Consider the following 183697-nt stretch of genomic DNA (forward strand, 5'->3'; position numbering starts at 1 on the left):
GGGACCCTGGGGCCTGGACTGCCGGGGTCGGTGCGCTGTCGCGCCGGACCGGGCAGGCCTCACGTGGAGGGGAGTATCCCGCCCGCGGCAGTGTCGTCAACACGGGATCCCACGGTCCCCGGCGCTGCCGGCCGACCCGCTGGCGGGTCGGTGGGAGAGACCTCCGGTGCTGACAAGAGCCAGACGACCGGAGGAAATGCATGGACGTCCCCCTGTGGGTGTGGGGCATCACGGTGGCTGCGATCATCGGGATGCTCGTCTTCGACTTCTTCGGCCACGTGCGCACGCCGCACGCGCCGACCCTGAAGGAATCCGGCACCTGGTCGGCGGTCTACATCGCCATCGCCCTGCTGTTCGGCCTGGTCGTGCTCGTCTTCTGGGGCGGCACCTACGCCGGTGAGTACTTCGCCGGCTGGGTCACCGAGAAGAGCCTCTCGGTCGACAACCTGTTCGTCTTCGTGCTGATCATGGCCAGCTTCGCGGTACCGCGTGAGCTGCAGCAGAAGGTCCTGCTGTTCGGCATCGCCTTCGCGCTCGTGCTTCGGACGATCTTCATCTTCCTCGGCGCTGCGGCCATCGAGAACTTCAGCTGGGTCTTCTACCTCTTCGGCGGCTTCCTCATCTGGACCGCGATCGCCCAGGCCCGCAGTGGCGGTCACGACGACGAGGAGGAGTTCAAGGAGAACTCGGTCCTGCGGCTGACCCGCAAGGTGCTCCCGACGACCGAGGAGTACCACTCCGACCGGCTGGTCACGAAGATCAAGGGGAAGCGGTTCATCACCCCCCTGATGATCGCGCTGATCGCCATCGGCAGCGCCGACATCCTCTTCGCCGTCGACTCGATCCCGGCGATCTTCGGTCTCACCCAGGAGACCTACCTGGTCTTCACCGCGAACGCGTTCGCGCTGCTGGGCCTGCGCCAGCTGTTCTTCCTCATCGACGGACTGCTCGACAAGCTCGTGTACCTGGCCTACGGCCTGTCGGTCATCCTCGGGTTCATCGGCATCAAGCTGCTGATCCACGCCCTGCACGAGAACACGCTGCCGTTCATCAACGGCGGTGAGCACGTGACGCTGATCCCGGAGATCCCGACCTGGTTGTCGCTGCTGGTCATCCTGGTGACCCTGGTGGTGACCACCTGGGCCAGCCTGCGCAAGAACAAGAAGGACGCCCAGCGGCGGCAGGAGCGCGACGCCGCGGAGCCGGGTGCCGACTCCGCGGGGCGGCACATCGGGGCGCCGGGTGACCCGGACGCCGACACGACCGAGACGCCGGCTGACCCCCGTGGGGTGCCGGTCAGCCGACCGGAGACGCGCACCGACTGAGCAGGGGGCGGCCTCGGGGACGACGACCGTCGTCCCCGAGGCAGCTGGCGGGGAACCGCACACCATCGGCAGACGCCCGGTGGGCTCCGGCCCGCCGGGCGTCCTGCGCGCCCGCAGAGTGGTTCGTGCAACCAACTTGTACAGTCCCGCGCGTGGAGCTCCCCGTCTGGTTCGAGATCTCGACGTTCGTGGGGCTGACCGTCCTGCTGCTCGCCGACCTCGCCCTCGTCGTCCGTCGTCCGCACGAGCCCTCCGTGAAGGAGGCGACCCTGTGGGTGGTCTTCTACGTGGGCCTGGCGCTGGCCTTCGGCGGCATCGTGCTGGCGGTCACGAACGGCCAGTTCGCCACGGAGTTCTACGCCGGGTGGCTGACCGAGTACTCGCTCTCGGTCGACAACCTCTTCGTCTTCGTGATCATCATGGCCCGCTTCCGGGTGCCCCGGAAGCTCCAGCAAGAGGTCCTGATGGTCGGGATCATCATCGCGCTGGTGCTCCGCGGCCTCTTCATCCTGGCTGGAGCCGCCGTCATCGAGCGGTTCATCTGGGTCTTCTTCCTCTTCGGCGCCTTCCTCGTCTACACCGCGATCAACCTGGTCCGGCACCGCGAGGAGGACGAGGACTACGAGGAGAACGGGCTCATCCGCCGGATGCGCAAGGTGCTGCCGATGACCCAGGACTTCCACGACAGCAAGATCCGGGTCGTCGAGGGCGGCAAGAAGCTGTGGACGCCGATGATCGTGGTCTTCCTGGCGCTGGGCACCACCGACCTGCTCTTCGCGCTGGACAGCATCCCGGCCATCTTCGGGCTGACCCGCGAGCCGTTCATCGTCTTCACCGCGAACATCTTCGCGCTGATGGGCCTGCGCCAGCTGTACTTCCTGCTCGGCGGGCTGCTCAAGCGACTGGTCTACCTGTCGCTGGGGCTGGCCGTGATCCTCGCCTTCATCGGCGTCAAGCTGATCCTCGAGGCGCTGCACGAGAACCAGTACCCCTTCGCCGGTGAGCGCGAGCCGCTGGAGAGCATCCCGGCGATCCCGACCTGGCTGTCCCTCACGGTGATCCTGGTGGTCCTGCTCGTCGCCACCGTGGCCAGCCTGATCAAGACCCGCGGCGAGGTGCCCGACGCCGAGGGCGCCGCGATCGACCCGGCCGCCACCGACACCGGCGAGCCCGGTCGGGCGGATGCGCTCACCGAGGACGAGCGGCGCGCGCAGGCCGCCACGGGCGAGGACCAGCCCCGCAGGAGCTGAGCCGGACGGCGGCCCGGTCGCCCGGGCCGCCGTCTCGCGCGGCCGACCGGTCAGCGGGGCGGGATCGTCCCTGGCTCCACCGTGGAGCCGCCGGCGGCCACCAGGGCTCCGTCCCGCCAGACCTCGCGCCCCCGGCGGGCCAGGCCGGTGAGGGTCGGGCCGGCGCGTGGTTGGCTGCCGGTCATGAGCCCCCCGACGGACGCCGGCCGCATCGCAGGCCTGGTCGGGATCCTCTTCGGCCTCGCCGGCATGGGCAGTGCCGCGGTCGCGGTCACGCTGCCGGCCATCGCCGCTGATCTCGACCTGACGACCGGCGGCGTCTCCTGGGTGATCAGCCTCTACGCGCTGATGCTGGCCGTGGCGACCGCCGTGTACGGCCGGATCGCCGACCTGGCTGGCATCCGGCTTCCGCTGGTCGTCGGCGTGGCCCTGATGACCGCCGGCGCGGTGCTCGGCGGCCTGGCCCCGAGCTACCCGGTGCTGCTGGGTGCCCGCGTCCTCCAGGGCCTGGGTGCGGCTGCGGTCCCGGTGCTCGGCATGGCGATCGTCAGCGCGCGGTACGAGGGAGCCGTGCGCACCGCCGCGCTGGGCAAGGTCGCCGGCACCGCGGCAGCGGTCAGCGCCCTGGGGCCGTTGGTCGGTGGGCTGGTCGCCGACGTCGCCAGCTGGCGGGCGGTCGTGGTGCTGCCGGCGCTCGGGCTGCTGGTGGTGCCGGTGCTGTGGCGCTCGGTCCCCGCCGTGGGCACCGGTGCCCGGCTGGACGTGCTGGGCGCGGTCCTGGTCGCCGGCACCGCCGCCGGCCTGGTGCTGCTCGTGCAGTCCCCGGCCTCCGGGGTGGTCATCGCCGCCGTCGGTGCCGCGCTGCTGGGGTTGGGCGTCCCGGCGGTCGCCGCCCAGGTGCGCCGCCGGCCGGAGGGCTTCCTGCCCACGGCCGTCCTCCGGGAGCCGGTGGTGGTCCGCAGCGCGCTGGCCGCCTCGGCTGTCCCGGCCGCCTGGTTCGCGCTGCTGATCGCCGTCCCCGCCGTGCTCGCGGGCGAGGGGTGGACGCCGCTGCACATCGGCCTGGCGCTGGTGCCCAGCGCCGTCACCGGCTTCCTCGCCCCGCGGCTGGCCGGCCCGCTGCTGGCCCGGCTCGGCCCCGCCCGGTCGCTGGCCATCTCCGGCGTCATCGCGACCGTCGCGCTGCTGGTCGCTGCCCTCGGTGCCAGCGCTGGTTCCGCCCCCGGCCTGGTGACGGCCGTCGTCCTGGTGACGGTCGCCTTCGGGCTCGGCCAGCCGGCACTGATGGCCGCGGTCGGCGGCGCCGTTCCCGACGAGGTGCGTGGCGTCGCGCTCGGCATCGCGACACTGGTCTTCCTGGTCGGCGGCGGGGTGGGGTCGGCGGTGGTCGGCGGTGCGGGCGAGGTGCTCGGGCTGGACCGCAGCCTGCTGCTGCTCGCGGTGCTGCCGCTGATCGGTGCGTTGGGCCTGGTCCGCAGCATCCGGGCGGAACGGCGCGACCCGGGAGCACTCACCCCTTAGCAGTGCTCAGCACCAGGGTGGTCCTGCGCTGGGCTAGCGTGCCCGGCATGCGGCCGACCGACCTCTCCCTGCTGCGCGTGCCCGGTGTGCCGACGGTGTCCCCGGACGGGGCGACCGCCGTCGTCGCCGTCAGCCGGCTGGACCTGGACGCCGACGAGTACCGCGGCCAGCTGTGGACCGTCCCGACCGACGGCTCGGCGCCGGCCCGGCCGCTCACCCACGGCCACCTGGACTCGGCGCCCGTGTTCTCCCCGGACGGGCGCTGGCTGGCCTACCTGTCGGCCGAGCCGAAGGGGAAGCCGCAGCTGCACGTGCTGCCCGCCGGCGGTGGCACGGCCCGGCGACTGACCGACCACCACCTGGGCGCCGGCACCCCGGTGTGGTCGCCGGACTCCCGCCGGCTGGCCTACACCGCGCGGGTGCCCGAGCAGGGGCGGTACGGCACCGACGAGGACGTGTCGCCGGATGCGGAGCCCCCGCGGCTGATCACCACGCTGAAGTACCGGGCCGACGGCGTCGGGTTCACCAACGACCGCCGCAGTCACGTCTTCGTCGTCGACCTGCCGGCCGACAACGCCGAGACCGCCGACGAGCAGCCCACGCCGTTCCAGGTCACCGGTGGAGACGCGGACGACACCGACGTGGCCTGGCGTCCGGACGGCGCGGAGCTCGCCTTCGTGTCCGCGCGGCACGAGGGTGCGGACACCGACCGGGTCACCGACGTGTACGTCGTCCGGCCCGACGGCGGTGGGCTGCGCCGGGTCACCGACTCCCGGTCCGCCTGCGCCCACCCGGCGTACGACCCGGACGACCCGGCCGGCAGCACGATCTACCTCTCCGCGATCCCCGACCTGGGCCCGCTGGGCCGGGACTTCGTCGGCCGCAACACCACGCTGGCGAAGGTCGATGCCGCCGGCGGGCCGGTGGTGCCGCTGTTGGACCCGGAGGAGCACGACCGGGGCGACGAGACGCCGGCCACCGTGGTGGCCGGAGGCGCCGCCCTCATCGGGATCCAGCGGCGCGGGGCGGTCGAGCTGCTGCGGGTGCCGCTGGACGGTGGCGAGCCGGAGGCGCTGGTCGAGGGGCAGTACACCGTCCGCGGGATCGGTGCCGGGGGCGGCGTCGTCGTCGCCACCGTCGCGCACGACCGCTCGGCGGGCGAGCTCATCGCGCTCACCCCCGGACGGCGCCGGCTGATCACCAGTTTCGGTGCGCCGCTGCAGGCCACCGGCCGGCTGCACCGGATGCGCGAGACGACGGCCACCGCGCCGGACGGCTACCCGGTGCACGGCTGGGTCACCACGCCGCCCGGTCCCGGGCCGCACCCGGTGCTGCTGACGGTGCACGGCGGGCCGTTCAGCCAGTACGGGTGGACGCTCTTCGACGAGACCCAGGCCTACGTCGAGGCCGGCTACGCCGTGCTGATGTGCAACCCCCGCGGGTCGTCGGGCTACGGCCAGGCGCACGGGCGGGTGATCAAGGAGCACATGGGCGAGCTGGACGCCGACGACGTGCTCGCCTTCCTGGACGCGGCGCTGGCCGACCCGGGGCTGGACGCCACCCGCGTCGGGCTGATGGGCGGCTCGTACGGCGGGTTCATGACCACGCTGCTGCTCGGCCGCACCGACCGGTTCGTCGCCGGCATCAGCGAGCGGGGGTTCAACGACCCGGTGAGCTTCGTCGGCTCCTCCGACATCGGGTTCTTCTTCCCCGACGAGTACGTGGGCACCGACCCCGAGCGCGTCGCCGCACAGTCGCCGATGGCCTCGGCGCACCGGATCACCACGCCGACGATGGTGATCCACTCGGAGGAGGACTGGCGCTGCCCGCTGGAACAGGGCACCCGGCTCTACGTGGAGCTCAAGCGCCGCGGCGTCCCCACCGAGCTGCTGCTGTTCCCGGGGGAGGGGCACGAGCTGTCGCGGTCCGGCCGGCCGAAGCACCGCCAGGCCCGGCTCGAGCACGTGCTGCGCTGGTGGGGGCGCTGGCTCCCGACCCCGCAGAACAGCTCGGCCATGGGCGCGCTGCCGGCCGGGTCCGGCGGCGGCTCGGCCGGGCCGGACCCCGCCGAGCCGCTGACCGTGCAGGCGACCCGGGTCGACTGACGAGGGCGCTGTCCCGCGCCCTCGCTCACCTGCGGCGGCGGACCACCGCGTAGCCGAGGCCGAGCAGCGCCGCGACCAGGGCGGTCTCGAGCGCCCGGGCCCGGGCGCTGGCGCGGATGATGCCGACGGCGTCCGGGCGTGCCTGCCGGGTGCCCAGCAGAGCTCCGCCGAGCGACGAGTCGACTCCCGCCCCGACGGTGACGATGTGCTGCGACGGTGAGTCGAGCCGGGCGGTGAGCCCGGCGCCGGCCAGTGCGCCGGCCAGCTCGGCGAGGTCGGCGCGGCCCGGCCGGGTCCCGGTGCCGGCGGTGGCCGCCGCCCGGAGGCCGAGCACGAACCCGCGGACGTCGTCGGCGACCACGTGGACGTCACCGCCCGCGGCGGTGACCCGCACGGGCGCACCGTCGACCTCGATCGACAGGTCGGCCGTCACGTCGAGGCGGGCCACCTCCGGGGTCATCCCTTGCTGGCGTTCTCGGCGGTGGTGATGCGCAGCGTCCCGTTCAGCCGCCAGGTGGCGCGGGGCGCGTCCGCGCCCGTCTCCCGCGGGACCTCGACGGTCATGTCGACGAACTCGTAGTTGATCGCCGCGCCCTTGCCCGTCAGGTAGGCCCACATCTCCTTGCCCAGATCGGCGAAGCTGGTCGTCTCGTGGGACTTGATGTCGCGCTTGCCGGTCGCAGTGTCGCTGTTCGACGTGGTCATGGAGCTCTCCTCGCTCGGGCGGTGGCCGCAGGGACACGGCGCTTCCGGACGTGCCGCGGGCGCGCTCGTCCACGGCTTCGGTTGCGCACTACCCGGTATGGCGTCGGCGAACCGACATCCGGAGCGGGCGGCTGAGGAGAGGTGGCCGGGCCACGAGCCGGTCTAGCGTGTCCGCATGGCGCTCATCTACCCGGTCCAGGCCGACCTCCCGGAGCCCGACGAGGACAGCGACGCCGACTTCGCCGAGCTCGCGGCCGACCTCTCCGACAACTGGCTGGTCGAGATCGCCGTGGGGGAGGACGGGGACGACGCGTGCTTCGGCCCGCTCACCGCGAAGGCGGCCTGGGACCTGGCGGTCGACCTCGACGAGCGTCGGCCCGAGTGGTCGATCTCGGTGGTGCCGCTGCACGTGGCCGGGACGGCGGACGAGCTCGTGGACCTCTTCGAGGACTAGGAGCTCGTCGAGGGCCGGGGCTCTGCGCCGCGTCGGCCACCAGCCGCAGGCGCGCCACTCCGGCAGGTCCGGCCGCTCCGCGCCGGCGTACCGACCGGGGTCGGGCGTCACCCGGCAGGCGGGTGCTCCGCAAGGCAGAACAGGTTGCCCTCCGGGTCGGCGAGGGTCGACCACTGCACCCAGGGGACCTCGTCGAGCACGTCCCACCGGTGGACCGCGCCGAGCGCGATAGCGCGGTCGACCGCGGCGGTCCGCGTCCCCCACGGCACCGTGAGGTCGAGGTGCTGGGCCGGCTGGTCCGGACGATCGCCGGGGTGCGGCCAGAAGGACATCGCGAAGCCGTCGGGCTCCCGGGCGGAGACGAACACGAAGTCGCCGTGCTCGCCGGCGATCTCACTGCCGAGCAGGCCGGCCCAGAAGGAGGCAAGTGCGCGGGGATCGCGGGCGGCGACGTTCACCGCGCCCAGCGAGACAGGAGGACCGTCGGCCATGTACGGCACGGTAGGCGATGGCGCCGACCACCGTCCCGTCACCAGCCGCGGGCGCGCCACTCCGGCAGGTTCGGCCGCTCGGCGCCGATCGTGGTGTCGCTCCCGTGCCCCGGGTAGACCCAGGTGTCGTCGGGCAGCTCGCCGAACAGCCGGCTCTCCACGTCGTCGACCAGGCTGGTGAACCGGGCGGCGTCGGACTGGGTGTTGCCCACGCCGCCGGGGAACAGGCTGTCGCCGGTGAAGACGTGCGTGCCGGCGCCCCCGGGACCACGCCAGACCAGCGCGATGCTGCCCGGCGTGTGCCCGCGCAGGTGCACCACCTCGAGGGTCTGGTCGCCGACGGCGACGGCGTCACCGTGCTGCACCGGCCGGGTGACCGGCACCGGCAGGTCGGCCGCGTCGGCCGGGTGTGCGACGGTCTCCGCGCCGGTCGCCCGCACCACCTCCGGGAGCGCGCGGTGGTGGTCCCAGTGCCCGTGCGTGGTCACCACCGTGCGGACGTCGGCGTCGCCGATCAGCTCGAGCAGCGCGGCCGGCTCGGCCGCGGCGTCGACCAGCAGCGACTCCCCGGTGGCCGTGCTGGTGAGCAGGTAGACGTTGTTCGCCATCTCGCTGACGGCCAGCTTCCGGATGGTCAGCCCGGGGAGCTCCCGGACGTCGGCGGGACCGCCGACCTGCACGTCACCGGTGTACGTCTGCCCGCTCATGCTGCTCCCGTCCGGGACTGTCGGTACCGCCGTCTAGGTTCGTCGGCATGGACGCTAGTGCAGGTTCCGGGCCCGCTGCCGCGCCCGCTGGGGCTGGGCCCGGCGGGGTGGTGCTCGACGGGGTCGTCGGTCTGCCGGCGACCGAGCTCGCCGCGCGGGTCCGCGCGGGGGAGCTGTCCGCGGTCGACGTGGTCCGCGCCCACCTCCGGCACCTGGCCGCCGTCGAGGCGCGGCTCGGGGCCTTCCGGGTGGTCCGCACCGAGGCCGCCCTCGCCGAGGCCGCCGCGGTCGACGCGCACCCCGACCGGGCCCGGCTGCCGCTGGCGGGCGTCCCGATCGCGGTGAAGGACAACGTCGCGGTCGCCGGTGAGGTGGTCACCGACGGGTCGTCGGCCCACCGGCCGGTCCCGGCGACCGCCGACCACCCGGTGGTGGCCCGGTTGCGGGCCGCGGGCGCGGTCGTCCTCGGCATCACCCGGGTGCCGGAGCTGTGTCTGTACTGCGCCACCGACGGTGCCGGCACGGTGACCCGCAACCCCTGGGACACCGCACGCTCGGCCGCCGGCTCGTCCGGCGGCAGCGCCGCCGCCGTGGCGGCCGGCGTGGTCCCGCTGGCCCAGGGGAACGACGGCATGGGCTCCCTCCGGCTGCCCGCCGCCGCCTGCGGACTCGTCACGCTCAAGCCGGGCTCCGGTGTGGTCCCGGCCCAGATCGGCGCCGACAGCTGGTCGGGGATGGCCGAGAACGGCGTCCTCGCCACCACCGTCGCCGACCTGGCCGTCGGCTTCGCCGTGCTCGCCGGCACCGAGCCCGTCCCGCCGGCGGCTCCGGTCGGCCCGCTGCGGATCGCGGTCTCGACCCGCTCGCCCGTGCCCGGCGTCCGACTGGACGCCGCCGGCCGCGCGGCGGTGGACGTCGTGGTCGCCGAGCTGCGCGCCGCCGGTCACGTCGTGGTCGAGAAGGAGCCGCTGATCACGCCGGCTGCGGCGTTGGGCGCCATCACCCGGTGGCTGGCCGGCGCCGACGCCGACGCCGAGGCGCTGGGGCTGGACCGGGCGGCGCTGGAACCGCGCAGCCGCACCCACGCCCGGCTGGGCCGCTGGGTGCGCCGGGCCGGCCTGGTCCGCCCGCAGACGGCGGCGGCGTTCCGGGCCCGGATGGCCGACTTCTTCGCCGACGTCGACGTCCTGCTCAGCCCGGTGGTCTCCGGTCCGCCGCTGCCCGCCCGGCCGTGGCACGAGCGGGGCTTCCTGGCGAACATCACGGCCAACGCCCGCTGGGCGCCGTGGACGTCGGCCTGGAACGTGGCGGGTCTCCCCGCACTCGTCCTGCCGGCCGGCCCGGGGCGGGACGGGCTGCCCAGCTCCGTCCAGTTCGTCGGCCCGGCCGGGGCCGAGACGCGGCTACTCTGGCTGGCCGGGGAGCTCGAAGGCCGGCTGCCCTGGTGCCGGCACGCGCCGGTCTTCGACCCGGCAGGACGGGTCGGCGGCCCCGCCGGCTGACCGGGCAGCGTCGCCCAGCGCGGGCGGGGGAGACCCAGTCGACACCCGCGCCGGGAAGCCCGCCCGTCGGGCCACCGTTCCACTGAGGCGATGCACCTCACCGGCCTCGAGCTCCGCACTGCACCACTGGTCCCCGCCGCCCCGCGACCGGACCAGCACCGAACCACTGCGACCGACAGGGATCACATGGACCGGCTCGTCGTCCGCGGCGCCCGAGAGCACAACCTCAAGGACGTCCACCTCGACCTGCCCCGCGACGCGATGATCGTGTTCACGGGGCTCTCCGGCTCTGGCAAGTCGAGCCTGGCCTTCGACACGATCTTCGCCGAGGGCCAGCGCCGGTACGTGGAGTCGCTGTCCGCCTACGCCCGCCAGTTCCTGGGCCAGATGGACAAGCCCGACGTCGACTTCATCGAGGGCCTCTCCCCGGCGGTGTCGATCGACCAGAAGTCCACGAACCGCAACCCGCGGTCGACGGTCGGCACGATCACCGAGGTCTACGACTACCTCCGGCTGCTCTACGCCCGGGCCGGTCAGCCGCACTGCCCCAACTGCGGCAAGCCGATCTCCCGGCAGACGCCACAGCAGATTGTGGACCAGGTGCTCGCCATGGAGGAGGGCACCCGGTTCCAGGTGCTGGCCCCCGTCGTCCGGGCCCGCAAGGGCGAGTACGTCGACCTGTTCAGCTCGCTGCAGACCCAGGGCTTCTCCCGGGTCCGGGTCGACGGCACCATCCACCCGCTGACCGAGCCGCCGAAGCTCAAGAAGCAGGAGAAGCACACGATCGAGGTGATCGTCGACCGACTGACGGTCAAGGAGAACGCCAAGCGGCGGTTGACCGACTCGGTCGAGACAGCGCTCGGCCTCGCCGGTGGCCTGGTCGTGCTCGACTTCGTCGACCTCCCCGAGGGCGACGCGCACCGCGAGCGCACCTTCTCCGAGCACCTGGCCTGCATCGACGACGGGCTGTCCTTCGAGGCGCTGGAGCCGCGGTCGTTCTCCTTCAACTCGCCCTTCGGCGCCTGCACCGAGTGCACCGGCATCGGCACCCGCAAGGAGGTCGACCCCGACCTCGTGGTCCCCGACCCGGGCAAGAGCCTGGGCGAGGGTGCCATCGCCCCCTGGGCCGGCTCGATGAGCAACGAGTACTTCCAGCGGCTGCTCGGCGGGCTCGCCGACATGATCGGCTTCTCCATGAGCACGCCCTGGGAGGAGCTGCCGGCCACGGTGCAGAAGGCGGTCCTGCACGGCTCCCCGGACCAGGTGCACGTCCGCTACAAGAACCGCTACGGCCGCGAGCGCAGCTACTACGCCGCCTTCGAGGGCGTGCTGCCCTTCCTCGAGCGCCGCCACGAGGACACCGACAGCGAGTTCATGAAGGACAAGTACGAGGGCTACATGCGGGACGTCCCGTGCCCCGTCTGCCACGGCACCCGGCTCAAGCCGGAGATCCTCGCCGTCAAGATGAACGGCCGCTCGATCGCCGAGGTCACCGGCCTGTCCATCGGCGAGGCCTCGGAGTGGCTCAACGCCCTGGAGCTCGGCGAGCGGGAGCGGGCGATCGCCGTCCAGGTGCTCCGGGAGATCCAGGCCCGGCTCTCCTTCCTCGTCTCCGTCGGGCTGGACTACCTGTCCCTGGACCGTCCGGCCGCCACGCTGGCCGGTGGGGAGGCGCAGCGCATCCGGCTGGCCACCCAGATCGGCTCCGGGCTGGTCGGCGTCCTCTACGTGCTCGACGAGCCGTCGATCGGACTGCACCAGCGCGACAACGTCCGGCTGATCGAGACGCTGGTCCGGCTGCGCGACATGGGCAACACCCTGATCGTCGTCGAGCACGATGAGGACACCATCAAGCAGGCCGACTGGATCGTCGACATCGGTCCCGGCGCCGGCGAGCACGGTGGCGAGGTCGTGGTCAGCGGCACCTACGAGGACCTCCTCGCCAGCGAGCGGTCGATCACCGGGCAGTACCTCTCCGGCCGCCGGGAGATCACGATCCCGGCGATCCGCCGGGAGCGGACACCGGGGCGTGAGCTCGTCGTCAAGGGCGCCCGGGAGAACACCCTGCGCGGCATCGACGTCGCCTTCCCGCTCGGCGTCCTGGTCGCGGTCACCGGGGTCAGCGGGTCCGGCAAGTCGAGCCTGGTCAACGACATTCTGTACACGACGCTGGCCAACGAGCTGAACCGCGCCCGGATGGTGCCCGGCCGGCACCGGACCATCACCGGCCTGGACCAGCTGGACAAGGTCGTCGGCGTCGACCAGTCGCCGATCGGCCGCACCCCGCGGTCCAACCCGGCGACCTACACCGGCGTCTGGGACCACGTCCGCAAGCTGTTCGCCAGCACGTCGGAGGCGAAGGTCCGCGGCTACCAGCCCGGCCGGTTCTCCTTCAACGTCAAGGGCGGCCGGTGCGAGGCGTGCTCCGGCGACGGCACGCTGAAGATCGAGATGAACTTCCTGCCCGACGTCTACGTGCCGTGCGAGGTGTGCAAGGGCGCCCGGTTCAACCGGGAGACCCTGGAGGTGCACTACAAGGGCAAGACGGTCGCCGAGGTGCTGGACATGCCGATCGAGGAGGCCGCGGACTTCTTCGCCGCGATCCCCGCGATCGCCCGGTACATGCGCACCCTCACCGACGTCGGCCTGGGCTACGTCCGGCTCGGTCAGCCGGCCACCACGCTCTCCGGCGGTGAGGCGCAGCGGGTCAAGCTCGCCAGCGAGCTGCAGAAGCGCTCCAACGGCCGCACGATCTACGTCCTCGACGAGCCCACCACCGGGCTGCACTTCGAGGACATCAACAAGCTGCTGCAGGTCATCCAGGGCCTGGTCGACAAGGGCAACTCGGTCATCGTCATCGAGCACAACCTCGACGTGATCAAGAGCGCCGACTGGCTGATCGACATGGGCCCGGAGGGCGGGTTCCGTGGCGGCGTGGTCGTCGCCGAGGGACCGCCGGAGCTGGTCGCGTCGGTCCCGGAGAGCCACACCGGCCGGTTCCTGGCGAAGATCCTCGACCCGGAGGCAGTCGCCGCGGCGGCCTCCGGCGTCAAGAAGAAGACCCGGAAGAAGGCCAGCTGACCGGTGCACGGGGCGGCGGCAGCTGACCCGTGCACTGCCGAACGAGAGGAACACCGTGACGACGACGTCCGGCGACCTGTCCGAGCTCCCACGCCCCGACGGGGTGGCCGTCACCTACCGGCGGTGGCTCCCCGCCGGCCAGGTGCGCGGCACCGTGCAGATCGTCCACGGCGCCTCCGAGCACTCCGGCCGGTACGAGCGGCTGGCCGGTGCGCTGACCGAGCGGGGTCTGGTCGTCTACGCGATGGACCTGCGCGGGCACGGCCGTACCGCCGGGGCCACCGGCCCCGGCCGGTTCGGCGCGCCCGGTGCGGACGGGGCACTCGACGACGTCGAGGCCCTGCACCGGGTGGCCGCCCAGGAGCACCCGGGCGTGCCCCGACTCCTGCTGGGCCACTCGATGGGCTCGATCATCGCGCTGGCCAGCGCGCAACGGGACGGCGCCCTGCTGACCGGTCTCGTGCTGTCCGGGCCGATCGGGGTGTCGCCGGAGCTGGCCGACACGGTCTCCGCCCTGGAGGGCGCCGTGGCCGCCGGGCTCGGCGACCAGCCGCTGGACGCCCTCGGCGCCTTCAACGAGCCGTTCGAGCCCGTCCGCACCCCCTACGACTGGCTGTCCCGTGACCCGGCCGAGGTCGACGCCTACCTGGCCGACCCGCTCGCCGGCGACCAGGTCCCGCTGACCCACGGCTACGCGGCCGGGGTCTTCGGCATGTCGGTCCGCGCGGCCAGCCTCGAGGGGATCGCCGCGCTGCCGGAGGGCCTCCCGGTGCTGCTGCTGTCCGGGCAGCACGACCCGGTCGGGGGCCGGGACGCCGACCAGGTCACCGCGCTCGCCGGGCTGCTCCGGGAGCGGGGGCTGCCCGTCGAGCAGCGGGTCTACCCCGAGGCCCGGCACGAGGTCTTCAACGAGACCAACCGCGACGAGGTCGTCGCCGACCTGCTCGGCTGGCTCGAGGCTCGCCTCGGCGAGTGAGCTGGAGGCGCGCCTGGGATGGACGCCGAGCGGCTGCCGCAGTGGGCGGTGATCGGTGCACGGGCACCCGCCGGCCACGGTTCAGCGGCGACGGTCCTGCACGTCGAGCAGCCGGCCGCCGGCCGGCGCGGGTGCCTGCCCGGCCTGCACTGCGCCGGTCACCTCGGCCACGGCGGCCTGCGCCGCGTCGGGCCCCTCGACCACCCAGACAGCCGACCGCGTGGGTCCGGCGCAGGCCGTGAGCTCCACCAGCCACGGGTGCGTCCGTTCCGCCGCCGCCAGTCGCGCGATGCTGCGGCCACGCAGCAGCAGGACGAAGGCGGAGACCGAACCGATCCCGGCCGTCGACGCGATGGTGCGGAGGGCGGACACCTCGTCACGCCACGGGTCCGCAGCGGCCCCGGGAGCGGTCCAGCCCTGCCAGCGGGCCGACCGCCCCAGCACCCAGCTGGCCTGGGGCGGAGGTGGCGGTGGACTCGTGGGCGAGCCCCAGGGCAGCAGCAGCGTGCCGACCGCCGCCGCGTCCGGCCGGGTCACGGGGGCCGGCAGCACCCCGGCGCGATGGCAGCTGACCCGCCAGCTCCCGCCCCAGCGGTCGGTGACCACCACGCCGTCCCGTTCGCTGCTCGCCGTCCCGCGCATGCCCGTCCCGTCCGTCGCCCGTCGCTGAGAGGGCCACCCTGGCAGTCGGGGCCGGTGTGGTGCCGGCGTCGTCCACAGGCACGTCGGCCGCGATCAGCCGGTGGCCCCCGCAGCTGCGGGGGCCACCGGCTGGACGCCGTGCACGATGAACCCGCTCCGCGGCAGTGCGGGCAGCCGGGACAGGCTGACGCTGAGGTCCTGGACCCCGACGTCGTAGCGCATGGACCGGGTCAGCAGCCGCACCGCCTCGGCCATGAGCAGCCGCGTCATCGGCTCCCCGGGGCACCGGTGATCGTCCCGGTAGTCCCCGGCGCCCTGCGGGATCAGCGTGTACGGGTCGCCCACCCAGTCGCGGAACCGCTCAGGGCGGAAGACCTCGGGCTCGGGCCACAGCCGGCCGTCGTGGTCGGTGCCGTAGAGGTCCAGCAGCACGCGCTGCCCGACCGGGAAGTCGTACCCCTGCCACGAGAAGGGCCTCCGGACCCGGCCGGCGATCAGCGGGAAGAAGGGGTACAACCGGCGCACCTCGTCGACGAAGCACATCAGGTCCGCCTCGTCGCCGGCGGCGAACGTCTGCTGCCAGTGCGGGTGCTGCAGGAGGGCGAGGGCGGCGAAGACCACGTACCGGCTGACCGCGACGATCGGGCGCAGCACGTTGAGCAGCTCCACCCCGGCGGCAGGCACGGTGAGCAGGGCGCCGTCGGTGTCCCGGTGACCGGCGATCACGGCCAGTGCGCTGCCGGCGGGCACCTCCAGGTCGCCGCTGCGTACGCGGGTCACCAGCCCCCGGGCCCAGCGCTCGGACCGGTTGCGCAGGGCGTGGGCCCACCAGTTCCGCGGGCCCACGGTGCCGGCCTGGTCGACCATGGCCGCGAGCTCACGGGTGCGCAACCGCACGTCACGCTCGCTCATCGGCACCCCGGCCCACCGGGTCGCCGCCCGGGTGAGCACCTCGTTGACCGCCGGGTGGAGCACCACGCGGCCGGCCCGCTGCCACCGCGGGACGGCGCGACGCCACTCCTCGGCCAGCGCATCGGTGACCGCGTCGCTGCCGGTGCCCTGGAGCACGGTCAGGAACATGTCCTTACGGTGCCGGTGGGCATCGCCCTCCAGCGTCTGCACGCTGCCCAGGTCCTGGAGCAGGTGCCCGACCGACGGCGGGAACGCGTCGGTGCGGTCGAACCGCGCGCCGCTGTAGAACAGCTCGGCCGCCTCGGCGCCGCGCAGGCAGACCGCCGGCTGCAGCAGCAGGCGGGTGCGGAAGGCGTCGGCGCCCAGCCGATCGCAGCGGGTGGAGATGAACGTGTAGCCCTCGCGGAGCAGCGCCAGGCTGCTGTCGGGCACGGTCAGGGACAGGATCACGGGGCGCCTCTCACTGACAGGACCGTGGTGGCACCCGCTGCTCAGGCCGCCGCGCCCATCCTCTCCACCATCCGGTTGCCTCGCGCACCGGGGCCCTGCCGGGAGCGGGCGACGGGCTGTCGGTGGGCCGACCTAATCTGGGTACATGCCCGACCCGTCCACGTACCGCCCAGCGGTCGGCAGCATCCCGGAGAGCCCAGGGGTCTACAAGTTCCGCGACCCGGCCGGCCGCGTCGTCTACGTCGGCAAGGCCAAGAGCCTCCGCCAGCGGCTGAACAGCTACTTCGCCGACGTCTGGGGCCTGCACCCGCGCACCCGCCAGATGGTCACCACCGCCGCCAGCGTGGAGTGGACCGTCGTCGGCACCGAGGTCGAGGCCCTCCAGCTCGAGTACAACTGGATCAAGGAGTTCGACCCGCGGTTCAACGTCCGGTACCGGGACGACAAGAGCTACCCCAGCCTCGCCGTGACGCTCAACGAGGAGTACCCGCGGCTGCAGGTCATGCGCGGGCCCAAGCGCAAGGGCGTGCGGTACTTCGGCCCCTACGCGCACGCCTGGGCGATCCGCGAGACGGTCGACACCCTCACCCGGGTCTTCCCGGCCCGCACCTGCTCCAACGGCGTCTTCAAGCGGGCGGCGCAGATCGGCCGGCCCTGCCTGCTCGGCTACATCGGCAAGTGCGCGGCCCCCTGCGTCGGCCGGGTCACCGCCGAGGAGCACCGGGAGATCGTCGACGACTTCTGCGACTTCATGGGCGGCCGCACCGAGCAGATGATCCGCCGGCTCGAGCGGCAGATGACCGAGGCCGCCGAGGAGATGAACTACGAGCGGGCCGCCCGGCTGCGCGACGACCTCGGCGCGCTGCGCCGGGCGTTGGAGAAGCAGGCCGTCGTCCTCGGTGACGGCACCGACGCCGACGTCGTCGCCTTCGCCCAGGACGAGCTGGAGGCCGCCGTCCAGGTCTTCCACGTCCGCGGTGGCCGGGTGCGCGGGCAGCGCGGCTGGATCATCGACAAGGTCGAGGACGTCACCACCGGCCAGCTCGTCGAGCAGTTCCTGCTGCAGGTCTACGGCGGGGTGGACGAGGAGACCGGCGCAGGCGAGGTGGGGGAGGCCGTCCCCCGTGAGGTGCTCGTGCCCGAGCTGCCCGACGACGCCGAGGTCTACGCCGAGCTGCTCAGCGAGCTGCGCGGCTCCCGGGTGTCGCTGCGCATCCCGCAGCGCGGGGACAAGCGCAGCCTGATGGAGACCGTCGAGCGCAACGCCAAGGAGTCCTTCGCCCGACACCGGGTGAAGCGCGCCAGCGACCTCACCGCCCGGTCCCTGGCGCTCTCGGAGATCCAGGAGGCGCTGGACCTCCCCGAGGCGCCGCTGCGGATCGAGTGCATCGACATCTCGCACGTGCAGGGCACGAACGTCGTGGCCAGCATGGTCGTCTTCGAGGACGGCATGGCCAAGAAGTCCGACTACCGGCGGTTCTCCGTCGCCCAGGGCACCGACGACACCGCGGCGATGGCCGAGGTCGTGCGGCGCAGGTTCGCCCGGCATCTGAAGGACGAGCAGGACCGCCGGGACGAGCAGGGCGTCGCCGCCGAGGAGGGCCGGCCCCGCCGGTTCGCCTACCCGCCCAACCTGCTGGTGGTCGACGGCGGCGCCCCGCAGGTGGCCGCCGCCAGCCGCTCGCTGGCCGAGCTGGGCATCGTCGACGTCGCCGTCTGCGGGCTCGCCAAGCGGATGGAGGAGGTGTGGCTGCCCGACGACCCCGACCCGGTCATCCTGCCGCGCACCTCCGAGGCCCTCTACCTGTTGCAGCGGGTGCGCGACGAGGCACACCGGTTCGCGATCACCTACCACCGGCAGAAGCGATCCAGCACCATGTTGGTCTCGCTCCTGGACGACGTCCCGGGGCTCGGCGACACCCGGCGGAAGGCGCTGATGAAGCAGTTCGGATCCCTCAAGCGGCTGCGTGCGGCCTCGGTCGAGGAGCTCACGGCGGTGCCCGGCATCGGCCGCCGCACGGCCGAGGCGGTGCTCGCCGCCGTCGCCGAGCCGGTGGCCGCCGGGGCCTCGCCCGACGTCGTCGCCGAGGACGCCGTCCAGGTGGAGCCGGCGGTGGCCACGGCCGCACCGCCGTCACCCGTGCACGGGTCGGACGCCGGCGGGACCGCCGAGATCGGCCGGGTCCACCCCGCCGCCGGGCAGCGGGCATGAGCGCCGCCGCCGACCCGGTGCCGGCCGGGCCGCAGAGCGACGTCCCGCCGGGCGCCGACGGGACGAGCACGGAGCTCGCCCCGCTGGACGTCGTGGTCGTGACGGGGCTCTCCGGAGCCGGCAAGAACAGCGCCGGCCGGGTGCTGGAGGACCTCGGCTTCTTCGTGGTCGACAACCTGCCGCCGGCCCTGCTGCAGCCGATGGTCGAGCTGGGCGCCCGGGGTGACCTCCGCCGCTTCGCCGCCGTCGTCGACGTGCGCAGCCGGGCCTTCTCCAGCGACCTGCAGGAGTCCATCCGGCAGCTCGCCGACGCCGGGCACCGGCCGCGCGTGGTGTACGTGCACGCCCGCAACGAGGTGCTGATCCGGCGCTACGAGTCGGTCCGGCGCGAGCACCCCCTGCAGGGCAACGGCCGGCTGATCGACGGCATCGACACCGAGCGGGAGCTGCTCACCGGCATCGCCGGCGAGGCCGACCTGTGGATCGACACCAGCGACCTCAACGTGCACCAGTTGCGGGCCACCCTGGAAGCGGCGTTCGAGCAGGCCGGCGAGCTGCCGGAGGTGGTGGCGACGGTGCTCAGCTTCGGCTTCAAGTACGGCCTGCCGCTGGACGCCGACCTCGTCGTGGACGCCCGGTTCCTGCCCAACCCGCACTGGGTCCCGGAGCTGGCCCCGATGACCGGCCGCGACGCCGAGGTGCGTGACTACGTGCTCGCCCAGGACGACGCCGGGCCGTTCCTGGACCGGTACAGCGAGGTGCTGCGGCTTCTCCTTCCGGGCTACCGGCGGGAGGGCAAGCGGTACCTGACGCTGGCGGTGGGGTGCACCGGTGGCAAGCACCGCAGCGTCGCCATCGCCGAGGAGTTCGCCCGTCGGCTCAACGCCGAGGGCGTCCCGGCCACCGCGCGCCACCGTGACCTGGGACGCGAGTAGTGGAGACCCCCGGTCTGCGGGTCGTCGCCCTCGGTGGCGGGCACGGCCTGGCCGCTGCCCTGGCCGCCTGGCGCCGGCTCACCACGGAGCTGACCGCGGTGGTCACCGTCGCCGACGACGGCGGGTCCTCGGGGCGGATCCGGCGCGAGATGCCGGTGCTGCCACCCGGTGACCTGCGGATGGCGCTGGCCGCCCTCGCCGGCGACGGCCCCCGCACCCAGGAGATGGCCGCCCTGCTCCAGCACCGCTTCGGCGGCAGCGGTGTGCTCGCCGGCCACCCTGTCGGCAACCTCATGCTGACCGGGCTGACCGAGATGCACGGCGGTGACACGGTCCGGGCCCTCGGCGTGCTCGAGGCGCTGCTCGGGGCGCGCGGCCGGGTGCTGCCGATGGCCGAGGTGCCCCTGGACCTGGTGGCCACGGTGGCCAGCGTCGACCCCGACGACCCGCAGGAGACCCGGCGGATCCGGGGGCAGGTGGCGATCGCCTCCACGCCCGGGCACGTCGAGGACATCCGGGTCTCCCCGGCGGACCCCCCGGTGCCACCGGAGGTGCTGGCGGCGATCGCGGCGGCCGACGTGGTCAGCCTCGGGCCGGGCTCCTGGTACACCTCGGTGCTGCCCCACCTGCTGGTCCCGCGGCTGCGGACGGCCCTGGCGGAGACGACGGCGCGGGTGGTCGTGGTCCTCAACCTGGAGCCCCAGGTGGGGGAGACCGACGGCTTCTCACCGGAGGAGCACCTGCGGGTCCTGCTGGCACATCTGGGGGGCGTGTCGCTGCACACGGTGATCGCGGACACCGCTGCGGTTGTTGACCGGCGTGGTCTGCTGTCTGCTGTGCAGGCATGTGGTGCAGAACTGGTGCTCGCACCGGTCGCTGCACCGGACGGTGCACCACAGCACGACCCCTCCCGGCTCGCTGCCGCGCTGGCCTCCGTGGTCGGCGCGCGGTGACCGGCAGGGCAGTGGCCGGACACGGGGACGACCGTGACACCGGCCGGCACACAGGGGGAAGGGAACACAGCTGGTGGCGATGACGGCGATGGTGAAGGACGAGCTCTCCCGCGTGGAGTGCACGAAGACCTCGGAGCGCAAGGCCGAGGTGACCGCGCTGCTGCGCTTCTCCGGTGGCCTGCACATCGTGGGTGGCCGGGTGGTCATCGAGGCGGAGCTGGACACCGGCTCGGTGGCCCGGCGACTGCGCCGGGACATCAGTGAGGTGTACGGCTACACCAGCGGCGTCAGCGTGCTGGCCGGCGGCAACATCCGCCGGGGGGTGCGCTACCTGGTCCGGATCGCCAAGCACGGTGAGGGCCTGGCCCGGCAGACCGGGCTGGTCGACCAGCGGGGCCGCCCCGTCCGGGGCCTGCCGCCGTCGGTGGTGTCCGGCGGGATCGGCGACGCCGAGGCCGCGTGGCGAGGTGCCTTCCTGGCGCACGGGTCGCTGACCGAGCCGGGGCGCTCGTCGTCCCTGGAGGTCACCTGCCCCGGGCCGGAGGCGGCGATGGCGCTGGTCGGCGCGGCGCGGCGGCTGGGCATCGCGGCCAAGGCCCGGGAGGTTCGCGGCACCGACCGGGTGGTCGTGCGGGACGGCGACGCCATCGGCGCGCTGCTGACCCGGATGGGCGCGCACGACGCCGTCCTGGCCTGGGAGGAGCGGCGGATGCGCCGCGAGGTCCGGGCCACCGCCAACCGGCTGGCCAACTTCGACGACGCGAACCTGCGCCGCTCGGCGCGGGCGGCGGTGGCCGCGAGTGCCCGGGTGGAGCGCGCCCTGGAGATCCTCGCCGACGACGCCCCCGAGCACCTGCTGGTCGCCGGGCGGCTGCGGCTGGAGTTCGGTCAGGCGTCGCTGGAGGAGCTCGGCCAGCGCGCCGACCCGCCGATGACCAAGGACGCTGTTGCCGGGCGCATACGGCGTCTGCTGGCGATGGCCGACAAGCGGGCCAAGGACCTCGGCATCCCGGACACCGAGTCCGTGGTGACCGACGACATGCTGGCCCAGTAGCAGGAGGACCGCCCTGCCCCGACCGCTCGCAGACTCGCGGCGGGCCCCTGCAGGGTGCCGTCCCAGAACGTCACCAGACGTCCGCGACGTCTCTCCCGGCCACCGGGGGAGACGTCGCGGACGTCTGTGCACGCCCCTTCCGGCGGGGCGGGTGCGCGGTCGGTGGCTGCTCGGCGGGCCGATAGGCTGTCGCCGGAATGTGGTCGTGCGCACGCACGGCCCACGGGCGCCGCTGGGCCGACCGGCCCGGCTGGGCATCACGGTCTGGGAGGTCCTCAGTGACGGTACGGGTCGGCATCAACGGGTTCGGTCGGATCGGCCGCAACTTCTATCGGGCGGTCGCCGCCAGCGGGGCCGACGTCGAGGTCGTGGCGGTCAACGACCTGACCACGCCCGAGACGCTCGCGCACCTGCTCAAGTACGACAGCATCCTGGGCAAGCTCGCCGAGGACGTCTCGGTCGTCGGCGACGGCATCAAGGTCGGCGGCGCCACCATCAAGGTGCTGGCTGAGCGCGACCCGGCGAACCTGCCCTGGGGCGAGCTGGGCGTCGACGTCGTCGTCGAGTCCACCGGCTTCTTCACCAAGGCCGATGACGCGCGCAAGCACGTCGACGCCGGTGGGGCGAAGAAGGTCATCATCTCGGCGCCGGCCACCGGCGACGACCTCACGATCGTCATGGGCGTCAACCACGAGCAGTACGACGGCTCGCAGACGATCATCAGCAACGCGTCCTGCACCACCAACTGCCTGGCCCCGCTGGCCAAGGTGCTCCACGACGCCTTCGGCATCGAGCGTGGCCTGATGACCACGATCCACGCCTACACCGCCGACCAGAACCTGCAGGACGGCCCGCACAAGGACATGCGGCGCGCCCGCGCGGCCGCGCTGAACATCGTCCCCACCTCCACCGGTGCGGCGAAGGCGATCGGCCTCGTGCTGCCGGAGCTGAAGGGCAAGCTCGACGGCTACGCGCTCCGCGTCCCGGTGCCCACCGGCTCGGCCACCGACCTCACCGTCACCCTGTCCCGCGAGGTCACCCTCGAGGAGGTCGACGAGGCCTACAAGGCGGCCGCCGCCGGCCCGCTGGCGCCGTACCTGGTCTACACCGACGCGCCGATCGTCTCCTCCGACATCGTCACCGACCCGGCCTCCTGCATCTACGACGCCGGCCTGACCAAGGTGTTCGGCAACCAGGTCAAGGTCGTCGGCTGGTACGACAACGAGTGGGGCTACTCCAACCGCCTCGTCGACTCCGTCGTCCTGGTGGGCAGCAAGCTCTGATGCGGTCCGTCGACGAGCTCATCGCCGACGGGGTGTCGGGTCGGCGCGTGCTGCTGCGCGCCGACCTGAACGTCCCGCTGGACTCCGACAGTGGCGCCATCACCGACGACGGCCGGATCCGGGCCAGTCTCCCGACGATCAGCGCGCTCCGCGAGGCCGGCGCCCGGGTCATCGTCGCCGCGCACCTGGGCCGGCCCAAGGGCGAGCCCGACCCGCGGTACTCCCTGGCCCCGGTCGCCGCCCGGCTCGGTGAGCTGCTCGGCACCGAGGTGCCGCTGGCAGCCGACGTCGCCGGCCCCGACGCCACGGCCAAGGCCGCAGCGCTGGCCGACGGCCAGGTGCTGATGCTGGAGAACGTCCGCTTCGAGGCGGCCGAGACCAGCAAGGACGACGCCGTCCGTGGCGAGCTGGCCGACCGGCTGGCCGGGCTGGCCGAGCTGTACGTCGACGACGCGTTCGGGGCCGTGCACCGCGCGCACGCCTCGGTCGTCGACGTGGCCGAGCGGCTCCCGCACGCGGCCGGCCGGCTGGTCGCCCGCGAGCTCGAGGTGCTCACCCGGCTCACCGAGGAGCCAGCGCGGCCGTACGTGGTCGTGCTCGGCGGCTCCAAGGTCAGCGACAAGCTCGGCGTGATCGAGGCGCTGCTGCCCAAGGTCGACCGGCTGCTGGTCGGCGGGGGGATGACGTACACGTTCCTGGCCGCCCAGGGTCACGAGGTCGGGACGTCGCTGCTGGAGGCCGACCAGGTCGACAGCTGCCGCCGGCTGCTCGCCGAGGCCGGCGACCGGATCGTGCTGCCGGTCGACGTGGTCTGCACGCCGGAGTTCAGCGCCGATGCGCCGACCACCGTGCTGCCGGCTACCGAGATCCCGGCCGAACAGATGAGCCTGGACATCGGCCCGAAGAGCGTGGAGCTCTTCGCCGAGGCGCTGGCCGGCGCGCGCACCGTGTTCTGGAACGGGCCGATGGGCGTGTTCGAGCTCGCCCCCTTCCAGGGCGGCACCCGGGGCGTGGCGCAGGCCGTCGGCGCGATCGACGGGCTCTCCGTCGTCGGCGGCGGCGACTCCGCGGCCTCAGTGCGCCAGCTCGGGCTGGACGAGGCGGCCTACGGTCACATCAGCACCGGCGGCGGCGCGTCGCTGGAGTACCTCGAGGGCCGGGAGCTCCCCGGGCTCGCGGTGCTCGCGGACTGAGGGGCGACGATGGCACGCACGAAGCCCAGGCCGCCCCGTGAGGGCCGCCGTCCGCTCATCGCGGGCAACTGGAAGATGCACCTGACCCACCTCGAGGCGATCGGGCTGGTGCAGAAGCTGGCCTTCTCGCTGACCGAGCCGCAGCTGGAGGACGCCGAGGTCGTCGTCGTCCCGCCGTTCACCGCGCTGCGCAGCGTGCAGACGCTGGTGGCCGGCGACAAGCTGGAGATCGGGTACGGCGCGCAGGACGTCTCGGCGCACGACTCCGGTGCCTACACCGGGGAGGTCAGCGGGGCGATGCTCGCCGCACTGGCCTGCCGCTACGTCCTGGTCGGCCACTCCGAGCGGCGCACGCTGCACGGTGAGGACGACGCGCTGGTCGCGGCCAAGGTGCAAGCGGCGCTGCGGCACGGCGTGGTCCCGCTGCTGTGCGTGGGGGAGGGGCTGGACGTCCGCCGGGCGGGCACCCACGTCGCGCACTGCACCGATCAGCTGGACCGGGCCCTGGACGGCGTCCCCACCGAGCAGCTCCAGGAGCTGGTGGTCGCCTACGAACCGGTCTGGGCGATCGGCACGGGCGAGGTGGCCACGCCGGATGATGCGCAAGAGGTCTGTGCGGCGCTGCGGGCACGGCTCGCCGAACGTCACGGCGCGGACACGGCCGGTGCGGTCCGTATCCTCTACGGGGGATCGGTCAAGGCCGGCAACACCGCCGGCATCCTCGCCGGGGCCGACGTCGACGGTGCACTCGTCGGTGGGGCCAGCCTGGACGCCGACGAGTTCGTACAGATCTGTCGTACCGCTGCCGGTGGGAGCTGACCGCCGCCGGCACTGACCGGGCGGAGCAGCACCCACGGTGAGGCACAGCAGTTGAGGCACAGCACCGAACGACGACCGACCGCCCGGCGCACCCTCCGGGGAGCAGGGCGGTCGGTCGTCCTCGTGGTCCTGCTCGCCCTGCTGGCCGGCTGCGGCAGCGACAACAGCGGGGTGGCCGCGGTGCCGACCCTGGAGTCGGAGCCCGACAGCGGGGTCGACGGCGTGCGGGCGCCGTCCGAGGAGACCGGCGGGACGCTGCGGCTGGTCACCGGGGAGATCGACAGCCTGGACCCGCAGCGGTCCTACATGCCGTCGGTGTGGAACCTGATGCGGCTGTACACCCGCACGCTGGTCACCTACTCCGCGGAACCGGGCAGCACCGACGAGCTCGTCCCCGACCTCGCCACCGACCTCGGCACCAGCACCGACGGCGGCCGCACCTGGACGTACACCCTGCGCGAGGGCGTGCGGTTCGAGAACGGCCGGCCGATCACCTCGCGCGACGTGAAGTACGGGATCGAGCGTTCCTTCGCCTCCGACGTGGTCGTCGGCGGTCCCACGCACGTCGTCGACCTCCTCGACGACCCGGCGGACCCCTACGCCGGGCCCTACCAGGACGAGAGCGCCGACCGGCTGGGGCTGGCCTCGATCGAGACCCCTGACGACCGGACGATCGTCTTCCGGCTCACCACCCCGGCACCGGACTTCCCCTTCGTCATGGCCCTGCCCTCGAGCAGCCCGGTGCCGGCGGAGAGCGACACCGGCGGCGACTACGGCGCCCGCCCGGTGAGCTCCGGGCCGTACCTGATCACCTCGGCCGACCCGGTGGCCGGGATCGTGCTCTCCCGCAACCCGGAGTGGGACCCGGCCACCGACGACGTCCGCTCGGCCCTCCCGGACCAGGTCGTCGTGCGGACCGGCCTCTCCAGCGTCGCCCGCGACCAGGCCCTGCTGGCCGGCTCGGCCGACGTGGACCTCTCCGGCACCGGCGTGCAGCAGGCCACCACCAGCCGGCTGGAGGACGGGGAGCTGGCCGACCGGATCGACGACGTCACCACTGGCACGGTCCGGCTGCTGGCCCTGCCGACCACGGTGGCCCCGATGGACAACGCCTCCTGCCGCGCCGCGGTGGTCGCCGCGATCGACCGGTCGGCCGTGCAGCAGGCCCTGTCGGGCGCGGGCAACGCGGTGCGGACGTCGGTGCTCTGGCCGCGCGCCGTCGCCGGCGCCCCCGAGGAGTCCGACCCCGAACCGGACCCGGCCGCTGCCCGGGCGGCGCTGGCCGCCTGCGGGCAGCCCGACGGGTTCAGCACGGTGCTGGCGGTGCCGGACGTGCCCTCCAGCGTGGACGTGGCGGAGGCGATCGCCGCGGAGCTGGCGGAGGTGCAGATCGACGTCGAGGTGCGCCCGCTGGACCCGGCGACCTACTACGCCACCGACGTCGGCAACCCCGAGGCCGTGACCGCGGCGGGGTACGGGATGGTGCTGGCCACCTGGACCGCGGACTTCCCGACCTCTGCCTCCTTCCTGCTCCCGCTGGTCGACGGGCGCTCGATCCGCCGGGTCGGCAACACCAACTACGCGCACCTGGACGACCCGACGGTCAATGGGCTGGTGGACGCGGCCCGGGCGGCGACCGACCCGGCGGCGGCTGCGGACGCGTGGCGCCAGGTCGGGTACGCGGTACAGGAGACGTCGGCCTACGTCCCGCTGGTGGAGAACCGGGTGCAGCTGCTGGCCGGCCAGCGGCTGCGCAACGGCGTGGTCATGCAGCCCTACGGGGGCTACGACGTCGCGACGGCCGGAGTGCGCTGACCGACGCCGGCTGAACGGTCACGCCGGCGTCGTCGGTTAGGCTGGACCGTCGAGAGCCCCCGACCCGACGGGTGCGAGCCCACCCACCCCGTGGTGTACGGGACAGGAGACGAACGACTGATGGAGCTGTTCCTCAACGTGCTGCTGGTGCTCACCAGCGTGCTGCTGATCGTGCTCATCCTGCTGCACCGCGGCAAGGGCGGCGGTCTGTCCTCGATGTTCGGCGGCGCAGTGTCCTCCCAGCTGTCCGGCAGCTCGGTGGTCGAGAAGAACCTCAACCGGCTGACCGTCTTCGCCGGCCTGCTCTGGGCCGTCTGCATCGTGGCGCTCGGCCTGCTGCTGAAGATCTGAGCAACACCCCCCGCATGCCATCGATCCCATGGCTGCGCGGGCGCGTGGCGGCACACAGGGTGTTCACATCGTGACCCCAGACGGGCTGGTCAGGTCCTAGACTGCCCCAGCGGTGATCAACTCTGTCACCGCGACGTGGCGACGATCAGGGGGCCGCTCGTGGCTGGTGGGAACGCGATCCGGGGGAGCCGGGTCGGTGCGGGACCGATGGGTGAGACAGAGCGCGGCGAGGCAGCGCCACGGCACCGGATCGGCTTCTGGTGCGCGAACAACCACGAATCGCGGATCGCCTTCGCGACGGACATCGACGTCCCGGAGACCTGGGACTGCCCGCGCTGCGGGCTCCCGGCGGGGACCGACCAGCAGAACCCGCCGCCGGCACCGCGGACGGAGCCGTACAAGACGCACCTGGCATACGTCCGGGAGCGCCGGTCGGACGCCGACGGCGATGCCCTCCTGGAAGAGGCCCTGAGCCGCTTGCGCGCCCGCCGGGGCGCCTGAGGAGCAGCACCCGGCCACCGCAGGGTCCGCGGCGGGGCCGTTCCAGCCGACAGCCCGGTCACCCCATGAGCAGCTGGGGTGACCGGGCTGTCGGCTGTCCGGGGCTCAGGCCCGGGGAAGCTGGCTGGCCGCGGCGTTGTCCAGGAGCCAGCGGGTGGCCCGCCTGCCCCGGGCCCCGGCTGCCGGGAGCTGGACCGGATCGGCGCCGGACAGTGCCCGGGCGACGGCCTCGGCCTTGCCCCCCCCGCTGACCAGCAGCCAGACCTCCTCCGCCGCAGTGATCGCCGAGAAGCCGAGGCTCACCCGGGTCGGCGGGGGCTTCGGGCAGTCGCGGACCGCGACCACCGGACGGTCGTCGGTGACGGCCGGGGACTCCGGGAAGATCGAGGCGATGTGACCCTCGGGCCCCATGCCCAGCAGCAGGACGTCGATCCGGGGCATCGACTCGCCTTCGGCGGCGACGGCGGCCAGCTGCTCGGCGTACCAGGTCGCGGCCTCCTCCGGCTCGTCGAAGCCGGCGTCGGAGGAGGGGATCGGGTGCACGCGCTCGGGGTCCAGCGCCACCTTGCTCAGCAACGACTCCCGGGCGCCGAGCTCGTTGCGGTCCGGGTGGTCGACCGGCACGAACCGCTCGTCACCCCACCACACGTCCACCGCTGCCCAGTCGACGACGGCGTGCTCGGGCTCGGCGGCCAGTGCGGCGACCCGCTCGAGCACCGCGGTCCCGATGCCGCCGCCGGTGAGGACCACCGACGCCGTCCCGTGCACGGCTTGGGCCGCGGCCAGCCGGGCGACCAGCGCGGAGGCGACGGAGCGGGCCAGCTGGTCGGCGTCGGGCAGCACGACCACGTCGGGCGTCTGGCCCTCCTGCTGGCTCATCGGGTGCGCGCTTTCCTGGTCGGTGCGCCGCCGGTCGCCGCCGACGGCGCGTCGGGGGACTGCACGGCCGGCTGCTCGTCGGAGTCGTCGGCGGGGGAGTCGTGCTCACCGCTCTCGGCCACCTCGTCGGCGTCGGCCGAGTCGTCGGGCACGGTCGGGGCCGGGGTGGCCGCCGACGCCGTGGGGGAGGCGCTGGGCGGTGCGCCGTCCCCGTTGCCGTTGGTCGGCTCGGAGGTCTGCTGCGGCCGCATCGGGTCGTACCAGACGTGGTCCCGGCAGCCCGGCCGGGCGGAGAGCCCGGTCGCGCCGGTCACCGCCTCCAGCGCCTCGCTGTAGGGCTCGTCGGAGTCCAGCCGGCGCAGCTCCTCACCGATCAGCTCACCCAGGCTGCGGTCGGGCAGCGCGACGATGGCCTCCGGCCGGAACGGCTGGTTGATCACCGCTCCGCCCTTGCGGTCGTCCTGCAGCCGCACGATCTCGTCCTGGTCCAGGCGCAGCTCGACGCTGTCGATGCCGGCCGACCCGGGCACCCGCGCGGTGGGGACCACCTCGACGGTGCAGCCGCACCGGGCGGACAGCCACCCGGCGACCAGCTGGGCGGTCGCGCTCTCCGGGTCGCCCTCGACCTGCCCGCCGTGCACCCGGACCGAGTCGCCGCGGCGACCGGACACGGAGTCCAGGGTGGAGGCGAGCGTGGCCCGCCAGGGGGTGCTGCGGGTCCACGCCAGGTCGGTGTCCCCCGGGGCGTAGTCGTGCGCCCGGTTCCGCAGCGCGGCGACCGGGTCGGCCGCCATGGCGGAGTCGGTGATCCGACGGTTGGCGATCACCCCCAGGGCGTCCCGCGCGATGAGCTCCGGCGGGGTCTCGTGCCACCAGGTGACGACCGGCGCGTCCGCGGCGAGCAGCGGCAGCACGACGGACTCCGCGTGCAGGCCCAGCCGGCCGTACATCCGCATGACGACGGCCTCACCCGGGCCCAGCCGGCCACCGATGAGCACCTCGGCGTCCAGCCGGGGCACCGGGGCCTCGACCTGGCGCCGGACGACGACCAGCAGCCGGCAGGGGTGCACCTCGGCCGCAGCGGAGGCGGCCTGCTCGGCCTCGGCGACCCGGCCCTCGTCGGCGACGACCACCAGGGTCAGCGCGACGCCGCTCATCACGGCGCCGCCGGTACGGCGCTGGGCGGCCAGTTCCTTGACCACCGCGGATCCGGTGGTGTCCCACAGCGTGGTCATGAGATCCCCTCCTGGGGAGTCGCTCGGGCGGTTCGGGGGAGGCGGATCACGGTCGGCGCCACAGCCGGCCGTCGGCCTCGAGCATGGCGTCGGCGGCCCGCGGGCCCCACTCGCCCGCCCGGTAGGGGTGCGGCTCCGTGTCGGCCCAGAACGCCTCGAGCGGGTCGATGACCGCCCAGGAGGCCTCCACCTCGGCGTTGCGGGGGAACAGCGTGGCGTCGCCGAGGAGCACGTCGAGCAGCAGTCGCTCGTAGGCCTCCGGGCTCGCCTCGGTGAACTGCTCGCCGTAGAGGAAGTCCATGGCGACGTCGCGGACCTCCATCACGCTGCCGGGCACCTTCGAGCCGAACTTCAGCGTCATGCCCTCGTCGGGCTGCACCCGGATGACGAGCTGGTTGTGGCCCAGCTCCTCGGTGTCGGTCGGGGCGAAGGGGAGGTGCGGCGCCCGCTTGAAGACCAGGGCGATCTCGGTGACCCGGCGGGGCAGCCGCTTGCCGGTGCGCAGGTAGAACGGCACGCCCGCCCAGCGCCGGGTCTCCACGCCCAGCCGGACGGCGGCGTAGGTCTCGGTGCTGGAGTCGCTGGCGACGCCCTCCTCCTGGCGGTAGCCGTTCGCCCGCTGACCGGCCAGCCAGCCCTGCTGGTACTGACCGCGGATGGCGAACTGGACCATGTCGTCGTCGGCGGGGACGGAGACCGCCCGGAGCACCTTGAGCTTCTCGGTCCGGATCTCCTCCGCGGAGAACTCGACCGGCTCCTCCATGGCGGTCAGCGCCAGGAGCTGGAGCAGGTGGTTCTGCAGGACGTCACGGGCGGCGCCGGTCTTCTCGTAGAACCCGGCCCGGCCGCCGATGCCGACGTCCTCGGCCATGGTGATCTGGACCGAGTCGACGTGGTGTCCGTTCCAGATCGGCTCGAACATCGTGTTGGCGAAGCGGAGGGCCAGCAGGTTCTGGACCGTCTCCTTGCCGAGGTAGTGGTCGATCCGGAAGACGTCGTCGGCGGTGAACACCGAGTCGACCAGCTCGTTCAGCTCACGGCTGGAGGCGAGGTCGGTGCCGAAGGGCTTCTCCACGACGACGCGGCGCCAGCGGTCCGGGCTGCTCTCGGCCATCCCGGTTCGCTGCATCTGCTTCAGGACGGTGGGGAACATGGCCGGCGGGATCGACAGGTAGAAGGCCGCGTTGCCGCCGATGCCGTGACTGCCCTCCAGCTCGGCCAGGTTGTCGGCCAGCTCGTCGAAGGCGTTGTCGTCGTCGAAGGAGCCCTGGACGAACCGGACGCTGTTGGCCAGCCGCTCCCAGACCTCCTCACGCCACGGCGTGCGGGCGTGCTCACGCGCGGCCGAACGCGCCAGCTCGGAGAACTCCACGTCGCCCCAGTCGCGGCGGGCGAAGCCCAGCAGCGCGAAGTTGGTGGGCAGCAGGCCGCGGTTCGCCAGGTCGTAGACGGCGGGGAGGAGCTTCTTGCGCGAGAGGTCTCCGGTGATCCCGAAGACGACCAGGGCACAGGGCTCGGGGACCCGGGGCAGCCGCCGGTCCCGTGGATCGCGCAACGGGTTGGTGGGCATCGTGTCCGTCCTCGATCAGCTCGCAGGGTGCCTGTCGTCCGGTGCGGCGCCGGAACGGACGACGGACGGTGTCCAGGGGGTGGTGCGCGGGCGGGGCAGCACGGGGCCCGGGGGCGGCAGGAGCGCCGCCGCCCGGGCCCCGGCGGTCACGCCTTGTCCTGCAGCTGCTCCTGCACCGAGCCGGTGAGCTCGTCCCAGGCGTCGACGAACTTCTGCACGGCCTCGTCCTCGAGGACGCGGAACACGTCAGCGAGGTCGACACCGGCGTCGGCGACCGCCTGCATGACCTTCTCGGCGTCCGCGTAGGCCGACTGCACCGGGGTGCCGGCCTGGCCGTGGTCGGCGTAGGCCTGCATCGTCTTCTCCGGCATGGTGTTCACCGTGTCCGGGGCGATGAGCTCGGACAGGTAGAGGGTGTCGGAGTACTCCGGGTTCTTGACCCCGGTGGAGGCCCACAGCGGGCGCTGCTTGCTCGCGCCCTTGGCCTCGAGCGCCTTCCAGCGGTCGGAGGAGAAGACCTCCTCGTAGGCCTCGTAGGCCAGCTGGGCGTTCGCGACGCCGGCCTTGCCCTTGAGCGAGGCGTCGGCGCCGCTGGCGTCGAGGCGCTTGTCGATCTCGGAGTCCACGCGGGAGACGAAGAACGACGCCACCGACTCGATGCCCTCGAAGGAGGCATCCGGGTCCTCGGCCAGCCGCTGCTCCAGGCCGGAGAGGTAGGCGTCCATGACGGCCTTGTAGCGGTCGATGCTGAAGATCAGCGTCACGTTGACGCTGATGCCCCGGGCGATCGAGGTGGTGATCGCCGGGAGGCTGGCCAGCGTGGCCGGGATCTTGATGAAGAGGTTCGGCCGGTCGACGAGCCACCACAGGTGGGCGGCCTCGGCGGCGGTGGCGTCCTCGTCGTGCGCCAGGCCCGGCGCGACCTCGAGGGAGACCCGGCCGTCGCGGCCGGTGCGGGCGGCGACGGGCGCGAGCAGGTCGCAGGCGTCGCGGACGTCGGCTGCGGTGATGGTGCGCAGTGCCTCCTCGACGCTGACCTTGCGGACGGCCAGCGCGTGCAGCTGGTCGTCGTAGGACTTCGAGCCGCTGATCGCCGCGGCGAAGATGCTCGGGTTGGTGGTGACGCCGACGACGCTCTGCTCGTCGACCAGCGACTGCAGGTTGCCGCTGCGGATGCGGTCCCGGGAGAGGTCGTCGAGCCAGACGGCGACCCCCGCCTTCGACAGCTGTGCCAGGTTCTCGTTCTGGGCCATCTCATGCCCTCCTGTCGGTGTGGTCAGGCCCCTCGGTGGGGGACCCGTGTGCGAGTTGTCGACTGGTGGTGGCCCCGGCCCGGGTCCCGCCTCGAGTGTGCGGCGGGACCCGGGCCGGGGTCACGTGCTCAGTGGTCGGCGGTGGCGTCGGAGCTGAAGACCCCGCCGCGGGAGACGCCGGCACCGCTGGGCGGGGTGGCACCGGAGGCAGCGGCCTGGATGCTCTCCCGTGCAGCAGCGACGACGGCGTCCTCGGTCAGCCCGAACTCCTCGTACAGCTTCGAGTAGGACGCGCTGGCGCCGTAGTGGTTGAGCCCGACGATCCGCCCGGCGTCGCCGACGAACTCCCGCCAGCCCATCGGCACCCCGGCCTCGACGCTGACCCGCGCCTTGACCGACGGGGGCAGCACCTGCTCGCGGTAGGCCTGGTCCTGCTCGGCGAACCACTCCCAGCAGGGCAGGGACACGACGCGGGTCGGCACGCCCTGGGCCTCGAGCTGCTCCCGGGCGGCCACCGCGATCTGGACCTCCGAGCCGGTGCCCATGAGGACCACCTCGGGGGCGCCGTTCGACGCCTCGGCCAGCACGTACCCGCCCTTGGCGGTGCCCTCGGCCGAGGCGAACTCGGTGCGGTCGAACACCGGCAGGTTCTGCCGGGACAGCGCCAGCCCGGCGGGCCGGTCGTTGTGCTCGAGGATCGTGCGCCACGCCACCGCGGTCTCGTTGGCGTCGGCGGGGCGGACGAAGTCCAGCCCCGGGATGGCGCGCAGCGCGGCGTAGTGCTCGATCGGCTGGTGGGTCGGGCCGTCCTCGCCGAGGCCGATCGAGTCGTGAGTCCACACGTAGGTGACCGGCAGCTGCATGAGGGCGGCGAGACGAACCGCACCGCGCATGTAGTCGGAGAAGGTGAGGAAGGTGCCGCCGTAGACGCGGGTGCCACCGTGCAGCGCGATGCCGTTCATGATCGCGCCCATGGCGTGCTCGCGGACACCGAAGTGCAGCGTGCGGCCGTAGGGACCACCGGACCACATCTTGGTCTGGCGGCTGGCCGGCAGGAACGACGGCTCGCCCTTGACCGCGGTGTTGTTGCTCTCCGCGAGGTCGGCCGACCCGCCCCACAGCTCGGGGAGCTCGGGGTAGACGGCGGCGAGGACCTCACCGGAGGCCTTGCGGGTGGCGACGCCCTTGGGGTCGGCGTCCCAGGACGGCAGCCCGGCGGCCCAGCCCTCGGGGAGGGTGCGGGTGCTCATCCGCTCCAGCAGCGCGGCGCCCTCGGGGTTCGCGGTGGTCCAGGCGTCGAAGCCCTGCTGCCACTCGGCGTGCGCCTGCTGGCCCCGGGTGACGGCCTTGCGGGTGTGCTCGATGACCTCGGGGGTGACCTCGAAGGTCTTCTCCGGGTCGAAGCCGAGGATCTCCTTGGTCGCCTTCACCTCGTCGTCCCCGAGGGCCGAGCCGTGCACGGCACCGGTGTTCTGCTTGTTCGGCGCAGGCCAGCCGATGACCGTGCGGAGCACGATGATCGAGGGGCGGGTGGTCTCGGCCTTGGCGGCGGCGAACGCGGCGTCCACGGCGGCCAGGTCCTCGCCGTCGTCGACGTGCTGGACGTGCCAGCCGTAGGCGGCGTAGCGGGCGCCGACGTCCTCCGTGAAGGCGATCGTGGTGTCGTCCTCGATCGAGATCCGGTTGTCGTCGTAGACCAGGACGAGGTTCCCCAGCTCCTGGGTGCCGGCGAGCGAGGAGGCCTCGCCGCTGACGCCCTCCTCCAGGTCGCCGTCGGAGGCGAAGGCCCAGATGGTGTGGTCGAAGAGGCTCTCGCCCTCGGCTGCGTCCGGGTCGAGCATGCCGCGCTCGCGACGGGCGGCCATCGCCATCCCGACGGCGTTGCCGACGCCCTGGCCCAGCGGCCCGGTGGTGGTCTCGACGCCGGCGGTGTGCCCGACCTCGGGGTGGCCCGGGGTCTTGGAGCCCCAGGTGCGCAGCGCTTGCAGGTCCTCGAGCTCCAGGCCGTAGCCGGCCAGGTAGAGCTGGACGTAGAGGGTGAGGCTGGAGTGCCCCATGGAGAGCACGAAGCGGTCGCGGGCGGCCCAGTTCGGGTCGCTGGGGTCGTGCTTCAGCCACTTCTGGAAGAGCAGGTAGGCGACCGGCGCCATGCTCATCGCGGTGCCGGGGTGGCCGTTGCCGACCTTCTGCACCGCGTCCATGGCCAGGACGCGCGCCGTGTCGATGGCCGCGCGGTCCAGGTCGCCGAAGCCCTCGGGGAGGGTCGGGTCGGGCTGGCGGGGCGAGCCGGTCGAGGAGTCGGTGGCGGCCTCGGCGGGGGCCTCGGCCGCGGTGCTCTTGGTTCCGTTGTCGCTGGTCATGTGGCGCTCGGAGCTCCCTCGGGGGTTGGTCGGTGTCGGACCCGCCCGGGGGCACGGGGGCAGTTCACCCCGGGACGGACGACGATGCGCACCACGGCCGCCCCGGTCGGCGCGGTCGGAGGTCGTGAGCGTGGGCGCGCCGTCGTCCTCGACGTCCGCCCTACCCGCATCACGCGCGTAGTCAACGTGATCAAACCCTAGTGGTGTCCGGCGATTCCCTGTAGGGAGGGCGGGCTACAGTGACTCGGCAACCCCATCCCCCGGCGGAGAAGGACCTCGTGGTGCCCTGCTGCCCGCGCGACGCTGCGCCCCTGGGCCCCCGGTGACGGCGATCGCGGACCGCTCCGTGAGCCGGGTCCGCCCGCTGCGTTCGGCCGGTGGCACGGTCGCCGCCTACGTGTCGCTGACCAAGCCGAAGCTCGTCGAGCTGCTGCTGGTCACCACGCTGCCGGCGATGATGCTCGCGGCCGGGGGCTGGCCGGGCACCGGTCTCGTCGTGGCCACCCTGGTCGGCGGCATGCTCGCGGCCGGCGCCGCGAACACGATCAACTGCTGGTACGACCGGGACATCGACCGGCTGATGTCCCGGACCCGCAACCGGCCGATCCCCAGCGGGGTCATCGCGCCGCGCAACGCGCTGGTCTTCGGCGTCCTGCTGGCATGGGTCTCGCTGGTCGTGCTGGGTCTGTTCACCACGCCGCTGGCCACGGTGCTGGCAGCGGCCGCGGTGCTGGCCTACTCGGTGCTCTACACGATGGTGCTCAAGCGCCGGACCCGGCACAACACCGTGTTCGGCGGGCTGCCGGGCGCCGCCCCGGTGCTGATCGGCTGGGCCGCGGTCACCGGCTCGCTGGACTGGCCGGCCGTGGTCTTCTTCGGCATCGTCTTCTGCTGGCAGATGCCGCACTTCTGGGCGCTGGCCAGCCGGTTCCGCTTCGACTACTTCCGCGCCGGAGTGCCGATGCTCTCGGTGGTGGCCGGGCCGGTCACCGTCGGCCGCCAGTCCGTCGCCTGGGCGTGGGGCACGCTGGGCACCTCGTTGCTGATGGTCCCGGCGACGCCGCAGCTGGGGTGGGTCACCACCATCGCCACGCTGGGTCTCGGCGCCTGGTACGTCGCGGAGTCGCACGCCTGGTTGCGGCGGATCAAGAGCGGTGGCCCGGACCGTCCGATGCGGCTGTTCTCGGTGTCGATCACCTACATGACGCTGCTGTCGATCGCCCTGGTGGCCGACGTCCTCGTCTGACGAGGGCCCACCCACGCCCCGCCACGTCCGCGCGGCTCCGGTGGTCTGCGTCCACGGCGGGTGCTGAGCCCGGGACGCGCCGCAGCTGCACACCAGTGGAGTCGCGCCCTGACCTGCGAGGCAGGGCCGACTCAGCGGGTGGCGGCGGCGCGCTCCGGTGAGACCTCGACCGGCAGCTCGGAGGCCGGGCCGCGCACCGACCACACCAGGCGGGCGGCGTAGGCGGTGGTCAGCACCGCGCCGGCCATGTGCAGCAGCACCAGCAGGATGGGCAGCTGGGTGAAGTACTGCACGTAGCCGACCACTCCCTGGGCGAGCTCCACGATCAGCAGGTCGCGGGCGGCCCGGCGGACCCGGCCGGGGGAGTCGGTGGCGTACAGCGCCACCAGCAGCGCGATCGTCAGCCCGAGCAGCAGGAAGACGGCGTCGGCGTGCAGCTGGCTCATCAGCGCGGGGTCGAAGCCGGTGCGGCCGGCCTCGGGGTCGCCGCTGTGCGGGCCGCTGCCGGTGACCACGGTGCCGAGCACGAGGACGACCGCCACGGTGGCGGCGACGCCGTACACCAGCAGCGCGAGCGGGCGGCGGACGACGAGCTGGCCCACCCCCGGCTCGCGGGACCGGAGCCACATCACGGTGGTCAGCGCCACGAGCGCGGTCGAGACGAGGAAGTGCGCGGCCACCGTGTAGGGGTTCAGCCCGGTGAGCACGGTGATGCCGCCCACCAGGCCCTGGGCGGGGATGCCCAGGAAGGCCACCACGGCGAGCGGTCGCAGGTCGCGGCGGGCGGACCGGAAGACCGCGACCAGGGTGGCGGCGGCGATGGCCACCAGGACGAACGTCAGCAGCCGGTTGCCGAACTCGATGACGCCGTGGGCGGCGAGCTCCGGTGTCGTGGTGAAGCTGTCCTCGGTGCAACGGGGCCAGGTCGGGCAACCCAGCCCCGAGCCGGTCAGCCGGACGAACCCGCCGGTGAGGACGATCAGGCCGTTGGCGATCGCGCTGGCCAGCGCCAGCCGGGAGACCGTCGAGTTGCGCACCCGCGAGGGAAGAACTGACACGCCACCGATGCTACTTACCTCGGTGCCCCTCGCCGCCCGGCTCGACCAGCCGCCCGGCGCCCCACCCCGCACGCGTGCCGCCCCTCGCCGAGAAGCCGGCGACCGATGGGCAGTGACCGCCGCGGGTAGGTGTGCACCGCCACATCCGACATGAGAGGCGGCCATCTTCGATGACCAGCGGTTTCCCCGGCGGTCCCTACGGGGGCAGCCCGTTCGACGACTTCTTCTCCGCCTTCCTGGGCGGGCCCGGCGCACGCCGGGGCATGCAGCGGGTGGACATCACCCAGCTGCTCAGCGAGCACTCCCGCGAGGTGGTGACCACCGCGGCTCGGCAGGCCAGTGAGTGGGGGAGTGCCGACCTGGACACCGAGCACCTGCTCTGGGCGCTCGCCGGCCACGAGCCGACCCGCACCCTGCTCGCCCGCACCGGGGCCGACCCGGAAGAGCTGCGCGAACAGCTGGCGGGGCAGCTGCGTCAGGGTGAGCCGACCGGGCAGCCGGTCGCGCTGACCCCGGCCGCGAAGCGGGCTCTCCTCGACGCCCACCAGGTGTCCCGGGCCAGCGGCTCCACCTACATCGGCCCCGAGCACCTGCTCTTCGCGCTGTCGGTCAACGCGGAGTCCGGTGCCGGCCGGGTGCTCGGTGCGATCCGAGCCACGCCGGAGGCGTTGCAGCAGGCCGCAGCCGGTGGTCCCAGCGCCGTGCGCGGGAGTGGGGGCGGCGGTGGCGAGCAGCCGCCGTCCTCGACCCCGACCCTCGACGAGTTCGGCCGCGACCTCACCCAGCTCGCCCGGGACGGGAAGATCGACCCGGTCATCGGCCGGGCCCAGGAGATCGAGCAGACGATCGAGGTCCTCTCCCGGCGCACCAAGAACAACCCGGTGCTGATCGGTGAGGCCGGTGTCGGCAAGACGGCGATCGTCGAGGGCATCGCCGCGCAGATCGCCGAGGGCGACGTCCCCGAGTCCCTGCGGGGGCGCCGGGTGGTGGAGCTGGACCTCACCGGTCTGGTCGCCGGCACCCGGTACCGCGGGGACTTCGAGGAGCGGCTCAAGAAGGTGATGGACGAGATCCGCGAGCACAGCGACGAGGTGATCGTCTTCATCGACGAGCTGCACACCGTCGTCGCGGCCGGTGGGTCGGAGGGCTCGGCTGGTGCGGGCAACATCCTCAAGCCGGCGCTGGCCCGCGGTGAGCTGCACATCGTGGGTGCGACGACGCTGGACGAGTACCGGCGCAACGTCGAGAAGGACCCGGCGCTGGAGCGGCGCTTCCAGCCGGTGCTGGTGCCCGAGCCCAGCACGCTGGACACCATCGAGATCCTGCGCGGGCTGCGGGACCGCTACGAGGCTCACCACCAGGTCCGGTTCACCGACGAGGCGCTGGTCGCGGCGGCCGAGCTGTCCGAGCGCTACGTCACCGACCGGCACCTGCCGGACAAGGCGATCGACCTGATCGACCAGGCCGGTGCCCGCACCCGGCTGCGGGTCAAGCGGCCCACCACCGACCTGCGGGCGCTGGAGCAGGAGGTGCAGCGACTGCACCGGGAGAAGGACCAGGCGGTCGCCGCCGAGCAGTACGAGCGCGCCTCGACGCTGCGGGACGAGTGCAAGGCGGCGCAGGCCGAGCTGGACCGGGCCCGTTCCGGCGGGGACGCCGGCATCCCCGAGGTCGGCGTGGCCGAGATCGCCGAGGTCGTCTCCCGGGCGACCGGCGTGCCGGTGGCCCAGCTGACCGAGGAGGAGCGCGACCGGCTGCTGCGCCTGGAGGACGTCCTGCACGAGCGGGTCGTCGGCCAGGACGAGGCCGTGGACGTCGTCGCCGAGGCGATCCGCCGCTCCCGGGCCGGACTGGGCGACCCGGACCGGCCGATCGGCAGCTTCCTGTTCCTCGGCCCGACCGGGGTGGGCAAGACCGAGCTGGCCCGGGCGCTGGCCGAGGCGCTGTTCGGTGACTCCGACCGGATGATCCGGCTGGACATGAGCGAGTTCCAGGAGCGGCACACGGTCAGCCGGCTGGTCGGCTCGCCCCCCGGCTACGTGGGGTACGAGGACGCCGGTCAGCTCACCGAGGCGGTCCGTCGCCGTCCCTACTCGGTGGTGCTGCTGGACGAGGTCGAGAAGGCCCACCCGGACGTGTTCAACACGCTGCTGCAGCTGCTGGACGACGGCCGGCTGACAGACTCTCAGGGCCGCACGGTCGACTTCACCAACACCGTGGTGATCATGACCAGCAACCTCGGGTCGGAGGCGATCGTCAACGCCGGCCGGGGCCCGCTGGGCTTCACCGCGCCCGGCAACGCGGGTGACGACCTGCGCGACCAGGTGATGCGGCGGTTGCGGGAGGCCTTCCGGCCGGAGTTCCTCAACCGGATCGACGAGATCGTGGTCTTCCGGCAGCTGGAGGCTGAGCAGCTGGCGCGGATCACCGACCTGCTGCTGGACGAGACCCGGCGGCGGCTGTCCGCCCAGGACGTCGCGATCGAGTTCACCCCCGAGGCGGTGGCCTGGTTGGCCGAGCGCGGGCACGAGCCGCAGTTCGGGGCTCGGCCGCTGCGCCGGGCGATCCAGCGGGAGGTCGACAACCGGCTCTCCCGGTTGGTGCTCGGCGGGCAGCTGGGCGCCGGGCAGCGGGTGACCGTCTCCGTCACCGACGGTGAGCTGGACCTCCAGGTGGCGGAGGCGAACACGGTCGCCGAGGTGGAGGCCCCGGCCACGGTGTGATGCGCCTCTCGGGGAGCCCGCAGGTTAGGACCGCCTTCCTTGCGGGCTCCCCGATTAAGCACACAATCGTGTTGTGGAATCCGTTGCGGCCCGAGCCGCCGTCCCCTCCGCCGGTGCGCCGGCCGAGGACGGGCGCACCCGTGACCGGGTGAGCAGCCTCCTCCTCGAGCACGGCCCCCAGACCGCCACCGAGCTCGCCGCCCGGCTGAGGATCTCCCCGGCCGCGGTGCGCCGGCACCTCGACGGCCTGGTCGCCGCGGGGCGGGTCACCGAGCGCGAGGCGCCCGGCAGCCAGCGGGGGAGGGGACGCCCGGCTCGCCGGTTCGCCCTCACCGACGCCGGCCGGGAGTCCTTCCCGCACGCGTACGACGACCTGGCGCTCACCGCGCTACGCTTCGTCGCCGAGCACGGTGGGCCCGACGCCGTCCGCGCCGTCGCAGAACAGCAGCTCTCCGGGCTGGCCCAGCGGTGCTCCACCGCGGTGGAGTCCGCGCTGGAGGCCGCACCGGGCGCCGGGGACGTCGACCGGGCGCAGGTGCTCGCCGTCGCGCTGACCGCCGAGGGCTACGCCGCGACCGCCTCCGCGATCTCCAGCGGTGGGCAGCTGTGCCAGCACCACTGCCCGGTCGCCCACGTCGCGGCCGAGTTCCCGCAGCTGTGCGAGGCTGAGACCGCGGTGATCAGCCGGCTGGTCGGCACGCACGTCCAGCGGTTGGCCACGATCGCCCACGGCGACGGGATCTGCACGACCCACATCCCCGCGCAGCTGGCCCTCCGGGCCGGACTCCGCGCCGGCTCCCAGGCCGGGAACAAAGCCACCCCCGCACGCCCTGTACCTGCTGGTCGCGCTACGCCCTCCGGCGCCGGCGCCAGCACTCGCACCACCCCCTCGATCGACCGGGAGAGGACCCCCGCATGACCACCACGCAGCCGGTGCCCAGCGCGCCGATGACGCAGGACGAGACGATCGACGCGCTCGGCCGCTACAAGTACGGCTGGTCGGACACCGACGCCGCCGGCGCCTCGGCCACCCGCGGCATCAACGAGGACGTCGTCCGCGACATCTCGCGCCGCAAGAACGAGCCCGAGTGGATGCTCGAGCGCCGGCTGAAGGCGCTGAAGATCTTCGGGAAGAAGCCCATGCCCGACTGGGGCTCGGACCTCTCCGGCATCGACTTCCAGAACATCAAGTACTTCGTGCGCTCCACCGAGGCGCAGGCCACCTCGTGGGAGGACCTGCCCGACGACATCAAGAACACCTACGACAAGCTGGGCATCCCCGAGGCGGAGAAGCAGCGGCTGGTCTCCGGTGTCGCGGCGCAGTACGAGTCCGAGGTCGTCTACCACAAGATCCGTGAGGACCTCGAGGAGCAGGGCGTCCTGTTCCTGGACACCGACACCGCGCTGCGCGAGCAGCCCGAGCTGTTCCGCGAGTACTTCGGCTCGGTCATCCCGGCCGGGGACAACAAGTTCTCCGCGCTGAACACCGCCGTGTGGTCGGGTGGCTCGTTCATCTACGTGCCCAAGGGCGTCCACGTCGAGATCCCGCTGCAGGCCTACTTCCGGATCAACACCGAGAACATGGGCCAGTTCGAGCGCACCCTCATGATCATCGACGAGGGCGCCTACGTGCACTACGTCGAGGGCTGCACCGCGCCGATCTACAAGACCGACTCGCTGCACTCCGCGGTCGTCGAGATCATCGTGAAGAAGAACGCGCGCTGCCGGTACACGACCATCCAGAACTGGTCGAACAACGTCTACAACCTGGTCACCAAGCGGGCCGTGGCCCACGAGGGCGCGACCATGGAGTGGGTCGACGGCAACATCGGCTCCAAGGTGACGATGAAGTACCCGGCCGTGTGGATGACCGGTGAGCACGCCAAGGGCGAGGTCATGTCCATCGCCTTCGCCGGCGAGGGCCAGCACCAGGACGCCGGCGCCAAGATGGTGCACGCCGCCCCGCACACCTCCTCGACGATCGTGTCGAAGTCGGTGGCGCGCGGTGGTGGCCGCACCTCCTACCGCGGCCTGGTCCAGGTCGACGAGGGCGCCTACGGCTCCCGCTCGACGGTGAAGTGCGACGCGCTGCTGGTCGACACGATCAGCCGCTCGGACACCTACCCCTACGTCGACGTCCGTGAGGACGACGTGTCGATGGGCCACGAGGCGACCGTGTCGCGGGTCAGCGACGACCAGCTGTTCTACCTGATGAGCCGAGGGCTCTCCGAGGACGAGGCGATGGCGATGGTCGTGCGCGGCTTCGTCGAGCCCATCGCCCGGGAGCTGCCGATGGAGTACGCCCTCGAGCTCAACCGCCTGATCGAGCTCCAGATGGAAGGTGCCGTCGGCTGATGTCGGCTCCACAGAACACCGGTACTGACGACCAGACCACCCTGACCACCGACTCGGCCACCCTCGCCGGGGAGCTCTTCGCTCCCGGCGTGGGCGCCCAGGCCGGCCCGCCGACCACCCCGGCGGCCGGCACCGGCACCGCGGGCGACACGCCCCCCGGGTCGCACTCGCACGGCGGGCCGGCGCCGACCGGCTCGCCGGCCGAGCGGTTCACCTCCACCGACCCGGAGGCGTTCGGCGCACCGACCGGCCGCGAGGAGGAGTGGCGCTTCACCCCGATGCGCCGCGTCCGCGCGCTGCTGGACGGCGCACCGTCCGACGCCCACCTGACGTGGCAGAGCGATCTGCCCGAGGGAGCCGAGCTGACCTCGGTCGAGGCCGACGACCCGCTGCTCAAGGGCCTGCCCGAGCCGGTCGACCGGCTCGCCGCGCTGACCCGTCAGCGCAGCGGTGGCGCGGCCGTGCTCCGGATCGCCAAGGAGGCCGTGCTCGACCGCCCGGTCACCCTCGGCCTGTCGGGCACGGGGAGCGACGACGTCGTCTGGGGCCAACTGGTCGTCGAGGTCGGTGCGTTCGCGCAGGCGACCGTCGTCCTGGACCACTCTGGGCTGGCCCGCTACTCCGGCGGGGTCGCCTTCCTGCTCGGTGACGGTGCGCAGCTGACCGTCGTCTCGGTGCAGGACTGGGCGCCGGGCACGGTGCACGGCGGGCAGCTCGACGCCGTCGTCGGCCGGGACGCCACCCTCAAGCAGGTCGTGGTCACCCTCGGCGGTGACCTGGTCCGGCTGGTCAGCAACGTCCAGTACGCCGGTCCCGGTGGCTCGGTCGACCTCTACGGCGTGTACTTCGCCGACGAGACCCAGCACCAGGAGCACCGGCTGTGGGTCGACCACGGCACGCCGAACTGCCGCAGCAACGTCGTCTACAAGGGCGCGCTGCAGGGCGAGAAGGCGCACACGGTCTGGGTCGGTGACGTGCGGATCCGCCCGGCCGCCACCGGCACCGACACCTACGAGCTGAACCGCAACCTGGTGCTCACCGACGGCGCCCGCGCCGACTCGGTGCCGAACCTGGAGATCGAGACCGGCGAGATCGTCGGCGCCGGCCACGCCAGCGCCACCGGCCGGTTCGACGACGAGCAGCTGTTCTACCTCTGCTCCCGGGGGATCGACGCCGAGACCGCGCGTCGCCTCGTGGTGCGCGGCTTCTTCGCCGACGTCGTGCAGCACATCGGCGTCCCCGAGCTGCAGGACCGGCTGATGGGCACCATCGAGGCCCGCCTCGGCGCGCTGCCGGACCTCGAGGAGCAGCCGGTCGAGGTCGGCGCGTGACGTACGAACGCGTGTGCGCGCTGTCCGAGGTGCCCGAGGACGGGTCCCTGCGGATCGAGCTCGCCGACATCGACGTCGCCGTCGTCCAGCTCGACGGTGAGATCTACGCGATCCAGGACGTCTGCTCGCACGCCGACGTCCCGCTGACCGACGGCGACGTCGACGACGTCGACGGGGCGCCCACCATCGAGTGCGCCCTGCACGGCTCGTGCTTCGACCTGCGCACCGGCCAGCCCACGAACCTCCCGGCCACCGAGCCGGTCCCCGTCTACCCGGTCCGGGTGGAGGGTGACGACGTCCTGGTGGACGTCGACGCCCCCCTCGCCGCGGCCAGCCACTGAGGAGCAAGAACCCCGTGACCAGCCCCACCGCAACCCCCACCGCCACCGGCCTGTCGGCCGGGAGCGTGCTCGAGATCCGCGGCCTGCACGTCACCGTCGGCGACGGCGACGAGGCCAAGGAGATCCTCCGCGGCGTCGACCTGACCGTCCGCGCCGGCGAGACCCACGCGATCATGGGCCCCAACGGGTCGGGCAAGTCGACCCTGGCCTACTCGATCGCCGGGCACCCCAAGTACACGATCACCGGCGGCACCGTGACCCTCGACGGCGAGGACGTCCTCGCGATGACCGTCGACGAGCGCGCCCGGGCCGGCCTGTTCTTGGCCATGCAGTACCCGGTCGAGGTCCCCGGCGTCTCGGTGTCGAACTTCCTGCGCACCGCGGCCACCGCGATCACCGGCGAGGCGCCGAAGCTGCGCACCTGGGTCAAGGACGTGCGCACCGAGATGACCGCGCTCGAGATGGACAGCGCGTTCGCCGAGCGCAACGTCAACGAGGGCTTCTCCGGTGGTGAGAAGAAGCGCCACGAGATCCTCCAGATGCGCCTCCTCAAGCCGAAGATGGCGATCCTCGACGAGACCGACTCCGGCCTGGACGTCGACGCGCTGCGCGTCGTCTCCGAGGGCGTGAACCGGGCCAAGGCCGACAGCCCCGTCGGTGTCCTGCTGATCACGCACTACACGCGGATCCTCAAGTACATCAAGCCCGACTTCGTGCACGTCTTCGTCGCCGGCCGGGTCGTCGACGAGGGTGGCCCGGAGCTCGCGCAGAAGCTCGAGGACGAGGGCTACGCCGCCTACGTCAAGGACTCCAACGAGCAGGCCGCCAGCGAGGCTGCATCCGCATGACCGAGACCGTCTCGCGTCCCGCCGGGGCGCACCAGGTGCCGCTCCCGCTGGACGTCGAGGCGATCAGGGCGGACTTCCCGATCCTGACCCGCACCGTCCGGGACGGGAAGCGGCTGGTCTACCTCGACTCCGGCGCCACCTCGCAGAAGCCGACCAGCGTGCTGGACGCCGAGCGGTGGTTCTACGAGAACGTGAACGCCGCTCCGCACCGGGGTGCGCACCAGCTGGCCGAGGAGGCCACCGCGGCCTACGAGGCGGCGCGCACCACCATCGGCGCCTTCATCGGGGCACCGGAGAACGAGGTCGTCTTCACCCGGAACAGCACCGAGGCGATCAACCTGGTCGCCTACGCGCTGTCCAACGCGGTGACGGCGAAGGAGCCGGAGTTCCGCCGGTACGCCGTCGGCCAGGGCGACGAGATCGTCGTCACCGAGATGGAGCACCACGCCAACCTGCTGCCCTGGCAGCAGCTGTGCGAGCGCACGGGTGCGACCCTGCGCTGGTTGGGTCTCACCGACGACGGCCGGCTGGACCTGTCGGACCTGGCCACCGTGGTGAACGAGCGGACAAAGCTCGTCGCGGTGACCCAGCAGTCGAACATCCTGGGCACGATCAACCCGCTGGGCGGCATCATCGCCCGGGCGCGGGAGGTCGGCGCCCTGGTGCTGGTCGACGGAGCCCAGTCGGTGCCGCACCAGCCGGTCGACGTCACCGAACTCGGTGCGGACTTCCTGGTGTTCTCCGGGCACAAGATGCTCGGCCCGACCGGGGTCGGCGTGCTGTGGGGCCGGTACGACGTCCTCGACGCGCTGCCCCCGTTCCTCACCGGTGGCTCGATGATCGAGGTCGTCCGGATGGAGCGCAGCACCTTCATGCCCCCGCCGCAGCGCTTCGAAGCCGGCGTGCCGATGACCGCGCAGGTCATCGGGCTCGCCGCCGCCGTGGAGTACCTGCAGCGACTGGGCATGGACAACGTGCTGGCCCACGAGGAGGCGCTCACCGAGTACGCGCTGGAGCAGTTGCAGGCGATCCCCGGCGTCACCGTGATCGGCCCGCCGGACACCGTGGCTCGCGGGGGAGCGATCAGCTTCACCGTCGAGGGCATCCACCCGCACGACGTCGGTCAGGTCCTCGACGACCTGGGCATCGCCGTCCGGGTCGGGCACCACTGCGCCTGGCCGGTGGTGCGTCGCTACGGGGTGCCGGCCACCACCCGGGCGACGTTCTACGTGCACACCGGGTACGACGACGTCGACGCGCTCGTCGACGGAGTCCGGGAAGCCCAGCGCTTCTTCGGTGTTGCACCCAGCGAGGTGAAGTGATGCAGCTGCAGTCGATGTACCAGGACATCATCCTGGACCACTACCGCAACCCCCACGGGCGCGGACTCCGCGACCCGTTCGAGGCCGAGGTGCACCACGTCAACCCGACGTGCGGTGACGAGGTCACCCTGCGGGTGCACCTGGACGGCGAGACCATCGCCGACGTCTCCTACGAGGGCATGGGCTGCTCGATCAGCCAGGCCTCCGTCTCGGCGATGTACGACCTGGTGATCGGCAAGAGCGTGACCGAGGCGATGCACACCGGCGACCAGTTCATGACGCTGATGCAGAGCAAGGGCAACGCGACCGTGGCCGAGGAGCTCGAGGACGACCTGGAGGACGCCGTGGCGTTCGCCGGTGTCTCGAAGTACCCGGCGCGGGTCAAGTGCGCACTGATGAGCTGGATGGCGCTGAAGGACGCGAGCGCCCGCGCGCTCTCGTCCCCCACTGGAGGAGCCGACACATGACCGAGAACACCCCTGACACCACCACCGACACCGTGGCGCCGGACGCCGGCCTCTACGGCGGCAAGTCCGCGCTGATCGAGGACCTCGAAGAGGCCATGCGCGACGTGGTCGACCCCGAGCTGGGGGTCAACGTCGTCGACCTCGGGCTCGTCTACGGGATGGACGTCGACACCGAGGCGAACGTCGCGATCATCGACATGACGCTGACGTCGGCGGCCTGCCCGCTCACCGACGTGATCGAGGACCAGGCCCGCCAGGCACTCACCGGCGGCCCCGGCCCCGGCCTGGTCGGCGACATCCGGATCAACTGGGTCTGGATGCCGCCGTGGGGCCCGGACAAGATCACCGACGACGGCCGCGAGCAGCTGCGCGCACTCGGCTTCCGGGTCTGAGCCCTGCAGCTGCGCACGCTGCTGGACCAGCTGGCCGCGGGGGAGACCCCGCCGGCTGACGCGCGCGTCACGACCGTGCCGGCGCCTGCCCTCCTCGACGGACGGCGGGCGCCGGCACTCGTCGTCGGGGGGACCGGCTGGCACGTCGTGGCCGCTGACGTCGACCCCGACTGGGTGGCCGCCCAGGTCGCCCACGAACCGATCGAGGCCCCGCTGGGGGCCCGCTTCCTGTCCTCGCTGGCCGACCGGGTGGACGCGGAGCCCGGTGTCCTGGACGCCCTGCTGACCGCCCCGCCGGCACCCGAGCGCGTCGGCATCGCGCTGGGCGAGGTCGAGCCGGGGGAGCACCCCGGGTGCGACGGGCCCTGCGGCACCGCACCGGTGTGCGCGTGTGGACGACGCCCGACAGCACCGCACTGCTGGTCCTCGGCCAGGGGGTCGCCGGCCGGTGGGAGGTCAGCGTGGAGGTGCACCCGGGAGCGCGTGGACGCGGGCTGGCCACGGCCCTGGCCGCCGCGGCCCCGGCGCTGGTGCCCGTGGGCGAGCCGCTGTGGGCGCAGGTCGCCCCGGCCAACACCGCCTCGCTGCGGTCCTTCCTCGCTGCAGGCTGGCGCCCGGTCGGCGCCGAGGTCCTCTTCGGTCCCTGACGCGCCCGCCGCCCCCTCGGGTGGACGTCAGCGCCCACCACGCCAGTGCAGTGACTGTGATGAAGGTGTCAGCGCAGGTCGGCGACGCGGGCGAGCGCTGCGCGGGCCCGCGTCCGCCGCTCCTCGTAGGCCGCCCCCGCGGCGAGCATGACGGCGCCGGCCGCCCCGACGGCGAGCAGGCCGGTGAGGGGCAGGTGGACGACCAGCCGCCCGAGGGCCACCACGGCCAGCGACGCGGCCCCCACCACGAGCGGCGCCTGTACCTGCCAGCGGCTGCCCGCCATCGCGGTGAGGGTGGCGGCCAGGACGACCAGCACCAGTCGCAGCAGGTCCGGATCGGCGGCCGCCAGCCAGACCGACGGGACGAAGGCGACCACCAGCCCCGGGCCCCAGGCCCGCCAGGACGAGCCGGTGGCCAGCCGTCGTCCTGAGTACAGCCACAGCACCGTCGCCGCCGGCAGTGTGTAGGCCTCCGGCACACCGATGCCGGCGGCGCCGGCGGCGAGCCAGGCCGCCACGACCAGCGCTGTGCACCCACCGGCCCGGACCCGGGACCGGTCGGTCACCGTGCCGGAGGCGATGAAGCCCGCGCCGACCACCGCCAGCCCGACGGCCAGGCCGGGCAGGTGTCCGGTGCGGGCCAGGTGCCCCAGCCCGAGGGCGGCGACCACCGCGGCCGCCCCGGTCAACGGCAGCTCCTCGCGCTGCCCGCGCAGCGCGGTCGCGCCCGCGAGGGTGAGCAGGCTCAGCAGCACGAGCAGCTGGCCGGCCGGCGCGGCCCCGATGGTGTCGTCGGCCTCGGTCAGCAGCACGGCAGCGGCCAGGCAGCCCACCACGACCGGCAGCGCCCAGTGGCGCTCACCGGGCCGCCGGACGGCGACCACCAGCGCGGGGACGGCGGCGACCGCGACCAGGGTGGCCAGCGCCGACCAGTGCCCCGACCCGAGCAGCTGGACGACGGCCAGCCCGCTGAGCACCGCGGCCGCGGCGAGGCCCGAGGGGCGGAGGAGGGCGGACCGTCCCGCGGAGGCCACCGCACCGATCACGGTCGCGAGCGCCACGCCCAGGTACCCACTGGCCAGCACCCCGGCCAGCCCGGTCGCCTGCAGCAGCCCGGAGAGGGCGGCCCCGGCCGCCAGCCCGGCGAGCACGGGCACCGCCGCCGGGGGACCGAGCAGGGGGCGCAGCTCCGATCGGCCGCCCAGCGCGAGCAGCGCGCCGGCCGCCAGCAGCATCAGCGTCGCGGGCGCCAGGGCGGCGACGACCGACTCCGTCGTCCACACCCGGGCGGCGCCCTCGACCACCCCGGTCACCCACCAGGCGGCGGCGGTGACCAGGGTGACCACCGCGACGGCGCGGCGGGCGGCCAGCGTGATCACCAGCCCGGCGACGGCGGTGGCCAGCACGGCGGTGGCGTGCGGGCCCAGCGAGAGCCCGGAGCCGGTCAGCCCGCTCAGCACCGCGGCCTGCACCGCTCCCCAGGCGGCGACCGACCAGGTCACCGCCGTCCTGGCGATCAGCCCGAGGACGGCGAAGACCGCGGCGAGCAGGGAGAGCAGGATCGCGGTCGGACCCCCGGGGCCGTCCCCGGCTGACCACGCGGCCACGGCGGCGAGCACCACCGCGGCGCAGGCGAGCGCCTCCTCGCTGCTGCCCAGCCCGCGACGCCCGGCCCGCAGTGACCCCAGGGTCGCGGCGACGGTCAGCAGGCTGACCACGAGCAACCCGGGGACCGAGCCGGCGTCGGTCAGCGAGGCGGCTCCGGCAGCGACCACCGCCACCACACCGGCGCCCAGCAGCACCTGCTGGGGAGCGATGTCGCTGGGCTCGTTGTCGATCAGGCCGGTGTCGTCCTGGCCGGTGTCGTCCTGGCCGCTGTCGTCCCGGACCGTGTCGTCGGGACCGGTGTCGCCCGGGCCCGGGTCGGTGTCCTCGGGGTCCGCCGGCGCCGCGGCCGGCCGGACGCGCTGCTCCAGCGGGGGCGGGTACTCGACCTCCGGCGTGGGCACGGTGGGCCTCCTCCCCGGTGACGGCTGCGTGTGGCTGCCGCCGGTCACGCTACGGGTGGCGTCGACGACCTGCGGGGCGAGCGGGCAGGTGACGTGGAGGTCACCCGGAAAGGGGTCGGCCGATGGTGGGAGAGCGCCTACCATGGGATCAGTGATCACGACGACCGGCCTCGAACTGCGCGCCGGCTCCCGGATCCTCATCAGCGACGCCGATCTCCGGGTGCAGCCCGGTGACCGCATCGGGCTGGTCGGACGCAACGGTGCCGGCAAGACCACCACCCTCACCACCCTCGCCGGAGAGCGCGTGCCGCACGCCGGCAAGGTCGAGGTGACCGGTGAGCTCGGGTACCTCCCGCAGGACCCCCGCAGTGGCGACCTGGACATCACCGCCAGCGACCGGGTGCTGTCCGGCCGGGGGCTCGACGTCCTCAAGGCCAAGCTGACCAAGGCCCAGGTCGCCATGGCCGAGCCGGCCGACGAGGTCGAGATGGACCGCGCCGTCCGGCAGTACGGGCGGCTGGAGGACCAGTTCGCCGCGCTCGGCGGGTACGCCGCGGAGAGCGACGCGGCCCGGATCTGCACCAACCTCGGCCTGCCGGACCGCGTGCTCGCCCAGCCGCTGCGCACCCTCTCCGGTGGCCAGCGCCGCCGCGTCGAGCTGGCCCGGATCCTCTTCTCCGACGCCGACACGCTGCTGCTCGACGAGCCGACCAACCACCTGGACGCGGACTCGATCGTCTGGCTCAAGGGGTTCCTGGCCAGCCATCGCGCCGGGCTGATCGTGATCAGCCACGACGTGGAGCTGCTGGAGGCCGTGGTCAACAAGGTGTGGCACCTGGACGCCAACCGGGCCACCGTCGACATCTACAACCTCGGCTGGAAGCGCTACCTGAACGCCCGGGAGACCGACGAGCGCCGCCGCCGCTCCGAGCGGGCCAACGCCGAGAAGAAGATCGACGCGCTGACCGCCCAGGCCGACAAGATGCGGGCCAAGGCGACGAAGGCCAAGGCCGCGCAGAGCATGGACAAGCGCGCCCAGCGGCTGGCGGCCGGTCTGGCCGACGTGCGGGTGCAGGACAAGGTCGCCAAGCTGCGCTTCCCGACCCCGGCACCGTGCGGCCGCACCCCGCTCACCGCGGAGCGTCTGTCCAAGAGCTACGGCTCGCTGGAGATCTTCACCGGTGTGGACCTCGCGATCGACAAGGGCGCCCGGGTCGTCGTCCTCGGCTTCAACGGCGCGGGGAAGACGACGCTGCTGCGGATGCTGGCCGGCACCGAGAGCCCGGACACCGGCGAGGTGAAGCCGGGCCACGGGCTGCGGGTGGGCTACTACGCCCAGGAGCACGAGACGCTGGACATGGACCGCACGCTGCTGGAGAACATGCGGTCCTCGGCGCCGGACTCCACCGACACCGAGCTGCGCCGGATCCTGGGCGCGTTCCTCTTCTCCGGGGAGACGGTCGACCAGCGCACCGGGACGCTCTCCGGCGGTGAGCGCACCCGGCTGGCCATGGCCACGCTGGTCATCTCCGGCGCCAACGTGCTGCTGCTCGACGAGCCGACCAACAACCTCGACCCGGCCAGCCGCGAGCAGGTGCTCGATGCGCTGCGCACCTACCAGGGCGCGATCGTGCTGGTCACCCACGACGAGGGCGCGGTCACCGCGCTCGACCCGGACAAGGTGATCGTCCTGCCCGACGGCACCGAGGACACCTGGAGCCCCGACTTCGCCGAGCTGGTCTCACTCGCGTAACGGCTGCACCGGGTCGCTCCGCGCTGACCTCCGGGTTCGGCGGTGTGCGGTCTTGTTGCGGTGGCCGACCCTCCCGGCCTGGGTGATCATGGCCAGTGGGACGCCGAGGTCACCAGGACCTCGGCGCCGGGGGATCAGCGGGTCGTGACGGCGTGAGCCGGCAGCGCCCCTGACACGGAGGGGAGTCATGGCCGACTCGAGCACTGCGGACCTGAGCAAGGGCAAGAGGATCACCGGAGACGACCGGACGTCGCTGGCCGGTGAGCTCCGGGAGCGGTACGACAGCGGCGAGAGCATCCGCTCGCTGGCGACGTCCACCAACCGCTCGTACGGCTTCGTGCACCGTCTGCTGTCGGAGTCGGGCGCCACCCTCCGGGGTCGGGGCGGGGCCAACCGGAACGCCAAGAAGTCTGCGTGAGCGGTGCACCCGACGGCTGGGTGAGGACGGCACGCGAGGGAGCCGTCCTCACCGTGACCCTCGACCGGGCCGACCAGCTCAACGCGCAGACGCCGGCGACCTGGGCAGCGCTGCGGGCGGTCGGGGAGTCCCTGGACGACGACGTGCGCGTGGTCGTCGTCCGCGGCGCGGGCCGGGCGTTCTCCGCCGGCCTGGACCGCACGCTCTTCAGCGCCGACCCCGGCGTGCCCGGCGGGCTGGCCGAGCTGGGCTCCCTGCCCACCGAGGCGGCTCAGGAGCGGATCCGCGGCTACCAGGCGGCGTTCCGCTGGCTGCGCTCGCCCGGCGTCGTCTCGGTGGCGGCGGTGCAGGGGCACGCCATCGGCGCCGGCGCCCAGCTGGCGCTCGCCTGCGACCTGCGGGTGTTCACCGAGGACGCCCAGCTGCGGCTGCCCGAGGCGGGCCTCGGGCTGGTGCCCGACCTCACCGGCACGAGCACGCTGGTCGAGCTGGTCGGCTACAGCCGCGCTCTGGAGATCTGCCTGACCGGCCGGGCGGTCGGCGCCGCCGAGGCCGTGACCACCGGGCTGGCCAACGTCGCCGTCCCGACCGCGGAGCTCGACGCCGCGGTCGCCGACCTGACCGCCGCCCTCCTCGGGCCGGACGTGGGCGCCGCCCGCGAGACGCTGGCGCTGGTCCGCTCGGCCGTCCGCAACGGCCCCGAGGAGCAGGACGCCGCCGAGCGGGCTGCCCAGGTGCGCCGGCTGCGCACGCTGGCCGGACGGGACTGACCGGGCGGAACAGGACGACCGCCGCCGCTGTTCGGCCCGGTGGTCAGCCGGATCCAGCAGCAGGGGGCGTGTCGTGAGCTCACCGATGACGTCCATGGCCGCGATGCGGTCGTTCAGCACCGACCGGTCGGTCACCTCCCGCGGCGTCCCCAAGGGGACCGTGCGCCGGATCCTGAGCATCGCCGGGCCCTACCGCCGGGAACTGATCGGCTTCCTGGCGCTCGTCGTCTTCTCCGCGGTGATCGGGGTGGTCACCCCGCTGCTGGCCGGTGACATCGTCAACCGGATCGCCAACCTGACCGGCACGGCCGGCGACATCGTCAGGATCGCGCTGTTCATCGCCGGGCTGGCCGTGCTCGACGCTGCCAGTTCGCTCGTGCAGCGCTGGTACTCCGCCCGGATCGGCGAGGGCGTCATCTACGACCTGCGCACCCGGGTGTTCGAGCACGTGCAGCGGATGCCGGTCGCCTTCTTCACCCGCACCCAGACGGGTGCGCTGGTCAGCCGGCTGAACAACGACGTCATCGGCGCGCAGCGGGCCTTCACCTCCACGCTGTCCGGGGTCGTCTCCAACGTGATCGCCCTGGTGCTGACCGCCGGGGTCATGTTGAGCCTCTCCTGGCGGATCACCCTGCTGTCGATCGTGATGGTGCCGCTGTTCGTGGTGCCGGCCCAGCGGATCGGCAAGAAGCTGCAGACGATCACCCGGGAGTCCTACGGGCTCAACGCCTCGATGAACGCGACGATGACCGAGCGGTTCAACGTCGCCGGGGCGCTGCTGGTCAAGCTGTTCGGCCGGCCCGAGGTCGAGGCGGACTCCTTCCGCGGCCGGGCGTCCCGGGTGCGCGACATCGGCGTGCTCTCGGCGATGTACGGCCGCACCTTCTTCACCGCCCTGACCCTGGTCGCCGCGCTGGCCACCGCCCTGGTCTACGGGCTCGGTGGCTGGCTGGCGTTCACCGGGCAGCTGTCCGCCGGTGACGTCGTCGCCCTGGCGCTGCTGCTGGCCCGGCTCTACGGGCCGCTGACGGCGCTGGCCAACGTCCGGGTCGACGTGATGAGCGCGCTGGTCAGCTTCGACCGGGTGTTCGAGGTGCTCGACCTGGCCCCGATGATCGCCGAGGCCCCCGACGCGGTGCCGGTCCCGGCCGATGACCGGTCCCTGGAGTTCGAGTCGGTCTCCTTCCGCTACCCGTCGGCGGCGGAGGTGTCGCTGGCGTCGCTGGAGGACGTCGCCGTCCCCGAGCACGGGCAGCCGGCCGAGGTGCTGCACGACGTCTCCTTCCGGGCCGGACCGGGCCAGCTGGTCGCCCTGGTCGGCACCTCCGGCGCGGGGAAGTCGACGATGGCCGCCCTGGTGTCCCGGCTCTACGACGTCACCGAGGGCGCCGTCCGGGTCGGCGGGGTCGACGTCCGGCAGGCCACCACCGCCTCGCTGCGGGACGCGATCGGCGTGGTCAGCCAGGATGCCCACCTGTTCCACGACACCATCCGGGCCAACCTCCGCTACGCGAAGCCCGACGCCACCGAGGACGAGCTGTGGTCGGCGCTCACCGGGGCCCGGATCGCCGCCCTGGTCCACTCGCTGCCCGACGGGTTGGACACCGTGGTCGGCGACCGCGGCCACCGGATGTCCGGCGGGGAGAAGCAGCGGCTGGCGATCGCCCGGGTGCTGCTGAAGGCGCCGGGCATCGTGATCCTCGACGAGGCGACCGCCCACCTGGACAGCGAGTCCGAGGTGGCCGTGCAGCACGCGCTGGACGCGGCGCTGGCCGGGCGGACCTCCCTGGTGATCGCCCACCGGCTGTCCACCATCCGCGGCGCCGACCAGATCCTGGTGGTCGACGACGGCCGGATCGTCGAGCGCGGCACCCACGACGAGCTGCTCGCCGCCGGCGGCCACTACGCGGACCTCTATCGCACCCAGTTCGCGCCGGCCGAGGACCGGGTCGGAGACGACCGAGCCCTCCAGGTCGGATGAGCGGAGCGTCCGGGGCGAGGCACCGACCGTAGTGGCCGTGCCGCTCAGTGCCGGCGGGGACTGCGATCCGGTCGGGCCCGTGGCACGTTCCCCCCGACGGCGCCCGTCACCCGAGCCATGGGAGGCCCACCATGACCATCCAGCCGCCGCCATCCGTGGCTTCCGGCCGGCCGTGCCCGGTGACCGTGCCGCCGCCCGGCGACGTCCCGTCCCTGGAGCTCTTCCTCGGGGACGCCGAGTTCACCGTCGACAGCGGCGGGCCGCTGCTGGTCCGAGGGCACGGGGTGCCGCTCGGCGAGCGGGTCCGGTTCCACGAGAAGGACGAGATCGGTGGCAAGGACGTCCGGGTCTGGCACGTGTCCCAGGCGGACGGCGGGTTCGTCGCCGAACCCCTCGCCTCTTTCTGAGCGGCGCAATCCGGACCCAGGTCAGACCGCGGCCCGAGGGCACGGGGTCGGCCCCGGCGGGGCGGGCACACTACGGTCACTCTCGACCCACTCGTACCACCCGCAGGAGCACTCCCTTGAGCGCAGGTCATCCGCAGGACACCCAGATCCGGGCGCTGTACGCGCGGTACCTCGCGGGATGGAACCAGCGCAGCGGCGTCACGGTGTCCTCGGTCTTCGCCGACGACGGCGAGGTCATCGACCTCGACGGCACCCTGCGCAGCGGCCGGCTCAGCATCGCCGCCGACATGCGCCGGATGTTCAGCGAGCACCGGACCCCCACGTTCGTCGGCATCGTGCGCTCGGTGCGCAGGCTGGCCGACGGCGTCGTGGTGCTGCACGCGGTGGCCGGGATGGTGCCGCCAGGCGCTGACGCCGTCGACCCCGCGCTGCACACGGTCCACGCGCTCACGGCCATCGAAGAACAGGGGCGGTGGAAGATCGCCCTCCTGCAGAGCACCCCGGCCCGCTACGGCGGCCGGGCCGGCGCCGTGACGGGGCTGACCGCGGAGCTGGAGGCGGCGCGGCACGAGGCCGCCCGGTGACCGTGCTGACCGCGGCCGAGGAGCTCCTCGGCCGCACCGCGGACGTCGTGCTCCTCGACGTCCGCTGGGCGCTCGGCCGCACCGACGGGCAGGACCGGTACCGAGCCGGGCACCTGCCGGGCGCCGTCTACGTCGACCTGCCCACCGAACTCGCGGCCGGCGCCTCACCCGCGGCGGGGCGGCACCCGCTCCCGTCGGTACAGGGACTGCAAGCAGCTGCCCGCCGCTGGGGCGTCTCCACCGGTTCCCGGGTGGTCGTCTACGACGCGGCCAACGGCCTGGTGGCTGCCCGGGCATGGTGGCTGCTCCGCTGGGGTGGGCTGACCGACGTCACGATCCTGGACGGCGGACTGCGCGCCTGGACGGCGGCCGGTGGCGAGCTGGAGACCGGCGACGTCGCGCCCGTCGCGGGAGACGTGGTGCTGACCGGCGGCGGGATGCCCGTGCTCACCGCCGACGAGGCGGCCGACCTCCCCGTGGCCGGTGGGGTGCTGCTCGACGCCCGGGCCGGGGAGCGGTACCGCGGCGAGGTCGAGCCGGTCGACCCGCGGGCCGGCCACGTGCCGGGTGCGGTCAGCGCACCCACCACGGAGAACCTCGACCCGGACGGCACCTTCGCTACAGCGGCTGTACTGACCGACCGGTTCGTCGCGCTGGGCGTCCGGCCGGGGACGACGGTGGGCGTCTACTGCGGCTCCGGCGTCACCGCGGCACACCAGGTGGCCGCGCTCGCCGAGGCCGGCATCGAGGCCGCCCTGTGGCCCGGCTCCTGGTCGCAGTGGTCCGCCGACCCGGCCCGCCCGGTCGCCACCGGCCCCTGAGGGGCCAAAATCGCGAGTTTGGCCCCTGCGGGATGAACAGAGCCGCGGGAGATCATCCCGGGTCGGTAGCGTGCCCCAGGTGATCATGGTCGCTGCCGTCGTGGGCGTCGCGTTGCTCGGCGGCCTGGCCGTCTTCCAGGTGTCGCTGATCGCCGGCGCGCCCCTGGGCCGGTTCGCCTGGGGTGGCCAGCACGAGGTCCTACCGACAGGCCTCCGGGTCGGCAGTGCGGTGTCGATCGTGGTCTACGGGCTCGTCGCCGCGCTGCTGCTGCAGGTGGCCGGGGCGCTGGACGTCCTGCCGCGCGGCGTGGCCGACGTGACCATCTGGGTGCTGACGGCGTACTTCGCCGTCGGGGTGCTGATGAACGCCGTCTCGCGCAGCCGGCCGGAGCGTTTGGTCATGACGCCGGTGGCGCTCGCACTGGCCGTCGTCTGCCTGGTGCTCGCCCTGCAGTGACGCCGGATCAGGCGGGGGTGAGCGCCGCGTCGTAGCGGTCGAGCAGGACGGCGGCGATCCGCTCGTCGGGCAGCAAAGGCGCCGTGACGCAATCGGCGCCGGCCCCCTGGAGCTTGTCGTGGAAGTGTCCGGGCGCCAGCAGGTAGGCGGCGACCACCACCCGCTGGGCCCCGGCCGCGCGTGCGGCGGCGACGGCGTCGGGGACGGGGGGCTGGGCGGCCGACCCGTAGCCGGTGGTGACCGGGCCGGCCCAGTCGCGCTGGAGCAGTGCCGCGGTGTCCTCGACGTCCTGTACCGAGCGCTTGTCGCTGGAGCCGGCGGCGGCGAGCACGATCGCGGTGGCCGGGTCGTCGCGGTCGGCGCCCGCAGCGACCAGCCGGTCGGTGAGCACGCCCACCAGCCGGGCGTCGGGCCCCAGCGGCCGGGCGGCCACCGCCGACGGGTGGTCGGCGACGGCACCGGCGATGTCGACGTGCACGTGGTAGCCGCCGGACAGCAGCAGCGGGACGACGACGGCCGGGGTGGCCGACTCGCCCAGCCCGCGGACGACGTCGACGACGGTGGGCGGCTGCACGTCGACGAAGGCGGCGGTGGTGGTGAGCCCGGGCCGCAGCGCGCGGGCGGCGAGCGCGAGCTGACCGATCAGCCGCCGTCCGGTGGGGTTGCGGGTGCCGTGGGCGCAGGCGACCAGCACGGGCTGGGAGTGGTCGTTCATGGCTGCCTCCTGGGCATCGAGACCGCCGTCAGCGACCAGTGGGGGAGCGTCACAGGGCGCGGGTGACGCCGCCGTCGACGGCCAGCATGGTGCCGGTGACGTAGGAGGCGGCGGGGGAGAGGGCGAAGGCGGCGACCGCGCCGAACTCCTCGGGGCGGCCCACCCGGCGCAGCGGGATGGCTGCCTCGGTGCGGGCGCGGGCGGCCGAGGGGTCGCCGGAGGCGGCCTCGATCTCGGTGATCCGGTCGGTGGCGATCGTGCCGGGCAGCAGGCCGAACACCCGGATGCCGCGCGGCCCGAGCTCGTCGGCCAGCGCCTTCGTGGTCATCGCCAGGCCGGGCCGCAGGCCGTTGGAGATGGCCAGGTGCCCGATCGGCTGGCGCACGGAGGTGGAGAGCACCAGCCCGATCGCGGCGTCGGAGGACAGGTGCGGCACGAGTGCCCGGATCAGCCGGAGCGGCCCGAGCAGGACGCTCTCGACCCCGGCCCGCCAGGCGTCCTCCGGGACCTCGAGCACGCTGCCCGGTGCCGGTCCGCCGACGGAGATCAGCACGCCGTCGACCCGGCCCAGCCGGTCGACCGCCGCGCCGACCAGCTCCTCGGCGGCCGAGGGGTCGGCCAGGTCGGCGGCCAGCCCGGAGGCTGCGGGCGCCCCGCCGAGCGAGGCGACGGCGGCATCGACCGACTCGGGGGACCGGGAGCTGATCAGCACCCGGGCCCCGTCGTCGACGAGGGCCCGGGCGGTCGCGAGCCCCAGCCCCCGGCTGGCGCCGGTGAGCAGGAGCCCGCGGCCGCCCAGGCCCAGGTCCATCAGGCGGAGACGGTGCCGCGGAGCGAGCGCAGCACGTACTGCATGATCCCGCCGTTGCGGTAGTAGTTCGCCTCGCCGGGGGTGTCGATGCGGACGCGGGCGTCGAACTCGACCTCCCCGGCGCGGACCTTCACCGTGCGGGGGATCGTGCCGTCGTTCAGCGCGGTGACCCCGGTGATGGCGAACTCCTCGTCGCCGGTGAGGCCGAGCGACTCGGCCGACTCGCCCTCGGGGAACTGCAGCGGCAGGACGCCCATGCCGATCAGGTTCGACCGGTGGATGCGCTCGTAGCTCTGCGCGATGACCGCCTTGACGCCGAGCAGCGCCGTCCCCTTGGCCGCCCAGTCACGGGAGGACCCGGAGCCGTACTCCTTGCCGGCCAGCACCACCAGCGGCACGCCCGCCTCGGCGTAGGCCCGCGAGGCGTCGTAGATCGACGTGGTCTCGCCGGTCAGGTGGTTCTTGGTGACGCCACCCTCGGTGCCGGGCACCAGCAGGTTGCGCAGCCGGATGTTGGCGAAGGTGCCGCGGATCATCACCTCGTGGTTCCCGCGCCGGGAGCCGTAGGAGTTGAAGTCGCGACGCTCGATGCCGTGCTCCTGCAGGTACCTCCCGGCGGGGCTGTCGGCCTTGATGGAGCCGGCCGGCGAGATGTGGTCGGTGGTCACCGAGTCACCGAGCACCGCCAGGGTGCGCGCCCCGGCGATGTCCTCGACGGGGGCCGGCTCGGCCGGCATCCCGTCGAAGTACGGGGGCTTGCGGACGTAGGTGCTCTCCGCGTCCCACTCGAAGGTGTCGCCCTCCGGGGTGGGCAGCGCCTGCCACTGCTCGGTGCCGGCGAAGACGTCCTCGTAGCTGCGGCCGAACTGCTCCGCGGAGACGGCGTGGTCGATGACCCGCTGGACCTCCTGCGGCGAGGGCCAGATGTCGCGCAGGTACACGTCGTTGCCGTCGGTGTCCTTGCCCAGCGAGTCGTTGTTCAGGTCGACGTCCATCGACCCGGCCAGCGCGTAGGCGATGACCAGCGGGGGGCTGGCCAGGTAGTTCATCTTGACGTCGGGGTTGATCCGGCCCTCGAAGTTCCGGTTGCCCGACAGGACCGAGACGACGGCGAGGTCGGCCTCGTTGACGGCGGCCGAGACGGGCTCGGGCAGCGGGCCGGAGTTGCCGATGCAGGTGGTGCAGCCGTAGCCGACCAGGTAGAAGCCGAGCTTCTCCAGGTAGGGGGTGAGCTCGGCCTTCTCGTAGTAGTCCATGACGACCTTGGACCCCGGCGCCAGCGTCGTCTTCACCCACGGCTTGCTGGTGAGGCCGCGCTCGACGGCGTTCTTCGCCAGCAGCGCGGCGCCGATCATCACCTGGGGGTTGGACGTGTTGGTGCAGGAGGTGATGGCGGCGATCACCACGTGCCCGTGGTCGACGTAGGTCTCGGTGCCGTCCTCCATCACGACCTTGGTCGGCTTGTTCGGCCGGTCGGGGAGGACGTGGTCGGCCACGAACGGGTGCGGCTTGCCGGCCTCGCCGTTGCCGTGCCCGAACGGGCTGACCGGGTCAGAGGCCGGGAAGGAGTCCGCGGACGCCTCGTCGGCGGCGGACTCGACGCCGTACGGCTGCTCGTTGGACGGGACGCCGGGCTTCCGGTCCTCCCCGCCGGTCTCGCCGTCGGAGACGTAGGCCGGCAGCGCCTCGCGCCAGGCCTCCTTGGCGTCGGTGATCGCGACCCGGTCCTGCGGGCGCTTCGGGCCGGCGATGGAGGGGACGACGGTGGCCAGGTCCAGCTCGAGGTACTCGGAGAAGACCGGCTCGCGGGACGCGTCGTGCCAGAGGCCCTGCTCCTTGGCGTAGGTCTCGACCAGCTTGACCTGCTCGGCGCTGCGGCCGGTCAGCTCCAGGTAGGTGATGGTCTCCTCGTCGATCGGGAACATCGCCGCGGTGGAGCCGAACTCCGGGCTCATGTTGCCGATGGTGGCGCGGTTGGCCAGCGGGACCGCCGAGACGCCGACGCCGTAGAACTCGACGAACTTCCCGACCACGCCGTGCTGGCGGAGCATCTCGGTGATCGTGAGGACCAGGTCGGTCGCGGTCGCGCCGTCGGGCAGCTGGCCGGACAGCTTGAAGCCGACGACCCGGGGGATGAGCATCGACACGGGCTGGCCGAGCATCGCGGCCTCGGCCTCGATGCCGCCGACGCCCCAGCCCAGCACGCCCAGGCCGTTGACCATGGTGGTGTGGCTGTCGGTGCCCACGCAGGTGTCGGGGTAGGCGAGGGTGCGGTCGCCCTCCTGCCGCGGGAAGACCACGCGGGCCAGGTGCTCGATGTTGACCTGGTGCACGATGCCGGTGCCCGGGGGGACGACCTTGAAGTCGTCGAAGGCGCCCTGGCCCCAGCGCAGGAACTGGTAGCGCTCGCCGTTGCGCTGGTACTCGATCTCGACGTTGCGCTCGAAGGACTCCGGCGTGCCGAAGACGTCGGCGATGACCGAGTGGTCGATGACCAGCTCGGCCGGGGCCAGCGGGTTGATCTTCTGCGGGTCGCCGCCGAGGTCGGCCATCGCCTCACGCATGGTGGCCAGGTCGACGATGCACGGGACGCCGGTGAAGTCCTGCATCACGACGCGGGCCGGGGTGAACTGGATCTCCTGGTCCGGCTCCGCGGACGGGTCCCAGTTCGCCAGGGCGCGGATGTGGTCGGCGGTGATGTCCGCGCCGTCCTCGGTGCGGAGGAGGTTCTCCAGCAGGACCTTCAAGCTGAAGGGCAGCTTGTCGGCGCCCTCCACCGCGTCGAGCCGGAAGATGTCGTACTCGGTGCCGTCGACGTCGAGCGTCGTACGGGCTCCGAAGCTGTTCTTGCTGGCTGCCACTGCTTGCGCCTCACCCTCGCTGGTCCTGCGCGCGTCCTGCGCCTCGATGTGCCACCCTCGATCATCCCAGCCCCCGGCCGGGGATGTGGAGCAAGGCCACCCTTTCCTCACCCTCGGTGAGCACTCTCACGACGGACGGCGGTCGGCGCGGGGGCACCGGCGACCTCACGTGTCCGGGCAGTCACCGCAGCCCCGGGGGACCCGCGCACGCGGCGTGCCGTGCGCCGGCGGCCCCCACGCGTGCGCTGGGTCACCTAGCGTGCCGCGCCATGACCCTCGCGGACACCACTGGGACGACGACGTCCGCAGTCGAGCTGTCGGTCCCGACGGACCGGTACCGCGGCGCCCGTCTGCTGGGGACCGGTGGGCTGCTGGCCACCTTCCTTGCCACCTGCGTCGTCACCGGCCTGCCGACCGATCGCCTGGTGCTGCTGGGCTGGGTGGTCGCGGTGTTGGCCGTGCAGTCCCTGGGCCGGGGGTGGTCCGCGCTCCTCCGGCTGCTCGCCGACTGGCTCCCGCTGGCCGGGGTCCTGCTGCTGTACGACCTCAGCCGCGGGTTCGCCGACGGGCTGGGCATGCCGGTGGCCGTCGGCGAGCTCGCGGCGGCCGACCGGTGGCTCGCCGGCGGCGTGCTGCCCACGGTCTGGCTGCAGGAGCACTGGGGCGCCGCCTGGTGGACGGTGGTCGCGTCGCTGGTCTACAGCAGCCACTTCGTGGTGACTCCGGTGGTGCTCGGCGTCCTCTGGCTGCGCGACCGGTCCCGCTGGGCCGGCTACGCCCGGTTGGTGGTGGGGCTGTCGGCGGCCGGGCTGGTCACCTACGTGCTGTATCCGGCGGCGCCGCCCTGGCTGGCCGCGAAGGACGGCGTCATCGAGCACGTGGACCGGCTCAGCAACTCCGGCTGGGCCGTGCTGGGGCTGGACAAGGCCGGTGCCCTGCTCTCCTCCGGGCAGGGGCAGGTCAACCAGGTGGCGGCGGTGCCCTCGCTGCACACCGCCTTCGCCGTCCTGACCGTGCTGGTGCTGCTGCCGGTGGCCACCCGGGTGTGGCAGCGGGCGGCGCTGCTGGCCTACGCGGTGGCGATGCCGGTCGTGCTGGTGTGGTCCGGGGAGCACTACGTGGTCGACACGCTGCTCGGGGCGCTCTACGCCGGGGCGGTGTGGCTGCTGGTGCCGCGGCTGGTCGCGGCGGCCTCCCGAGCGATCCGGCGTCCGGTCCTGCCAGCCGAGGTCGGCGCGCGGCAGCGGGAGGCGGTGGCTGCCTAGCCTGGGGAGGTGACCGCCCCCGACTGGCTCCGTGCTGCGCGCCGGATCTGCGTGCTCACCGGCGCCGGCATCTCCACCGACAGCGGCATCCCCGACTACCGCGGCCCCAACGGCGTCTGGACCCGCGACCCGGACGCCGAGAAGCTGGTCACCCTCTCGTACTACGTGGCCGACCCGGAGATCCGCCGCCGGGCCTGGCTCATGCGCCGGGACACCGCCCCCGACGCGCGTCCCAACGCCGGGCACGCCGCGCTGGTCGACCTGGAGCGGCAGGGCCGGCTGCGGGCGCTGCTCACCCAGAACGTCGACGGGCTGCACACTGACGCGGGCAGCAGCGGAGTGCTGGAACTCCACGGCACCGTCCGCGAGGTCGAGTGCCTGGCCTGCGGTGCGCGCACGCCGATGACGGCGGCGCTGGCCCGGGTGGACGCCGGCGAGCCCGACCCGGCCTGCGCCGACTGCGGCGGCGTCCTCAAGTCGGCGACGATCAGCTTCGGCCAGGCGCTGGACGCCGACGTGCTCGACGTCGCCGCGCAGGCCGCCGCCGACTGCGACGTGTTCCTGGCCGTCGGCACCTCGCTCGGGGTGCACCCGGCGGCCGGACTGGTCGAGGTGGCCGCCGCCTCCGGTGCCCGGGTGGTCATCGTCAACGCCGAGCCGACCCCCTACGACGGGCTCGCCGACCTGGTCGTGCGGGAGCCGATCGGCACCGCCCTGCCCCGGCTGCTGGCCGCCGCGGACTGAGCGGCTCGTGGGAGCGCCCCCGGCCCGTTAGCGTGACGCCCACCACGTTCGGACAGCGGCCGGCACCGCAGCCGGCCCCGGCACCGGGGAGCCCGGCATGCGCGTGCCCTTGACCACCCGTGACTTCCTCGACCGGGCGGAGCTGGTCTACGGCGACCGGCTCGGCGTCGTCGACGAGCCGACCCAGCCGGCGGCCTCGCTGGGGGAGCTGACCTACCGCGACGTGGCCCGACGGGCCCGGGCGGTCGCCGCCGGGCTGGACGCACTGGGCATCGGCGAGGGGGAGCGGGTGGCGGTGGTCAGCCACAACTCGGCCCGGCTGCTGGAGCTGCTCTACGCCGTCCCCTCGTTCGGCAGGGTGCTCGTGCCGGTCAACTTCCGGCTGGCGCCCGCGGACTTCGCCTACATCGTCGAGCACTGCGGCGCCCGCGTGCTGCTGGCCGACCCGGAGGTGGAGTCGCAGCTGTCCGGCATCGACGTCCCGCACCGGTTCCTGCTGGGTGAGGAGTACGAGTCCGGGCTCCTCCGGCACGACGCGGAGCCGCGGCCGTGGTCCGCGCCGGACGAGGACGCCACCGCCACGATCAACTACACCAGCGGGACGACGGCGCGGCCCAAGGGCGTGCAGATGACCCACCGCAACCTCTGGGTCAACGCCACCACGTTCGGCCTGCACATGCAGGTCAGCGACCGCGACGTCTACCTGCACACGCTGCCGATGTTCCACTGCAACGGCTGGGGGCTGCCCTACACCGCAGCCGGGGTGGGGGCCACGCAGGTCGCGTTGCGGAAGGTCGACGGCGCTGAGATCCTCCGCCGGGTCGAGCAGCACGGCGTCACGCTGATGGCCGGGGCGCCCGCCGTCTGGAACGCCGTGCTCGACGCGGCCGCCGACTGGGACGGCGAGGTGCCCGGGCGGGACCGGGTGCGGATCGTGGTCGCCGGGGCACCGCCGCCCTCGCGCACGATCGCCCGGGTGGAGGAGGAGCTGGGCTGGGAGTTCAACCAGATCTACGGGCTCACCGAGACCGCGCCGCTGCTGACGATCAACCGGCCCCGCGCCGAGTACGACGAGATGGACGCGCAGACCCGGGCGCGGGCGCTCTCCCGGGCCGGGGTGCCGGCGCTGGGCACCCGGATCAGCACGAGCGAGTCCGGCGAGGTCCTGGCCCAGGGCAACACCGTGCTGGCCGGCTACTGGGAGAACCCGGAGGCCTCCGCCGACGCCCTCGACGGCGGCTGGTTCCACACCGGGGACGGCGGCACCGTCGACGACGCCGGCTTCCTCACCATCTCCGACCGGAAGAAGGACGTGATCATCTCCGGCGGGGAGAACGTCTCCTCCATCGAGGTGGAGGACGCCGTCTTCAGTCACCCCGCCGTCTCAGAGGTCGCGGTGATCGGCGTGCCCGACGACCGGTGGGGGGAGATGGTGACCGCACTGGTCGTGCTGGCCGAGGGCGCCACCGCCTCCGAGGCGGACATCATCGCGCACTGCCGGACGACGCTGGCCGGCTACAAGGCCCCGAAGCGGGTCGAGTTCCGGGACGGCATCCCGCGCACCGCCACCGGCAAGATCCAGAAGTTCAAGCTGCGCGAGTCCTTCTGGGCCGACTCCGAGCGCCAGGTGAACTGAAGGCTCCCTGGACGGGGCGGCCCGGCGCTCACCGTGCGTGCTGATCCACCTCACCCCGACGGGGGAGGTCCCTGCGACGACCCTCAGTCGTTCACCCGATCCGGTCGATGAGCCCGCGAGAGCACACCCGGAGGGGTGTGCCGGGACTGGTCGAGACCGGCGTCGCCGCACAACCTGGCGCCGGGCAACGGAGGAGTCGGGTTCGTGCACGCACAGGTCGGTACGCAGGTCAGCACAGGACGACGAGCAGGTGCCCGCTGGGTGCAGCGTGCGCTCGCCGCAGGCACCGTCGTCGCCGCGTGCCTCGTGGTCGCCCCCGGGACGGCCGTGGCCGCACCGACCGACAGCGACATCTCCGCGGCTCAGCGGGCCCGCGAGGAGGCCGCAGCCCAGGTCGGGGCGATCACCGGTCAGCTGGCCGGCGCCCAGGCCGCGGTCGACGAGGCCCGGATCGGGTCGTTGCTGGCGCTGCAGGACTACGAGCAGCGGCAGGGCGACTACGACGAGGCGCGCGCCGCCGCCGACGCCGCCCAGGCAGCCGCGGGCCAGGCCGCTGCCGAGGTGGCCGTGGGCAAGGGCGAGGTCGCCGCCTTCGCCCGGGACAGCTACAAGCAGGGCAGCACCAACCCCGGTGCGCGGGCGCTGATGACCGCCGGTGGACCGGCAGAGCTGATCGAGCGCGCTGCGCTGCTCGGCGCTGTGGGGGAGCACCGGGTCGACGTCGTCACCGAGCTCACCGTGCTGCAGGAGCAGGCGACCGTCGCCGAGCAGACCGCCCAGCAGGCGGTCGGCGCGGCCGAGACGTTGAAGACCGAGGCGGAGCAGCTGCTGGCGTCCGCGCAGGAGCAGGAGGTGGCCGCCCGCGAGCAGGCCGTCGCGCTCGTCGCGCAGCAGGACGCGCTGGAGGCCGAGCTCGAGCAGGCGCAGCAGACGCTGTACGGCCTGGAGGGTGCGCGCCAGGCGGCCGAGGAGCGGGCGGCGGCCCAGCGGGCCGCGACCCCGGCTCCCGTCCCGGCCCCGGCACCGACGCGCTCGTCGTCCTCCTCGGGCGGCGGCAGCTCGACACCTGCGCCGGCACCCGCGCCGGCTCCGGTGGCGACGCCCGCGCCCGCCCCGGTGGCGGCTCCCAAGCCCGCACCGGCACCGGCGCCGGCCCCGGTGCCGAACAACGCCGGCGCCCCGTCCGGGTCGGCCGTGCAGACCGCCATCGCCGCGGCGAAGACCCAGCAGGGCCTGCCCTACTCCTGGGGGGGTGGCGGCAGCCGCGGCCCCAGCTACGGCATCCCGCCGGACACCCACATCTGGGGCTTCGACTGCTCGGGGCTGACCGAGTACGCCTACGCCCAGGCCGGGATCGCCATCGGTGGCACCAGTCGGGCGCAGTGGGCCCGCTTCAGCGACCGGACGGTGGGCCGCGACGACCTGCAGGCCGGCGACCTGGTGTTCTGGGGGAGCGGCAGCAACTACAACTCGATCTACCACGTGGCCCTGTACCTGGGCGGCAACAAGGTCATCCAGGCGCCGCAGAGCGGTGACGTGGTGCGGATCAGCACCATGTGGTTCGGCAGCGACTACTTCGGCGCCGTGCGCCCCACCGGCTGACACCGCGACATCGGGAAGGGGCCGGCAGGGCGTTGCCGGCCCGCGCAGAAAGGCGTCGGGCAGCCACGGGGGGAGCTGCCCGACGCGAGCGTCAGGCTAGCAGCCCGGCCGGTCTACGGGCAGGGCCGACGACGCCTGTGGACGGGGTGTCGTGGGCTGCCGGACCGTGCAGCCGGCGGTGGTCGCACAGCCAGGTGTAGGACACTCGACGCGTGACCGCCGCAGGCAGCTCGCCCGCCCCCGAACAGCCCACCCCGCCCTCGGTCGACGCCGCGCGCCTGGAGCGTGCGCTCTTCGAGATCAAGCGGGTCATCGTCGGCCAGGACCGGTTGGTCGAGCGGATGCTCGTGGGCCTGCTGGCCCGGGGGCACGTGCTCCTCGAGGGCGTTCCCGGCGTCGCGAAGACCCTCGCCGTGGAGACCCTGGCCACCGTCGTCGGCGGGAAGTTCTCCCGGCTGCAGTTCACCCCCGACCTGGTGCCGGCCGACATCATCGGCACCCGCATCTACAAGTCCGGGCAGGACACCTTCGCCACCGAGCTGGGGCCGGTCTTCGCCAACTTCCTGCTCGCCGACGAGATCAACCGGGCCCCGGCCAAGGTGCAGTCGGCGCTGCTGGAGGTCATGGCCGAGCGGCAGGTCTCCATCGGCGGCGTGACGCACAAGCTCCCCGACCCGTTCCTGGTGCTGGCCACCCAGAACCCGATCGAGAACGAGGGCGTCTACCCGCTCCCGGAGGCCCAGCGCGACCGCTTCCTGCTCAAGGTGCTCGTCGACTACCCGAGCCCGGAGGAGGAGCGCGAGATCATCTACCGGATGGGGTCGACCCCGCCGGAGGCGCAGCCGGTGCTGGGGCCCGAGGACGTGCGCCGGCTGCAGCGCACGGCGTCGGAGGTGTTCGTGCACCACGCGCTGGTCGACTACGTCGTCCGGCTGGTGGTGGCGACCCGGGCGCCGAACGAGCACGGGATGCCCGACGTCGCCAACTGGGTCTCCTACGGCGCGAGCCCGCGCGCCTCGCTGGGCCTGATCGCCTCCAGCCGTGCGCTGGCGCTGATCCGGGGCCGGGACTACGTGCTGCCGCAGGACGTGCTGGACGTGACCGGTGACGTGCTTCGGCACCGGCTGGTGCTCTCCTACGACGCGCTGGCCGACGGCGTGCCGGCCGACCACATCGTCAAGCGGGTGGTGCAGAGCGTGCCGCTGCCGCAGGTCACCCCGCGGCAGCGCGCCGCCGGCTACGGGCCCGGTTCCCCCGGTGGCCCGTCGGTGCCCGGCTTCGGTGGCCCGTCCTTCGGCCCGTCGCAGGGCAGCCCGAACGGCGCTCCCCAAGGTGCGCCGCAGGGCGGCGGTCGTCCGGACGGCGGCTTCGGCCCGCAGTCGGTGTGACCGGCCCGGACGACACCGGCCGGGGGCCGGGCGGCGGTGCCCCGCCGCACTTCGGGCCCGGCAGCAACTCGGCGGTGCTGCTGCGCCGCCTGGAGCTCACCGTCCGCCGCCGGCTGGACGGGCTGTTGCAGGGCGACCACCTGGGCCTGGTGCCGGGCTCGGGCAGCGAGGCCGGTGACTCCCGCGCCTACCACCCCGGGGACGACGTCCGCCGGATGGACTGGCCGGTGACCGCGCGCACCCAGGTGCCACACGTCCGCGAGACGATCGCCGACCGGGAGCTGGAGACCTGGGTGGTCCTGGACCTCTCCGCCAGCCTGGACTTCGGCACCGCCGAGTGCGAGAAGCGGGACCTGGCGATCGCCGGCCTCGCGGCGGTCAGTCACCTCACCGTGCACGGCGGCAACCGGCTGGGCGCCGTCGTCACCACCGGCGAGCGGGTCGACCGGTACCCGGCCACCCCCGGGCGGCTCGCCGCGGACCGGCTGCTGCGGTCCGTCGTCGCCACCCCGCGGGCCGGGGCGGGCCGGCGCGGCGACCTCGCCGCCGCACTGGAGTCGCTGCGCCGCCCGCCGCGGCGGCGCGGGCTGGTCGTCGTCATCTCGGACTTCCTGGGCTCTGATGCGCAGGGCACCGCCGACTGGGAGCGCCCGCTGCGGGGGCTGTCGGCCCGGCACGACCTGCTGGCCATCGAGGTCGTCGACCCGCGGGAACTCGAGCTGGCCGACGTGGGCCTGCTGACCGTCGTCGACCCCGAGACCGGGCAGACGCTGGAGGTGCCCACCGGGAACGCGGAGGTCCGCCGCCGGTTCGCCGAGGGCGCCGCCGCGCAGCGCCGCGAGATCGCCGCCGCCCTGCGCCGGGCCGGTGCCGGGCACCTGAGACTGCAGACCGACCGCGACTGGCTGGCCGACGTCGTCCGCTACGTCGCCGACCGCCGGCGCGCCGGCAGTGGAGGGGCCTCCCGATGACCTTCCAGTCCCCGTGGTGGCTGGCCGGGCTGCTGGCGGTGGTGGCCCTGGTCGGCCTCTACGTGCTGCTGCAGCGGCGCCGCGCCAAGTACGCCGCCCGGTTCACCAACGTGGCCATGCTCGGTTCGCTGGTGCCCAAGCGGGCCGGGTGGCGCCGGCACGTGGCGTTCGGGCTCGTCGCCCTGGGGCTCGCGGTGCTGGTCGCCTCGCTGGCGCAGCCGAGCACCGAGGTCCGGGTGCCGCGGGAACGCGCGACGGTGATCATGGCCGTCGACGTCTCGCTGTCGATGCGCGCGACCGACGTCGAGCCGGACCGTTTCCAGGCCATGCAGCTGGCGGCCGAGGAGTTCGTGGAGGTGCTGCCGGAGCGGATCAACCTGGGGCTGGTCGCCTTCGCCGGGACGGCGGCCACCCTGGTCACCCCGACCACGGACCGGGAGGAGGTGCGCACCGCGATCGAGAACCTCGAACTCGCCGAGGCGACGGCGATCGGGGACGCGATCTTCACCTCGCTCACCGCCATCACCAACTACCAGGCGACGCTGGCCTCGGAGGGGATGGAGGCGCCGCCGGCCCGGATCGTGCTGCTGTCCGACGGGTACAGCACCGTGGGCCGGGAGGCGACCCAGGCGATCGACGCCGCCAACGCCGCCTCGGTGCCGGTCTCCACGATCGCGTTCGGCACCGACTACGGGACGCTGGACATCAACGGCGAGCGGGTGCCGGTGCCGGTCGACCGGGCAACGCTGGAGCAGATCGCCGAGGAGACCGACGGCAGCTACAGCGAGGCGGCCAGCGCCGCGGAGCTGTCGGAGGTCTTCGAGGACCTGGGCAGCCAGATCGGGTACACCACCGAGCCGCAGGACATCAGCCCGTGGTTCGTCCGCGGCGGCGTGCTGTTCGCGTTCCTCGGCGTCGTCGCGTCCCTCCTCTGGACCAACCGCCTGCTCTAGCCGGCTCCCCGCCCAGGCATAGGAAGCTCTTCGCCCACTTCTGGCTCGAGAACTGGGTGGAAAGCCTCCTGTGCCTGGCGCCTCAGCGGGTCGGGTCGAGGACGAGCTTGCCGGTGGTGCGCCGGGCGAGCAGGTCCTGGTGGGCCTCGCGGACGGCGGTCAGCGGGTAGCGGCCACCGGAGACCGGCTTCAGGGTCCCGTCGGCGACCATCGCCAGCAGGTCGGTCATCGCGGCGTCCATCATCTCGGGCCGGGTCATGCAGTGCGCCAGCCAGAAGCCGATGACCGCCCGGCTGGTGCCCATCAGCGCGGGTACGGCGACCGTGGCGGGGGCCTCCCGACCGGCCATGCCGTAGGCGACCAGCCGGCCGAAGGGTGCCAACGCCGACAGCGACCCGTCGAACACGTTGCCGCCGGTCATCTCCAGCACGATGTCGACGCGCTTGCCGCCGTTGGCCTCCCGGAGCGCGGCGGTGAAGGCCTTCGGGTCGTCGGTGGCCAGCGCCGGGTCGACGGTGGCGTCGGCGCCGAGGGACGCGGCCAGCTCCCGCTTCTCCGGGCTGGAGGCGGTGGCGATGACCCGGCCGGCGCCCCAGCGCTTCGCCAGCTGGATCGCCAGGGTGCCCACCCCGCCGGCGCCGGCGATGACGACGACGGACTCGCCCTCGGCCAGGTGGGCGGAGGTGCGCAGCAGGTGCCAGGCGGTGGCGCCCTGCAGGACGACGGCCAGCGCCTGCTCGTCGGTGACGCCGTCGGGCACCGGCCAGGTCAGTCGCGGATGAGCGGCGACCTTCTCCGCGTAGCCGCCGCCGGGCAGCAGGCCCACCACGCGCTGGCCGCCACCGGCCGGGGTGCCGACGAACTCGGCCCCCGGGATCAGCGGGAGCTGCTGCTTGGCGAGGTAGCTGTCCTCGGTCTGGTGTGTATCCGCAAAATTGACCCCGCAGCTCGAGATGTCGAACAGCTGCTCGCCGTCCCCGGGGACGGGGTCGGGCAGGTCGACGACGTCCATGACCTCGGGGCCGCCGAAGCGGGTGATCTGCACAGCACGCATGCGGTGAGGCTATGGCCTTCCCCACGCTGAACGTGACGGGCGGTGTGCTTGCCGCCGCAGTACTGAGTGGGGGCTGCACTCTGGTGGCTGCCTCTCAGCTGGCGCGATACGGCGTCTTATCGCCAGTGGCCAGGCTGATCACATCGTGGTTTGTCGCGTCGGTCCCGAGGCCGGTGAGCGTTCGAAGCACCGGTGGTGCGCCCCGAGGCCAGGAATGCGCGTTGAGCGCTGTGCGCATACGGTGACCGGCACCGTCGGTCTCCTCGGGCAGGTCACCGCGCGCTGTCGGCGACACGGCGGCCCTGGACGGCCCGACATCCAGTTGCCCTCGCGCGCCAGGTCGTCGCACGAGCACTGGGCGGGTCTCCGGACAGGTAGCTGACGACTTGTGGGACGTCCCTCCCGAACGCACGGTGACTGCCCTCCTGCGTTCATCGCCGCACTGCGCCGTGCGCTGGAGCCGGACCGACGTCCGCGCGGATGGCGCACCCCTGAGATTCGATGTCGCCTGTGGTCGTGAGGACGACTCTCGCCGGAGACGAGCAATCGCTGCGGCCGACTTGCCCGCGGTGCGATGCGTGGATCCTCCAGCTGGCAAGAGCGTGCTGATGCTGTCGGCCACAGGTCCCACTGCGCTGGGTCGATGCGGTCACTGGCGCGTCCGGTGAGGGAGGGGGCTTGCCCTGAGCGCCCAGGCGGGTCGCGCCTGGGTGGCGCATCGCGCCAGCTATTTGTGTACCGGAGCGTAAAATGAGGGCATGGGTGGTTCCCCGCGTCCCGTCGGTCGCCCCAGGCAGTTCGACATCGATGACGCGCTCGATGTTGCAGTCCGGCTGTTCTGGGAGCGGGGCTACGAGGGGGCCAGCCTCGCCGACCTGACCGGCGCCATGGGCATCACCAAGCCGAGCTTCTACGCGGCCTTCGGCAGCAAGGAGCAGCTCTTTCGTCGAGCCTTGGACCGCTACACGGAGGGGCCGGCTTCCTATGGTCTGCGGGCGTTGGAGGAGCCGACGGCGCGGCAGGTCGTGGCGGCGTTCTTCGATGGAGCGGTCCGGGCTACAACCCCTCCGGAGGGACCGGCCGGATGTCTGGGTGTCCAGGGCGCACTTGCGTCGAGCAGTGGGGGCCAGGCCGCGCACGACGTGCTCGCCGGCTGGCGCAACGATGCCGGCGACCGCTTGGCGGAGCGCTTTCGGCGAGCTGCCAAGGAGGGGGACCTCCCGTCGGATGCCGACCCGCAGAGCCTGGCGCGTTACGTCATGACGGTGGGTTTCGGCATCGCCGTCCAGGCCGCCAGTGGCGTCAGCCGCAAGGACCTCCAGCTGATCGCCGACGTCGCGCTGCAGAACTGGCGGCCTTGAGGACGGTCGGCTCACCCGGCTGAGAGGCACCAGCTCGACGACGGCGTTGTGCGTGACGTCGCCGTCGAGGTAGCCGGCCAGCGTTGAACCCCCACGAGGTGACTGCGCCCGGGTGCCTCGCCGTCCAAGTTATGTACCGGGCGGAATAGAACCCCATGGGTCGAGGTTCACAGCACGGATGGCCGATCGCAACGCCGCGAGGCGCCTCATCCGTCACTGACCGCTCCACTCACTCCCTCACCGGCATCGGTAGAGGCGATCCACCACTCACTCGCGCAGGAAGAGGACCAAGACATGAAGACAACATCGCTCGGAGGCCTTCAGGTCTCCCGTATCGGCCTCGGGGCCATGGGAATGTCCATCGCCTACGGCGCCGCCGGGCGAGGGGACGCCGAATCGATCCGCACGATCCGCCACGCCCTGGACCGCGGTGTCACACACATCGACACCGCGGAGGTCTACGGCCCGTTCCTCAACGAGGAGCTCGTCGGCCGCGCCATCGCGGGGCGCCGCGACAACGTCGTGGTGGCCACCAAGTTCGGGCTCGTCTCCCACACCGGTCGCTCCGGTCCAGACAGCACGCCCGCCAGCATCCGTATCGCCGTCGACGGTTCCCTGAAGCGTCTGGGCACCGACCACATCGATCTGTACTACCAGCACCGGGTCGATCCGGACACGCCCATCGAGGAGATGGTGGGCGCACTGGCGGACCTGGTCACCGCAGGGAAGGTGCGCCACATCGGCCTGTCCGAGGCCGGCCCGTCGACGATCCGCCGGGCTCACGCTGTCCATCCGGTGACCGCAGTGCAGAGCGAGTACTCGCTGTGGACCCGCGACGTCGAGACCGACGTCCTGCCGGTGCTGCGCGAGCTGGGAATCGGGCTGGTGCCCTACTCCCCGCTGGGGCGCGGATTCCTCACCGGGACGATCCGGTCCCTCGACGGTCTGGACGCCGACGACTGGCGCCGCACCAATCCCCGCTTCGCTGGCGGGAACCTCGAGCGGAACCTGCAGATCGTCGACGAGGTGTCGGCGGTCGCTGCTGAGGTCGGGGCGACGCCCGCCCAGGTGGCTCTCGCGTGGCTGCTGGCCCAGGGCGAGGACATCAGCCCCATCCCCGGCACTGCCCGGATGACCCGGGTCGAAGAGAACGCTGCCGCTGCAGATGTCGAGCTCACCGCTGACCAGGTCGCTCGCCTCGATGCACTCACTCCTGCGTCGGGTGACCGCTACGACGAGGGCAACATGGCCGCCATCGACCGCTGACGGACCCACGAGACGGCGAGGCCGCGCAGTTGCGTCGAGGACGCACGACAGGCGACTGGGCCGGCCTCATCCGTGACGGGAAACCTCTGGCGACCTCGGCAGCCTGAACCGATCGGGCCTGACCAGTGCGACAGTCACGACCCGGTGCGGGTGTGCGCAGCGCAGGAGTGTCCGTGCGGTCGACCGTAGGCATGCGTGGCCGGGTCGTGCCGGTGCACCGATCGACGTTGACGCCATCGCATGGTCCACGACGGTGGCCACTTCGTAGCCCGGCTCGCCTGTACGGCCATGCCCCGTACAGGCGTGGCGCGATGTCACGCAATCGGCACCTCGGGCTGTGACCTGGGAGTGCGTCGGGCAATCAGTCTCATCGCCCAGTTCGACACCCAGGCGTCCCCGTTGTGACGCCGACGTCCCCGAGCGCCAGCTCGACATCCAATCCGATCGAGAAGGAGCAGGTCATGACGACCGGGGACGTACTCGGACGAGCCACCAGGCCCAACGACCTGTCAATGTCCAGCGACGCAACTCGCCGGCCTCTCATCGGCGTGGGCGTCGTAGGACTGAGCGCGACGGGAGGCTGGGGTGCCGGAGCACACCTGCCGGCTCTGTCGACGGTCGGCGGGTTCGAGCTGCGTGGGCTGGTGGGGAGCTCGCCCGCGTCGGCTCGTGCGGCGAGCGCGGTGCACGGGGTGCCCGCATACGCATCGGCCGGAGCACTGGCGGAAGCCGACGACATCGATCTGGTCGTGGTGACGGTGAAGACACCGCAGCACCGCGATCTCGTGCTGCCCGCCCTCGGTGCCGGCAAGGCGGTGTTCTGCGAGTGGCCCTTCGCCGTCGACCTCCGCGAAGCAGAGGACATGGCCGCAGCAGCGCAGGGCATTCCCACTTTCGTGGGCTTGCAGGGACGCTCCTCGCCCACCTTCCGCTGGCTGGCCGACCTCGTGTCGAACGGCTTCGTAGGCGAGGTGCTCTCCGTGACGATCTCCACGGCGGCCACAGAGTGGGGCACACCCGTCTCAGAACGCATGCTCTACACACTCGATCGGCAACTCGGCGCCACGATGATGGCCATCGCCTTCGGCCACGCCATCGACTCCGTGTCGATGGTGGTCGGAGAGCTCCAGGACGTGGTGGCAACGACGGCGATCCGGCACCCGCACGTCCCGCTCATCCACGGTGGACGGGATGTTCCGATGACGGCCGAGGACCAGATCGCGATCTCCGGTACCTTGCCCGGCGGCGCGGTCCTCTCTGCTCATCAGCGGGGCGGGATCGCCTCGGGAGCCGGCTTCTCGATGACCGTCGACGGCTCGGACGGCACTCTCCAGGCCACCGCACCGAACCACCCGCACGTCACGCCGGTCACCGTGCGTGGCGCACGAGGTCATGGTCGCCCAACCGAGATGCCCCTCCCCGACGGCTACGACCAGTACCCCCGGCTGGCCCGGTCGCCGATCCACACTCTGGCGCACGCGTACGGCGGGATCCGCGACCAGCTCCTCGGCGGCGCCGCCGTGGTTCCCGACTTCGACGACGCCGTCATTCGGCACCAGCTCCTGGACGCCATCACACGCTCCGCCGCCAGCGGCCGACGCGTGCACCGCTGAGGTGAGCATCCGCTGACGTGTGCCTGGAGGAGCCGGTCGTTTGGCCAACTCGCACAGTGAGAGCACCGGGCGGTCCCGTCGCACCCTACGGATGGAATCGGTGACCACCGCACCACCGCCTACGGGCACGTCGACCGCCTCTGTGCCTGCTTCCTGAGCCGGCGGCATCTCCTCGAGCCACGCATCCTCGCTTCGGTGATGGCTGAGTTCCGCCGGCCAGTTCCCTCCCGCTCGTCGCCGAGGACCTCGGCGTGACGCTGGGTTCCATTGGTTGGACAGTCACGGTGATCGCGGTCGCGCCAGCCGACCCAGCAGGGGGAACGCGTTGTAGCTCAGCCCCGGCGTTCTGCGCGCTGCAGGTTGCGGATGAGCTTTGCTCGCCTCGGCGACCATGCCGGCGGCCGGCGCGGACCGCGAACCACACCGGTCCAGCACGCACCAGGCGGTTCCGCGTCCGATCAGAACGACGTCGGACAGCCTGGACCATCGTTACGCGAGCCGCATCAGGGACGTCGTCCACCCTGACGACCACCCGCTCCCGGTCCCGACGCCGGACACCGACTGACCAGCCGGTCGCGGGCTTCGCACCGGACCGGCGGGGCGGGAGAGGCGCCGCCGCCTGGCGTCGTTGCTGGAGCCGTTGAACTGACGGAACGGCCGTGGCGTCGGGGCCGGCCCTGGGCTGATGGCGCGACCAGACGACCGCCGACGACGCAGTGGCACCTGCCGTGGGCAACGCCTGCCGAGCTGTGGTCGTCGAGCGCGACCAGGCTGTCGGGCGTGGCCGGCAGCTTCGTCACTGGGATCGCGACGGTATGACCACGAGGCGGTCCAGGTCGGGGTTCGCCAGCGTAGCGACGCCCCAACCTCCCGAAGTGGAAGGGAGTTGCCGCCGAAGCGGGCGGCCCGGCTCAGGCAAGCGTCGGTGTCGACCCCCGAGCACCTGACTTCAGTTGGACGCAACGCGGTGGTGGGTGTCGGCGAAGTTGACGCCGCAGCTGGAGATGTCGAACAGCTGCTCGCCGTCGCCGGAAGTGGGGTCGGGGAGGTCGACGACGTCCATGACCTCGGGGCCGCCGAAGCGGGTGATCTGCACAGCACGCATGTCCCGACCGTAGGTCCTCGGCTGCCGGCCGGCCTCGGTGGTGCGGTCGCGCTCCTGGTCGGCGGCGTCGTCAGGTGTGCTGCGCGACGTCGTGCTCGGTGTCCGAGGTGGGCAGGGCGGCGGAGGCCAGGAGCGCCAGCTTGTCCGCGGCATCCGAACCGGCGTCCGGGTGGTAGACGACCAGCATCAGGTCGTCGGTGCCGTTGACGGCCAGGCGCTCCCGGTTGAGCGTCATCTCCCCGACCTGGGGGTGGTCGAGCCGGATCGGCGCCCCCCACTGCCGGCGTACCTCGTGCCGGGCCCAGAGCTGCCGGAACCGCGGGCTCCCCAGCGTCAGCTCGCCGGTGAGCTCGATGAACCGGGGATCGTCGCCGTCCGTGCCGACGGCCTGCCGGAGGTTCGCGATGAAGCACTCCGTGACCTGCTCCCACTCCCGGTGCAGCGCCTGCTGGGCGGGATCGAGGAAGAGGTCACGCAGCTGGTTGCCCCCGACGGCGAGGCCGGGGGAGAGCGCGGTCGCCATGCGGTTCGCGGCCAGGATGTCGAAGTAGCGGTCCTCGATGAAGGCCGGCTGCACAAGGGAGTCCAGGAGCTTGAGCACCCCCGCCGGCGGGGTCTGCTTGCGCGGCCGACGCTTCCGCTGCCGGGGGACCTCCGCGGCCAGCGTCTGCAGGTGGGCGAAGTGGTCGTCGTCGAGCTGCAGCACGCGGGCGATGGACTCCAGCACCTGCAGTGACGGATGACGGTCGCGGCCCCGTTCCAGCCGGAGGTAGTAGTCGGCGCTGATGCCGGCGAGCATCGCGACCTCCTCCCGCCGCAGCCCCGGCACCCGCCGCACCCCGCCGTCGGGGATGCCCGCCTGCTGGGGCGTCACCAGCTCGCGCCGGGCCCGCAGGAAGGCTCCGAGCGGATTCGCCGACTCGTCCACGCCAGCGACCCTAGGCCGCTGGCAGCGATCAGTGGGGGTCCTGTCAGACCCCAGGCTGCAGAGGGCCCTGGGTGACCCCGTTCCCGGTCCATAGCGTCCACAGCGGCCCCTTCGGGCGGAGCACTTCGAGAGGACGCCATGACCGTCACCCTGATCACCGGCGCCAACAAGGGCATCGGCTTCCAGACCGCCAGACAGCTCATGGAGCTGGGGCACACCGTCTACATCGGCGCCCGGGACGTCGAGCGCGGTGGGAAGGCCGCCGCGGAGATCGGGGCGCGATCCGTCCAGCTGGACGTCACCGACGACGCCTCCGTGGGGAGCGCACTCGCGGCGATCGACGAGGCTGAAGGCCGCCTCGACGTCCTGGTCCACAACGCGGGCGTCCTGGAGACCGGGCTCGACGGCCCGGCGGCGCTGCGTTCCTTCGACGTCAACGCGGTGGGCATCGTGCGCGTCACGGAGGCGGCGCTGCCCCTGCTCCGCCGGTCGTCGAACCCGAACGTCGTCGTCATCTCCAGCAGCGCCGGGTCGTTCTGGGCGGTGACCAACCCGGAGCGGCCGGAGTTCGGTCTGCCGCTCGCGCTGTACTCGGCGTCCAAGGCCGCAGCCACCATGCTCACGGTGCAGTACGCCAAGGCGCACCCGGGCATCAGGTTCAACGCCCTCGAGCCAGGCACCACCGCGACCGACATGACCGCCGCCTTCGGGATCGGGCGACCGGTCGAGGAGAGTGCCCGGGTCGTCGTGCGGCTGGCCACGCTCGACTCGACCGGTCCGACCGGGACCCTCCAGGACGAGGCAGGGGAACTGCCCTGGTGAGCGCCGGCGAAGATCGGGTGCCCGCGCCTGCCTCGCCGGGCGGCGCGGCGAGCCGCGGGCCGCTGTTCGCCAGGTCGGGCGCCTGGGTCGTCCGCCGCGCCCGCGTGGTGCTCGCCCTCGCGGTCGTGGGCCTGCTGATCTCGGCGGCCCTGGCGGTGGGGGCCTTCGGGGCCCTGAAGGACGGCGGGCGGGACGACCCCGCATCGGACTCCAGCCGTGCTCAAGCCCTGCTGGACCAGAACTTCCCCGGCGAGCCGAACATGGTCTTCCTGGTGCGCGCACGGGACGGGGACGTGGACGCTCCCGCCGTGGCGGCCAGCGGCAGCGCTCTCGCCGCGCGGCTCGCTGGTGAGTCCGGCGTCGCCGGTGTCATGTCCTACTGGGACACCGGTGCCCCGAGCCTGCGGTCCACCGACGGCGCCGACGCCCTGATCCTGGTCACGGTGGCGGCCGGGGAGGAGCAGGGCGATCGTGCCGGCGATCTGCTGGAGGAGTACGCGGAGGTCGACGACGAGGTCGCCACCGTCGCCATCGGCGGGTCGTTGGGCACTGACATCGGCAGTCAGGTCGGCAAGGACATCGCTCGGGCCGAGGCGATCGCGGTGCCGGTGACCCTGCTGCTCCTGCTCCTCGCGTTCGGCACCGCGGTGGCGGCTGTCCTGCCGATGGCGATCGGCACCCTGGGCATCGCCGGTGCCTTCGCCGTGCTGTTCGTGTTCACCCGCTTCACCGACGTCAGCGTCTTCGCCATCAACATCACCACCGCCCTGGGGCTGGGGCTGGGCATCGACTACGCCCTGCTCGTGGTCAGCCGCTACCGCGAGGAGCTGGCTCGCGGCGCAAGCGTCTCCGAGGCCGTCGTGCGGACCGTGGCGACCGCCGGGCGCACCATCGCCTTCTCCGCGTTGGCGGTCGCGACGGCGCTGGCAGCCCTGTTGGTGTTCCCGGTCTACTTCCTCCGATCCTTCGCCTACGCGGGGATCGCGGTCACGCTGATCTCGGCCCTGGCGGCCATCGTCGTGCTGCCCGCTCTGCTGGTCGTCCTGGGCCACCGCGTCAACGCCGGCAGGCTCCCGCTCCTCCGGGAGCGCGGTAGCGAGTCACTGGTGTGGGGTCGCATCGCCCGGGCCGTCATGCAACGTCCCCTGGTGACCGGTCTGCCCGTTGTCGCCGTCCTGCTGTTCGCCGCCAGCCCTCTGCTCGGCGTCACCTTCAGCTCGCCGGACGATCGGGTGCTGGCCGCCGACCACCCGGCCCACCAGGTGGGGGATGCGCTGCGGTCCGGCTACGTGTCGAACGCTGCCGGCACGACCGACCTCGTCCTCACCCCGGCTCCCGCACGCGCCGAGCTGGCTGACTTCACCCGGGCCCTCAGCGTCCTGCCCGGCGTGGTCGGCGCCGACAGCAGCGTCGGGAGCTTCGCTGACGGGGAGCCGGCGGAGCCGACCTCGGACCCCGGTGCCCTGGACGGCGGCGGACACGCCTGGATCACCCTCTCCTCCGACCTGGACCCGGCCTCGGCAGACGCGCAGGACCTCGTCCGCCAGGTGCGGGCCCAACCGGCTCCGCCCGGCAGCGAGGTCCTGGTCGGCGGCCGCACGGCCGAGCTGATCGACGCGAAGTCGGCGATCGCGGGGAGCCTGCCGCTGGCGGGCGCGATCATCGCGGTCAGCACGTTCGTGCTGCTGTTCCTGTTCACCGGCAGCATCGTGCAGCCGGTGCGGGCGCTGGTCGGCAACCTGCTGACCCTCGGCGCCACGCTCGGCGTGGCCGTGTGGATCTTCCAGGAAGGGCACCTGTCCGGGCTGCTCGGGTTCACTCCCACGCCGACCGACACGGCCATGCCCGTGCTGGTGTTCTGCATCGCCTTCGGGCTCTCGATGGACTACGAGGTCTTCCTGATGAGCCGGATCAAGGAACTGCACGACGCGGGGGCGAGCACCGCTGAATCGGTCACGGTCGGGCTGGCCCGCAGCGGCCGGCTCGTGTCCACCGCGGCGGGGCTCATCGCCGTCAGCTTCTTCGCCTTCGCCGTCAGCGAGGTCAGCTTCATCCAGCTGTTCGGCATCGCGGCCGGGCTGGCGATCTTGCTGGACGCCACCCTCGTGCGGGGCGTGCTCGTTCCTGCCTCCTTCCGCCTGCTGGGGCGATCCGCCTGGTACGCCCCGGCTTTGCTGCGCCGCTTCCACCACCGGTTCGGCCTCAGCGACGCCTGAGGCCGCGAAGCTCCTCGGCGTCGCTGAGGAGCGCACTCTGCCACGACGCAAGGAGCTCCGACCATGACGACCATCGGCATCCTCGGCGCTGGGCAGGCGGGGAGCACCCTCGCCCGAGCGTCGATCGCGGCCGGCTACGACATCGTGATCGCGAACTCGCGAGGACCGGAGTCGCTGGCAGGTCTGATCAGCGAGCTGGGCCCACGGGCTCGCGCTGCGCACGCAGCGGAGGCCGCGGCGGTGGCCGACTTGGCGGTCGTTGCGTTCCCGTACACGCCCACCGCCCGGCTACCGGTCGAGGAGCTCCGGGGCAAGGTCGTGATCGACAACAACAACTACATGGTCTGGCGCGACGGGCACATCCCCGAGGTCGACCTCGGCCGGAAGACGATCCATGAGCTGCGTCAGGAGCAGCTGCCCGCGTCGAAGCTCGTGAAGGCCTTCTCACACGTCCACTTCCACGAACGCCACCCGATCCGCGTCCCGGGCGACAGGATGCCTGCCCTGCTCCGGCTGGCCAGGCCGCCCGGCGCACCCGACCGGAAGGCGTTGGTCGTCTCGAGCGACTTGCCGGACGCCGTCGAGCTCGTCACCCGCCTGTACGACGACCTCGGATTCGACGCGGTCGACAACAGCCCACTCAGCGACTCATGGCGCAGCGCCCCGGGAACGCCGATGTGGCGCCATCACGTCGACGGACAGAGCCGCGAGGAGCTCGTCCACAACCTGCGGCGCGCAGACCGGATCACAGGCTGATGTCGAGTCCTGTTCCGAGGGTCGATGGCGGTCGGCCGGTCGTCCTACAGCGGCACTGTCGCCACGCATCGCCGGTGCGTTGAGCCGGGCCGACCCCGTCGACTCGAGCACGTCAGCGACCCGGGGCCGCAGTCGGCGATCAGCGGGGCCCCGTCGCACCCCAGGCCGACCAGGGCTCTGGGTGGGTCGGTCCCCGGTTCACAGCCTCCAGAACGGCCCCCTTCGGGGCCGAGCACCTCGAGAGGGACAACATGACCGTCACCCTGATCACCGGGGCCCGCACCACCGCGACCGACATCACCGCGGCGTTCGGCATCGGACGCCCGGCCGAAATGAGTGCCCGGGTCGTCGTGCGGCTGGCCACCCTCGACGCGACCGGCCCCACCGGAACGCTCCAGGACGAGGCCGGGGAACTGCCGTGGTGAGCACCTGTGAACACCAGGAGCGTCCCGCAGCCGGCCCGCGCGCAGCGACGGGCGGGACCGGCGCGACGGCGGAGCGCTCGTCCTGGGCCGGCGTCGTCTCGCTGAGCCTCGGGATCCTCGCGATCGTCATGTCGGAGTTCCTGCCGGCGAGTCTGCTGCCGCGCATGGCCGAGGACCTTCACGTGTCGGCCGGTGCGGCGGGACAGGCCGTCAGCGTCACCGCGTTCGCCGCCGCACTGTCGGCGCTTTTCATCTCGGTGGTCCTGCCGCGTGCCGACCGGCGCCGCGTCATGATCGGGCTGACGCTTCTCGCCGCGATCTCGAACCTGGTCGTTGCCTTCGCGCCGAACCTCGTCGTGCTGCTGTCCGCGCGGCTCCTGCTGGGCGTCGCCCTCGGCGGGTTCTGGGCGCTGGCCACCTCGATGGCCGCGCACCTCGTGCACCCCGATCACGTCGGGCGCGCCCTGACCGTCATCAACTCCGGCGTGGCGGCCGCAACCGTCGCAGCCGTCCCGCTCGGCGCCTGGCTGGGTGGGGTCTGGGGCTGGCGGGGCGTGTTCGTGCTCGGCGCCGGTGTAGCCGTGGTCGCGCTGGCCGTGCAGGCGGCGACGCTGCCGAGCGTCGCCCCCACCTCGGCGAGCGGACTCCGGGCGCTCGGCTCGGTCCTGCGCTCCGGCGTGGTCCTGTTCGGCCTGCTCGCGGTCCTGCTGGTCTTCGGCGGTCACTTCAGCGGGTTCACCTACATCCGGCCCGCCGTGGAGAGCATGTCCGGGATCGACGCCGGCGGCCTGGCGCTGTTGCTCCTCGTGTTCGGGCTCGCCGCCTTCCTCGGCACGGCGCTGAGCGGCCCCGTGGCCGACCGTGCGCCGCAGGTCGGCCTGCTCCTGTTCCCCGCTGTGCTCGGAGTCGGGATGCTCGTGATGCTCGGAACCGGCGGTTCGATCGTCGGCCTGTTCACCGCCGCCATGCTGTGGGGCTTCGGGTTCGGGGGTGTGCCGACAACGGTGCTGAGCTGGGGCGCCAGGACCGAGCCGACGCGGCTGGAGCAGATCGGTGGGCTCATCGTGACGGTCTGCAACGTCGCCATTGCGATCGGCGCGGTCGTCGGCGGGGTGCTCGTCGACGGCATCTCGGCAGGCACCCCGCTGTTGGTCGGCGGGGCCGCGTCGATCGCGGGTGCCGCAGTGCTGGTGACCCTGCGCCGCCAAGGCTGACGTCCCGCTCGATCTCCTGGACCTCGGGTCAGTTGGCTGCCAGCCGGTGGTGGGTGTCGGCGAAGTTGATGCCGGCTGCGGAGACGTCGTGCAGGGTCTGGCCCGCACCCGCACCCGCCTTCGTCTCGGGGACGTCGACGACGTCGAACAGCATTCCGGCCAGTCCCGCCGGTCGCCGGCGACGCCGGCCGCCGGGTGCTCGGCCGCGGCGTGGTGGTGAGCCGCCGGACCCAGAGGTGGACGTGGTCGTGCCACGGCGTGTCTCCGGACCGCTCGAGCCAGGGGGTGACCGCGCGCAGGACTGCTGCGGCCCGGTGGACGACGGCGAGCTCGTCGTCGCGGGCGGACAGGGGGCGCCCGCAGCCCCACCGCTGGTGGCGGGCTTCCCATCGCTCGCGCGGGCGGCTGCGGGGCCGCCGGTCAGCCGCCCGCGAGCCGCTGCAGCCGGGTGGTCAGCGCGGTCCGCCGGTCGGCGTTCCCGTGCAGTTCCACGTACCGCTGCCCGAAGCCGGCCAGCAGCATGTCGTCCAGCCGACGCACGGCACCCGGGGGATAGCGGTAGTCCATCCGGGCCGGGATGCCGCTGTCGTCGGCGCCGCGCAGCACCTCGCCCAGCTCCACCAGGCTGGTCACGCCCAGTTCCAGCAGCAGGCCTGAGATCCAGGTGTAGTGGTCCGGGCGCGACCAGCCGGCGTCGGCGTACTGCCCGGCCAGGAACGCAGCCAACTCGCGGGGCGCGATTCGAGGGTCGTCGGGGTCGGTGTCGTCGGCCTCGTCGACGGGAACGGGTGCCCGAAGGCGCTCGCGGATCGCGGTGAACTCCTGGTCGGCCAGCTCCAGCAACCCGGCGGCCAGGGTGAACCGGCGGTCGAACTCGGAGGCGTGCTCGGCCGGCACCGTGCCCTTGTAGCGGATGTCGTGCTCAAACTCAGCCCAAGCGTGCTGCAGCACCGTGCGCACCTGCACCTGCACCACGCGCCCGACCAGCTCCGGCAGCTCGGGCGCCCGGCCCGGGTCCACGCCGATCAGCAGGTGCCGGCTGGAGTAACCGAACCGGCCCTGCTGCGCGGTCCGCCGACCCATGTCGCGGTCGTCGATCACCCGCACCTGCGCAGCCAGCAGCTCGGCCACCGCCTCCACGTCGCTCTGCACGTAGGTGATCACCCGCACGCCGATCTGGTCGGTGATCTCCCGCGCCGGGTCCGGGTAGGCAGGCACGCCGTCGACCGTGCGGGCCGCCTTCTCCGCGAACGAGGCGACGGTCTTCGTCCGCCCGGTCACCGACAGGTAGTTGATCCCGGCGTCGTCGAGCACCCCGGTGATGAGCGCGAGCGCCTGCGCCCCGGCGACCAGGGTCTCGGGCCGGCCGTCGGCGTACGCCTGGATGGCCTGCTGCACCGGGTCGGCCGCGGGTGCGGCGACCCGGGGGCCGGGTCGCAGGTCCGGCGGCAGGGTCGGGGTCACGATGGCGCCGCCGGCCGCGTCGCCGTAGGTGGTCACCTCGTCCGGGCGCCGGACGGCGATCCATCCCACGTAGGCACACACCACGGCGTCGACCTGGTCCTCCGCCACCCGCAGCTCGCTCTTGCGGGTGGCGGCCTGCACCTGCTGGCGCAGCCCGGCGAACGGTGCACCGAGGTCGAGCTCGACCACCGCGCCCAGCAGGTCGATGAGCAGCAGCAGCTCCGCACGCATCTGCTCGAGCACCCGGCCCGGCTTGTTCTTGTACTTCAGCGTGCGGCCCAGCCGGAACAGCGCCACCGTCGCCGCGTGCGGGTAGACCTCGATCGCCCGGCGGTTGCGGCCCGAGCGGGGGTCGAGGTCCAGCCGCAGGCGCCGGCCGATCCGCCCGCCGCGGGTGTCACCATCGGTGAACTCGGGTTTGCCGGTGTTCGTCGGGTGCGCCCCGGCCTGGAACCTCGCGAAGTCGGCGTTGAGCGCCCGCTCGGCGGCCCGGTTGCCGGTGGCGTTGGTGACCACCAGCGGGGCGTCGATCGCCACGATGCACGGGCCGGCGGTGAACGGGGCCAGCGCGGTCTCGATCTGCTCGTCGGTGCGCACCGCGCTGACGTGCACCAGCCGGCCGGCGTCGTCCAGCACGGCGAGGCCGGTGGGTTGCTTGAGGCCCCAGGCGAGGTCGATCCCGATGTGCTGCACGAGGTCAGCCTGCCCTGCCCCACAACTCGTCGGGGCTTGTCCCGCGGGATGTGCCAGGCGAGTGCGTGTGATGGTCCGCCCGAGGTCGCTCGGATGGGCGCCGTTCCACTGGCCGGCCCGTTCTTCGGTGGCCGAAGGCGAGGACACGAACGAGCTGCGCGAAACCGTCACGACACCGACTCCCCGCAGGCGTTGGTCTCCCAGACGCCCGTCCGTGGGCCGTCACCTGCGTACGCATCCGCGGCGGGCACCTGTCTCGGCTCCCACCGACGGCATCGGCGCGGCGCGAAGTCCGCCAACCGTGGGCGCATTCCACGAGGTTTCGGGCAAGGGCGTCCCCCGCAGTGCGGGTCGGGGTCCCACAAGCGGACGTCATCGCCGTGGCGATGACGTCCGCGCCGGCGCCCGTGGCTGGCTGGACGGCCCAGCCGCCGACCGCCGTGGCCGCCCGTTGACCACCACGCGCTGCCCGGTGGTCAGCCGGTCGTGGTCGACGAGCTCCTGCCGGGCGTGGTCAGGCCGAGGATCGCGAGGGCGCCGATGACCGCATCGCCGACCTGCACGTCGTTGCAGCGACGCGGATGCGCACCTGCCCCGTGCCGCCCTGGGTGCTCGGAACAGCCGGCCATGCGGTCGCCGCCCGCTGCCCCCGTGGCGCCGGATCATGTCTCCGGAAGCGACAGGGGCCGCGCCCGCCGGTGGCGGATGCGCGCGGGCTGCTTCGCGCATGCGGGGTGGCTCAGGTCAGTTGCGAGACAGCCGGTGGTGGGCGTCGGCGAAGTTGACGCCGCTGGAGCTGATGTCGAAGAGCTGCTCGCCGTCCCCAGGGGTGGGGTCGGGCAGGTCGACGACGTCCATGACCTCGGGGCCGCCGAAGCGGGTGATCTGCACAGCACGCATGCTCCTCAACCTACGGGCGGCGAGTTGTCGCCCGTACGGGCTCCGGTCCAGGCCGGCGTCGGCCTGCATGTGGGGGTGCGCCATGACGGCGATCAGTCGGTTCGAACGTGGCGTCAGCGCGGCCGGGTGGAACAGTTCGCGATTGCGCGTCAGCTCCGGTGAGAAGTGTTGGGGCGGGCGCGGGAGGGGGCTGAGGCCGAGAACCACCGAAACCAAGCACCCCGGTTCCCCGCCGGATTGGCGAGCGGCACCAATCGCGGGCTTCTGCGGTCCCTGAGCAGGGCGTTTCGATCCACGACTGCGTGACACCGCTGCCACCTACCGAGTGCGGCAGGCAACAGCTGCGGATCTGCCGGCGGTCCTGAACGTGCTCGCGCAGAATCAGGCCGAGGCGCCGGAACAACTCCCTCTGGTGCGTGAGCCGAGTCACCGCCCGCGTGCGACCTTGGCCCGTATGACGGGGACGCCCCACGTCACCGTCCAGCTGGTGCACTTCGAGCACGACGACGATCCCGGGGGCCACGAGGACCCAGTGGGCACGGCAGCCACGGTGCTCATGCCCCATCTCACGTACGGCAGCCGGCCCTCGGCGTTCATCGAGGCTGTTGTCGTCGCCTACGCTCACCGCCGGCGAGGCGTGGCTCGGCTGCTCGTCCAGCGCGCCTTGGATGACGCACGCAAGGCTTCCTGCCGGAAGGTCCAACTGCTCTCTCACGAGCGCCGTGTTGACGACGGTGCGCATCAGCTCGACCGATCTTGGGGCTTCGCCGCAGAGTCAGGAGGCTTCCGCCTCCACCTCGCCCGCTGCCTGGTTCGAGCGGCGCGGTCAGCGCGGTCTGGGTCTGCAGCTGACATCGCGTGGGCCCAACCGCTGGATCCACGGCGTGACGACCCGGCGGCCACTGCCGCCCGGCGAGCGCTGGCCTGCCCGGCGATGGCCGCAGGGACCGTTCAGCAGGCGGCAGGACAGCGGCCAACGTCGATACCGGCTGATCATCACGGCTGCCGTCCGCGAGACGTGGCCGGGCGGCCATCGCCTCTGGCCTGGTGATCGGCCTGTCTGGTCTCCGCTGATCTGCCGGCGGTCGCCTATGGTTCCCCGTTGTGACTGTGCCCCCGGTGAGTGTCGCGGAGGCTTCGCTGCGTGCCTCGGAGATCGCGGAGGCGGTCGCGCGGCCACTGGTCGACCGCACCGATTCCGGCGTCTGGCCGATCGAGCCGCTGCGCGCCCTGCAGAGAGCCGGATTGGGTGGGCTGGCGGCCCCGCGGTCCCTCGGCGGAGCGGGGCTCGGCCTCAGCGGCGTCGCGGCGGTGGGCGAGGCGCTCGGCCGGGTGTGCGCCTCCACCGCGTTGTGCTTCGGCATGCACTCCGTGGGCACCGCGGTGATCGCAGCCAAGCCGACCGACCGGCAGCGCACGGACTTCCTGGACGCCATCGTGGCGGGGGAGCACTTCACGACCCTGGCGCTGTCCGAGCCCGGAACCGGTGCGGCCTTCTGGCTGCCGCAGACCCGGATGACGCAGACCGGATCGGGGATGCGGATCGACGGAGAGAAGTCGTTCGTCACCAACGGCTCACAGGCCGACTCCTACGTCGTCAGCACCGTCGCCGCCGACCCGGATGCGCCCGTGGGCGAGTTCTCCTGCGTCCTCGTCCCCGGCGACTCCGACGGTCTGACCTGGATCGACGCGTGGAACGGCGTCGGCATGCGCGGCAACTCGTCGCGGCGGGCCCGGCTGGACGGGGTCCGTGTCGGTGCCGACCACCTGCTGGGGGCCGAGGGCGACCAGATCTGGTACGTGTTCGAGGTCGTCGCCCCGTACTTCCTCATGGCGATGGCGGGGAGCTACCTCGGGGTCGCGCAGGCCTCCCTGGACGAGGCGACGGCGCACCTGGGCCGTCGGGCTCACGCGCACACAGGCCGCAGGCTGTCGACCGAGCCGATCCTCCAGCACCGCCTGGGCGAGCTGTGGGCGCAGGTCGAGCGGACGCGCCGGCTCGTCTACTGGGCCGCCGAGGAGGGCGACGCCGGCGGACCGAAGGCGCTGCTCGGCCTCACCGCCGCGAAGGCAGAGGTGGCCAGGTGCGCCGTGGACGTCACCAACGAGGCCATGACGCTGGTCGGCGGTGTCGGTTACCGGGACCGCTCACCCCTGGAGCGGCACCTGCGTGATGCCCGGGCCGCCGACGTGATGAGCCCGACGACCGACATCCTGCGCACCTGGACGGGGCGAGCGGCGCTGGGGCTACCGCTGCTGGGCGATTGACCGGGGCAGGTGGTCCGGGCCGCTGCCTCCTCATCGACGTCGCGGTCGCCGAGGTCTCCCTCGTGGAGGACCTCCCCGGAACGGAGCGCATCTCCTCGTCGGACCTCGCCGGCCGGCCGATCTCGGCGGGCGGGCCGGTGGACCTCGTGGTCATCGGGTCGCTGGCCCCCTCGGCCTTGTCGACGGTGCAGCGGGCTCATCGGTTGTGGCCGGACGCGAGCGTCGCCGTCCTCGCCGGCACCCCCGACGCCGTCCGGCGAGAGGCATCATTCGCCCCGGGTGTGCCGCTGGACCTGCTCGTCGCGGGGGTCGATGACGACGGCCTGCTGTCCCGATTGCAGGAGCTGCGCTCCGCCAGCATCGCGCGGCGTCGGCACAGCGCCGTCCTCGCTGCGGTGATGCTCGACGCGAGCGCAGCCGACACCGGGTCGCCGTCACGGATCACCTCGGTGGGGGCCCTGTTGGAGCACGCGCCTCTGGCGGTGCTCGTCGCCAGCGGCGAGGGAGAGGTGCTCGGGTGGAACCGCCGCGCGGAGAGACTCTTCCTGCTGCAGCCGGCCATGTACGGCCGGCCGGTGGACGAGGTCGTCCCCGGGGCACTGTCGATGGTGACCGCCGCCCCGCCGCCACCCGGTCACGGCGGTGCTCCCGATGTCGTCCGGCCGCCGCTGCAGCTGCGGCTCGCCGACCGGGTGGAGGTCGAGCTCAGCGCGGTCAGCAGCCAGACCGACCTCGGCCGTCCGGTGGTCCTGCTGCTGGCCGTGGACGTCACCGAACAGCGGCGAGCGGAACGGGAACGCGACCGGCTCGCCGCCCAGGTCGATCTGCTCGGCCGCGTCTCTCAGTCGCTCCTGGCGTCGCTCGACGTCGCCGAGTCCCGGTCCCGGCTGGCCGCGACCCTGGTGCCGGCTCTCGCGGACTGGCTCAGCATCCATCTCCTGGACGACCACGACCACCCGTCTGACGTCCTGGTCCGGCATCGAGCTCCCGCGCTGGCCGCGGTGGTGGGCGAAGTGGAGCGACTGGAGTCCCGCGGCGGCGTGGTCACCGAACCCAGTCGGCGGGCAGCCGGAGGGGAGGAGGTGCTGCTCCGGGACCTGGATGCCGACGGCCTCGTCGCTCAGGTGCCCGATGCCGCCCTGCGCTCGCTCGTGCGACAGCTCGGCGCGGACAGCCTGATCGCCGTTCCCATCCCGGGTCGGAACGGCGTCCTCGGCTCACTGCTCGTGGGAAGGGGCTCAGCTCGCGCCCGCTTCGGGGAGGCCGATCTGACGGTGGCCATCGAGATCGGCCGACGAGCAGGCATGGCGCTGGACAATGCGCGGCTCTACTCCGGGCAGCGTCATCTCGCGACGGAACTGCAGCAGAGCCTGCTCACAGCCCCGCCGGTCGTCGCCTTCGCCGACATCGCCGTCCGCTATGTCGCCGCCGCGCAGCAGGCGCAGGTCGGAGGTGACTGGTACGACGCCTTCCGGCAGCGCAGCGGGGACCTCGTTCTCGTCATCGGAGACGTGGTCGGGCACGACACACGCGCCGCGGCCGCGATGGGACAGGTCCGCGGGCTGCTGCGCGGGATCTGCTTCAACTCCGCCGACGTGCCGAGCCGGTTGCTGTCGTCGGTGGACGAGGCGATCGTTGGGCTGGAGCTGACCACGATGGCCACCGCCGTCCTGGCCCAGCTGTCCCCGCCCACGGGGTGCGACCGACGGAACGGCGTCCGGATGCAGTGGTCCAACGCCGGGCACCCCCCGCCGCTGTTGCTGGACGCGTCCGGCCGTGCCCGGCTGCTGGAGCCCGGCACCGGCAAGGCAGATCTTCTGCTCGGCGTCGACTCACTGGCCCGGCGGAGCACCGAGGCGACGACGCTACCTGCCGGCTCGACCCTGCTCTTCTACACCGACGGACTGGTCGAACGTCGTGGGCAGGATCTCGACCAGGGTCTCCAGCGGCTGCTGGACGTCGTCGAGCGGCACGCGGACGAGGACATCGAGAAGCTCTGCGACGCCGTTCTCGGCGTCATGGTCCCGCGGGCGGGGGAGGACGACGTCGCCATGGTCGCCGTCCGGCCGCGATCGTCCGAGGACGACGAGGTGCTCGGGTCGTGAACCAGGAGACCCCGGGGACCGGACTCCCGGGCGGCCCGGCCGCTGCGACGATCGAGGCCGTCCGGAACTCCTGGCGACGCGTGAGCCCGGTTCCCGACGTGCCGCCCGCTGACGTCGTGGAGCTGACCTCGCTGCGGCAGCTCGGGGCTGTCCGTCGTCACGTCCGGGCTCTCCTGACCGCGTCGCTGCAGGCCGACGGCATCCGGACCGATGACGACGTCGAAGAGATCGTGGACCGGGCCATCCTCGTGATCGACGAGCTGGCCTCGAACGCCCTGCGCCACGGCACTCTTCCGGCCCGCCTCGATCTGAGGGAGGCCGGCGATCACTGGGTCGTCGTCGCCACCGACTCGGCCCGGGACGAGCTCCCGCTGCCCGCGGTCGATCGCCCGGCCGGCCAGGGGGGATACGGGCTCTACGTCATCGCAGACCTGACGTCGGCGCACGGTGTCGACGTCGATGGCGTCACGAAGCGCGTGTGGGCGCTGCTGCCCAAGCACGGGTCGCCCCGTCCCGAGTAGCGGCCTGATCGCCGCCGTGGCAGCCACGACAGGACGACGACCTGCCGGTCCGGTGACCGCACCTCGAACAGCTGCTCACCGTCCCCCGGGGTGCGGTCTGGCAGGTCGACGACGTTGAGGACCTCGGGTCCACCGAATTCGGTGATCTGGACGGCACAGGTGTACGCCAGGCTGGGGCCAGGCCCCCGTCGGGCTCACCGGTTCCACCTCGACGCACCAGACGGCTCGTGGGCACCGGGCCTGCCCCGCAAGTCGGCGTCGTTCGGGGCGCCCGTTCGATGCCCGTCTGTCGGGGCTCAGGCGGCCGAGGTCGTCGCACGTCGAGCCCGCGGTCGGCGACGTCGGCCACCTCGTCGCGCGACTGGTCGGTGCAGCTCGGCTCCAGCCGCTGACGGAGCAGGTCCGCTCCTCCGGGGCCGGCGCGCGTAGAGGACGAGGGCCGGTGGGAGGTTGCAGCAGACCGTCCGGCCGAGCAGCATTTCTTCGAGCCGGACGTCCAGCTGCCGGCGGAGGTGCCGGGCAGCCGGGTTCCATCGGCTGTGCAGGTAGGCGAACGTGCTGAAGGCACCCTGCGGGGAGAGGCCGGGACGTTCGAGACGCCGATCGCCCGGAACTCCCCTCTCGGACGAGGTCGTCGAGGGTCGTGAAGGTCTCCTCCACGGGCGTGTGCGCGTCCCACTGGTGCATCCAGTAGCGGTCGATCTGGTCCGTCTCGAGCCGCCTCAGCGACTCGTGCAACTGCGTGTGGAGGGCCTTCCGGCCGGCACCGCCTGCGTTGGGGTCGTCCGGGTGCAGGGTGCCGCCGAACTTCGTGGCCAGCACGACCCGGTCCCGGCGGGAGGGGTTGCGGACGAACCAGGCGCCGAGGGTCTCCTCCGACAGGCCACCGGTGTACTGGTTGGCCGTGTCGAGGAAGTTCCCGCCGGCGTCGAGGTAGCGGTCGAAGATCTGGTGCGACAGCTCGGGCACCGACCCCCAGGTCCCGTCGTCGAAGGTCATCGTCCCGAGCGCCAGCGGGCTCACACGCAGCCCCGAGGTGCCCAGCGTGCGACAGGAGTCGTTGCTCACGAGATTGCTGACGTCCAGCTCGCCGATGAAGGGCGCGCCTCCCTGGGAGCGGTGCACCCTGTCTGGCCTCTCCACCTGCGGGCAGCATCGGGTCCATGACGCCAGCCCCCGCAGACGTGGGCCCTCCGGACACCCCGGGCCCGACGACCGCCTCGATCACGCGGTGGGTCGAGGACTACGTGACGGCCTGGAAGAGCAACGCCCGCGCCGACATCGAGGCCCTCTTCACCGACGACGCCGAGTACCACGAATCGCCCTTCGACACCCGGTGGATCGGTCGGGACGCGATCGTCGAGGGCTGGCGAAGCCGGTGGGACTGGCAGGGTGGCGGATGGGAGTTCGAGTGGTCCCTCAACGCGATCAACGGGTGGGACGTCGTCATCACCGGGATCGGGAGGTACACGAAGCTCGGCGACTTCGACAACCTCTGGACCGTGACCTTCGACCGATCCGGCCGCTGCAGGCGGTTCGTGATGGTGAACACCGAACGGAGCTGACCATGCCGGGATCGCAGCCCTGCGGGAGAGGCAACGAGCTCGGGGACTTCCTCCGAGCCCAACGCGCCCGGCTCACCCCCGAGTCAGCGGGCCTGCGCAGCATCGGCAGCCGACGCGTGACCGGCCTGCGGCGCGAGGAGGTCGCCGTGCTGGCCGGCGTGAGCTCCGACTACTACGCCCGCCTCGAGCAGGGGCGCGAGCGCACCCCCTCCCCGCAGCTCATGGAGGCGGTCGCCCGCGCGCTGCAACTCGGCGCGGATGCCCGCGACCACGCCTTCCGCCTGGCGCGGCTCGCCCCGACGACCCGGGTCACCGACGAGCAGGCGAGCCCACACCTGCGGCAGCTGATCAACTCGTTCCCCACGGCCGCGGCCTACGTGGTGAACCCCGCCTTCCGGGTGCTCGCGGCCAACGACATCGCAACCGGGTTGATCGCTCCCGCCCACCACGACGGCCACGTGATGCAGTACATGTTCCTCGACCCGACCGCGCCGACGTACTTCGTGCACTGGGACGACGCCGCGCACGCCGCGGTGAGTGGCATCCGCCTCGCCGCGGGCTTCTCGCCGCCCCACCCCGAGGTCGCTGCCCTCGTGCGCCGCCTCTACGTGCGCAGCCCGGCGTTCGCCGCCATGTGGGACGACCACGAGGTTGCCGGACTCACGACCGTGCACATGCACATCCGGCATCCCGCCGTCGGCGAGCTCGAGCTGGCCTACCAGACGTTCGACGTGCGCGAGTCCCCGGGACTGCAGTTGACCGTGGCCAGCGCTGCACCAGGCAGTCCCAGCGAGGACGCCCTTGCCCTCCTCGGCACGATCGAGGCGACGCAGCGCGAGGGCGCGCCAGGTCTTCGACAGCCCGGTGCCCCCCGCACGTCACAGACACAGGAGCTCCCGTGAACCACCCAGAACAGGTCGACCTGGAGTCAGCCCGCCGGCGGGCGATGGAGGTCCGGGCCCTGTACGAGGCCATCGAGCGTCGATTGAACGGCCAGGTGTGGACGCTCCAGGAGCTCATGCTGGGCTTCAGCAACGACGTCGGCACAGTCGGTCGCCTGGTCCTGGCGCATGACGGGACCTGGGAGATCGCCGGCGACGTCGATGCGCAACTGGCGCACAAGCTGTCCGAGTCGCTGTGGTGGGTGATCGTCATCGCCGAGCGCCTCGGCATCGACATCTCCGCCGCCTTCGCCGACACGATGGACCGGATCGAGCAGGGCCTCGCCCCCTCGGCCGGCGGATCCACCGCGCATTCCTGATCTGCTGCCTGCGCCCTGACCAACAGGACCCTGGTGGTCGCGGGTGGGCGCTGACGGGCATCGGTCCGGGACCGAGGCCACGAGGCGGTGGTGCTGGCCGGCCGAGGGGGCGGGCGAAGGCCCGCACGTCAGGTGGACCGTGCGGACCGGTTGCGGACGGGGCGGGCGCTGGGACGGTCGACCCCGGCGCCCGCCCGCCATCGTGCACCTAGGCCACGGGGTCGCGGAGGATCGTGCGGAGGGAGTGCTGGGGGGTCTCCCGGGTGAAGCCGTCCAGGTGGAGTTCGTGGTGGGGCCCGTTGCGGTGCAGCCCCAGCCCCTGGGCGAACTCGCCGAGTCGGGCGAGCGTCCCGAACTCCTCCGCAAAGGGCCCGTGGTGCATCACCTGCACGACGTCCCGCTCGGGCAGCGTGAACAGCTCGATCTCGTCCATGGCGATGGGGCTCGCCGCCCGGGCACGTGCGGCGGCGAGGTCGTCCGCCGTCGTGGTCGCAGGGACGAGCGCCAGCACCCGGTAACGGAGTGAGGGGATGGGGTTGACGCTGTAGAAGTCGGCGATCTCGACGGGCGTCGACCCCGTCGGGTACCAGTACTGGATCTCCACGACCGGGCCCGAGCCGCCCTCGTCCAGGACCCGGGCGATCTCGGCGACGGCGGCCTTCTTGCGGTAGAACGCGTCGGTCCCCGGGGCGCCGGAGCCGCTGATGGAGACGTAGTGGACGGCCGGAGTGCGCACGGCCTCAGGCTCGTCGGCGGCATGGAGGTGTGGCGTGGAGCGGTTGTCTGACATGGCGTGTTCCTCGTTCCTCGTGTGCTGGGTCGGGACCGGTGCTGGGGGGCGACGCTGCCCGATGTGTCGGGGCTGGTGATCGGGAGCGGGGGAGACGGTCCGCACGGCGGCCAGGGTGTGCCCCACGCTGCGGGGCGACGCAGTCGCGACGGCGGCAGGGGAGCGGGCGGTGGGTGTGCCGATGCCGGTCGGGCGCTGTAGCCACCGTCGACGTCCAAGGAGGCGCCGTTGAGGTAGGCAGCCTCGTCGCTGGCGACGTACGCCACGAAGGAGGCCACTTCGGCGACGGTCCCGAACCGTCCGATCGGGATGAGCGACCGGAGGGTGTCCCCGGCCGGGCCGTCGGCCGGGTTGGCGTCGGTGTCGATGGGGCCGGGCTGCACGTTGTTGACCGTGATCCCCCGGGGGCCGAGTTCGCGCGCCAGGCCCCGGACGAGGCTCGCGACGGCACCCTTGGTCATCCCGTAGGCCGCGGATGCAGCATGGGGAAGGTGGTGGGCTCTGACGCTGCCGATCGTGATGATCCGGCCGCCCGAGGCCATCGCCGGGGCGCTGAACCGCAGCAGGTCGACGGTCCCCCGGATGTTGACGTCGATCATCCGGTCGATCTCGTCGTCGCTCAGGTCGGGGACGGGCTTGATGGTGCCGCCGCCGGCGTTGCTCACGACGATGTCCAGGCGACCGCTGCGCTCCAGGACCGTGTCGACGAGCTGTCGCACCTGTGCCCGGTCGCCGCTGTCCGCGGCGATCGCGCTCGCACGGCCACCCGAGGACCCGACGTCGGCGACGAGAGCGTCAGCGTCGGCTGCGGCTGACGCGTAGGTGAAGAAGACGTCGGCACCCTCGGCGGCGAGGCGTGTGACGATGCCGGCACCGATGCCCCGTGCGCCTCCGGTGACGAGGGCGGTCTTCCCGGCCTGACGGCCGGGCTGCGTCCCTGCACGGCTGAAGCTCTGGGTCGATGCGGTGTCGAGCTGGACAGGACTCATGGCTGACGGCCTTCGCTCGGATGGTCGGTCGGATGATGGGGCGGTTCCGCAGTCGTCGCCTGCGGTTGGGTCCAGACCCTCGACACGGTGCCGCTGCGGGCCTGCCCGACGTCGATGCCGAGCTCGGCACTCGGCGCACGCGCGAGGCCACGGAGTCGCCGCCGCAGGGCGGGCGGCCGATGGACCACCGGCTGCTCGCCCTGCGGCGACATCGACTCAGGCGTGGCCCGTCGCGGTGGCGGCCTCCTCGATCACCTTCGCGACCGCGGCGGGGTGGCGGGTCATCGCGAGGTGTCCGGCCTTCACGGTGGTGAGCTCCGCGCCGGCGCGGGTCGCCATGCGCTCCTGCAGCTCCAGCGGGATGGAGCCGTCCTCGGTCCCCGCGACGTACCACGAGGGGAGCGACGTCCACGCGGGCTCGTTGGCCGCCGCCTCGTTCACCGCACTGAACGTGATCGGTCGCTGCCGGGCGTAGAGGTCGGCCCGCTCCTTGCGCGGGAGCCCGTTGGCGAACGTGGCGTGGAAGGCGGCCTCCTTCAGGTACAGGTCCACGTCGCCCTCCGGCGCTCCGGGGTAGGGCACCATGTCGAACAGGGCCGACGGGTCGACGGGGCCCGCACTGGAGAGCAGGGCCAGCAGGCTCTCGCCCTTCTCCGGTACGAAGGCGTCGACGTAGACGAGGGCGCGCACGTCAGGGTCGCTGGTCGCGGCCTCGGTGATCACTGCGCCGCCGTAGGAGTGGCCGACGAGGACCACCGGGCCGCTCGTCCGGTGTTGCAGGAACGACGCCAGCGCTGCGCTGTCGCCGCTGAGTGACCGCAGCGGGTTGGCGAAGTCGAGGACGGTGTAGCCGCGCTTCTGCAGCCGCTGCTGGACGTCGCTGAAGGACCCCGCGTCCGTCCAGGCGCCATGGACGATGACGACCGTCGGCTTGTCGTGGCCGCCCCCAGCGCTGGCGGGGCCGGCGAGCCCCAGGATTGCCAGGAGTGAGGTGATGACGCCCGTCACCACTGCGGTGAGCCCGCGACGACGGCCACGAGTGGCGGTGCGCAGGAGGTCTCCCACCGTCAGGCGGTGGTGGCCTCGATCGGGGCGGGGACGTCGCCGCGGGGGCTCGGCGGCGTCGCTGGTGGTGGCGGTCCGTCCGTTGACGGCGGTGCTCTGCTCGGTGCCCGACATGTCGGTCTCCTCGTGGTGGCCCGCCTCGCCGGAGCGGATCAGCAGGCTCGGTGTGCCGGATGGCACGGCCGACTCTGGGCGCTGTCTCCCGTCCGGCCCAGGGTGCAGTGCTCCTAGGGCAGCGCGCCCGGCCGCGCGTCCGCCGGGGCGCTGATCATGGAGCCATGCCCTTCGCTGAGGAGCTCATCGGCCCCCAGGTCGCCACCATGCTGTTCCACTCGATCCATGCCGCGGCCCCCGGCAGATCGCTGCGCGTGCTCCCGCACGCCGCCGGCGCGCTCGACGGCTTGTCCCTGCGGGAACGGGCCGACCTGCTGCGCGACGCGCTCCTCGCCGACGTCCCCGGTGACCATCGCGCCCTCGCGGACGTCATCCGTGCGGCGCGGGATGCTTCTCCCGATTTCGGCGGATGGCTGATCTGGCCGGTCACGAGCGCGGTCGCCAGTCGCGCCGTGCAACGGGGGAGTGACGAGGACTTCACGGACGCGATGGCGCTCCTCGCCGAGCTCACGGGCCGGCTGACCTCGGAGTTCGCGGTCCGCACGCTCCTCCGCCACGACCTCGACCTGGCACTCGAGAGCGTCCCGAGGTGGACGGGCTCCCCGGACGACCACGTGCGGCGACTGGCCAGCGAGGGCACCCGCCCCTACCTGCCCTGGGCCACGCGTGTCCCGCAGCTCTTCGAGCGCCCCGGTGTCACCGTGCCGATCCTCGACGCGTTGTACCGGGACGGGAGCGAGTACGTGCGCCGATCCGTCGCCAACCACCTGAACGACCTCAGCCGCGACGAGCCGGGGCTGGTCGTCGACACGGCACGCCGGTGGCTCGGCGCCCCGGCGCCCACGACGCCCGCGCTCGTACGACGGGGCCTGCGGACCCTCGTGAAACGCGGGCACCCCGGGGCGCTCGGACTCCTGGGCTTCGCGCCGGCTGCGGTGGCCGTCGACGGCCCGCACATCATCGATGAGGGGGTCCCGTGGGGCGGCAGCGTCCGTTTCCGCGCCGCGCTCCGCAACGTCGGTGTCGCGAGCGCCCGGCTCGCCATCGACTACGTCGTCCACCACCGCAAGGCAAATGGTGCGTCGAGCGAGAAGACGTTCAAGCTCGCCAGCCGGACCCTGGCCGCGGGGGAGGATCTGCAGATCGACAGGGCGCACTCCTTCCGGCAGATCACCACCCGCCGCTACCACCCGGGCGCCCATGCGATCGCGTTGCAGGTGAACGGGGTCCTGGCGGGGCCGGCGCCGTTCGAGCTGCTGGCGCCGACGGCGACGGATCCGCCCTGACGTTCCCTGCCTGCTCGTCTGCACGAGCCCTCGCGGCACGGGAGCGGGAGTGGCCCGGTCAGATCAGTCGGACGACAGCCACTGGTGGGTGTCGGCGAAGTTGACTCCGCAGCTGGAGGAGATGTCGAAGAGCTGCTCGCCGTCCCCGGGGACCGGGTCGGGCAGGTCGACGATGTCCATGACCTCGGGGCCGCCGAAGCGGGTGATCTGCACAGCACGCATGCAGGGGACGCTAGGTGACAGCGACGGCGCAGCGGTACGCGGCCCGACCCGCATTCTCCTGCAGAGGCTCAGGTCGCCCTGGGGCGTCACGCCCGGCACGGCGCCTGGTTCGGCGCCGTGTCCGGCGTTGCCGGTGGACCTGAGCTGCGCGTACGGCGGTGGCCAGCCTCGACCGATGCCTGCGGGCTGTCGATGCCCATTCGCGCTCGAAGCGGGGCGGGATGACGAGGTCGTCGCGAGGAAGGTCCTCGATCGACTCGCGCGGGAGCTGGGTCGCAGCACCGGGGCCGCGGTACCCGAGAGTCGCTGAGCTGGCGCGCCACGACGGGTGCGGGGCTGCCCGGACCGGTCGCTACAGCTAGCAGACGGTCAGCGGGGAGTCTGTTGAGGGGTACCGGTGCCGGGGATCGAGAGCTGAGTGAGACGGTGCGCGTCCCGCGTCCCGGGTGCCGGTGAATAGACCACCAGTCGCACGTCGGAGCCAGGCGCCTGGAGGACGTCGCCGTCCAGGACGAGCAGTCCGACGTCGGGGTGCTGCACGTGCTTGCGCATGCCCCGGAAGCGGGCGGGACGTGCGGCATCCCAGCGCTCGACGAACTCGGGACTGGTCTGGCGCAGAGCGGCGACGAGGTCCACCAGCTCTGGGTCCCGGGGATGCTCGACCAGGGCCACCCGCAGGTCGCCCACGATGGCGTCGCGGTAGTTCTCGTCCTCGCTGGGATCGATCCACACGCCTGGGTTCGGCTGGGTCATCTCGAACCAGACGACGTTGCGCTCACGGGCCCCGACGGGCGCAGGATCACCGAGCAACGCCGACCAGGCGGCGTTCCACCGGAGCAGCCACCAGTCGGCCGAGTACACGGCGACCGGCCACTGCTGCAGGCGAGCGACCATGCGCTCGACGCCTTCGGGGACGACTCGGACCACGGGCCCGACGACGGGGGCCAGGCCAGCGGCGCGGTGCAGGAGCGCGGACTCCTCCGCGTCGAGGCGCAGCGCGCGGGACAGTGCCGCGACCACGGACGCCGACGGTCGGGACGCCCGTCCCTGTTCCAGCTGCACCACGTAGTCCACGGAGACGCCTGCGAGCAGGGCCGAGTTCCTCGCGGCGGAGACCCGGGGCGCGGCGCGCGGCGACCGCATCGTCGGGAGCGAACGTGCAGCGGTCCCGGAACCGGCGCAACAGGGTCCCGAGACCTGGTCGACGATGTCCATGACCTCAAGGCCGGCGAAGCGGGTGATCTGAACAGCGCGCATGCAGGGCGCGCTAGGTGACGACGTCGACGCAGTGGTAGGGGGCCGACTGCACTCTTGTGCGAGACCCCAGGTCGCCCTGGGGAGTCGGTCACCTGGCCGGGTTGTCGGTCGCCTCAGGGGGGTCGAGCACTGTCGCTCAGCGGAGGGGTGGGTCTCCTGCCGGTACGCCACCGTCTCGGTGTTCGCGGACTCCAGCGAGAAGCGCGGGCTTCTCTGGACTCGAGCTGCTGGCATACGGTCGTGGTCGGAGGAGGGCCGAGGGTCGAGTCCGTGACAGGCAGACCCTGTCGCTGCCGTCTCATGCCCCTGTGAGGAGTGCCCTGGTGCTTTCCTATGACGCGGGAGCGGTGTCGGCGGCTCCGCGCCCTGATGTGTGGACGCTGTTGCTCGACTCGGCCAGCTGGCCCACATGGTCGACCGTCGATGAGCTGGTCCTCGACGAGTCCGAGGGGCTGGCACCCGATGGCCGTGACGGCGTCGGCGCCACTCGAGCATTCCGCACCGGCAAGGTGGTCACGATCGAGCGCATCACCGCTCTCGACCCTCCCCGGCTCTTCGCCTACGAGGGAGTGCGCAGTGCTCTCATCTCCGATTACGCCGCGGTGATCGAACTGGACGAGACGTCCTCTGGGGGAACGGCCATCCGGTGGTCGGGCAGCTACAACGCTCGCTTGGGTACCCGGTGGTTCATGCGTCGCGTCATGCGCGGGGTGATGCAGAGAATGGCGGACGGTCTGGCGTCATACGCGTCGGTGCCGTGAACCGCGGTGGGAACCGGGGTCGGTCGAGCCCATGCTTCCGTCGCTCGCTCAGTTGGCCGCGTGCCAGGAGCCGACACGACCAGCCCATCGGCCCCCAGCGCCGTGAACCTGGTCCACCTCTCGATGTCGCCGTCCATCTCAGGCTGCGCGATGGCGCTGTCGATCTCCCATGCCGCCGTCCTCAGGCTGCCCCGTACCCCGGCAGCGCGGTGAGGGAGCGGTCCTCGAGGTGCGGACCGCCGACCGGAGCGTCACGCTCAGCGGCTGCGAGTGGTGCATCGGGTGGCGTGGTCAGCCAACGGTCTGGCCGCCGTCGACGACGAGTGTGGCCGACCGTGAAGGCGGACTGGTTCGAGGCCAGCCACAACACCGCCGACGCGATCTCCTCGGGCCGGCCCCTCCGCCCGACCGGCCCCTGACCGACCACCCGCTAGCGGCCCTCGGACGTCCCGCCGGTGACCCGGTCCGTCATCGGGGTCTCGATGACCCCGGGAGCCACGACGTTGACCCGGATCCCGTCGCCGACGTACTCCAGGGCGGCCGACTTGCTCAGCCCTGGTCGCCACGAGGGCCGGAGGGGCTGACCGCTCATCGGGGGGTCATGCGGAAGACGGGCCAGCCGATCTCGGTGCGCCAGGCAGCCGGGTCGGCGGTGTCTCGTGGGCCGACGAGGTACGTCTCCCGTACCGGCCCGGCAACGGCCAGCGCGTTGCTCACCACCCAGGTGCCGAGCTCGCCGTAGGTGACGTCGATGTCATCGTGCTCGCCGACGTGGGTGGTGACGGCGAGCTCGACGGCCGGCAGGGCGGCCGCGTGCACCCGGCCGCTGCGCGGCGGTTCCGCCGTCGGCCGGTACACGAGGAGGTGCCCGCGGCCGTCCTCGAACAGCGCGTTGTCGTAGAGCCCGCCCGGAGCCCCGGTCGGCTGGCGGACCACGGCGTCCAGCTCGGCCATGGCGCCGGCGTACCAGCCGAGCACCTCCTCGTGCGCCACGTCGTCCTCGACTGCGGCCACCGTCGTCGCCGGGACCGCGCGGAGCTCGACGTCCAACGGGGCCGGCTCCGGCTGGAGCAGCCGGCGCAGCGACGCCACCGCGGCGCGGGTCCGGTCCAGCTCCGACTCGAGCCGGTGCAGGTGGTGGGCGACGAGGGCGGCCCGGGTGCTCGGGTCGGGGGAGCGCAGGATGCGCTGGACGTCGGACAGCGGGACGTCGAGCTCCCGCAGGCGGTGGATGACCTGGGCGATCGGGATCTGATCCGCGCTGTAGTAGCGGTACCCGGTCGTGGCGTCCACTGCCGCAGGCTCGAGCAGGCCGGCGTCGTGGTAGCGGCGCAGCGTGCGCACGCTGAGGTGGGTCAGCCGGGAGAACTCGCCGATCGCCAGCATGCCTGCACTGTGCACCCTCGCCCTGGGGGAGAGTCCAGCGCTTGACCCTCCCGGTCCGGGAGCCCGCACCGTCGGGTCATGACCACACCGAACGACATCCAGCCCGACCAGCTCCCCGCGACGATCCGCGGCTACCTCGCCGCGCACGACGCCGGCGACGCGAACACCGCGCTGCACGCCTTCACACCCACCGCCGTGGTGGTCGACGACGGCGTCACCTACCGCGGGACCGAGGAGGTCCGGCGCTTCCTGGCCAAGGCCGGAGCCGAGTTCACCTACACCAGCACCCTCGTCGCCGCGGAGCGCTCCGACGACGCGCACTGGATCGCCACCAAGCACCTGGAGGGCGACTTCCCCGGTGGCGTCGTCGACCTGCGTTACCGCTTCGCGATGGACGGCGACTCCATCGCGGAGCTCGTCATCGCACCGTGACGACCGTGCACTCATCGCCGACGTGGGCTGAGACGGACCCCGCCTCGAGTGCCGGATACAGGAGGTCGGCCTGCCGTGTCCGAGCCAGAGGCCTCGCACCGGACTTTTGCCGGATCCCCCCGCCGCACTAGTTTGCCGTCGTCGCGGGGCGGCGCGGATCGCGCGGCAGTCGAACGGTGGTGAGCGTTGATGGGCCTGAACATGACGACAGACGGCCTGGTGGGCCGGGATGCGGAGATCGACGCGCTCGATCGACTGCTCCTCGATGTGCGGCACCGCGGCGCCGCCGTCCTCGTCCGCGGCGAGGCCGGGATCGGCAAGTCCGCCTTGTTGCACCACGTGTGCGACGCCGCGGCCGGACGCGGGCTGCAGGTGCTGGCAACGGCGGGCGTGGAGTCCGAGATGACCCTGCCGTTCGCCGGCCTCCACCAGCTGGTCCGGCCGCTGCTCGGCCGCCTCCCCGCGCTGCCCGCCCCGCAGCGGCGCGCGCTGAAGGTTGCGTTCGGGATGACCGACGACGCTGCACCGGAGCTCTTCCTGATCGGTCTGGCGGCCCTGACGTTGATCAGCGACAGCGCCGCGGACCAGCCCCTCGTGCTGGTGATCGACGACGCGCACTGGCTCGACCGGCCCGGCGCCGAGGTCCTCGGCTTCGTCGCGCGGCGGCTGGAGTCCGAGGCGGTGGTGATGGTGGCGGCCCAGCGCGACGGCTTCCCCCCTGTCCTCGCCGGCCCGGCGCTGGACGACCACCACCTGGAGCGCCTGGACCGTCGCTCCGCCGAGGACGTGCTGGCGCGCCGGGCGCCGCAGCTCGAGCCGGCCGACCGCCGGCGCCTGCTGGCCGAGGCGGCGGGGAACCCGCTCGCGCTGGTGGAGCTGCCCCTGGAGCGTGCGCGGGACGACTGGGCACCCCTGACACTGACCGCGCGGCTGGAGCAGGCGTTCGCAGCTCGGCTCCCTGGGCTGCCCGACGTGACCCAGGACCTGCTGCTCGTCGCAGCGCTGGAGGACGAGGGCGACGTGGGGGAGGCCTTGGTCGCGGCGTCCGCACTCCGCGGCGCCGAGGTCACCGCGGACGCGCTGACCTCGGCCGTCGAGGTCGGGCTGGTCGCCGTCGACGGCGGGGAGTTGACCTTCCGTCATCCGCTGGTCCGCCACGCGATTCGCCAGCGGGCCACCCTGGCCGAGCGGCAGCGCGCGCACATCGCGCTGGCCGGGACGCTGCGTGGCACCGACCGGCGGATCTGGCACCGGGCGGTGGCCGCTGATGCGCCGGACGACGCGGTCGCCGCCGAACTGGAGGACGCCGCGACCCGCGCTCAGCGCCGAGGTGGCGTGGCAGCGGCACAGGCGGCGCTCGAGCGCGCCGCCCGACTGACCGCTGACCCGGCGGAACGGATGCGGCGCTACCTGCGGGCGGCCGAGTTGGCCTTTGAGTGGGGGCGCCCAGACGTCGTCGACCGCCTCCTGCGCGAGACCGCGGCCCTCGACGTCCCGGCTCGGGAGCGGGCCCGCATGACGGTGATCCGGGAGGGGTTCGAGGAGGGCATTCACGACGTCCGCGCAGGCACCCGGATGCTGACCGAGGTCGCCGCCGCGGCCGCCGCCGACGGCCGGGCGGACCAGGCGCTCAGGTTCCTCCAGGCCGCGGCGCTGCGGTGCTGGTGGGCCGACCCCGGCGCGGAGGCGCGCGCCCGCCTTCTCGAGGTCGTCGAGCAGGCACTCGATCCGGACGACGTGCTCGAGTGGAGGTGCTCTGCTACGTGGCGCCGTTCGACCGCGGGGCGGTGCCCCTCGAGCGGTTGCGCGCCCTGTCCGACGGTCCGCTCGACCCGGCGCGGGCCCAGGCCGCTGGCTTCGCGGCGAGCGTCGTGGGTGACTTCCCGCTGGCCGTGGAGTTCCTGACGTCGGCGCTGGCGGGCCTCCGGGCCGACGGCCGGCTCGGGCTCCTGGGCCGGGGCCTGACGGTGCAAGCATGGAGCGCGCTCAATGCCGGGCGGTTCGACCTGGCCGCCACGGCTGCCGACGAGGCCGCCCGGCTCGCGGCCGACTCCGCGCAGCCGCTGATGAGGGCGGTCGCCCTGGTGGTCCAGTCGGTCGTCTCCGCAGTCCGCGGCGCCGAGGACGTGGAGGAGCGCCTCGCCGAGGCGGCCCGGCTGGGGATGCAGGTGGACTCGAACGCCGTCCTGGCGGTTGTGCAGTTCGCTCGCGGCGTGGTCGCGCTCAACTCGGGGCGGCACGAGACGGCCTGGGACCAGCTCGTCCGCCTCTCCGACCCCGCCGACCCTGCCCACCACCCCGTGGTGCGCAGCTTCGCCGTCGCCGACCTGGTGGAGGCCGCCGTCCACAGCGGGCACCGGGCCGAGGTCGAGCCGATCCTGGCCGACCTCGAGGCGATCGCGGCGCGGACCCCGTCGCCGGTGCTGCACATCGGGCTGCGGTACGGCCGAGCGCTCCTGGCTCCCGAGGACGAGGCCGAAGAGCTCTTCGCGGTCGCCCTTGCGGCCGGCCTGGGCTCCTGGCCCTTCGCCCGTGCCCGCCTGCAGCTGGCCCACGGGGCCTGGCTGCGGCGGTGCCGGCGGGCGGCGGAGTCCCGTGCCCCGCTGCGGGCTGCGCGGGACACCTTCGACGCCCTGGGAGCCGCTGCCTGGGGCGACCGGGCGCGGCAGGAGCTGCGGGCCTCGGGGGAGCAGAGCAGGCCGCGCACCCCGGAGGCACGCGAGCAGCTGAGCCCGCAGGAACTGCTGATCGCGCAGCTGGCCGCCGACGGCCTGACCAACCGGGAGATCGGCGCGCGGCTGTACCTCTCGCACCGGACGGTCGGCACGCACCTGCACCGCATCTTCCCGAAGCTGGGGATCACCTCTCGGGTGGCCCTGCGTGCCGCGATCGGCCCGTGACCGGCCGATCCACCGTCGTCGCGACGGTCATCTGACGTACGCGAGACGGGGGCACCGCTTCCTACGGTCGGTCCATCAGCGCTGACGCGACCGATCCGGTCGTCCCGGTCGCTGCAGATCGAGAGGAACGGCTATGACCATCGACACCAACACGGGCAGGACGGCTCAGGAGAAGCCCACCGTGGTGCTCGTGCACGGCGCCTTCGCCGAGTCCGCGAGCTGGAACGGGGTGATCGAGCAGCTCAGGAGCGATGGCCACCCGGTCATCGCCGCGGCCAACCCGCTCCGGAGCCTGCGCCACGACGCCCTGCAGTTGCGCAGCGTCCTGGACCAGGTGAGCGGCCCGATCGTGCTGGCCGGCCACTCCTACGGCGGCTCGGTGATGAGCGTGGCGGCCGACGGGCACCCCGGCGTCCGGGCACTCGTCTACGTGGGCAGCTTCCTGCTGGAGGAAGGGGAGAGCACCGGTGAGCTGGCCGGGAAGTTCCCCGGCAACGAACTCGGGTCTGCGCTGGACCCGGTTCCCGTCCCCGACGGGAACGGCGGCACGATGACCGACCTGTACATCCAGCCGGACAAGTTTCGGCAGGTGTTCGCCGCCGACGTCTCGCCGGAGGTCGCCGAGCTGATGGTCGCGACTCAGAGGCCCATCACCAGCGAGGCGCTGGAGGAGAAGGCGACGGCGGCGGCCTGGCGGACGATCCCGTCCTGGACGCTCGTCACGCGGCAGGACCTCGCGGTCCCGGCCGAGGCTCAGGTCTTCATGGCCCAGCGCGCGCAGTCCACGGCCGTCGAGGTCGATGCCTCCCACGCCGTCGCCGTGTCCCGGCCCGGCGCGGTCGCCGACCTGATCGCCGAGGCCGCCCGGGCGACAGCCGGCTGAGCCGCCGCACCACGACCGTCCCGCCGCGCTCCGGGACCCAGCTGACGGAGCGGGGCGGTCGGGGCGGCGCCGCCACCCAGCCGACAGGAGTCGGTGACGACATGGAGTCCACGCCCTTGCTGCACCGTGGCGACGACGTGCGAGTGGACCTCGCGCGAGCATCGTGGAGGGTCCCCGATGACGTGAGCGACACGTGACCCCGGCCCTCGTGAGGGCCTTCTCGCGCGTCCAGTTCCACGAACGCCACCCGCTCCGCATCCCGGGCGACAGGCTGCCCGCCCTGTTGCGGCTGGCCAGGCCGACCGGTGCACCCGACCGGAAGGCGTTGGTCGTCTCGAGCGACTCCCCGGACGCCGTCGAGCTCGTCACCCGCCTGTACGACGACCTCGGGTTCGACGCGGTCGACAACAGCCCACTCGGCGAGTCATGGCGCAGTGCCGCGGGAACGCCTATGTGGCGCCATCACGTCGACGGACAGAGCCGCGAGGAGCTGGTCCAGGACCTGCGGCGCGCCGACCGGATCCTCAGCTGATCGCGGACCGTGCCTCGCCCGGCTGTCGTGGGCCGGCGCGCGTAGTACACGAGGGCGGGCGGGAGGTTCCGCCACACGGTTCGGCCGATGAGCACCTCCTCGAACCGGGCCTCCAGTTCCCGGCGGAACCGTCGGGCGGCGGGCGTCCACCGGCTGTGGACGTACGCGAAGGTGGTGAACACGCCATCCGGCGAGAGACCGGTGACCATCGCGTCGAGCAGCTGCGCTTGCTGCTGCGGCCGGAATGCGGCCCACGGCAGGCCGCTGACGACGACGTCGGCGTGCGCGATGCCGCGGTCGGTGAGCACCGTGCCGAGCTCGGCGGCGTCCGCCTGGACCACCGCGACGGCTGGGTGCCGGGTGGACAGGGCCCTGGCCAGCCGTGCGTTGACCTCGATCGCGAGCTGTCGGCCCCGCCCAGCGAGCCGCTGCTCGATGGCTGTCGTCATCGCCCCGGTGCCAGGACCCAGCTCGACGACGACGACAGCAGCGCCCGTGGGGACCGGTGCGATGGCGGCGCGGGTCAGCGCTCTCCCGCTGGCCGCGACAGCACCGATCGTCATGGGCGCTCGGAGGAACTCGCGCGGCATCGAGAGGTCGAGGCACCTCGTCGACGAGGGGTGCTCAGACACCGAACTTCACGCCCGTGAGGTCCTCGGAGACGGCCCACAGCCGCTGCTGGACCGCGAGGTCGTAGGACTCCGGGCTGGACGTGACGAGCCGGGGGTGCCCGCGGACCTCGCCGCGGCCGCTGGGACCGTAGTACTGCCCGCCGAGGACGGCCGGGTCGGTCGCGGCCCGCAGCGTCGGCAGGGCGCCCATCGCGGCCGGCTGGGTGAGGAAGGGAGCCAGCCGGTCCATCGGCGCCCGGACCGCGGTCGGGGAGTTGCGCACCAGTTCGGTGTTCGACACCCCGGGGTGTGCGGCCGCAGCGACGGTGGTCGTGCCGTGCGCCGCGAGCCGGCGCTGCAGTTCGTAGGTGAACATGAGGTTGGCGAGCTTCGACTGCCCGTAGGCGCCCGCTCGGGAGTACGAGCGTTGCCACTGCAGGTCGTCGAAGTGGATCGCCGCACGGATGCGGTGGCCGACGCTGCTGACCGTCACGACCCGCGAACCGGGAACGGGCAGCAGCAGGTCGAGCAGCAGCCCGGTGAGGGCGAAGTGACCCAAGTGGTTGGTGCCGAACTGCCGTTCGAAGCCGTCCTGGGTCGTCTGCTTCGGGGTGTACATCACCCCGGCGTTGTTGATGAGCAGGTCGATCTGCGGACGCGCGGCGCGCAGCTCGGCCGCGGCCGCGTGGACCGATTCGAGCGACGTCAGGTCGAGCCGCTGCACGGTGACGTCGCCGGCCATCCGGGCCGCTGCCTGCCGGCCCTTGTCGATGTCCCGCACGGCGAGCACCACCGCAGCGCCCCGTTCGGCGAGGGCCTTGGCGGTCTCGAAGCCCAGGCCGGTGTTGGCGCCGGTCACGACCGCCACCCGGCCCTGCTGGTCGGGGATGTCGCGCGTCGTCCAGTCTGTGCTCACAGCGTCCTCCTGAAGAGACCATCGGTCTGTTGTGTCGAGGACGCTAAAAGACCACCGGTCTGCTGTCAAGAGACCGGCGGTCTGCAAGGTGCTAGGGTTGCGCGGTGACCTTCCATCGGGCCCGCAGTGAGGAGCAGCGCGAGATCCGGCGCCGGGCGATCCTGGACACGGCGGCCGCGATGCTCGACGAGATGCCGGTGGCCGACGTCAGCCTCAACGAGCTCAGCCGCCGCGTGGGCCTGGCGAAGTCCAACGTGCTGCGCTACTTCGACTCCCGCGAGGGCGTGCTCCTCGAGCTGATGGACGCCGTCCTACGGGACTGGCTCGCCGAGCTGACCGACGACCTGGCCACCGGGATCGACACGGGCCTGCCGCTGGAGCCGCGGGCCGAACAGCTGGCTGCGGTGCTCGCCCGGTCACTGGCGGGGAACAGGGTGCTGTGCGACCTGGTGGGGGCGCAGGGCGGCGTCCTGGAGCGGAACGTCACCGTCGAGGTCGTCACCCGCCACAAGCGCACGGCCCTGACCCGGCTCGCTGCCGCGGCCGATCTCCTGCGCCGGTACGTGCCAGAGCTCGGCGCCGCGGCCGAGACGTTCTGCTTCCAGGCGATGGTGCTGGCCGGCGCCCTGGCGCCCTACAGCTCGCCGCCGCCCGGCGTGCGGGCCGCCTACGAGGCCGAGCCGGCGCTCGCCGTCCTGCACCTGGAACTGCAGGACTCCCTGCAGCTGGCGATCCGGACCATGCTGTTGGGGGCCGTGCCCCGCGGCTGACGCTGCGGCTCTGACGGCACCGACCGACCTGGTCGCTCCTACCGAGCGACCAGGGGGGTGGGCGTCGACCAGCGTCCCGTCGTCCACCCACCCCCTGGTCGCCCGATCGGGGACCTCAGGTCATCGGGTGGTCTGCGCCTCGCGACGCGGGAGCACCCAGTCGGGACGCACGTAGTGGCACGTGTACCCGAAGGGGATCTTCTGCAGGTAGTCCTGGTGCTCGTCCTCGGCCTCCCAGAACGGGCCGGCCGCCTCGACCTCGGTGACGACCTCGCCGGGCCAGATGCCCGAGGCGTCGACGTCGGCGATGGTGTCGAGCGCGACGCGCTGCTGCTCGTCACTGGTGTAGAAGATCGCCGAGCGGTAGCTGCGACCGACGTCGTTGCCCTGACGGTCCTTCGTCGACGGGTCGTGGATCTGGAAGAAGAACTCCAGCAGCTCCCGGAACGAGATCACATCGGGGTCGAAGACGATCTCGACCGCCTCGGCGTGGTCGCCGTGGTCGCGGTACGTGGCGTTCGGGGTGTCGCCTCCCGAGTAGCCGACGCGGGTGGAGAGCACCCCCGGGCGCTTGCGCAGGAGGTCCTGCGCGCCCCAGAAGCAGCCGCCGGCGAGGATCGCGGTCTCAGTGGTCATGGGTGCCTGCCTCTCTGTCGAGTACGGCCGGACAACACCGCGACCGGTGTCAGTCCTTCCCGCCGGGCCCCGCGGCTGCCGGCCGGAGGCGATGCCGACCCGACGGCGACAGGGAGTCAGGGCGCCTGGAGGCGGTGGGTGCCGGGTCCGTCGTCCAACGCCTCGTCGAGGGCCTGCGCGAGCACGACCTGCTGGCCGCTCTCCAGGCACGTCAGTCCCTGCAGGTAGCCGTCGAGGTCGATGAGGTCGCCCGTGCCCGTCAGGGCCACGTACCGGAACCAGAGCGCTTGCGTCGTGAGGTCGGCGCGGACGCGGGCCGCGTCCATCTGCCGACGTCGTTCGTCAGGGGGCGTGGGTGCGACCCGGGGTCGGTCGATCGCATGGACGGACCCGCTGCTGCGGCGGAAGGACCTTCGTGGCACGTCTCAACTCCGGTGGTGTGACACCGGGGTGACCCCCGCGGCAGGAACCCCGAGCTGAGGTCCCGCGAACACACGCCGTCTGTTCCACGTGCTGTAGCTGCGCCGACCGTACGCTGATCTGGGCCTGACTCCCGTTCGTGCGGCTCGACTTCTCCGAGGAGTGTGGGCGGAGGCCCCCTGCCGGGTCAGCAACGCCGTCTCCGCCGACCACGGAGCCAGAGCCCGCGGCCGCTCGCCCCAGCCGATGGTGACGACAGCGTGACGGGGCCGTGACGGCAGTTCGGTCACCCTCACGTGGCCTGCGATCCGCCCACGGGATCGCGTGCAAGGGAGCTGTCTTCCCCGTCTCCCGCTGGTGAGGGCCGGATGGCGACTGGACAGGGACGGTCTGCTGGACCGGCGACGAGAACACGCTGGCTGACCCCGGAGAAGGTCGCCGCCTGGGTGGTCGCCCCGGTGCTCGTCACCGCGTTGGGCGTGGCGATCACGTCGTGGGTCAACCGCCCTCGGACTGACCTCGAGGTCGTCGGCGTCACGGTCCTGGACGGCTCGGTCGTGACCGGCCAGCGCGAGGGTGAGTTCGAGATCGTGTCACCGAAGGTCCAGGTCGCCGTGCGCAATGTCGGCGATCAGGTCTCTGTGGTGACCGGCGCGCAGCTCGAGATCCTCGACCACGCCTTCTTCGAGGTGTGCGAGGCGGGCGGCGCACTGATGGTCAGTCAGACGTACGACGTGACCCTGCCGCTCGATCCGGAGCCTGGTCAGGTCCTCGATGTGGACGTCGCCCAGGAGATCGAGCCCGCTCGAGCCGATCGGTTCGAGTTCTCCCTGCAGGTCCCCGAACCCCAGGACGTCGTGGGCACCCACATGTACCGGGTGCGGGTGTCGCTGACCCGCGACGGCGACTCCGAGACCCTCGACGCGGGAACCGTCGTCTTCGGCGCCCCGCACCTCCTGGTCGACAACCTCTGGGTGACCGACGACGACCTCGAGATCCCGGGACCCGTCGGAGCGTGCTACCGCCGTCTGCACCAGGAGTACCTACGAGTGCAGGGATGGGAAGGCGAGACGTCGGAACAGCTCCGGGCTGCGCCTGAGGACGTCCTGCGGGAGGGACCGCTCGACTGAGGACGCCGTCGACGCGCGTGACTGCAGCGGCGTTGGACGGGATCCCGCCGGCCCGCTCCGCTACCTTGGCCTCCCGTTCGACGGGTCACCGGAGGCGAGGCCGCACGTGCAGGTCAACGACTACGACAGCTTCGGCGCGGCGTACTCGGCAGAGAACGACGTCAACCTCATCAACGCCCACTACGAGCGACCCGCGATGCTGGACCTCGTCGGTGACGTACGCGGTCGCCGCGTCCTCGACGTCGGCTGCGGCTCCGGACCGCTCGCTGCGGCGCTGCGCGCCCGGGGTGCGGTCGTGACGGGCTTCGACTCGAGCGCGGTCATGGTCGAGCTGGCGCGGGACCGGCTCGGCGAGGACGCCGACGTCCAGGTCGCCGACCTGTCGGCCCCGCTGCCCTTCGCCGACGGCGGCTTCGACGACGTGACCGCCTCGCTCGTCCTGCACTACCTGCGCGACTGGTCGGCACCGCTGGCCGAGCTGCGTCGCGTGCTCCGGCCGGGTGGACGGCTCGTGCTGTCGGTCAACCACCCGAGCCTCTACAAGATGCTGCACCCCGAGACCGACTACTTCGCCCTCACCCAGTGGACGGACGAGTACACCTTCGGGGACCAGCAGGCTGAGCTGACGTACTGGCACCGGCCGCTGCACGCCATGACGGACGCCTTCGCCGACGCGGGCTTCCAGCTCGCCCGCATCAGTGAACCGCCGTGGTCACCGGACACCCCACCGGAGCTCCTGCCGCCCCAGTTCGCCGGCCGCACGTCGTTCCTGAGCTTCGTCTTCTTCGTGCTCGTCGCGAGCTGAGCCGCCCGACCGTCCCGACGCCGACCAGGGCGGGATGGCTGTCACGACAGCCGGTGGGGGTGTCGTCACCCGCCGTCGGGGGTCGGCGGTGAGAGGCTCCCGAGCGGTCGCCTGCGACGGTGACCCGTCATGACGGGAGCTCGATGGCAGTGACGTCCTTGTCCGGAACGGGAGACCTGGCCCAGATGGACCCCCTCGTCGGCGCCGACCTGCGCATCTCCGTCGGCGGCGAGCAGCGTCGGTACGTCGACCTCGACGCCGCGGCCACGACGTCGGCCTCGGCGGGCGTCGTCCGTGCCGTGCAGGAGTTCCTGCCGTGGTACTCCAGCGTCCACCGGGGAGCCGGCGCGAAGTCGCAGTTCACCAGCGCCAGGTACGAGCAGGCGCGCGAGACCCTCCTCCGGTTCGTGGGAGCCGATCCGGCGACGCACGTGGCCCTGTTCCCCCGGAACACCACGGAGGCCCTCAACCTGACCGCCTTCCGGTTGGGCCTGACCCGCGACGACGTCGTCGTCACCACCGCGGTCGAGCACCACGCCAACCTGCTGCCCTGGCAGCGCCACGCGCAGGTCCGGGTCGTCGACGTCGACGGGGCCGGGACCTTCGACGTCGCCGCCGTGGTCGCCGCCCTCGACGAGCGGCCCACGCCACGCGTGCTGGCGGTCTCCGGGGCGTCCAACGTCACCGGCTGGATGCCCGACCTCGCCGCGATCGCGGCGGCGGCCCGGGACCGGGGTGTGCTGGTGGTGGTCGACGGCGCGCAACTGGTGCCGCACCGCCCGGTGGACATGGCCGCCCTCGGGATCGACGTGCTCGCGTGGTCCGGCCACAAGATGTTCGCGCCCTTCGGCGCGGGCGGCCTGGTCGTCGACCGCCGGCTGCTCGCCGACGGCGAGCCCTTCCTCGTCGGGGGTGGGGCGGTGAAGGCGGTCTCGCACGAGGAGGTCATCTGGGCCGACACCCCCGACCGGGACGACGCGGGGACGCCCAACGTCGTCGGCGTCGTGGCCCTCGCCGCCGCCGCGGAGGAACTGCTCGCCGCGGCAGGGCGGAACCGGGTCCACGAGGACCTGCTCGTCCGGGCGTTGGACGACGAGCTCGCCACCGTCCCCGGGCTGCACCGCCTGGGGCCGGTGTCCGGCGACCGTCTCCCCGTGGCCGCCTTCGTCATCGACGGGATGTCCCACGGGGAGGTCGCAGAGCGGCTGGCCCGGGAGCACGGCATCGGCGTCCGCAGCGGGTGCTTCTGCGCCCACCCCTACCTCAGCCGGCTGTTCGGGCTCACCCCGGGCGAGGTGCAGCAGTTCCACGACGACGCGCGGGCGGACCGGACCGACCGGCTGCCGGGCGCCGTCCGGGTGAGCTGCAGCTCGGCCACGCCGCTGGCCGACGTCGCCACGCTGGGAGAGGCCCTGCGCGCCCTCACCGCGCACGCCGGGGACCAGGTCCTGACCCGGCGGCTCGTCCGCGGCTGAGGGCCGGTCAGCTCAGCGGGAGGGCGCCCGGACCGGGGCGGGGGACGACCACCGCACCGGCGCCCGGGCCGTCGCCGGAGCGGCTCCGGTCAGTCGCGGGACAGCCGGTGGTGGGCGTCGGCCGGGTGCAGGGCGGCCCGCAGGTAGGCCCCGGCCTGGGCGATCGCGGCCTCGGCCGCATGGGTGCTCCGCAGGGCGTTGAGCATCACGAAGTCGTGGACGATGCCCTGGTAGCGGACCGCGACGACGGGCACGCCGGCCGCGCGGAGGGCAGCCGCGTACGCCTCGCCCTCGTCGCGGAGGACGTCGGCCTCGGCGGTGATGACCAGTGCCGGAGGGAGCCCGGTGAGCTGCTCGGTCGTGGCGCGCAGCGGCGAGGCGGTGATCTGCGCCCGCTCCTGCTCGTCGGTCGTGTACTGGTCCCAGAACCACTGCATGCCCTCCCGCGACAGGAACCAGCCCTCCCTGAACTGCTCGTAGGAGGCGGTGTCGAAGGCGGCGTCCGTGACGGGGTAGAAGAGGACCTGCGCGGTGAGGGCGGGCCCGCCGCGTTCCTTGGCCAGCAGCGTGAGCGCCGCGGTCATGTTGCCACCGACCGAGTCGCCGGCGACCGCGAGGCGGGAGCCGTCCAGGCCGTGCTGGTCGCCCTTGGCCATGACCCAGGAGGCGGCCGTGTGGACCTCCTCGAGGGCGACCGGGTACCGCGCCTCGGGGGAGCGGCTGTAGTTGACGAAGACGACCGCCGCCTGCGCCCCCAGGGCCAGCTCCCGCGCCAGGCGCCCGTGGGTGTGGGCGTTGCCGAACACCCAGCCGGCGCCGTGGGTGTAGAGCACGACGGGCAGCGGGCCCTGCGCGTCGACCGGCCGGAAGACGTCGACTGCGAGCTGGTCGTCCACCTGGACGGTCTCGACGGAGGTCCCCGGGACCTCGATCTCGGGGCTTTGCACGGCGTCGACGGTGGCGCGCCCCTGCGCGGGCGGGAGCTCGTACAGGAACGGGGGCGTGGACGTCGCCTCGACGAACGCCTGGGCGGCGGGCTCGAGGACCGGGTGGATGGTCATGTCGGTGCTCCTTCTGTGTCGGGTCGTCCGGAGAGGACGGTGGGGCCGGGATCGGGGTGAGGCCCGGGTGGCGCCGGCCGGAGGAGCGCGAAGGCGGCGGTGGGGAAGATCGCGACCGACAGCACGCCGGCGGTGACCAGGGCGGCCGCCGGGACGGCACCGATCGCTCCGGTCTCGAGGCCCACCTGGGTCGCGGTCACGATGAAGGGCAGCGAGGTGGCCTGCAGCAGTCCCGCGGCCGCGGTGGTCCTGGGCCCGGCCGTCCGCAGGTAGAGCAGTGCGGGCACTCCCCGGACCAGGAGAAGCAGCAGCAGGAAGACCGGGACCTGGAGCAGCGCCTCCTCGTTGCCGAACAGGCCGCGGACGTCGAGCGTGAGCCCCGTGGCCACGTAGAAGACCGGCACCAGGAACCCGAAGCCGACCGCCCCGAGCTCGCCGCGGAGCTGTTCGGGCCCGCGGGGCCGTCGGTCGAGGGCGCCGAGGACGACGCCGGCGAGGAACGCGCCGAGGATCGTCTCGAGGCCGAACTGGCCGGCCAGTGCCGTCAGGCCCACCAGGAGCAGGAGGGCGAGCCGGACCCGGACGTGGGCGGTGGACGGTTGCAGCCGGACGAGGGCGGCCTGGATGCGGCCGGAGCGACGCACGCCCATGACCGAGAGGGTCACCACCAGGACGGCCGCGGCGAACAGGGCCAGCAGCACGGAACGGACCGCCGCCCCGCCGTGGCTCCCGAAGAAGACGGACAGCGCAGCGATGGAGGCCAGGTCGGCGACCGTGCAGGCGACGACCAGGGTCTGACCGATGGGTGTCCGGATCTGCTGGGCGTCGGCGAGGATCGGGACGACGAGCCCCAGCGAGGTCGCCGACAGTGCGACGACGAGCAGCGCGGGGGAGGAGACCCAGCCGAGCGCGGCGAGCGGGACGGCGGCGAGGACGGCCAGTGCGATCGTCAGCGCGTAGCCCGCCGACGCCGTCCACAGCCTCGGCCCGGCCAGACCCGCCACGTCGATCTCGAGCCCCGCGAGGAACAGCAGGAAGGCGAGCCCGAGCCAGGAGAGGACGGCGACCGCGCCGTCGACCTCGACCAGGCCGAGGACCGCCGGCCCGAGCACCACCCCGGCGCCGATCTCCAGGACGACGGAGGGCACCCGGAGCCGGGGGAGCGCCCCCAGCATCAGGGGCACCAGCGCCGCGACCAGGCAGACCAGGAACAGGTTCTCGAAGGACATCTCGCCCACCTGCTGTACCGCCGGATCAGCGAGTGGCCGCGGCGCCGGTCACGCCGTTGCCTTGACCGCACGCAGGACGGCGTCCGCGACGTCGTCGGGCCGCGACGCGGGCACCGCGTGCGAGGCACCCGGCAGCTCGACGACCTCGTGCGCGCCGGCCCGGTCGGCCATGAACCGCTGGGCCTGCGGCGGGATGTTGCGGTCGAGCTCGGGGATCAGGAACCAGGAGGGGATGCGCTGCCAGGCCGGCGACGCCGCGGCGCCCTCGTTCAGGGCCACGTCCCGAAGCGGCCGCTGCGTGGCGGCGCCGAGAGCCGCCTCGCCCGCCGACAGGTCGGCGGCGAACTGCTGGTGGTAGAGGTCCTGGCGGATGTACAGGTCGGTGCTGCCGTCGGCGAGCGGGACGGTCTCGATCGTCTCGCCGAGCGTGCTGCCGGGGAAGCGGCCGGACAGCTCCCCGATGCTCTCGCCCTCCAGCGGGGCGAACGCGGCTACGAACACGAGCGCCTGCACCGCACGGCTGCCCCGGACGGCGCCGGACATGACGGCACCGCCGTAGGAGTGACCGACCAGCACGACCGGGCCCTCGACGGAGTCGAGGACGGCCTTCACCGCCGCGGCGTCGCCGGACAGGCTCCGCAGGGGGTTGGACACGGCGATGGTGCGGTGCCCGGCTGCCTGCAGGCGGGCGATCACGCCGGTCCAGCTCGCGGACTCGGCGAAGGCACCGTGGACGAGGACGACGGTGGGTTGGGACATCTGCGGTCTCCCTGGATCTGGTTGGATGCGGCGCGTCGTGCACCCCAGCGCCGGGGTGCACGGTCGGCGGTGCGACGGGACTCAGGGTCGACAGCCCCGGCCCGGGCCACATCGCACGTTCGTGCCAGATCCGCCGATGCCGGGCCCGCCGATGCCGTCCGCCCCGGCCCGCACGTCCCGTCGGTCCTCGCGGCCCAGGTCACGACCAGGAGGTGGTCCATGGCGACCGACCGCACCCCGCTGCGCGGCCGGGACACCCAGCTGGCCCTGCTGCGCGCCCGGGTGACCGCCGCTCAGCGGGACGGTCGCGGACGGGTCGTCGTGATCTCCGGCGCGGCCGGCACCGGCAAGTCACGGCTGCTGCAGGAGGCCCGTGCGCTGGCCCGGGATGCCGGAGCGCGGATCGTCGCCGTGTCGGGGGACCCGGACGAGCACGTGATCCCGCACGGCCCGCTGCTGGACGCGGTGCAGGCCGGGCCACATCCGGTGCTCCCTCGTGCCCTGCTCGACGCACTGCCGAGCGGCGCCCAGCAGGGCTGGTGGCTGCGCAACGAGCTCGAGGCGCGGTTGCAGGAGGTCGCCGTCGAGCAGCCCGTGCTGGTCTGCGTCGACGACCTCCAGTGGTGCGACCACGCCACGCTCCGGGTCATCCGCACGCTGCCGCCGCGGCTGGCCGCCGACGCCGTCGTCTGGGTGGTGGCCGTCCGCCAGGGCGAGTCCGATCCCGCTGTCTCGGCCACCGTGCGCGCGCTGACCGAGATCGGCGCGGACCGGGTCGACCTGCAGCCCCTCGACGGCGACGCGGTGGCCTTCCTCGCCGGTGACCTGCTCGGAGCGCCCCCGGACGAGAGCGTCCTCACCTCGGCCGCGCGCGCCGGCGGCCATCCGCTGCTGCTGGTCGAGCTGCTGCGTGGCTGGCGGGAGGAGCGCCTGGTCCAGGTGGAGGAGGGCAGGGCGCGGCTGGTCGGCGACGTGCTCCCGGCCCGCCTGCGGGACGCGGTCGCGTGCCGCACCGAGCGGCTCTCCGCACCCGCCCGCGAGCTCCTGCAGATCGGGGCCGTGCTGGGTCGGCAGTTCCCGGCCGACCTCCTCGCGGCGATGCTCGACCGGTCACCCCCGGCGCTGCTCGCTCCGTTGCAGGAGGTCGTGGCGGCGGGCCTGCTCGAGGACGCCGGCGACCAGCTCGGCTTCCGGCACGACCTCATCCGCGAGTCGGTGGCCGCCGGAATCCCCGCCGACTTCGCCCGCGCGCTGCGCCGGCACGCCGTCGACGTCCTGCTCGATCGCGGCGCGCCCACCCTGCAGGTCGCGACGATGTTGGCCGGGTCAGCCGCCCCCGGCGACCTGGCTGCGGTGTCCAGGTTGCGTGCAGCGGCCGCGGCGCTGGCGCCCACCTCGTCGTCGTCGGCTGCGGAGTTCAGCGTCCGCGCCCTGGAGCTGCTGCCGGCCGACTCCCCCCTGCGGCCCGAGGTCGTCGTCGAGTCGGTGATGCTGCTGTGGCAGTGCGGCCGGGCCGCCGACGCCCAGCAGCTGGCGGCCACCATGCTGGCGGGCAGCCCGGGCGGTGACCCGGTGGCCGAGGCACGGATCCGGCTCGGCCTGGCGCGGTTCATCATCCGGTACTCCGGCGGCGAGGCCGTGCGGCAGTGCGAGACCGCGCTGGCGCTGCCCGGGCTCCCGGACGCCGTGCGGGTCGAGGTGCAGCTGGTCCTCGCGGTGAACCACGGGATGGCCGGCGACGCCGACGCAGCAGATGCGGTCCTCACCGAGGTCCGCGGGGTCGACCGTCCGGCGCTCACGCCGGTGTTCGGCTCGACGCTGGCGAGGGTCGAGAGCTACGTGGCCTTCCACCGGCAGGAGTGGGACGTCGCCTTCCGGCGGAACGCGGACGTGGGTCGGCTGACCCCGTCGGACGACCCCTCCAACCCGCCCGGCGTGTGGGAGGCGGCCTTGTGGATCTCGATCGGCCATCCCGTGCGGGCGCTGGCGTTGATCGACCCCGAGCTGACCGCGGCGCGGCAGCAGGGCCAGGTGGGCATGCTGTTTCTGTGGAGCACCATGCGGTGCCGCGCCCTGCTCGACGCGGGCCGGCTGGAGGAGGCGCGGGCCGAGGCCGAGGGCGTGCTCGACATGGAGGAGATCGACTCCGTCGGTGGCCTCCTGGACCACCTGGTGTTCTACACACTCGTGCGCTGGGCGCTGTGCGTCGGCCGGCCCGACGTCCTGCGTGCCCACCGGGCCCGGGTGCAGCAGATGACCGCCGCCGAGACCGGGCACGTCCGGCGCAACGGCCTGTGGCTGACGGCGCTGATGGCCGACAGTGCCGGGGACGTCGCGGCGGCGATGGTGGCGACCGCCGAGGCCGTCGCGACCCTGGAGCGTCCCGGCCCCTCCATGGCCGGCGTCCCGGACGTCGCCGACGAGGTGGTCCTCACCCGGATCGCGCTGCGGGCAGGGGAGCGTGAGGTCGCGCTGCGGGCCGTGGCCGCCGCCGAGCGCAGGGCCGCGGCGAACCCGACGCGCCCGATGGCCGCGGCCGCAGCGCGGCACGCCCGCGGGCTGCTCGACGCCGACGAGGCCTGCCTGCGGGAGGCCCTGGACCTGATGGTCGGCACCGAGCGGCCACTGGTGCGGGCCTCGGCGCTGGAGGACCTCGCCCGGCTGGTCGCCGATCGCCCGCGCGAGGCGGTGGCGCTGCTCGACGAGGCGCTGGAGACGTACACCTCGGCCGGTGCCGAGAACCATGCCGCGCGGGTCAGGCGACGGCTGCGCGACCTCGGCGTCCGGCGCCAGCGCATCCCCCTGCAGCGCGGCTCGGAGCAGGGGCTGGCGCTGCTGACGCCGGCGGAGCGGGACGTGGTGCGCCTGGTCGCCGACGGCGGCACCAACCGGGAGGTGGCCGCCCGGTTGTTCCTGTCCCCGCACACGGTCAACACGCACCTGCGGAACGCCTTCACCAAGCTCGGCGTGCGGTCTCGCGTCGAGCTGGCGCGGCTCGTGACGGCAACGGTCGTCCCCTAACGCCCGGTCGGCTGCCGGTCCGGGACCGGTGTCGCTGCCGGGCCGGTGACCGCTGCCCGACGTGACACCAGGTGGCTCCGGGTCATGAGCGCGAGGGCGGTGAGCACCACCGCGGCGGCCGCGGCGAGGGCGACCGCGTCCCCCAGGAGCAGGAGGCCACCGCCGGCGGCCGCCCCGGCCGCCATGAGCACGACGGCGCCCCCACGGCGGAACGAGTGCGCACCGGTGCCGCCGCCGAGGCGGGACTCGCTCATCCAGCTGGTCAGGGTCATGGTCAGCACGACGGTGGACACGTCGGGCACGCCGAAGCGCTTGGCCACGACCGCCTGCATGCCCATGCCGGCGCTCAACGCCGCGGTGATGCCGACCAGCAGCTCGCGCGGCACCTCCGGCACGACGAGGAAGGCGACCGCCGAGCCGGCGGTCAGCACGGCGAGCACCCCGATGAGCACCAGCGAACGGAGCGGTACCTGCAGGCCGGTCGGTTGGCGGCGCAGGAAGCGTGCGGCGGCCAGCGCCCCGACGGCGAACCCGGCGAGCGCGACCGCCGCCAGGCGCACCGGGATGTCCTGGTCGGTGGTCAGCCCCATGCCCAGCAGGACGATGTTGCCGGTCATGTTGGCGGTGAACACCCGGTCCAGGCCGAGGTAGCTGATCGCGTCGAACATGCCGGTGCCGAAGGTCAGCAGGAAGGCCGCGGTCTGCAGGGGGTGACGGGGGGCCCGGCGTCCCTGGCGCACCCGGCGGCTCACCGTGCGGGGACCGGGACGACCATCGCCCGTCCGTCGGACCGGGGGTCGCTGGCCGCGGTGAAACCGTCGCCGTCGACCCGGATGACCTGGGCGTGGCCGAGCATCTCGCTGTGCGGCGCGTACTCCTGCAGCGTGTAGCCGCGACCGGCGATGGCGCCCTGGACGACGGCCGGCACGTCGGACTCGATCAGCACGAGGTCCTCCGGCTCCCCGGCACCCAGGCCGCCCACGACCCAGCGCGGGGTGCCCACGGCCTGCTCGGGAGACGCGCCGGAGAACAGGGCGCGGAGCACCTGCGCCTGGATCTGCGGCTGGGCCTTGCCGCCCATCGTGCCGACCACCCAGGCGAGCTCGTCGCCCCGGGTGATCATCACCGGCATGAGCGTGTGACCGGGTCGCTTGCCCGGGGCGAGGCAGTTGGCGCTGGCCGGGTCGAGGGAGAAGTAGGCCCCGCGGTTGTGCAGGACGACGCCCGTGGTCGGCTCCAGCAACCCGGAGCCGAAGGGGTGGAACACGCTGAGGATCAGGCAGGCCGCGTAGCCGTCGCTGTCGGTGGACACCACGGCCACCGTGTCCCCGCGGGGCTGGACGAAGGCGGTCGGGCCGTCGGTGGCACCGGCGGTCACGGCCTCCTTCGCCGCCCTGGCGAGCGCATCGCCGGCGAGGAGCTCGTCCACGTCCACGTCCGCGTACCGGGGGTCGGCCAGCAGGCGCGCGCGGTCGCGGTTGGCCCGTGACCACAGTGCGGCCAGCGCACCGGCACCGGCGCCGTCCACGTCGACGTCCTCGGGCAGGTGCGCCAGCGCGCCGAGGACCTGGAGGAGCTGGTAGCCCTGGGTGTTGAGCGGGCTGGTCCAGATGGTGTGGTCGCCGTGGTCCCGGTGCAGCGGCGGCACCGTCTCGGGCGCGAAGGCGCCGAGGTCGGCGGCGCTGAGCCGGCTGCCCAATCGGGTCAACCCCGCGAGCAGCTCCGCCGCGACGGGGCCGGAGTAGAAGGCAGCCGCACCGCCCGCCGCCACCTGGCCGAGCGTCCGGGCGAGAGCCGGCTGCCGCAGCAGCGCCCCGGGCGTCAACGGTGCGCCGTCGGGTGCGAAGACCCCACGCAGCCCCGGGTCGGCCAGCACCTCGTCCCGGTAGTTGACCAGGGCCCGGCCGAGGCTGGCGGACACCTCGGCCCCGCTGTCGGCGAGGTCGACGGCGGCGGCCCAGACCTCGGCCCACGGCAGCCGGCCGCCGAGGGCGTGCGCGGCGGACAGCCCGCCGACGACACCCGGCACGGTGACGGTGTCGATGCCGACGGTGGGCATGGTGCCCCCGTGCCGGCGGGCCACGTCGTCCACGGAGGTCGCGGCCGCCGCCGGCCCGCTGGCGTTGATGCAGGAGATCTGCCCGTCCGGCGTCCGGACGAGGCCGATGAGGTCACCCCCGACACCCGTCTGATGGGGGTACAACACGGTGAGCGCGGCGGCGGCGGCGATCGCGGCGTCGACCGCGGTGCCGCCGCGGGCCGCCACGTCGCTGCCGGCCGCGGTGGCCTGCGCGTGGGGCGTCGCGACGGCGCAGCGGCGGGCCGGCGCAGGGTCGGCAGAGGTCATGGTGGGGCTCCTGTGCGGGAAGAGGGACGGTCAGAGCACGCGGCGCAGGAAGGCGCGGGTGCGTTCGTGACTCGGGGCGTTGAGGACCTGCGCGGGGTCGCCGGACTCCACGACGACACCGCCGTCCATGAAGAAGACGGTGTCGGCGACGTCCCGGGCGAAGGCGATCTCGTGGGTGACCACGAGCATCGTGAGGCCCTCCCGGGCGAGGTCCGTCATGACCGCGAGCACCTCGTCCACCAGTTCCGGGTCCAGCGCCGAGGTGGGCTCGTCGAACAGCAGCACCCGCGGCCGGACGGCGAGCGCCCGGGCGATGGCGACGCGTTGCTGCTGACCACCCGACAGCTGGGCGGGGTAGTGGTCGGCGTACGGGCCCAGCCCCACCCGGTCGAGCAGCGCCAGGCCCTCCTCGCGGGCCCGGTCCCGGGGGACGCCGTGGACGTGCACCGGCGCCTCCATCACGTTGGCGAGCGCGCTCTGGTGGGCCAGCAGGTTGAACCGTTGGAAGACCATCGCGGTGGAGCGGCGCTGGCGGGCGATCTGCCGTGGTGACAGGGGGTGCCGGCGGCCACCCTGCACGCGGTAGCCGACCAGTTCGCCGTCGATGTGGATGGCGCCGTCGGTGGCGGTCTCCAGCTGGTTGACGCACCGCAGCAGCGTCGACTTGCCCGAGCCGGAGGGCCCCAGGATGCAGGCGACCTGCCCGGGGGCGACCGTGAGGTCGATGCCCCGGAGGACCCGGTGCTCACCGAAGGTCTTGCAGAGCCCGGCGATCTCCACCATGGGGCGGTCCGGACCGTGGGCGGTGTGCTGGTCGGTCGCCGTGGCGACGGGGGTCTCAGGCATCGGTCTTCTCCTCCAGCTCCTTCATCCGCTGGCGGGCCGCCTTGGGCAGGCCCGTGGACAACCGCTTCTCGAGCTGGCTCTGCACGACGGTCAGCACGACCACCACGAGGCCGTACCAGAACGTCGCCACCAGCAGCAGCGGGATCTGCTGGAAGTTGCGCGAGTAGATGGCCTGCACCGAGTACATGAGGTCGGCCAGGCCGATGAGGATCACGACGGAGGAGTACTTCAGGACCGAGATGACCTGGTTCATCGTCGGCGGGATGGAGATCCGGGCTGCCTGCGGGAAGACCACCCGGCGGAAGACCGACAGCGGCGTCATGCCCATCGCCGTCGCCGCCTCCACCTGGCCCCGGTCCACCGACATCACGCCGGAACGCATGATCTCCGCCATGTAGCCGGCCACGAAGAGGCTCAGCGCGATGATCGCCGCACCCAGCTGGTTGATCACCTCGTTCGTCTCGAAGGACACGAACTCCGGGCCGAACGGGATGCCGAAGCTGATCCGCGGCAGCACGGAGGCGAGGAAGAACCAGAAGAGCAGCTGGACCAGCAACGGGATGGTGCGCGACACGTAGATGGCGGTGAAGGACACCGCCCGCAGCGTCGGGCTGGACGACAACCGCATGGCCGTGAGCGCCAGGCCGAGCACGGTTCCCCCCACCATGCCCGCGACCGTCAGGATCACCGTGATCCGCAGGCCGTCGAGGACCAGCGGGTGGAAGAGGTACTCCCAGAAGACGGGGAGGTTGAGTCGCTCGTTCGTGAGGACGAAGTTCGCCAGCATCGCCAGCAGCACGAGCACGATGGCGAGGTAGAGGAACTCCTGCCACCGGACCCGCGGCGCCATCGGCTCCAGGCCGGACGGCCGCGAGTCGGTGCCCGCCGGCGTTCCCGTCCGGCTCGCCGCGGCGCTCACTCCTGGGTCGCCGCGTTGATGGGGGCACCTTCCAGGAGGCTCTCCGTGACGCCGAACTCCTCGCCGAGCTCGGAGAACGTCCCGTCCTCCTGGAGCTGCAGCAGCGCGGCGACGAAGGCGTCCCGCAGCTCGGTCTCGTCCTTGCGGAACAGGGCGCCGCCGGGCACCTCGTTGAAGAAGTCGCCGGCCTGCTCGAACTGGCCACCCGAGGTGCTCACCGCGTAGCCGATCACGGGGCTCACGTTGAGCGCGGCGGGTGCGCGGCCGGAGCTGATCGCGGTCTGCACGTCGGTGGGGTCCTGGACGACGAGCTTGTCGACCGGCTCCTGCCCGGCCGCCACGCACTCCTCGCTCAACGCGTCGGCCGTCCGCTCGCCCTGGCTCGCGGCGCCCACGACGGTGGTCACCCCGCAGAGGTCCATCGGCTCCTCGATGCCCTCGGGGTTGCCCTGGGGGACGAGGATCCCGGCGCCGACCTCCATGTAGTCCACGAAGTCCACCGACTGCTCCCGCTCCGCGGTGTCCACCACGAAGGACATCACGGTGTCGTAGCGATCGGCCTCCAGGCCGGCGATCAGACCGGTGAAGTCACCGGGGCTGAACTCGGCCTCCAGGCCCATCAGCCCGGCCGCCGCCCGGGCGAGCTCGACCTCGAACCCGGTGAGCGTCCCGTCATCGGAGGAGATGACCATCGGCGCCACCCCGGCGTCCACGCCGATGGTGAGGACGCCGGACTCCCGGACGTCGTCGGGCACCAGCGCGGCGATCTCGTCGTCCTGCTCGACCGACGGGGCCGCAGCCTCGGCCTCCTCGTCGGACGACCCGCCGCAGGCCGCCAGGGTCACGGTCGTCCCCAGCGCGATGGTCATGGAAAGAGCACGGAGCGGACGCACAGTCGGCCTCCAGTGGTCGGGTGTCCTGGTAGGACCAAGTCACCCGGTTGAGGGATGGTGTCGGTGAGTCTGGAGTCACACTGAACGGGCTGTAAAGACTTCTGCCGCAAGTTTCGCAATTGAGACGCGGGCGTAACCTCCGCCGTGGCCACTGAGGGTGTTCTGCCTGTGGCCGAGGGCAGTCGTCCTGTTGGTCCGACCAAGGAGATCGTGTGGAGACTGGCGCCACGTCGTCCGGGCAGGCCTCGCGGGCGGATGCCGTCTCCTCCCGGCTGGAGCGGCTGATCCTGGACGGGACGCTCGGTCCGGGGGACCGGCTGCCCCCGGAGCGGGAGCTCGCCGGGTCGCTGGGGGTCTCCCGCGGCTCGGTCCGGGAGGCGTTGCGCGACCTGGAGGTCCGCGGGCTCATCGACCGCACCCGGGGTCGCGGCACGACCGTGCTGCGACCGGGCGGGACGCTCACCGGCCTGGCGCTGGCCGGTGGGCTCGACGCCAACCAGATCGAGCTGGCGCAGGTGATGGACGTGCGGGCGTGCATCGAACCGTCGGTCGCCGGCCGCGCCGCACGGAACGCCACCGCGCAGGGGGTCGCCCAGCTGGAGGCGCTGCTCGTGGAGATGGAGGCGGAGAGCCGGCCGGCGCACTTCGCCCGGCTGGACCGGACCTTCCACCGGGCGATCGCCCAGTACAGCAACAACCCGCTGCTGGTGCGCCTGCACGACCGGGTGCAGGAGCTCACCGAGCCCAGCCGCCGCGAGCACCTGCTCACCGCCGACCGGATGCGCTCCTCCCGTCGCGAGCACGAGCGGATCGCGGCCGCCATCCGGGCGGGGGACGAGGCCGGCGCCGTCGCGGCGGCCGCGGCCCACGTCGCCAGCGTGCAGCGCCGGGTCTCGGGCCCCTGACCCGTGTCGCAGGGCCGCCCGTGACCCTTGCCGCCAAGCCCCGGTGCCGACTCGCGACGGACGACGGTGGCCGTGGTCGGGCGGAACTCTGTACGCTGCGTTCAGATTCCGAGGCCATCGGTGCATGGCGCGGAACCCGTTCGCTGAGGAAGAAGGCGTCATGTCGACCGACAGCCCGTCCGTGGCCGAGGCGCTCCGTGCGCGACGGTCGGAGGTCATCGGCCGGCACTCGCCGCTGTTCTACGACGAGCCGCTGCACGTCGTCGCCGGGCACGGCGTGTGGTTGACGGATGCCGACGGCGTGGATCACCTCGACGCCTACAACAACGTCCCGCACGTGGGGCACTGCAACCCCGTGGTCGTCCGCGCCATCGCCGAGCAGGCGGCGCGGCTGAACGTGCACACCCGGTACCTGCACGAGCCCGTCGTCGAGTACGGCGAGATGCTGCTCGCGACCTTCGCGCCACACCTGGACAAGGTCTTCTTCACCAACAGCGGCTCCGAGGCCAACGAGCTCGCCCTCCGCATCGCCCGCCAGCACACCCGGTCGACCGGCGTCCTGGTCACGGACTTCAGCTACCACGGCAACACGATGTCGCTGGCGGAGATGACCACGGGGCTGACGGTCGCGGAGCCGCTGGGCGCCCACGTCCGTGCACTGCGGATCCCGGACGTGCTCTCCGACCCCCGGAGCCACGGCCTCGTCCTCGCGGAGGCGCTCGAGGAGGCGGCCGCCGCCATCGCCTCGCTGCAGGCGGCCGGCCACGGCCTCGCCGCGCTGCTGTTCGACCCGCTCTTCACCACCGAGGGCCTGTTGCACCCGCCGGCCGGGTACGTCGAGGGCCTGGCCGCCCTGGTCCACGGGGCCGGTGGGCTGGTCATCGCCGACGAGGTGCAGTCGGGGCTGGGCCGGTCCGGCTCGGCGTTCTGGGGACACGAGCTGCACGGCGTCCGACCCGACCTGGTCACGATGGGGAAGCCGCTGGGCAACGGGCACCCCCTCGGCGGCGTGGTCACCACCACCCGGCTGCTGGACGAGTTCGGCAGCGCCAACATGTACTTCAACACCTTCGCCGGGAACCCGGTCTCCGCCGCGGCGGGTGCCGCCGTGCTCCGGGAGACGGCGGACCGGGAGCTGCAGGCCAGCGCCGCCGAGCTCGGCCGGCACGCCCGCAAGACGCTGGAGGAGCTGGCAGCCGACCGGCCGGGCGTCAGCGCGGTCCGCGGGACCGGCCTGTTCTTCGGCCTCGAGCTCGTCGACGACGACGGCAGTGCGAGCGCGGGCCGTGCCAAGCACGTCGTGGAGGACATGGTCCGGCGGGGTGTGCTGATCAGCCGGATCGGGCCGCGGGACAACGTGCTGAAGATCCGGCCGCCCATGGTGTTCGAGCACCAGCACCTGGAGCTCCTGGTCGACCGGCTCGCCGCGAGCCTCGACGAGATGGACGCCGCCGTCCGGTGACACCCGCCGGCCGGCTCTCCGGTCGACGGCGCCCGGTTGCCCGTCCGTAGGGTGTCGCTCACAGCTGACGGGAGGGGTGGCCGGATGACGTCGTCGCAGGATGCGCCCCGGGAGGGGACCGGGCGGCTCTCCCTCCGCGAGCAGAACCGGCTCCGCACCCGGCGCGTGCTGCTCGACGCCGCCCTCCAGGTCTTCGCCGAGCGAGGGTTCGGCGGGGCCACGGTCGAGGCGATCGCGGCCGAGGCGGGGGCCTCCAAGGTGACGCTCTACGCGTACTTCCCGGCCGGCCGCGACGACCTCTTCCGCACGCTGTACGAGGAGGTCAACGAAGAGCTGCTCGACCGGGTGGCGGCCTCGCACGGCCAGGCGTCCGGTTTCGTGGACAAGGTGGCTGCCCTCGCCCGACCCCTTCTGGAGATCGGCGCGCGGCCGCTCGTCGGGCGGTTCTACTCCAACAGCGACCCGAGCGTGGAGCCGGCGCTGGCGCCCGTGCGGGGGCACGCCTCCCGGGTCGTCGCCAAGCTCATCGCCGAGGACGTCGCAGAGGCGCGCGCGGCCGGCGTCATGGCCGCCGGGGTGGAGCCCGCGACGCTCGCCGCCCTCCTGGTGGGCGCATCGCGGGCCGCGCTGGTGGAGGTGGCCGAGGACCCCGGCAGGTCCGAGGAGCTCCTGGCCGGCATCGTCGCGCTCGCGACGGGTCTGGTCCGCCCGGACCGCTCCTGAGCTGACTGCGGCTCGAGCGCGCCGAAGTACGTGAACGCGTCGTAAAGGCTCTTGACCGGGCGTTCATGTAGCTGTCAGTCTTCCGCTGCAACAGCGCAGTCGGGTGCGTGCAGCCGAGCCCGGCGCATCGACGACCCGCCGGTCCGCCGGCAGGCAGAGGAGCAGTCACGTGGCGCTCATCGACGAGACCGCGGCGCGGCGCGTCATCGCCGAGGCCCTCGACTCCTACGGGCTGGCCCGCGCCACCCTGCACTTCGTCAAGTACCGGGAGAACCACGTGTTCCGGGCCGAGCGGGCGGGGGAGTCCTTCGCCGTCCGCCTGCACCGTCCCGGGCTGCACGCCACCTCCGCGGTGACCTGCGAGCTGGAGTACCTGCTGGCTCTCCGTCAGCGGGGCTTCCCGGTGCCCGAGCCGATCCGCACCACCTCCGGCGAGCTGGTCCACCTCGTCGGCGACGGCACGGGTGAGCAGTACCAGGTCGACGTGCAGCGCTGGATCGAGGGAGCCGCCCCCCTCGGGGACTGCGGCGAGGCGTTCGACGGCAGCAGCTCGCTGGACCCGGGCGTCTTCCACCGGCTCGGCCAGCTGGCGGGGGAGCTGCACGACCACCTGCAGGACGTCGGCCGGCTCCCCGGGTTCAGTCGCGCGGCGTGGGACCTGGACGGCCTGGTGGGGGCGAAGGCGCTCTGGGGCGACCCGCTCGGGCTCGACGTCCTGTCCGCCGAGGAGCGGGACGTGCTGGGTGCGGCCGTTGCCCGCCTGACGTCGTCACTGGCCGCCCTGGGCACCGGACCGGACGTGTACGGCGTCATCCACGCCGACTTCACGCCGGAGAACATCCTCCTGGCCGACGGCGAACTCGTGCTCATCGACTTCGACGACTTCGGGGAGGGCTGGCACCTGTTCGAGCTCGCCACGATCCTCTTCTTCTACCGCCCGCACCCCCGCTTCGCCGAGTACACCGACGCCGTCATCGCGGGGTACCGGACCCGCCGGGCCCTCGGTGACGAGCAGCTGCGCCACTGGACCGGGATGCTGCTGGCCCGCGGGCTCACCTACCTGGGCTGGGCGGCCGAACGGCGCGGTGACGAGACCGCCGAGTGGCTCGCCGAGCACGTGCGGCCGGTCGTCGTCGCCCTCGCCCGCGACCACCTCACCGAACTCCGGGAGCCGGCGCGACGCCTGAGTTGACCCCCCGGATCCCCCGACGGGCGGTGGTGGACCGAGCGGATCCCGCGGGCCGACCTGGCAGGGTGGTCCCGCCCGCCGGCCCGCGGCGTGGGCGCCGAGTGGGCTCAGGGAGGGGCACATGACAGACCGTGCAGCCGAGGTGCGCTTCAAGCCGCAGGACCTCCTGCTGGCACTGGGGGGCGCACTGATCCTCGACAGCCACGAGGAGCCTCTTCCGACGAAGGTCTTCCTCGACGTGCTCGGGTCCCTGGGCGTGAGCGACGACGCCACCAGGTCGGTGCTGACCCGGCTCACCGAGCGCGGGCTGCTGACTCGTGACCAGGACGGGAGAGTGGCCCGCTACGGCCTGACCGAGACCTCTCGGAGGGTCCTGCGGGAGGGGCGGGAGCGGGTGCTGGCGACCGAACCGTTCCACCAGGGGAGCAGCGAGTGGACGCTGCTGAGCTTCTCCCTGCCGGAGACGCAGCGGGACGTCCGGAATCGGCTGCGGTCCCGGCTGACCTGGGCGGGCTTCGGCTGCCTGCGCGACGGGCTGTGGATCGCGCCGGGCCGGGTCGACCTCGACTCGATCATCACCGTCGGCGATGAGGTGGGAGGCCTGCAGATCGACGGGTTCGTGGCCTCTCCCGCCGCCGGCACGGATGTCGCCCGGTTCGTCCGTCGGGCCTGGGACCTCGATGTTCTGCGCGCGGAGCACGAAGAGTTCCTCCGCCGGTGGGACCGGCCCCTCCCTCGTGACGAGGACCCGCTGGCCCTGTTCACCCTCCTCGGCGCCCACTGGATCCGCCTGCTGCGACTCGACCCGGTGCTGCCCGATCGCCACCTGGGTGCGGACTGGCCCGCCCGCCGGTCGACGGCCGTGTACCGCACCGTCTTCGCAGCCCTGGAGGCGCGCGCCCAGGCGGCCTTCGCCGACCTCGTGCGGGACGCACGCGCGAGGCGGTAGCTCCGCCTGAGTGGGCTGGCTCACAGAAAAGCTCGGCATTTCGTTGACGCTCGTTTCACTCGGGCCTAGCGTCTCCGGCATCCCGACCCCCTCCCGTGAGGATGCTGATGTCCCCTCGATCGCTCGTCCCCGGCCTGGCCTGCGCGCTGGCCATCTCGCTCGCCGCCGCCACACCCGCCGCAGCCGGAGAGCCCGCGGCCCCGAGGCACGTCGAGGGGACGGTCGACGACGGGGCCACCGCCTGGGTCGCCGACGTCCCCGCCGACTGGAACGGCACGGTGCTGCTGTACAGCCACGGCTACCGGCCCAGCTTCTTCCCCATCCCGCACACCGCCGAGAACGCGCCGGACGACGTGACCCGGCAGGCCCTGTTGGACCGGGGCTACGCCCTGGTCGGCTCCTCCTATGAGCGCAGCGGCTGGACGCTGGACACCGCTGCCGAGGACCAGCTGCAGACCCTGGATGCCTTCCGGGCCGCCGTCGGTGAGCCATCGCGGGTGCTCGCCGTCGGGACCTCCATGGGCGGCCTGGTGACCGGCCAGCTGGCCGAGCTCCCCGGTACCCCCGTCGACGGGGCGCTGCCGACCTGCGGGCTCATGCACGGCGGCGTCGACCTGCTCAACTACCAGCTCGACGGTGCCCATGCGATCGCCCAGCTGCTCGTCCCACCGGGCACCGAGGTACAGCTGGCCGACTACGAGGGCGACCTGGCCGCCGTCAACGCCGCGGCGAGCACTCTCACCGACGCCGTCGTGGCCGCGCAGGACGATCCCGCGGGCCGGGCACGGATCGCGCTCGCCGCCGCGCTGTACCACCTGCCCCGCTGGGCCGAGGGCCAGCCCGAGCCCGGTCCACGGGACCACCAGGCGCAGGTCGACGCCCAGGTCGCCCAGTTCACCTCCGCACTGGGTTTCACCTACCCGGCCCGGGTCGACATCGAGACCACGGTCGGCGGCAACCCGTCCTGGAACGCCGGCGTCGACTACCGGGCGTTGCTGCAGCGCGCCGACGAGCGGGCGCAGGTGACGGCGCTGTACCGGGAGGCCGGGCTCGACCTGGCCGCGGACCTCGACCGGCTGACCGCGACGGCGTCGGTGACCGCCGACGAGGACGCGCTGCAGACGGCCCACGCCACGTCCGAGCTCACCGGGGAGTTGCAGGTCCCGGTCCTGAGCCTGCACACCACGCATGACGTCCTCGCCCCGGTCCAGGTCGAGGAGGAGTACGCGGAGACCGTGCGCCAGGCCGGTGCGAACGGACTGCTGCGCCAGGCCTTCGTGCACCGGCTGAGCCACTGCCAGTTCACGCCCGCCGAGCTGGTCGCCTCCGTCGAGGCCCTGGACGAGCGGGTGGCCACGGGTCACTGGGGCTCCGTCGCCCACCCCCGCACGTTGGATGCCGCGGCCGAGGAGCTCGGCCTGGGTGGGTCGGACATCCTGCGCACCTACCGACCGGCCGAGTGGCTGGGCGACCGCGGCGGCGTGTTCGGCGCCCCGCGCTCCTGACCTCGACCGGCGTCCCTCGGCCCCGTCCCGTTCCCCGTGGAGGAAGCGTGTTCAGCAGGCGTACCCGCCGTCTCGGCGTGATCGGCACCATCACCGGCGCGGTCGTGGCGGGGGTGCTGGCTCCGCCGGCAGCCGCCCACCCGCCCCGCCCCGCCCCGGCCGCAGAGCCCGACTGGTTCGACTACGACCGGCCGGCCGCATACGGCACGCACGTGGAACGGCTCCAGGTGCCGATGCAGGACGGCTTCGAGCTCGGGTGCACCATCGCCCGACCGGCGCTCGGGGGCGAGCCGGCGGCCGGGGAGTTCCCCGGGCTCCTGCGGAGCTACACGCCGTACGGCAGGGCCGTGGAGGAGGCAGAGGGCGAGTTCGCCACGTACTTCAGCCAGCGCGGCTACAACGTGATGTCGTGCGACATCCGTGGCACCGGGATCTCCCCGGCACCGGGCTTCGAGGCGCGGTGGCCGATCCAGAGCAAGGACGGCCATGACGCCGTCGAGTGGCTGGCCGAGCAGCCGTGGTCCTCGGGCAAGGTGGGTGCCTCCGGCACGAGTTACGGCGGCCAGACGACCCTCGAGATCGCGGCAGAGCAACCGCCGCACCTGGTGGCGATCGCGCCCAACGTCTCGCCGATGGAGAACTACTCCGAGATCTTCTACCCGGGCGGAGCGCGCGCGGATGCCGACTGGCTCTGGGTGGGCGCCCCGGATGTGGCAGATCCCGCCTTCGACCAGCGGCAGCTCGACGCCTTCGCGGCCCATCCCACGTACGACGAGTACTGGGACGTCCAGAACGTGGCGAACGAGCACGAGGACATCGAGGTCCCGGTCCTGCTCACTGGTGGCTGGTTCGACGTCTTCCGGGCCGGGGCGATCGGCAACTACGAGGGCCTGCGCGACGCCGGGAACGACGACGTCCGGCTGGTCATGGGGCCCTGGACCCACGCGGACCCCTGGGAGCAGGAGACCGAACCGCTGCCGATCGGCGCGACCCTCGCCTGGTTCGACCACTGGCTGCGCGACGACCCCGACGCACCACTGCCGGCGGCGCCGGTGACCAGCTACGAGGTCGAGGGCACCGGCGGCCGCTGGGTGGAGCTGGCCGACTGGCCGGCGGACGGGAACGGGCAGGTCCTGGCTCTCGGCACCGACCGGGAACTGGACCGACGGCCCGGCAAGCCGGGGACCCTGGACCTCGCGATCGACCCGGACGACGGCCCGGCCACCACCTGCCTGGTCGGGTGCCCGCGGCCGACGGACCCGGCAGCGGACAACGCCGCGGCGGACGAGGGGCGACTGACGTTCACGTCGGACCCGCTGGCGCACGACGCCGTCATGGCCGGGCAGGCCGAGGTCACCCTGGAGGCGACCCTGCCCGCCAGCGACGGCAACCTCGTGGCCAAGGTGATGGACGTCGCCCCCGACGGCCGGGTCACCGAGGTCGCCGCCGGCTGGCTGCGGGCCAGCCACCGGTTCGGGCACGATCGGAGCGTCCCCGTGACGCCGGGGGAGGAGACCACGTTCGTCATCGAGACGCAGCCGGCGCACTGGCGCTTCGCCGAGGGGCACCGGGTGCGGATCAGCCTGATGACCGGCGACGTCCCGCGGATCGCGCCGGACGACTCCACCGGGACCATCGACGTCGCCGCCGGCGCCCGTGGCTCCGTGGCTGAGATCGAGTTCACCGACCGGGCCCGGTTCGCGAGGACGCCCGCGGCATAGGCCGGGTCCGGTCAGGCCGCGCGGCCCGCACCCTCCTGGTTGCGGGCCGCACGGGTCTGCCCAGCACCACCCCGTAGGCACCCGACGGCTCCGCGCTCCCTGGGACAGCCTCCTCGGCGTTCCGGCAGGGCACTCGTGCACGGCTGCGGGGCGTCGACCGTCCGACGTCCACCCGGGGCCGGTGACCCACTTCCACGCCCGCCAGGTCGACGCGCGCATGATGCGGGGCCCCCCGCGTGGCAGCTGACCTCCGCCGCTGCTCCATTGCGGTCGCACGACGAGCTTCTTGCGATCCGGTGACCGGCCTCGTGTCACCCGTCGGCGAGACGGTCGCCGGGCCAATCTCCACCCATCGAGGCAGCAGCGCGGCTGCCGTTCATCGTGGAGGTGTCCCCGTGTCCGAGCTCCTGGACCACTCGGTCGTCGTGCAGGCCAGCGCGCTGGCCCGGATGTCCTGCTGCGTCGCGTGCGGCGGACAGGACGTCGGTGACCACCCCGGCGAGTTCGACCCGCAGGACTGGGTGGCGGTCCTGGTCTGCCTGAGCTGCGGCCACCGGTGGTCGGTCAACTGCTGATCGGCGGGCGGCACGGGGCCTGACCAACCGGGCCCCTCCAGGTCGCACGGGACGGATGACCCCGACTTGACCTTGACGCAGGGTCAGGGCTGGACGCTCCTGCCATGACCACGACAGCAGCCATCGAGACCACCGGGCTGACCAAGTCCTACGGCGAGCACGCGGTGCTCGCAGGTGTCGACCTGAGCGTCCCCGCGGGGACCGTCTTCGCCCTCCTGGGCAGCAACGGCGCCGGCAAGACCACGACGGTGCGCATCCTGTGCACCCTCCTGCGAGCCGACAGCGGGACCGCGTCCGTCCACGGGTTCGACGTCGCCACCCAGCCCGCCGAGGTGCGCGGGGCGATCAGCCTCACCGGGCAGTTCGCCGCCGTCGACGAGCTCCTCACCGGGCGCGAGAACCTCGTGCTCGTCGCCCAGTTGCGGCACCTCGACGGGGCCGGCCGGATCGCCGACGACCTGCTCGCCCGGTTCCAGCTGACCGACGCCGCCGGCCGCCGGGTGTCGACCTGGTCGGGCGGGACGCGCCGTCGCCTCGACATCGCGATGAGCCTCATCGGTGATCCGCCGGTGCTCTTCCTGGACGAGCCGACGACGGGCCTGGACCCGCAGTCGCGGCTCGAGGTGTGGGCGACGGTCCGGGAGCTCGCCGGCCGGGGCACGACGGTGCTGCTCACCACCCAGTACCTCGACGAGGCCGAGCAGCTCGCCGACCGGATCGCCGTCCTGCACCAGGGCCGGGTGATCGCCGAGGGCAACCTCGTCGAGCTCCGGCAACTGCTCCCCCCTGCCACGGTCGAGCACGTCGAGAAGCAGCCGTCCCTCGAGGACGTCTTCCTGGCGATCGTCGGCTCCGGCCAGCAGGAGACGGACCGATGACCACCACGTACGTCGTCCGCGACACCACGACCCTGCTGAAGCGGTCGCTGCGGCACGTGCTGCGCAGCCCGGACACGATCATCACCACCGCGATCACGCCGATCGCCATGCTGCTGCTGTTCGTCTACGTCTTCGGCAGCGCGATCGAGGTCGGGAACGGGGCGTACGTCGACTACCTGCTGCCCGGGATCCTGCTCATCACCATCGCCTCCGGGATCGCCTACACCGCCTTCCGACTGTTCACCGACGTCTCCAGCGGGATCTTCGAGCGGTTCCAGTCGATGCCGATCGCCCGGCAGTCCGTGCTGTGGGCCCACGTGCTGACCTCGCTGGTGGCGAACCTGGTCTCGTTGGTGCTGGTCGTGCTCGTCGCCGTGGCGATGGGCTTCCGCTCCGGCGCCGGGGTGCTCGCCTGGCTGGCCGTGCTCGGCATCCTGGTGCTGTTCACCCTGGCGCTCACCTGGCTGGCCGTCGTCCCCGGGCTGACCGCCACCTCCCTGGACGGGGTGAGCGGGTTCTCCTACCCGTTGGTCTTCCTGCCGTTCATCAGCTCGGCGTTCGTCCCGACCTCGGGGATGCCGGGCCCGGTGCGCCGGTTCGCCGAGCACCAGCCCGTCACGCCGATCGTGAACACCCTGCGCAGCCTCTACGCCGAGCAGCCGGTCGGCGACGACGGCTGGACGGCCCTCGCCTGGTGCGTCGGCCTGCTGCTGGTGGCATACCTGTTCGCGATGGTCACCTACCGGCGGAAGATCGGCTGACCACGCCGCCGAGCAGAGGGCACGCCCGTGCTGACCATCAGCCAGCTCGCGTCCTACGCCGGCGTGACGGTGCGCGCCGTCCGGCACTACCACGCCAAGGAGCTGCTGCCCGAGCCGGAACGGGACTCCTCCGGGTACCGGCGCTACGACGCGGTGGCGGTCGTGGAGCTGATCCGGATCCGCACCCTCGCCGAGGCCGGCGTGCCGCTGTCCCGGGTGCGGGAGCTGCTGGCGGCCGGCGAGGAGGAGTTCGCGGCGGCGGTCGAGGAGGTCGACCGTCGCCTCCGCGCCGAGATCCGCGACCGCCAGCGGCACCGGACCCGGATCGCGCAGCTCGCGGCGGGGGAGAGCCTCGTGCTGCCGCCGGTGGCGGTCGCCTACCTGGAGCGGATGCGCGAGCTCGGCTTCCCGGAGCGCCTGGTCGAGATCGAGCGGGACAGCTGGATCCTGATCGCGGCCCAGGCGCCGGAGCAGGTGCCGGCCATGATGGCGGTCAAGCACGCGCAGCTCGAGCACCCGACGCTGCGCCGGCTCTACCTCGACCTCGGGGAGCTCACCGACTGCACGGCCGACGACCCGCGGCTGCCCGAGCTCGCCGACCGGGTGGAGGCCTTCCTCGAGGGGGCGGCCGCCGCGTCCGCCGGGGCCGCGGAGCAGCCGATCAGCGAGGACCTGGTCGCGCTGCTGGACGCGGCGTTCGTGCAGTCCTTCCCGTGGGCGCCGCGACTGCTGCGGCTCCTGGAACAGCGGGGCTACACCGGCTGGACGAACATCCGGCGCACCTGACCCGCCGTCTCCGGTCAGGCCGGCAGGCGCTCCCGGGCGGCCAGCAGCTGCTCGCGGAGCACGTCCGCATGCCCGGCGTGCTGGGCGAGTTCACCGAGCACCTGCAGGTACAGCGCCCAGACCGGGCGGGCGCCCCGACCGCTCACCTCGTCGTCGAGGGCGAACCCGGCCATGGTCGCCCGGGACTCGGCGCACCGGTCCGCATGGGCCGCCCGCACCGACGCGATCGTGGCGTCCCTCCGGAGCACGAACGACCGGTCGGGGCTGCTGGCCACGCCGAGCTCCCGGGTGGAGGCCCCGGTGACCGCCTGGCCGAACCAGATCGCCTCCACGTAGGTGACGTGCTGCAGCAGACCCAGCAGCGTGGTCTTGGAGGGCACGAGCCGGGCCCGGGCCTCCTGGTCGGTCAGCCCGTCCAGGCTGTGCTGAAGCGCGGAGCGGTGGGCGTCGAGCCGCTCGTCCAGGCTGCTGCGCAGGTCCTCGGTCCAGTTCGTCGCGGTCACAGGGCCTCCGGGTCCGGGGACGGGTGATCGACGTCCAGGTGGTGCTCCGCTGACAGCTCCGCGCGCCCTGAGGCGTGGGTCAGACCGCGACGGTGGTGCCGCAGATGCCACAGACCTCGACCTGTCGGCGCTTCCACCGGGCGACCGGCACGAAGAACAGCGAGAACTGCTTGTACTGCTTCACCCGAGCCCACTGCGAGGTGTTGTTGCAGTTCGGGCAGGTGCGGGTCTCGCCGGGGCCGAGGTGCTGCCGCTTGGTGCCGAAGCCGAAGAGGAAGAACATCACGTCAGCGTAGGGAGCGACCGCCGGGGCCGCCCTGTGGTCGGACGACGATCAGCCGACGTCGAGGGTGCGGACGACGGGGGGCGAGTGGCATCCCGGGCGTCAGACGGTCGTGTCCAACTGACCGTGCGCTACGGCTAGCGTGACCTGCGACCGAGGAGACGAGAGCACCCGTGACCCGCTGGCTGCCCCGCCGCGCCGCCCACCGTCGTTCCCGACGGAACACGCGTGCCCAGTCCCGCCTGCGCAGCTCGCCTGTGCACGCCGCGCGCCCGTGAACTCCGTCGCGCCGGGACAGCGCTGGGACGTGGTCGTCGCCGGCGCCGGACCGGCCGGACTGTCGGTCGCTGCCGCGTGCGCCGCGCGGGGCCTGAGCGTGGTGGTGGTCGCCCCGCACCTGCGGCCCTGGCACCAGACCTACGGCATGTGGGCCGACGAGCTCGATGCCGTGTCCACGGATCTGCTCGGCGACACGGCCCGGACGGAGGGGACTCCGCCGCTGGGTCGGCGGTACCCGGTGACCGTGGTGCGCACCACCGCCATGACCCAGGACGTCGGTCGCGCCTACGCCCGGCTCCACAACGACGTCGTGCACGGTCTCCTGCTCGGTCGGCTGCGCGCCAGTGGCGGTGCGACCCGCACGGGGTCGGTCGCCGCCGTCCACCAGGACCCGGTCGGTCAGGTCGTGACGCTCACCGACGGCACCACCCTCACCGGCGACATCGTCGTCGACGCCCGCGGCGGCGGTCCCGGCAGCGCCCACCAGCGGGCCTGGGGGGAGCGGGTCACCGGTGACCTCGGTGGCCTGGTCCCGGACGGGGGTGCACTGCTCATGGACTGGGCTGTGCTGCGCGAGGACGGCGTCGCGCAGCCGCCCGCCTTCCTGTACGGGATGGGGCTGGACGACGGCACGACCCTGCTGGAGGCCACCTCCCTGGCTGCCCGCCCGCCGGTGGCGCTGCCCCACCTGCGTGACCGCCTGCACCGCCTCATCGACCACGCCGGTCTGCGCATCGCCGACCGCCCGGAACGGGTGGCCATTCCCCTGGACGCCGCCGTCCGACGATCCGTCGGCGTGCCCGTCGGGGCCGCGGCCGGGCTGGTCCACCCGGCGACCGGGTACAGCGTCGCCGCGTCACTGCGGGCCGGCAGCACGATCGCCGATGCCGTGCTGGCCGGGGCCGATGCAGCTGCGGTGCGGTCGCTGGTCCGCAGTGCCCGGCAGCGCGCGACCCTCGGCCTGCTCGGTCTGGGGCGTGAGGTCCTGCTCGGACTGGACGAGGCCCAGACCGACGCCTTCTTCCAGTCCTTCTTCAGCCTGCCGGAGTCGGCGTGGGTCGCCTACCTCGACATCGGGTCCGCCCCGACGTCCATCGCGGCCACGATGCTGCGGGTCGCCCGAGCGCTCCCACCGCCGGCCCGTCGCGTCCTCCTCACCACCGCCGTCCGTACCGCTCTGCCCCGACTCCCGTCCCGGCGCACCACGCTCCCCGGACCCGTCAGGGGATGATGTGCGCCGCGCGGTACCGCTCCACGTAGCGGAAGAAGCTGTCGCGGGAGTCCCGGCTCTCGGTGAACCCGGCCTTGCGGCTCTTGTTCATGTCGGTCAGCACCTCGATCTCCCGGCCGAGGTCGCTGTCGGTGTGCCACCAGGAGGCGATCCGGCCGAGGTCGGGCTCGACCAGCTCGTGCTCCGCGGCGATCCCGGCCCAGACGTCCTCGCTGCCGGCCATGCTCTCGGTGAGCGGGCGGACCCGTCCCTCGTAGCCCTCCCATCCCACGCCGAAGTGGGCGGCGATCTGCGGCCACAGCCATCGCCAGCGGAAGACGTCGCCGTTGACGGTGTTGAAGGCCTGGTCGTGGCCCGCCTCGGTGGCGGCGGCCCAGATGATCTGGTCGGCCAGCAGGTCGGCGTCGGTCACGTCGGTCACGCTGTTCCACTGGGTGCTCGACCCGGGGAAGACGAACGGGCGCCCCGTCTGCTTGCAGATCGCGGCGTACGCGGACAGCGTCAGCACCATGTTCATGGCGTTGCCCACCGCGAAGCCGAACACCGTGTGCGACCGGTGGACGCTCCAGGTGAACCCGGCCCGGGCCGCGGCGGCGAAGAGCTCGTCCTCCTGCGCGTAGTAGAAGTTCGGCGCGTCCAGGCGGGGCTCGTCCTCGTGGAAGGGCGTGTCGGGCATCTCGCCCTGCGCGTAAGCCTCGAAGGGGCCGAGGTAGTGCTTCAGCCCGGTCATCAGCGCCGCGTGCCGCACCGAGCCGGCCGGCTCGAGCGCCTGCAGGACGTTGCGGACGGCCGCACCGTTGACCGCGATGTTCTCCGCCTCGGTGGCCTGCCGGGTCCAAGCGGTGATGGCCACGAGCTCGGGGGAGAGGCCGGCCAGCGCGGTGGCCAGTCCTGCGGGGTCGGCCAGGTCCGCCTGCACGGGGTGCACGCCCGGGCCGGGGGCCCGCCCGCTGCGGGACAGCCCGTGGACCTCCCAGCCCTGGGCGGTGAGCCGCTCGGCCAGGTTCTGGCCGACGATCCCCGTGGCGCCCACGACCAGGGCCTGGCGAGGTCGGGTTGCTGCAGTCACGTGTCCGGTCTCCCTGTCGCTGGTGCACGGCGCCGCTGACGCGGCGAGGAGTCGCCGGCCGGGTGCACGTGTCCCGACGAGCCTCGCACCCACCGGGGTCCAGCGTGCGGTGAGGTGGGCGACGACGAGGTCGTCGAGCAGCTCCCGCCGGTGCGCGCGGCTCCAGCGCCCGGATCCGGCCGTGGGCCTGCTCCGGCACCGCGACGTGGAGCTGCTCCTTGCCGCCGAGGTACCCGTCCCGCCGTCAGCTCTCGGCGGCGGTGCTGCACCCTCGCTCGCCGACCCGCTCGGCGATCGTCCGGCCCAGCTCCACCGTCGTCCCGCAGCCCTGCAGGTCGGGCGTGAGCGGTGCGCCGTCCGGGCCGGCGGCCAGCACGTCCTCGATCGCGGCCACCACGGCGGCGCCGGCGTCGGCGTGCACGAGGCGGCCGAGCATCATCGCCGCGCACCAGATCCGGCCGATCGGGTTGGCGATGCCGCGGCCGGCGATGTCGGGTGCCGATCCGTGGACCGGCTCGAACAGGCTGGGGTGCGTGCGGTCGCGGTCGATGTTCGCGCTGGGCGCGATGCCGATCGTGCCGGTGGAGCTCGTGACCGCGCTGGAGGAGCAGTCCGGCTACCGCGAGCTCTTCCGCGCCCTGGAGCGGCCGTCCTCCGCAGCCGCCGTCACGGTCCCGGTGCGGGGAACAGCACGGTGACGAGCAGCCCGCCTGCCGGGGGAGCGGACAGCTGCAGGTCGGCGCCGTGCACCTCGGCCACCCGGGCGACGATCGCCAGGCCCAGGCCGCTGCCGGGAGCGGTGGTGTCCCGGCTGGAGACCCGGCCGGTGCCGCGGACGAACGGCTCGGTGAGGGTGCCGAGCAGCTCCGGGGGCACGTGCGGCCCGGTGTTGGACACCCTCAGCTCCGCCCGGCCGTCCTCCGTGCTGCCCGTCGTGACGGACACGGTCCCGCCCGGGCCGGTGTTGTGCCGCACCCCGTTGAGCACCACGTTCGCCACCAGGTGCCGGACCAGCGGCTCGACGCCGTCCAGGTCACCCTCGCCCAGCTCGGTGTGCACGCTGACGCCCGCGCGGTCGGCCAGCGGGGCCAGGTCCCGGACGACGTCCCCGGTGACCTCGGCGAGGTCGACCGGGGTGCGCGGGGGCGTGCGGCCCTGGTCCAGCGCGGCCAGGGCGAGCAGCGCCTCGACGGTCTCGGTGCCCCGGCGGTTGGTCTCGTCCAGGCGGGCGAGCAGCCGGGGGACGTCCACGGCGGCCGGGTCGGCCAGCGCGACGTCGAGCATCGCGCGCTCCACGGCGTAGGGGGTGCGCAGTTCGTGCGACGCGTTGGCGGCGAACCGGCGCTGCTCGTCGAACGTGGTCTGCAACCGGTCGAGCATCGTGTCGAAGGTGTCCGCGAGCTCACGGAACTCGTCGTCCCGGCCGGTCAGCCGGACCCGGCGGTCCAGCGACCCGGCGGCGACGTGCCGGGCGACGGCGTGGACCTGGTGCAGCGGGCGGAGCATCCAGCCGGCCAGCAGCCAGCCCCCGCCCGTCCCGACCACCAGGAGGACGGCCAGCACCTGCCAGACCCGCGGCCAGAGGGCGGCCAGCAGGTCGCCGCGGTCGGGCAGGAACGGGGCGCCGGGCGCGCTGAGGTTGCCCTCGGGCACGAACCGGAGGACGTACACCAGCAGGGCCACCAGGGCGGCGGAGGCGATGACCAGGAAGCCGGCGTAGCTGAGGGTCAGCCGCAGCCGGGCGCTCACCGCGGGTCCGGCGCCGGTGGCCCCACCCGGTAGCCGGCACCAGGGACGGTGTGGATGAGCCAGGGGTCGCCCAGGCGCTTGCGCAGCGAGGAGATGGTGATCCGGACGGCGTTGGTGAAGGGGTCGGCGTTCTCGTCCCAGGCCCGCTCCAGCAGCGACTCGGCGCTGACCACCCCACCCCGGGCGCCCAGCAGCACCTCCGGCACCGCGAACTGCTTGCGGGTGAGCCCGACGTACCGGCCGTCCCGGTACACCTCGCGCCGGAAGGGGTCCAGGGTGAGCCCGGCGAACTCGACCACGGGCGGTGTGCCGTCGACCGGCCGGCGACCCAGGGCGCGCAGCCGCACCACCAGCTCGCGCATTTGGAAGGGCTTGGTCAGGTAGTCGTCGGCGCCCAGCTCGAAGCCGCGCACCTTCTCCTCCAGCCGGTCGGCCGCGGTCAGCATCAGGATCCGGCAGGGCAGGCCCTCGGCGACGACCCGCCGGGCCACGTCGTCCCCGGAGGTGCCGGGCAGGTCCCGGTCGAGCACGAGGACGTCGTAGCTGTTGACGGCGAGGTTCTCCAAGGCGCTGTCCCCGTCGTGCACCACGTCGGAGGCGATCGCCTCCAGCCGGAGACCGTCCCGGATGGCGTCGGCCAGGTAGGGCTCGTCCTCAGCGATCAGCACGCGCATGGGGCGAGGGTAGGAAGGCGGGGATGTCGGCGGCGTATCGGCGCGCGGTGCGCCGGGCCGGGACAGGACGACGGCGCTCGTGTGCCTCGGCGGCCAGCTGCCGGGCTGCGACGACGCTGGCCGGTTCGCGGGCGGGGACCACGCGCTCAGCCGGCGGTGGGGTCGGTGGCCGGCGCGGGGCACTGCTCACCGCGGTCGACGGCCAGCTTGAAGTGCCACATCTCGTTGCCGTAGGTCTGGCACAGGCCGTGGTCCGACCCGTGCTGGGAGAGCCAGCTCATGGCGTCCGTCGGTCCGACGTCGACCGCGTCGCCGGTGACGTGGGGGGACTCGTCGGGGCGGAGCACCCACTCCCGCGCGGCTCCGGGGCTGCCGTACTGCTGCACCGCGGCGTCGAACAGCGCCTGCTGGTAGGCAGCGCTGCGCCACCCGCTGGACACGTGGAAGCGGATCCCGTCGGCCGTCGCGTCCCGGGCCGCGTCCTGGACCGCCGTGCGCAGTGCGCTGTCGAGGTTGGTGAGGGCCGGGACGTCGGCGAACGCCGAGAGCTCCTCCCCGTCGACGACGTGACCGTTCTCGGCGGTCATGACGTCCCCCCGCGACACACCCGGCACCGGTGGTCCGGCGGCACCGGCCGGCGCACCTGCGGACGAGCACCCGGCCGTCGCGGCGAGGAGCAGGGGCGCGGCGAGCAGTGCGGCGACCAGCCCCCGCGCGGGGCGGTGGGCGACGGCCCGCCGGAAACGACGCGCGGCGGCCAGGAACACGGTGGTGATCCCGACGCCCACGACCGTGCCGGTGGTGTTGGCGGCCACGTCGGCGAGGTCGGGCACCCGGCCGGGCAGCGCGGTCTGCGCCAGCTCGACCACCACCGACGTCGCCGCGCCGAGGGCCACGGGCAGCACCGGACCGCGGCGCCGCAGTGCCAGTGCGGCCAGCGCACCCACCGGCACGAAGAGCAGACCGTTCGCCACCGCCTCGACCTCGGCCCGGTGCACGCTGCGCGGCCAGGGCGCGGCGAGCGCCTCGACCCCGGCCATCACCGTGCGGCGGGCATCGGCGACGAACCCGGCCGGACCGAGCGTGATCCAGCCGACCGCGAACAGCACGGCGACCGCGGCCACCAGGAGCAGCCCCGATCGCCGGGACCGCGGGGAGCCAGGAGCGGGGGCAGCGGGTGTCCCGCTCGCCCGCACGGCGGACGGGTGGTGGGTGGGCGTCATCGTGGAACTCCTCCCCGCCTCGGCGGAGCCGGTGCGGCATCGGGAACTGCTGGACCGATGCCAGTGCACGGGAGCGGGAGTTGCCCCACCGTCTCCGCCTGCGCATACGTCCACGACATCCCCGGGACGCGCCCGAGGTGCGCACGCGGACTCCCGTGGGCGCGGAGGAGGCGTCAGCGTGCGGTGAGGTGGGCGACGACGAGGTCGCCGAGCAGCTTCCGCTGGTGTGCGCGGGTCGCCGGGTCGAGCATGTCGCGGTCGAAGATGGCCCGGAACGTGTGCCGGTTGGCGGTCCGGAAGACGCAGAACGCGCTGATCACCTGGTGCACGTCGAGCGCGTCGACGTCGTCCCGGAACAGCTCGTCGTCCCGGCCGCGCCGCAGGATGGCGCCCAGCACGTCGACGGCCGGGTCGGCCAGGCCGGCCAGCGCGGGGGAGCCGGCCAGGTGCGCGGCCCGGTGGATGTTCTCGATGCTCACCAGCCGGATGAACTCCGGGTGCGCCTCGTGGTGGTCGAAGGTGAGCCCGGCCAGTTCGCGGATCGCCGCGACCGGCTCGAGGTGCTCGACGTCCACCTGCTGCTCCAGCGCCCGGATCCGACCGTAGGCCTGCTCCAGCACCGCGACGTAGAGCTGCTCCTTACCGCCGAAGTAGTAGTAGATCATCCGCTTGGTCGTGCTCAGCTTCTCGGCGATCTCGTTGACCCGGGCCCCGGCGTACCCACGGTCGGCGAACTCCGCGGTGGCGACGGCGAGGATCTCCGCCCGGGTCCGGTCGGCGTCCCGGGTGCGCTCGGCCGGGCGCGCCGCGGCGGCGTCGGTGCACGGCTCGCTCTCCGGTCGGCGCGCGGTCACGGGCTCCTCCTGCCTGGGCGGACGTGCTGCGGAGCCTATGCAACGGCCTGCGCGGAGCGGACCCGGCGACCGGGCCTCCGGCCCGGCGGGGGGACTGGCGCCCCGACGTCCGATGTGGTCGGGTGGTCGGTAACTCACCACTTGGTACATAAGAGGGCAGGAGCCATGCCAGCAGCTCGTCCACCTCACCCCGCGAGCGCCCTGCACCCGCGCCGGGGGATCGCCACCGTCTGCCTGTCGGGGACCCTGGAGGACAAGCTCACCGCGGCCGCGGCCGCGGGCTTCGACGGCATCGAGGTCTTCGAGCCCGACCTGATCGCCTCGCCCTGGCCGCCGGCCGAGCTGGCCGCGCGCTGCGCCGACCTCGGTCTGTCGATCGACCTGTACCAGCCGTTCCGGGACCTGGACTCCACCGATCCCGCGCGGTTCGCCGCCAACCTGCGGCGCGCCGAGCGGAAGTTCGACGTGATGGGCGCGCTGGGCGTGGACACCGTGCTGGTCTGCTCCTCGGTCGCACCCGACGCCGTCGCCGACGTCGACCTGCTCGCCGAGCAGCTGTCGACCGCCGCGGCCCGGGCCGAGCTGCGCGGCCTGCGGATCGCCTACGAGGCGCTCGCCTGGGGCCGGCACGTCTCGACCTGGGACGCCTCCTGGAACGCCGTCCGCCGGGCCGACGCCGCTGCGCTCGGGTTGTGCCTGGACAGCTTCCACGTGCTCTCCCGCGGCGGGGACCCGAGCGGCTTCACCGCGGTGCCGGGGGAGAAGGTCTTCTTCCTCCAGCTGGCCGACGCCCCCCAGCTGACCATGGACGTGCTCCAGTGGAGCCGGCACCACCGCCTGTTCCCCGGGCAGGGCGCGTTCGACCTGCCCGGGTTCCTCGGCGCCGTCCTCGCGACCGGGTACCGCGGGCCGTGGTCGCTGGAGGTCTTCAACGACGTGTACCGGCAGTCCGACCCGGCCCGCACCGCGGTCGACGCGATGCGCTCGCTGCAGTGGCTCGAGGAGGCGCTCGCGCTGGGCGATCCCGCCGCCGGCGTCCACCCGCCACCGGCCGCGCCGGCGCTGTCCGGCTGGTCGTTCACCGAGTTGGCCGTCGACGGGGTCTCCGGGCCGCAGGTCGGGGAGGTGCTGGCGGCCCTCGGGTTCACGCACAGCGGTCAGCACCGGTCCAAGCCGGTGCAGCTGTGGGAGCAGGGGGCGGCGCGGGTGCTGCTCAACGCCTCCGTCGTCCGGCCCGGTGCACTCGGGGAAGCCGAGGTCTCCGCCCTGGGCCTCGAGAGCAGCGACCCGGTGCGCTCGGCCGTCCGCGCCGAGGCGATGAGCGCCCCGGTGCTGCCCCGGACCCGCGGTGCAGCGGAGGCGGAGCTGTCCGCGGTCGCCGCTCCGGACGGGACGGAGGTCTTCTTCACCCGCACGGTGCCCGACGGGTGGCCGGCCGACTTCCTGCCCACCGGTGCCACCCCCGCCCCGGGCGCCGGCCTGACCGGGACCGATCACGTGGCGCTGACCCAGCCGTTCGACTCCTTCGACGAGGCCGGGCTGTTCTACCGGGCTGTGCTGGGCCTGGAGTCGCAGCAGGTGACCGAGCTGGCCGCCCCGTTCGGCCTGGTGCGCACCCGGGCGGTGACCGGGCCCGACCGGGCGGTGCGACTGACGCTGTCAGCCTCGTCGCTGCGCCGCGGTGGCTGGGCTCCGCGGGTCCCCGAGCCCCAGTACATCGCCTTCGCCACCGACGACGTCGTGGAGACGGCGCAGCGGCTGCGGGCCGCCGGCGCCCCGTTGCTCCGGCTGCCGGAGAACTACGCCGATGACCTCGAGGCCCGCTTCGACCTCCCCGCCGACCTTCTGGCGTCCGTCCGGCAGCACGGTCTCATGTACGAGGAGGACGCGCACGGCGCCTGCCTGCACCTGGCGACCGAGGTGCTCGGCGACCGGCTCTTCGTCGTGGTGGTGCAGCGGCTGGGGGGCTACGACGGGTACGGGAACGCCGATGCGCCGGTCCGGATGGCAGCCCATCGCCGTCAGCGGCGGTCGCCCACGGTGACGCCGGCCCGGCGCGCCGGAGCAGAGAGGACGGATGTGCCGTGAACCGGTTGGCCGTGCACCAGTCGGTGGTGCACCCCCGCGACCCCGCCGAGCTCGCCGAGCTGCTGGCCGGCAGCGGCTGGGACTCGATCGGCCTGCACGTCGGGGCCGTGGCCGAGGTGGAGCCCTGGTGGTCCGGCGGGGCCGGGGAGCGGAACCTGCTCCGACTCGTCGACGAGCTCCTCGAGACCCGGGTGACGGTGCTCGACGTCGGCCGCGTCCAGCTCGGCGGCACCCTGCCCGACGACCACGTGCACGCCGCGCACGGCCGGGTGCTGGACCTGGGGGCCCGGTTCGGCGCCCGGTACGTGACCGCCCGGTTCAGCGCGGACGACGCGGCCGGACGACGCGTCGCCGAGCGGGTCGAGGTCTTCGGTCGGCTGGTCGAGCAGGCCCGCCCGTACCGGCTGCTGCCGCTGCTCGCACCGCTGCCGGTCGACCGTCCGGACCTGCTCGCCGACGCGGCGGCCGTCGTCGGGCCGAGTGGTGGTGGGGTCGTCCTGGACGTGCCGGTGGGCAGCTGCGCGCCCGGCGAGGTCGAGGCGGCCGTGGACGTGCTCGGGGAGACCCTGGGCTACGTCCGGGTCAGCGCGCGCCAGGTCGAGCGGGCCGGTGAGACCGTGGCCGGGCTGCTCGCCACGCTGCCGCCGCACGTGCCGGTCGCGCTCGGGGGCGACGACTCCGTCGGCCTGCTCACCGACGACCCCGTCGCCCGGCTGCGCCACCTGCACGGCCTGGTCGACCAGATGCTCGAGCACCCCCGGGCCCGCGCCCGCCGGCTCGGGGCGGGCTGACCCCTGTCAGCGCTGCGCTCGGGTCAGTTCAGCGAGACCCGAGAGCGCCAAGGGATAGCCGAGCACCCCGAGGCCGACGACGACGCCCCGGGCGACGGGGGAGATGTAGGAGTGGTGCCGGAACTCCTCGCGGGCGTGCACGTTCGAGATGTGCACCTCGACCACCGGCAGCTCCACCCCCTCGATCGCGTCCCGCAGCGCCACGGAGGTGTGCGCGTGGGCGCCCGGGTTGTAGACGGCGCCGATGGCCGTGCCGTCCCGGACGCGCCGGCCCCACTCGTGCACCCAGTCGATGAGCTGGCCCTCGTGGTTAGACTGCCGGAACTCCACGTCCAGCCCGAGGTCGGCCGCCCGTTCCCGGCACAGCTGCTCGACGTCGGCCAGCGTCGCCGATCCGTACACCGCCGGCTTGCGGGTCCCGAGCAGGTCGAGGTTCGGGCCGTTGAGCACGAGCACCGAGCTCATGACGTCCTCCTCAGGTGTGGGGTGAGCAGTCGAGCCGGGTTCACCACGGTCATCCGGTGGACGTCGTCCTCGCTGGCGCCGCCGGCGAGCAGCATCGGGACCACCCGCGTGGGGATGTTCTCGAAGCGCCAGTGCGGTGCGTGGACCGCGCGCCACGAGGGCGGCGTGACGCGGCTGAAGCAGGCCGCGTCGTGGGAGAGGACCATCCGGTCGGCGTAGCCCAGCCGCAGCAGCGCCAGCACGGTGGCGACCCGGCGCTCGTCGGGCAGGACGTGCTCCATCCCGAACCTGTCCATGCCGATGGTCGAGCCGGCGTCCATCAGCAGCCGGAGGTACGTGAGGTCCTCGGTGTCCCCGGAGTGGCCGATCACGACCCGGTCGAGGGGGACGCCGTGCTCCCGCAGGAAGGCCTGCTGCTCCAGCCCGTTGCGCAGCGCGGGCCGGCTGTGGGTGGTGATCGGGACGCCGGTCTGCTGGTGGGCCACCGCGGCGGCCGTCATCACCCGGGCGACGTCGGTGGTGATGCCCTCCTCGTCGGTGACCACCTTGAGCATCCCGGCCCGCACGCCGGTGCCGGCGATGCCCTCCTCGATGTCCTGGACGAAGAACTCGATGAGCGGGTCGGGGCCGTCGACCAGCAGCCCCGGCCCGTGGGTGCGGAAGAAGGGCGGCAGCACGTTCGAGGTGTAGTAGCCGGTCGAGGCGATCAGGTGCACCGGAGCCCGTTCGGCCACCGGCACCAGTCGGGCGACGTCCCGGCCGAGGCCCAGGACGGTCAGGTCGACCACCGTCCGGACGCCGAGGTCGCGCAACCGGGTCAGGGCGGTGACGGCCCGGTCGACGGCGGTGTCCGGCTCCCACTCCGGGTGCGGGTGGTTGAGGTCGAGCTCCGGGCTGCCGACGAAGACGTGCTCGTGCACCAGCGTCGACCCGAGCTGGTCGGGGTGCACCGGGCCCCGGAAGGTCTGCACCACCGCCCCGGGGCGCTCCTGCGCGGAGTCGCCCCGGGGCTGGGTGCGGAGAGCGTCGGTCACTCGGCCGAGTTGCGGATCGCCTCGTAGACGCCGAGCTGCTCCTCGCTCAGGTTGGCCCGCAGGTACTCCTCGGCCTGGGTGCGGAAGGCGTCGACGTCCACGTCCTCCACGACCTCGAACTCCCCGCCGGAGGTCCACTCGTCGAGGACCTGCTGCTCGTCCTCCGCGACGCACTCGGGGACCTGCTCGACGGCCGCGGCCACCGCGGCGTCGAGCGCCTCCCGCTGCTCGTCGGAGAGCTCCTCGACGCCCGGGCCGGCGATGACCAGGTTGGAGTTCTCCTGGTGCGCGGACAGGCTCAGGTAGTCCTGCACCTCACCCAGGTTCTGGGCGTCGATGTTGACGATCGGGTTCTCCTGACCGTCGACGATGCCCTGCTGCAGCGCCAGGTACAGCTCCTCGTAGGCCACCTCGGTCGGGTCCGCGCCGAGGGCGCGGGCGTTCATCAGGTACTGCGGCGAGTTGGGGAACCGCATCCGCAGGCCTTCCAGGTCGGCGGGCTCGCGGATGGGCTGGCCGGCGGTGAAGTGCCGGGCGCCGGCGGACCAGGCCCCGAGCACGCTCGCGCCGGTGGAGTCGGCGAACCCCTGGGTCAGCTCGTCGGACGCCTCGCTGCCGAAGTACCGGGCGAGGTGCTCGCCGTCGTCGAAGGCGTAGGCCGCGTCGACGACGCTCATCGGCTCGTAGACCGCCCCGAGCGCGGAGGCGCCCTGGATGTCGAGGTCGATGTCGCCGGAGATCACCGACTGGATGCGGTCGGCGTCGCCGCCGAGCTGGCTGCTCGGGAAGAGCTCCACGGTCACGCCGACGTCGGCGGCCTCGACCTCGTCGGCGATGACCTGCGCACCGCACCGGTGCTGCGGCTGTGCCTCGGTGTAGCTGTGCGCGAGCGTCAGCTCCACCTCACCGCCGCCACCACCGGCGTCCCCGCCGCCGGCGTCGTCACCGCCGCAGGCGGTGGCGAGCAGGAGCGGGAGCAGGGCGGAGGCCGCGAGGAGCGGGCGCTTGGGGAGGGGACGGTTGGGCATGGTCTTTCCCTTCGTTGGGATTCTCAGTGCTCGGTCGGGTGGGTCTGGCTGAGCGGTCGTGCGGGGTCGGGCGTTGGGGCGTCGCCGTCGATCTCGGCGGCGACGAGCTCGTCGAAGTCGGCGAACATGGCCGGTCGTGCCGCGGCACGGCCGATGAAGAGCTCGAAGGAGTCGGCGGCCTGGTTGACGGCCATCCCGGCGCCGGTCATCACCCGGCACCCCAGGGCGGTCGCCTCCCGCACGAGCTGGGTCAGCAGCGGTCGGTAGACGATGTCGGCGACCCAGAGGTCGGCGCGCAGCAGGTCGACGGGCACCGGGGTGCCGGGGTGGGCCGCCATCCCCATCGGGGTGGCGTTCACCAGACCCGATGCGCCGGCGAGCAGGCCGGGAAGCTCCTCCGGCGGGAAGACCGCTGCCGGGACCCGGCTGCCGGCTGCAGCCAGCGCGCCGATCAGCTGTTCGGCGCGCACCGCGTCGCGGTCGACGACCGACAGCTGCTGGACGCCCTGGCCGACGAGGGCGTGCGCGACCGCGCCTCCCGCGCCGCCCGCGCCGATGAGGACGACACGCTCCAGCCCGACCCCGGGCAGCCCGGCCTGCAGAGCAGCGGCGAAGCCGGTCACGTCGGTGTTGTGACCCCGCGTGCGACCGTCCTCGATCACGATCGTGTTGATCGCGCCGATGGCGGCGGCCTCCGGCGCCAGGTCGTCGACGAGTGGTGCCATCACCTGCTTGACCGGGTGGGTGACGTTGAGCCCGTCGAAGCCGAGCTCGACCGCGGCGCGCAGCAGGCGCCGCAGGTGGTCCCGCTGCAGGGCGTCGTCCGGCAGCTCGACGGTCTTGTAGGTGTAGCGCAGGCCCTGCCGGGCGCCCTCCCGCTCGTGCAGCTCGGGGGAGAGCGAGGGCCCGATGCCCTGCCCGAGGAGCCCGGCGAGGAAGGACCGGCGGGGGGCGGGTGCGCCCGTCTGCGGTGCGGAGCCGGTCACAGGCCCAGCACCCCCGGCAGCCAGAGGACCGCGTCGGGGAAGGCGATGATCAGGCCGAGGATCACCACGAGCGGGACGATGAACGGCAGGCAGCCGCGGAACACCTCGCTGACCTTCGTATCGGCCACCGAGCTGAGGACGTAGAGCACGGTGCCGACCGGTGGGGTGAGCAGGCCGATCATCAGCGCGACGATCATCAGCACGCCGAGCACGATCGGGTCGACGCCGAAGCTCGCGCTGATCGGCAGCAGGATCGGCACGACCAGCACCAGGACGGCGGTCGGGTCCACCACCGTGCCCAGGACCAGCATCAGGATCGCGGTCATCAGCAGGAAGACCGTGGCGTTCTCGGTGAACCCGAAGACGTTCTCGGCCAGCATCTGGGGAACCCGCTCGCGGGCCAGGATGTAGCCGAGCAGGGACGCCGAGGAGACGATCAGCATGATCGCGCCGGTCGTCGTCACCGTCTCGGTGAGCACCTTCGGCAGTTCCCGGACCTTCAGGCTCCGGTAGGCCAGGCAGAGCAGCAGCATGTAGGCGACGCCGACGGCCGCGGCCTCGGTGGGCGTGAAGAAGCCGCCCAGGATGCCGCCCAGGATGATCACCGGGGCGAGGATCGGGCCGATCACCCGTCGTCCGGTGACGACCAGCTGGCGCATCGAGAAGTCGGTCCGGACGATGTCCGGCTGCTTGCGCACCAGGATGAAGACGACGACGCACAGGCCGAAGGCCATCAGCAGCGCCGGCACGACGGAGGCGGCGAACAGCCCACCGGTCGAGACCGCGGCCAGCCCGGCGAAGATGACCGCGGGGATGCTCGGCGGCATCACCGGCGCGATCAGCGAGGCGGCACCGGTGACGCCCAGACCGAAGCGGAGCGGGTACCCGTTGCGCACCATGGCCGGGATCTGGATCTTCCCCAGGGCTGCGGCGTCGGCCACGGCCGAGCCGCTCATCCAGGAAAAGCCGAGGCTCACGCCGACGCTCACGTAGCCCAGACCGCCGCGCACCCGGCCCAGCAGCGCCAGGGCGAAGTCGAAGAGCCGGTCGGCGATGCCGCCCCGGTTGGCGATGACGCCGAGCAGGATGAACAAGGGCACCGCGAGCAGCGGGAAGCTGGCCGTCGCGTTGACGATCAGTCGGAGGCTGAGGCCGAGGGACTGTCCGGTGAGCAGCATGTAGGCCAGCGAGGGACCGAGGAACGCGAACGCCACCGGGACCCGGATGAAGAGCAGGGCGACGATCGCGATGGTCAGCAGCAGGAGGCTCATGCCGGCCGCACCTCCGTCGTCCCGACCGGAGCCGGCACGCCGCGGACGGCGAAGACCACCGCGGCCACGGCGCCGCGGATCGCGGTGCTGAGGAAGCCGAGGAAGGGGAAGAGGTACAGGAAGGTCAGCGGCATCCGCAGGGACGGCGACTTGAGCTGCCCCTGGGAGGACATCAGCTCCCACGCCTCCGCCGCGAAGCCGGCGCCGATCACCGCGACGATCGCACTGGCCAGGACCCGTACGAAGCGGACGACCTTGGGGTTCTTCACGTTGTCGACCAGCTGCAGGGCGATGTGGGAGTCGGTGGTGACCAACACCCCGGCCACCGTGAACGTGACCCACACCAGGCAGAACCGCGCCAGCTCGCCGGTCCACGACCAGCCGCCGACCGGCAGGTAGCGCTGGGCGGCCTGCACGAGCACCAGCACGAACAGCACCGCCAGCGCCGTCGCGGCCAGCCCGAGCTCCACCTTCGTGATCACCGAGATCCACGCCGGTCCCCGCCGGGCGGTGGTACTCCCGCCAGCTCCGGTCATCGTCAGCCCCCTCCACCTGCTCCTGTGCTGCCCGTCACAGCACCGGGGGACCGTACGAAGGTCAGCCGTCAGACGGCAAACGGTTGCCATGTGTTGCCAGATCCTCGTAACCTGACCGTGATGTGCACATGAGGAGCTCGACGATCTACGACGTGGCTCAGGCCGCCGGCGTCGCGACGTCCACGGTGTCGCGGGCGTTCAGCAACCCGGACCGGGTCGGGGCGGCGACGCGGGAGCACGTCCTGGAGGTCGCCCGCCGCCTCGGCTACCAGCCCAACCCGCACGCCCGGGCGCTGGTGTCCCGCCGGACGCGCACCGTGGCGATGGTGGTCTCGGACATCACCAACCCGCACTTCTTCGAGCTCATCCGCGGTGCGGAGATGCGCGCCAAGGCCTCCGGCTACACGCTCGTGCTGGTCAACGCGGAGGAGTCCCCGCGGATCGAGCTGGAGCAGATCCACCGGCTGACCCGGTCGGTCGACGGCTTCCTGCTGGCCGCCAGCCGTCAGCCCGCGGAGGACCTCCTCCAGTTGGCCGCCGGCCACCGCGTGGTCGTGGTCAACCGCCGGGTGCCCGGACTCGCCAGCGTCGTGCTGGAGCACGCCGAGGGTTGCCGGCAGATGGTCGCCCACCTGGCGTCCCTCGGACACGACTCGGTCGTCTACCTCGCCGGCCCGCGCAACTCGTGGATGGCCGCCAGTCGCTGGGCGGCGATCCGTGCGGCCGCGGCGGAGCTGGGGCTGCGTGCGCAGCGGATGGGGCCGTTCGCGCCGACCGTGGCCAGCGGGGGTGCGGCCGCCGACGCGGCGCTGACCACCGGAGCGACCGCGGCCATCGCGCACAACGACCTGCTCGCGATCGGCGTCCTGCGGCGCCTGGCCGACCGCGGGATCCAGGTGCCGCAGGACGTCAGCGTGGTCGGGTTCGACGACATCTTCGCCGCCGACCTGTGCACCCCGACCCTGACCACGCTCGGTGGTGCGCACGCCGACGTCGGACGCGCGGCGGTCGAGATCCTGCTGAACTCGATGGAGCAGCCTCGGGACCACGCCCCCGAACTGGTCGTGCCCTCGGAGCTCATCCTGCGCAGGTCGACCGGGGTCCCCGGCCGGTCCCGGGGTCAGCGACCGGCCTGACCGGCGAGCGGTCGGGCCGGTCGGCACGACCACCGGGTCAGGGGAGGGGCGCGGGGATCCCGAGGTCCTCGAGTGCGGCGTGCACCTGCCGGGCATGCCGGTGGGCGTAGCGCAGGGCGGGGCTCCCCGGAGGGCGTTCCTCGACGATCACCGGCAGGCCGCGGGCGGCCAGCTGGTCGGCCACCGCCCGGGTCGTCGCGGCGTCGTCGGTGAACGAGAAGCCCGTGGTCGTGCCGGCCCACTTCCGTCGGTCGAGGGCGACCAGGCCGGTCAGGACGACGGCCGGTCCGAGCGCGGCCCCGATCGCCGGTGGCCGGCCCGTCCTCCGCGACGCCAGCGCACCGGTGGCCGCCGCGACCAGGCAGGCTCCACCGAGCGCGCTGAACCCGACGGCGTTCAGCCGGGCGGTACGCAGGAAGTGGCGCCGGGGGAGCCGGTCGCGCGCGCTGAGGACGGCGTGCGGACGCTCCATCCCGACACTGTCCCCGACCGCACCGTCGTCCTCCACTGCGCATGGCCTCGCGCGTTGGCCGCGTTGGCCGCGTTGGCCGCGTCGGCAGATGGGAGGAGAGTGGTGGCGAGCGTGTGCACGAGGATGGTTGGCACAGACGTCGAGGGAGGACTGGCCATGGCCCCCTCTTCTCCGGGAGCGTGCGTGCTGACCGCTGTCTCGCTCGTGAGCGTCCTGGGCTACTCGGCCTGGCAGGGCCCGGCCGTCTGGGCGGACAGTGGCTCGGTCGCCCTCATCCTGTTCGGAGTGCCGACGGTGTTCGCGGCCGTGGCGCTGTGGGTCGAGTGCGCCAGCCGGACGATGCTGGCCCCGGCGGTGGTCTCGGTCCTGGCGGTGGCGTCACTGGTGTGGTCGCTGGTCACGGCGCTCGGCGTCGGTTTCGGGCTCCTGGTGCCCTCGCTCCTCCTGGTGGTCGCCGCGATGATCTCCTGGGTCGACCGGCGGCCGGGTCGCGCCGAGCCCTCGCGGACCTGATCGAGGTCCGCTCTCCCGGGCATCCGCCGGCCGCGCTGACCTGCCAGGACGACGGGGATCAGCGGTCGCGGACGCCCTGTTCCCGGTCAGCGGCGAGCGCGCCCAGCAGCTGGACCGCGTCGGCGTCGGTGGAGCCGGGGACGGCGAGGTAGACGACGAGCTGCTGGCCGGGCGAACTGCGCACGTCGAGGGTCTGCATGCGCAGGGTCAGCCGGCCGACGTCGGGGTGCAGGAACGTCTTGACCTCCGCGCTCTTCCCCCGCGCCTCCTGCCGGGCCCAGATCCGCCTGAACTCAGGACTCTCGTCGGTCAGGTGGCGGACCAGGTGCCGGGCGCGGGGATCGTCGGGCAGAGCCCCGTACTGCAGCCGGAAGCCCGCCACCGTGTTGACCGCCGCCCGCGACCAGTCGGCGTAGAACTGCCTGGCGGCCGGGTCGAGGAACACGTTCAGCAGCAGGTTGTCCGAGTGGGTCAGCGGTGCCAGCAGTGCCGCACCCAGCCGGTTGCGCGCCAGCACGTCGTAGGTCCGGCCGAGCACGAACGCGGGGTTCCCCGGCCAGGCGTCCATGAGCTGCACGAGGTCGGGGTCGACCCGTTCCGGGGACCGGTCGGTGAGCGGGCGGGGTGCGATGTCGGCCAGCCGGTACAGATGCAGGCGTGCGTCGTCGCCGAGCAGCAACACGCTGCTGAGCGCGTCCAGCACCTGCACCGACGGGTGGCGCTCGCGGCCCTGCTCCAGCCGGACGTAGTAGTCGACGCTCACCCCCGCCAGCAGCGCCACCTCTTCGCGGCGCAGTCCTGGGACCCGGCGGTTCAGCCCCGGCGCGAGCGCCAGCTGGGCGGGCGTGACCAGCGCCCGGTGCGCGCGGAGGAACTCACCCAGTTCGCCTGCTGACATGCCCCCGACCGTAGGTGCCGGGGAGGCCGCCTGGGTGGGAGCCGTGCACCCAGGAGGACGGCGGCACCTCGCAGCCGACCTGTCCGGACGACGGTGGCGGCACACCCCGGACGCAGGAGGAGCACCATGACGATCAGCAACCCGACCACCAGCACCCCGACCACCGCACGGGTCGTCCTCGTCACCGGCGCCAGCAGCGGCATCGGCGCGGCGACCACCCGGCGGCTCGCCGCAGAGGGCCACCTGGTCGTCGCGGCCGCCCGCCGCACCGAGCGGCTGACCGAGCTGGCCGCCGAGTGCGCCGCGACCGGCGGCCGGGTCGAGCCCCTGCAGCTCGACGTCACCGACCGAGCGGCGACGGCGGCCGCCGTCGCGGGCATCGTCGACCGGCACGGGCGGCTCGACGTCCTGGTCGCCAACGCCGGCCTGATGCCGCTGTCCCGCCTCGATGCACTGCTGGTCGACGAGTGGGACCGGATGATCGACGTCAACGTGCGTGGTCTGCTGTACGGCATCGCCGCGGTCCTGCCGCACTTCCAGCGGCAGGGGAGTGGCCACGTCGTCACGCTGGCCTCGGTCGGGGCGCACGCGGTGTCGCCGACGGCCGCGGTCTACTGCGGCACCAAGTACGCGGCCTGGGCGATCACCGAGGGGCTGCGCCAGGAGGCCGACCCCAGCATCCGGGTCACCACCATCTCGCCGGGCGTCACCGAGTCCGAGCTCGCCGGGACCATCTCCGACCCGGGTGCCCGAGAGCTGATGCGCGGCTACCGGGCGCGCAGCATCCCGGCCGATGCCGTGGCCGGCGCGATCTCCTACGCCCTGGCCCAGCCCGCGGACGTCGACGTGAACGAGATCGTCCTCCGTCCGGCGGCCCAGCGATGAGCGCGCCGGCGCGCTCGGCCGAGCACCCGGGCAGTGCTCAGTCGCCCGCCAGCGCGGCCTCGACCCGTCGGGCGCTCGCCAGCAGGGCGGCGTCCTCACCCGGCAGGCCCTCCAACGAGATGCCGATCGGCAGGCCGGCCTGCGTCGTCCCCGCCGGCAGCGAGATGGCGGGCATGCCGGCCGTGGAGCCGGGACCGGTGTTGCGGATCGTGGTCAGGAAGACGGGCACCTCGCGCCCGTTGAGCTCGGTCGTCTCGTCGTCCCCGAGCGGCGGCGGGGGCAGGGGCACCGTCGGGTAGACGAGGGCATCGAGGCGCTGGGCGCCGGGGGGCTGCAGGGCCGCGGCGTAGGCGGCGCGCAGGCGGTCGCGGGTGGTCATGGCCTGGAGGTAGACCTCCTCGGTGACGACCCCGCTCGTGGCGGCCTCGAGCGCACCACGAACGTCCGGCGACGCCACCTGCGCCAGCACGTCGGCCACGGTGAGCCCGCTCTCGGGTCCGGGCAGCGTCGCCAGGTAGGCCGGCAGGTCCTGCGCGATCTCGAAGAACACGATGGGGAAGCCGCACTCCTCGTCCAGCGTGTGACCGCCGACGACCTGCACCTCGACGAGCTCGACACCGGCGGCGGCCAGGCGCTCGAGCGCCTGCTCGGTGCAGCGGGCGACCTCGGGGTGCAGGTCGTCGTAGAAGCCCTCGCGGGGGACGCCCAGCCGCAGCGGGCGGCCGGACGGCGTCGCGGCGGACTCCCCGGTGACGATCTCGTCGACGAGTGCGACGTCGGCGACGGAGGTGGCGAGCACTCCGGCGGTGTCCCGGGTGCGTGAGATGGGCACGACCCGGCCGGTGCCCCAGCGGCCGGTCGTGGGGCGCCACCCGACGACGCCGCAGTGCGCGGCCGGCACCCGCAGCGACCCGCCGGTGTCGGTGCCGAGCGCGATCGGCACGACCCCGGTCGCGACCGCCACGGCGGACCCACCCGAGGAGCCCCCGGCCGAGCGGGTCGGGTCGTGCGGGTTGCGCACCGGCCCGAAGGCGGCGTTGTTGCTGGTGATCCCGAGGGCCAGCTCGTGCAGGTTGGTCTTGCCGATCACGGCGGCGCCGGCCGCGCGCAGCCGTGCCACGGCAGGGTGGTCGCGACCCGGCCGGGAGTCCCGGAGCGCCGGCGTCCCCCCGGTGGTGGGCAGGTCCCGGGTGTCCAGGTTGTCCTTGACCGCGAGCGGGACACCGGCCAGCAGCCCCTCGCGCCACTCCGGGTGGTCGGCGAGGGCGAGGAAAGCACCGAGCTCAGCGATCTCCTCGGCGCGCTGCCTGCTCTCCGCGACCACCGCCTCGGCCGAGGTCGCGGTGATCCGCCGGCGTACCTGCTCGACTCCGCTGGGCTCCACGGACGGCATCGTGGCACGTCCCGCCCTCCACCGGCCCCTGCACGCCGGCCGGGTGCAGGGGCTCCCGACCCGGGGTCAGGCGGACAGGCCGGTGTAGGTCGGCGTCGCCGCCTCGCCGTCCCAGGTGACCCGGAACTCGAAGGCCGTCTCGAGGTCGGCCCGGTACTGGTCGGCCTCCTCCTCGGTGATCGTGCCGTCGGCCAGCAGCGTGTCGATCGCCACGGCGTACTTCGCGACCATGCCGTCGACGAGCTCCTGCGGGTCGATGCCCAGGTCCTCGGCGACCTCGGCCAGGCCCTGCCCGGCCTCCATCCGGACGTGCAGCTCCTCGTGCGTGATGCCGAGGACCTCGTCGAGGACGTCCTCCACCGGCTGGTGACCGCGGTGCAGGTCCAGGCTGGGATCTCCGTAGGCGTCCTGGACCAGCTCGACCAGCTCCTCCTCGGTGGTGACCGAGGAGACGTCGACCGACCCGCCGGGGCCGCCCTGGCCGCCGCCGGGCATCCCGCCGTCGAAGCCGGCCTCCTCGGGCGTCGCGTCCGTGGAGCTGGTCGACTCGGTGGAGGTGGTCGACGTGCTGGCGGTGGCTGCGTCGTCGGTGGTCCCGCAGGCGGCCAGGGGGAGGGCGAGGGAGAGAGCCAGGGCGGCCACGGTGGTGCGGATCTTCACGGGGGAGTCCTGTCGGTCGGGGTCGTCGTGGGACGACCGGGTGGTGTGCCGACCACGCTGGACGGGCCTCCTCTGCGCCCCGCCTGTGCTGGCTGTGTGCTCGCTGAGTCCCTCCTGGACGACCCACACGCCGTCCTCAGCCCGGGCACAGCCCAGCCGGACACGGTCGACGGCATGACGACGCGTCCCACCCGTGCCCTGGCCGTGACCGCGCTGACCGGTGTGTTGACCGGCGTGCTGGCCGGGGGCCTGACACTGCTCACCGCCGGCGCCGCCCAGGCGCACAGCCTCACCAGCAGCACGCTCGCCGTCCGGGTCGGCGAGGAGCAGGTCGAGGCAACCGTCTCCGTCGCCGCCGACACCCTCGACGCGGTGCTCGGCGGCTCGCCGACCGACGCCCAGGTGAGCAGCTACCTCGCCGAGCACCTGACCGTCACCGGCACCGACGACAGCACCTGGACCGAGAGCTGGTCGCCGGTGCTGCGGGAGACGGTCGAGGGCATCGACTCCTACCGCGTCGACGTCGTGCTGGACCCCGGCGGCGCCGACGCGTCGGTGTTCACCCTCGGCTACGACGGCGTCCTGGAGGCGGATGCCTCGCACGAGGCGGTGGTCGTGCTGACCGACGCCGCCGGGGACATCTCCACCGCCGGCGTGCTGACCGCCACCGACGACACCCTCACCGTCGGCGACACCGCCACCGGCACCCTGGGGACCGGCCTGACCGACATGGTCGGGTACGGCCTGCACCACGTGCTGGAGGGCGCGGACCACCTGCTGTTCCTGTTCACCCTGCTGCTGGTCGCACCGGTGGTCGCCGTCGCCGGCCGGTGGCGGCGCGGGGACGGCGTGCGGCCCACGCTGCGCTCGGTGCTGGCGGTGGTCACCGCCTTCACCGTCGGGCACTCACTGACCCTGCTCGCCTCCGCGCTGGGCTGGGTGACCGCGCCCAGCGCGCCGGTCGAGGTGCTGATCGCGGTGTCGGTGGGCGTCGCCGCCGTGCACGCGCTGCGCCCGCTGGCCCGCCGCGGTGAGGTGCTGGTGGCCGGGGGGTTCGGTCTGGTGCACGGGCTGGCGTTCGCCGGCATCCTCACCGACCTGGGACTGGGCGGGGTGACCTCGGTGCCCGCGCTGCTGGCGTTCAACGTGGGCGTCGAGCTGGCCCAGCTGCTCACCGTCGCGCTGGTCTTCCCCTTGCTGTACCTGCTCTCCCGCACCCGCTGGTACCCCGCCGTCCGCACCACCGGTGCGCTCATCGCGCTGGTGGCCGCCACGACCTGGGCGCTGGACCGGCTGGGCTGGCTGGCCGACCCGTTGGCCGGGGTGGAGGAGACGCTGATCGCGAACCCGTGGTGGGTCGTCGCCGGCCTGGCCCTCCTGGCCCTGGTCGCCCGCACGACCGAGCCGTCGGTGCGCCAGGACGACGCCGCCCGGACGACCGACCGTTGCGCCCTCGCCCGGCTCGGGTGAGGGACCGTGGGCCCGATCAGGTCCGGAGCGCGCGCCGCTGGACCAGGGCCGCCAGCCGCGGGTAGCTGGCGGGGAGCAGTCGCACCAGCAGGTCGACGACCTTCGCGTCGTTGCCGACCAGCAGCCGGGAGCGGCCGGCCTCCACGCCGTCCACGATGATCCGGGCCGCCTGCTCGGCCGGCATCCGCAGCAGCTTCTCCTCGTACATGCGTGCCCGGGCCTCGTCCTCCGGTGTGACCGTGCCGTGCTGTCGGGAGTGCTCCAGCGCCGCCTTCGAGATGTCGGTCCGCACGCCACCGGGGTGGACGACGGTGACCTGCACCGGGTGCCCGGCCAGCAGCATCTCGCTGCGCAGGGACTCGGTGAACCCGCGGACGGCGAACTTGCTCGCGCTGTAGGCGTTGAGCGATGCCTGGCCCATGACCCCGTTGAGGCTGGACACGTTGACGACGTGCCCGTCCCCGGAGGCGATCAGGTGGGGGAGGAACGCCTTGGTCCCGTGCAGGACGCCGAAGAGGTTGATGCCCAGGACCCGGTCGTAGTCCGCCCAGTCGCTGTCCAGCACCGTGCCGCCGCCCGCGACCCCGGCGTTGTTGTAGACCTGGTGCACCACGCCGAAGTGGTCGGCCACCGTGGTGGCGTACGCCAGGACGGCGGCGCGGTCGGCGACGTCGAGGACGGCGCTGTGCACCTCGGCACCGAGCGCCCGGGCGCGGGCGGCGGTCGCGGCCGACCGGTCCGCGTCCACGTCGGACACCGCGACGCGGGCACCGCGCCGCGCCAGTTCCAGGGCCAGCTGCCGGCCGATGCCCGACCCGGCGCCGGTGACGACGGCGACCTTGCCCTGCACGCTGCTCATCGGGGGTCTCCTGTCGGGGACAGCGGCGCCAGCGGGGCGCCGGTGCTGCGGGCGAGGTCGGTGGTGAGGTCGACGAGCTGGTCGACGACCCCAGGGGCCAGGTGGTGCCCCAGGTCGGGGAGCTCGACGAAACGGGAGCCGGGGACGGCGGCCGCGGTGGCCCGGCCGCCGCTCGGGTGCACCATCCGGTCGGCCGACCCGTGCACGACGAGGGTGGGGGCGGTGATCCGCCGCAGCTCCGCCGTCCGGTCGCCGGAGGCCTGGATCGCGCTGATCTGCCGCGGCACACCGGCCCGGGCGCGCACGCCGCCGCCCCGCTCCCACAGCCCCAGCGCCCACGCCCGCTCGAGGTCGTCGTCGGGCAGGGCGGTGGGGGAGCCGATGTGCCGCAGCAGGGACAGGTGGCGCTCCACCGACTCCTCGACCGTGCGCGCTGGCGCCTGGGCCAGCCGTGCCAGGGTGGAGCGGGCCGGCTGCCCGAGCCGCCGGTTGCCGGTGGTGGAGAAGATCGACGTCAGGCTGGCGACCCGGTCCGGGTGCCGCGCGGCGAGCGTCTGGGCGATCATGCCGCCCATCGACATGCCGACCAGGTGGGCGCGGTCGACGTCCAGGTGCTCGAGCAGCCCGTGGGTGTCCGCCGCCATGTCCGCGAGGTCGTAGGCGTCCGGCCGTGGCCGGGCCAGCAGCTGGCGCAGCCGCCACGGAGACCGGGTGCCGCTCGAGCTGGACCGCCCGATGTCGCGGTTGTCGAGGCGGACGACACGGAAGCCGGAGCCGGTGAACCCGTCGACCATCCGCTGCGGCCAGGAGGTGAGGTCCAGGCCGAGGCCGGCGATGAGCAGCAGCGGGACGCCGTCGTCCGGGCCGTCGGTGCGGTAGCAGAGCCGCGGCCCGGCGGGCAGGTCGACGAACCGGTCCAGGTCCGCGGCGCTCACGCGGCCACCTGCTCGGCCGCGTCGCTGCGGGTGAAGACGAGCTCCGGGTCGACGACGCTGTCGACCCGGAGCAGCTTGACGTCCGACCGGTAGTCCATCGAGGTCAGCCAGGGCATCCGGTCGCCCTGTCGCGGCAGCTGGTGGACGGCCCGCTGGACGTAGCCGGCGGCGAAGTCGAGGAACGGTCGGGTGGGCATGTCCGGGTCACGGGGCTCGGGGCGGACGCTGTCGTACCCGTGCGCGTCCAGGTGGCTGAGCAGCCGGGTTAAGTGCTCGCAGAGCAGCCCGATCTTCAGCGTCCAGGAGCTGTTGGTGTAGCCGACCGCGAAGGCGAGGTTCGGCACGCCGGAGAGCATCATCCCCTTGTAGGCGACGGTCTCGGGCAGCCGCACCTCGCTCCCGTCGACGGTGAACCGCACGCCGCCGAACGCCTGCAGGTTGAGCCCGGTGGCGGTGACGATCACGTCGGCCGGCAGCTCCCGGCCGGATGCCAGCAGCACCCCGGTCTCGGTGAAGGTGACGATCCGGTCGGTGACGACCTCGGCCCGGTCCTCACGGATCGCGCGGAACAGGTCGCCGTCCGGCACGGCGCACAGCCGCTGGTCCCACGGGCCGTACGGCGGGTTGAAGTGCTCGTCGACCGGATAGCCCGCGGGGAGCTGCTTGGCGTTGACCCAGCGGATGAGCTTCCGGGCCCGCTCCGGGTGCCGCTGGCAGAACTGCCAGACCAGCCGGCCCGTGGCGATGTTCTTGCGGCGGATCAGCGGGTGGGCGCGCTCCTCGCCCAGCACCCGGCGCAGCCGGTTGGCCAGCTTGTCCTCGGCCGGCACCGGCATGACGTAGCTGGGCGTGCGCTGCAGCATCGTCACGCTCGCGGCGGTCTCCGCCAGCGCCGGGACGAGGGTGACCGCGGTGGCCCCGCTGCCGATGACGACGACCCGCTTGCCCGCGGTGTCCAGCTCCTCGGGCCAGTGCTGCGGGTGCACGATCTGGCCGCCGAACCGCTCGCGCCCCTCGAAGTGCGGGGTGAAGCCCTCGTCGTAGCGGTAGTAGCCGCCGGCGACGAACAGCCAGCCGCAGGTCAGCGCCGTCCGCTCGCCGGTGTCGGTGCGCTCCACCTCGACGGTCCACCGTGCCTGCTCCGAGGACCACGACGCGGCGACCACCCGGGAGTGGAAGCGCACGTGGCGATCGATGCCGTGCTCGGCGGCGGTGCCGCGCAGGTAGTCGAGGATCCGGTCGGCGCCGGCGATGGACTGCGGGTCGCGCCACGGCGCGAACTCGTATCCGAAGGTGTGCAGGTCGGAGTCCGAACGGATGCCCGGGTACCGGAACAGGTCCCAGGTGCCGCCGGTCGCGTCGCGCGCCTCCAGCAGCGCGAAGCTGCGCTGCGGGTGGTCGCGCTGCAGGTAGTACGCGGCGCCGATGCCGGAGAGGCCGGCGCCCACGATCAGGACGTCGAGGTGCTCGACGGGGGTCGGGGTGCTCATGGTCGCTCCAGGTCAGCAGGGACGGCGCTGTCTCGACTCTCCGTGCCGGGAGGGCGTTCTGCCAGCACGATGCGCACCATCCTGAGCAGCTGAGGGTGCACGATGAACCGGTGACCTCCGAGTGGCCCACCCCCTCGCCGGCCGTCCGGGAGCTCTTCCGGCGCGGCGCGGAGCTCGCCCTGGACCCCCGGGCCGAGTGGGTCGCGGAGCTGCACACCGCGGCGTTGAGCGGGTCCGGGATGCGCCCGGTCGCCGAGGACCCGGTGCTCGCCGAGGGGGCCCGGCGGGCCAACCGCGCCAACCTGTTGCGCTGGGCGGCGGCCAACGTGCAGCGCCCCGGTGAGCGGGTGACGGTCGACCTGGGGCCCGAGGTGCTGGAGGGGGCCCGGGACCTGGTCCGGCGCGGGCTGGACCACCGGGGCCTGGACGCCTACCGCACCGCCCAGGCGGTCGCCTGGCGCCGCTGGATGGACATCTGCTTCCAGCTCACCGCGGACACCGCCGAGCTGCGTGAGCTGCTGGACGTGTCGGCGCGGTCGATCAGCACGTTCATCGACGACACCGTGGCCGCGGTGTCCGCCCGGATGGCCGCCGAGCGCGCCGAGCTGACCCGTGGCGCGCACGCCGAGCGCCGCGCCGCGGTGTCGCTGCTGCTGGAGGGTGCGCCGTTGTCCCGCGCCCGGGCCGAGGCGCAGCTGGGCTACGGCCTCACCGGTCCGCACACCGCCGTGGTCGTCTGGAGCGATGCCGCCGGCGCCGGTTCCGACCAGCTGGAGGCCGCGGCCGAGGCGGCGATGCGGGCCGGCGGCGCCACTCGGAGGTTGACCGTGGTCGCCGGCGCAGCCGCCCTGTGGGTGTGGCTGCCGATCGGCCGTGCGCCCGAGGCGGACGCGGTGGCCGCCGGGCTGGCCGGTGCCCCCGACGTCCGGGTGGCCGTGGGGCGGCCGGGGGTCGACGTCGAGGGCTTCCGGCGCAGCCACCTGGACGCGGCCACCACCCAGCAGATGCTCGACCGGCTCACCTCGCCCCAGCAGGTCGCCCGCTACGAGGACGTGCAACTGGTGGCGCTGCTCACCAGCGCTCCGGACCGGGTCGAGGAGTTCCTCACCGACACCCTCGGCGGCCTGCTCGGAGCGGAGGCGGTCACCCGCGACACGGTCCTGGTCTACGTCCGCGAGCTGGGCAACGCCACCCGGACGGCGGCGCGGCTGTTCACCCACCGCAACACGGTGCTCCGCCGGCTGGCCCGCGCCGAGGAGCTCCTGCCGCGGCCGCTGGCGGAGAACACGATCGCCGTCGCCGCGGCGCTGGAGGTCCTGCGCTGGCGCGGCGACCGGATCTGACCGGGCGCAGCCGCGCAGGTGCGCGGGAGGCCGCCGACGGGGGATGCTCACCCCGAGCTCGCTCTTCTCTGCAACGACGCGGAAGACCTGAGGTGCTGCATGACGGCTGACCTGCCGGTACACGACCCGGACGCCGTCGTCCCGGTGTTCTTCCTGTCCGACAGCACCGGGATCAGCGCGGAGACGATGGGCAACGCGCTGCTCATCCAGTTCCCCGACGTGCACTTCGAGCGCACCCTGATCCCGTTCATCTCCTCGGTCGAGGAGGCCCGCGAGGTGGTGGCCCAGCTCGACGAGGCGATGGACGGGCCGGTCATCCCGCTGGTGTTCACCACCGCCGCGGTCGACGAGGTCCGCGAGGAGCTGCTGAAGACGAAGGCCCCGATCATCGACTTCTTCGGCATCCACATGGACCGGGTCGAGGAGCAGCTGGGCACCCGCGCGCTGCGGGAGGCCCGGCGGCTGCACGGGGTCGGCGACGTCCGGCGCTACAACAGCCGGATGGCGGCGATCGAGTTCGCCATCGAGCACGACGACGGGCTGAGCCCCCGTGGGCTGGACCGGGCCGACGTCGTCCTGCTGGCGCCCTCCCGGTGCGGGAAGACGCCGACGGCGATGTACCTGGCGCTGCAGCACGGCCTGTTCGTGGCCAACTACCCGCTGGTCGACGAGGACCTGGAGACCACCGACCTGCCCCGCCCGGTGAAGGACCTCCGGGACCGGTGCTTCGGGCTGACCACCACGGTCTCCCGGCTCAGCCGGGTCCGGCAGGAGCGGCGCCCGGACTCGCGGTACGCATCCGAGGACCAGTGCCGGTACGAGCTGCGCCGGGCGACGGCGATGTACGAGACCCATTCCCTGCCCACGGTCGACACCTCGGCGGCCTCCGTCGAGGAGATCGCTGCCGTGGTGATCCAGACCCTGGCCCGGCAACGGCGCAGCTCCGGCGTGCCCTCGGTGACCGGCCACGACCTCCGGCGAGGAAGGACCCCCCGACCATGAGCACCGACACCGCACCCGAGGCCCCGGCCGGCAGCACCGCAGCAGCCGGCGGGGACGACGGCGACAACGTCCGCTGGTTCGCCGAGCTCGGGCTCGGCGACCTGGAGGTCGTGGGCGGGAAGAACGCGTCGCTGGGGGAGATGATCTCGAACCTGGCAGACGCCGGGGTCAGCGTCCCGGATGGCTTCGCCACCACCGCGGCGGCCTACCAGCGCTTCCTCGGCGACACCGGGCTGGCGGCCCGGATCGCCGAGCGGCTGCGCACGCTGGACACCGACGACGTGCGGGCGCTGTCCGCCGCCGGCACGGAGATCCGCCGGGAGGTGGTCGAGCAGCCGTTCCCGCCGGCGCTGGAGGCCGACATCCGGGCCGCCTACGAGAGGCTCGCCGGGGACGACGCCGAGGCCTCCTTCGCGGTGCGCTCCAGCGCCACCGCCGAGGACCTGCCCGACGCCTCCTTCGCCGGCCAGCAGGAGACCTTCCTCAACGTGCGCGGCATCGACGCCGTCCTGCAGGCGGTCCGGGAGGTCTACGCCTCGCTCTACAACGACCGGGCGATCGCCTACCGGGTGCACCACGGCTTCGACCACGAGTCGGTGTCGCTGTCGGCGGGCGTGCAGCGGATGGTCCGCTCGGACGTCGGGGCGTCGGGCGTGCTGTTCACCATGGACACCGAGTCCGGTTTCCGGGACGCCGTCTTCGTCACCTCCGCCTACGGGCTGGGGGAGGGCGTGGTGCAGGGCGCGGTCAACCCCGACGAGTTCTACGTCTACAAGCCCGCCCTGCGCGCTGGGCGCCCGGCCGTGCTCAAGCGCGGCGTGGGGGAGAAGGCCACCAAGATGGTCTACACCGAGCACGCCGAGGTCGGCCGGACGACGGAGTTCGTCGACGTGGACCCCGCCGACCGCCGGAAGCTGTCCCTCACCGACGACGAGGTCCTCGAACTGGCCCGCCAGGCGCTGAAGATCGAGGAGCACTACGGCCGGCCGATGGACATCGAATGGGGCAAGGACGGCCTGACCGGGCAGCTGATGATCCTGCAGGCGCGCCCGGAGACGGTGCAGTCCCGCGCCGGCACCACCTCCGAGCGCTACCGGCTCACCGGCACCGGGGACGTCGTGGTCGAGGGGCGGGCGATCGGGCAGAAGATCGGCGCAGGTGCCGTCCGGGTGCTCACCGACATCGACGAGATGGACTCCTTCACCCCCGGCGACGTGCTGGTCGCCGACATGACCGACCCGGACTGGGAACCGATCATGAAGCGGGCCTCGGCGATCGTGACCAACCGCGGGGGGCGGACCTGCCACGCGGCGATCATCGCCCGCGAGCTCGGCATCCCCGCCGTCGTCGGCACCGGGACCGCGACCCGCGCACTGCACGACGGCGACCCCGTCACCGTCTCCTGCGCCGAGGGCGACACCGGGCTGGTCTACGCCGGCGAGGTGGGCTTCGAGGTGGCCGAGACCGAGCTGGACGCCATGCCGGAGATCCCCACCAAGATCATGATGAACGTGGGGACGCCCGAGCAGGCCTTCGCCTTCTCGCGGCTGCCGCACGCCGGCGTCGGGCTGGCCCGGCTGGAGTTCATCATCAACCGGCAGATCGGCATCCACCCGCGCGCGCTGCTGGAGCTGGAGACTCTCGAGCCGGAGCTGAAGGCGCAGATCGAGGAGCGGATCGTCGCCTACCCGTCGGCGCGGGACTTCTTCGTGCAGCGGGTGGCCGAGGGCATCTCGATGATCGCCGCGGCGTTCGCGCCCGAGCCGGTGATCGTCCGGATGAGCGACTTCAAGTCGAACGAGTACGCCAACCTCCTCGGCGGCGAGGCCTACGAGCCGCACGAGGAGAACCCGATGCTCGGCTACCGCGGGGCGTCGCGGTACCTGTCGGCCGACTTCGCCGACTGCTTCGCGATGGAGTGCGAGGCGCTGCGGTACGTCCGGGACGAGATGGGGCTGACCAACGTCAAGATCATGATCCCGTTCGTCCGGACCGTGGCGGAGATCGAGGGCGTGGTGCGCCTGCTCGGCGAGCACGGCCTGCGCCGCGGGGAGAACGACCTGTCGGTGGTGATGATGTGCGAGCTGCCGTCCAATGCGCTGCTGGCTCACCAGTTCCTCGACCACGTCGACGGCTTCTCCATCGGCTCCAACGACATGACCCAGTTGGTGCTCGGCCTGGACCGCGACTCCAGCCTCGTCGCCGGCAGCTTCGACGAGCGCAACCCCGCCGTCCTCGCCGTGCTGGAGATGGCGATCAGGGCCTGCCTGGAGCGCGGCAAGTACGTCGGCATCTGCGGGCAGGGCCCCAGTGACCACCCGGACCTGGCCGAGTGGCTGGTGGCCCAGGGGATCGAGTCGATGTCGCTGAACCCGGACACCGTCGTCGACACCTGGCTGCACCTGGCGAGGACGGCGCGCCCGGCCTGACGGCCTCTGGCCTGGACCGATCGGGGGTTCAGGCCAGTCCGTTGACGCTGATGCCGGCCGCGCGCAGGTCGTCCAGGCCGGTCATGCCGGTCGGATCGGTCTCGTCCAGCCCCAGGTTGACCAGCGTCCGGACCTGCACGAGCGGGGTGAGGTCGGTGAGCGGGTTGGCGCCCAGCTGGAGCTCCTGCAGCAGCGGCGCATCGGCCAGCCCGCGGACGTCGGCGATCTGGTTGCCGAAGAGGTCGAGGACCAGCAGCGTGGGGACGGTGCCCAGCGGTGCCGGGTCGACGATCCGGTTCCGTGCCAGCCGAAGGGTGTCGAGGTTCGGCAGCCCGGCCAGCGGGGTGACGTCGATGATCGCGTTGCCGGAGAGGTCCAGCATCCGGAGCGCGTCATGGCCGGCCAGTGGGCCGATGTCGGTGACCCGGGCGGCTGCCACGCCGAGGGCGTTGAGGGTGGTCACCTCGGTGAGTGGCGTCAGGTCGCCGATCGGGTTCTGGGACAGGCCGAGGTCGAACAGCGCGAGGCCGGCCAGGGGCGCCAGGTCGCTGACCGTGTTGTCCGTCAGCGTCACCGTGCCCAGCTGGGACAGGTCGGCCAGCGGTGTCAGGTCGCTGATCTCGTTGTGGGGTGCGTCCAGGACGTTCAGGGTCACCAGCCGTTGGAGGCCCTCGAGTGACCGGATCGGTCCGAGTGCGGAGCGCTGACCATCGCAGTGCAGCTCCCGGACGTCGCCGAGGTCTGCGGCCGAGACGCCCACGGTCGCGTCGGACAGGCCGGCCGCGGCGGCCACACACGCAGCCAGCGCAGGGTCGGCGATCACCTGCTCCACCGGCTGAGCGGGCTCTCCCAGCTGCTCGTCAGCGGGTGCGGCGCAGGCGGCGAGCCCGGTCAGCAGGGTCAGGCAAGCGCCGGCCACTGACCGGCGAACCGGCCTGGATCGTGTCCTGTAGATGGTCGTACCTCCTGCTGGGAGGCCAGGACCCGGCGTCTCCTCCCGGCGGTCGACTCGCCACCTGGGCGCTCGTCGGCGGTCCTGCCCGCACGGGCGACCGATGGACGAGCCGTCGTGGGTGGCGGGCACAGACGCTGCTCAATCCCGACGGTGCGCCGGCCCGCGCTTGGTCCGGTACATGGCGGCGTCCGCGCAGGCGAGGAGCGATGCCGGTTCGTCGGCGTCGGCGGGGAAGACCGCGGCGCCGGAGCTGGCGCGGATCCGCAGCACCGTCCCGGGCAGCTGGAGCGGCGTGTCGAGGGCGGCTCGCAGGTGCTCCTGGACCCGCTGGACCATCTCCTCCGCGGTGGGCCGGCCGGCGTCGTCCGGCCGAGACCCGCCGGGGAGCCCGGCGAGGACGACCAGGAACTCGTCGCCGCCCAGCCGGCCCAGGAGGTCGCCGGCGCGGACGGCCGAGCGCAGGCGAGCGGCCGCCCCGACGAGGGCGGCGTCGCCGACGGCGTGGCCGAAGCGGTCGTTGACCGCCTTGAAGTCGTCGAGGTCCAGCAGCACCGCCGCCACGCTCCCGCCGTTGCGGCGGGCGCGGCGCAGCTCCAGGTTCAGGTGCTCCAGGACGTGCGCCCGGTTGGGGAGCCCGGTGAGCTCGTCGTGGTGGGCCAGGTGCGCCGTCCGCCGCTCCCGGTCGACCCGCGCGGTGACGTCGAACTGGCTGCCGATGAGGTGGGTGACCTCGCCGTGGGCGTCCCGGACGGCGCTGATGTGCATCTCGTTCCAGAACGCCGATCCGTCCCGCCGGTAGTTCAGCAGGACCGCGTCGACGTCCCGGCCGGCGACGAGTCGCCGCCGGATCGGGTGGACCTGGTTGCGGTCGGTGTCCTGTCCCTGCAGGAAGCGGCAGTTGCGGCCGAGCACCTCCGCCTCCTGGTAGCCGGTCAGCCGCAGGAACGCGGCGTTCGCGTAGACCAGGGGCTGGTCGGGGCGGCGGGCGTCGGCGATGACGATGCCGTTGCTCGCGACCGAGACGGCTCGCAGCATCAGGTCCGGCAGCTCGGCCTCGGTGACCCGCGGGACGGGGTCGCCGGCTGCGGGGGCGGGGCGCGGCGCGGGGGCCGTCCCGGTGGCCGCCGGGCGGGTCTTCTCCAGCAGCAGCCCGGCCGCCTCGAGCACCCGTGGCCGGTCGTAGGTGAGCACGTAGTCGAGCCGGCGACCGGCGGCGCCCGACCCGGTCCGGTCGCCGCGTTCGTCCAGCGGGACCTCGCGGGCCGCCAGCGCGGCCGCGAAGTGCGGGCTCACCACCGTCACGACCCACTGGTCGGTCAGCGGGTCGTCGGCGTCCAACGCGGTGCCCACCACGCCCGGCGCGGGCTCGTCGGGCATGCCCGCTCCGGTCACCGCGGTCAGCGCGGTCAGCCGGCCGAGCGTCTCGTACCGACGGCAGGTGCGCGCGCTCATGAGATCGGCGTGCTGGAAGTTCGCGAGGACGACGGTCTGCTCGTCCAGCAGCAACGCCTGGCGTTCGACCTGGCGGGTCATCGAGGCCAGCAGCGGGATCCCGGCCCGCTGCGGCTCCGAGGCCGCGGCGAGGACGGCGAACGGGGTGACCGGAGCGGGGACCCCGGCGCCGTGCGCAGGGGGGAGCGGCCGCAGGGGCAGGGCGCGCATGCCGGTCGTGGGCAGCTCTCCGGGACGACCGAACATCCAGCCCTGACCGAGCCGTGCGCCCATCGCCAGCGCGCGCTCCAGGTGTTCCTCGGTCTCGATCCCCTCCGCCAGGACGAGCGCGCCGGAGCGCTCGGCGTCGGCGCGCACGGCGTTGACCACGGCAGCTGCCTGCAGGCTGGTGCGGCCGCGCACCAGCGCCAGGTCCAGCTTGATCACGTCCGGCCGCAGGAACGACACCAGAGCGAGCCCGGCCGGCTCGGCGCCGACGTCGTCCAGCGCCACCCGCCAGCCGATCTCACGGGCGCCCCGGGCGCCGCGGAGGAGGTCGGCGGGGCGTTCGAGGAGGTCCCGCTCGGTCACCTCCAGGACCACCTGCACCCCGGCCGGGGTGAGCTCCTCGAGCTCCGCCAGGTCGCTGCGGGACAGGGTGGACAGCGTCGCCGGCTCGATGTTCACGAACAGCGTCGTGGGCTCGGCCCCGGTCGCCACCCCGCACAGCGCGGCGCGCAGGCAGGCGGTGTCCAGCGCGGCGGTCGTGCCGGCTGCGGCGGCGGCCGCGAACAGCTCGGTCGGGGACTCCGGTGACCCGGCCCCGCCCCGGGACAGTGCCTCCACTGCCACCAGCGCGCCGTCGGACAGGTCGACGATCGGCTGGAACAGCGACCGCACAGCGTGCCCTTCGCACACCTGTTGGGTCATGGGTCGAGCCTTCCACGCCGGACGGGTCGGCGCGGGTCGTGGGGCCGCACCGATCCGGCGGGCGCCGGCTGCGGTGCAGGTGGGCGCCGGAACCCCGCTGCAGCGTTCCCGCTGGTCGGCCCCGGTACCCCGAGGGGAGGCCTGCGTCCCCCGCTCCGGGATGCTGTGCTCGTCAGCCCCGCCGGGTGCGGGCGCGGCCCCGCCCGGGGTGCTGGCTGATCGGAACGACGGAGGAGACCCCCATGCCGGCTGACCAGCTGCTGGACGAGGCCACGCGGATCGCCGATGCGCTGCTCGACGTCCAGACCCAGGTGAACGCCCAGATCGACGCCGCACTGACCGAGCTGCTGCCCGGGGTGCAGCAGCGACTCGGTGCCGCGCCGGCGCCGGACATCGACGTGAGCGACCTGGGGAACGCCCGGATCACCGGCCTGAGCGTCGTCGTCACCCCGGCCGCGGTGGCGACCGTCGTCCCGCTGTCGGCGGAGTCGGCCGCCACGACCCGGGACGCGCGCCGGGTCACGGCCGCCATCGTGGGCGGCGCCGACGACCGGCTGGCCGTCATCGCCGGCCCCTGCTCGATCCACGACCCGGCCGCCGCCCTGGAGTACGCCGCCTTCCTCGCCCGGATGCGCGCGCGGCACGGCGCGGACCTGGAGATCCTGATGCGGACCTACACCGAGAAGCCGCGGACCGAGGTGGACTGGAAGGGGTTCGCCTACGACCCGTTCCTGGACGGCTCCAGCCGGATCAGCGTCGGCCTCGTGGCCACCCGGATGCTGATGGGCGCGATCACCGCGCTGGGCGTCCCGGTGGCAGCCGAGCCGCTGAACGCGCTCACCCCGCAGTACGTCGACGGGCTGGTCACCTACAACGGCGTCGGGGCCCGCAACGTCACCGACCAGACCGCCCGGGAGCGGGTGTCCGGCTTCTCCTCCGTCGTCGGCTTCAAGAACTCCCCGGAGGGCAGCATCGACGTGGCGATCCAGGCCGTGCTGACCGCGCGGGCGCCACACCAGTTCCTCGGCGTCGACCACCACGGCGTGAGCGCGCAGCTGTCCACGAGCGGCAACGACACCGGCCACGTCATCCTGCGCGGCGCCAAGGACGGCCCCAACTACTCGGCCACGCACATCGCCGCCACCAAGCGGGCGCTGGCCGCCCGCGGCCTCCCGGAGGTCCTCGTCGTCGACGCCTCGCACGGCAACAGCCAGAAGGACCACCGCCGTCAGGTAGAGGTCGTCCACGACCTGGCCGGGCAGGTCGCCGGCGGTGAGCAGGCGATCCGCGGGGTGATGATCGAGAGCAACCTCGTGGCCGGGCGGCAGGACCTGGACCAGCGGCACCCCGAGCGCCTGGAGCACGGCAAGAGCGTCACCGACGCCTGCGTCGACCTCAGCACCACCGAGGAGCTGCTGGCGGAGCTGGCCGAGGCCTCCCGGGCGCGGCGCGGGGCCTGACCGGCAGCGGGGTCAGGCGGTCGACGCGAGCCGCCCGGCCAGGGTGACGTCGACCGTCAGCACGCAGGGGAGCCGGTGCAGCCGGGCGGCGACCAGGTCGACCTCTCCGGGGGCGGCGATCAGGTCGAGGCCGATCGTCCACCGCCCGTCGCCGGTCTCCTCGGCCGACAGGCGGGTGAAGCCGTGCCGGCGTCCGGTCAGCACGGTGAGGACGCGCTGCAGGCCGATCGCGTCGGTGACGACGACGCGCAGCTTGGCCGCGTCGTGGGAGGTGCGGTGGTCGTGGACGGCGCTGTGACGGGTGGGCATGAGTGCCTCCGGGCCGGGTGGCCCTGGTCAGCGGGAGAGCGACCTCGACCGACGTGCCCTCGGACCCACCGGCGCGAGAGTCAGTCGCCGAGGGGCCCGCAGGGAATCAGCTGCCCGGTCACACCGAGCACGCTAGCCCGGGAGTGGCCTGTACCACAACCACCGGGGATCCGGCAGGCACGCAGGGCATCCGCGGCCGGGGGTTCTGCGGCAAGCTGCCCCTGACCCGCGCCGCCGCCGCAGAGGAGAGACGTGAGCACCGCACCGGAGCACGCCGCTGACCGTCACGACCGGATCCGCGTGCTGGGGGCGCGGCAGAACAACCTCAAGGACGTCAGCCTCGAGCTGCCGAAGCGCCGGCTGACGGTGTTCACCGGCGTCTCCGGCTCGGGCAAGAGCTCGCTGGTGTTCGGGACGATCGCGGCGGAGTCGCAGCGGCTGATCAACGAGACCTACAGCGCGTTCGTGCAGGGGTTCATGCCGACGTTGGCGCGGCCGGAGGTCGACCTCCTCGACGGGCTGACCACCGCGATCATCGTCGACCAGGAGCGGATGGGCGCCAACCCCCGCTCCACCGTCGGCACCGCGACCGACGCCAACGCGATGCTGCGCATCCTGTTCAGCCGGCTCGGGACGCCGCACGTCGGCCCGCCCACGGCGTTCTCCTTCAACGTCCCGACGCGGAAGGCGAGCGGGGTGATGAGCAGGGAGAAGGCGGGTGGCCGGGTCGAGAAGGCCGTCGTGAAGGACGCCGTCTACCTGGGCGGCATGTGCCCCCGCTGCGAGGGCATGGGCTCGGTCTCCGACTTCGACCTCACCGCGCTGTACGACGAGAGCAAGTCACTCGCGGAGGGTGCGCTGACGGTGCCGGGCTACAGCATGGACGGCTGGTACGGCCGGATCTTCGCCGGCGCCGGCTTCGACATGGACAAGCCGATCGGCAAGTACGGCAAGAAGGAACTGAACGACCTGCTCTACAAGGAGCCGACCAAGATCAAGGTCGAGGGCATCAACCTCACGTACGAGGGCGTGATCCCGAAGATCCAGAAGTCGATGCTCGCCAAGGACGTCGAGGCGATGCAGCCGCACGTCCGCGCCTTCGTGGAGCGCGTGATCACCTTCCAGACCTGCCCCGAGTGCGACGGGACGCGGCTCACCCCGGAGGCCCGGTCGTCGAAGGTCGCGGGGAAGGACATCGCCGAGCTCTGCGCGATGCAGATCAGCGACCTCGCCGGCTGGGTCCGCGCGCTCGACGAGCCGTCGATCGCCCCGCTGCTGACCGGTCTGCGGCACCTGCTCGACTCGTTCACCGACATCGGGCTGGGCTACCTCTCCCTCGACCGGCCGGCCGGCACGCTGTCCGGGGGCGAGGCCCAGCGGACCAAGATGATCCGCCACCTGGGGTCCTCGCTCACCGATGTCACCTACGTCTTCGACGAGCCGACGATCGGCCTGCACCCGCACGACATCGAGCGGATGAACGACCTGCTCCTGCAGTTGCGGGACAAGGGCAACACGGTGCTCGTGGTCGAGCACAAGCCCGAGACGATCGCGATCGCCGACCACGTCGTCGACCTGGGCCCCGGCGCGGGCACCGGCGGTGGTGAGGTCGTCTTCGAGGGCACCGTCGAGGGGCTGCGGACCAGCGGCACGCTGACCGGCCGGCACCTGGACCACCGGGTGTCCCTGAAGTCCTCGGTGCGCACCCCCACCGGGGCCCTCGAGGTGCGCGGCGCGAGCACCCACAACCTCCGGGACGTCGACGTGGACATCCCGCTCGGCGTGCTGGTGGTGCTCACCGGGGTGGCGGGGTCGGGGAAGAGCTCCCTGGTCCACGGTTCGGTCGCGCCCCGGGACGGCGTGGTGGTGGTCGACCAGGGGGCGATCCGCGGCTCGCGGCGGAGCAACCCCGCGACGTACACCGGCCTGCTCGACCCGATCCGCAAGGCGTTCGCCAAGGCCAACGGCGTCAAGCCGGCGCTGTTCAGCGCCAACTCCGAGGGCGCCTGCCCCACCTGCAACGGGGCCGGGGTCATCTACACCGAGCTCGGCGTCATGGCCACCGTGGCGTCCCCCTGCGAGGAGTGCGAGGGGAAGCGGTTCCAGGCCGCGGTGCTGGAGCACACGCTGGGCGGCCGGGACATCGCCGAGGTGCTGGCGATGCCGGTCGCCGAGGCGGAGGAGTTCTTCGGCGCCGGCGAGGCCCGCACGCCGGCCGCGCACAAGGTCCTCGACCGCCTCGCCGACGTCGGGCTGGGCTACCTCACCCTCGGCCAGCCGCTCACCACGCTCTCCGGTGGGGAGCGGCAGCGGCTGAAGCTGGCCACCCAGATGGCGGAGAAGGGCAGCGTCTACGTCCTCGACGAGCCGACCACCGGCCTGCACCTCGCCGACGTGGAGAACCTGCTCGCCCTGCTCGACCGGCTGGTCGACGGCGGCACGTCGGTGGTGGTCATCGAGCACCACCAGGCGGTCATGGCGCACGCCGACTGGATCATCGACCTCGGCCCCGGCGCCGGTCACGACGGCGGCCGGATCGTCTTCGAGGGGACGCCGGCCGACCTCGTCGCGGCCGGCAGCACCCTGACGGCCGAGCACCTCGCCGCCTACGTCGGCAGCTGACCCCGGCCGGGTGAGCGGCCCGGGGTCAGCGCAGGACGGCGGCGACCTTCCCGGCGGCGGTGACCACGGCGCGGCCGACCTGCTCGACGTCGCTGTTCTCGTCCACGAACACCACGGCGAGCGCCGCGCGGGCCCCGCCGTCGGGGCCGAGGACCGGCGCGGCGATCGACCGGATGCCGGGGATCACCTCGCCGTTCGAGCTGGCCCAGCCGGTGCGGCGCGCCTGCTGGAGCGCCGCCCGGTCGCCGGCTGCCGGTGGCTCCGGCATGAGCAGGGCCAGCCCGGGGGCGCCGCGGCCGACCGGGTGCCGGGTGCCGGGCCGGTAGGTGACGTGCGCCCGGGTGTCCTGGGGCTCGACGCTGGTCACCGTCACCGCCTCGTCGCCGGCCCGCACCACCAGGAACGCCGTCATGCCCAGCTCGGTGGACAGCTGGTTGAGCCGGGGGAGCGCAGCGGCGTTGAGGTCCGTGCGCACCCCGCGGGCCAGCGCGGCGATCCCGAGCCCCAGGCCGTAGTGGCCCAGCGGGTCGCGCTCGACGAGCTGGTGGTCCTCCAGGGTCCGCAGCAGCCGGTAGGTGATCGACCGGTGCAGGTCCAGGGCACGGCCGATCTCGGTCACCGGCTGCGGGGTGCCCGCACTGGCCAGGTGCTCGAGGATCCGGATGCCGCGGTCCAGCGTCTGCGACTGCGGAGCACCCCCGCTGTCGTTCGCTGGCATCGCCGTCCCCCTGTGGTCGTGGTGGTCCACCCTAGGCCGCGGGCACCGCCGCGGCCTCAGCCGTTGATCACCTGGGGGACCGCCACGGCCTTGAGGCCCTCCGCGCCGAACTCGAGTCCGTAACCGGACTTCTTGTGGCCGCCGAAGGGGATCATCGGGTGTACGCCGCCGTGCGCGTTGATCCAGACGGTGCCGGCCTCCAGCCGGGCGGCGACGGCGCGGGCCGCGTCCCGGTCGTTGCTCCAGACCGAGGCGCCCAGGCCGACGTCGAGCCGGTTGGCCATGGCGACGGCGTCCTCGAGGTCGTCGTAGCGCACGATCGGCAGCGCCGGCCCGAACTGCTCCTCGGCCACCAGCGGGTTCTCATCGTCGATGTCGGCGACCAGGGTGGTGGGGTAGAAGTGGCCGGGGGCGTCGGTGTCGGGGTCGCCACCGGTCAGGATCGTGGCGCCGGAGTCGCGGGCGGCGTCGACCAGGCGGGTCACGATGTCGTACTGGGCGCGGTTCTGCAGCGGGCCGAGCACGTTCTGCTCGTCCAGGCCCCGGCCCATCGGCATCGCCTTCGCCACCTCGACCAGGGCCGCGCAGACCTCGTCGTAGACGTCGGTGTGCACGTACAGCCGCTTGAGCGCCGCGCAGGTCTGGCCGGTGTTGATGAAGGCGCCCCAGAACAGGCCCTCCGCGATCGCCTTCGGGTCGACGTCGGGCAGCACGATCCCGGCGTCGTTGCCGCCGAGCTCGAGGGTCAGCCGCTTCACGGTGTCCGCCGAGCTCTTGATGATGGCCTGGCCGGTGGCGGTGGAGCCGGTGAACATGACCTTGTCCACGTCGGCGTGGCTGGACAGCCGCGCACCGACGTCACCCTCGCCGGCCACGCCGGTGAGGACGTCGGCGGGGAGGACGCCGTTGAGGACCTCCAGCAGCGCCAGCACGCTCAGCGGGGTGTGCTCGGAGGGCTTGACCACCACGGTGTTGCCCATCCGGAGGGCGGGGGCGACCTGCCAGATCGTGATCATCATCGGCCAGTTCCACGGCCCGATGGCGCCGACGACGCCGACCGGTCGGTAGTGCAGCTCGGCGTGGGTGTCCCCGTCGTCGACGACGGTCTCCACGGGCAGCTCGGTGGCGGCGGTGGCCCGCAGCCACGCCGAGCAGGCGCCGACCTCGAACCGGGCGTTCGGGCCGTTGAGCGGCTTGCCCTGCTCGCGGGACAACAGCTCGGCCAGCGGCTCGGCCGCGGCGTCGATCGCATCGGCGGCGCGCAGCAGCAGATCGATGCGCTCGGAGTCGGCGCGGGCCGCCCAGGCCGGCTGGGCGGCGCGGGCGGTGGCCACGGCGCGGTCCACGTCCTCGGCGGAGCCGAAGGCGACCCGGCCGACGACCTCGCCGGTGGCCGGGTCGAGGACCTCGCGGCCGTCGGGGTCGGTGACGGCGGCCAGCAGGCGCTCGTACGTCGGGGTGTCCGCGTCGGTGTCAACGGGCGTGGCAACTGTGGGAGTGGTCATCGTCGGCCTCTCGGGTTGGGGTGGTGCAGTGCGGGCAGGGGACGGTGCGGTCAGCGGGCCGGTTCGACCCGGCCGGTGACCTCGCCGAAGGCGATGCGGGTGCCGTCGGGGCCGGGCGCGGTGGCGGTGATGACCACCTCGTCGCCGTCCTCGAGGAAGGTGCGGGTGGAGCCGTCGGCCAGGGTCAGCGGCTCCTTGCCACCCCAGGACAGCTCGATGAACGAGCCGCGCTGGTCCGCGCGGGGGCCGGACACCGTGCCGGAGGCGAACAGGTCGCCGGTGCGCAGCGACGCCCCGTTGACGGTCATGTGCGCCAGCTGCTGGGCCGGTGTCCAGTACATGAGGTCGAACGGCGGCCGGCTGAGCACCTCGCCGTTGAGCCGCACCTCGAGACTGATGTCCAGCCCCCAGCGCTCGCCGTCGTCCCGCAGGTAGGGCAGCGGCTGCGGGTCACGGGCCGGCGGGTCGACGCGGGCCGACGCCAGCGCGGCCAGCGGCACGACCCAGGGGGAGACCGAGGTGAGGAAGGACTTGCCGAGGAACGGGCCCAGCGGCACGTACTCCCAGGCCTGCAGGTCGCGGGAGGACCAGTCGTTGACCAGGCAGACGCCGAACACGTGGTCGGCGAACCGGCCGACGGGCACCGCGGTGCCGAGCTCCGAGCCCGCGCCCACCACGAACCCGACCTCGGCCTCGATGTCCAGCCGCTGGGAGGGCCCGAAGGTCGGGGCGTCGTCGGCCGGGGCCTTGCGCTGACCGCAGGGGCGGACGACGGGGGTGCCGGAGACGGCCACCGTGCCGGCCCGGCCGTGGTAGCCGATGGGCAGGTGCTTCCAGTTCGGGGTGAGCGCCGCGGAGTCCGGGCGGAACATCTTCCCGAGGTTCTCCGCGTGGTGCTGGGAGCTGTAGAAGTCGACGTAGTCGGCGACCTCGATCGGCAGGTGCATCGTCACGTCGGCCCGCGGCAGGAGGTGCGGCTCCACGGCCCCGCGGTGCGCGGAGTCGGTGAACCAGTCGACGAGCTGGGCGCGCAGCGCCGCCCAGGCCGCCGGCCCCTGCGCCAGGAAGGCGTTGAGCGTGCCGGTGGCGTGCACGTCGTCGCCGGTGGCCGCGGCGAGGTCCAGCACCTGGTCGCCGATCGCGACACCCGTCCTGGGCGCCGTGCCCGCGGTGGAGAAGACGCCGTGCGGCAGGTTGGCCAGCCCGTAACCGGTGTCGGCGGGCAGGTCCAGCCAGCTGTCGGTCACGCCTGTCGCTCCGGTCACGCCGACGGCCCGCGGCCGGACCAGGACCAGGCGTACTTCCCGTCATCGGAGGCGACGCCGGCCTCGCCGAGGTCCAGCGGCCGGAAGGTGTCGACCATGACGGCGGTCTCGTCGAAGTAGTCGGCGCCCAGCGAGCGCTCGACCGCGCCCGGCTGCGGGCCGTGGCTGTGCCCACCGGGGTGCACGGAGATCGAGCCCTTGCCGATCCCGGAGCCCTTGCGGGCCTCGTAGTCGCCGGCGACGTAGAACATGATCTCGTCGGAGTCGACGTTGGAGTGGTAGTAGGGCACCGGCACCGCGAGCGGGTGGTAGTCGACCTTGCGGGGCACGAAGTTGCAGATCACGAAGTTGCTGCCCTCGAAGACCTGGTGCACCGGCGGCGGCTGGTGCACCCGGCCGGTGATCGGCTCGTAGTCGGCGATGTTGAAGGCGTACGGGTAGAGGCAGCCGTCCCAGCCGACCACGTCGAAGGGGTGCTCCGGGGTCACGTGCACCGTGCCGGCCAGCCCGCCGGGGCCGTTGCCGCGGTGCTTGACGTAGACCTCGACGTCGGTGCCCTCGGCCATCAGCGGCTCGGTGGGGCCGCGGAGGTCGCGCTCGCAGAACGGGGCGTGCTCCAGGAACTGCCCGTACTTGGAGAGGTAGCGCTTGGGCGGGGCGATGTGGCTGTTGGCCTCGATGGCGTAGGTGCGCAGCGGCTCTGTGCCGGATGCCGAGGTGCCGGTGGGGACCCAGCGGTGGGTGACGGTGCGCGGGATGATCACGTAGTCGCCCTGGCCGACCTCCAGCGCGCCGAAGGAGGTCTCCACGATCGCCGACCCGCGTTCCACGTAGACGCACTCGTCACCGGTGGCGTTGCGGTAGTACGGGCTGGTCAGCGAGCTGACGGCGTAGGAGATCCGCACGTCGGCGTTGCCCAGCACCAGCCGGCGCCCGGTCACCGCGTCGGTGGCCTTGTGCTCCTCGCCGGGGAAGAGGTCGTGCAGCTTCAGGTGCCGGGGCACCAGCGGGGCGTTGGGGGTCAGCGTCTGGTCGGGCAGCTCCCACGGCCGGGCGTCGACCAGCGCCGACGGGATGCCGGAGTGGTAGAGCAGCGAGGAGTCCGAGGAGAACCCCTCCTCGCCGACGAGCTCCTCGGAGTACAGGCCGCCGTCGGGCCGGCGGTGCTGGGTGTGCCGCTTGGGTGGGACGCTGCCCACCTGCCGGTAGAACGCCATCGCGGGACCTCCTTGGTCAAGCAGGGACGGGGGAGAGGGCGGGGGTGGAGAGCAACCGGGCCACCGCCGGGGCGACGTCGGCGGGGCGGGTGAGCACGGCGGCGACGTGGGCGTCGGGGCGGAGCACCCAGGTCTCGTCGGGGCGGAGACCCAGCGCCTCGCGCAGGGTGCCGTCGGGGTCGAGGTCGCGGACCCGGTGCACGGCGACCGGCAGGCCGCCGGGCGGCTGCTCGGGCAGCGGGGGCAGCGCGGCGTCGTCCCCGACCAGCACGGTCACCCCGGCCCGGGCCAGCTGCCGGAGCCGGACGACGTCCGGCCGGCCGGAGACGGTGACCGGGGCGTCGGGCGCCAGCACCCCCGGCGCCGGCACCGGGACGTCGCCCCGCACCGGCCGGCCGGGGAACGGGCGCCGGTCGTCGGGGGTGGTGAGCGGGGAGTCGACGTACCAGAAGGGCTCCGCCAGACGGCCGGAGTCGACCTCGGCCCGGGCCGCGGGATCGGTGGTGGCCCGCTCGAGCACCGTGAGCCGGTGCTCGGCCTCCGCCGGGGTGCCCGGCACGAGGAACCGCATGGTGGCCCCGGTGACGTCCAGGTTCTCCACGGCCGCGGCGTGGCGCTCGTCGTGGTAGCTGTCCAGCAGGCTCTCCGGCGCCCAGCCGTGCAGCACGAAGGCGAGCTTCCAGGCCGCGTTCTCGGCGTCCAGGACCCCGGAGTTCAGGCCGCGGGCGCCGAAGGGGGAGACCAGGTGGGCGGCGTCCCCGGCCACGAGCACGCGCCCGACCCGCATCCGGTCCACGACCCGGGAGTGGAACCGGTAGACCGACTTCCAGACGATCTCGTAGGGCCGGTCGCCGATGACCTGGCGGATCCGCCGGTCCAGCCCGCCGGAGGCCTCCTCGGCGGCCAGGTCGAACTCCGGCGGCACCTGCCAGTCGATCCGGAAGGTGGAGTCCGGGCAGGGGTGGATGAGCACCTGGCGGCCGGGGTTCCACTCCGGGTCGAAGTAGAAGCGCCGCTCGGTCTCCCAGCCGGGGAGGTCGGTGCGGATGTCGCAGATGAGGAACTGGTCGCCGAAGGTCTGCCCCTCGAAGGTCAGGCCCAGGGCCGAGCGGACGACGTCGGCGCGGGGGCCGGCGCAGGCGACCGCGTAGCTGCCGGCCACGGTGGTCCCGTCGGCGCAGGAGACGGACACCCCGGCGTCGTCCTGCGCGATGCCGGTGACCTCGTGGTCCCAGCGCACCTCGATCAGCGGCTGGGCGGCGATCGCTGCGTCGAGCAGCTCCTCGGTGAGGCACTGCGAGACGTTGACGAACGGCGGGAAGGGGGACCGCCCGCGGTCGACGAACTCGAAGCTGAACAGCTCGTGGTCACGGTGGAAGGTCCGGGCGGTGGTCCAGGTGACGCCGCGGCGGGCGAGCTCCGCCCCGACGCCGACGGAGTCCCAGACGTCGAGGACGTCGCGTTGCTGGCAGATCGCCTTGCTGCCGACCAGGTCCCGCTCGGGGCGGCCGTCGAGCACGACGACCGACAGGCCCCAGCGGGCGAGCAGCAGGGCGGTGGTCTGGCCGACCGGGCCGCACCCGATGACGACGACCGGCGCCGTCGCGGGGTTCTCGGGGATGGTCATCTCCGGATCAGCCCTGCAGCTCGTCCCACACCTGGCGGTCGCGCTCGGCGGTCCAGATGACGGGGCGCTCGATGCCGCTGAACTCGTCCCAGAGGCGCTGCACGTCGAAGGGCAGGCAGTGCTCGAAGATCGGCCAGTGCCCGAACTTGGGCGCCAGGGCCGCGTGGGTGGCCTCGAACGCCTCCTTGAGCGTCCCGCCGGCGCGGTGCGCGGTGCCGACCGTCTCGTGCATGGTGGTGAGGAAGGCGCGGGTCTGCTCGATCGCGGCGTCCACCTCGTCACGGCCGCGGGCGATGGCCCCCCGGCCGCCGATGAGCTGCTCGGCGCCGAGGGCCTTGATCCGGTCGAGGGTGCCGGTGGCCCAGTCGAAGTGGAAGGCGTCGCCGGTGTAGAGCGCGGCCTGGGACTCCACGAGGTCGCCGGCGAAGAGCACCTTCGTCTTCGGCAGCCAGGCCACGATGTCGCCCTCGGTGTGGCCGCGGCCCAGGTGCTCCAGCACCAGTTCGCCGCGGTCGCCGCCGAGCTCGATCGTCAGCTTGTCGCGGAACGTCATCGTCGGCCAGGTGAGCCCGGGGATCGACTCGGGCTCCTCGAACAGGCGCGGCATCCGGCCGTACTCGCTCTCCCAGTCCTGCTGGCCGCGCTCGGCGATCAGCCCCTTGGTCTGCTCGGAGCTGACGATGACCTCGGCGTCGAACGCGCTGGCGCCGAGCACCCGCACGGCGTGGTAGTGGCTGAGCACCAGGTAGCGGACCGGCTTGTCGGTGTGCTCGCGCAGCTTGGTCAGCCAGCGGCGGGCGGCGACCGGGGTGGCCAGCGCCTCGAAACAGACGAGGAAGTCCTCGCCCTCGATGGCGCCGAGGTTCGGGTCGCCCTCGGCGGTGAGCGCGTACACGCCGTCGGCGAGCACCTCGAGGGTCTGCTCCTTGACGCCGAGGTCTGCGGATGAGGCGAAGGGCTTCGCGGCCATGAGAGCTCCCGTGCACGGTGGATGCTCGCTCGCATATCGAGCGATGCGTTCTCTTACCGGCTCAGCGTAGTGGCCTTGTGGTCTGGGACACAACCTCTTCGGTGAGCTTTGGACGAGGTCGTACGCCGCTGCAGCCGAGCGCGGCAGTCGGCGTGCGAGCATCGCCGGGAGCAGGCGCCGGGACCTGCCGTGGACGAGGGAGTCGAGCGCGTGCCGGACGAGGCGCCCACGGTCCATCGCTTCCCGAGGCGGGTCTACGGAGCCGGGCGGGAACCGGACCCGCGGTTCAGCCTGGCGAACGAGCGCACGTTCCTGGCCTGGATCCGGACGTCGCTGGCGCTGGTCGCCGCCGGGGTGGCCCTGGAGGCGTTGGAGCTGCCCATCGCGGAAGGTCTGCGGCTGGCCAGTGCGCTGGTCTTCATCGTGCTCGGCCTGCTCGCCCCCGCGCAGGCGTGGCTCGGCTGGGCGGCCACCGAACGGGCGATGCGGCAGGACCGTCCGCTGCCCGCGCCGCGGCTGGGCGTCGTGCTGGCGGTCGGCACCACGGTGGCGGGGGTCTTGGTCCTCGCCGGCCTGCTCCTGCGGTGACGCGCGGCTCCGACCCGGTCGTCGACCTCGGGCTGCAGGCCGAACGGACGGCGTTGGCCTGGCAGCGGACCGCGCTGGCCATGGCGGTCGGTGCCCTCGTCGCCGGGCGGCTGGCCGTCCCCGCGTTCGGCGCCGTCTCCCTGGTGGTGGTCGTGCTGGGCGTGGTCCCGGCGGTGGTCGTGCTGGAGGTGTCCCGCCGCAGGTACCGCGCCGTCCACGACGCGCTCCGCACGCGGGGAGACCTCGCGGCGATCCGATCGGCCGGAGGCCCCATTGCCGCCCTCAGCTGCGCGGGCCTGATGGTGGCGCTGGTGGCGCTGGCCTTCGTCCTGCTCCGCTGAGGCGGGGGTCGGACTACTCGGCCGTCTCCTCGATGATCGTCGCCAGGAGGAAGGCCTCGTCCTCCCACTCCTCGTACTGCTCGTCCTCCAGGTCGATCCCGAGCTGCGTCTCGACCTCCGCGACGTCGAACTGCTTGGCGGCGGTGGCTGCCACGGTGACCAGCAGGCCCGGCTCGAGCCCCACGATCTCGTCGGCGGCCACGACCAGGGCCGGTTCGACCGACTCGTCGCCGGGGCCGACGAGGGTGAAGGAGGTCGGGCTCAGCACCTCCTCGACCCGGCCGAGCAGGGTGACCTCGGTGCCCGCGTAGACGTCGACGTCGTTGGCGAACTCCTCGTCGTACTCACCGGTGTAGGGGTCGGTGAAGTCGTCCTCGCCCCGGATGTCGGAGACGTCGGTCTCACCGACGGCGAGACTCCCGTCGCGCTCGTCCTCACCGCCACAGCCGGACAGGGCGAGGAGGAGGGCGGAGGCGACACCCAGCAGGGGCGTGCCGGTGATCGGCTTGCCGCGGGACGACAGCATGACGGGACTCTCCTCGAGGGTGGGTCTGGCGAGGTGCGGACGGCTCCGTCCACCCTTCCCACCGCGACCACGGGGCCAAACCGGTCCGCCGTGTCGCCCGGATGCGTGGTGGGCGGACGGGGCCGCGACCCCGCCGGGCGGGGACCGAGCACAGCGGCGGAGCGCCTTCCTCCCTCGGGCGAGGGTTGCTCCCCTCGTACCGACGCCTACCATGGCGTTGATCCGTTGGCGGCCCGGGCGACCGACTGCTGCGCCAGGCAGTCGCCCGGGCCGCCGACAGGTGCCGGTGCTGCCCTGCACCTCACCCCCCGGCCTCTCCGCCACCCGTCCCCGGTGTGCGATGCCGACTGGCATCGTCAGGAAAGGCGAACATGAGCATCACCGACATGAAGGACCCGGCCATCAAGGACCAGGCCCCCACCGCCGACACCGACCAGGCCCCCACCGCCGACACCCCGCCGCCCATGACGGCAGCCGACGTCATCACCACGGCCGCGCCGGCCGAGGAGGAGACGACGGAGGACACCGACGGCGGCGCCGCCGCGGCCGCGTCCGAGTGGGACGACGAGGAGGACACCCTCGCGCTCCGCCAGGCGCGCAAGGACGCCGAGCTCACCGCGTCCACCGACTCCGTCCGCGCCTACCTCAAGCTCATCGGCCGCGTGAAGCTGCTCACCGCCGAGGAGGAGGTCGACCTCGCCCGGCGGATCGAGGCAGGCCTCTACGCCGGCCACAAGCTGCACGAGGCGATCGAGGGCGGTGGGAAGCTCGCCACCCAGCTGCGGCGTGACCTGACCTGGATCGTCCGGGACGGCGAGCGCGCCAAGG

The 183697-nt window shown here is 73.2% G+C and carries 171 protein-coding genes and 1 pseudogene; 98 read left to right on the forward strand and 74 right to left on the reverse strand.

The window, feature by feature from the left end:
* Positions 1-200 precede the first annotated feature (200 nt).
* Complete coding sequence (locus O2W20_RS21785) at positions 201-1325, forward strand: TerC family protein (protein WP_269173828.1); 1125 nt, start codon at positions 201-203, stop codon at positions 1323-1325.
* A gap of 152 nt (positions 1326-1477) precedes the next feature.
* Complete coding sequence (locus O2W20_RS21790; protein WP_269173827.1) at positions 1478-2575, forward strand: TerC family protein; 1098 nt, start codon at positions 1478-1480, stop codon at positions 2573-2575.
* Between the two features lie 50 nt (positions 2576-2625).
* On the opposite strand, the gene O2W20_RS21795 is transcribed toward O2W20_RS21790, so the two are convergent.
* Positions 2626-2760: a hypothetical protein gene (locus O2W20_RS21795; protein ID WP_269185532.1), complete on the reverse strand. Its 135-nt coding sequence runs from the start codon at positions 2758-2760 to the stop codon at positions 2626-2628.
* Between O2W20_RS21795 and O2W20_RS21800 the strand changes: the two genes are divergently transcribed.
* Both O2W20_RS21800 and O2W20_RS21805 read left to right on the forward strand, forming a co-directional pair.
* A complete protein-coding gene (locus tag O2W20_RS21800; protein ID WP_269173826.1) occupies positions 2759-4096 on the forward strand; it encodes an MFS transporter in 1338 nt (445 codons plus the stop codon). The two genes, O2W20_RS21795 and O2W20_RS21800, sit on opposite strands and share 2 nt — an antisense overlap.
* Before the next feature lie 47 nt (positions 4097-4143).
* On the forward strand, positions 4144-6201 hold the full coding sequence (locus O2W20_RS21805) for a S9 family peptidase (protein WP_269173825.1): 2058 nt from the start codon (positions 4144-4146) through the stop codon (positions 6199-6201).
* Between the two features lie 25 nt (positions 6202-6226).
* Here the strand turns inward: O2W20_RS21805 and O2W20_RS21810 are convergent, their stop codons facing one another.
* Both O2W20_RS21810 and O2W20_RS21815 read right to left on the reverse strand, forming a co-directional pair.
* Positions 6227-6661, reverse strand: coding sequence for a hypothetical protein (locus tag O2W20_RS21810; protein WP_269173824.1), 435 nt, complete (start codon positions 6659-6661; stop codon positions 6227-6229).
* Positions 6658-6906, reverse strand: a complete 249-nt coding sequence (locus O2W20_RS21815) for a hypothetical protein (protein WP_269173823.1) — start codon at positions 6904-6906, stop codon at positions 6658-6660. Before O2W20_RS21815 ends, O2W20_RS21810 begins: the two co-directional genes overlap by 4 nt.
* 175 nt (positions 6907-7081) lie before the next feature.
* Here O2W20_RS21815 and O2W20_RS21820 point away from each other — a divergent pair, with 175 nt between their 5' ends.
* Positions 7082-7360 (forward strand): hypothetical protein, encoded by a 279-nt coding sequence (locus tag O2W20_RS21820; RefSeq protein WP_269173822.1) that lies wholly within the window; start codon positions 7082-7084, stop codon positions 7358-7360.
* A gap of 107 nt (positions 7361-7467) precedes the next feature.
* Here the strand turns inward: O2W20_RS21820 and O2W20_RS21825 are convergent, their stop codons facing one another.
* Together O2W20_RS21825 and O2W20_RS21830 are read right to left on the reverse strand one after the other, a co-directional pair.
* A complete protein-coding gene (locus O2W20_RS21825) occupies positions 7468-7851 on the reverse strand; it encodes a VOC family protein (RefSeq protein ID WP_269173821.1) in 384 nt (127 codons plus the stop codon).
* 38 nt (positions 7852-7889) lie between these two features.
* Positions 7890-8558: an MBL fold metallo-hydrolase gene (locus O2W20_RS21830; RefSeq protein WP_269173820.1), complete on the reverse strand. Its 669-nt coding sequence runs from the start codon at positions 8556-8558 to the stop codon at positions 7890-7892.
* Between the two features lie 47 nt (positions 8559-8605).
* On the opposite strand from O2W20_RS21830, the gene O2W20_RS21835 reads away from it, so the two are divergent.
* From O2W20_RS21835 to O2W20_RS21845, 3 genes are all read left to right on the forward strand, one after another.
* On the forward strand, positions 8606-10060 hold the full coding sequence (locus tag O2W20_RS21835) for an amidase (protein ID WP_269173819.1): 1455 nt from the start codon (positions 8606-8608) through the stop codon (positions 10058-10060).
* Positions 10061-10246: 186 nt separating this feature from the next.
* Entirely contained in the window at positions 10247-13141 is a 2895-nt protein-coding gene (uvrA, locus tag O2W20_RS21840; RefSeq protein ID WP_269173818.1) for an excinuclease ABC subunit UvrA, read from the forward strand.
* A 55-nt stretch (positions 13142-13196) separates the two neighbouring features.
* Entirely contained in the window at positions 13197-14117 is a 921-nt protein-coding gene (locus O2W20_RS21845) for an alpha/beta fold hydrolase (RefSeq protein ID WP_269173817.1), read from the forward strand.
* A gap of 81 nt (positions 14118-14198) precedes the next feature.
* Here the strand turns inward: O2W20_RS21845 and O2W20_RS21850 are convergent, their stop codons facing one another.
* Both O2W20_RS21850 and O2W20_RS21855 read right to left on the reverse strand, forming a co-directional pair.
* A complete protein-coding gene (locus O2W20_RS21850) occupies positions 14199-14759 on the reverse strand; it encodes a hypothetical protein (protein ID WP_269173816.1) in 561 nt (186 codons plus the stop codon).
* Positions 14760-14852: 93 nt separating this feature from the next.
* On the reverse strand, positions 14853-16121 hold the full coding sequence (locus tag O2W20_RS21855; RefSeq protein ID WP_269173815.1) for a cytochrome P450: 1269 nt from the start codon (positions 16119-16121) through the stop codon (positions 14853-14855).
* A gap of 145 nt (positions 16122-16266) precedes the next feature.
* Between O2W20_RS21855 and uvrC the strand changes: the two genes are divergently transcribed.
* The 10 genes from uvrC (at position 16267) to O2W20_RS21905 (ending at position 27237) form a co-directional block, all read left to right on the forward strand.
* Positions 16267-18333 (forward strand): excinuclease ABC subunit UvrC, encoded by a 2067-nt coding sequence (gene uvrC / locus O2W20_RS21860; protein ID WP_269173814.1) that lies wholly within the window; start codon positions 16267-16269, stop codon positions 18331-18333.
* Positions 18330-19268 (forward strand): RNase adapter RapZ, encoded by a 939-nt coding sequence (gene rapZ, locus O2W20_RS21865; protein ID WP_269173813.1) that lies wholly within the window; start codon positions 18330-18332, stop codon positions 19266-19268. The genes uvrC and rapZ overlap by 4 nt, the downstream gene beginning before the upstream one ends.
* Positions 19268-20221: a gluconeogenesis factor YvcK family protein gene (locus O2W20_RS21870; protein ID WP_269173812.1), complete on the forward strand. Its 954-nt coding sequence runs from the start codon at positions 19268-19270 to the stop codon at positions 20219-20221. The genes rapZ and O2W20_RS21870 overlap by 1 nt, the downstream gene beginning before the upstream one ends.
* Positions 20222-20300: 79 nt before the next feature.
* The gene (gene whiA, locus O2W20_RS21875; RefSeq protein WP_442928921.1) at positions 20301-21275 is read left to right on the forward strand and encodes a DNA-binding protein WhiA; all 975 of its coding nucleotides are present in this window, start codon (positions 20301-20303) and stop codon (positions 21273-21275) included.
* A 278-nt stretch (positions 21276-21553) separates the two neighbouring features.
* Positions 21554-22558 carry a type I glyceraldehyde-3-phosphate dehydrogenase gene (gene gap / locus O2W20_RS21880; protein WP_269173811.1) on the forward strand — a complete coding sequence of 335 codons (1005 nt, stop codon included), beginning with the start codon at positions 21554-21556 and terminating at the stop codon, positions 22556-22558.
* Positions 22558-23751, forward strand: coding sequence for a phosphoglycerate kinase (locus O2W20_RS21885; RefSeq protein WP_269173810.1), 1194 nt, complete (start codon positions 22558-22560; stop codon positions 23749-23751). Before gap ends, O2W20_RS21885 begins: the two co-directional genes overlap by 1 nt.
* 9 nt (positions 23752-23760) lie before the next feature.
* Entirely contained in the window at positions 23761-24570 is an 810-nt protein-coding gene (gene tpiA, locus O2W20_RS21890; protein ID WP_269173809.1) for a triose-phosphate isomerase, read from the forward strand.
* Between the two features lie 51 nt (positions 24571-24621).
* The gene (locus O2W20_RS21895) at positions 24622-26385 is read left to right on the forward strand and encodes an ABC transporter substrate-binding protein (protein ID WP_269173808.1); all 1764 of its coding nucleotides are present in this window, start codon (positions 24622-24624) and stop codon (positions 26383-26385) included.
* A 120-nt stretch (positions 26386-26505) separates the two neighbouring features.
* Entirely contained in the window at positions 26506-26736 is a 231-nt protein-coding gene (gene secG / locus O2W20_RS21900; RefSeq protein ID WP_269160406.1) for a preprotein translocase subunit SecG, read from the forward strand.
* Positions 26737-26895: 159 nt separating this feature from the next.
* Positions 26896-27237 carry an RNA polymerase-binding protein RbpA gene (locus O2W20_RS21905; RefSeq protein ID WP_269173807.1) on the forward strand — a complete coding sequence of 114 codons (342 nt, stop codon included), beginning with the start codon at positions 26896-26898 and terminating at the stop codon, positions 27235-27237.
* A 105-nt stretch (positions 27238-27342) separates the two neighbouring features.
* Here O2W20_RS21905 and pgl read toward each other — a convergent pair whose 3' ends face one another.
* From pgl to tkt, 5 genes are all read right to left on the reverse strand, one after another.
* On the reverse strand, positions 27343-28116 hold the full coding sequence (pgl, locus tag O2W20_RS21910; RefSeq protein WP_269173806.1) for a 6-phosphogluconolactonase: 774 nt from the start codon (positions 28114-28116) through the stop codon (positions 27343-27345).
* Positions 28113-29351: a glucose-6-phosphate dehydrogenase assembly protein OpcA gene (locus tag O2W20_RS21915; RefSeq protein ID WP_269173805.1), complete on the reverse strand. Its 1239-nt coding sequence runs from the start codon at positions 29349-29351 to the stop codon at positions 28113-28115. Before O2W20_RS21915 ends, pgl begins: the two co-directional genes overlap by 4 nt.
* A gap of 46 nt (positions 29352-29397) precedes the next feature.
* Entirely contained in the window at positions 29398-30921 is a 1524-nt protein-coding gene (gene zwf, locus O2W20_RS21920) for a glucose-6-phosphate dehydrogenase (RefSeq protein WP_269173804.1), read from the reverse strand.
* A 146-nt stretch (positions 30922-31067) separates the two neighbouring features.
* The gene (gene tal / locus O2W20_RS21925; protein ID WP_269173803.1) at positions 31068-32174 is read right to left on the reverse strand and encodes a transaldolase; all 1107 of its coding nucleotides are present in this window, start codon (positions 32172-32174) and stop codon (positions 31068-31070) included.
* 128 nt (positions 32175-32302) lie between these two features.
* Positions 32303-34534, reverse strand: coding sequence for a transketolase (gene tkt, locus O2W20_RS21930; RefSeq protein ID WP_269173802.1), 2232 nt, complete (start codon positions 34532-34534; stop codon positions 32303-32305).
* Positions 34535-34880: 346 nt separating this feature from the next.
* Between tkt and O2W20_RS21935 the strand changes: the two genes are divergently transcribed.
* Positions 34881-35780, forward strand: coding sequence for a heme o synthase (locus O2W20_RS21935; protein ID WP_269173801.1), 900 nt, complete (start codon positions 34881-34883; stop codon positions 35778-35780).
* 131 nt (positions 35781-35911) lie between these two features.
* On the opposite strand, the gene O2W20_RS21940 is transcribed toward O2W20_RS21935, so the two are convergent.
* Positions 35912-36838: a COX15/CtaA family protein gene (locus tag O2W20_RS21940; protein ID WP_269173800.1), complete on the reverse strand. Its 927-nt coding sequence runs from the start codon at positions 36836-36838 to the stop codon at positions 35912-35914.
* 170 nt (positions 36839-37008) lie between these two features.
* Between O2W20_RS21940 and O2W20_RS21945 the strand changes: the two genes are divergently transcribed.
* The 10 genes from O2W20_RS21945 to O2W20_RS21990 all read left to right on the forward strand — a co-directional run bounded on the left by O2W20_RS21945 (position 37009) and on the right by O2W20_RS21990 (position 47264).
* Positions 37009-39561, forward strand: coding sequence for an ATP-dependent Clp protease ATP-binding subunit (locus O2W20_RS21945; RefSeq protein ID WP_269173799.1), 2553 nt, complete (start codon positions 37009-37011; stop codon positions 39559-39561).
* Positions 39562-39634: 73 nt separating this feature from the next.
* Positions 39635-40480 carry a helix-turn-helix transcriptional regulator gene (locus O2W20_RS21950; RefSeq protein WP_269173798.1) on the forward strand — a complete coding sequence of 282 codons (846 nt, stop codon included), beginning with the start codon at positions 39635-39637 and terminating at the stop codon, positions 40478-40480.
* Between the two features lie 29 nt (positions 40481-40509).
* Positions 40510-41916: a Fe-S cluster assembly protein SufB gene (gene sufB, locus O2W20_RS21955; RefSeq protein WP_442929136.1), complete on the forward strand. Its 1407-nt coding sequence runs from the start codon at positions 40510-40512 to the stop codon at positions 41914-41916.
* Complete coding sequence (gene sufD / locus O2W20_RS21960; protein ID WP_269173797.1) at positions 41916-43247, forward strand: Fe-S cluster assembly protein SufD; 1332 nt, start codon at positions 41916-41918, stop codon at positions 43245-43247. Before sufB ends, sufD begins: the two co-directional genes overlap by 1 nt.
* Positions 43244-43588 carry a Rieske (2Fe-2S) protein gene (locus O2W20_RS21965; RefSeq protein WP_269173796.1) on the forward strand — a complete coding sequence of 115 codons (345 nt, stop codon included), beginning with the start codon at positions 43244-43246 and terminating at the stop codon, positions 43586-43588. The genes sufD and O2W20_RS21965 overlap by 4 nt, the downstream gene beginning before the upstream one ends.
* 14 nt (positions 43589-43602) lie before the next feature.
* Positions 43603-44436 (forward strand): Fe-S cluster assembly ATPase SufC, encoded by an 834-nt coding sequence (gene sufC, locus O2W20_RS21970; RefSeq protein ID WP_331254068.1) that lies wholly within the window; start codon positions 43603-43605, stop codon positions 44434-44436.
* The gene (locus tag O2W20_RS21975; protein WP_269173795.1) at positions 44433-45758 is read left to right on the forward strand and encodes a cysteine desulfurase; all 1326 of its coding nucleotides are present in this window, start codon (positions 44433-44435) and stop codon (positions 45756-45758) included. Before sufC ends, O2W20_RS21975 begins: the two co-directional genes overlap by 4 nt.
* Complete coding sequence (gene sufU, locus O2W20_RS21980; RefSeq protein WP_269173794.1) at positions 45758-46225, forward strand: Fe-S cluster assembly sulfur transfer protein SufU; 468 nt, start codon at positions 45758-45760, stop codon at positions 46223-46225. Before O2W20_RS21975 ends, sufU begins: the two co-directional genes overlap by 1 nt.
* Entirely contained in the window at positions 46222-46617 is a 396-nt protein-coding gene (locus tag O2W20_RS21985) for a metal-sulfur cluster assembly factor (protein WP_269173793.1), read from the forward strand. Before sufU ends, O2W20_RS21985 begins: the two co-directional genes overlap by 4 nt.
* Before the next feature lie 353 nt (positions 46618-46970).
* The gene (locus tag O2W20_RS21990; RefSeq protein ID WP_269173792.1) at positions 46971-47264 is read left to right on the forward strand and encodes a GNAT family N-acetyltransferase; all 294 of its coding nucleotides are present in this window, start codon (positions 46971-46973) and stop codon (positions 47262-47264) included.
* A gap of 68 nt (positions 47265-47332) precedes the next feature.
* On the opposite strand, the gene O2W20_RS21995 is transcribed toward O2W20_RS21990, so the two are convergent.
* Entirely contained in the window at positions 47333-49273 is a 1941-nt protein-coding gene (locus O2W20_RS21995) for an SCO7613 C-terminal domain-containing membrane protein (RefSeq protein ID WP_269173791.1), read from the reverse strand.
* Positions 49274-49415: 142 nt separating this feature from the next.
* Here O2W20_RS21995 and O2W20_RS22000 point away from each other — a divergent pair, with 142 nt between their 5' ends.
* The 8 genes from O2W20_RS22000 (at position 49416) to O2W20_RS22035 (ending at position 56464) form a co-directional block, all read left to right on the forward strand.
* Positions 49416-51026 (forward strand): ABC-F family ATP-binding cassette domain-containing protein, encoded by a 1611-nt coding sequence (locus O2W20_RS22000; RefSeq protein WP_269185533.1) that lies wholly within the window; start codon positions 49416-49418, stop codon positions 51024-51026.
* Between the two features lie 187 nt (positions 51027-51213).
* Positions 51214-51444, forward strand: coding sequence for a helix-turn-helix domain-containing protein (locus O2W20_RS22005; protein ID WP_036338653.1), 231 nt, complete (start codon positions 51214-51216; stop codon positions 51442-51444).
* Positions 51441-52214 carry an enoyl-CoA hydratase/isomerase family protein gene (locus tag O2W20_RS22010; protein WP_269173789.1) on the forward strand — a complete coding sequence of 258 codons (774 nt, stop codon included), beginning with the start codon at positions 51441-51443 and terminating at the stop codon, positions 52212-52214. Before O2W20_RS22005 ends, O2W20_RS22010 begins: the two co-directional genes overlap by 4 nt.
* A gap of 73 nt (positions 52215-52287) precedes the next feature.
* Positions 52288-54195 carry an ABC transporter ATP-binding protein gene (locus tag O2W20_RS22015; RefSeq protein ID WP_269173788.1) on the forward strand — a complete coding sequence of 636 codons (1908 nt, stop codon included), beginning with the start codon at positions 52288-52290 and terminating at the stop codon, positions 54193-54195.
* Positions 54196-54326: 131 nt separating this feature from the next.
* Entirely contained in the window at positions 54327-54602 is a 276-nt protein-coding gene (locus O2W20_RS22020; protein WP_269173787.1) for a hypothetical protein, read from the forward strand.
* Positions 54603-54718: 116 nt separating this feature from the next.
* Positions 54719-55186, forward strand: coding sequence for an SgcJ/EcaC family oxidoreductase (locus O2W20_RS22025; RefSeq protein ID WP_269173786.1), 468 nt, complete (start codon positions 54719-54721; stop codon positions 55184-55186).
* On the forward strand, positions 55183-56007 hold the full coding sequence (locus O2W20_RS22030; RefSeq protein WP_269173785.1) for a sulfurtransferase: 825 nt from the start codon (positions 55183-55185) through the stop codon (positions 56005-56007). The genes O2W20_RS22025 and O2W20_RS22030 overlap by 4 nt, the downstream gene beginning before the upstream one ends.
* Before the next feature lie 85 nt (positions 56008-56092).
* A complete protein-coding gene (locus O2W20_RS22035) occupies positions 56093-56464 on the forward strand; it encodes a hypothetical protein (protein ID WP_269173883.1) in 372 nt (123 codons plus the stop codon).
* 7 nt (positions 56465-56471) lie between these two features.
* Here O2W20_RS22035 and O2W20_RS22040 read toward each other — a convergent pair whose 3' ends face one another.
* The 3 genes from O2W20_RS22040 to O2W20_RS22050 are packed head-to-tail and all read right to left on the reverse strand — an operon-like array spanning position 56472 to position 60851.
* Positions 56472-57179: a sirohydrochlorin chelatase gene (locus O2W20_RS22040; RefSeq protein ID WP_269173784.1), complete on the reverse strand. Its 708-nt coding sequence runs from the start codon at positions 57177-57179 to the stop codon at positions 56472-56474.
* 49 nt (positions 57180-57228) lie between these two features.
* Entirely contained in the window at positions 57229-57990 is a 762-nt protein-coding gene (locus O2W20_RS22045) for an SDR family oxidoreductase (RefSeq protein ID WP_269173783.1), read from the reverse strand.
* Positions 57990-60851, reverse strand: a complete 2862-nt coding sequence (locus tag O2W20_RS22050; RefSeq protein WP_269173782.1) for an aconitate hydratase — start codon at positions 60849-60851, stop codon at positions 57990-57992. Before O2W20_RS22050 ends, O2W20_RS22045 begins: the two co-directional genes overlap by 1 nt.
* Positions 60852-61120: 269 nt before the next feature.
* On the opposite strand from O2W20_RS22050, the gene O2W20_RS22055 reads away from it, so the two are divergent.
* The 7 genes from O2W20_RS22055 (at position 61121) to O2W20_RS22085 (ending at position 69410) form a co-directional block, all read left to right on the forward strand.
* Positions 61121-62116, forward strand: coding sequence for a phosphatase PAP2 family protein (locus O2W20_RS22055; RefSeq protein WP_269173781.1), 996 nt, complete (start codon positions 61121-61123; stop codon positions 62114-62116).
* A 9-nt stretch (positions 62117-62125) separates the two neighbouring features.
* Positions 62126-62860 carry an SIR2 family NAD-dependent protein deacylase gene (locus O2W20_RS22060; RefSeq protein WP_269173780.1) on the forward strand — a complete coding sequence of 245 codons (735 nt, stop codon included), beginning with the start codon at positions 62126-62128 and terminating at the stop codon, positions 62858-62860.
* Positions 62861-62957: 97 nt separating this feature from the next.
* A complete protein-coding gene (locus O2W20_RS22065) occupies positions 62958-64496 on the forward strand; it encodes an AMP-binding protein (RefSeq protein ID WP_269173779.1) in 1539 nt (512 codons plus the stop codon).
* A 261-nt stretch (positions 64497-64757) separates the two neighbouring features.
* Positions 64758-66098 carry a C40 family peptidase gene (locus tag O2W20_RS22070; protein ID WP_269173778.1) on the forward strand — a complete coding sequence of 447 codons (1341 nt, stop codon included), beginning with the start codon at positions 64758-64760 and terminating at the stop codon, positions 66096-66098.
* Positions 66099-66310: 212 nt separating this feature from the next.
* A complete protein-coding gene (locus O2W20_RS22075) occupies positions 66311-67486 on the forward strand; it encodes an AAA family ATPase (RefSeq protein WP_269173777.1) in 1176 nt (391 codons plus the stop codon).
* Positions 67483-68457: a DUF58 domain-containing protein gene (locus O2W20_RS22080; RefSeq protein ID WP_269173776.1), complete on the forward strand. Its 975-nt coding sequence runs from the start codon at positions 67483-67485 to the stop codon at positions 68455-68457. The genes O2W20_RS22075 and O2W20_RS22080 overlap by 4 nt, the downstream gene beginning before the upstream one ends.
* Positions 68454-69410, forward strand: coding sequence for a VWA domain-containing protein (locus O2W20_RS22085; protein WP_269173775.1), 957 nt, complete (start codon positions 68454-68456; stop codon positions 69408-69410). The genes O2W20_RS22080 and O2W20_RS22085 overlap by 4 nt, the downstream gene beginning before the upstream one ends.
* Positions 69411-69492: 82 nt before the next feature.
* Here the strand turns inward: O2W20_RS22085 and O2W20_RS22090 are convergent, their stop codons facing one another.
* The gene (locus tag O2W20_RS22090; protein WP_269173774.1) at positions 69493-70464 is read right to left on the reverse strand and encodes a quinone oxidoreductase family protein; all 972 of its coding nucleotides are present in this window, start codon (positions 70462-70464) and stop codon (positions 69493-69495) included.
* A gap of 758 nt (positions 70465-71222) precedes the next feature.
* On the opposite strand from O2W20_RS22090, the gene O2W20_RS22095 reads away from it, so the two are divergent.
* The 3 genes from O2W20_RS22095 to O2W20_RS22105 all read left to right on the forward strand — a co-directional run bounded on the left by O2W20_RS22095 (position 71223) and on the right by O2W20_RS22105 (position 74704).
* Complete coding sequence (locus tag O2W20_RS22095) at positions 71223-71825, forward strand: TetR/AcrR family transcriptional regulator (protein ID WP_269173773.1); 603 nt, start codon at positions 71223-71225, stop codon at positions 71823-71825.
* 294 nt (positions 71826-72119) lie between these two features.
* On the forward strand, positions 72120-73091 hold the full coding sequence (locus tag O2W20_RS22100; protein ID WP_269173772.1) for an aldo/keto reductase: 972 nt from the start codon (positions 72120-72122) through the stop codon (positions 73089-73091).
* A gap of 512 nt (positions 73092-73603) precedes the next feature.
* Positions 73604-74704 (forward strand): Gfo/Idh/MocA family protein, encoded by a 1101-nt coding sequence (locus O2W20_RS22105; RefSeq protein ID WP_269173882.1) that lies wholly within the window; start codon positions 73604-73606, stop codon positions 74702-74704.
* A 949-nt stretch (positions 74705-75653) separates the two neighbouring features.
* On the opposite strand, the gene O2W20_RS22110 is transcribed toward O2W20_RS22105, so the two are convergent.
* Positions 75654-75809: a Zn-dependent oxidoreductase gene (locus O2W20_RS22110; RefSeq protein ID WP_269173771.1), complete on the reverse strand. Its 156-nt coding sequence runs from the start codon at positions 75807-75809 to the stop codon at positions 75654-75656.
* A 70-nt stretch (positions 75810-75879) separates the two neighbouring features.
* The gene (locus tag O2W20_RS22115; protein ID WP_269173770.1) at positions 75880-76737 is read right to left on the reverse strand and encodes a helix-turn-helix domain-containing protein; all 858 of its coding nucleotides are present in this window, start codon (positions 76735-76737) and stop codon (positions 75880-75882) included.
* Positions 76738-76875: 138 nt separating this feature from the next.
* Between O2W20_RS22115 and O2W20_RS22120 the strand changes: the two genes are divergently transcribed.
* The 5 genes from O2W20_RS22120 (at position 76876) to O2W20_RS22140 (ending at position 82170) form a co-directional block, all read left to right on the forward strand.
* The gene (locus O2W20_RS22120) at positions 76876-77559 is read left to right on the forward strand and encodes an SDR family NAD(P)-dependent oxidoreductase (protein WP_269173769.1); all 684 of its coding nucleotides are present in this window, start codon (positions 76876-76878) and stop codon (positions 77557-77559) included.
* 17 nt (positions 77560-77576) lie between these two features.
* Positions 77577-79775, forward strand: coding sequence for an MMPL family transporter (locus O2W20_RS22125; RefSeq protein ID WP_269173768.1), 2199 nt, complete (start codon positions 77577-77579; stop codon positions 79773-79775).
* A 63-nt stretch (positions 79776-79838) separates the two neighbouring features.
* Positions 79839-80531, forward strand: coding sequence for an NADPH-dependent F420 reductase (locus O2W20_RS22130; protein ID WP_269173767.1), 693 nt, complete (start codon positions 79839-79841; stop codon positions 80529-80531).
* Positions 80532-80782: 251 nt separating this feature from the next.
* Positions 80783-80956: a hypothetical protein gene (locus tag O2W20_RS22135; protein WP_269173766.1), complete on the forward strand. Its 174-nt coding sequence runs from the start codon at positions 80783-80785 to the stop codon at positions 80954-80956.
* Positions 80953-82170, forward strand: coding sequence for an MFS transporter (locus O2W20_RS22140; RefSeq protein WP_269173765.1), 1218 nt, complete (start codon positions 80953-80955; stop codon positions 82168-82170). The genes O2W20_RS22135 and O2W20_RS22140 overlap by 4 nt, the downstream gene beginning before the upstream one ends.
* A gap of 28 nt (positions 82171-82198) precedes the next feature.
* Here O2W20_RS22140 and O2W20_RS22145 read toward each other — a convergent pair whose 3' ends face one another.
* The 3 genes from O2W20_RS22145 to O2W20_RS22155 form a co-directional block, all read right to left on the reverse strand.
* Complete coding sequence (locus tag O2W20_RS22145) at positions 82199-82324, reverse strand: Zn-dependent oxidoreductase (RefSeq protein WP_269173764.1); 126 nt, start codon at positions 82322-82324, stop codon at positions 82199-82201.
* A gap of 266 nt (positions 82325-82590) precedes the next feature.
* On the reverse strand, positions 82591-84327 hold the full coding sequence (locus O2W20_RS22150) for a DUF429 domain-containing protein (protein WP_269173763.1): 1737 nt from the start codon (positions 84325-84327) through the stop codon (positions 82591-82593).
* Between the two features lie 744 nt (positions 84328-85071).
* Positions 85072-85227, reverse strand: a complete 156-nt coding sequence (locus tag O2W20_RS22155) for a Zn-dependent oxidoreductase (protein ID WP_269173762.1) — start codon at positions 85225-85227, stop codon at positions 85072-85074.
* Between the two features lie 454 nt (positions 85228-85681).
* On the opposite strand from O2W20_RS22155, the gene O2W20_RS22845 reads away from it, so the two are divergent.
* The 4 genes from O2W20_RS22845 (at position 85682) to O2W20_RS22170 (ending at position 90121) form a co-directional block, all read left to right on the forward strand.
* Positions 85682-86278: a GNAT family N-acetyltransferase gene (locus O2W20_RS22845; protein WP_442928958.1), complete on the forward strand. Its 597-nt coding sequence runs from the start codon at positions 85682-85684 to the stop codon at positions 86276-86278.
* Positions 86279-86346: 68 nt separating this feature from the next.
* The gene (locus O2W20_RS22160) at positions 86347-87495 is read left to right on the forward strand and encodes an acyl-CoA dehydrogenase family protein (protein ID WP_269173761.1); all 1149 of its coding nucleotides are present in this window, start codon (positions 86347-86349) and stop codon (positions 87493-87495) included.
* On the forward strand, positions 87492-89600 hold the full coding sequence (locus O2W20_RS22165) for a SpoIIE family protein phosphatase (RefSeq protein WP_269173760.1): 2109 nt from the start codon (positions 87492-87494) through the stop codon (positions 89598-89600). The genes O2W20_RS22160 and O2W20_RS22165 overlap by 4 nt, the downstream gene beginning before the upstream one ends.
* Positions 89597-90121, forward strand: coding sequence for an ATP-binding protein (locus O2W20_RS22170; protein ID WP_269173759.1), 525 nt, complete (start codon positions 89597-89599; stop codon positions 90119-90121). The genes O2W20_RS22165 and O2W20_RS22170 overlap by 4 nt, the downstream gene beginning before the upstream one ends.
* 75 nt (positions 90122-90196) lie before the next feature.
* Here O2W20_RS22170 and O2W20_RS22850 read toward each other — a convergent pair whose 3' ends face one another.
* Positions 90197-91264 carry an aldo/keto reductase gene (locus O2W20_RS22850; protein ID WP_442929197.1) on the reverse strand — a complete coding sequence of 356 codons (1068 nt, stop codon included), beginning with the start codon at positions 91262-91264 and terminating at the stop codon, positions 90197-90199.
* Between the two features lie 20 nt (positions 91265-91284).
* On the opposite strand from O2W20_RS22850, the gene O2W20_RS22175 reads away from it, so the two are divergent.
* Genes O2W20_RS22175 through O2W20_RS22185 form a run of 3 tightly spaced genes read left to right on the forward strand, consistent with a single transcriptional unit; the run spans position 91285 to position 92947 of the window.
* A complete protein-coding gene (locus O2W20_RS22175) occupies positions 91285-91686 on the forward strand; it encodes a nuclear transport factor 2 family protein (protein ID WP_269173758.1) in 402 nt (133 codons plus the stop codon).
* A 2-nt stretch (positions 91687-91688) separates the two neighbouring features.
* The gene (locus tag O2W20_RS22180) at positions 91689-92588 is read left to right on the forward strand and encodes a helix-turn-helix transcriptional regulator (protein WP_269173757.1); all 900 of its coding nucleotides are present in this window, start codon (positions 91689-91691) and stop codon (positions 92586-92588) included.
* Complete coding sequence (locus O2W20_RS22185) at positions 92585-92947, forward strand: hypothetical protein (protein ID WP_269173756.1); 363 nt, start codon at positions 92585-92587, stop codon at positions 92945-92947. Before O2W20_RS22180 ends, O2W20_RS22185 begins: the two co-directional genes overlap by 4 nt.
* Before the next feature lie 208 nt (positions 92948-93155).
* On the opposite strand, the gene O2W20_RS22190 is transcribed toward O2W20_RS22185, so the two are convergent.
* From O2W20_RS22190 to O2W20_RS22200, 3 genes and pseudogenes are all read right to left on the reverse strand, one after another.
* Positions 93156-93683, reverse strand: coding sequence for a GyrI-like domain-containing protein (locus O2W20_RS22190; RefSeq protein ID WP_269173755.1), 528 nt, complete (start codon positions 93681-93683; stop codon positions 93156-93158).
* Positions 93684-93991: 308 nt separating this feature from the next.
* A pseudogene (locus O2W20_RS22855) lies at positions 93992-94726 on the reverse strand (SDR family NAD(P)-dependent oxidoreductase); the annotation flags it as partial.
* Between the two features lie 216 nt (positions 94727-94942).
* Complete coding sequence (locus O2W20_RS22200) at positions 94943-95905, reverse strand: alpha/beta fold hydrolase (protein WP_269173753.1); 963 nt, start codon at positions 95903-95905, stop codon at positions 94943-94945.
* A 164-nt stretch (positions 95906-96069) separates the two neighbouring features.
* Between O2W20_RS22200 and O2W20_RS22205 the strand changes: the two genes are divergently transcribed.
* Positions 96070-97191, forward strand: a complete 1122-nt coding sequence (locus O2W20_RS22205; RefSeq protein ID WP_269173752.1) for a DNA alkylation repair protein — start codon at positions 96070-96072, stop codon at positions 97189-97191.
* Between the two features lie 63 nt (positions 97192-97254).
* Here the strand turns inward: O2W20_RS22205 and O2W20_RS22210 are convergent, their stop codons facing one another.
* Both O2W20_RS22210 and O2W20_RS22215 read right to left on the reverse strand, forming a co-directional pair.
* Positions 97255-97413, reverse strand: a complete 159-nt coding sequence (locus tag O2W20_RS22210) for a Zn-dependent oxidoreductase (RefSeq protein ID WP_269173751.1) — start codon at positions 97411-97413, stop codon at positions 97255-97257.
* A 369-nt stretch (positions 97414-97782) separates the two neighbouring features.
* Complete coding sequence (locus tag O2W20_RS22215) at positions 97783-98556, reverse strand: helix-turn-helix domain-containing protein (protein WP_269173750.1); 774 nt, start codon at positions 98554-98556, stop codon at positions 97783-97785.
* Between the two features lie 437 nt (positions 98557-98993).
* Between O2W20_RS22215 and O2W20_RS22220 the strand changes: the two genes are divergently transcribed.
* On the forward strand, positions 98994-99431 hold the full coding sequence (locus O2W20_RS22220) for an SRPBCC family protein (protein WP_269173749.1): 438 nt from the start codon (positions 98994-98996) through the stop codon (positions 99429-99431).
* A gap of 430 nt (positions 99432-99861) precedes the next feature.
* Here the strand turns inward: O2W20_RS22220 and O2W20_RS22225 are convergent, their stop codons facing one another.
* Both O2W20_RS22225 and O2W20_RS22230 read right to left on the reverse strand, forming a co-directional pair.
* Positions 99862-100023, reverse strand: coding sequence for an SDR family oxidoreductase (locus tag O2W20_RS22225; RefSeq protein ID WP_269173748.1), 162 nt, complete (start codon positions 100021-100023; stop codon positions 99862-99864).
* On the reverse strand, positions 100020-100817 hold the full coding sequence (locus O2W20_RS22230) for a MerR family transcriptional regulator (RefSeq protein WP_269173747.1): 798 nt from the start codon (positions 100815-100817) through the stop codon (positions 100020-100022). Before O2W20_RS22230 ends, O2W20_RS22225 begins: the two co-directional genes overlap by 4 nt.
* A 78-nt stretch (positions 100818-100895) precedes the next feature.
* On the opposite strand from O2W20_RS22230, the gene O2W20_RS22235 reads away from it, so the two are divergent.
* The 5 genes from O2W20_RS22235 to O2W20_RS22255 all read left to right on the forward strand — a co-directional run bounded on the left by O2W20_RS22235 (position 100896) and on the right by O2W20_RS22255 (position 105564).
* Positions 100896-101249: a nuclear transport factor 2 family protein gene (locus O2W20_RS22235; RefSeq protein WP_269173746.1), complete on the forward strand. Its 354-nt coding sequence runs from the start codon at positions 100896-100898 to the stop codon at positions 101247-101249.
* Positions 101250-101450: 201 nt separating this feature from the next.
* Positions 101451-103154, forward strand: coding sequence for an ATP-binding protein (locus tag O2W20_RS22240; protein WP_269173745.1), 1704 nt, complete (start codon positions 101451-101453; stop codon positions 103152-103154).
* Positions 103121-104149 (forward strand): helix-turn-helix transcriptional regulator, encoded by a 1029-nt coding sequence (locus O2W20_RS22245; RefSeq protein WP_269173744.1) that lies wholly within the window; start codon positions 103121-103123, stop codon positions 104147-104149. The genes O2W20_RS22240 and O2W20_RS22245 overlap by 34 nt, the downstream gene beginning before the upstream one ends.
* Positions 104150-104282: 133 nt before the next feature.
* A complete protein-coding gene (locus O2W20_RS22250; RefSeq protein WP_269173743.1) occupies positions 104283-105032 on the forward strand; it encodes an alpha/beta fold hydrolase in 750 nt (249 codons plus the stop codon).
* Between the two features lie 193 nt (positions 105033-105225).
* On the forward strand, positions 105226-105564 hold the full coding sequence (locus O2W20_RS22255) for a hypothetical protein (RefSeq protein ID WP_269173742.1): 339 nt from the start codon (positions 105226-105228) through the stop codon (positions 105562-105564).
* Here O2W20_RS22255 and O2W20_RS22260 read toward each other — a convergent pair.
* Both O2W20_RS22260 and O2W20_RS22265 read right to left on the reverse strand, forming a co-directional pair.
* Positions 105495-106127, reverse strand: a complete 633-nt coding sequence (locus O2W20_RS22260) for a class I SAM-dependent methyltransferase (protein WP_269173741.1) — start codon at positions 106125-106127, stop codon at positions 105495-105497. The two genes, O2W20_RS22255 and O2W20_RS22260, sit on opposite strands and share 70 nt — an antisense overlap.
* Positions 106128-106188: 61 nt before the next feature.
* Positions 106189-107091, reverse strand: a complete 903-nt coding sequence (locus tag O2W20_RS22265; protein ID WP_269173740.1) for an SDR family NAD(P)-dependent oxidoreductase — start codon at positions 107089-107091, stop codon at positions 106189-106191.
* 104 nt (positions 107092-107195) lie between these two features.
* Between O2W20_RS22265 and O2W20_RS22270 the strand changes: the two genes are divergently transcribed.
* Positions 107196-107861 carry a TetR family transcriptional regulator gene (locus tag O2W20_RS22270; RefSeq protein ID WP_269173739.1) on the forward strand — a complete coding sequence of 222 codons (666 nt, stop codon included), beginning with the start codon at positions 107196-107198 and terminating at the stop codon, positions 107859-107861.
* Between the two features lie 120 nt (positions 107862-107981).
* On the opposite strand, the gene msrA is transcribed toward O2W20_RS22270, so the two are convergent.
* The gene (msrA, locus tag O2W20_RS22275) at positions 107982-108497 is read right to left on the reverse strand and encodes a peptide-methionine (S)-S-oxide reductase MsrA (protein WP_269173738.1); all 516 of its coding nucleotides are present in this window, start codon (positions 108495-108497) and stop codon (positions 107982-107984) included.
* A gap of 116 nt (positions 108498-108613) precedes the next feature.
* Complete coding sequence (locus O2W20_RS22280; protein WP_269173737.1) at positions 108614-108823, reverse strand: hypothetical protein; 210 nt, start codon at positions 108821-108823, stop codon at positions 108614-108616.
* A gap of 651 nt (positions 108824-109474) precedes the next feature.
* Here O2W20_RS22280 and O2W20_RS22285 point away from each other — a divergent pair.
* From O2W20_RS22285 to O2W20_RS22295, 3 genes are all read left to right on the forward strand, one after another.
* Positions 109475-110047 carry a hypothetical protein gene (locus O2W20_RS22285; protein WP_269173736.1) on the forward strand — a complete coding sequence of 191 codons (573 nt, stop codon included), beginning with the start codon at positions 109475-109477 and terminating at the stop codon, positions 110045-110047.
* 106 nt (positions 110048-110153) lie between these two features.
* The gene (locus tag O2W20_RS22290) at positions 110154-110852 is read left to right on the forward strand and encodes a class I SAM-dependent methyltransferase (protein ID WP_269173735.1); all 699 of its coding nucleotides are present in this window, start codon (positions 110154-110156) and stop codon (positions 110850-110852) included.
* A 185-nt stretch (positions 110853-111037) separates the two neighbouring features.
* A complete protein-coding gene (locus O2W20_RS22295) occupies positions 111038-112327 on the forward strand; it encodes an aminotransferase class V-fold PLP-dependent enzyme (protein WP_269173734.1) in 1290 nt (429 codons plus the stop codon).
* Positions 112328-112416: 89 nt separating this feature from the next.
* Here the strand turns inward: O2W20_RS22295 and O2W20_RS22300 are convergent, their stop codons facing one another.
* Genes O2W20_RS22300 through O2W20_RS22310 form a run of 3 tightly spaced genes read right to left on the reverse strand, consistent with a single transcriptional unit; the run spans position 112417 to position 115376 of the window.
* Positions 112417-113388 (reverse strand): alpha/beta hydrolase, encoded by a 972-nt coding sequence (locus O2W20_RS22300; protein WP_269173733.1) that lies wholly within the window; start codon positions 113386-113388, stop codon positions 112417-112419.
* Positions 113385-114617 carry a cation:proton antiporter gene (locus O2W20_RS22305; RefSeq protein WP_269173732.1) on the reverse strand — a complete coding sequence of 411 codons (1233 nt, stop codon included), beginning with the start codon at positions 114615-114617 and terminating at the stop codon, positions 113385-113387. The genes O2W20_RS22300 and O2W20_RS22305 overlap by 4 nt, the downstream gene beginning before the upstream one ends.
* A 48-nt stretch (positions 114618-114665) precedes the next feature.
* The gene (locus tag O2W20_RS22310; RefSeq protein ID WP_269173731.1) at positions 114666-115376 is read right to left on the reverse strand and encodes an alpha/beta fold hydrolase; all 711 of its coding nucleotides are present in this window, start codon (positions 115374-115376) and stop codon (positions 114666-114668) included.
* 219 nt (positions 115377-115595) lie between these two features.
* Between O2W20_RS22310 and O2W20_RS22315 the strand changes: the two genes are divergently transcribed.
* Positions 115596-118397 (forward strand): helix-turn-helix transcriptional regulator, encoded by a 2802-nt coding sequence (locus O2W20_RS22315; protein WP_269173730.1) that lies wholly within the window; start codon positions 115596-115598, stop codon positions 118395-118397.
* Here the strand turns inward: O2W20_RS22315 and O2W20_RS22320 are convergent.
* The 5 genes from O2W20_RS22320 to O2W20_RS22340 form a co-directional block, all read right to left on the reverse strand.
* Positions 118394-119137, reverse strand: coding sequence for a YoaK family protein (locus O2W20_RS22320; RefSeq protein WP_269173729.1), 744 nt, complete (start codon positions 119135-119137; stop codon positions 118394-118396). The genes O2W20_RS22315 and O2W20_RS22320 overlap by 4 nt on opposite strands.
* A gap of 8 nt (positions 119138-119145) precedes the next feature.
* Positions 119146-120744: a gamma-glutamyltransferase family protein gene (locus tag O2W20_RS22325; protein WP_269173728.1), complete on the reverse strand. Its 1599-nt coding sequence runs from the start codon at positions 120742-120744 to the stop codon at positions 119146-119148.
* 30 nt (positions 120745-120774) lie between these two features.
* Positions 120775-121590, reverse strand: a complete 816-nt coding sequence (locus O2W20_RS22330) for an amino acid ABC transporter ATP-binding protein (RefSeq protein ID WP_442928955.1) — start codon at positions 121588-121590, stop codon at positions 120775-120777.
* Positions 121583-122440 (reverse strand): amino acid ABC transporter permease, encoded by an 858-nt coding sequence (locus O2W20_RS22335; protein WP_269173727.1) that lies wholly within the window; start codon positions 122438-122440, stop codon positions 121583-121585. Before O2W20_RS22335 ends, O2W20_RS22330 begins: the two co-directional genes overlap by 8 nt.
* 65 nt (positions 122441-122505) lie before the next feature.
* The gene (locus O2W20_RS22340; RefSeq protein WP_269173726.1) at positions 122506-123378 is read right to left on the reverse strand and encodes an ABC transporter substrate-binding protein; all 873 of its coding nucleotides are present in this window, start codon (positions 123376-123378) and stop codon (positions 122506-122508) included.
* A gap of 236 nt (positions 123379-123614) precedes the next feature.
* On the opposite strand from O2W20_RS22340, the gene O2W20_RS22345 reads away from it, so the two are divergent.
* The 11 genes from O2W20_RS22345 (at position 123615) to O2W20_RS22395 (ending at position 134856) form a co-directional block, all read left to right on the forward strand.
* Positions 123615-124307, forward strand: a complete 693-nt coding sequence (locus O2W20_RS22345; RefSeq protein WP_269173725.1) for a FadR/GntR family transcriptional regulator — start codon at positions 123615-123617, stop codon at positions 124305-124307.
* Between the two features lie 160 nt (positions 124308-124467).
* Positions 124468-125769: an aspartate aminotransferase family protein gene (locus O2W20_RS22350; RefSeq protein ID WP_269173724.1), complete on the forward strand. Its 1302-nt coding sequence runs from the start codon at positions 124468-124470 to the stop codon at positions 125767-125769.
* Positions 125770-125853: 84 nt separating this feature from the next.
* Positions 125854-126492, forward strand: a complete 639-nt coding sequence (locus O2W20_RS22355) for a TetR/AcrR family transcriptional regulator (RefSeq protein WP_269173723.1) — start codon at positions 125854-125856, stop codon at positions 126490-126492.
* A gap of 169 nt (positions 126493-126661) precedes the next feature.
* The gene (locus tag O2W20_RS22360) at positions 126662-127684 is read left to right on the forward strand and encodes a phosphotransferase enzyme family protein (protein WP_269173722.1); all 1023 of its coding nucleotides are present in this window, start codon (positions 126662-126664) and stop codon (positions 127682-127684) included.
* Positions 127685-127802: 118 nt separating this feature from the next.
* Complete coding sequence (locus O2W20_RS22365; RefSeq protein WP_269173721.1) at positions 127803-128630, forward strand: PaaX family transcriptional regulator; 828 nt, start codon at positions 127803-127805, stop codon at positions 128628-128630.
* 107 nt (positions 128631-128737) lie between these two features.
* A complete protein-coding gene (locus tag O2W20_RS22370; protein WP_269173720.1) occupies positions 128738-130135 on the forward strand; it encodes a hypothetical protein in 1398 nt (465 codons plus the stop codon).
* Between the two features lie 47 nt (positions 130136-130182).
* Positions 130183-131856: a CocE/NonD family hydrolase gene (locus O2W20_RS22375; RefSeq protein WP_269173719.1), complete on the forward strand. Its 1674-nt coding sequence runs from the start codon at positions 130183-130185 to the stop codon at positions 131854-131856.
* A 395-nt stretch (positions 131857-132251) separates the two neighbouring features.
* Positions 132252-132431, forward strand: coding sequence for a hypothetical protein (locus O2W20_RS22380; protein WP_269173718.1), 180 nt, complete (start codon positions 132252-132254; stop codon positions 132429-132431).
* A gap of 104 nt (positions 132432-132535) precedes the next feature.
* Positions 132536-133309, forward strand: a complete 774-nt coding sequence (locus tag O2W20_RS22385; RefSeq protein WP_269173717.1) for an ABC transporter ATP-binding protein — start codon at positions 132536-132538, stop codon at positions 133307-133309.
* On the forward strand, positions 133306-134070 hold the full coding sequence (locus O2W20_RS22390; protein WP_269173716.1) for an ABC transporter permease: 765 nt from the start codon (positions 133306-133308) through the stop codon (positions 134068-134070). The genes O2W20_RS22385 and O2W20_RS22390 overlap by 4 nt, the downstream gene beginning before the upstream one ends.
* A 27-nt stretch (positions 134071-134097) precedes the next feature.
* Positions 134098-134856, forward strand: coding sequence for a MerR family transcriptional regulator (locus tag O2W20_RS22395; RefSeq protein ID WP_269173715.1), 759 nt, complete (start codon positions 134098-134100; stop codon positions 134854-134856).
* Positions 134857-134870: 14 nt separating this feature from the next.
* On the opposite strand, the gene O2W20_RS22400 is transcribed toward O2W20_RS22395, so the two are convergent.
* Together O2W20_RS22400 and O2W20_RS22405 are read right to left on the reverse strand one after the other, a co-directional pair.
* Positions 134871-135359 carry a DinB family protein gene (locus tag O2W20_RS22400; protein WP_269173714.1) on the reverse strand — a complete coding sequence of 163 codons (489 nt, stop codon included), beginning with the start codon at positions 135357-135359 and terminating at the stop codon, positions 134871-134873.
* A gap of 79 nt (positions 135360-135438) precedes the next feature.
* Positions 135439-135642: a zinc-ribbon domain-containing protein gene (locus O2W20_RS22405; protein ID WP_269173713.1), complete on the reverse strand. Its 204-nt coding sequence runs from the start codon at positions 135640-135642 to the stop codon at positions 135439-135441.
* 274 nt (positions 135643-135916) lie between these two features.
* On the opposite strand from O2W20_RS22405, the gene O2W20_RS22410 reads away from it, so the two are divergent.
* Complete coding sequence (locus O2W20_RS22410) at positions 135917-137152, forward strand: lycopene cyclase family protein (RefSeq protein WP_269173712.1); 1236 nt, start codon at positions 135917-135919, stop codon at positions 137150-137152.
* Here the strand turns inward: O2W20_RS22410 and O2W20_RS22415 are convergent.
* Both O2W20_RS22415 and O2W20_RS22420 read right to left on the reverse strand, forming a co-directional pair.
* Entirely contained in the window at positions 137142-138221 is a 1080-nt protein-coding gene (locus O2W20_RS22415) for an SDR family oxidoreductase (protein WP_269173711.1), read from the reverse strand. The two genes, O2W20_RS22410 and O2W20_RS22415, sit on opposite strands and share 11 nt — an antisense overlap.
* Positions 138222-138465: 244 nt before the next feature.
* The gene (locus O2W20_RS22420; protein WP_331254137.1) at positions 138466-138795 is read right to left on the reverse strand and encodes an isocitrate/isopropylmalate family dehydrogenase; all 330 of its coding nucleotides are present in this window, start codon (positions 138793-138795) and stop codon (positions 138466-138468) included.
* On the opposite strand from O2W20_RS22420, the gene O2W20_RS22425 reads away from it, so the two are divergent.
* A complete protein-coding gene (locus O2W20_RS22425) occupies positions 138755-138919 on the forward strand; it encodes a hypothetical protein (RefSeq protein WP_269173710.1) in 165 nt (54 codons plus the stop codon). The genes O2W20_RS22420 and O2W20_RS22425 overlap by 41 nt on opposite strands.
* On the opposite strand, the gene O2W20_RS22430 is transcribed toward O2W20_RS22425, so the two are convergent.
* From O2W20_RS22430 to O2W20_RS22445, 4 genes are all read right to left on the reverse strand, one after another.
* Entirely contained in the window at positions 138888-139970 is a 1083-nt protein-coding gene (locus O2W20_RS22430) for a sensor histidine kinase (protein ID WP_269173709.1), read from the reverse strand. The two genes, O2W20_RS22425 and O2W20_RS22430, sit on opposite strands and share 32 nt — an antisense overlap.
* On the reverse strand, positions 139967-140644 hold the full coding sequence (locus O2W20_RS22435; RefSeq protein ID WP_269173708.1) for a response regulator transcription factor: 678 nt from the start codon (positions 140642-140644) through the stop codon (positions 139967-139969). The genes O2W20_RS22430 and O2W20_RS22435 overlap by 4 nt, the downstream gene beginning before the upstream one ends.
* A 146-nt stretch (positions 140645-140790) precedes the next feature.
* Positions 140791-141867, reverse strand: a complete 1077-nt coding sequence (locus tag O2W20_RS22440; RefSeq protein ID WP_269173707.1) for a VanZ family protein — start codon at positions 141865-141867, stop codon at positions 140791-140793.
* 173 nt (positions 141868-142040) lie between these two features.
* A complete protein-coding gene (locus O2W20_RS22445; RefSeq protein WP_269173706.1) occupies positions 142041-142721 on the reverse strand; it encodes a TetR family transcriptional regulator in 681 nt (226 codons plus the stop codon).
* A 165-nt stretch (positions 142722-142886) separates the two neighbouring features.
* Here O2W20_RS22445 and O2W20_RS22450 point away from each other — a divergent pair, with 165 nt between their 5' ends.
* Both O2W20_RS22450 and O2W20_RS22455 read left to right on the forward strand, forming a co-directional pair.
* Positions 142887-144809 (forward strand): sugar phosphate isomerase/epimerase and 4-hydroxyphenylpyruvate domain-containing protein, encoded by a 1923-nt coding sequence (locus tag O2W20_RS22450; protein WP_269173705.1) that lies wholly within the window; start codon positions 142887-142889, stop codon positions 144807-144809.
* Positions 144806-145600: a hypothetical protein gene (locus tag O2W20_RS22455; protein ID WP_269173704.1), complete on the forward strand. Its 795-nt coding sequence runs from the start codon at positions 144806-144808 to the stop codon at positions 145598-145600. The genes O2W20_RS22450 and O2W20_RS22455 overlap by 4 nt, the downstream gene beginning before the upstream one ends.
* Before the next feature lie 6 nt (positions 145601-145606).
* Here the strand turns inward: O2W20_RS22455 and aroQ are convergent, their stop codons facing one another.
* Genes aroQ through O2W20_RS22485 form a run of 6 tightly spaced genes read right to left on the reverse strand, consistent with a single transcriptional unit; the run spans position 145607 to position 150866 of the window.
* Complete coding sequence (gene aroQ, locus O2W20_RS22460) at positions 145607-146065, reverse strand: type II 3-dehydroquinate dehydratase (RefSeq protein WP_269173703.1); 459 nt, start codon at positions 146063-146065, stop codon at positions 145607-145609.
* Entirely contained in the window at positions 146062-147099 is a 1038-nt protein-coding gene (locus tag O2W20_RS22465) for a phosphotriesterase family protein (RefSeq protein WP_269173702.1), read from the reverse strand. Before O2W20_RS22465 ends, aroQ begins: the two co-directional genes overlap by 4 nt.
* The gene (locus tag O2W20_RS22470) at positions 147096-148127 is read right to left on the reverse strand and encodes a DctP family TRAP transporter solute-binding subunit (protein ID WP_269173701.1); all 1032 of its coding nucleotides are present in this window, start codon (positions 148125-148127) and stop codon (positions 147096-147098) included. Before O2W20_RS22470 ends, O2W20_RS22465 begins: the two co-directional genes overlap by 4 nt.
* A 23-nt stretch (positions 148128-148150) precedes the next feature.
* Positions 148151-149113, reverse strand: coding sequence for a shikimate dehydrogenase (locus O2W20_RS22475; RefSeq protein WP_269173700.1), 963 nt, complete (start codon positions 149111-149113; stop codon positions 148151-148153).
* The gene (locus O2W20_RS22480) at positions 149110-150384 is read right to left on the reverse strand and encodes a TRAP transporter large permease (protein WP_269173699.1); all 1275 of its coding nucleotides are present in this window, start codon (positions 150382-150384) and stop codon (positions 149110-149112) included. The genes O2W20_RS22475 and O2W20_RS22480 overlap by 4 nt, the downstream gene beginning before the upstream one ends.
* Positions 150381-150866, reverse strand: coding sequence for a TRAP transporter small permease (locus tag O2W20_RS22485; RefSeq protein ID WP_269173698.1), 486 nt, complete (start codon positions 150864-150866; stop codon positions 150381-150383). The genes O2W20_RS22480 and O2W20_RS22485 overlap by 4 nt, the downstream gene beginning before the upstream one ends.
* 182 nt (positions 150867-151048) lie before the next feature.
* Here O2W20_RS22485 and O2W20_RS22490 point away from each other — a divergent pair, with 182 nt between their 5' ends.
* Positions 151049-152056 (forward strand): LacI family DNA-binding transcriptional regulator, encoded by a 1008-nt coding sequence (locus O2W20_RS22490; RefSeq protein ID WP_269173697.1) that lies wholly within the window; start codon positions 151049-151051, stop codon positions 152054-152056.
* 37 nt (positions 152057-152093) lie between these two features.
* Here O2W20_RS22490 and O2W20_RS22495 read toward each other — a convergent pair whose 3' ends face one another.
* Positions 152094-152528, reverse strand: coding sequence for a hypothetical protein (locus tag O2W20_RS22495; protein WP_269173696.1), 435 nt, complete (start codon positions 152526-152528; stop codon positions 152094-152096).
* 183 nt (positions 152529-152711) lie between these two features.
* On the opposite strand from O2W20_RS22495, the gene O2W20_RS22500 reads away from it, so the two are divergent.
* Complete coding sequence (locus O2W20_RS22500; RefSeq protein ID WP_269173695.1) at positions 152712-153041, forward strand: hypothetical protein; 330 nt, start codon at positions 152712-152714, stop codon at positions 153039-153041.
* Positions 153042-153099: 58 nt separating this feature from the next.
* Here the strand turns inward: O2W20_RS22500 and O2W20_RS22505 are convergent, their stop codons facing one another.
* Positions 153100-153939 (reverse strand): helix-turn-helix domain-containing protein, encoded by an 840-nt coding sequence (locus O2W20_RS22505; RefSeq protein ID WP_269173694.1) that lies wholly within the window; start codon positions 153937-153939, stop codon positions 153100-153102.
* A gap of 126 nt (positions 153940-154065) precedes the next feature.
* Here O2W20_RS22505 and O2W20_RS22510 point away from each other — a divergent pair, with 126 nt between their 5' ends.
* A complete protein-coding gene (locus O2W20_RS22510; protein WP_269173693.1) occupies positions 154066-154824 on the forward strand; it encodes an SDR family oxidoreductase in 759 nt (252 codons plus the stop codon).
* Between the two features lie 37 nt (positions 154825-154861).
* Here O2W20_RS22510 and O2W20_RS22515 read toward each other — a convergent pair whose 3' ends face one another.
* Positions 154862-156208, reverse strand: coding sequence for an amidase family protein (locus tag O2W20_RS22515; protein ID WP_269173692.1), 1347 nt, complete (start codon positions 156206-156208; stop codon positions 154862-154864).
* A gap of 75 nt (positions 156209-156283) precedes the next feature.
* On the reverse strand, positions 156284-156877 hold the full coding sequence (locus tag O2W20_RS22520) for a hypothetical protein (protein WP_269173691.1): 594 nt from the start codon (positions 156875-156877) through the stop codon (positions 156284-156286).
* Positions 156878-157051: 174 nt separating this feature from the next.
* On the opposite strand from O2W20_RS22520, the gene O2W20_RS22525 reads away from it, so the two are divergent.
* Positions 157052-158347 (forward strand): HupE/UreJ family protein, encoded by a 1296-nt coding sequence (locus O2W20_RS22525; RefSeq protein WP_269173690.1) that lies wholly within the window; start codon positions 157052-157054, stop codon positions 158345-158347.
* Positions 158348-158363: 16 nt separating this feature from the next.
* Here O2W20_RS22525 and O2W20_RS22530 read toward each other — a convergent pair whose 3' ends face one another.
* Genes O2W20_RS22530 through O2W20_RS22540 form a run of 3 tightly spaced genes read right to left on the reverse strand, consistent with a single transcriptional unit; the run spans position 158364 to position 161631 of the window.
* On the reverse strand, positions 158364-159206 hold the full coding sequence (locus tag O2W20_RS22530) for an SDR family NAD(P)-dependent oxidoreductase (protein WP_269173689.1): 843 nt from the start codon (positions 159204-159206) through the stop codon (positions 158364-158366).
* Positions 159203-160141 carry an alpha/beta hydrolase gene (locus tag O2W20_RS22535; protein WP_269173688.1) on the reverse strand — a complete coding sequence of 313 codons (939 nt, stop codon included), beginning with the start codon at positions 160139-160141 and terminating at the stop codon, positions 159203-159205. Before O2W20_RS22535 ends, O2W20_RS22530 begins: the two co-directional genes overlap by 4 nt.
* Positions 160138-161631: a flavin-containing monooxygenase gene (locus tag O2W20_RS22540; protein ID WP_269173687.1), complete on the reverse strand. Its 1494-nt coding sequence runs from the start codon at positions 161629-161631 to the stop codon at positions 160138-160140. Before O2W20_RS22540 ends, O2W20_RS22535 begins: the two co-directional genes overlap by 4 nt.
* Before the next feature lie 110 nt (positions 161632-161741).
* Between O2W20_RS22540 and O2W20_RS22545 the strand changes: the two genes are divergently transcribed.
* The 3 genes from O2W20_RS22545 to ppsA all read left to right on the forward strand — a co-directional run bounded on the left by O2W20_RS22545 (position 161742) and on the right by ppsA (position 166405).
* Positions 161742-162974: a PucR family transcriptional regulator gene (locus O2W20_RS22545; RefSeq protein ID WP_269173686.1), complete on the forward strand. Its 1233-nt coding sequence runs from the start codon at positions 161742-161744 to the stop codon at positions 162972-162974.
* 99 nt (positions 162975-163073) lie between these two features.
* Entirely contained in the window at positions 163074-163976 is a 903-nt protein-coding gene (locus O2W20_RS22550) for a pyruvate, water dikinase regulatory protein (protein WP_269173685.1), read from the forward strand.
* A complete protein-coding gene (ppsA, locus tag O2W20_RS22555; RefSeq protein ID WP_269173684.1) occupies positions 163973-166405 on the forward strand; it encodes a phosphoenolpyruvate synthase in 2433 nt (810 codons plus the stop codon). Before O2W20_RS22550 ends, ppsA begins: the two co-directional genes overlap by 4 nt.
* Positions 166406-166433: 28 nt before the next feature.
* Here ppsA and O2W20_RS22560 read toward each other — a convergent pair whose 3' ends face one another.
* Positions 166434-167324, reverse strand: a complete 891-nt coding sequence (locus tag O2W20_RS22560; protein ID WP_269173683.1) for a leucine-rich repeat domain-containing protein — start codon at positions 167322-167324, stop codon at positions 166434-166436.
* Positions 167325-167498: 174 nt separating this feature from the next.
* Positions 167499-169721: a diguanylate cyclase domain-containing protein gene (locus O2W20_RS22565; RefSeq protein ID WP_269173682.1), complete on the reverse strand. Its 2223-nt coding sequence runs from the start codon at positions 169719-169721 to the stop codon at positions 167499-167501.
* A gap of 242 nt (positions 169722-169963) precedes the next feature.
* On the opposite strand from O2W20_RS22565, the gene O2W20_RS22570 reads away from it, so the two are divergent.
* Positions 169964-171181, forward strand: a complete 1218-nt coding sequence (locus O2W20_RS22570; RefSeq protein ID WP_269173681.1) for a 3-deoxy-7-phosphoheptulonate synthase — start codon at positions 169964-169966, stop codon at positions 171179-171181.
* Positions 171182-171193: 12 nt separating this feature from the next.
* Here the strand turns inward: O2W20_RS22570 and O2W20_RS22575 are convergent, their stop codons facing one another.
* Positions 171194-171490 (reverse strand): hypothetical protein, encoded by a 297-nt coding sequence (locus tag O2W20_RS22575; protein ID WP_269173680.1) that lies wholly within the window; start codon positions 171488-171490, stop codon positions 171194-171196.
* A gap of 252 nt (positions 171491-171742) precedes the next feature.
* Here O2W20_RS22575 and O2W20_RS22580 point away from each other — a divergent pair, with 252 nt between their 5' ends.
* Complete coding sequence (locus O2W20_RS22580; RefSeq protein WP_269173679.1) at positions 171743-174112, forward strand: excinuclease ABC subunit UvrA; 2370 nt, start codon at positions 171743-171745, stop codon at positions 174110-174112.
* 25 nt (positions 174113-174137) lie between these two features.
* On the opposite strand, the gene O2W20_RS22585 is transcribed toward O2W20_RS22580, so the two are convergent.
* The 6 genes from O2W20_RS22585 to O2W20_RS22610 are packed head-to-tail and all read right to left on the reverse strand — an operon-like array spanning position 174138 to position 181414.
* The gene (locus O2W20_RS22585) at positions 174138-174830 is read right to left on the reverse strand and encodes an IclR family transcriptional regulator (protein ID WP_269173678.1); all 693 of its coding nucleotides are present in this window, start codon (positions 174828-174830) and stop codon (positions 174138-174140) included.
* 56 nt (positions 174831-174886) lie between these two features.
* Positions 174887-176335 (reverse strand): aldehyde dehydrogenase family protein, encoded by a 1449-nt coding sequence (locus tag O2W20_RS22590; protein ID WP_269173677.1) that lies wholly within the window; start codon positions 176333-176335, stop codon positions 174887-174889.
* Positions 176336-176385: 50 nt separating this feature from the next.
* On the reverse strand, positions 176386-177582 hold the full coding sequence (gene fahA / locus O2W20_RS22595) for a fumarylacetoacetase (RefSeq protein ID WP_269173676.1): 1197 nt from the start codon (positions 177580-177582) through the stop codon (positions 176386-176388).
* Between the two features lie 14 nt (positions 177583-177596).
* Positions 177597-178817, reverse strand: a complete 1221-nt coding sequence (locus tag O2W20_RS22600; RefSeq protein WP_269173675.1) for a homogentisate 1,2-dioxygenase — start codon at positions 178815-178817, stop codon at positions 177597-177599.
* A 16-nt stretch (positions 178818-178833) separates the two neighbouring features.
* Positions 178834-180444, reverse strand: a complete 1611-nt coding sequence (locus O2W20_RS22605; RefSeq protein WP_269173674.1) for an FAD-dependent monooxygenase — start codon at positions 180442-180444, stop codon at positions 178834-178836.
* A 7-nt stretch (positions 180445-180451) separates the two neighbouring features.
* Entirely contained in the window at positions 180452-181414 is a 963-nt protein-coding gene (locus tag O2W20_RS22610) for an MBL fold metallo-hydrolase (RefSeq protein ID WP_269173673.1), read from the reverse strand.
* A 189-nt stretch (positions 181415-181603) separates the two neighbouring features.
* On the opposite strand from O2W20_RS22610, the gene O2W20_RS22615 reads away from it, so the two are divergent.
* Entirely contained in the window at positions 181604-182002 is a 399-nt protein-coding gene (locus O2W20_RS22615; RefSeq protein WP_269173672.1) for a YidH family protein, read from the forward strand.
* Positions 181999-182343: a DUF202 domain-containing protein gene (locus O2W20_RS22620; RefSeq protein ID WP_269173671.1), complete on the forward strand. Its 345-nt coding sequence runs from the start codon at positions 181999-182001 to the stop codon at positions 182341-182343. The genes O2W20_RS22615 and O2W20_RS22620 overlap by 4 nt, the downstream gene beginning before the upstream one ends.
* A gap of 13 nt (positions 182344-182356) precedes the next feature.
* Here the strand turns inward: O2W20_RS22620 and O2W20_RS22625 are convergent, their stop codons facing one another.
* Positions 182357-182869, reverse strand: a complete 513-nt coding sequence (locus tag O2W20_RS22625) for a hypothetical protein (protein WP_269173670.1) — start codon at positions 182867-182869, stop codon at positions 182357-182359.
* 371 nt (positions 182870-183240) lie between these two features.
* On the opposite strand from O2W20_RS22625, the gene O2W20_RS22725 reads away from it, so the two are divergent.
* Positions 183241-183697, forward strand: a 457-nt coding sequence (locus O2W20_RS22725) for a sigma-70 factor domain-containing protein (protein ID WP_331254136.1), incomplete at its 3' end; no start/stop codon positions are given.

This window comes from Modestobacter sp. VKM Ac-2982 (assembly GCF_026967935.1).
GTDB lineage: Bacteria > Actinomycetota > Actinomycetes > Mycobacteriales > Geodermatophilaceae > Modestobacter.

What these genes read in the sequence shown, in the direction of transcription:
- O2W20_RS22330 (WP_442928955.1), bottom strand. Translation starts at nt 121,590, where the DNA reads ATGCCTGAGACCCCCGTCGCCACGGCGACCGACCAGCACACCGCCCAC.
- O2W20_RS22505 (WP_269173694.1), bottom strand. Translation starts at nt 153,939, where the DNA reads ATGTCAGCAGGCGAACTGGGTGAGTTCCTCCGCGCGCACCGGGCGCTG.
- uvrA (WP_269173818.1), top strand. Translation starts at nt 10,247, where the DNA reads ATGGACCGGCTCGTCGTCCGCGGCGCCCGAGAGCACAACCTCAAGGAC.
- tkt (WP_269173802.1), bottom strand. Translation starts at nt 34,534, where the DNA reads ATGACCAGCGACAACGGAACCAAGAGCACCGCGGCCGAGGCCCCCGCC.
- O2W20_RS22325 (WP_269173728.1), bottom strand. Translation starts at nt 120,744, where the DNA reads ATGACCTCTGCCGACCCTGCGCCGGCCCGCCGCTGCGCCGTCGCGACG.
- tpiA (WP_269173809.1), top strand. Translation starts at nt 23,761, where the DNA reads ATGGCACGCACGAAGCCCAGGCCGCCCCGTGAGGGCCGCCGTCCGCTC.
- O2W20_RS22575 (WP_269173680.1), bottom strand. Translation starts at nt 171,490, where the DNA reads ATGCCCACCCGTCACAGCGCCGTCCACGACCACCGCACCTCCCACGAC.
- O2W20_RS21945 (WP_269173799.1), top strand. Translation starts at nt 37,009, where the DNA reads ATGACCAGCGGTTTCCCCGGCGGTCCCTACGGGGGCAGCCCGTTCGAC.
- O2W20_RS22510 (WP_269173693.1), top strand. Translation starts at nt 154,066, where the DNA reads ATGACGATCAGCAACCCGACCACCAGCACCCCGACCACCGCACGGGTC.
- uvrC (WP_269173814.1), top strand. Translation starts at nt 16,267, where the DNA reads ATGCCCGACCCGTCCACGTACCGCCCAGCGGTCGGCAGCATCCCGGAG.
- O2W20_RS22590 (WP_269173677.1), bottom strand. Translation starts at nt 176,335, where the DNA reads ATGACCACTCCCACAGTTGCCACGCCCGTTGACACCGACGCGGACACC.
- O2W20_RS22235 (WP_269173746.1), top strand. Translation starts at nt 100,896, where the DNA reads ATGACCACACCGAACGACATCCAGCCCGACCAGCTCCCCGCGACGATC.
- whiA (WP_442928921.1), top strand. Translation starts at nt 20,301, where the DNA reads ATGACGGCGATGGTGAAGGACGAGCTCTCCCGCGTGGAGTGCACGAAG.
- O2W20_RS22215 (WP_269173750.1), bottom strand. Translation starts at nt 98,556, where the DNA reads ATGCGGTCGCCGCGCGCCGCGCCCCGGGTCTCCGCCGCGAGGAACTCG.
- O2W20_RS22335 (WP_269173727.1), bottom strand. Translation starts at nt 122,440, where the DNA reads ATGGCGCCGCGGGTCCGGTGGCAGGAGTTCCTCTACCTCGCCATCGTG.
- O2W20_RS22210 (WP_269173751.1), bottom strand. Translation starts at nt 97,413, where the DNA reads ATGCGTGCTGTGCAGATCACCCGCTTCGGCGGCCCCGAGGTCATGGAC.
- O2W20_RS22565 (WP_269173682.1), bottom strand. Translation starts at nt 169,721, where the DNA reads ATGACCCAACAGGTGTGCGAAGGGCACGCTGTGCGGTCGCTGTTCCAG.
- O2W20_RS22280 (WP_269173737.1), bottom strand. Translation starts at nt 108,823, where the DNA reads ATGGACGCGGCCCGCGTCCGCGCCGACCTCACGACGCAAGCGCTCTGG.
- sufD (WP_269173797.1), top strand. Translation starts at nt 41,916, where the DNA reads ATGTCGGCTCCACAGAACACCGGTACTGACGACCAGACCACCCTGACC.
- O2W20_RS21885 (WP_269173810.1), top strand. Translation starts at nt 22,558, where the DNA reads ATGCGGTCCGTCGACGAGCTCATCGCCGACGGGGTGTCGGGTCGGCGC.
- O2W20_RS22440 (WP_269173707.1), bottom strand. Translation starts at nt 141,867, where the DNA reads ATGACGCCCACCCACCACCCGTCCGCCGTGCGGGCGAGCGGGACACCC.
- O2W20_RS21835 (WP_269173819.1), top strand. Translation starts at nt 8,606, where the DNA reads ATGGACGCTAGTGCAGGTTCCGGGCCCGCTGCCGCGCCCGCTGGGGCT.
- O2W20_RS22020 (WP_269173787.1), top strand. Translation starts at nt 54,327, where the DNA reads ATGACCATCCAGCCGCCGCCATCCGTGGCTTCCGGCCGGCCGTGCCCG.
- O2W20_RS22435 (WP_269173708.1), bottom strand. Translation starts at nt 140,644, where the DNA reads ATGCGCGTGCTGATCGCTGAGGACGAGCCCTACCTGGCCGACGCCATC.
- O2W20_RS22100 (WP_269173772.1), top strand. Translation starts at nt 72,120, where the DNA reads ATGAAGACAACATCGCTCGGAGGCCTTCAGGTCTCCCGTATCGGCCTC.
- O2W20_RS21820 (WP_269173822.1), top strand. Translation starts at nt 7,082, where the DNA reads ATGGCGCTCATCTACCCGGTCCAGGCCGACCTCCCGGAGCCCGACGAG.
- O2W20_RS21975 (WP_269173795.1), top strand. Translation starts at nt 44,433, where the DNA reads ATGACCGAGACCGTCTCGCGTCCCGCCGGGGCGCACCAGGTGCCGCTC.
- O2W20_RS21985 (WP_269173793.1), top strand. Translation starts at nt 46,222, where the DNA reads ATGACCGAGAACACCCCTGACACCACCACCGACACCGTGGCGCCGGAC.
- O2W20_RS21795 (WP_269185532.1), bottom strand. Translation starts at nt 2,760, where the DNA reads ATGACCGGCAGCCAACCACGCGCCGGCCCGACCCTCACCGGCCTGGCC.
- O2W20_RS22135 (WP_269173766.1), top strand. Translation starts at nt 80,783, where the DNA reads ATGACCGTCACCCTGATCACCGGGGCCCGCACCACCGCGACCGACATC.
- O2W20_RS22390 (WP_269173716.1), top strand. Translation starts at nt 133,306, where the DNA reads ATGACCACCACGTACGTCGTCCGCGACACCACGACCCTGCTGAAGCGG.
- O2W20_RS22600 (WP_269173675.1), bottom strand. Translation starts at nt 178,817, where the DNA reads ATGGCGTTCTACCGGCAGGTGGGCAGCGTCCCACCCAAGCGGCACACC.
- O2W20_RS22550 (WP_269173685.1), top strand. Translation starts at nt 163,074, where the DNA reads ATGACGGCTGACCTGCCGGTACACGACCCGGACGCCGTCGTCCCGGTG.
- O2W20_RS22175 (WP_269173758.1), top strand. Translation starts at nt 91,285, where the DNA reads ATGACGCCAGCCCCCGCAGACGTGGGCCCTCCGGACACCCCGGGCCCG.
- O2W20_RS22350 (WP_269173724.1), top strand. Translation starts at nt 124,468, where the DNA reads ATGTCGACCGACAGCCCGTCCGTGGCCGAGGCGCTCCGTGCGCGACGG.
- aroQ (WP_269173703.1), bottom strand. Translation starts at nt 146,065, where the DNA reads ATGAGCTCGGTGCTCGTGCTCAACGGCCCGAACCTCGACCTGCTCGGG.
- O2W20_RS22530 (WP_269173689.1), bottom strand. Translation starts at nt 159,206, where the DNA reads ATGAGCAGCGTGCAGGGCAAGGTCGCCGTCGTCACCGGCGCCGGGTCG.
- O2W20_RS22480 (WP_269173699.1), bottom strand. Translation starts at nt 150,384, where the DNA reads ATGAGCCTCCTGCTGCTGACCATCGCGATCGTCGCCCTGCTCTTCATC.
- O2W20_RS22065 (WP_269173779.1), top strand. Translation starts at nt 62,958, where the DNA reads ATGCGCGTGCCCTTGACCACCCGTGACTTCCTCGACCGGGCGGAGCTG.
- O2W20_RS22240 (WP_269173745.1), top strand. Translation starts at nt 101,451, where the DNA reads ATGACGACAGACGGCCTGGTGGGCCGGGATGCGGAGATCGACGCGCTC.
- O2W20_RS22155 (WP_269173762.1), bottom strand. Translation starts at nt 85,227, where the DNA reads ATGCGTGCTGTGCAGATCACCCGCTTCGGCGGCCCCGAGGTCATGGAC.
- O2W20_RS22120 (WP_269173769.1), top strand. Translation starts at nt 76,876, where the DNA reads ATGACCGTCACCCTGATCACCGGCGCCAACAAGGGCATCGGCTTCCAG.
- O2W20_RS22540 (WP_269173687.1), bottom strand. Translation starts at nt 161,631, where the DNA reads ATGAGCACCCCGACCCCCGTCGAGCACCTCGACGTCCTGATCGTGGGC.
- secG (WP_269160406.1), top strand. Translation starts at nt 26,506, where the DNA reads ATGGAGCTGTTCCTCAACGTGCTGCTGGTGCTCACCAGCGTGCTGCTG.
- O2W20_RS22205 (WP_269173752.1), top strand. Translation starts at nt 96,070, where the DNA reads ATGCCCTTCGCTGAGGAGCTCATCGGCCCCCAGGTCGCCACCATGCTG.
- O2W20_RS22450 (WP_269173705.1), top strand. Translation starts at nt 142,887, where the DNA reads ATGCCAGCAGCTCGTCCACCTCACCCCGCGAGCGCCCTGCACCCGCGC.
- O2W20_RS22225 (WP_269173748.1), bottom strand. Translation starts at nt 100,023, where the DNA reads ATGAGCGGTCAGCCCCTCCGGCCCTCGTGGCGACCAGGGCTGAGCAAG.
- O2W20_RS22385 (WP_269173717.1), top strand. Translation starts at nt 132,536, where the DNA reads ATGACCACGACAGCAGCCATCGAGACCACCGGGCTGACCAAGTCCTAC.
- O2W20_RS21815 (WP_269173823.1), bottom strand. Translation starts at nt 6,906, where the DNA reads ATGACCACGTCGAACAGCGACACTGCGACCGGCAAGCGCGACATCAAG.
- O2W20_RS22405 (WP_269173713.1), bottom strand. Translation starts at nt 135,642, where the DNA reads ATGTTCTTCCTCTTCGGCTTCGGCACCAAGCGGCAGCACCTCGGCCCC.
- O2W20_RS22005 (WP_036338653.1), top strand. Translation starts at nt 51,214, where the DNA reads ATGGCCGACTCGAGCACTGCGGACCTGAGCAAGGGCAAGAGGATCACC.
- O2W20_RS22000 (WP_269185533.1), top strand. Translation starts at nt 49,416, where the DNA reads ATGGGATCAGTGATCACGACGACCGGCCTCGAACTGCGCGCCGGCTCC.
- O2W20_RS22370 (WP_269173720.1), top strand. Translation starts at nt 128,738, where the DNA reads ATGTCCCCTCGATCGCTCGTCCCCGGCCTGGCCTGCGCGCTGGCCATC.
- O2W20_RS21785 (WP_269173828.1), top strand. Translation starts at nt 201, where the DNA reads ATGGACGTCCCCCTGTGGGTGTGGGGCATCACGGTGGCTGCGATCATC.
- O2W20_RS22355 (WP_269173723.1), top strand. Translation starts at nt 125,854, where the DNA reads ATGACGTCGTCGCAGGATGCGCCCCGGGAGGGGACCGGGCGGCTCTCC.
- msrA (WP_269173738.1), bottom strand. Translation starts at nt 108,497, where the DNA reads ATGACCACTGAGACCGCGATCCTCGCCGGCGGCTGCTTCTGGGGCGCG.
- O2W20_RS22055 (WP_269173781.1), top strand. Translation starts at nt 61,121, where the DNA reads ATGACCCTCGCGGACACCACTGGGACGACGACGTCCGCAGTCGAGCTG.
- O2W20_RS22090 (WP_269173774.1), bottom strand. Translation starts at nt 70,464, where the DNA reads ATGCGTGCTGTGCAGATCACCCGCTTCGGCGGCCCCGAGGTCATGGAC.
- O2W20_RS22045 (WP_269173783.1), bottom strand. Translation starts at nt 57,990, where the DNA reads ATGGACCTGGGCCTGGGCGGCCGCGGGCTCCTGCTCACCGGCGCCAGC.
- O2W20_RS22495 (WP_269173696.1), bottom strand. Translation starts at nt 152,528, where the DNA reads ATGGAGCGTCCGCACGCCGTCCTCAGCGCGCGCGACCGGCTCCCCCGG.
- O2W20_RS22610 (WP_269173673.1), bottom strand. Translation starts at nt 181,414, where the DNA reads ATGGCCGCGAAGCCCTTCGCCTCATCCGCAGACCTCGGCGTCAAGGAG.
- O2W20_RS22625 (WP_269173670.1), bottom strand. Translation starts at nt 182,869, where the DNA reads ATGCTGTCGTCCCGCGGCAAGCCGATCACCGGCACGCCCCTGCTGGGT.
- O2W20_RS21800 (WP_269173826.1), top strand. Translation starts at nt 2,759, where the DNA reads ATGAGCCCCCCGACGGACGCCGGCCGCATCGCAGGCCTGGTCGGGATC.
- O2W20_RS22315 (WP_269173730.1), top strand. Translation starts at nt 115,596, where the DNA reads ATGGCGACCGACCGCACCCCGCTGCGCGGCCGGGACACCCAGCTGGCC.
- O2W20_RS22305 (WP_269173732.1), bottom strand. Translation starts at nt 114,617, where the DNA reads ATGTCCTTCGAGAACCTGTTCCTGGTCTGCCTGGTCGCGGCGCTGGTG.
- O2W20_RS22845 (WP_442928958.1), top strand. Translation starts at nt 85,682, where the DNA reads ATGACGGGGACGCCCCACGTCACCGTCCAGCTGGTGCACTTCGAGCAC.
- O2W20_RS22200 (WP_269173753.1), bottom strand. Translation starts at nt 95,905, where the DNA reads ATGTCGGGCACCGAGCAGAGCACCGCCGTCAACGGACGGACCGCCACC.
- O2W20_RS21810 (WP_269173824.1), bottom strand. Translation starts at nt 6,661, where the DNA reads ATGACCCCGGAGGTGGCCCGCCTCGACGTGACGGCCGACCTGTCGATC.
- ppsA (WP_269173684.1), top strand. Translation starts at nt 163,973, where the DNA reads ATGAGCACCGACACCGCACCCGAGGCCCCGGCCGGCAGCACCGCAGCA.
- sufU (WP_269173794.1), top strand. Translation starts at nt 45,758, where the DNA reads ATGCAGCTGCAGTCGATGTACCAGGACATCATCCTGGACCACTACCGC.
- O2W20_RS21830 (WP_269173820.1), bottom strand. Translation starts at nt 8,558, where the DNA reads ATGAGCGGGCAGACGTACACCGGTGACGTGCAGGTCGGCGGTCCCGCC.
- O2W20_RS22040 (WP_269173784.1), bottom strand. Translation starts at nt 57,179, where the DNA reads ATGAACGACCACTCCCAGCCCGTGCTGGTCGCCTGCGCCCACGGCACC.
- O2W20_RS22035 (WP_269173883.1), top strand. Translation starts at nt 56,093, where the DNA reads ATGGTCGCTGCCGTCGTGGGCGTCGCGTTGCTCGGCGGCCTGGCCGTC.
- O2W20_RS22260 (WP_269173741.1), bottom strand. Translation starts at nt 106,127, where the DNA reads ATGACGATCGGTGCTGTCGCGGCCAGCGGGAGAGCGCTGACCCGCGCC.
- O2W20_RS21850 (WP_269173816.1), bottom strand. Translation starts at nt 14,759, where the DNA reads ATGCGCGGGACGGCGAGCAGCGAACGGGACGGCGTGGTGGTCACCGAC.
- O2W20_RS22525 (WP_269173690.1), top strand. Translation starts at nt 157,052, where the DNA reads ATGACGACGCGTCCCACCCGTGCCCTGGCCGTGACCGCGCTGACCGGT.
- O2W20_RS22095 (WP_269173773.1), top strand. Translation starts at nt 71,223, where the DNA reads ATGGGTGGTTCCCCGCGTCCCGTCGGTCGCCCCAGGCAGTTCGACATC.
- zwf (WP_269173804.1), bottom strand. Translation starts at nt 30,921, where the DNA reads ATGCCCACCAACCCGTTGCGCGATCCACGGGACCGGCGGCTGCCCCGG.
- O2W20_RS22295 (WP_269173734.1), top strand. Translation starts at nt 111,038, where the DNA reads ATGGACCCCCTCGTCGGCGCCGACCTGCGCATCTCCGTCGGCGGCGAG.
- O2W20_RS22310 (WP_269173731.1), bottom strand. Translation starts at nt 115,376, where the DNA reads ATGTCCCAACCCACCGTCGTCCTCGTCCACGGTGCCTTCGCCGAGTCC.
- O2W20_RS22300 (WP_269173733.1), bottom strand. Translation starts at nt 113,388, where the DNA reads ATGACCATCCACCCGGTCCTCGAGCCCGCCGCCCAGGCGTTCGTCGAG.
- tal (WP_269173803.1), bottom strand. Translation starts at nt 32,174, where the DNA reads ATGGCCCAGAACGAGAACCTGGCACAGCTGTCGAAGGCGGGGGTCGCC.
- O2W20_RS22605 (WP_269173674.1), bottom strand. Translation starts at nt 180,444, where the DNA reads ATGACCATCCCCGAGAACCCCGCGACGGCGCCGGTCGTCGTCATCGGG.
- O2W20_RS22470 (WP_269173701.1), bottom strand. Translation starts at nt 148,127, where the DNA reads ATGCCCAACCGTCCCCTCCCCAAGCGCCCGCTCCTCGCGGCCTCCGCC.
- O2W20_RS22180 (WP_269173757.1), top strand. Translation starts at nt 91,689, where the DNA reads ATGCCGGGATCGCAGCCCTGCGGGAGAGGCAACGAGCTCGGGGACTTC.
- O2W20_RS21825 (WP_269173821.1), bottom strand. Translation starts at nt 7,851, where the DNA reads ATGGCCGACGGTCCTCCTGTCTCGCTGGGCGCGGTGAACGTCGCCGCC.
- O2W20_RS22105 (WP_269173882.1), top strand. Translation starts at nt 73,604, where the DNA reads ATGTCCAGCGACGCAACTCGCCGGCCTCTCATCGGCGTGGGCGTCGTA.
- rapZ (WP_269173813.1), top strand. Translation starts at nt 18,330, where the DNA reads ATGAGCGCCGCCGCCGACCCGGTGCCGGCCGGGCCGCAGAGCGACGTC.
- O2W20_RS22130 (WP_269173767.1), top strand. Translation starts at nt 79,839, where the DNA reads ATGACGACCATCGGCATCCTCGGCGCTGGGCAGGCGGGGAGCACCCTC.
- O2W20_RS22230 (WP_269173747.1), bottom strand. Translation starts at nt 100,817, where the DNA reads ATGCTGGCGATCGGCGAGTTCTCCCGGCTGACCCACCTCAGCGTGCGC.
- pgl (WP_269173806.1), bottom strand. Translation starts at nt 28,116, where the DNA reads ATGAGCCAGCAGGAGGGCCAGACGCCCGACGTGGTCGTGCTGCCCGAC.
- O2W20_RS22145 (WP_269173764.1), bottom strand. Translation starts at nt 82,324, where the DNA reads ATGCTGTTCGACGTCGTCGACGTCCCCGAGACGAAGGCGGGTGCGGGT.
- sufB (WP_442929136.1), top strand. Translation starts at nt 40,510, where the DNA reads ATGACGCAGGACGAGACGATCGACGCGCTCGGCCGCTACAAGTACGGC.
- O2W20_RS22110 (WP_269173771.1), bottom strand. Translation starts at nt 75,809, where the DNA reads ATGCGTGCTGTGCAGATCACCCGCTTCGGCGGCCCCGAGGTCATGGAC.
- O2W20_RS22250 (WP_269173743.1), top strand. Translation starts at nt 104,283, where the DNA reads ATGACCATCGACACCAACACGGGCAGGACGGCTCAGGAGAAGCCCACC.
- O2W20_RS22570 (WP_269173681.1), top strand. Translation starts at nt 169,964, where the DNA reads ATGCCGGCTGACCAGCTGCTGGACGAGGCCACGCGGATCGCCGATGCG.
- O2W20_RS22365 (WP_269173721.1), top strand. Translation starts at nt 127,803, where the DNA reads ATGACAGACCGTGCAGCCGAGGTGCGCTTCAAGCCGCAGGACCTCCTG.
- O2W20_RS22085 (WP_269173775.1), top strand. Translation starts at nt 68,454, where the DNA reads ATGACCTTCCAGTCCCCGTGGTGGCTGGCCGGGCTGCTGGCGGTGGTG.
- O2W20_RS22585 (WP_269173678.1), bottom strand. Translation starts at nt 174,830, where the DNA reads ATGCCAGCGAACGACAGCGGGGGTGCTCCGCAGTCGCAGACGCTGGAC.
- O2W20_RS21805 (WP_269173825.1), top strand. Translation starts at nt 4,144, where the DNA reads ATGCGGCCGACCGACCTCTCCCTGCTGCGCGTGCCCGGTGTGCCGACG.
- O2W20_RS21915 (WP_269173805.1), bottom strand. Translation starts at nt 29,351, where the DNA reads ATGACCACGCTGTGGGACACCACCGGATCCGCGGTGGTCAAGGAACTG.
- O2W20_RS22490 (WP_269173697.1), top strand. Translation starts at nt 151,049, where the DNA reads ATGAGGAGCTCGACGATCTACGACGTGGCTCAGGCCGCCGGCGTCGCG.
- O2W20_RS22340 (WP_269173726.1), bottom strand. Translation starts at nt 123,378, where the DNA reads ATGACCATCGCGCTGGGGACGACCGTGACCCTGGCGGCCTGCGGCGGG.